This is a genomic window from Pseudoalteromonas sp. CNC9-20 (assembly GCF_022347875.1).
GTDB classification, from domain to species: domain Bacteria; phylum Pseudomonadota; class Gammaproteobacteria; order Enterobacterales; family Alteromonadaceae; genus Pseudoalteromonas; species Pseudoalteromonas ruthenica.
In genome coordinates, this window is sequence record NZ_JAKRFS010000002.1 from 57672 (window position 1) to 288357 (window position 230686).

At 47.5% G+C, this 230686-nt stretch carries 211 protein-coding genes (1 of these 211 running past the window's edge); 101 read left to right on the forward strand and 110 right to left on the reverse strand.

The features are described from left to right. Positions 1-214: 214 nt before the first annotated feature. The 3 genes from MHM89_RS03860 to MHM89_RS03870 all read left to right on the forward strand — a co-directional run bounded on the left by MHM89_RS03860 (position 215) and on the right by MHM89_RS03870 (position 2535). Positions 215-1141, forward strand: coding sequence for a diguanylate cyclase (locus MHM89_RS03860; RefSeq protein WP_239408125.1), 927 nt, complete (start codon positions 215-217; stop codon positions 1139-1141). Continuing rightward, positions 1116-2120 carry an AraC family transcriptional regulator gene (locus tag MHM89_RS03865; protein ID WP_239408126.1) on the forward strand — a complete coding sequence of 335 codons (1005 nt, stop codon included), beginning with the start codon at positions 1116-1118 and terminating at the stop codon, positions 2118-2120. Before MHM89_RS03860 ends, MHM89_RS03865 begins: the two co-directional genes overlap by 26 nt. 76 nt (positions 2121-2196) lie before the next feature. Then, entirely contained in the window at positions 2197-2535 is a 339-nt protein-coding gene (locus MHM89_RS03870) for a DUF1232 domain-containing protein (protein WP_130146169.1), read from the forward strand. Here MHM89_RS03870 and MHM89_RS03875 read toward each other — a convergent pair. Next, positions 2532-5378 (reverse strand): FAD-binding and (Fe-S)-binding domain-containing protein, encoded by a 2847-nt coding sequence (locus MHM89_RS03875; RefSeq protein WP_239408127.1) that lies wholly within the window; start codon positions 5376-5378, stop codon positions 2532-2534. The two genes, MHM89_RS03870 and MHM89_RS03875, sit on opposite strands and share 4 nt — an antisense overlap. A gap of 217 nt (positions 5379-5595) precedes the next feature. Further along, entirely contained in the window at positions 5596-5979 is a 384-nt protein-coding gene (locus MHM89_RS03880; RefSeq protein WP_239408128.1) for a hypothetical protein, read from the reverse strand. 428 nt (positions 5980-6407) lie between these two features. Between MHM89_RS03880 and MHM89_RS03885 the strand changes: the two genes are divergently transcribed. The 6 genes from MHM89_RS03885 (at position 6408) to MHM89_RS03910 (ending at position 12927) form a co-directional block, all read left to right on the forward strand. After that, the gene (locus MHM89_RS03885; protein ID WP_239408129.1) at positions 6408-8228 is read left to right on the forward strand and encodes a glycoside hydrolase family 3 protein; all 1821 of its coding nucleotides are present in this window, start codon (positions 6408-6410) and stop codon (positions 8226-8228) included. A 31-nt stretch (positions 8229-8259) separates the two neighbouring features. Next, a complete protein-coding gene (locus MHM89_RS03890) occupies positions 8260-9054 on the forward strand; it encodes a putative hydro-lyase (protein ID WP_239408130.1) in 795 nt (264 codons plus the stop codon). Positions 9055-9062: 8 nt separating this feature from the next. Next, entirely contained in the window at positions 9063-9791 is a 729-nt protein-coding gene (locus MHM89_RS03895) for a 5-oxoprolinase subunit PxpA (RefSeq protein ID WP_239408131.1), read from the forward strand. Positions 9792-9832: 41 nt separating this feature from the next. After that, positions 9833-10651, forward strand: coding sequence for a glutamate cyclase domain-containing protein (locus MHM89_RS03900; RefSeq protein ID WP_239408132.1), 819 nt, complete (start codon positions 9833-9835; stop codon positions 10649-10651). Continuing rightward, positions 10648-11505, forward strand: coding sequence for a D-amino acid aminotransferase (locus MHM89_RS03905; protein WP_045980096.1), 858 nt, complete (start codon positions 10648-10650; stop codon positions 11503-11505). The genes MHM89_RS03900 and MHM89_RS03905 overlap by 4 nt, the downstream gene beginning before the upstream one ends. A gap of 201 nt (positions 11506-11706) precedes the next feature. Beyond that, positions 11707-12927 (forward strand): MFS transporter, encoded by a 1221-nt coding sequence (locus MHM89_RS03910; RefSeq protein WP_138509146.1) that lies wholly within the window; start codon positions 11707-11709, stop codon positions 12925-12927. 3 nt (positions 12928-12930) lie between these two features. On the opposite strand, the gene MHM89_RS03915 is transcribed toward MHM89_RS03910, so the two are convergent. Beyond that, on the reverse strand, positions 12931-13602 hold the full coding sequence (locus tag MHM89_RS03915) for a FadR/GntR family transcriptional regulator (RefSeq protein WP_239384350.1): 672 nt from the start codon (positions 13600-13602) through the stop codon (positions 12931-12933). A 246-nt stretch (positions 13603-13848) separates the two neighbouring features. On the opposite strand from MHM89_RS03915, the gene MHM89_RS03920 reads away from it, so the two are divergent. Together MHM89_RS03920 and MHM89_RS03925 are read left to right on the forward strand one after the other, a co-directional pair. After that, entirely contained in the window at positions 13849-15321 is a 1473-nt protein-coding gene (locus MHM89_RS03920; protein ID WP_239408481.1) for a dipeptidase, read from the forward strand. 200 nt (positions 15322-15521) lie between these two features. Then, positions 15522-16394 carry a LysR family transcriptional regulator gene (locus MHM89_RS03925; protein ID WP_022945468.1) on the forward strand — a complete coding sequence of 291 codons (873 nt, stop codon included), beginning with the start codon at positions 15522-15524 and terminating at the stop codon, positions 16392-16394. Positions 16395-16538: 144 nt separating this feature from the next. Here MHM89_RS03925 and MHM89_RS03930 read toward each other — a convergent pair whose 3' ends face one another. Further along, positions 16539-16793 carry a hypothetical protein gene (locus MHM89_RS03930; RefSeq protein WP_052698265.1) on the reverse strand — a complete coding sequence of 85 codons (255 nt, stop codon included), beginning with the start codon at positions 16791-16793 and terminating at the stop codon, positions 16539-16541. Positions 16794-17006: 213 nt separating this feature from the next. Next, entirely contained in the window at positions 17007-17612 is a 606-nt protein-coding gene (locus tag MHM89_RS03935; RefSeq protein ID WP_239408133.1) for a DUF2306 domain-containing protein, read from the reverse strand. Between the two features lie 366 nt (positions 17613-17978). On the opposite strand from MHM89_RS03935, the gene MHM89_RS03940 reads away from it, so the two are divergent. Further along, positions 17979-18464 carry a hypothetical protein gene (locus tag MHM89_RS03940; protein WP_022945464.1) on the forward strand — a complete coding sequence of 162 codons (486 nt, stop codon included), beginning with the start codon at positions 17979-17981 and terminating at the stop codon, positions 18462-18464. A gap of 137 nt (positions 18465-18601) precedes the next feature. Here MHM89_RS03940 and MHM89_RS03945 read toward each other — a convergent pair whose 3' ends face one another. The 3 genes from MHM89_RS03945 to MHM89_RS03955 form a co-directional block, all read right to left on the reverse strand. Continuing rightward, positions 18602-18979: a hypothetical protein gene (locus tag MHM89_RS03945; protein ID WP_138548150.1), complete on the reverse strand. Its 378-nt coding sequence runs from the start codon at positions 18977-18979 to the stop codon at positions 18602-18604. After that, positions 18979-19287: a hypothetical protein gene (locus MHM89_RS03950; RefSeq protein ID WP_022944819.1), complete on the reverse strand. Its 309-nt coding sequence runs from the start codon at positions 19285-19287 to the stop codon at positions 18979-18981. The genes MHM89_RS03945 and MHM89_RS03950 overlap by 1 nt, the downstream gene beginning before the upstream one ends. A gap of 169 nt (positions 19288-19456) precedes the next feature. Further along, complete coding sequence (locus MHM89_RS03955) at positions 19457-20248, reverse strand: alpha/beta hydrolase-fold protein (RefSeq protein WP_239408134.1); 792 nt, start codon at positions 20246-20248, stop codon at positions 19457-19459. Between the two features lie 586 nt (positions 20249-20834). On the opposite strand from MHM89_RS03955, the gene MHM89_RS03960 reads away from it, so the two are divergent. From MHM89_RS03960 to MHM89_RS03970, 3 genes are all read left to right on the forward strand, one after another. Beyond that, positions 20835-21149, forward strand: a complete 315-nt coding sequence (locus MHM89_RS03960) for a hypothetical protein (protein WP_239408135.1) — start codon at positions 20835-20837, stop codon at positions 21147-21149. A gap of 108 nt (positions 21150-21257) precedes the next feature. Continuing rightward, on the forward strand, positions 21258-21716 hold the full coding sequence (locus MHM89_RS03965) for a nuclear transport factor 2 family protein (RefSeq protein ID WP_239408136.1): 459 nt from the start codon (positions 21258-21260) through the stop codon (positions 21714-21716). Positions 21717-21841: 125 nt separating this feature from the next. Next, positions 21842-22426, forward strand: coding sequence for a DJ-1/PfpI family protein (locus tag MHM89_RS03970; RefSeq protein WP_239408137.1), 585 nt, complete (start codon positions 21842-21844; stop codon positions 22424-22426). A gap of 145 nt (positions 22427-22571) precedes the next feature. Here MHM89_RS03970 and MHM89_RS03975 read toward each other — a convergent pair whose 3' ends face one another. The 5 genes from MHM89_RS03975 to MHM89_RS03995 all read right to left on the reverse strand — a co-directional run bounded on the left by MHM89_RS03975 (position 22572) and on the right by MHM89_RS03995 (position 30098). After that, positions 22572-23531 carry a hypothetical protein gene (locus MHM89_RS03975; RefSeq protein WP_239408138.1) on the reverse strand — a complete coding sequence of 320 codons (960 nt, stop codon included), beginning with the start codon at positions 23529-23531 and terminating at the stop codon, positions 22572-22574. A 219-nt stretch (positions 23532-23750) separates the two neighbouring features. Further along, positions 23751-25961: a catalase/peroxidase HPI gene (gene katG, locus MHM89_RS03980; protein WP_239408139.1), complete on the reverse strand. Its 2211-nt coding sequence runs from the start codon at positions 25959-25961 to the stop codon at positions 23751-23753. A gap of 184 nt (positions 25962-26145) precedes the next feature. Then, on the reverse strand, positions 26146-27711 hold the full coding sequence (locus tag MHM89_RS03985; protein WP_239408140.1) for a sugar porter family MFS transporter: 1566 nt from the start codon (positions 27709-27711) through the stop codon (positions 26146-26148). After that, on the reverse strand, positions 27708-28712 hold the full coding sequence (locus MHM89_RS03990) for a LacI family DNA-binding transcriptional regulator (protein WP_239408141.1): 1005 nt from the start codon (positions 28710-28712) through the stop codon (positions 27708-27710). Before MHM89_RS03990 ends, MHM89_RS03985 begins: the two co-directional genes overlap by 4 nt. 51 nt (positions 28713-28763) lie before the next feature. After that, positions 28764-30098 (reverse strand): GH1 family beta-glucosidase, encoded by a 1335-nt coding sequence (locus MHM89_RS03995; RefSeq protein ID WP_239408142.1) that lies wholly within the window; start codon positions 30096-30098, stop codon positions 28764-28766. Between the two features lie 153 nt (positions 30099-30251). Between MHM89_RS03995 and MHM89_RS04000 the strand changes: the two genes are divergently transcribed. Both MHM89_RS04000 and MHM89_RS04005 read left to right on the forward strand, forming a co-directional pair. Then, positions 30252-31493, forward strand: a complete 1242-nt coding sequence (locus MHM89_RS04000) for a sugar MFS transporter (protein ID WP_239408482.1) — start codon at positions 30252-30254, stop codon at positions 31491-31493. A gap of 2 nt (positions 31494-31495) precedes the next feature. Then, the gene (locus MHM89_RS04005; protein ID WP_239408143.1) at positions 31496-34048 is read left to right on the forward strand and encodes an exo 1,3/1,4-beta-D-glucan glucohydrolase; all 2553 of its coding nucleotides are present in this window, start codon (positions 31496-31498) and stop codon (positions 34046-34048) included. 42 nt (positions 34049-34090) lie between these two features. Here the strand turns inward: MHM89_RS04005 and MHM89_RS04010 are convergent, their stop codons facing one another. Next, positions 34091-34642, reverse strand: coding sequence for an isoprenylcysteine carboxylmethyltransferase family protein (locus tag MHM89_RS04010; protein WP_239408144.1), 552 nt, complete (start codon positions 34640-34642; stop codon positions 34091-34093). Positions 34643-34920: 278 nt separating this feature from the next. Between MHM89_RS04010 and MHM89_RS04015 the strand changes: the two genes are divergently transcribed. Both MHM89_RS04015 and MHM89_RS04020 read left to right on the forward strand, forming a co-directional pair. After that, positions 34921-35112, forward strand: a complete 192-nt coding sequence (locus MHM89_RS04015) for a DUF3185 family protein (protein ID WP_022944803.1) — start codon at positions 34921-34923, stop codon at positions 35110-35112. A 311-nt stretch (positions 35113-35423) separates the two neighbouring features. Continuing rightward, the gene (locus MHM89_RS04020) at positions 35424-39809 is read left to right on the forward strand and encodes a putative Ig domain-containing protein (protein ID WP_239408145.1); all 4386 of its coding nucleotides are present in this window, start codon (positions 35424-35426) and stop codon (positions 39807-39809) included. Positions 39810-40076: 267 nt separating this feature from the next. On the opposite strand, the gene MHM89_RS04025 is transcribed toward MHM89_RS04020, so the two are convergent. Then, positions 40077-41423, reverse strand: coding sequence for a PLP-dependent aminotransferase family protein (locus tag MHM89_RS04025; RefSeq protein ID WP_239408146.1), 1347 nt, complete (start codon positions 41421-41423; stop codon positions 40077-40079). A 158-nt stretch (positions 41424-41581) separates the two neighbouring features. Between MHM89_RS04025 and MHM89_RS04030 the strand changes: the two genes are divergently transcribed. The 6 genes from MHM89_RS04030 to MHM89_RS04055 all read left to right on the forward strand — a co-directional run bounded on the left by MHM89_RS04030 (position 41582) and on the right by MHM89_RS04055 (position 49476). Continuing rightward, entirely contained in the window at positions 41582-42178 is a 597-nt protein-coding gene (locus tag MHM89_RS04030) for a LysE family translocator (protein ID WP_239408147.1), read from the forward strand. Between the two features lie 308 nt (positions 42179-42486). After that, positions 42487-43674 carry an HlyD family efflux transporter periplasmic adaptor subunit gene (locus MHM89_RS04035; protein WP_239408148.1) on the forward strand — a complete coding sequence of 396 codons (1188 nt, stop codon included), beginning with the start codon at positions 42487-42489 and terminating at the stop codon, positions 43672-43674. Between the two features lie 12 nt (positions 43675-43686). After that, on the forward strand, positions 43687-44418 hold the full coding sequence (locus MHM89_RS04040; RefSeq protein ID WP_045980072.1) for an ABC transporter ATP-binding protein: 732 nt from the start codon (positions 43687-43689) through the stop codon (positions 44416-44418). Further along, a complete protein-coding gene (locus MHM89_RS04045; protein ID WP_239408149.1) occupies positions 44415-46844 on the forward strand; it encodes an ABC transporter permease in 2430 nt (809 codons plus the stop codon). Before MHM89_RS04040 ends, MHM89_RS04045 begins: the two co-directional genes overlap by 4 nt. Positions 46845-46891: 47 nt before the next feature. Next, positions 46892-48202 carry a sigma-54 dependent transcriptional regulator gene (locus MHM89_RS04050; protein WP_239408150.1) on the forward strand — a complete coding sequence of 437 codons (1311 nt, stop codon included), beginning with the start codon at positions 46892-46894 and terminating at the stop codon, positions 48200-48202. Continuing rightward, on the forward strand, positions 48202-49476 hold the full coding sequence (locus MHM89_RS04055) for an ATP-binding protein (RefSeq protein ID WP_239408151.1): 1275 nt from the start codon (positions 48202-48204) through the stop codon (positions 49474-49476). Before MHM89_RS04050 ends, MHM89_RS04055 begins: the two co-directional genes overlap by 1 nt. On the opposite strand, the gene MHM89_RS04060 is transcribed toward MHM89_RS04055, so the two are convergent. Further along, positions 49463-50335, reverse strand: coding sequence for a cyclase family protein (locus tag MHM89_RS04060; RefSeq protein WP_235418421.1), 873 nt, complete (start codon positions 50333-50335; stop codon positions 49463-49465). The two genes, MHM89_RS04055 and MHM89_RS04060, sit on opposite strands and share 14 nt — an antisense overlap. A 148-nt stretch (positions 50336-50483) precedes the next feature. Here MHM89_RS04060 and MHM89_RS04065 point away from each other — a divergent pair, with 148 nt between their 5' ends. Next, the gene (locus MHM89_RS04065) at positions 50484-52484 is read left to right on the forward strand and encodes a fused MFS/spermidine synthase (RefSeq protein ID WP_239408152.1); all 2001 of its coding nucleotides are present in this window, start codon (positions 50484-50486) and stop codon (positions 52482-52484) included. Between the two features lie 34 nt (positions 52485-52518). Here MHM89_RS04065 and MHM89_RS04070 read toward each other — a convergent pair whose 3' ends face one another. After that, complete coding sequence (locus MHM89_RS04070) at positions 52519-54318, reverse strand: PKD domain-containing protein (protein ID WP_239408153.1); 1800 nt, start codon at positions 54316-54318, stop codon at positions 52519-52521. 189 nt (positions 54319-54507) lie between these two features. On the opposite strand from MHM89_RS04070, the gene MHM89_RS04075 reads away from it, so the two are divergent. Beyond that, complete coding sequence (locus tag MHM89_RS04075) at positions 54508-55797, forward strand: hypothetical protein (RefSeq protein ID WP_239408154.1); 1290 nt, start codon at positions 54508-54510, stop codon at positions 55795-55797. A gap of 55 nt (positions 55798-55852) precedes the next feature. Here MHM89_RS04075 and MHM89_RS04080 read toward each other — a convergent pair whose 3' ends face one another. The 7 genes from MHM89_RS04080 to MHM89_RS04110 all read right to left on the reverse strand — a co-directional run bounded on the left by MHM89_RS04080 (position 55853) and on the right by MHM89_RS04110 (position 65805). Continuing rightward, complete coding sequence (locus MHM89_RS04080; RefSeq protein ID WP_239408155.1) at positions 55853-56578, reverse strand: hypothetical protein; 726 nt, start codon at positions 56576-56578, stop codon at positions 55853-55855. A 25-nt stretch (positions 56579-56603) separates the two neighbouring features. Then, the gene (locus tag MHM89_RS04085; RefSeq protein WP_239408156.1) at positions 56604-57326 is read right to left on the reverse strand and encodes a hypothetical protein; all 723 of its coding nucleotides are present in this window, start codon (positions 57324-57326) and stop codon (positions 56604-56606) included. Next, the gene (locus MHM89_RS04090; RefSeq protein ID WP_138589331.1) at positions 57323-58195 is read right to left on the reverse strand and encodes a hypothetical protein; all 873 of its coding nucleotides are present in this window, start codon (positions 58193-58195) and stop codon (positions 57323-57325) included. The genes MHM89_RS04085 and MHM89_RS04090 overlap by 4 nt, the downstream gene beginning before the upstream one ends. A 257-nt stretch (positions 58196-58452) precedes the next feature. After that, the gene (locus MHM89_RS04095) at positions 58453-61407 is read right to left on the reverse strand and encodes a TonB-dependent receptor (protein WP_239408157.1); all 2955 of its coding nucleotides are present in this window, start codon (positions 61405-61407) and stop codon (positions 58453-58455) included. A 64-nt stretch (positions 61408-61471) separates the two neighbouring features. Continuing rightward, positions 61472-64096 carry a glycoside hydrolase family 16 protein gene (locus tag MHM89_RS04100; protein ID WP_239408158.1) on the reverse strand — a complete coding sequence of 875 codons (2625 nt, stop codon included), beginning with the start codon at positions 64094-64096 and terminating at the stop codon, positions 61472-61474. A gap of 266 nt (positions 64097-64362) precedes the next feature. Beyond that, entirely contained in the window at positions 64363-64746 is a 384-nt protein-coding gene (locus MHM89_RS04105; protein ID WP_053909492.1) for a VOC family protein, read from the reverse strand. 75 nt (positions 64747-64821) lie between these two features. Then, positions 64822-65805 (reverse strand): LLM class flavin-dependent oxidoreductase, encoded by a 984-nt coding sequence (locus tag MHM89_RS04110; RefSeq protein ID WP_239408159.1) that lies wholly within the window; start codon positions 65803-65805, stop codon positions 64822-64824. A 252-nt stretch (positions 65806-66057) separates the two neighbouring features. Here MHM89_RS04110 and MHM89_RS04115 point away from each other — a divergent pair, with 252 nt between their 5' ends. Both MHM89_RS04115 and MHM89_RS04120 read left to right on the forward strand, forming a co-directional pair. Further along, positions 66058-66942 (forward strand): LysR substrate-binding domain-containing protein, encoded by an 885-nt coding sequence (locus tag MHM89_RS04115; RefSeq protein WP_239408160.1) that lies wholly within the window; start codon positions 66058-66060, stop codon positions 66940-66942. Positions 66943-67034: 92 nt separating this feature from the next. Further along, on the forward strand, positions 67035-68126 hold the full coding sequence (locus MHM89_RS04120) for an alkene reductase (RefSeq protein ID WP_239408161.1): 1092 nt from the start codon (positions 67035-67037) through the stop codon (positions 68124-68126). Here MHM89_RS04120 and MHM89_RS04125 read toward each other — a convergent pair. Next, positions 68123-69016, reverse strand: coding sequence for an MBL fold metallo-hydrolase (locus tag MHM89_RS04125; protein ID WP_239408162.1), 894 nt, complete (start codon positions 69014-69016; stop codon positions 68123-68125). The genes MHM89_RS04120 and MHM89_RS04125 overlap by 4 nt on opposite strands. 128 nt (positions 69017-69144) lie before the next feature. On the opposite strand from MHM89_RS04125, the gene MHM89_RS04130 reads away from it, so the two are divergent. Together MHM89_RS04130 and MHM89_RS04135 are read left to right on the forward strand one after the other, a co-directional pair. Continuing rightward, positions 69145-70413 (forward strand): glycerophosphodiester phosphodiesterase family protein, encoded by a 1269-nt coding sequence (locus tag MHM89_RS04130; protein WP_239408163.1) that lies wholly within the window; start codon positions 69145-69147, stop codon positions 70411-70413. A 205-nt stretch (positions 70414-70618) separates the two neighbouring features. Further along, positions 70619-72676 (forward strand): TonB-dependent receptor, encoded by a 2058-nt coding sequence (locus MHM89_RS04135; RefSeq protein WP_239408164.1) that lies wholly within the window; start codon positions 70619-70621, stop codon positions 72674-72676. Positions 72677-72680: 4 nt separating this feature from the next. Here the strand turns inward: MHM89_RS04135 and MHM89_RS04140 are convergent, their stop codons facing one another. After that, positions 72681-73076 carry a hypothetical protein gene (locus MHM89_RS04140; protein WP_239408165.1) on the reverse strand — a complete coding sequence of 132 codons (396 nt, stop codon included), beginning with the start codon at positions 73074-73076 and terminating at the stop codon, positions 72681-72683. Between the two features lie 201 nt (positions 73077-73277). On the opposite strand from MHM89_RS04140, the gene MHM89_RS04145 reads away from it, so the two are divergent. The 3 genes from MHM89_RS04145 to MHM89_RS04155 all read left to right on the forward strand — a co-directional run bounded on the left by MHM89_RS04145 (position 73278) and on the right by MHM89_RS04155 (position 76096). Then, positions 73278-73538 carry a DUF1294 domain-containing protein gene (locus MHM89_RS04145; protein WP_162197080.1) on the forward strand — a complete coding sequence of 87 codons (261 nt, stop codon included), beginning with the start codon at positions 73278-73280 and terminating at the stop codon, positions 73536-73538. Positions 73539-73637: 99 nt separating this feature from the next. Continuing rightward, the gene (locus MHM89_RS04150; protein ID WP_022945241.1) at positions 73638-73952 is read left to right on the forward strand and encodes a hypothetical protein; all 315 of its coding nucleotides are present in this window, start codon (positions 73638-73640) and stop codon (positions 73950-73952) included. A gap of 89 nt (positions 73953-74041) precedes the next feature. Further along, on the forward strand, positions 74042-76096 hold the full coding sequence (locus tag MHM89_RS04155; RefSeq protein WP_239408166.1) for a S9 family peptidase: 2055 nt from the start codon (positions 74042-74044) through the stop codon (positions 76094-76096). Between the two features lie 55 nt (positions 76097-76151). Here MHM89_RS04155 and MHM89_RS04160 read toward each other — a convergent pair whose 3' ends face one another. After that, positions 76152-76580, reverse strand: coding sequence for an organic hydroperoxide resistance protein (locus MHM89_RS04160; protein ID WP_130146258.1), 429 nt, complete (start codon positions 76578-76580; stop codon positions 76152-76154). Between the two features lie 114 nt (positions 76581-76694). Between MHM89_RS04160 and MHM89_RS04165 the strand changes: the two genes are divergently transcribed. From MHM89_RS04165 to MHM89_RS04185, 5 genes are all read left to right on the forward strand, one after another. Then, positions 76695-77153 (forward strand): MarR family transcriptional regulator, encoded by a 459-nt coding sequence (locus MHM89_RS04165; RefSeq protein WP_022945244.1) that lies wholly within the window; start codon positions 76695-76697, stop codon positions 77151-77153. A gap of 414 nt (positions 77154-77567) precedes the next feature. Continuing rightward, the gene (locus tag MHM89_RS04170) at positions 77568-77885 is read left to right on the forward strand and encodes a hypothetical protein (protein ID WP_239408167.1); all 318 of its coding nucleotides are present in this window, start codon (positions 77568-77570) and stop codon (positions 77883-77885) included. 979 nt (positions 77886-78864) lie between these two features. After that, entirely contained in the window at positions 78865-79473 is a 609-nt protein-coding gene (locus MHM89_RS04175) for a hypothetical protein (protein ID WP_239408168.1), read from the forward strand. A gap of 98 nt (positions 79474-79571) precedes the next feature. Beyond that, positions 79572-79865 carry a cbb3-type cytochrome c oxidase subunit I gene (locus tag MHM89_RS04180; RefSeq protein WP_239408169.1) on the forward strand — a complete coding sequence of 98 codons (294 nt, stop codon included), beginning with the start codon at positions 79572-79574 and terminating at the stop codon, positions 79863-79865. Positions 79866-79978: 113 nt separating this feature from the next. Continuing rightward, positions 79979-80326 (forward strand): hypothetical protein, encoded by a 348-nt coding sequence (locus tag MHM89_RS04185; RefSeq protein WP_239408170.1) that lies wholly within the window; start codon positions 79979-79981, stop codon positions 80324-80326. Positions 80327-80835: 509 nt separating this feature from the next. Here MHM89_RS04185 and MHM89_RS04190 read toward each other — a convergent pair. After that, complete coding sequence (locus MHM89_RS04190) at positions 80836-81762, reverse strand: LysR family transcriptional regulator (protein ID WP_239408171.1); 927 nt, start codon at positions 81760-81762, stop codon at positions 80836-80838. Positions 81763-81882: 120 nt separating this feature from the next. Between MHM89_RS04190 and MHM89_RS04195 the strand changes: the two genes are divergently transcribed. The 7 genes from MHM89_RS04195 to MHM89_RS04225 all read left to right on the forward strand — a co-directional run bounded on the left by MHM89_RS04195 (position 81883) and on the right by MHM89_RS04225 (position 89402). Beyond that, positions 81883-83874, forward strand: coding sequence for a ligand-gated channel protein (locus tag MHM89_RS04195; RefSeq protein WP_239408172.1), 1992 nt, complete (start codon positions 81883-81885; stop codon positions 83872-83874). Further along, positions 83875-84942: a PepSY-associated TM helix domain-containing protein gene (locus MHM89_RS04200; protein ID WP_239408173.1), complete on the forward strand. Its 1068-nt coding sequence runs from the start codon at positions 83875-83877 to the stop codon at positions 84940-84942. Next, the gene (locus MHM89_RS04205; RefSeq protein WP_239408174.1) at positions 84939-85778 is read left to right on the forward strand and encodes a DUF4198 domain-containing protein; all 840 of its coding nucleotides are present in this window, start codon (positions 84939-84941) and stop codon (positions 85776-85778) included. The genes MHM89_RS04200 and MHM89_RS04205 overlap by 4 nt, the downstream gene beginning before the upstream one ends. Positions 85779-86123: 345 nt before the next feature. Continuing rightward, the gene (locus MHM89_RS04210; protein WP_239408175.1) at positions 86124-86588 is read left to right on the forward strand and encodes a MarR family transcriptional regulator; all 465 of its coding nucleotides are present in this window, start codon (positions 86124-86126) and stop codon (positions 86586-86588) included. A gap of 53 nt (positions 86589-86641) precedes the next feature. Beyond that, positions 86642-87658: an HlyD family secretion protein gene (locus MHM89_RS04215; protein ID WP_239408483.1), complete on the forward strand. Its 1017-nt coding sequence runs from the start codon at positions 86642-86644 to the stop codon at positions 87656-87658. A 15-nt stretch (positions 87659-87673) separates the two neighbouring features. Further along, on the forward strand, positions 87674-88699 hold the full coding sequence (locus MHM89_RS04220) for a DUF2955 domain-containing protein (RefSeq protein WP_022943497.1): 1026 nt from the start codon (positions 87674-87676) through the stop codon (positions 88697-88699). A 286-nt stretch (positions 88700-88985) separates the two neighbouring features. Then, positions 88986-89402 carry a hypothetical protein gene (locus MHM89_RS04225; RefSeq protein ID WP_138508177.1) on the forward strand — a complete coding sequence of 139 codons (417 nt, stop codon included), beginning with the start codon at positions 88986-88988 and terminating at the stop codon, positions 89400-89402. Between the two features lie 26 nt (positions 89403-89428). Here the strand turns inward: MHM89_RS04225 and MHM89_RS04230 are convergent, their stop codons facing one another. Next, positions 89429-90469 (reverse strand): nitronate monooxygenase, encoded by a 1041-nt coding sequence (locus MHM89_RS04230; protein ID WP_239408176.1) that lies wholly within the window; start codon positions 90467-90469, stop codon positions 89429-89431. Positions 90470-90568: 99 nt separating this feature from the next. Further along, positions 90569-90982 (reverse strand): alternative ribosome rescue aminoacyl-tRNA hydrolase ArfB, encoded by a 414-nt coding sequence (gene arfB, locus MHM89_RS04235; protein WP_022943501.1) that lies wholly within the window; start codon positions 90980-90982, stop codon positions 90569-90571. A gap of 132 nt (positions 90983-91114) precedes the next feature. Here arfB and MHM89_RS04240 point away from each other — a divergent pair, with 132 nt between their 5' ends. Continuing rightward, positions 91115-91675: a short-chain dehydrogenase gene (locus MHM89_RS04240; RefSeq protein ID WP_239408177.1), complete on the forward strand. Its 561-nt coding sequence runs from the start codon at positions 91115-91117 to the stop codon at positions 91673-91675. 58 nt (positions 91676-91733) lie between these two features. On the opposite strand, the gene MHM89_RS04245 is transcribed toward MHM89_RS04240, so the two are convergent. Then, positions 91734-94838 (reverse strand): efflux RND transporter permease subunit, encoded by a 3105-nt coding sequence (locus MHM89_RS04245; protein ID WP_045980040.1) that lies wholly within the window; start codon positions 94836-94838, stop codon positions 91734-91736. Beyond that, entirely contained in the window at positions 94838-95890 is a 1053-nt protein-coding gene (locus MHM89_RS04250) for an efflux RND transporter periplasmic adaptor subunit (protein ID WP_238319683.1), read from the reverse strand. Before MHM89_RS04250 ends, MHM89_RS04245 begins: the two co-directional genes overlap by 1 nt. A gap of 252 nt (positions 95891-96142) precedes the next feature. On the opposite strand from MHM89_RS04250, the gene MHM89_RS04255 reads away from it, so the two are divergent. Beyond that, positions 96143-96997, forward strand: coding sequence for a carboxylate/amino acid/amine transporter (locus MHM89_RS04255; RefSeq protein ID WP_239408178.1), 855 nt, complete (start codon positions 96143-96145; stop codon positions 96995-96997). A gap of 18 nt (positions 96998-97015) precedes the next feature. Here MHM89_RS04255 and MHM89_RS04260 read toward each other — a convergent pair whose 3' ends face one another. Further along, on the reverse strand, positions 97016-97486 hold the full coding sequence (locus MHM89_RS04260; protein ID WP_239408179.1) for an HPP family protein: 471 nt from the start codon (positions 97484-97486) through the stop codon (positions 97016-97018). A gap of 94 nt (positions 97487-97580) precedes the next feature. Here MHM89_RS04260 and MHM89_RS04265 point away from each other — a divergent pair, with 94 nt between their 5' ends. The 3 genes from MHM89_RS04265 to MHM89_RS04275 all read left to right on the forward strand — a co-directional run bounded on the left by MHM89_RS04265 (position 97581) and on the right by MHM89_RS04275 (position 99114). Next, a complete protein-coding gene (locus MHM89_RS04265) occupies positions 97581-98135 on the forward strand; it encodes a TetR/AcrR family transcriptional regulator (RefSeq protein ID WP_239408180.1) in 555 nt (184 codons plus the stop codon). 68 nt (positions 98136-98203) lie between these two features. Then, positions 98204-98647, forward strand: coding sequence for an antitoxin Xre/MbcA/ParS toxin-binding domain-containing protein (locus tag MHM89_RS04270; RefSeq protein WP_022943508.1), 444 nt, complete (start codon positions 98204-98206; stop codon positions 98645-98647). After that, positions 98644-99114, forward strand: coding sequence for an RES family NAD+ phosphorylase (locus MHM89_RS04275; protein ID WP_239408181.1), 471 nt, complete (start codon positions 98644-98646; stop codon positions 99112-99114). Before MHM89_RS04270 ends, MHM89_RS04275 begins: the two co-directional genes overlap by 4 nt. Positions 99115-99120: 6 nt before the next feature. Here MHM89_RS04275 and MHM89_RS04280 read toward each other — a convergent pair whose 3' ends face one another. Then, positions 99121-99648 carry a cytochrome b gene (locus MHM89_RS04280; protein WP_053909468.1) on the reverse strand — a complete coding sequence of 176 codons (528 nt, stop codon included), beginning with the start codon at positions 99646-99648 and terminating at the stop codon, positions 99121-99123. Then, entirely contained in the window at positions 99641-100615 is a 975-nt protein-coding gene (locus MHM89_RS04285; protein WP_239408182.1) for a catalase family peroxidase, read from the reverse strand. Before MHM89_RS04285 ends, MHM89_RS04280 begins: the two co-directional genes overlap by 8 nt. Before the next feature lie 77 nt (positions 100616-100692). Between MHM89_RS04285 and MHM89_RS04290 the strand changes: the two genes are divergently transcribed. Then, the gene (locus MHM89_RS04290; RefSeq protein ID WP_239408183.1) at positions 100693-101181 is read left to right on the forward strand and encodes a MarR family transcriptional regulator; all 489 of its coding nucleotides are present in this window, start codon (positions 100693-100695) and stop codon (positions 101179-101181) included. Here the strand turns inward: MHM89_RS04290 and MHM89_RS04295 are convergent. The 4 genes from MHM89_RS04295 to MHM89_RS04310 all read right to left on the reverse strand — a co-directional run bounded on the left by MHM89_RS04295 (position 101173) and on the right by MHM89_RS04310 (position 107785). Beyond that, the gene (locus MHM89_RS04295) at positions 101173-101736 is read right to left on the reverse strand and encodes a uracil-DNA glycosylase family protein (protein ID WP_045980032.1); all 564 of its coding nucleotides are present in this window, start codon (positions 101734-101736) and stop codon (positions 101173-101175) included. The genes MHM89_RS04290 and MHM89_RS04295 overlap by 9 nt on opposite strands. A gap of 78 nt (positions 101737-101814) precedes the next feature. Continuing rightward, on the reverse strand, positions 101815-102651 hold the full coding sequence (locus tag MHM89_RS04300; protein ID WP_239408184.1) for a DUF4434 domain-containing protein: 837 nt from the start codon (positions 102649-102651) through the stop codon (positions 101815-101817). Next, a complete protein-coding gene (locus MHM89_RS04305; RefSeq protein ID WP_239408185.1) occupies positions 102645-105623 on the reverse strand; it encodes a hypothetical protein in 2979 nt (992 codons plus the stop codon). The genes MHM89_RS04300 and MHM89_RS04305 overlap by 7 nt, the downstream gene beginning before the upstream one ends. Continuing rightward, the gene (locus tag MHM89_RS04310; protein ID WP_239408186.1) at positions 105620-107785 is read right to left on the reverse strand and encodes a glycosyl transferase family protein; all 2166 of its coding nucleotides are present in this window, start codon (positions 107783-107785) and stop codon (positions 105620-105622) included. The genes MHM89_RS04305 and MHM89_RS04310 overlap by 4 nt, the downstream gene beginning before the upstream one ends. A gap of 270 nt (positions 107786-108055) precedes the next feature. On the opposite strand from MHM89_RS04310, the gene MHM89_RS04315 reads away from it, so the two are divergent. The 3 genes from MHM89_RS04315 to MHM89_RS04325 are packed head-to-tail and all read left to right on the forward strand — an operon-like array spanning position 108056 to position 110276. Further along, entirely contained in the window at positions 108056-108376 is a 321-nt protein-coding gene (locus MHM89_RS04315) for a hypothetical protein (protein ID WP_022943517.1), read from the forward strand. After that, on the forward strand, positions 108373-109938 hold the full coding sequence (locus tag MHM89_RS04320) for a PepSY-associated TM helix domain-containing protein (protein WP_045980028.1): 1566 nt from the start codon (positions 108373-108375) through the stop codon (positions 109936-109938). The genes MHM89_RS04315 and MHM89_RS04320 overlap by 4 nt, the downstream gene beginning before the upstream one ends. After that, positions 109935-110276, forward strand: a complete 342-nt coding sequence (locus MHM89_RS04325; RefSeq protein ID WP_022943519.1) for a DUF3325 family protein — start codon at positions 109935-109937, stop codon at positions 110274-110276. Before MHM89_RS04320 ends, MHM89_RS04325 begins: the two co-directional genes overlap by 4 nt. Before the next feature lie 124 nt (positions 110277-110400). On the opposite strand, the gene MHM89_RS04330 is transcribed toward MHM89_RS04325, so the two are convergent. Then, positions 110401-110913, reverse strand: a complete 513-nt coding sequence (locus tag MHM89_RS04330; protein WP_239408187.1) for a lipocalin family protein — start codon at positions 110911-110913, stop codon at positions 110401-110403. 168 nt (positions 110914-111081) lie between these two features. Between MHM89_RS04330 and MHM89_RS04335 the strand changes: the two genes are divergently transcribed. Continuing rightward, complete coding sequence (locus MHM89_RS04335; RefSeq protein WP_239408188.1) at positions 111082-111615, forward strand: hypothetical protein; 534 nt, start codon at positions 111082-111084, stop codon at positions 111613-111615. A 77-nt stretch (positions 111616-111692) separates the two neighbouring features. Further along, positions 111693-112094 carry a response regulator gene (locus tag MHM89_RS04340; RefSeq protein WP_138548215.1) on the forward strand — a complete coding sequence of 134 codons (402 nt, stop codon included), beginning with the start codon at positions 111693-111695 and terminating at the stop codon, positions 112092-112094. Here MHM89_RS04340 and MHM89_RS04345 read toward each other — a convergent pair. The 4 genes from MHM89_RS04345 to MHM89_RS04360 all read right to left on the reverse strand — a co-directional run bounded on the left by MHM89_RS04345 (position 112063) and on the right by MHM89_RS04360 (position 117988). Further along, complete coding sequence (locus MHM89_RS04345; protein ID WP_045980024.1) at positions 112063-112731, reverse strand: class I SAM-dependent methyltransferase; 669 nt, start codon at positions 112729-112731, stop codon at positions 112063-112065. The genes MHM89_RS04340 and MHM89_RS04345 overlap by 32 nt on opposite strands. A 78-nt stretch (positions 112732-112809) precedes the next feature. Further along, entirely contained in the window at positions 112810-116472 is a 3663-nt protein-coding gene (locus MHM89_RS04350) for an AAA family ATPase (RefSeq protein ID WP_239408189.1), read from the reverse strand. Beyond that, positions 116462-117679 carry an exonuclease SbcCD subunit D C-terminal domain-containing protein gene (locus MHM89_RS04355; protein ID WP_239408190.1) on the reverse strand — a complete coding sequence of 406 codons (1218 nt, stop codon included), beginning with the start codon at positions 117677-117679 and terminating at the stop codon, positions 116462-116464. The genes MHM89_RS04350 and MHM89_RS04355 overlap by 11 nt, the downstream gene beginning before the upstream one ends. 69 nt (positions 117680-117748) lie before the next feature. Then, a complete protein-coding gene (locus MHM89_RS04360) occupies positions 117749-117988 on the reverse strand; it encodes a hypothetical protein (RefSeq protein WP_022943526.1) in 240 nt (79 codons plus the stop codon). Between the two features lie 356 nt (positions 117989-118344). Here MHM89_RS04360 and MHM89_RS04365 point away from each other — a divergent pair, with 356 nt between their 5' ends. The 4 genes from MHM89_RS04365 to MHM89_RS04380 all read left to right on the forward strand — a co-directional run bounded on the left by MHM89_RS04365 (position 118345) and on the right by MHM89_RS04380 (position 122831). Continuing rightward, on the forward strand, positions 118345-120771 hold the full coding sequence (locus MHM89_RS04365) for a M1 family metallopeptidase (protein WP_239408484.1): 2427 nt from the start codon (positions 118345-118347) through the stop codon (positions 120769-120771). After that, positions 120771-121259 carry a DUF6702 family protein gene (locus tag MHM89_RS04370; RefSeq protein WP_022943528.1) on the forward strand — a complete coding sequence of 163 codons (489 nt, stop codon included), beginning with the start codon at positions 120771-120773 and terminating at the stop codon, positions 121257-121259. Before MHM89_RS04365 ends, MHM89_RS04370 begins: the two co-directional genes overlap by 1 nt. A 124-nt stretch (positions 121260-121383) precedes the next feature. After that, entirely contained in the window at positions 121384-121986 is a 603-nt protein-coding gene (locus MHM89_RS04375; protein ID WP_045980021.1) for an HAD-IA family hydrolase, read from the forward strand. A gap of 119 nt (positions 121987-122105) precedes the next feature. Beyond that, positions 122106-122831, forward strand: coding sequence for a YebC/PmpR family DNA-binding transcriptional regulator (locus MHM89_RS04380; RefSeq protein WP_152441742.1), 726 nt, complete (start codon positions 122106-122108; stop codon positions 122829-122831). Positions 122832-122888: 57 nt separating this feature from the next. On the opposite strand, the gene MHM89_RS04385 is transcribed toward MHM89_RS04380, so the two are convergent. Then, entirely contained in the window at positions 122889-125072 is a 2184-nt protein-coding gene (locus MHM89_RS04385) for a malate synthase G (protein ID WP_239408191.1), read from the reverse strand. Between the two features lie 216 nt (positions 125073-125288). Between MHM89_RS04385 and MHM89_RS04390 the strand changes: the two genes are divergently transcribed. After that, entirely contained in the window at positions 125289-126893 is a 1605-nt protein-coding gene (locus tag MHM89_RS04390; RefSeq protein ID WP_053909453.1) for an isocitrate lyase, read from the forward strand. A gap of 293 nt (positions 126894-127186) precedes the next feature. Here MHM89_RS04390 and MHM89_RS04395 read toward each other — a convergent pair whose 3' ends face one another. Next, positions 127187-127783, reverse strand: a complete 597-nt coding sequence (locus MHM89_RS04395; RefSeq protein WP_239408192.1) for a hypothetical protein — start codon at positions 127781-127783, stop codon at positions 127187-127189. Positions 127784-127833: 50 nt separating this feature from the next. Next, positions 127834-129531, reverse strand: coding sequence for a phosphate ABC transporter substrate-binding/OmpA family protein (locus tag MHM89_RS04400; protein ID WP_239408193.1), 1698 nt, complete (start codon positions 129529-129531; stop codon positions 127834-127836). A 130-nt stretch (positions 129532-129661) separates the two neighbouring features. Here MHM89_RS04400 and MHM89_RS04405 point away from each other — a divergent pair, with 130 nt between their 5' ends. Beyond that, positions 129662-129808, forward strand: coding sequence for a hypothetical protein (locus MHM89_RS04405; protein WP_022943535.1), 147 nt, complete (start codon positions 129662-129664; stop codon positions 129806-129808). 9 nt (positions 129809-129817) lie between these two features. On the opposite strand, the gene rmuC is transcribed toward MHM89_RS04405, so the two are convergent. The 4 genes from rmuC to MHM89_RS04425 form a co-directional block, all read right to left on the reverse strand. Beyond that, entirely contained in the window at positions 129818-131170 is a 1353-nt protein-coding gene (gene rmuC / locus MHM89_RS04410; protein ID WP_239408194.1) for a DNA recombination protein RmuC, read from the reverse strand. A 170-nt stretch (positions 131171-131340) separates the two neighbouring features. After that, a complete protein-coding gene (locus MHM89_RS04415) occupies positions 131341-134385 on the reverse strand; it encodes a DEAD/DEAH box helicase (RefSeq protein ID WP_239408195.1) in 3045 nt (1014 codons plus the stop codon). 142 nt (positions 134386-134527) lie between these two features. Beyond that, positions 134528-135493 (reverse strand): transcriptional regulator, encoded by a 966-nt coding sequence (locus MHM89_RS04420; protein WP_235418347.1) that lies wholly within the window; start codon positions 135491-135493, stop codon positions 134528-134530. Positions 135494-135502: 9 nt separating this feature from the next. Continuing rightward, positions 135503-136741: an AAA family ATPase gene (locus tag MHM89_RS04425; protein ID WP_022946896.1), complete on the reverse strand. Its 1239-nt coding sequence runs from the start codon at positions 136739-136741 to the stop codon at positions 135503-135505. Positions 136742-137524: 783 nt separating this feature from the next. On the opposite strand from MHM89_RS04425, the gene MHM89_RS04430 reads away from it, so the two are divergent. Next, entirely contained in the window at positions 137525-138742 is a 1218-nt protein-coding gene (locus tag MHM89_RS04430; protein WP_022946895.1) for a replication protein A, read from the forward strand. Positions 138743-138791: 49 nt separating this feature from the next. Here MHM89_RS04430 and MHM89_RS04435 read toward each other — a convergent pair whose 3' ends face one another. Continuing rightward, on the reverse strand, positions 138792-139664 hold the full coding sequence (locus MHM89_RS04435; RefSeq protein WP_239408196.1) for a DNA replication terminus site-binding protein: 873 nt from the start codon (positions 139662-139664) through the stop codon (positions 138792-138794). A gap of 208 nt (positions 139665-139872) precedes the next feature. Between MHM89_RS04435 and MHM89_RS04440 the strand changes: the two genes are divergently transcribed. Then, a complete protein-coding gene (locus MHM89_RS04440; protein WP_239408197.1) occupies positions 139873-140304 on the forward strand; it encodes a low molecular weight protein-tyrosine-phosphatase in 432 nt (143 codons plus the stop codon). Between the two features lie 163 nt (positions 140305-140467). After that, positions 140468-141817, forward strand: coding sequence for a 3-deoxy-7-phosphoheptulonate synthase class II (locus MHM89_RS04445; RefSeq protein ID WP_053909445.1), 1350 nt, complete (start codon positions 140468-140470; stop codon positions 141815-141817). A 27-nt stretch (positions 141818-141844) separates the two neighbouring features. On the opposite strand, the gene MHM89_RS04450 is transcribed toward MHM89_RS04445, so the two are convergent. Next, positions 141845-142654, reverse strand: a complete 810-nt coding sequence (locus MHM89_RS04450) for a pyruvate, water dikinase regulatory protein (protein ID WP_022946891.1) — start codon at positions 142652-142654, stop codon at positions 141845-141847. Between the two features lie 144 nt (positions 142655-142798). Between MHM89_RS04450 and ppsA the strand changes: the two genes are divergently transcribed. Continuing rightward, entirely contained in the window at positions 142799-145174 is a 2376-nt protein-coding gene (ppsA, locus tag MHM89_RS04455; RefSeq protein ID WP_138508205.1) for a phosphoenolpyruvate synthase, read from the forward strand. A gap of 38 nt (positions 145175-145212) precedes the next feature. Here ppsA and MHM89_RS04460 read toward each other — a convergent pair whose 3' ends face one another. Then, positions 145213-145425: a PGPGW domain-containing protein gene (locus MHM89_RS04460; protein ID WP_022946889.1), complete on the reverse strand. Its 213-nt coding sequence runs from the start codon at positions 145423-145425 to the stop codon at positions 145213-145215. A 151-nt stretch (positions 145426-145576) separates the two neighbouring features. On the opposite strand from MHM89_RS04460, the gene MHM89_RS04465 reads away from it, so the two are divergent. After that, entirely contained in the window at positions 145577-148618 is a 3042-nt protein-coding gene (locus MHM89_RS04465) for an FAD-binding and (Fe-S)-binding domain-containing protein (protein WP_239408198.1), read from the forward strand. Here MHM89_RS04465 and MHM89_RS04470 read toward each other — a convergent pair. Continuing rightward, positions 148615-149802, reverse strand: a complete 1188-nt coding sequence (locus tag MHM89_RS04470) for a cation:proton antiporter (protein ID WP_239408199.1) — start codon at positions 149800-149802, stop codon at positions 148615-148617. The two genes, MHM89_RS04465 and MHM89_RS04470, sit on opposite strands and share 4 nt — an antisense overlap. 11 nt (positions 149803-149813) lie before the next feature. Then, a complete protein-coding gene (locus MHM89_RS04475; RefSeq protein WP_239408200.1) occupies positions 149814-151025 on the reverse strand; it encodes a tyrosine-type recombinase/integrase in 1212 nt (403 codons plus the stop codon). A gap of 87 nt (positions 151026-151112) precedes the next feature. Between MHM89_RS04475 and MHM89_RS04480 the strand changes: the two genes are divergently transcribed. After that, positions 151113-151682 carry a YSC84-related protein gene (locus MHM89_RS04480; RefSeq protein WP_022946885.1) on the forward strand — a complete coding sequence of 190 codons (570 nt, stop codon included), beginning with the start codon at positions 151113-151115 and terminating at the stop codon, positions 151680-151682. A gap of 197 nt (positions 151683-151879) precedes the next feature. Here the strand turns inward: MHM89_RS04480 and MHM89_RS04485 are convergent, their stop codons facing one another. The 11 genes from MHM89_RS04485 to MHM89_RS04535 all read right to left on the reverse strand — a co-directional run bounded on the left by MHM89_RS04485 (position 151880) and on the right by MHM89_RS04535 (position 159420). After that, positions 151880-152287, reverse strand: coding sequence for a hypothetical protein (locus MHM89_RS04485; protein WP_239408201.1), 408 nt, complete (start codon positions 152285-152287; stop codon positions 151880-151882). Positions 152288-152522: 235 nt separating this feature from the next. Continuing rightward, positions 152523-152711: a hypothetical protein gene (locus MHM89_RS04490; RefSeq protein ID WP_151172786.1), complete on the reverse strand. Its 189-nt coding sequence runs from the start codon at positions 152709-152711 to the stop codon at positions 152523-152525. A 93-nt stretch (positions 152712-152804) separates the two neighbouring features. Then, complete coding sequence (locus tag MHM89_RS04495) at positions 152805-154049, reverse strand: zonular occludens toxin domain-containing protein (protein WP_275441753.1); 1245 nt, start codon at positions 154047-154049, stop codon at positions 152805-152807. Then, on the reverse strand, positions 154049-154417 hold the full coding sequence (locus MHM89_RS04500; protein ID WP_239408203.1) for a hypothetical protein: 369 nt from the start codon (positions 154415-154417) through the stop codon (positions 154049-154051). The genes MHM89_RS04495 and MHM89_RS04500 overlap by 1 nt, the downstream gene beginning before the upstream one ends. Continuing rightward, the gene (locus tag MHM89_RS04505) at positions 154417-155625 is read right to left on the reverse strand and encodes a hypothetical protein (RefSeq protein ID WP_239408204.1); all 1209 of its coding nucleotides are present in this window, start codon (positions 155623-155625) and stop codon (positions 154417-154419) included. The genes MHM89_RS04500 and MHM89_RS04505 overlap by 1 nt, the downstream gene beginning before the upstream one ends. 49 nt (positions 155626-155674) lie before the next feature. Further along, complete coding sequence (locus MHM89_RS04510; RefSeq protein ID WP_151172782.1) at positions 155675-155959, reverse strand: major coat protein; 285 nt, start codon at positions 155957-155959, stop codon at positions 155675-155677. A 128-nt stretch (positions 155960-156087) separates the two neighbouring features. After that, a complete protein-coding gene (locus MHM89_RS04515) occupies positions 156088-156228 on the reverse strand; it encodes a hypothetical protein (RefSeq protein WP_170268896.1) in 141 nt (46 codons plus the stop codon). Next, a complete protein-coding gene (locus MHM89_RS04520; protein WP_151172781.1) occupies positions 156228-156446 on the reverse strand; it encodes a hypothetical protein in 219 nt (72 codons plus the stop codon). Before MHM89_RS04520 ends, MHM89_RS04515 begins: the two co-directional genes overlap by 1 nt. Before the next feature lie 2 nt (positions 156447-156448). Then, positions 156449-156769 (reverse strand): hypothetical protein, encoded by a 321-nt coding sequence (locus tag MHM89_RS04525; RefSeq protein WP_239408205.1) that lies wholly within the window; start codon positions 156767-156769, stop codon positions 156449-156451. A 38-nt stretch (positions 156770-156807) separates the two neighbouring features. Beyond that, on the reverse strand, positions 156808-159036 hold the full coding sequence (locus MHM89_RS04530; RefSeq protein ID WP_239408206.1) for a replication endonuclease: 2229 nt from the start codon (positions 159034-159036) through the stop codon (positions 156808-156810). Between the two features lie 120 nt (positions 159037-159156). Continuing rightward, positions 159157-159420 (reverse strand): hypothetical protein, encoded by a 264-nt coding sequence (locus tag MHM89_RS04535; protein WP_239408207.1) that lies wholly within the window; start codon positions 159418-159420, stop codon positions 159157-159159. 165 nt (positions 159421-159585) lie between these two features. On the opposite strand from MHM89_RS04535, the gene MHM89_RS04540 reads away from it, so the two are divergent. The 6 genes from MHM89_RS04540 to MHM89_RS04565 all read left to right on the forward strand — a co-directional run bounded on the left by MHM89_RS04540 (position 159586) and on the right by MHM89_RS04565 (position 162300). Then, complete coding sequence (locus MHM89_RS04540; RefSeq protein WP_239408208.1) at positions 159586-159951, forward strand: DUF3693 domain-containing protein; 366 nt, start codon at positions 159586-159588, stop codon at positions 159949-159951. 535 nt (positions 159952-160486) lie between these two features. After that, entirely contained in the window at positions 160487-160678 is a 192-nt protein-coding gene (locus MHM89_RS04545) for a hypothetical protein (protein WP_239408209.1), read from the forward strand. Positions 160679-160770: 92 nt separating this feature from the next. Continuing rightward, positions 160771-161409, forward strand: a complete 639-nt coding sequence (locus MHM89_RS04550; protein ID WP_239408210.1) for a hypothetical protein — start codon at positions 160771-160773, stop codon at positions 161407-161409. Then, positions 161406-161738, forward strand: a complete 333-nt coding sequence (locus tag MHM89_RS04555) for a hypothetical protein (protein WP_239408211.1) — start codon at positions 161406-161408, stop codon at positions 161736-161738. Before MHM89_RS04550 ends, MHM89_RS04555 begins: the two co-directional genes overlap by 4 nt. A gap of 75 nt (positions 161739-161813) precedes the next feature. Further along, the gene (locus MHM89_RS04560; protein WP_239408212.1) at positions 161814-162101 is read left to right on the forward strand and encodes a hypothetical protein; all 288 of its coding nucleotides are present in this window, start codon (positions 161814-161816) and stop codon (positions 162099-162101) included. Next, on the forward strand, positions 162091-162300 hold the full coding sequence (locus MHM89_RS04565; RefSeq protein WP_053909433.1) for a hypothetical protein: 210 nt from the start codon (positions 162091-162093) through the stop codon (positions 162298-162300). The genes MHM89_RS04560 and MHM89_RS04565 overlap by 11 nt, the downstream gene beginning before the upstream one ends. Positions 162301-162637: 337 nt before the next feature. Here the strand turns inward: MHM89_RS04565 and MHM89_RS04570 are convergent, their stop codons facing one another. The 4 genes from MHM89_RS04570 to asd all read right to left on the reverse strand — a co-directional run bounded on the left by MHM89_RS04570 (position 162638) and on the right by asd (position 168228). Next, the gene (locus MHM89_RS04570; RefSeq protein WP_239408213.1) at positions 162638-165793 is read right to left on the reverse strand and encodes an HD domain-containing phosphohydrolase; all 3156 of its coding nucleotides are present in this window, start codon (positions 165791-165793) and stop codon (positions 162638-162640) included. 71 nt (positions 165794-165864) lie between these two features. Beyond that, the gene (locus MHM89_RS04575) at positions 165865-166068 is read right to left on the reverse strand and encodes a hypothetical protein (protein ID WP_239408214.1); all 204 of its coding nucleotides are present in this window, start codon (positions 166066-166068) and stop codon (positions 165865-165867) included. Positions 166069-166249: 181 nt separating this feature from the next. Then, positions 166250-167008: a transporter substrate-binding domain-containing protein gene (locus MHM89_RS04580; protein WP_239408215.1), complete on the reverse strand. Its 759-nt coding sequence runs from the start codon at positions 167006-167008 to the stop codon at positions 166250-166252. A 104-nt stretch (positions 167009-167112) separates the two neighbouring features. After that, a complete protein-coding gene (asd, locus tag MHM89_RS04585) occupies positions 167113-168228 on the reverse strand; it encodes an aspartate-semialdehyde dehydrogenase (protein ID WP_239408216.1) in 1116 nt (371 codons plus the stop codon). A gap of 262 nt (positions 168229-168490) precedes the next feature. Here asd and MHM89_RS04590 point away from each other — a divergent pair, with 262 nt between their 5' ends. Next, positions 168491-168916 carry a hypothetical protein gene (locus tag MHM89_RS04590; RefSeq protein ID WP_239408217.1) on the forward strand — a complete coding sequence of 142 codons (426 nt, stop codon included), beginning with the start codon at positions 168491-168493 and terminating at the stop codon, positions 168914-168916. Positions 168917-168970: 54 nt separating this feature from the next. Here MHM89_RS04590 and MHM89_RS04595 read toward each other — a convergent pair whose 3' ends face one another. From MHM89_RS04595 to MHM89_RS04650, 12 genes are all read right to left on the reverse strand, one after another. Continuing rightward, the gene (locus tag MHM89_RS04595) at positions 168971-171670 is read right to left on the reverse strand and encodes a TonB-dependent receptor (RefSeq protein WP_045980212.1); all 2700 of its coding nucleotides are present in this window, start codon (positions 171668-171670) and stop codon (positions 168971-168973) included. 95 nt (positions 171671-171765) lie between these two features. After that, positions 171766-173370 carry a hypothetical protein gene (locus MHM89_RS04600; RefSeq protein ID WP_053909429.1) on the reverse strand — a complete coding sequence of 535 codons (1605 nt, stop codon included), beginning with the start codon at positions 173368-173370 and terminating at the stop codon, positions 171766-171768. A 253-nt stretch (positions 173371-173623) separates the two neighbouring features. Continuing rightward, positions 173624-174928: a tetratricopeptide repeat protein gene (locus tag MHM89_RS04605; RefSeq protein WP_239408218.1), complete on the reverse strand. Its 1305-nt coding sequence runs from the start codon at positions 174926-174928 to the stop codon at positions 173624-173626. A gap of 46 nt (positions 174929-174974) precedes the next feature. Beyond that, positions 174975-175580 (reverse strand): energy transducer TonB, encoded by a 606-nt coding sequence (locus tag MHM89_RS04610; RefSeq protein ID WP_022946859.1) that lies wholly within the window; start codon positions 175578-175580, stop codon positions 174975-174977. A 12-nt stretch (positions 175581-175592) separates the two neighbouring features. Beyond that, complete coding sequence (locus MHM89_RS04615) at positions 175593-176003, reverse strand: biopolymer transporter ExbD (RefSeq protein WP_022946858.1); 411 nt, start codon at positions 176001-176003, stop codon at positions 175593-175595. A gap of 42 nt (positions 176004-176045) precedes the next feature. Continuing rightward, positions 176046-176573, reverse strand: a complete 528-nt coding sequence (locus MHM89_RS04620) for a MotA/TolQ/ExbB proton channel family protein (RefSeq protein ID WP_022946857.1) — start codon at positions 176571-176573, stop codon at positions 176046-176048. 3 nt (positions 176574-176576) lie between these two features. Continuing rightward, on the reverse strand, positions 176577-177944 hold the full coding sequence (locus MHM89_RS04625) for a MotA/TolQ/ExbB proton channel family protein (protein ID WP_130146395.1): 1368 nt from the start codon (positions 177942-177944) through the stop codon (positions 176577-176579). Between the two features lie 12 nt (positions 177945-177956). Further along, complete coding sequence (locus tag MHM89_RS04630) at positions 177957-178712, reverse strand: DUF3450 domain-containing protein (RefSeq protein WP_045979991.1); 756 nt, start codon at positions 178710-178712, stop codon at positions 177957-177959. 383 nt (positions 178713-179095) lie between these two features. Then, positions 179096-180367, reverse strand: coding sequence for a sugar MFS transporter (locus MHM89_RS04635; protein WP_235418328.1), 1272 nt, complete (start codon positions 180365-180367; stop codon positions 179096-179098). 276 nt (positions 180368-180643) lie between these two features. Next, positions 180644-181147, reverse strand: coding sequence for a YcgN family cysteine cluster protein (locus MHM89_RS04640; protein WP_239408219.1), 504 nt, complete (start codon positions 181145-181147; stop codon positions 180644-180646). 64 nt (positions 181148-181211) lie between these two features. Then, the gene (locus tag MHM89_RS04645) at positions 181212-182201 is read right to left on the reverse strand and encodes a lytic murein transglycosylase (RefSeq protein WP_239408485.1); all 990 of its coding nucleotides are present in this window, start codon (positions 182199-182201) and stop codon (positions 181212-181214) included. A gap of 91 nt (positions 182202-182292) precedes the next feature. Beyond that, entirely contained in the window at positions 182293-182574 is a 282-nt protein-coding gene (locus MHM89_RS04650) for a YcgL domain-containing protein (protein WP_239408220.1), read from the reverse strand. Positions 182575-182753: 179 nt separating this feature from the next. Here MHM89_RS04650 and minC point away from each other — a divergent pair, with 179 nt between their 5' ends. From minC to minE, 3 genes are read left to right on the forward strand one after another with little or no spacing between them, the layout of a single operon-like run. Further along, complete coding sequence (gene minC, locus MHM89_RS04655) at positions 182754-183455, forward strand: septum site-determining protein MinC (RefSeq protein WP_239408221.1); 702 nt, start codon at positions 182754-182756, stop codon at positions 183453-183455. A 5-nt stretch (positions 183456-183460) separates the two neighbouring features. Beyond that, entirely contained in the window at positions 183461-184270 is an 810-nt protein-coding gene (gene minD / locus MHM89_RS04660; protein WP_022946849.1) for a septum site-determining protein MinD, read from the forward strand. A gap of 1 nt (position 184271) precedes the next feature. After that, positions 184272-184532 carry a cell division topological specificity factor MinE gene (minE, locus tag MHM89_RS04665; RefSeq protein WP_022946848.1) on the forward strand — a complete coding sequence of 87 codons (261 nt, stop codon included), beginning with the start codon at positions 184272-184274 and terminating at the stop codon, positions 184530-184532. A 33-nt stretch (positions 184533-184565) separates the two neighbouring features. On the opposite strand, the gene MHM89_RS04670 is transcribed toward minE, so the two are convergent. The 4 genes from MHM89_RS04670 to MHM89_RS04685 all read right to left on the reverse strand — a co-directional run bounded on the left by MHM89_RS04670 (position 184566) and on the right by MHM89_RS04685 (position 188866). Further along, the gene (locus MHM89_RS04670; protein WP_239408222.1) at positions 184566-184886 is read right to left on the reverse strand and encodes a hypothetical protein; all 321 of its coding nucleotides are present in this window, start codon (positions 184884-184886) and stop codon (positions 184566-184568) included. Between the two features lie 17 nt (positions 184887-184903). Next, on the reverse strand, positions 184904-186046 hold the full coding sequence (gene rnd / locus MHM89_RS04675) for a ribonuclease D (protein WP_239408223.1): 1143 nt from the start codon (positions 186044-186046) through the stop codon (positions 184904-184906). Between the two features lie 50 nt (positions 186047-186096). Then, positions 186097-187755, reverse strand: coding sequence for a long-chain-fatty-acid--CoA ligase FadD (gene fadD / locus MHM89_RS04680; protein WP_239408224.1), 1659 nt, complete (start codon positions 187753-187755; stop codon positions 186097-186099). A gap of 247 nt (positions 187756-188002) precedes the next feature. Continuing rightward, a complete protein-coding gene (locus MHM89_RS04685; protein WP_239408225.1) occupies positions 188003-188866 on the reverse strand; it encodes an alpha/beta hydrolase in 864 nt (287 codons plus the stop codon). A gap of 81 nt (positions 188867-188947) precedes the next feature. Between MHM89_RS04685 and MHM89_RS04690 the strand changes: the two genes are divergently transcribed. Beyond that, positions 188948-190240 (forward strand): alkaline phosphatase, encoded by a 1293-nt coding sequence (locus MHM89_RS04690; RefSeq protein WP_239408226.1) that lies wholly within the window; start codon positions 188948-188950, stop codon positions 190238-190240. A gap of 129 nt (positions 190241-190369) precedes the next feature. Here MHM89_RS04690 and MHM89_RS04695 read toward each other — a convergent pair whose 3' ends face one another. From MHM89_RS04695 to MHM89_RS04710, 4 genes are all read right to left on the reverse strand, one after another. Continuing rightward, the gene (locus MHM89_RS04695) at positions 190370-192388 is read right to left on the reverse strand and encodes an EAL domain-containing protein (protein ID WP_022946842.1); all 2019 of its coding nucleotides are present in this window, start codon (positions 192386-192388) and stop codon (positions 190370-190372) included. A 90-nt stretch (positions 192389-192478) separates the two neighbouring features. Beyond that, complete coding sequence (locus MHM89_RS04700; protein WP_151174199.1) at positions 192479-192775, reverse strand: hypothetical protein; 297 nt, start codon at positions 192773-192775, stop codon at positions 192479-192481. 65 nt (positions 192776-192840) lie between these two features. Then, positions 192841-193527: a tRNA (adenosine(37)-N6)-threonylcarbamoyltransferase complex dimerization subunit type 1 TsaB gene (gene tsaB / locus MHM89_RS04705; protein ID WP_239408227.1), complete on the reverse strand. Its 687-nt coding sequence runs from the start codon at positions 193525-193527 to the stop codon at positions 192841-192843. A gap of 2 nt (positions 193528-193529) precedes the next feature. Further along, complete coding sequence (locus MHM89_RS04710) at positions 193530-195446, reverse strand: ATP-dependent DNA helicase (RefSeq protein WP_100229312.1); 1917 nt, start codon at positions 195444-195446, stop codon at positions 193530-193532. A gap of 131 nt (positions 195447-195577) precedes the next feature. Here MHM89_RS04710 and MHM89_RS04715 point away from each other — a divergent pair, with 131 nt between their 5' ends. Then, positions 195578-195979: a hypothetical protein gene (locus tag MHM89_RS04715; RefSeq protein ID WP_022946838.1), complete on the forward strand. Its 402-nt coding sequence runs from the start codon at positions 195578-195580 to the stop codon at positions 195977-195979. Between the two features lie 3 nt (positions 195980-195982). Here MHM89_RS04715 and MHM89_RS04720 read toward each other — a convergent pair whose 3' ends face one another. Continuing rightward, positions 195983-196198 carry a hypothetical protein gene (locus MHM89_RS04720; protein ID WP_022946837.1) on the reverse strand — a complete coding sequence of 72 codons (216 nt, stop codon included), beginning with the start codon at positions 196196-196198 and terminating at the stop codon, positions 195983-195985. 348 nt (positions 196199-196546) lie between these two features. Between MHM89_RS04720 and hisG the strand changes: the two genes are divergently transcribed. The 10 genes from hisG (at position 196547) to MHM89_RS04770 (ending at position 205056) form a co-directional block, all read left to right on the forward strand. Then, complete coding sequence (hisG, locus tag MHM89_RS04725) at positions 196547-197446, forward strand: ATP phosphoribosyltransferase (RefSeq protein ID WP_045979979.1); 900 nt, start codon at positions 196547-196549, stop codon at positions 197444-197446. Positions 197447-197451: 5 nt separating this feature from the next. After that, positions 197452-198747 (forward strand): histidinol dehydrogenase, encoded by a 1296-nt coding sequence (gene hisD / locus MHM89_RS04730; RefSeq protein ID WP_239408228.1) that lies wholly within the window; start codon positions 197452-197454, stop codon positions 198745-198747. Beyond that, positions 198744-199823 carry a histidinol-phosphate transaminase gene (gene hisC, locus MHM89_RS04735; protein WP_239408229.1) on the forward strand — a complete coding sequence of 360 codons (1080 nt, stop codon included), beginning with the start codon at positions 198744-198746 and terminating at the stop codon, positions 199821-199823. Before hisD ends, hisC begins: the two co-directional genes overlap by 4 nt. Beyond that, complete coding sequence (hisB, locus tag MHM89_RS04740) at positions 199820-200881, forward strand: bifunctional histidinol-phosphatase/imidazoleglycerol-phosphate dehydratase HisB (RefSeq protein ID WP_239408230.1); 1062 nt, start codon at positions 199820-199822, stop codon at positions 200879-200881. The genes hisC and hisB overlap by 4 nt, the downstream gene beginning before the upstream one ends. Continuing rightward, positions 200878-201468, forward strand: a complete 591-nt coding sequence (gene hisH / locus MHM89_RS04745; RefSeq protein ID WP_239408231.1) for an imidazole glycerol phosphate synthase subunit HisH — start codon at positions 200878-200880, stop codon at positions 201466-201468. The genes hisB and hisH overlap by 4 nt, the downstream gene beginning before the upstream one ends. A 9-nt stretch (positions 201469-201477) precedes the next feature. After that, the gene (locus MHM89_RS04750) at positions 201478-202212 is read left to right on the forward strand and encodes a 1-(5-phosphoribosyl)-5-[(5-phosphoribosylamino)methylideneamino] imidazole-4-carboxamide isomerase (protein ID WP_045979974.1); all 735 of its coding nucleotides are present in this window, start codon (positions 201478-201480) and stop codon (positions 202210-202212) included. After that, positions 202194-202973, forward strand: a complete 780-nt coding sequence (hisF, locus tag MHM89_RS04755; RefSeq protein WP_045979973.1) for an imidazole glycerol phosphate synthase subunit HisF — start codon at positions 202194-202196, stop codon at positions 202971-202973. The genes MHM89_RS04750 and hisF overlap by 19 nt, the downstream gene beginning before the upstream one ends. After that, positions 202964-203572, forward strand: coding sequence for a bifunctional phosphoribosyl-AMP cyclohydrolase/phosphoribosyl-ATP diphosphatase HisIE (gene hisIE / locus MHM89_RS04760; protein WP_022946829.1), 609 nt, complete (start codon positions 202964-202966; stop codon positions 203570-203572). Before hisF ends, hisIE begins: the two co-directional genes overlap by 10 nt. Before the next feature lie 83 nt (positions 203573-203655). Then, positions 203656-204162 (forward strand): hypothetical protein, encoded by a 507-nt coding sequence (locus MHM89_RS04765; protein WP_239408232.1) that lies wholly within the window; start codon positions 203656-203658, stop codon positions 204160-204162. 132 nt (positions 204163-204294) lie between these two features. Continuing rightward, positions 204295-205056 carry a glycosyltransferase family 25 protein gene (locus MHM89_RS04770; protein WP_082079340.1) on the forward strand — a complete coding sequence of 254 codons (762 nt, stop codon included), beginning with the start codon at positions 204295-204297 and terminating at the stop codon, positions 205054-205056. 56 nt (positions 205057-205112) lie between these two features. Here MHM89_RS04770 and MHM89_RS04775 read toward each other — a convergent pair whose 3' ends face one another. Beyond that, positions 205113-206882 (reverse strand): PDZ domain-containing protein, encoded by a 1770-nt coding sequence (locus MHM89_RS04775; protein ID WP_239408233.1) that lies wholly within the window; start codon positions 206880-206882, stop codon positions 205113-205115. 174 nt (positions 206883-207056) lie between these two features. On the opposite strand from MHM89_RS04775, the gene MHM89_RS18885 reads away from it, so the two are divergent. The 8 genes from MHM89_RS18885 (at position 207057) to ilvN (ending at position 216777) form a co-directional block, all read left to right on the forward strand. Further along, positions 207057-208598, forward strand: a complete 1542-nt coding sequence (locus MHM89_RS18885) for a GGDEF domain-containing protein (RefSeq protein WP_151174193.1) — start codon at positions 207057-207059, stop codon at positions 208596-208598. Between the two features lie 117 nt (positions 208599-208715). After that, entirely contained in the window at positions 208716-210059 is a 1344-nt protein-coding gene (gene ppnN, locus MHM89_RS04785; RefSeq protein WP_022946824.1) for a nucleotide 5'-monophosphate nucleosidase PpnN, read from the forward strand. Then, positions 210056-210892 (forward strand): flap endonuclease Xni, encoded by an 837-nt coding sequence (xni, locus tag MHM89_RS04790; RefSeq protein ID WP_239408234.1) that lies wholly within the window; start codon positions 210056-210058, stop codon positions 210890-210892. Before ppnN ends, xni begins: the two co-directional genes overlap by 4 nt. A 25-nt stretch (positions 210893-210917) precedes the next feature. Beyond that, positions 210918-211310: a DUF3192 domain-containing protein gene (locus MHM89_RS04795; RefSeq protein ID WP_022946822.1), complete on the forward strand. Its 393-nt coding sequence runs from the start codon at positions 210918-210920 to the stop codon at positions 211308-211310. After that, a complete protein-coding gene (locus tag MHM89_RS04800; protein ID WP_151174190.1) occupies positions 211285-212979 on the forward strand; it encodes a hypothetical protein in 1695 nt (564 codons plus the stop codon). The genes MHM89_RS04795 and MHM89_RS04800 overlap by 26 nt, the downstream gene beginning before the upstream one ends. A gap of 200 nt (positions 212980-213179) precedes the next feature. Further along, a complete protein-coding gene (locus tag MHM89_RS04805) occupies positions 213180-214187 on the forward strand; it encodes an isocitrate dehydrogenase (RefSeq protein ID WP_022946820.1) in 1008 nt (335 codons plus the stop codon). 368 nt (positions 214188-214555) lie between these two features. Then, on the forward strand, positions 214556-216280 hold the full coding sequence (locus MHM89_RS04810; protein ID WP_239408235.1) for an acetolactate synthase 3 large subunit: 1725 nt from the start codon (positions 214556-214558) through the stop codon (positions 216278-216280). Then, entirely contained in the window at positions 216280-216777 is a 498-nt protein-coding gene (gene ilvN / locus MHM89_RS04815) for an acetolactate synthase small subunit (protein ID WP_022946818.1), read from the forward strand. The genes MHM89_RS04810 and ilvN overlap by 1 nt, the downstream gene beginning before the upstream one ends. 101 nt (positions 216778-216878) lie before the next feature. Here the strand turns inward: ilvN and MHM89_RS04820 are convergent, their stop codons facing one another. From MHM89_RS04820 to MHM89_RS04890, 15 genes are all read right to left on the reverse strand, one after another. Beyond that, positions 216879-217154 (reverse strand): HU family DNA-binding protein, encoded by a 276-nt coding sequence (locus tag MHM89_RS04820; RefSeq protein ID WP_022946817.1) that lies wholly within the window; start codon positions 217152-217154, stop codon positions 216879-216881. Positions 217155-217283: 129 nt separating this feature from the next. Further along, positions 217284-217811, reverse strand: coding sequence for a DUF3833 domain-containing protein (locus MHM89_RS04825; RefSeq protein WP_239408236.1), 528 nt, complete (start codon positions 217809-217811; stop codon positions 217284-217286). Next, positions 217808-218308 carry a chalcone isomerase family protein gene (locus tag MHM89_RS04830; RefSeq protein ID WP_045979967.1) on the reverse strand — a complete coding sequence of 167 codons (501 nt, stop codon included), beginning with the start codon at positions 218306-218308 and terminating at the stop codon, positions 217808-217810. Before MHM89_RS04830 ends, MHM89_RS04825 begins: the two co-directional genes overlap by 4 nt. A 19-nt stretch (positions 218309-218327) precedes the next feature. Further along, entirely contained in the window at positions 218328-218825 is a 498-nt protein-coding gene (locus tag MHM89_RS04835) for a DUF2878 domain-containing protein (RefSeq protein ID WP_239384531.1), read from the reverse strand. Beyond that, entirely contained in the window at positions 218806-220068 is a 1263-nt protein-coding gene (locus tag MHM89_RS04840) for a cyclopropane-fatty-acyl-phospholipid synthase family protein (RefSeq protein WP_239384533.1), read from the reverse strand. Before MHM89_RS04840 ends, MHM89_RS04835 begins: the two co-directional genes overlap by 20 nt. Then, positions 220061-220780: a DUF1365 domain-containing protein gene (locus MHM89_RS04845; protein WP_239408486.1), complete on the reverse strand. Its 720-nt coding sequence runs from the start codon at positions 220778-220780 to the stop codon at positions 220061-220063. The genes MHM89_RS04840 and MHM89_RS04845 overlap by 8 nt, the downstream gene beginning before the upstream one ends. 40 nt (positions 220781-220820) lie before the next feature. Beyond that, positions 220821-222077 carry an FAD-dependent oxidoreductase gene (locus MHM89_RS04850; RefSeq protein WP_239408237.1) on the reverse strand — a complete coding sequence of 419 codons (1257 nt, stop codon included), beginning with the start codon at positions 222075-222077 and terminating at the stop codon, positions 220821-220823. Continuing rightward, on the reverse strand, positions 222074-222790 hold the full coding sequence (locus tag MHM89_RS04855; protein ID WP_053909394.1) for an SDR family NAD(P)-dependent oxidoreductase: 717 nt from the start codon (positions 222788-222790) through the stop codon (positions 222074-222076). Before MHM89_RS04855 ends, MHM89_RS04850 begins: the two co-directional genes overlap by 4 nt. A gap of 3 nt (positions 222791-222793) precedes the next feature. Beyond that, complete coding sequence (locus MHM89_RS04860; RefSeq protein ID WP_239408238.1) at positions 222794-223219, reverse strand: nuclear transport factor 2 family protein; 426 nt, start codon at positions 223217-223219, stop codon at positions 222794-222796. Then, a complete protein-coding gene (phrB, locus tag MHM89_RS04865) occupies positions 223212-224597 on the reverse strand; it encodes a deoxyribodipyrimidine photo-lyase (protein ID WP_239408239.1) in 1386 nt (461 codons plus the stop codon). The genes MHM89_RS04860 and phrB overlap by 8 nt, the downstream gene beginning before the upstream one ends. Further along, positions 224598-225548 (reverse strand): DUF523 and DUF1722 domain-containing protein, encoded by a 951-nt coding sequence (locus MHM89_RS04870; protein WP_239408240.1) that lies wholly within the window; start codon positions 225546-225548, stop codon positions 224598-224600. After that, entirely contained in the window at positions 225548-226219 is a 672-nt protein-coding gene (locus MHM89_RS04875) for a ChrR family anti-sigma-E factor (RefSeq protein WP_022946806.1), read from the reverse strand. Before MHM89_RS04875 ends, MHM89_RS04870 begins: the two co-directional genes overlap by 1 nt. Then, positions 226212-226775: a sigma-70 family RNA polymerase sigma factor gene (locus tag MHM89_RS04880; protein WP_045980206.1), complete on the reverse strand. Its 564-nt coding sequence runs from the start codon at positions 226773-226775 to the stop codon at positions 226212-226214. The genes MHM89_RS04875 and MHM89_RS04880 overlap by 8 nt, the downstream gene beginning before the upstream one ends. 150 nt (positions 226776-226925) lie before the next feature. Then, positions 226926-227489: an LON peptidase substrate-binding domain-containing protein gene (locus tag MHM89_RS04885; RefSeq protein WP_239408241.1), complete on the reverse strand. Its 564-nt coding sequence runs from the start codon at positions 227487-227489 to the stop codon at positions 226926-226928. Between the two features lie 190 nt (positions 227490-227679). Then, on the reverse strand, positions 227680-227931 hold the full coding sequence (locus MHM89_RS04890; RefSeq protein ID WP_022946802.1) for a hypothetical protein: 252 nt from the start codon (positions 227929-227931) through the stop codon (positions 227680-227682). Between the two features lie 298 nt (positions 227932-228229). Here MHM89_RS04890 and MHM89_RS04895 point away from each other — a divergent pair, with 298 nt between their 5' ends. Next, the gene (locus MHM89_RS04895; RefSeq protein WP_026111382.1) at positions 228230-228856 is read left to right on the forward strand and encodes a hemolysin III family protein; all 627 of its coding nucleotides are present in this window, start codon (positions 228230-228232) and stop codon (positions 228854-228856) included. 23 nt (positions 228857-228879) lie between these two features. Here MHM89_RS04895 and MHM89_RS04900 read toward each other — a convergent pair whose 3' ends face one another. Both MHM89_RS04900 and MHM89_RS04905 read right to left on the reverse strand, forming a co-directional pair. Next, positions 228880-229182, reverse strand: coding sequence for an MGMT family protein (locus MHM89_RS04900; protein ID WP_138548267.1), 303 nt, complete (start codon positions 229180-229182; stop codon positions 228880-228882). Continuing rightward, positions 229175-230059 (reverse strand): LysR family transcriptional regulator, encoded by an 885-nt coding sequence (locus MHM89_RS04905; protein ID WP_045979956.1) that lies wholly within the window; start codon positions 230057-230059, stop codon positions 229175-229177. Before MHM89_RS04905 ends, MHM89_RS04900 begins: the two co-directional genes overlap by 8 nt. 124 nt (positions 230060-230183) lie before the next feature. Here MHM89_RS04905 and MHM89_RS04910 point away from each other — a divergent pair, with 124 nt between their 5' ends. After that, positions 230184-230686, forward strand: the 5' portion of a protein-coding gene (locus MHM89_RS04910; RefSeq protein WP_151174181.1) for an efflux RND transporter periplasmic adaptor subunit. It continues 577 nt past the right edge of the window; the window shows 503 of its 1080 coding nt (coding positions 1-503); it begins with the start codon at positions 230184-230186; the stop codon falls past the right edge of the window.

Genomic DNA, 230686 nt, shown 5'->3' on the forward strand with positions numbered 1-230686 from the left:
GCTGCTATCGCGCTGCCCAAGCGAGCTAAATGGGCCGCGTCATGGCGGTTTTTGAGCTGTAAAAACCCTACTCGCAGAGCAAAGGACGGGCTCTTACACGGTGTTATCGCATGACGTGGTCATGATGCTGTCATATCATTGAGCCAATATGACCCTGCCCATAGTGAAGTTGGCCCGCTAGCATAACCACACACTAATTAACTCAAGGTCTTTCATGCGCTTTAACCCATTTCGCACTCATCCCTTACTGGCTCATATAAGCATCGCTTGGCTGGTACTTGCCGCGCTACTCAGCTATCAGCTGGGGGAGCTCAAATACAGTGGTGATATTGCCTGGCTTGATATCCTTGGCGAAGGCGGCATTGTGCTCATGACATTAAGCTGGATTGTCGCACTGCTGGTGTCTCGGCCACCGGGGAAAGTCACAACCTTGTTGGTGCTAGGGCTGGGGCTATTTATGTTTTCTGCATCATTAGACTTGCTTGATGAGTGGTTACACCAGCCCAGTCGCTATTGGTTAAGTTGGATTGAGTCTCTGCCTGCCCCCATAGGCATGTTATTTACCAGTGCTGGGCTGTATTGGTGGCATCAAGAGCAGTTTGTGCTGAACCGCCAACTGGCTCGCCGTGAGGCGCACATGCGCGACCATCAAAAAGTGTGCCCGGTCACCGGATTATATCGTATTCAGTATGTGCAAAAAGTCTTCGATAGCAGCCGCGAAAGCGAGACTAAATGTTGTATTGCCATGATTGATGTAGAGAGCTTTGCCACCATCAACGCCCGCTTCGGCCTAGCCACCGGCGATCGATTACTGCGTGAGCTCAGCGATTTAATGGTGATGAATATACGCATGGGTGATGTACTCAGTCGTTATGCCAGTGACAGCTTCATTCTGCTTTTGCCCGCCACCGCGAGTCGCCAGGCACAGCAGCTTATCGCGCAGTTACAAAGCGCCATTAGCCACTGCGCCTTTCGCCTTGATCCCCAAGGGCAAGCCCACTACATAAACACCTACAGCGCCGTTATTGAAACCGCAAAAGATGAGCCGTTGCCGCAGCTATTGGGGCAGCTGCAACAGCAATTACAACAACAAAAACACCGACCAGGCCAGGGCGATGCCACGCTTTGCGCTTCAAGATAAAAAAGTCATTAGCAGTGAGGGGCTGATCAGTGCCATCGCCGAGCTGGCTCTGGCTCGTGGTGCTGATTTGCACAAGCTACTGCGAGGTACAGGGATTTTTAGTAACGATTTACTCGACCCACACAGCCGTTTTAGTCATCATCAGCTAATGCGCTTGCTGGCACAATACCAAGGCCAATTTCCTCACCCCGATGCGGGATTTTTATTAGGGCAGCAACTACTAAATGAATTGGGCACTGTCGGGCAAGCCTTGCTAAGCGCGCCCACTGTTGGCGATAGCCTAGGTATGCTGCAACGCCTCTACCAACACATTGCGCCACTGGTCCATGTTCGTTATCACCTTTATCAGCGCCAAGTGCATGTGTTTATTACGCCAACGCTGGCCCCAGAGAGTAAGGCAACCGAATTACTTATGCAGGCCTATAGCAGCGCTTTTTATGCGCTGTTAAAACGCCTAAGCCAAGGCTACCCACACTGTCACTTTGATTTTGCCTGCAAGCGCCCACGCCATATGTATGAGTTTGAGCACAACCTCGGCACGCGTTTACGCTTTGCCCAGCCCGTGTATAAATGGTCCTTTGCTGCCAGTATGCTCAGATGCACTAACGACAATGCCAGTCTGTTGCGCTGGCAACGTCTGCAAAGCCAACCTCGGTGTGAGTCGCCGCCGTATTTCATCGATGCGCTGTGCCAGTTGTTATCGCGCCAACCGCACCTTAGCTTAGCCGCACTCGCGCAACATATGGCCATGAGCCCTGCCACTTTTAAGCGCAAACTCAAAGAGCATGGCTGGCGCTTTTCCCAATTACAACAACAACAGCAAACGCTTAGAGCGGTTTATTTACTTAGCATTCGTGATAAAGGCAACGATTATGTGGCCAACCGCTTAGCCTTTTACGACACCCCGAACTTTCGTCGCGCATTTAAGCGCTGGACCGGCCTCACTCCGAGCGAATTAAAAGAGTCAATGAGCCTGTAAAAGGGCATAGGGTAACGCCGTGTAATACTTTTATTGCGCCCATGCATTATGCTGTCATTAACAACAGGAGTGACTTATGCACAGCAAACCCAATTTAAATCACCGAAGTGCCTATCCACGCTGGCTACTCATCGGCATTCGCGCCTTGCTCGCAAAGCTGCTAACCCTCTATTTCGCATGGCATTCACCAAAATGCACCGCTACGTATAAATTAGCGTTAATCGCCGCATTGGCGTATCTGCTTTTTCCCTATGATTTAATCCATGACTTGGCCACAAGTTTTGGTTACGCCGACGACGGCACCTTTATGGGCGCGGCGATCATGACGTTTTCATCATGCATTGATGCGCGAGTAAAAAGCCTAGCCAAACGCAAAGCACAGGCCATGGTCTATGTCCCCAAGGGTAAGCGTTAACTGCGTGCCTGCGCTTGCTCATTTAAGCGCAGCAAAAGCGACGTAAACACCATACCACTGTGTGCTTTAAGGCCAATTTCACAGGTGCGACTGTTGCTGTAACCGCTTTTGCAGCCAGGGGGCTGCGAGTCTGTGAGATGACGCAAAGCATGGCTGTTAAGCTCAGGATGCGTGAACCCTTTATCACCGGCAAAACCACAACAACTAATATCGGTGGTACTGACTTTCTCACTCAATGCATTTGCCAGCGCCAACATGGCCTTGCCTCCGTCGAGGTGTTGCGAGCTACAGGTGACATGTAACCAGATAGGCTCGGCACTGGGGGTAATGTGCAGATGTGGCAGCAGGTACTGCTGCGCAAAGGTAATACTATCAAGCGGCGCGATGTCGCCGTCACTAGCGCTGTGCAAGGCACAGGGGCTGGCATCCATGACCACTGGCCAACGCCCGTTGTCACTGAGCTCGGCCATAACCTGCTGAAGCTGTTGCTGCTTATACTGGGCTTGGTGCACCGCGCCTCGACTGTGAAACGCCATACCACAACACAATTGCCCTAGTTGTTTGGGCACAATAACCGTAAAGCCTGCTTTGGCACATAATTGTTGCAGTGTATGTTGCACACTGTGCTCGCCATCGTTGGCAAAAACCCGATTTGCACAACTAGGAATGTACACCACGTTACGCTCCCCGGACTTACTGTGGCTCTGTGCAGGGGTTGGCTGCTCCTGCCCTTGCGGCCAGGCGCTGAAATAGAGAGGGGTGCCAAAACGCTGATGCAACCACTGGGTGCTGGTGTGCAGCTGCGTCTCGCCCACTACATGGGCCAGTTTTTTCATGCTACTGAGGCCAACGCGGGCAAGCTGCGTACTACCCTGAAAATGCTGCGCGCTGAATTGGGCAATGCGATTAGCCAAACGCGACTGCGCAAACCCCTGTTGGCGTAACGATTTCACATAGGCACCGGTGTCTATGCCAACAGGGCAACGCGTTGCACATAATCCGGTCGCGGCGCAGCTGCTATCGACTAAGTGCTGAAAGCGGCTTTGAACGGCCCCTAAACGCTGCCGTAAACGAGGGCTTGGGCTGGTGCTACTGGCTAATTGCGCCTTAAGCTCTTGTTGATGACGACTCAAACTAATACGTTGGCGCGGCGTTAATGTGTAACCTTGCGATGGGCAAACAGGCTCGCAAAAGCCGCACTCGATACAGCTATCAATAATGTCATCGGTCGCTGGCAGAGCCTTAACATGCTGCACGTGCGCACGCGGGTCGCTGTTGATGATCACCCCAGGGTTAAAAATCCCCTTGGGATCAAACAGCTGTTTGATCTTTTTCATGACTCCATAGCCATCATCTCCCCACTCTAGGGCCACAAAGGGGGCCATGTTTCGTCCCGTCCCATGCTCGGCTTTCAGCGAACCATTGAGTTCAACGGCCACCAACTGCGCCACCTCGGCCATAAACCGTTCGTAGCGCGCCACCTGTTCATCGTTATCAAAGCGCTGGGTAAATACAAAATGAAGGTTACCGGCTAAAGCATGACCAAAGATAATGGCTTCTTGGTAATCGTGCTTGGCAAACAAGGCATGCAACGCCTTAATGCCGCGTGCCAAATCGCTGAGCGCAAAGGCGACATCTTCAATAATCACTGTGGTGCCTACCTCCCGCACCGCCCCCACCGCTGGGAAGGTGCCCTTACGCACGTTCCACAGCGCCTGTGCCCGCTCGCTATCACTGCTAAGAGCATATTGATGAATAATATCGCCTTGATAACGTTCGAGTAAGGCACTGACAGTGGCGCTGGTGGCCTGTAATTCAGACTCGTCAGCGCCGGCAATTTCAATCAACAGCGCGGTGGCCTGCGCCGGAAAATCAACAACCTCGTTGGGCATAATGGCCTGTTCGCGCACCGACATCAGCGCGCGTTTATCGAGCATTTCCACCGCCTCTACGGGGTAGCGACTGAGCTGCTCGATAAAATCGCAGGTACTGTCTATTGTCGCAAAGGTAAACAGCCCGGTGTGTTTATGCGCACTGTAGGGAACGGTGTGGTAGGTAATATTGGCAATGAATCCAAGGGTGCCTTCGGAGCCGATCAGCAAATGCTTGATAATATCGATGCCATCTTGGTAATCGACAAGCGCATTCAGGCCATATCCTGTGGTGTTTTTCAGTCGGTATTTATGTTCAATGCGCGTGCGCAGCGCCTGGTTTGCCCGCACTTGCTCGCCGAGGTGCTCAAGTGCCTGTACGAACTCGCCGTGACTGCGACGAAATTGCTCACAAGAGTGTGCATCTGCGGTGTTCAGCTCAGTGCCGTCGGCCAATATAATGTGCATGTCCTTAAGCGTGTGGTAGCTGTTATGCTTAACACCACAGCACATGCCCGAGGCATTATTTGCGGCAATACCTCCCACTTTACAGCTGTTGATCGAAGCCGGATCAGGGCCTATTTTACGGCCAAATGGTGCCAGCAGCTGATTGACCTTAGCACCGATAAGCGCCGGTGATAGCGTTATCCAATCACCGTTGCTACCGATTTCATAATCCTGCCATTGGTCACTAAGCACCACCAATACACTGTCGCTAATCGCCTGCCCCGAGAGGCTGGTGCCAGCAGCACGGAAGGTTAACGCAACCCCAAAGCGCTGGGCTAGGGTAATTAACTGTTGCACCTGCGCGCGGTGATGTACCCGTACCACACACTCGGGGGTAAGGCGGTAAAAACTGGCGTCGGTGCCCAAGGCATAACGCAAAGCATAATCTGTGATCACCTGCTCGCAGGATAAGGTTTCACGGGCTGCCTCAATGAAGGCTTCCATGGCGGCGCGGTACTCTGACATAATGACGGTCACTAATAGCGGGCGATGTGCCTTAGCATAGCTTGGAATAAAATATTATTAAATCCCTTAAGGTAGATAGTTTTGCACCTAAGCAACCAGTGCCCTGTCGCTAACTATTGTGACCAAGTATTTGGTGTGGCTAGCCAATTAAAAGCAATAGCGGGGAATCGAACCAATTCTGTGCTGGTAAATTTAGCCTAATTTAACTGGGAGTGTATTATTTACCGCACGAATCAATAAAATCTTGTGGCTCAATAACAACTTCTAGTTCATGATTCTCAACTTTTTTATCTATGGCATCACGATTTAAGGTAATTGTACATCCGTTACTATTTGTCGCCTCAACTTGAGATAAGTCTTGGTCTATTTTGGTCTTTACTAATGATGACTGCTCATAGTGCCAAAGCTCATTTTCTTGCGATTTAATAGGTTGTAACTCTAAGATCTGAGTACCATATTCATTAGAAAAAGTAAGCTTTACATGAATTCCTTCACTCGTGTTGTTTTTTATACTGCCCCAGTAAACACTAGAACAACCACTAACAAAAATAATAACCGCTGCAAGTAATGAACATTTAAAAACAATATTTATATTACCCATGTAATTTGAGGGCTCCATATTAGTCGTTTGATATCCATTTCAACAGCAACCGAGTCTGTGACTCTTTGATATGCACTTTGTGGCCTTTTGTTAATGTCATAATACCCCATTAAAGTTTCACGGGCAGCCTCAATGAAGGCTTCCATGGCGGCGCGGTACTCTGACATAATGACGGTCACTAATAGCGGGCGACGTGCCTTAGCATAGCTTGGAATAAAATATTATTAAATCCCTTAAGGTAGATAGTTTTACGCCTAAGCAACTGAGATCAGTACATGTTAAGGTCAGTCCGTCTAAAGTGGTTGTTTTTTTACCACTACACACTATAGAATCGTGAATAGTTTATTCCAAAATCAGTCTCGGAGCGAGCCGTGTTTTTTCGCCAGATAGCCAAGGCACTAAGCCTTGCCATAGTAGGATATGCCGTTATGAGTGCCCCAAGTTTTGCCGCTACCCAGCTCACCTTAAAGCAGCAAATTGGCCAAAAGCTAATGTTAGACTTTCGCTATTATTGCGGTGATAGCACTGCCAGTGAGCGCTGTCGCACCCCGATGACCAAGCTGCCAGAGGCTCTTGCCGATGCCATTAGCACGCACCACATTGGTGGCGTGATCCTATTTGCCGAGAACATCGACAACACCGAGCAAATTGTCGCGCTGAACCGCGACTTACAACAAGCGGCGCTGGCCTCCTCATTAGCGGCCCCTTTGTTTATTAGTGTGGACCAAGAAGGGGGGCGCGTTGCTCGTATTCCCCGTCATCTTGGTACGGCGATGACTGGTAATATGTCCATCGGTGCGACCTATGCAAAGCATGGCAGTGATTATGCCAGCGCCAGTGCCAAAGTGATTGCTAAAGAGCTTCGGGCAGTTGGTTTTAACGTTAATTACGCGCCCACCTTAGATGTCAATATGAATCCTAACAACCCGGTGATCAATGTGCGCTCCTTTGGTGAAGACCCGGCCCGAGTCGCTGAGCTTGGCGGCGCTCAGGTTGACGCCTATCAACACCAACAGGTCATTGCCGCGTTAAAGCACTTTCCGGGTCATGGCGATACCAATGTCGATAGCCACACAGGTTTGCCCAAGGTCATGCATAGCAAAGAGCAGGTCATGGCCCAAGATATTGCCCCGTTTAGGGCGGTAATTGAGGCCGGCCATGCCCCGGGCATGATTATGACCGCACACATTCAATACCCGGCGCTCGACAGCAGCACCTTTGTCAGTAAACAGGGGCAAACAATGGTTAAACCGGCTACCATGTCGCGGGCCATTATGACCTCACTGCTGCGTGAGGAGCTGGGTTATCAGGGTGTCACCATCACCGATGCGTTAGATATGGCGGGTATCAGTGACTTTTTTACCCCCGAGGACGCGCTCATTAACACCTTCAAGGCCGGTGTCGATATTGCGCTTATGCCCATTGCTATTCGCAATGAACAAGATATTGCCGAGCTTAATAAACTCATTGATGCCGTAGCCCATGCCATTGAGCGCGGCGAGTTAGAGCGCGGCGAATTTGCGCAATCAGCGCAGCGGGTTATGGCTTTGAAAGCCGACTATCAATTGTTGCCAGCGCACTTTGACAATCACCTGCTACAAACCGAGCTAGCGGCGATGACCTTAGGCAACGCCAGTCATCGGGCCATTGAAGCCGAGCTGGCCAGCGCCGCTATCACCGATATCAAAGCTGGACAGCGGGCCACCACCTTAATTAAACAAGCGCGCAAAGTGGCGCTCATTATGCCCGATACCCGCAAGTGTATGGCGTTGCAGCAAGCTCTGGATCACCTCAGCGAACAGCACCGAGTGTTTCACTGCATTAGTTTGCAAGGCCACGACCCTGAGCAAGCATACCTGGATATCAATGACGCCGATGTAGTCATCGCGGCGAATGCCAGCCCACCACAAAGTGCCGTCGAAATAGGCGGCATGGACGATGTTTCAGCCTTAGCGCAGTTTGCGCTGAATCGTCAGCAGCAACCCGATGCGCTGGAATCGTTATTACAACACGCGCAGCAAAGCGACACTCCGGTGATATTTGTCAGCTTGCGAGCCCCTTATGACATTACTCAATTTGGCGCCTACGCGCAGGCCGTGTTGGCAACCTATGCGTATAATATTGATGTTGATGATGGCGAAACCGTACAAGGCCCAGCCTTTACTGCATTGGCCAAGGTACTCTTAGGACTGCGGCAGGCCCCTGGAGAACTGCCGGTTACTATAGCGCCGACCAAGGTTCTGCGCTAGGGTGGGGATAAACACGATATAAGATACTGTTATGGACGCAAACGCCTCTTTAAAAACACCTGCGGACATCCGCCGGTTGATACGCGATGGTCATTATTCAGGGCATACCTCTGGGTTTGCCCCCGGTTATGTGCAAGCAAATGTGGTGATCTTACCTAAAAAATATGCCTATGATTTTTTGGGCTTTTGTCAAAATAACCCACGCGCCTGTCCGTTACTCGGTCACACTGAAGCCGGCGCCACCGAGCTACCGCGTTTAGCGCAGGATCTGGACATTCGCACCGACATTCCCAAATATCGGGTGTATGAGCTAGGACAAAAGGTCAGTGAGCAAACCGAAATTACCTCGCTGTGGCGCAAGGACTTAGTGACCTTTCTGATCGGCTGCTCATTTTCTTTTGAAGAGGCGTTATTGGCCGATGGCATTGAAGTGCGTAATATCACCGAAAACTGCAATGTTCCCATGTATGTGACTAATCAAGCCTGTCACCGCAGCGGCGTGTTTGGCGGCAACATGGTGGTGAGTATGCGGCCCATGACCCCTAAAGATGCCATTCGCGCCATTCAAATATGCAGCCGCTTTCCTAGTGTGCATGGCGCACCGGTGCATTTTGGCGATCCTCAGGCCATTGGCATTAACGATATTAATCGGCCCAACTTTGGTGATGCGGTGAGTATAAAGCCAGGCGAGGTGCCGGTTTTCTGGCCATGTGGGGTGACGCCGCAGGTGGCCATTGCCACTGCTCGCCCGGATTTTTGCATCACCCACAGCCCCGGGCATATGCTGATTTTAGATATTAAAAACACCGCACTATCGAGCTTTTAGGAGTGTTTATGCTATTGAATTGCGACTTAGGTGAAAGCTTTGGCAACTGGCGTATGGGTGAGGATGCCTTAGCCATGCCTCACATTGACTTAGCCAATATCGCCTGCGGCTTTCATGGCGGCGATCCTCAGGTAATGGCCCGCACCTTAGCACTGGCCAAACACCATCAGGTAAGTATTGGCGCACACCCCAGCTACCCTGACCGCCAAGGCTTTGGACGACGCTCCATGGCGCTCAGTGCCGACGAACTATGTAGCGATTTACATTATCAAATCGCCGCTTTAGAGGGCATGGCCAGGGTGCAAGGGTTAACGCTGCGCTATGTGAAGCCGCATGGCGCCTTATACAACGACATGATGCGTGATAACGCTATTCTCGCTACCGTGATGCAGGCCATCGCCGACTATCCGAGCGAGTTGCAGCTGATGTTGCTGGCCACCGGGCAGCGCCAACAACATGAATTAATGGCGCAGCAGCACGGCCTGTCATTATTATTTGAAGCCTTTGCCGACCGCCGCTACACCGATCAAGGCACCCTTACCCCACGCTCACAATCAGGCAGTGTGTTGGATAAGCAAGCTATGCTTGAGCAAGTTCAATTATTGGTGGCCGAGGCCAAAGTCATCACCGACAGTGGCCAAAGCCTCACGCTCAATGCCGATACCTTGTGTGTTCATGGCGATAATCTCGAAGCCGTCAATGCCATCAAAGAGATCCGTGCACTGTGTGCCCGCTAACACCGCAACTACAACTCAGTCGACACATTGAAGATTGCCTGGTGGCGCAGAATTTGCGCGGCATGGCGCTGGTACAAAAGGCGCTGCAACCCGGCTATGTCTATCGCGCCGCTAAGCAGTTATTTGCGGCCCAAGAGCAAATTTTAATTGCTACAGGCTTCCCCGTAGCGGGGACCTTTGAAACCGATGGCCCGGTCGGCGCAATGGCGCTATATCAGGCGCTAACCACACTCGGCAAAGAAGTTAAATTAATCTGCGCAGATCCGCTATACAGGAAGATCGCCGAGGATTATAACTGTATGCCGCTGCCTTTAAATGATGTCGTAGGCGCTCATCAACAAGCCCAGGCCTACTACCACCATCACCGGGTCAGCTGTGTGCTCGCCATTGAGCGTCCTGGGCTCAACGCGCAAGGACGCTACACCAATATGCGCGGTGAAGATATTAGCTCCGGCTGCGCCAGCTTTGACCCCTATATGACGTTGGCCCCTTGTCCAACCTTGGCCATTGGCGATGGCGGCAATGAAATTGGCATGGGTAAGGTAAGCGAAGCCCTTGAACAACTCGCAATTACCCCCAGTGTCACCAGTTGTGATGAGTTGGTTGTGGCCGACGTGTCGAACTGGGGCGCATATGGCTTAATTGCTTTTCTGGGGTTGTGGCAGCAACAAGACCTGTTAGGTGATATTGATAGCCCGGCGTTATTGCGCTACTGCAGCGAGCTTGGCAGTGTCGATGGCGTCACTTTACGCAATGAGCTGACCGAAGACAGTCTCGATGCCAGCCACGGCCAAGGTATCATCAACCAATTACGACAGTTAACGGGCTTTTTGCCCCAAGAGAATGAGGAAACCCCATGAGCCTTGTGTATTTAAATGGCGATTACATGCCACCAGAGCAGGCTAAAATCTCACCGATGGATCGCGGTTTTTTATTTGGTGACGGCATTTATGAGGTGGTGCCCGCCTACCACGGTAAGATGCTCGGGTTTGATGCCCATATCCAACGCATGCAATCGGGGTTAGCGGCCATTGATATTGAGCTTGACTACACGGCGCAGCAATGGCGGCAAATCTGTGACACCTTGATTGCCAAGAACCCGGGCCCAAACCAAGGTATCTATCTGCATGTTAGCCGTGGGGCCGATAGCAAACGCAACCACGCCTACCCGCAAGGTATCACGCCCACGGTTTTCGCCTTTTGTTTTGAGCTGCCCGGCGAGCCGGTTTGCGATCCGGAGTTAGCCACCAGCTACCATGTTTCCCTCGAGCAAGATAAACGTTGGCAACGCTGTAACATTAAGTCCACCGCCCTGCTTGGCAATGTGATGCATTATCAAAGCGGCGCGGCGGCAGGTAACAAAGAGACCATCTTATTCAATAGTGATGAGCAGATTACCGAAGCAAGCTCCAGCAATGTGTTTATCGTCAAAGATGGCGTGATCAGCACCCCGCCGTTAGATCACCAGATTCTGCCTGGGATCACCCGCTGGCTGATCCTCACCATTTTAGCCGAGCACAGCGACTTTGCCGTGCAACAACGCGTGATCAGCAAAGCGGAATTACTTAACGCCGATGAAGTATGGATCACCTCGGCAACCAAAGAAGTCGGTCCGGTGGTTAAAGTCGCCGATCAAGTCATTGGCAGCGGCCAACCCGGCCCGGTATGGCAACAAGTGCAAAGCCTGTTTAGCCAACATAAGTTCGACTACTAACAACAACCCCTTATAGCGCCGGTGTGAGGCTGGCGCTGCATTCGAATTCAGGGTACAAACCTAAGCTCAGCCCTTGCTTGAGGGTGCCACTTTAAATTATCATACAAATAGGCGTCGTACAGTCTCAGACTCAATCTCTCTCCTGTTTTTCTGTCTCCATTGGCGCCGATAATCACAACCAATTACTACAAAAGGGTTCTTATGCACCACCTTGATAGTCAGGGCCGCCAACCTATTGGCGTTATTTTACTCGTGTTGGCCTTGGGGACCTTTATTTTAGGTCTGACTGAATTTTCGATGATGCCCATGTTACCTTTGATCAGTGAGACCTTTGCGGTAACCCCCGGGCAAAGTGGCTATGCCATTAGCGCCTATGCCATCGGCGTCGTGATTGGCGCACCGGTGTTTATGCTCGTGTGCGCAAACATGAATAAGCGAAACGCGCTGGCCATATTCGTTGCCATTATGTTTGTTGCCAATGGCCTCAGCGCAATGGCACAAACGCTGGAGCAGCTCGTGCTATTTCGGTTGTTAAGCGGCCTCCCTCATGGCGCATATTTTGGTACTGCGCTGTTGCTGGCGGCTCAGCTGGCCCCCGCTCATCGCCGCGCAAGCTTTATGGCTAAGGTATTTATGGGGCTGACCATCGCCACTATTGTCGGTGTGCCGCTCGTTACCTTAATAGGCCAATCACTCTCATGGCGCTATTGTTTAGCTCTGGTGGCCCTACTGGCCTTAATCGCTTTTGTGCTGGTGTTATGGCTGGTGCCAAACCAAGCCAACAAAGAGCACACTCATTTAGGCGATCAGTTAGAGGTGCTTAAGAATCCACTTGTTTGGTCTATTCTCGGAATTATTATCATAGGTTTTGGTGGCGTCTTTTGTATTTATACCTATATCGCCGACACCATTTTACAGGTTACGCAAAGCGCTGCCGTCACCATTTCCATCGCTATGGTGATGTTCGGTATAGGTTGTACCTTAGGCAATTATGTACTGGGTAAAGCCGCCGACCACTCTGCGCTTATCACCACAGGTGCAGCGCTGCTTGGCGCGACCTTGTTTGCGTTGCTGTATGTTAATGTAGCCACAAATATTTATCTGCTGTGTGGGGTGATCTTCTTTATTGGCTTTAGTGTTGGTTTAGGCACGGTGATCCAGTCGCTGCTTATGCAGGTCTCGCCGCAAGGCCATGCCATGATTGGGGCGCTGGTGCAATGTGCCTTTAATACTGCCAATGCAATCGGTCCGTGGGCTGGGGGCATGGCCCTTACTTATGGTCTACAGATGAACGAAACAGGCTATGTCAGTGCAAGTTTGTTTGCCGGTGGCTTGGTGATGTGGGCGCTGAGCGTAGTGTTACTGCGACGTAAAGCTGCGGCACCTGTAGATTACCAACAATATGCGACTCGACGCCTGTAAACGTTACCTGTTAACTTGTTCAATTAATGCAATCGCCTCTTCAATCATACTCACCGATAAAGCCCTTGCCTTGTCGACTTCGCCATTTGCAACGGCAAGGAAGAGGTTTTTGTGCGCCTCAACAACCATATGCGTGTCGCCCTTAATCGGTGTAGTGTAACGAACACTGACATTAAGTGCGGTACTGGTAAAGTCTCTGAGCTGACGAAGAAAGCGGTTGCCACTTGCGTTAAGTAACTCTAGGTGAAAATCTATATCGTAGCGATGAAAGTTACTGTCGCAATCCACAGAGGCTGCCATGTTTTTCCAAGCGTGTTCTATTTTAGCGATAGACTCACTATCAGCACGCTGAGCCGCTAAAGCTGCGGCTTGTGGCTCAATAGCGAGCCTCATTTCCAAGAACTCCTTGAGTATCGATAACGAAGGGTTGCTGTCTAGCATCCAAGTAAGAACCTGCGGGTCGTAAAGATTCCAGTTATCAGCGTCTTCTATGCGTATTCCTTGGCGTGGACGAGAAGAGATTATTCCTTTTGCCGCCAGCATTTTTACTGCTTCACGTACGGCTGTACGACTAATATTGTATTGCTCACATAATTTAGCTTCAGTAGGCAAAGCGTGGGCGCTATTGTAGTGTCCAGATATTATTGCTTTTCCCAGTTCATCGGCTAATTGCATGGACAAACTGGTCTTTCTTAGTGGTGCCATAAATTGAAATGTTACTTATAACTAGTTAAATAAGAGTGTGTGAGATATACCCACGATACAGGTGTTAAGTGTTTAAGTGTACTTGCTTTTGCGCCTTTTGTTTTTTAACTTCAACTCAGTATATTACTGGTTCATATTTTCACTAAAGGTTACCATATACTTCAAAACCTTATCTTAACGGGATCTGCTTTGAAGTCATCACTTTTCGCTGCCGCATTGGCACTGCTAAGCCACGCGAGTTTAAGTCACGCCACCCCCACTTACCACGACGCACTGGCACAGTACGCTGTCGATGAATACCAAGACGCACAAATTCACACTCTCGCGAATATGGTGTCGTTCGCTACGGTTAATACAAGTGCATATAAAACACCTGATAACCCTGAGTTTATTGGCTTCAAACACCTTTTGAAAATGAAGGCTGCACAGCTCGGCTTGGATTACCAAGATTTAGGCTACACCGTGCTTATTGGCATGGGTGAGCAGCAGGACAAGGTGACTATAGTGACCCATGGCGATGTGCAACCAGCCGATGCAACAAAGTGGGCCAAAAGCCCGTTTGTGCTCGATAGCACAACCGAGCCGGGCAAACTAATCGCCCGGGGTACCGAGGACGACAAAGGCGCAATCGCCACCGCGTTGTATGCCATGAAAGCCATTAAAGACCAGGGCATACAATTAGATAATCGCATTGAACTGATGATTTATTTGGCTGAAGAGTCCGACTGGCAACCGCTACGCACCTTTATGCAAAGCTATCAGCAGCCTAAATATGCGGTGACCATTGATGCCAGTTACCCTGTGGTGGTAGCCGAAAAAGGCTGGAGCCTAGTGGCCCCCACTTTTAGCGGTACTTATCAGGGCTCACAGATGTATGTCAGTGAGTTAACAGGAGGCGCGTTTGTAAGCCAAATTCCTGAAGATGCCAGCGTGCGTGTGCACAATGCCAGTGCCGAAGTGATAGCTACGCTGCGTGCCAATGCGGCAAAGCTCAGTGACGTTGAGGTTCAAATTGAAGAGCTGGCCGATAATGAAGTGTTAGTGCGCGTCAAAGGCACCTCAGCGCATTCGTCGGAGCCCGAGTCTGGAGTCAATGCCATTGCCCACTTAGGCGCGGTGTTTAATGATCTGGAGCTGGCAACCAATGCCGATGGCCAAGCCTTGCTGTTTATTAATGAGCTTATTGGCTTAGATCTCTATGGCAAGCAGTTTGGCGACATTGCCTATAGCCATGACTTTATGGGCCCAATGACGGTAGCACCGACCTTAATTGAACGCCAAAACGACACGCTCACTCTCTCGGTAAACTTACGTCGGCCAGAGGGCAAGCCTGAGTCGCAGCTGCGTACAGAAATTAACAGCGCTTTGACCAGATGGCAGCGTCATCACCAAGTTGAGCTGGCAGCGGTTGATATCGAAATTGGCACCCCTATGCTATTGGATGACGCTCCGCACGCCGACGCCCTGCTAAATATTTTCAAACACTACACAGGCGATAAGCAGGCGGAGTTTGTCTCCATTGGCGGTGGCACCAATGCCAAGCTGTTTGATAACGCCGTGTCTTTCGGCCCATCCATGCCTGGCAAAGCCTATACCGGTCACTCCGAGCATGAGTTTATGACCCCTGAGCAGCTACGTCTCAACCTCAAAATGTACACCGCCATGATGGTGACCTTAGGTAATATGTAGTGCTTCAATGGCAGCCGTTATGGATGACGGCTGCTTGAATGCCAGGTGCACAATAACGATTCGCGCTGCACCGAGTTAGTGCAGCAAGCACATTTTAATTAAGCAATAGCAAAGGCTGCGTGCGCTATACCCTAGTTTAAACACAAGTGTATAGTTGGTTTATAAATTGCTTCTTCTCTATTTTACTCAAAAAAATACTTATGCAGACACCCATTAGAGGACTTCGCGCATTCTGTTTCGCAGCTCGCTGCTTGAGCTTCAAACAAGCGGCTGAGCAACTCTACCTCACCCCCTCGGCTGTCAGTCACCAAATAAAACAACTCGAGCAGCAGCTTGGCTTCGCACTTTTTCAGCGCCGTACCCGGGCAATAATACTGACCAACGAAGGTAAAAACTTCTTCGATGCCATAGAGCCTATTATCACTGATCTTGAGCAGACTATTCGCACCTTTAGTCACAAAGATAATAACGTCACCATTAGCATTGCCTTGCCAGAGTTTTTCGCCAGCGAGCTATTGATGCCAGTGCTCAGTGAATGGACTTCACAGCATCCCGATGTCAATTTAGAGGTCGACACTTTGCGCACCCGCACACAAAAAGTGCGCAGCACCGATTTATCAATTGTTCTCTCGCATGACACTCCGGTCAGTGGCATTGCCACTGAATTATTTGCGTTGGAATATATTCCCGCTTGTAACCGCACTACCTACGAGCAGTGGCAACATAATAGCGAGCAGGCATTAAGTGAGCTGCCACTAATCGTCCATCAGTCGCGACCTTGGTCTTGGCATCAATGGGCTGAATACCATTATGCAGGGGATTTCGCGCCCAAGCAGATCATTCAACTTGATAGTATGTTTGGGGTTGCCCGCGCAGCACAGCAAGGAATGGGGGTGGCGTTAATCCCCATGCCGATTAGCCGCACTTGGTTTAATGAAGGATTACTATGGCCATTGGTCAACAAGCCCTTATGGACCAAGGATAAATACTATTTAGTTGAGCATGAAGTGGCTGAACCTGACTCACCCCTGGCTGATTTTACCCAGTGGGTGATCAATACCTATAAACAGTAACGCGATAAGTCCTCTGGTATCGACAACCAAAGTAGCGTGTTATATCAATAAGTGAGCTGCTAACACTGTTAAGCCATCGCTTAAAAAAACGGGTGCATATTGTGTCAGCAAGCTCGCCTAAAACTTCAATTTATCTTGATAAGATTAAACAACAGCATGGCCTATGGTGATATTGATGGTGTTCCCAGCAAAGGCCCACACGCCCAACAGGTAGCCGAAGTGATACATATTGCCATTGTTATTCGTTTCGTAGATGCTGACACCATCTTTAAATAAACTGACAATGAAAAACACAGGCATTAATAAACCATGCCACAGCCCAGATAAAAATCCGGCTTGCGAGGCATCCTCTGCTTTGTATTTTGATTGAAATCCTGGCATTGATAGCGCATAACTCATCGTTTACATCTTCCTTATTATTGTTGTTATCTCAAAGCGGCTCTTACATCAAAAGCAACAACCTTTCGCTTTGTCCTGATATTATTACTTTTACCAAACCTGAGTGATGCTTCCAACGACAGAGTTGTTACAAACTTTGTAAGTGTGTCTGTGCTGTACACAAGATGAGATTGATGCCTTGGATAGGTCAATTAGGGTTGAGAATTTTTGATTTTATCTGGGCGCAGGATGGCGATTGAATAGCCAATCCGCTATGAGAAGATTGGGGACCCAGCTTAACCAGGCAAGTAGCGGATAGAAATCAGTAAAAGGTATGCCTAACGCCATAAACGCCCCCAGATAAATGCGCAAGGTGACAGCAGAGAAAGTGACAGAGAAGTTGCGTATCATCCAACGTCGATGAGCATCAAAATCCTTTTTCATAACACAGAAAAAGGCCATGAACCCAGTGATTAACCACACCAAAGCTGAACCAGTAAACCCAACGATAGACACTAAACCACCAAACGCAGTTTGTGCCAATGCCAAGCCAGCGAGCCCACCTAGCAGCACACCGACTAGTAGATAAACACGGCCAAACCAACGGTGCGCCTGCGGATAACGCGAACGCAGAGTAGACAAAAATTGCCACGGACCCAGCGCTAAAGCCGTTAGCGAGCCAAACACATGCACATAAATAGCCAGTTGATGTTGGTTAAACACCACTTGCATATCGGGGTGCACCAACGAGCCGAGAGGCAAAAAGCTGTAAGCGTATAACGCATAACCAGCTACACCTAATGAACAAAGTAACAACGCCCACCAGCTTAAAGTTTTCACGGTTGTATCTGCCTCAATTGCAAAAAAGTCAGCGCTTAACAGATACCGCGTCAAGCTAGGGTCAAAGCATAGTCCTTAATTTAGGTAAAAACCACCATGCTGATAATTGCTATTTTCAACATTTTTAGCAGGCAATAAAATCCAGACGCGACCATCTAGACAACGGCGATAACCTAGTCAGGGGCTAATTAATTGATTGTATTTATATTATTAGCTTCGCATAGACGGCCAGCTGCACGATGAACTCACGGATTCATCTATAGATAAATTTTTTTCATTTAACGGTGCGATTTATATCGTTTGTAGAGTAAAAGCTTTAAACCTACAGTTAATACCGAAGCAAACACACAACCCGAGGATAGCACCGTGAAAACGCTCAAATTAGCTCTAGCCATTACGACAGCCACATTTTTAACTAGCAGTTACGCCGCTGACTACAAATTAGCCGTCATCGATGACAATGACACATCAAAAGCAGTACTTGCAGGGCAATACGACCAGGTAATTAACTTAGGTAATGTCACTGAGTTAGATCAGCAAGCTGCATTCGAGAAGTCGGTGAACCAGTGTGCTGCGCACATCCAAGTAGGTAAGGCAGACGAAGCGCTTTCAATGTGTAGCCTCGCGATTGAACTGATCAGTGAGATAGATGTAAATGCCAATAAGCGTCGCGAGCTTACTGCTTACGCCTATGGCAACCGTGGCATCGCCCACTCTTTGAAAAACGAATACCAGGCCGCGCTGGACGATTTCAGCGCCGCATATAAAACAAAGCGCAATACCATTACCCGTGCAAATCTAAAAACGGCGCAATCAAGCCTCAAGCAATTGCAAGGCCATGTAGCACCGTAAGACCCTTCTCATAGTGTGTTGTTCCTGCTCAAAGGAACCCCCAAAAGCGTCCATCTGGGCGCTTTTTTATATTATCAGCCCCGCTCTAAATACTAATAATATTCGCGGACAACTTCACGCAAACCATAGCGTGTAGCCTACCCACTTTTACGGCTGCGCGGGCCGCCGAGCACAATAGCCAGCTGACATAAGCACACACTGAGAAACGCGCTGACCCCGAGGGCGCCGCCATAACCGTGTAAATGCGGCACCAAGTAATGAAATAGCAATGCAAACAACACGGCCGCACTGGTTAAGGTGTAGTAGCCAAAGCGCGCTGGGGTACTCATCCCCACAAAGGTGCCGCCAAAGAAAACCACTGAATACAGCTCTGCATGGGTGCTCATCAATGAAAACAGCGCATACGCAATAAGAGACAACAAACTAGAGGCACGTAGCGCGTTGAAGTAACGCAGCTTGGAAAGGAAATAGGTGGCAAACGCAGCAGTCACCGCAATAACAATAGTGAGCACCATTAACCTACCCCTCCTTGCACTAACATAAATAGCGCCACACTGACAAAGGCCACGCTTCCGAGTTTACCGCCGAAGCCAGTAAAAAGATTCATCGTCAACGCGTACAACGTTGTGCCAATAAAGGCGATAACGGCTAGTTGCCAGTAACCCGAAATGAGCTCAGCTGAACACATACCCGCAAAGCTCCCAGCATACACAGCGGCATTGGGGTGGCCTGCAAAGCGTTTCGGAAAGGGAATAACGGAGCCTATTAACCCAGTTGCAGCGGCAGCGGGAACGAGCGGCACAGCCCAATGGCTATGTAACATAAAGCAGCTTAAACAGCCCGATAGAAAAGCAAGGTACTTAACAACAAAAAACAACCACAGCGCCCTTGGATAAAATAAGGTGGGATATTATGCCACAGCTTAATGTTTACCTCGACATCAGCTCAGTGAGCGAGCCCCCACCGCACGGGAGAGCAGCGATGAGCAAGCACTAGTGTACTTTCTGCCCTTGTTGGTATTGATTGAGCCCGGTGAGCGCATTATACAAACCTGCCGTCATGGTTAGATCATGGGGGGTGTCTGTAAACTCTTCTAATTGCAAAATTAAATCAACAGAGCGATTGCGAGCAATGGTGTTGGTAAAGCCGCTATACACACTTTTCATTTCCCCCGCCTCATTGCCGATGTTGAGGTATAAAAAGCTCGGGGTGGTTATTCCAGAAATCACATATTGTTCGGCTCGCTTAGCCGTGGCTCTCGTTGACCACCACAGCGCCGGACTAAAAGCGAGATGAGCTTGAAACAACGTTGGCCGTGAATGAAACGCATGGATCACAAACAGCCCTGCAATGGAGTGACCGGCAAGGGTGTTGTAGCCACTGGTTCGGTACTGACTGTTCACCTCAGGTATTAACTCACTCTCAAGATATTCAATAAAGGCCGGTGCACCGCCACCCTCGCCGACGGGCCCTCGCGGGTCGGTGTTGACTGTCGGGGCAAAGTCGTGCAGCCGATTGGCAGGCTCAATCCCCACCACGATATGCTCACGCGCCCCTTGAGATACCGCCAACCGGGCCAGCATGCTTGCCACAAGCTGCGCGTTGAGCTTGCCATCTAATACGTAAATAACAGGATAATCTTTTGTCTGTTCGCTGCTATAGGAGGCGGGAAGGATCACCTTGATTTCGGGCTTAGCACTGAGAGTGTGGCCCTGTTCAGACCGTGTTTGTGCATGACTAGAGAAAGAAAATACCCATAATAGTGCCCAGAGTAACGTCTTCAAAATATTAATTCCCTTTAAATTAAGATCTTAACTTACACTGCCAGAGCCGGAACTTTTAAGCAAACGCAATATAGCGGCAAACTCAAACAACACCGACACAGCGATGTGTACCAAAGCAGGAGCAAACGCTTGATAGCTGATTGATCATCCAGGCGGATGTTAAAGCGCATTTTTATATCAAAATAAATACGTTGCGCTTATGCTTTTAAGAGCGTTAAAGAGGCAGTCCCTGTCATTTAGAGCTTTGGTTCTATCCCACAAAGCGAATGCTCCGCTGACGCGTTTCTGCCCCATAATGAGTAACGTAATTGCTCTAAAGGTCTGTTTTGAGCGAAAAGCTGACGTTCATCATTCCGCCTAGATTACTGTTTATATATCCATAATCCTTGAGTTTCTCCCATAGTCAGGGAAACGACCCTTTGGGTGGTTTTGTCGTGTCTACGTGTAGAGCAATGTAGTGAAACTTCAACGCTGGTAAGTACTTCCTTAATTTGCTATCAATGGTCGTAGGACAAAAACGAGGCTGGTTGCGGCAGAAAAACGACCCACTCGCTCAATATTAAATTGTTATGTGTTTGGAGAAAATGTGAAGCACTTTAGTACTTTAGTTGTAGTGATATTTCTTATTGCAGGGTGTAAGTCTACTTTTAAACCAAAGTTAAATAGTGCTGAAAAATACACTTACAAGAGTTTAAAAAAGCAGTTTAAAGGTGACCCAATGCAAAAATATGTTGATATCTTTTTCATCAAAAGCTGTGAAGATTTGTGGACTTACACTCAGCAAGAAAAAATTACGATAACATCAATTGAAGGGACCGATATATTTATCGAAACACCTGAAAAAAGGACGATGAAAATGAATATAAACAATTTAGATTGTTCAAGCTTACTCAACACATAACAAGCGCATCAAAAATGACGTCTTGCACTTGCTCGCGCTCATTCTTCGCTAATTTTAACCAAGCTTAATCCGCATATTATGCGGGCGTTATATCTTTTGGAGGAAACCATGAAAATAATAAGAAAACTTGTGTTGGCTCTATCGTTATTCTCTGGGTCGGTTTCAGCTCAGGTGGATCCGGCTTTTGAACCAGTTATGGCGCTATTTTCCGCAATGTCGGAAATTGACCACTCAGGTATGAGGGCGGCGGTAACAGATAAATTCAAACTCCTTGAAAACGGAGAAGTTTGGGGTATTGATGAGCTTGTCGCTGTTGTCGCTCCAAGTGAATACAAGAGAGAAAATTTCTTTAGTCTAATCTCTTCTGATGTGAGAGAAGATATCGCGCTTATAAATTACTGGAATAAAGCCGTATTTTCGTCAAAAAAATCCACGCAGAATGTTGCGTGGCTAGAAAGTGTGGTGGTAGTCAAGGACAACGGAAGCTGGCGTCTGCAGCAGATGCATTCTACGCATGTTAACGAGGAAAAGATTCCGGATTCTGTAGCATTTACCGAAATGCGCTAAAACATAACAAGCCAAGTAAACGCGACAATTTTAAGCTGGCTCCCGTCGCTTCGCTCTTCAGGGTCTGCCGCACATCGCGCTGCAGCCTCTAAACACAACGTTATGACAAGGGGGACATAATTCAGGTGAACGTAGGAATTTACATCTATGATCAGGCCGAGGTTTTAGATTTTTCAGGACCATTCGAGGTATTTTCAACGGCTTCACGAGTTTGCAAGAATGACAACCCTTTTGACGTTTTCTTGGTCAGCGAAAGCGGTAATACGATTAGCGCCCGAGCTGGTTACAGGGTAATGTCAAACTATGGGTTTAATGACCATCCTATGATTGATGTTCTAATCGTTGCAGGTGGTGTTCACTCCAATGAAATAGGCAAGTCCCAGGTGATGGAATGGATCTCCCAACAATCGACAAACGCATCCATCACGGCCTCTGTTTGCACTGGAGCGTTTTTGCTAGCTAAAGCAAAAGTACTGAAAGAGCATAAAGTCACGACTCACTGGGAAGATATGGCTAATCTAAGGAGCGAGTTTCCCCAGCTGAACGTTATCGAAAATGTGCGATGGGTCGATGAAGGAAATATCATTACTTCAGGTGGTATCTCGGCAGGAATTGACATGAGTCTACATTTGGTAAGTAGGTTGCACAGCAATGACTTGGCCGAAAAAACTGCAAGGCAGATGGATTTTTCATGGACAAAGAACTCATAGCTAAGCTAGTCACGGCGACGTCTACCACGTTGCGTAGCCACGCGTGCTTAGCGGCGTTGCCACCGTCCACTTCTAGCACCCAGCTGACCGTCAGGCCAGCCAGTGTGCCAATATAAACTTTAATCTTCTGGGTCACTACGCATAGCTACGGGCAGTCATTATTCAGGCCTTGCGTGATGGCTTTGCTGTAACTGGCAGCCGTGGGAATGGCACCATCACAGGCGGCTTTATTGCTGAGTACGGCGTCATACTTCCATATAAAGCCACCGGTAAGACCCTGCTCACTCACTGCAGCGAAGGATTGGCAGAACGCGCTAGGACACAGCTCTGGATTGGAGTCGCTGGCCCCTTTTACCGCCAAGCCAGCGACCAGGTAAGCGCCGCCCTGCCCTTCACCGACAACGGCCGAAAGCGCATCTAGCCAAGGTTGTAAGCGCTCAAGGTTACCAAGGCCACCGGAATAACATTGTAGATTCCACCAACTAACGCGGTAGCCCTTATCCCACAAGGTTTGCATATACCCTTGCCACAACGAGGGTTGTTGGTAAGGGCAAAAGGTAACCTGATAGCCTAGATCAAACAGGATTTCGGCAAACTCAGTAATGGTACTTGCTTTCACCATCTCTTCATTATCGAAATCAACGCCATCAATTAGGCACTCGCCATCGACCGTAAAGGCCTCTCGTAATGTTTTAAAGTTAGCTTTAATTTGCTCGCGCATGCCATTTTCCAACATATACTCAATAGCTTGAAAATCGCATACTCCCCAACCGCCGATAGAAATAAAGATCTTTTCTACCTTGGAGCCATGTTGTTTTAGCTGCGCCAACTTACTAGGCCAAGCGGCTATGTCAGCGTCGTTATTGGGGTTAAAGGTGTCGCCATCGGTGATGCGGATATTGCCATCATTGAACACCAACTCCCCCCAGGATTGGCCGGGCACGGCTTGGCAGTTACTGTTATTTAAATCACCCGCGCGGCCAATATGCATGGCCCATAGAATAAGTGTGGTAAAGCCGCTGTGCTGCGCGTCGCCAATGCATTCGTTGGTGATCCCTGGGCCAAAATCACCACTGCAATAGGCGGCAAGATTAATCGTACTCATAATAAACACTCCTTTTGGTTAGGGTGAGGTAGCCACCATGGCATGTGCTCTCTTACTGTCGCCATGATGCTACTGTGTCATTACTATGAGGCTAGCTTTGCGGCGCGAGTGGCGCTGTGAGGTGTTAGCAGCTGTAACAAAGTCAATGTCTCGCAGTGCAATTCCTGCGGCCATAAAAAAGGCCACTCAACAGTGGCCTTGGTGGGTAACATCACAATTTTATTTTAGGTCAAAGCGATCCGCTGTCATCACCTTGGTCCAAGCGGCCACAAAGTCTTCAACAAACTTTTTCTCGGCATCTTGAGACGCATACACTTCAGCGATGGCACGTAGCTCTGAGTTAGAGCCGAAGATCAAATCAACCGGTGTCGCCGTCCACTTTAACTCGCCGCTTTGACGGTCGTGGCCTTGGTAGATACCTTGCTGTTTATCTGACTTGCTCCATTTCGTTGACATATCCAGCAAGTTGACAAAGAAGTCATTGCTTAATGTGCCTGGTTGGTCAGTAAACACGCCATGATCCATGCCTTTATAGTTGGCATCCAGGGTACGCATACCGCCCAGTAGCGCCGTCATTTCCGGCACACTCAAGTTCAACAGATTGGCACGCTCAACCAGCATACCGGTAGGCGATTTCCAACCACTGTCGTAGTAGTTACGAAACGCATCAGCGGTTGGCTCAAGTACCGCAAACGACTCAACGTCAGTGTACTCTGGCGAAGCATCCATACGTCCTGGTTTAAACGGCACCGTAATGTCATGGCCCGCGTCTTTGGCTGCTTTTTCAATGGCCGCAGCGCCCCCTAAGACGATAAGGTCCGCTAATGAAACCTGTTTGTCGCCGCCTTGGCGATTAAAGTCTTGCTGAATGTCGCCCAGTACCTTTAATACTTTAGCCACTTCTTCAGGGTTGTTCACCGGCCAATCTTTCTGCGGCGCTAAACGTAGGCGTGCACCATTAGCTCCGCCGCGCATATCGCTGCCACGGAAGCTAGACGCTGATGCCCATGCCACACGAACAAGCTCTGGCACGGTCAATCCTGAATCTAGGATCTGTTCTTTAAGTGTACTGATGTCTTGCTCAGTGACCAGCTCATGGTCAACCTCTGGAATATAATCTTGCCAGATTAAGATTTCCTCAGGAACTTCGTCGCCGAGGTAACGAGCACGCGGACCTAAGTCACGGTGATTTAGCTTAAACCAAGCTTTTGCGAATGCCAGCTCGTATTGATCTGGATTGGCGCGAAAACGCTCAGCAATTTTGCGAAACTCAGGGTCTTTTTTCAGCGCGATGTCGGTAGTAAACATAATCGGCGCATGGCGTTTACCTTTAACATGGGCATCTGGCACTAAGTTCTTCGCCGACTCATTGGTCGGGATCCACTGTGTGGCACCGGCCGGGCTTTTGGTTTGCTTCCACTCGAAATTAAATAAGTTATCGAGGTAGTTCATGCTCCACTGCGTTGGGGTCACTGTCCACGCACCTTCAAGGCCACTGGTGATAGTGTCTTCAGCGTTACCTTTGCCACATTTGTTTTTCCAACCAAAACCTTGGTCTTCTAACTCAGCCGCTGCTGGCTCTGCGCCCACGCAATCAGGTTTTTTCGCACCGTGAGCTTTACCAAAGGTGTGACCACCAGCAATAAGTGCCACAATTTCCTCATCATTCATCGCCATACGACCAAAGGACATGCGAATATCGCGCGCTGCGAGCAAGGGATCGGGTTTGCCATGTGGACCTTCAGGGTTGACATAAATAAGCCCCATTTCAACAGCAGCAAGTGGGCCTTTGAGCTTACCTTTTTTGTCACGGCGCTCGTCGGTCAGCATTTTGCCCTCTGGGCCCCAGTAAACCATATCTGGCTCCCAGTCATCTTCACGACCACCGGCATAACCAAAGGTTTTAAAGCCCATATCTTCTAGGGCAACATTTCCGGTCAGGGCCATTAAATCAGCCCAAGAGATATTGCGACCGTATTTTTGTTTAATCGGCCACAATAAGCGACGCGCTTTATCCAAGTTGGCGTTATCTGGCCAGCTGTTAAGTGGGTCAAAGCGCTGCTGCCCGCCACCTGCGCCACCGCGACCATCAAATACACGGTAGGTTCCAGCCGCGTGCCAGGCCATACGAATGAAAAAAGGTCCATAGTGACCATAATCTGCTGGCCACCAATCTTGCGAGTCTGTTAGTACCGCACGAATGTCGGCTTTAACGGCGTCAAGGTCGAGGCTTTCAAAGCCCTCAGCGTAGTCAAATTCTTCACCATAAGGGTGTGACTCCACGCCATGAGCTCGAAGGGGGCTTAAATCAAGCTGCTCAGGCCACCAAAACTGATTTGATTTCGGCTCGCTGGCATAAGCCTGCATAGATACGACTGATGACACTGCCATGGCAATGGCAGTCGCCAAAGGAATTGCTTTGTTGCGCATAATCTTCGCTCCTAATGGGAGGGTTGTTAATCGAGAGTAAATATAGACCAGTTTTCCAATCTATTGGAGCGAGAAAAACAGATTGGATTAATCGATAATTTTGATAAGGGTTTTGTTCCAAACTGCTCTACACTAACGCGGCTTTGAACTTTGCCGCGCGGGTGTAGGTGGTAGCGTCGTACACTTAGCTGCGCAAGCTCAGCTCTAACTGCTCTAACGACTTGCCCTTGGTTTCTGGCAGATAACGCCATACTAGCGCTAATGCAATCAATGCAAAAATACCGTAAATGGCAAAAGTCGCCGCTGCCCCGAATTGGCTAAGCTCCCAGGGGAACACCAGTTGCACCGCAAAACTCACTGCGTTATTCACTACAGTGACCGCAGATATGGCAATCGCCCGCACAGTATTCGGGAAAATCTCCGCAAACATCACCCACATCACCGGCCCAAGAGATAACGCAAATGACGCCACAAAGAGGGTGATCCCCAACAGCACCAAGGTGGCATTCATGGTGATCGCTTCACTGAGGATCACACTTTCATGTTTGCGCGCATCTTGGACCCCTAAATGCTGAGTCAACGCTGCTTTAAAGGTAACATCATCGCTGTAAATATGGGCCCGCATAGGACTTAACTGACTGACCACTGTGGCCGGTAGTTGCTGTTGTAGTGCGCGCAGCTTGGTATCGTCAATATGGTAGCTGGCTTGTTTGAAACCCCAACTACACAAGGCCATGCTGACGATAATGCCGCCCAACCCCAAAAGCAGTAGAGGACGTCGGCCAAAACGGTCAATACACAGCATGGCGGCCACCGTAAACACAACATTCACTAAGCCTATCCACAGTGCTTGGGCAAAGGCCGCATTGGTGCCGACGCCACTTTGCTCAAAAATAGTGGGGGCATAAAAGAAAATAACATTGATGCCGGTGATCTGCTGAGCCACAGCCACCAGTAGGCCAATCAATAACACAAAACGCACACGCCGCCCGGCTAACAAACGAATACGTTGCGATAGCGGCGCTACTCTATGCTGCAATGAGGCTCGCATACTGCGTAGTTGCTCATCAATACGTTGCCCACTGAACAGGCGAGCGGCAACACTTTGCGCCTCTTCATGCTGTTGACGCATCAGTAGCCACCGTGGGCTACGGGGAATAAAAAACAACAACAACAACCAACACAGTGCTGGGGCGATTTCCAGCCCGAGCATCCAGCGCCACAAATGCTCATTAATAGCCAGGCTTTGCACCCAGCCAGCCTCGGATTGAGCTAAGTTCAGTAAATAGTAATTGGTAAAATAAGAAACCGAAAAGCCCAACACGATATTCAATTGATTGATCGACACCAGCTTACCGCGATGCTCGGGCAGGCTAATTTCAGCAATATACATGGGCGCAACCATTAATGAGCAAAATGCCATGCCGCCAATAAAGCGGGCCGCAATCAGCATCCAATAACTTTGTGCAAAGGCCGAAGCCAGCGCCGACACTAAATACAATGCGGCAATTACAATCAAGGTTTTGCGCCGACCGATGGCATCGCTAATGGCACCGGCAAAGCAAGTGGCTAATAGCCCGCCAAGCGTTGGCGAGCTCACGACGAATCCTTGCTCCCAACTACTTAAGTGGAAATCGTCAACAATAAAGCCAACCGCACCGGAGATCACCGACGCATCGAAGCCGAAGATAAAGCCTCCCAAAGAAACAACAAGCGTATAAAATAACGCCGGAGGCAGGGTTTTGATCATGGTGCACTCACCAATGAGTCGCGGGCAACCAAAGAAGGCGCAAACAGATTACGAGGCTCGGCGACCCCCCGCTGCTGGTACACATGTGCCAAGACCCAGTGCGCGGCCGCCTCACCCATCAGCCGAATGGGGTTGTCTATGGTGGTTAATTTTGGATACAAGTAACGGGCAAACAACACGTTGTCGAAACCAATAATCGACAGTTGCTCGGGGATCGCGATGCCAAGCTCACGGGCTGCGGTCATCGCCCCAGAGGCCATCTCATCATTGGCGCAAATCAATGCACTGAATTTATGCTTTGCTCTGTAGAGCTGTTCCAGCCCTTGTGCGCCCTCCGCTTCGTGATAGCCGCCCTCAACTAATAGCGCATCGTTAAATGTAATATTGGCCTCAGCCAAAGCACGCTGATGCCCCGCCAAGCGCTCTTTAGCATCGCCTTTGAATAATGGCCCGCTAATATAAGCAATATCCTTATGTCCGGCATCCAATGCCGCTTTGGTAGCCAGGTAACCGCCCAGTTCATTGTCGGTGTAAAAGCAACGCTCGCTAATAGCATCAATTTTGCGGTTAATAAGAATAATTTGTGCATCACCTTTAGCAAGCTCGAGCAAATACTCATCACTGACCGCTTCGGCATGTAAAATGAGGGCGTCACAGCGACGGTCGAGTAAAAATTCAATGGCCTGTTTTTCTTTTTCTTCATCACTGTGGCCGGCGGTGATCACCACATGCTTGCCTGCTTTTCGCAACACATTTTCAACTGTGCTCATCATATCGCCGAAGAACGAACCATGCAGCGCTGACACCAATAGGCCAACGCTGTTGCTGCAATTAGAAGCCAGCGACTGGGCAATGGCATTGGGTTTGTAGCCCAATTCGGTCATGGCTTTAAGCACTTTATCCCGGGTGCGTTCACTGACCCGGACATTGCCGTTCATCACTCTGGAGACGGTGGCCAAAGACACGCCCGCTGCTTTTGAAACTTCGTAAATGGTTGCCATGTTTATTCTTTTAGATTGTCCTTTGAGGCCTAAAGCTAATATAAAGCGCGCTTAGAGTCTATTCTCAAGCAAGCCTTTATATGCCAGCGCACTGTCTTTCAAGGTGCGTTGCTGCGTGTGGTAATCCACATGAACAATACCGAAGCGTTTACTGTAACCAAGCGCCCATTCAAAGTTGTCCATTAACGACCATGCAAAGTAACCACGAATATTGACACCTTGTTCAATGGCATTGTGTACCGCGTTAAGGTGGCTATTAAAGTAATCGATACGTGGCTTATCATAAATGGCGCCATCAACTATCTGGTCATCGAAGGCGGCACCATTTTCGGTAATATACAGTGGCGGCAATGAAAAGCGTTGGTGTAAATCAACCAGTAATTTCTCAAATGCCTCTGGAACCACTTCCCAGCCCATAGCGGTTAATGGCGTTTTCGTGGGTTCACACTGAGCGAACCAACCTTTGCCATCACTGGCAAACACCGCACGAGTGTAATAGTTGATACCAATAAAATCGTTTTTAGCGCTGATAATAGCCATGTCATCGGCGCCAATTTCAGGGCGCACATCTTCAGGCAAGAGTGCCAGCACGTCAGGGTAACGGCCTTCAAGCAGCGGTTGTAAGTACCATAAATTATGATATTGGTCGGCCAATTGCGCCGCATGTGTATCGGCGGCGCTGCTACTTGCGCCGTAGGCAGTAGAAAAGTTCAGCACAATACCGCATTCACTGCTTGGGACCGTGCGTCTAAGTACCTGCATGGCTAAGCCATGAGCAAGCAGCAGGTGGTGCGCCGCTTGGCGACCATAGCGCTGACCCTTTTTGCCGGGCGCATGAATGCCTACCTCGTAACCAAGATACGCAGAGCAAAACGGTTCATTTAACGTTGCATAAGAATAAACCTGCTCACCGAGTGCTTGAGAAATAACATCGGCATACTCAGCAAAGGCATAAGCCGTTTGCCGGTTGAGCCACCCACCTTGGTCTTCTAAATACTGTGGCAGATCCCAGTGATATAAGGTGACAAAGACTTTGATGCCCTGCGCCGTGAGTGCAGCTACTAAATTCTGATAAAAACGGATCCCCTCTTGATTGGGCTGCCCGTGCTCATCCATTACTCTGCCCCAAGCAATTGAGAGCCGATACGCATCGACGCCAAGATTGGCTATGAGCTCGACATCTTGTTGCCAACGGGCGATATGTTCACAGGCGACATCGCCATGACTGCCGTCAACGATAGCACCCGGCTGACGACAAAAGGTATCCCAAATACAAGGTAAGCGCGCTGCTCTTGCCCCCTCTATTTGAAACGAGGACGTCGCGACGCCGTAAATAAAGTCGCGTTGCAACATCTTGGATTCGGTAGGCAAGGTCAATTTAGGCATCTGTGTTACTCAGTCCGTTTGCAACCCTTTTGGGTTTTTATTTGAATTCATGCGCGCTTTCTGTAATTATCAAATAAAAATGTAAGCGCTTTCATAATTAAATGTAAGCGCTTTCCTTAAAAAGATCAATAGGAGAACACCGTGGCCCTATCCATGCAGCAAGAATCTGCGCAGGCGCAGCCATCGAGCAGCGGCGGCAATTACCGTTTTGCGCTGGTTGCACTGACCTCACTATTTTTTATGTGGGGGTTCATTACCTGCCTCAACGACATTTTGATCCCTTACCTCAAAGGGGCATTCGAGCTTAATTACACCCAAGCGATGCTGGTGCAGTTTTGCTTTTTTAGCGCCTATTTTATCGTCTCGCTTCCCGCCGGGAATTTAGTGGGGCGCATCGGCTATCAAAAAGGCATTGTCTTAGGTCTGGCTGTTGCCTGCGTTGGCTGTTTGTTGTTTTACCCGGCAGCAAGCAGTGGCGTTTATGCCCTATTTTTAATCGCGCTGTTCGTATTGGCTGCTGGTGTCACGGTGTTACAGGTGGCGGCCAACCCCTATGTCAGCGCGTTAGGGCCGCAAGAGACTGCGCCGGCAAGGCTGACCATGACCCAAGCGTTCAACTCATTGGGCACCACAGTGGCGCCGTTTTTTGGCTCAATCCTTATCTTTACAGAAGGCGCTGAAGTCATAAAAGGAGACGCTTCAGCAACGCAGGTCCCTTATCTTATGCTCGCCGGCGCACTGCTGTTATTTGCAGGTATTTTTGCCAAATTGACGCTGCCCAAGCTAAGCGGCCAAACAGTGGGAGTCGATGCCGTATCCGGGTCAGCATGGCGTCATCGTAACCTGACCTTAGGCGCACTTGGCATCTTTGTTTATGTCGGCGCTGAAGTGGCTATTGGCAGTACCTTAGTGAACTTTTTCAACCAGGAAAACATCGCCAATATGCATGAAGCGCAAGCGGCAAAATACATTGCCTATTATTGGGGCGGCGCCATGGTAGGACGCTTCATCGGCGCCTTAGTGATGCAAAAAATCTCCGGTCGCACAGTTCTTGCTTTTAACGCCGTCAGTGCCTTTGCCTTGGTACTCATTTCAGTGTTTTTCGATGGCTATCTGGCGATGTGGGCCATTCTTGCCGTTGGTTTATGCAATTCAGTGATGTTCCCCACTATTTTTAGTTTGGCGCTCAATGGTCTGGGCAAGCATACCGCGCAAGGCTCGGGTATTTTGTGTCTGGCCATTGTCGGTGGCGCCATTATTCCGTTGCTGCAAGGCATGCTTGCTGATGGGATTGGGCTACAATGGTCATTCCTGTTGCCAGCACTATGTTATGTGTACATTGCCTACTATGGTCTCAAGGGCGCGACTCCCGCCGTTATCGAATCAGGAAAATAACAATGACAGGTAAAATAAAATATCTAGCCGTCAGCGTGGCGGCATTGGTACTCGGTGCTTGCTCTGAGCAACCACACACCAGTGGCTCAGTCGCTACACCAATCAATAACGACGCTATCTGGCCGAAGAGCGAAAGCACCGTGGCTGAACATCACGATGTGGAAGCGCAAGTTGAAAAGATTTTGGCGGGTATGACGCTGGAACAAAAAATCGCGCAGATGATCCAACCAGAGATCCGCGACATCAGCGTTGAAGACATGCGTCGCTACGGGTTTGGCTCTTACCTCAATGGAGGCGGTGCCTTTCCCAATAACGACAAGCACGCCAAGGTCAGTGATTGGGTTGCGCTCGCTGAAAAAATGTATCAAGCCTCTGTCGATGACTCGCTTGATGGCAGCACCATACCGACGATGTGGGGAACCGATGCAGTGCATGGTCACAATAATGTGATTGGTGCGACCTTGTTCCCGCATAACATTGGTCTTGGCGCCGCTAATAACCCTGAACTTATAGAAAAGATTGCCCGTATCACCGCCAAAGAGGTGCTGGCAACGGGTATAGATTGGGTCTTTGCGCCAACGGTAGCGGCAGTGCGGGATGATCGTTGGGGCCGCACCTATGAAGGTTACTCGGAAGACCCTGAAATAATTCGTGACTACGCCCATGCGATTGTCACTGGCTTACAAGGCAAACCGGGCGAGGGCTTTTTGGGTGAAGGCCAAGTGATCAGCACAGTAAAGCACTTTGTTGGCGATGGCGGCACCGTTAACGGCGACGACCAGGGTGATAACATCAGCTCTGAAGAGCAGCTCTTTAACATTCATGCTGGCGGCTATGTTGGCGGTTTAAACGCCGGGGCGCAATCGGTGATGGCCTCTTTTAATAGTTGGCATGGCGAAAAAATCCATGGCAGTAAGTATCTGCTTACTGAAGTACTAAAAGAAAAGATGGGCTTTGATGGCTTTGTTGTCGGAGACTGGAATGGTCACGGCCAAGTAGAAGGTTGTAGTAACGACAGCTGTGCTCAGTCAATCAATGCCGGACTGGATATCTTTATGGTGCCCGGTGATTGGAAAGCATTGTACAACAACACCTTAGCGCAGGTAAAAAGCGGAGAAATTGCGACCAGCCGGATCGATGATGCGGTGCGTCGCATCCTTCGGGTCAAGCTGCGAGCCGGATTATTTTCCAAGCCTAGCCCAGCTCAACGCCAATACGCCAATAACACCGATTTGATTGGCCAGCAAGCGCACCGCGAGGTAGCACGCCAAGCGGTACGGGAATCGCTGGTGTTACTAAAGAACAAAGGCCAGTTGCTGCCGTTAAAAAGGCAACAGCGGGTGCTCGTTGCTGGCGACGCTGCCGACAATATCGGTAAGCAGTCTGGGGGGTGGACCATCACTTGGCAGGGCACAAACAACGAGAATAAAGACTTTCCAGGCGGCTCGTCTATTTGGGATGGAATCCAAGCTCAAGTTACACAAGGTGGTGGGCAGGCCGTGCTCAGTGTTGATGGTAGCTACCAACAAAAGCCTGATGTGGCCATTGTGGTGTTTGGCGAAGATCCCTATGCCGAAGGTCATGGCGACCGTGCAACTCTGGAGTACCAGAGCGGCGATAAGCGCGATCTAGCGCTGCTTAAACGCCTCAAACAACAAGGTATTGCCGTCGTGTCAGTGTTTATCAGTGGCCGACCTATGTGGGTCAACCCCGAGCTCAACGCCTCTGATGCTTTTGTGGCGGCTTGGTTGCCGGGCTCAGAAGGCCAAGCGGTGGCCGATGTGCTGTTTCGCGATGCTCAAGACCAGGTGCAATACGATTTTAGCGGTCGGTTAAGCTACTCTTGGCCAAAAACCCCCACACAGATTGTTAATCGCGGTGATAGCGATTATCAGCCCTTGCTACCTTATGGTTTTGGCCTCAGCTATGGCGATGACAATGTCTTAAGCGATGAGCTTAATGAGCAAGTTCGCACCGAGGGCGCACAACAGCACGATGTTGCCCTATTTACTGGTACCGTGCAAAAACCGTGGCAGATGGCGCTTTATTCTGGCGAACAAGTGCTCCCTGTGAGTGCCAATACTCACACCTTGGGCGCACTGAGCTATCGCACTATTGATAAACAAGTGCAAGAAGATGCCCGCAAGTTAAGCTTTGATGGCAGCGCTCACGCGGGCATGCGCCTAGCCAGCGAAAGCTATTTCCGCGAAGACTTACAAGCCAAGCTAGGCAGCGAGGCGGTGTTGAGCATGCAGGTCATGGTTGAACAAGCACCCAGTGCTGCGGTGAAGGTGATCATGAATTGTGAGAGCGAAGGCGACACACCGGGCGCATGCCACAGCGAAGTCGATATCAGTGAACAACTGCGTACCCTGCCCGCTAATACGTGGCAGGCACTCAGTATTGATAGCCAATGCTTTACTAAGCAAGGGTTCAAACTTGCCCACACCGTAGTGCCGTTTGAGCTTACGACGCAGGGCAAGTTGATAGTCAGCGTTGCCGATATTCGGCTGCAGAAACAAACGGATAAAGGTGCAACCATCAGTTGCCCTTAATCAGCGCTTATAAAAAGAAAGCGGCCTTGAGCCGCTTTCTTTTTATATCCAGCGCCGTACTTGGCGTTGATAAGTTCGGTAACGCTCACCGAATACCGAACATAAATGCGCCTCTTCAGCTTGGGTTTGTCGATACAAAGTGAGCCAACCGACAATAAGACACAACAGTGAAAACGCTGAAGGCAAAGCCATAAAAAAGCCTAGCTGCGCTATGCCAACCCCAACAAACATAGGGTTACGGGAGATGCTATAAACCCCTTGGGTTTGCAGCAGCTGCGGCCCTTGGCGGTCAATACCACTGCGCCAGTGACGATTAAGGTTTAGGTTAATCAGCGCCGCACTAATAAAACCGCCTGTCATCAATGCCGTGCCGATAATAATAACAGTACTGTTTTGATATAGCGGTTGCAAAATTCCAAGATAACTATCCGCTTGCGGCCAAGGCCAGCGGATCAGGCACACTAACCAAATAGTGATGCGAAACACCCGAAAGGCCATGTGATTCCACCAGTCGCCACAATAGGCTTGCCCAGGAAAAATCAACTCTTCGCCATGTTTGCGCTTTAAAAGCACGATGCGCAATGTGTAAAACACAGCCACGCAAGTGAAAAATATCGCTAAATAGCCTCGGGTGAAGGCCTGCAAAGCGTCTAAATTAATACTAAAAATAACGGTCCCTTATCGTAAAAACGACACCCCCTCAGGCATGAGCGGTGCAAGAATTGAAAAGTGTTAAGATACAAAAAGATAGCACGGTTCATTTAAAACATTAAATACATTGCACATTCATCTGCATTGCATACACTGAATATCAGGCGAGCGAATGCTTGTTCGCTGCAATGAACAATAATCAATAACAATGGAGTTCATTTATGAATGGCAAAATTCTTGGCATTATTTTAATCGTGGTAGGTGTTGCCTTAGTTGCCTGGGGTTATAACGTCTATGATGCAGTAGAGGCTCAGCTAACCCGTACTTTTAGTGGCGACACCCCAATAGAGGCATGGATTGGCATGGTCGGCGGTGCTATCTGCGTGGCTGTGGGTGTTTTTAAGCTAAAATAACGCCCAGTGCGGGCAACCCAGCCCGCCTTTGACACTTACTTTATTCAGCGCCTTTCTTTAATGGCAAAGTAAACACTTTGTTACCTATACACACTCACTTCACTATAAAACGCTCAGCAACTCACCACTTGTTGACGAATCAGCGCTGCCCTTTTTTCAACCAAAAAATAGTAAGTAGTTGTAAAATAACTGCTTATTAAGCATATACTTTAGTATTGGTTTATTGCAAAAAAGGTAAAACCTTTTGACTATAGAGTCATAACTCTATTCAATACATTTCCTTTTTTTGGAACTTTGAATTGGATTAAGTTGTGAACATAACAATTAAAACAACATTCTTTGTCCTTGCTTTAATAACACTTGCGGGCTGTGGCGGTGGCAGTGGCGATAGTGAGCCCAGCGCAGAACCAACTCCTCCGCCAGAGGAAAATACCGAGCAAGGCGGTAATAATACGGCAGTAATAGAAAAATCATTGCGCCTCAATGACGCCCAAGTCGGGGTCCAATATACGCAAAAAATCGCCTTCCAATTACCTGACGCTGTGTATCAATATGAAGTGGAATCCCTGCCCAGCTGGGCCACGTTTAACGAGGCCACTATGGTGCTCTCGGGCACGCCACAAGCCGCTAGCAAAGAACAGGTAGTGATAAATGTGAGTGCCGATGACAACCGTTGGCGCTTCAGTGGTTATCTACAAGTGCAAGCTGCTCAGCCTGTTAACATTGAGACTTTGAATTTGGCAGGAGCCATGACTAATGAGCCGTATTCCTATCAGCTCACTTTAGATTTACCCGAGGGGCAATACACTTATAGTGCAGAGCAATTGCCTGACTGGTTAAGTTTCGATTCGCAAACACTTACGCTCAGTGGCACGGCTACTAGCAACGAACTAGCTCAATTCGTGATTGTCGCAGAGGGCACTCAGGCTACGTGGCGATTTGAATCGACCTTGCCAGTGCGCACTCTAATCGCTAAGCCAATGGCGTTTGCCAGTGGTTTAATCGGCGCGACTTATGAGCAACAGCTGACCTTTGATTTACCCCAAAGCGACTATACATTTAGTGCCGAGACGCTACCAAATTGGCTATCTTTTTCTGAGCAAACACACACTCTCAAAGGCGTTCCGCGCAATGAAGGCCTGTATAACGTTGTTATCGATGCCATCGACCACGCCCATATTTGGCGTCTCTCAGGGGTTATCCCGATTCAACCTCATGGCGATAACGCAGCCACCATCATTCCCCTTGCTAACGGCATCAAAAATGAACCTTACTCACACCTCTTGGATCTTGCGTTACCTGCAGGAAACTATGACTACCAGGTCACGAGCAAGCCGCAATGGTTGCAATTTAACACCTCAGAACAGCGCTTGTCCGGCACGCCGACCTCTGCGGGCGTTTTTGTATTTGCCCTTAATGCGTATCAAAATGAACAGACCTTCTCGTTCAAGGGCGTGATTCAAGTGACTGAAGCTCAGTCGGTGGCACTGACTTTGCCCTCTGCCTCGGTGGGAGCAGATTATGAGCATACCATTTCAGCTTCTTTGCCTGAGGGTGATTACACTTATACAGCAAAAACGTTGCCTTTTTGGGCATCGTTCGATCCCGCCTCGTTGCGGCTGTCTGGGGTTGTTAGCAATAGTAGCAGTCAAGATGTGGTTATCTACGCCAGCAATGGCCTACAGGCATGGCGTCTATACGGTGAAATAGATGTCTCTGGAACAACCACAGTGCTTAACAAACCGCTTGCTCTACCCATGGCTGATGAAGGGCAGGCTTACAGTCATACCGTTGATTTTCAACTGCCATCAGCGCAGTACAGCTATGAGCTTGAGCAAGCGCCGGGATGGCTTAATTTTAATGCGCAAACGCAGGTTTTATCTGGTGTGCCATTAAGTGCGGGCAATAGCCCTGTTGCGATTTGCGTCACCGGCGATGGCAAAGTTTACCTGTATCGCGGTGAGCTGCAGGTAAAAGCGAAAGCCGATACAATCAACAAACCCTTAAACTTACCTTCGGGCATTACGACAGCGGCGTATTACGCACAGGTAAACTACGCACTACCCAGTGGCGACTACCGCTATGAAGTGCTAAACATCCCCTCTTGGCTAAGCTATGACCCCCAACATCACACGGTGACGGGCAAACCAACCCACCCTGGGGTGTTTAACATCGAAGTAAAAGTGGCCTCTGACGAGCAGCAATGGCTGTTTAGCGGCGAGATAGCAATTGAAGATCACAATACCTACCTAAGCCGCGATGTTATCGATTTCTATGCTCGCGATTACAGTTACCAGCCTCGCCAGCTTCGGGATGATCTAAGTGGTGAGCTGGCAGCAGAAATTCAATTTGTGCAGTCACATGCAGTCGCACCTAACAATAATTATCAGCGCAACAGCAGTGATGAAACACTGTCTCGGTACATGCCGAGTGTGGTTGCTCAGCGTGAGGCTTTGATACTTTATTTACCACATGATGGCGAAAACATTGACGGTGTTAGTGCCAAAATAGCCTTAGATGGTCAAGCCGTTTTAGACCTTGATTTGAATCACCCCAACACCTTGCCTCGCGCTGATTTTCAAGGCGGTGACGGTGTCGCCTATTCCACTAATGCTTGGTGGGCAATTTTACCTTGGCAGCATGTTAGAAATGGACTCTCTATTGAGTTCTCCTCCGGGCAAGCTTCAGGCACTCTGAGCGCGGACAGTATTGATATCGCCGATGCTTCGCACATGGTATTTAAAAGTATTCGCTTGGGGATGCTGACATACTACGATGAAAGCAATGGTCATTGGACACTGCGCGATCCTGTTTCTGCTGCCACCGACTATTTTCAAACGCTGCCTATCTCCAGTCTCGTGCTCGCTAGCTACGATGGCCAAGAACTGGATAAAGTGATCATTCGCGATGGGACCATTTACGACAAAGAGCGTGATGTGTCGAGTGCTGTTGAGGGCGGCATTTACTCCGGTGATATGCGTGGCGATGTCGCAAAATCTCAAGTCAGCGTGGGCATAAATATGGCCGATTATGGCTATACCAGCAACAGTATGAACCAACGCTACAGCCATGTGTTCAAGCAAATCACCAACCATCACGCATGGGGGCAATACACTAACGGACGTATCAAACACGGCTTAAGTGGCGGTAACGGAATTGGCACTCTTGTTTCCTCATGGGGCAATGAGGCCAGCCATGAATGGGGCCACGCTTATGGCTTGGGCCACTACCCTGGGCAAGGACTGACCACCGATGGACGCTGGGCTGTGCACCACAGTGACAGTGGCTGGGGATGGATAGCTCATCGCAAACGTATGCGTGCCAATATCACGACTATTAACAGCGATAATACTTTTGGCTTTCATAAAGACGCCATGTCTGGCGGGTGGGAGAATTCGCCTTTCTCTGTGTATACCTATTACACCGGCTTTACAGCTCGTATTATTCAAAATAATGTCGCTGGCTTCCCGGTACCGGATGCTAGCTACGAGTCTGGCTATAAAAAGTGGGATAGTGACAGCGGCACTTACACACAGCACATTTCCTCACATCCAGCGCCTGTTAAGGTAGGAGTCCCGGTGGCGACGATTCTTGGGGGATACGATCCCGATGGCAATAACGCTCTCATCTACCCAGTGTTTCATGGCAATTACGGTAATATATACGATTTACCAGCGCCCGATTTGAGTGCTAGCGACGATGAATGCTGGGTGAGTGTCAGTAATGCGGCCGGTGAGCAGCGGCAGATCAAAGTATCAGCAACACGCCATGCGAGTAATTCCATCAACCAATTGCACTTTAATGTAGAGGCGCAATTTAAGCCCACCCAAGCGGTGCTCACTTGCCGCAGAGATGGCACTGATGTAGAACTCACCCGCACTCAGTTCAACGGGCTTATTCCTGAACTACCGGTCGTTGCCCAAGTTGGTCAAGAACACGGCTTTAAGCAATTGAAAGATCGCGAGTTCGAAGAAATCGAGGCCGAGCTACAGGCGCTAAGCGACGATGCCAGCTTCTTACCTGCCAGTGTTGCCTATAAAGTGGCAAGCTATGAACTAACGGAGCTATTACCTAATTTGAGTGAGTCTAGCCGTGCCAAGTTAACGCGTATTCATAACTTGGAAGCAGCGGTGCAAGGCCTGCGCGCACTCATTGCCCATGCCCAAGCTCAAGGGTTAGACGCACCGACCTTTAAACAACGCGTGCTGACGCACTTGTTAGCCGAAGGGTTGAGCGATAGCAGTGACCTGACATTATCAGGCAGTGAGATACATGGTAATAACTACTTTTTTAGTCACGATGGTAACGCAGGAAGCAATGTGCAGTTAGTTGCCCGCACTGACGATAATCAAGGCCAACGCACGCAATGGGTCTTTGACGATTTAGGTCGCCTGCATCCAGTCGCCACGCCTTGGCTATGCGCCGAGCAGGTGGGTAGTGGTGTCAATCTAACATCATGCTCAACCAGCAATACCGCCCAACAGTGGCTATTTAATGCAACCAACCCTTGGGTTATTAAAAACGTCTCAACCAGTAAGTGCTTGGACTTTGATCGCACCAACATCAAGCTGATTCCTTACGGGTGCCATGGCGGTTGGAACCAGAAATGGTATAACTTGAGCTTCAATAGTGAGCTGTGGCTCTCTTTATTAAATGCCAATGAGCTCAAAGTATTGCATGAGCTGTTATTAAACTAGGTCTTACACAAAAAAGGAGCATTGGCTCCTTTTTCTTCTTTAAAACAGCACAACTGCCGCTAAGGCTTTCAATTTAGAAGGCACCAAGAGCGCTCAGCGTTGAAATCGCCCAAAAAGCCTCTTCATTTCTATGTTGAAAATCTATAGATAACTCTGCTTCGCGCTTGGGTAATGGAAAGGGGGTTTACAGTTTATCGCTCTCAGCATACTCCCACCTTAAAGCGTACGGATTTCGCGCGTCATATCTACCGAACTCTCATTGTGCGGCTAACGCACACAGGAGCGCACGATTTCTAACCCTGCACGCAACTCATCGCGGGTTTTTGGCCCGGTCAGCGAAAGTCGAATGGCATTAGCCTGGCCATAACCGCCAACGCAAAACTGTTGTCCCGAGCGTACCCTCACTCCGAGCTCATATAATTGTTTAGTAACCTGCTCGGCTTGATGCTGTGGCGGTAGTGTTAACCAATAATTGAAGCCCTGGATAACATGATCTGCAGGGCGCTCTAGATGTTGCGTTAGAATCCGGTAGCGAGCCCGCAGTTCCATCGCAATGTGGTTATCAACTTCCTCCATGGCACCGCTACATAGCCAGCGGCAAATAAGATCGATAAGTATCGGACTGACATGCATACACGTGGAGCGAAGTGCTTTTAATAGCGGCACCCGTAAATTAGCTGGCAACACTAAATAGCCGACACGAACACCACCGGCAAAGTATTTAGAGAAGCTGCCAACATAAACAGTAATATCAGGCGCTATGCTAACGAGCGGCAGCTGCCGCTGTTCAGGTGGGCAGTACATCACGCCATCTTCGATGATCAATACATCAAAGCGCCGGCAAATATCAATTATTTCCAGACGACGTTGCGCACTAAGTTGCACCGCCGTTGGGTTTTGAACATTAGCAGTAAGGTATAGCAATCGTGGCCGATGACGCTGACATTGCAGTAATAAATCCTCTGCTACCAAGCCCTGCTCGTCTATCGCCACGGGCTGAAGACGGCGCTCTAGTTGCGCACAACTATGAATAAACTCCCCATAGCATAACCCTTCAGTGAGCACCGTATCGCCACTGCGAGTCAAAGCTTGAAGGATAACGCTTAAACCATGCTGGCCCCCATATGTCCATTGCACCCGCTCTGGCGTTAACTTGCTATGCCAACGCTGATTAAGCCACTGTCGCAAGGTATCACTGTGGCCGCACAAACCATCGGCACTGAAATAATCCAAGATGGCTGATTGTGCTTGTGGTTGTCCCAGCATCTGCTGCAAAGCGTTATGTAGGTGCTGCTGTTGGCTGACGATCAGTGGTCGGCACAGCGACAGATCGATGCCCTGCTGAGAATCAAGGGGGTGGTAATAGCTATCAGCACTGAGTGCTTCCTTAACATAAGTACCGCTGCCCACGACTGACAACGTTTTGCCTAATAAAGACAGCTCCTGGTAAGCGCGCGTGACCGTGCCTACGGTAACCCCTAATTGGTAAGAAAGGATACGCTGTGAGGGAAGCTTAGTTCCCGCTTTGATTTCACCGTTATCAATCATATCCGCGTAGGCTTCAGCCAACGCTTTATATTTTGGGCCCTTGCGCCCATGCAATTGCGGGAGCACCCTGCCTCCAATGTTACCCAGACACTTTTATTAACTAACAAGAATATGTGAGGGCTGCGTTAAAGTGAATAGTTTAAATGTCATGGTGACGCATCAATGCTCTCTCTTTGCGTAAAAAATTGCTTAGCATAGGCTCGTTCACCCATACAGGAGCCGCTATGACCTTAACCGTTATGTTTTCTTTAGCCCTATTTACGCTTTTTGTTGCTATCACGCCAGGACCCAATAACCTGTTGCTCGCCGGCTCTGGCGCCCAGTTTGGGATACGTAAAACTGTGTCACATTTAATAGGCATTCGCTTGGGCCTGAGTGTCATGCTGCTAGTATGCGCCAGCGGTTTCAGCTCCATCCTAACAACAAGCCCCATACTGGCTGCCACACTAAAATATCTAGGGCTGGGGTATATGCTCTGGCTGGCTTTGGCAATGCTGCGTCACCAAAAGATAGGCAACACACCTAGCAGTAGCAGTCCATTTTCTGTAACCCAAGCGGCGGTATTCCAGTGTGTAAATATCAAATCCTGGACCGCCAGTATGACCGTCATTGCAAGCTTTAGCCAAAGCACTCATTATTGGCTGTCAGTCGCGTGTATTATCACCATATTTATCATCGTCGGGCTGTTCGCTAATCTTTGTTGGGTGTGGCTCGGTAAAAAGGCTGCGGCCCTACTGACGACCGAAAAGCGTACACGAACCTTTTACGCCACCTTGTGCGTTCTGACCATTATGAGCATGGTGCCCTTGGTTGTAACCTAATAGATCGACATAGCTAACTGAATAACTAGTATATTACGGTGCAGCGGCTGCACGAGGCTAAAGCCGCTCACTCGCTCCCTTTGATGAGTCACTCAATTCCCACTTTTACTATTGCGCTCTCCCACAGGCGGGAAAAACCAGCGCCACGTATATAAAATACTTATATATTTCATAGTGTTAAAAACTGGCATAGCTTTCGCTAAAGGCTAGGTATCGTATTCATTAACCTGTTGTCATCTATGGACATCAAACACAGCTTAGCGAAAAACAAAACCTCCTCGCGCCGGCCTTTAATTTATGGGGCAGCCTTGGCTGTTCTGATCATCATAACGGCGAGTATCGGCTTTTCATGGCGCAGCCAAAGTATTGATCTCAATGCCCTGACGCTTGCCACCGTGCAGCAAGGCCCTCTCAATACTCAGGTATCGGGGTATGGCGAATTGCGCTCTAAATATACACGGTTTTTAACCGCCAACCACCAAGCCCAAGTTGAGCAGGTGGTATTACGCCCCGGCGCACGCGTCACCAAAGACGATGTTATTTTACGCCTTAGCAACCCGAGCTTGGAGCAGCGATTAAATCGAGCCCGTCTTGCTTTAGCACGACAACGAGCCAACTTTGAGGCATTAAAGCTTGCCCAGCAAAGCGAGCAACTCACTGCCCAAGGTAACCTCACCTTGCTAAAAAGCGAGCTCGCCGGAGCCAAACTACGCGCTCAAGCTGAAGGCCAGCTCATAGCCGAGGGCATCGTCTCTATGCTTGATCATAAGCGCTCGCAGCTACGCGTTGCGCAGCTGAGTGAGCGGGTAGCGTTGAGCGAACAACAAATGCAGCAGATGCAGGCTTTACATCAAAAGCGCTTAGATGTTGAGAGTGAATTGGTTGAGGAGTTTAGTTTAGCCTTTGCCAGTGCCCAAGCCGATGTCGACAAATTGCAGGTGCGTGCCGGCATCAATGGCATGCTGCAACAACTGCAGGTGGAACAAGGTCAATCGGTTCAAGTGGGCGCACCGCTGGCCGTGGTTGGCAGTGAACATGAATTGCTAGCCGATTTGCTGGTCAACGAGCGCGATGCCAGTCAGATCGTGGTCGGCCAGCAGGCGATCATCGATACCTTTACGGATACAGTAGCTGCACAGGTCAGCCGCATCGACCCGATTGTCCGTGACGGCCGCGTTGCCATCGAGCTGGAGCTGGCAGCGGATTTACCTAGCAACGCCCGCCCAGCGTTGACCATCGAAGGCGAGATCATCACCGATACCTTAGAGCATGCTCGGCACTTGCGCCGCCCCAGTTATGTCGATGCCGAGCAAAGGCGCCCATTGTTTATCGTCGACCCCGCCGCAAATCAATTAGTCCAAGCCGAGCTGGAGTTTGGTAAACTCGCAGGAGACAGCATTGAGCTGCGCAGCGCGTTGCCCGCTGGCACCCAAGTTGTGATTTCGGATATGGGCGAATACATGCACTTACAAAAACTAACAACCGTTTCCCATTAACAGGATGTCATTATGCAAACCAAGCCAATCATTGAATTACAACAAGTGTCGAAGGTATACACCAGCGACGATGTCGAAACCCATGCGCTACGCAATATCGACCTCAAAATCTATAAAGGCGATTATGTTGCCATCAGCGGCCCTTCTGGCTGTGGCAAATCCACCCTGTTGAGCCTAATGGGGCTGCTCGATGATATTAGCGCTGGCCGCTATTACATTGAGGGCGTGGACACCCAAAGCCTCGATATGGATACCCAAGCCGAACTAAGAAACTTGCATATAGGGTTCATTTTTCAATCGTTTAACCTTATTGATGAGCTGAGTGTCTTTGCCAATGTGGCTTTACCCTTGCAGTACCGCGAGCCGGCCTTAAGTAAAGATGAAATACGCCAACGTGTGGAGCACGCGCTCGCCCAAGTGGAGATCAGCCACCGCGCCGGGCATCGCCCAAACCAACTCAGTGGTGGTCAGCAGCAGCGTGTCGCCATCGCTCGGGCGCTGGCGGGCACACCCAGTATCTTGCTGGTCGATGAGCCAACCGGCAACCTCGATTCTAAAAATGGCGATGCGGTAATGGCTTTGTTGAGCGAGCTAAACCAGCAAGGCACCACCATATGCATGGTCACCCACGACCCCCGCTATGCCGGTTACGCCAAAAAACAAATCAAATTACTCGATGGCGAAATGATGCATCGTGATGCAGGCCTGAGCAGTGAGGCCAATACCGAGCTGGAGGCCGTATGATGACCCGCTTACGCATGCATTTACATATGGCTCTGCTGTCGCTGCGCCAAACGCCCGGTTTTGTTGCTGCGGTAGTCGCAACCTTAGCCATCACTCTGGCGTGTTTTTTCGTGGTGATGAGCTTATTCAGTAGCTATTTTGTGGCGCCCCTCAATGTTGAACAAGAATCACGTTTAGTCATTGTCGAGCAAGACAATATCTACCCGGATTACAACAGCCCGGGGTTTCAAAGTTTTCAATCGGTGCTGCATTGGTATGAAACACAAACCTCCTTTAGCCGCCAGGCCTTAGTGAACTCCGGTGAAGATGTCATCAGTAACCTGCCAGGGGAGCCACGTATCGCCATCACCTATGCCAGTGACGGCTACTTTGAGCTGTTTCGTGTGCCTTTAGCATTAGGACAGCATATGAGCCGACAACAGCGTGTGCAGGAGCCGCTGGATGAAGTGCTGATCTCTTATGACTTTTGGCAACGTTATTACGGCGGCGATGACAATGTGATTGGGCAAACCTTAGTGAAGCTAGATAAGCACTATCGCATTGTCGGTGTGGTTGCCAAAAACTACCAAGATCCCTATATGTTCAACCGGGGTGACAATCAGCTGTGGTTCAAATTTAGCGCGGATGCGCGCTACTTTAACGATGACAACCCAAGCGCTTGGTGGAACCTATTTCGGGGTATGAAACTAGTGGGCGTGCTTAAACCAGGGGCCACCAAAGCTTCAACTGAAGCCGAGCTTTACCAAAATATTCAGGAAATTAAAGCGCAGTGGAAAGAGGAGTTTGATGAACTGGATGACCTCAAACCCATTGTCACTCCCTTTCGCCAAGCCGAGTTGGGCGACAACGACGATTTGGCGATTATGCTCCTTGCCGGAGTCACAGGGTTAGTGCTTATTGCGCTGTTAAATGTCAGCAATTTATTCATTGCCCGCGCCGTAGCCAAACATAAAACACTGGCATTGCAAGCGGTGTTGGGGGCTAAACGTAAAACCCTCTTTGCCAGTATTTTAAGTGAAACCTTCGTGCTTATGGCCTCCGCCGTAGCCATCGCCTTATTTATCGCCGCCTGGGGCGTGAAGCTCTTTAAGTGGGTGAGCAGCGGGCATTTGCCACTGGTTCACACCGTCGGCATTGATATTACCGTGGTTTCCAGCGCACTGATTCTCTGCATCTTATTGGCCTTGCTCTTTGCTTGGATCACCAGTCGCCTGATTAACTTTAAGCAGTTACGCTCACAGGTACAGTCCTCTGGTAAAGGGGCGGTCAGCCAAGTTAGCATGCGCACCGTAAAATGGATGATTGCTATTCAGCTGTTCCTCGCCACCAGTTTAGTGATAACGGCGACCATGGTGCTGCACAAAAGTGTGGAAACATTGCAGCGGCCACTGGGTAGCCGAGTTGATAACATTTACCAGGTGATGGTGTTTATCGAAAAAAATCGGGATGAGCTCAGTAAACGCTACGATGATTTACAAAAATTCCTTCACGCCGCAGAGCAAATTCCCGGAGTCAAAGCGGTTGCACACGGGCAAAGCCCAGTTGATAGAGGCAAACGCGCCAGCACCATTACCGATATGTCCGGCACAGGCTCTATTTTCATCCCGCAAACTTGGGTTGGCCAAGATTACTTCGAATTTACCGGGTTGAAAATTATTGAGGGCCGTAATTTTAGTGAGGCGGCTATTCGCGGCGAAAAGCATGAGTTCTTGGTCACCAAGGCAGTGAATGATTTGCTTAAGCCGGAAGGCTCACTGATTGGCGAGAAGTTTTACAGCTTCGACCCTGACAACCCAGTAGAAGTGGTTGGCATCACCGAAAACTTTAACCACCCCAAGTTCTATGATGAGGACCTAGGACGGCATTTATGGTGGCCTGCTCAGCCTTATGGCTTTGCGATCATGATAGAGATGCAGCCCGGCCAGCAGCTGCAAAGAGAAACAGTATTTCAAGCCATGCAGCAGGTCAGTAACCGTGCCGGCATATGGACTTTTAAGTCTTTAGAGGAGCAATACGCAGCCATCACTCATTTAGACAAAGTGACCTTGATGCTGTGCACTGCACTGGGCGTATTTACCCTGTTGCTCGCCGGTATCGGTATTTATGGGGTGCTCAGTTATAACCTCAGATTACGTCGCTATGAACTGGGTATGCGCATGGCCTTAGGTGCCAAACGTAAATTGTTATATCGTCAACTTATTAAGGATACTATTATGCCGTTGGTTGCTGCATTTTTATTGGCCCTGGGAGTATCCTTGGGCGGTTACGTCCTATTTCAACAGTCGGTGATGCTGTGGCTGTCTCTCAATCCGCTGTGGTTGCTTTTCGTCAGCGCTGCAATTATCGTTTTCGCACTGGCTTCGGTCATCTGGCCCATGCGACAACTAATACACGACAAGCCCATGGCGGCATTAAAACAACAATAAAGAATCAGGGGGCCCTGCGCCCCTTAGTTATTAGGAATACCCTGTACATGGCACGTATACTTATAATTGACGATCAGAGCGATGTGCGCCTAAGCGCCCGCATTGCGCTTGAGAGTGATAATCACCACTGCATAGAGGCTGACTCTCCCACAGCCGCGCTCAGCCAGCTTAACCGCCATCAGGTTGATTTAGTCTTACTGGACATGAATTTCACCAAAGACACCACCTCTGGCAAAGAAGGCTTGGCCTTTCTCGATAGCTTGCGGCAATGTTCTCGGCGCATCGCAGTGGTGGTGATCACCGCCTATGCCAATGTCGAATTAGCCGTCAAAGCAATGCAATTAGGGGCTTGTGATTTTGTTGAAAAACCCTGGCAAAACCGCCGTTTAGTAAATGCTGTGCGCAAGCATTTGCCTCATGACAATAGCGAGGCCAATGACCGCTTTCTGGCCTTTTCAAAAAAGACGCAAACCTTGATTGAAAACGCCAAGCGTATTGCTGCAACCAACGCCAATGTACTCATTACCGGTGAGAATGGCACCGGTAAAAGCATGCTGGCTAAGCTCATCCACCAGCATAGCGATAAAGCCGATGCGCCCTTTGTCAGCGTCAATATGGCCGCTATCCCGGAGAACCTCTTCGAAAGTGAGTTATTCGGCCACAGTAAAGGCGCGTTCACCGATGCCAAAGAAGCGCGTACCGGGCGCTTTACCCTAGCGCAATCGGGCACTTTGTTTTTAGATGAAATAGGCACCTTGCCCCTGGCGCTGCAAGCGAAGTTATTACGGGTATTAGAAAGTGGCGAATACGAAGTGCTTGGCAGCTCCACCACCTTGCACAGCGATGCGCGGGTGATCTCTGCCACTAATGCGGATTTACAAGCGGCTATTGCCGACGGTGATTTTCGCCAAGACCTACTGTACCGACTCAATACCTTGGTCCTTACTTTGCCGCCGCTGCGCCAACGCAGTGACGAGCTCGCCAGCCTTGCCGATCATTTTATTCGCATCCACTGCCAGCGTTACCAGCTGCCTGTAAAAACCTTAAACAGCTGTGCCCTAGACAAACTTAGCGCTTATCAGTGGCCAGGAAACATGCGCGAGCTCTCACATGTGTTGGAGCGCAGTGTGATCATGAGCGACGCTGATAGCCTCAGCGCTGAGCATATCGTCTTGCAACCTCACCAAGATATTGATTCGAGCCTACCGCTAATGAACTTAGAGGAAGCGGAAAAACGCATGATCAGCAACGCCATCGCTCATTTTGACGGTAATGTGGTCGCCGCCGGTGAGTTTTTAGGGTTGAGCAAATCCGCCATGTACCGACGCTTAGATAAATATCAGCTGGGCAACCAATAATGGCGCGCTCAAGCTCTTTAGAGCGACGCTTTATCATCCTTGCAGCCATCCCGCTAGGCACCCTATTGGTGCTGTTATTGGCCATCGGTGTTTACCTGCGATTGGATACACTGAGCCAAGTAACGCTGCTATTGCTGGTTTTAGGCCCCTGTATTTGGGCACTCTGTAGTTTGTATCAAACCGTGTTCGACGCTTTTGATAGCGTCGCGGTGCAGCTAGATAGCCTCGCAAGTGAGGAATTTACAGTGTGGCATTTTGCCCGGTATCGACATGGGCGCATTTATGCTTTGAAAGAGGATTTGCGCCGTATTGCTACCCGCATTAGTAATAAGCGTGCAGAATACGCGCACCACGAAAGCTTTGTGTTTGACTTGGTAAACGAGCTGCACTCGCCAGTGGTGGTGCTTGATGGTCATGCTCAGGTGTATCATGCCAACCCCGCGGCATTAGCTCACTATCATCAAGACTCACTGCTAGGTGTAGCGACCAAAGAGCTTGGCTTATATCGTCATCAGCATCAATGGCAGTTGCATCAAGGGCAGCATCAAACACGCTACAAAATTGACTGTCATAGCCTAAAGCGAGGCGCTCGTCATTATCAACTTTTGGTCTATGTGTCGATTGAACAACCTCTAAGAAACACCGAAAAAGAGGCCTGGCAAAAGTTGGTCAAGGTACTGAATCATGAAGTGCGTAACTCGCTGACGCCAATTTATTCGTTAACCCAGTCGCTGCGCGAGCAGCAACAGGCGCACTCATTGCAAGCGCAAATGCTTGAGGTGATAGAAAAACGCGCGCAACATCTACTCAACTTTGTTGCCAGTTATTCAAAGCTATCGCAGCTGCCACAACCGCAACTGCAAGCGATACCAATCACCGAGCTGGTTAGCCGCTTACAGGTGCTGCTGCCGCACATAGACATTGACTGCCAAAGCCATAGCGGCCGTTTGTTAATCGACCCAGAGCAACTGGAGCAAGCATTGCTTAATTTGGTGCGTAATGCCGAGCAGGCCAATACCCTTAGCGGCACCGAAGGCATACGCTTAGCGATTAGTAAGCACAACCAGTGGCAACTCAAGCTGTATGATAATGGCCCTGGCATAGATAATTCCGATAACCTATTTGTGCCATTTTACTCCACCAAAACCCAAGGCACTGGCATTGGATTAGTATTGAGTAGAGAGATAATTAGAGCTCAAGGCGGTGAGTTAACACTTACCAACCACTCTCAAGGTGGGGCGTTAGCGCAAATATGTTTACCTAAGGCAAAATAGCAAAAGCGTTCACCGCCATTCCCGTAGCTCCACGAACACGAGGCGGGTTTAGCACCAACATAAACTCATTGCTTTTGCCCTTTGCAAGCGCCTCGCTGAGCGCTTCTAAGTTAAGGTTTTCAACAATATAAATACCATGTTGTGCGAGTAAAATGCGGTGTGCGGGAAAACGCGTTCCACTCTCAGGCACCACCTCGAAACTCAGTTGATCAGCGCCTGCTAAGAATACGTGTTGCTGTGCTAGCCACTGTGCCGCACTCTGCCCTGGGCCCGGGCGAGGCCCGAGGTAAGTTGCATTGTCAGTATTAAAAAACTGGCCAAAACCGGTGCGGATCAACACCGACATCCCAGCCTTAATGCGAACCTGTTGTGCTTTGGCTGTATCCTGCAAATCCTTTACGGTAATTTCGTATCCGCCAGGTAAGTGTGACACCCCTTTAAAACGCGCCACATCAAGTAACGCGGCACGATTAAGTAAGCGCTCGCGAGGATATTGCTCAATGCCAAGTTCCTTAAGGCCCCGAGCGCCATCGATAGCATCGGTGCTGATGCCACCATAGGCCTGGCCGTTGTGGCCAATATGGCCAATGGCATCAAGGTTGGGCGCGCCATGCTGGCCGCTAAAATACATAATGTCGGCGGCAAAAGAGAGCTCGGGGATCATCCCTTGGGTATCTTGATGATTATCCATCAGCGCCAACGCATAAGGGGGATTAAAACTCAAAAGCGGTGAGTTATGATCCCACACATGATTGAGCTCAATAATGCGTGCTTTGGATAAACTCTCCAATAACTTAGCTTGGGCACCTAAACCGCTGTGAGTAAACATCAATGCAGCGAGTAACAGTATATATTTCATAGCGTTTCCCTGTTGTGATTGTGACATCCTGCTTGAGTATAGGCCAAAGTAAGAGCAACATGAGCGACTGTACAGCTCCTTTTCCCCATTATGGTTAAACATGGTACATTAGCGGGCGTTTTTTCGCTCACGTACTCATTCACCCCCTATGCTTGCAATTATTCTTGTATTTCTCAGTGCTTTTTTACTGTTTCAAGTCCAGCCGATCATGGCCAAAATGCTGTTACCAAGCTTTGGCGGCGGCACCCAAGTATGGACCGCTTGCCTGTTGTTTTTTCAAGCCTTTTTATTGGCCAGTTACGGCTATGCGCACCTACTCTCAAGCCGCTTTAAGTTAAAGAATCAGTTTATTGTCCACGGCTTGCTGCTGCTCGTAGGAGCTCTAGCATTACCTATTGGCACCCAAGCCTTAGCCGCAACGGGTGCTCACCCAGCTTGGCAGGTGTTATTGCAACTAAGTATTGCTGTAGGCTTCCCCTACTTTGCCCTCGCCGCAACGGCCCCATTGATGCAAAGCTGGCAGGCAAAAGTCGATAACGAGCATGCCTATAAACTCTATAGCTACTCTAATATTGGCTCGTTTTTAGCCCTACTTTCTTACCCCTTTGCTATTGAGCCTTGGTTCGCTTTAGGCCATCAATCGTGGCTCTGGAGTGGGTTATTTGTGGCATTTGGCGTCGTTTTTTTCGGTTATATGGCGCGCTTTTACAATCAGGCGAAGCGATTAGGTACTACCGAGCAAAGTGCGTTTCGTGGCGGGCTTCATCACAAATGGTTACTATGGTTAGCCCTGAGCGGCTGTGGGGTGATGATACTCACTGCCAGCACCAACGCCATTACACAAAATGTCGCCCCGGTGCCGTTTTTATGGCTTTTACCGCTGGCGTTGTATTTACTGACCTTTGTTTTATGTTTCCACTCAACCAAGCTTTACCATCGGGTATTTTGGTTGGCGACCCTTTCGGTGTGCGCGCTTATCGCCTGCTTTTTGTTCTTCATTGGCAGCCAGTTCGATATTGTCAGCCAAGTAGTCCTGTATTCCTTAGTGCTGTTTGCCGCTTGCATGGTGTGTCATGGTGAGCTGGTTAAAGCCAAACCTAATACCGATTATCTCACGCAGTTTTACTTGTTAATGGCCCTAGGCGGGGCCTTGGGCACGGCGGCCATCACCTTTGTTGCGCCCCTCGTATTCACCTTGTATTACGAATACCCATTAGCCATTGCCATGGCCTTGATGCTGTTTGCTGTCGCCGTGCTACTTGATAAGCAGCACCAAAGTTCGCCATGGTTAGCCGGCAGTGCTGTTATTGGCGTGGCCATCTCGGCGCTGTTATTTCTGTGGCTAGACAGTCAGTTTAAAAGTAATGATATTACCCGTTTGCGCAACTTTTACGGCTTGTTAACCGTGACTGAAGTTAATATCGACAACCGCGTTGAACGACGTCTGATTGATGGCACCACCACCCACGGTGTGGAAGTGTTGAGCGGCCCAGGACAAGGCGAGCCACAGAGTTACTACCGACAGCAAACCTTGGTTGGGCAAATGCTCTCACAGCTCTCGGCAAACGCCAAAGTCGGTTTTATCGGCTTGGGAGCGGGGACGTTGGCTGCTTATGGCAAGCCAGGCGATCACTACCATTTCTACGAGCTTAACCCCAATGTACTGGCAACGGCTAAAAGCCAATTTAGTTACTTAAACGCTTCAGCTGCGCAGCAGCATTATCACTTAGGTGATGGTCGCGTGACCTTATCTAAGCAACCCGCGCAGCGTTTTGATGCACTGGTGCTGGATGCCTTTAGCGGCGATGCCATCCCCATGCATTTGCTAACACAAGAGGCCACCGACCTGTATCTTAGTCATCTAAAGGATAACGGCTTGCTGGCGGTGCATATTTCCAATACCCATTTGGATTTAACACCTTTGATGCGCGGCTTGGCTGAGCATTTTGAATTAGCCATTGTTTACAACGAAAGCAAATCGCAACAGCGCCATGGTCACGATGTGCGCTGGGTCGTGCTTAGCCGCAGCGCTGAGCGTTTGGTATCGCTGCGCTCTAGTCAATCTCCTTGGCCAAGTACAACCACACCCTTTGTGTGGCGCGATGATTACAGTAACTTGTTGCAGGCGATGAAGTTTATGGGCGATTAACTTAAAAAGGCGGGAATTCCCGCCTTTTCTTTGCCTACTCGACTATCAGCACCTTGGCATGCGGATAGGGCGTACGCACTATGCCATCATCGGCATAGACCTCAACTAAATACCAACCTGGATCACTGACCGTTATCGTGGTCTGTGCTGCACTTGTCGATGAGAAAGTGGCAGTGGCATTTGTTGGCGGCTCGACTCGCCATTCGTAAGTCAGCGGGTCGCCATCAGGATCGCCTGCGTTAACCACTAAACGAATGGGCTGATCCGCTTTTAGCTCATCCAAGACCTGCATGCCAAGAATATAGGGCTGGCGATTGGTGCCCGCTTTAACCTGTACCGACATAACATGAGGCTCGCTCGAGAGTTCACCATCAGAGGCCGTTACGCTCAGCGTATAGGTACCTGCCTTATCGAATGTGAGGCTTACTTCATTGTTTTCTATATTGCTAAGCTGCGCCTCACTTTGTGCAGGTTTATTTATCAACTGCCACTGGTAAGTGAGTACATCACCATCTGGATCTTGGCCTTTGGCGATAAATGAGGCTGTTTTATAAAGCTTCACTTGGCCCGATGATAGCTCGATTTGAGCACTAGGCGCACTATTAGACGATGTGACACGATGGATCAATGACTTTTGGCTCGTTAAAGCCCCATCAGACGCCTGCAGCGTTATTTTGTAATCGCCAGGGTCTTGCGCTAAAAAGGTGGCTTTGGCGCTGGTTTCATTTTCAAGACTGTATGTAGCACCTTCTGGTGCTTCTATTTGCCATAAAAAGTCTAAGGTATCGCCATCAGGGTCTGTAGTTGCTGAGCCATCGAGCGTCACTTGCTGATAGGTTTTGCTTGAGCTTGGAGTGTTTAATAGGCGAACAAAGGGCGCGCCATTGTTAGCTGTTGCGGTGATCTCTTTGGTTGCCACAACATATTCTCCACTGCTTGCCGTGAGTCTCAGTTGTACTAAATAAGTACCGGCGGCATCTGCAGTGAAAAGCGCTTCAACAGCATCGTGAGTAGAGAGTTCGGCGCTGCTACCTTGGGGTTTACTCTTTAACTGCCAAGTAATTCCCACCCCTTCATACAGCTTGCTATTTGCTGCGCTGAGTTTAATTTCGGTGCCCACCTTTACACTGCTAGGGGCCGAAATCACCGGCTCTAAGGATTGTTCTTGAACTGTAACTGTGCCTTCGGTGCTATGCTGTAACTCACCGTCATCAACAGTTAAGCGAATGGTATACTTGCCCGCTGATTGAGCCTTAAATAATGCCTGAACGCCGGTATGGGCACTAAGTTGAAACTCGGCAGAGCTATTATGAGGCTGTGCTTGCCACTCATAATTTAGCGTATCGTTATCCGCATCGAAGCTTGCTGAAGCATCTAAATGAATAGTTTCGTTCTTACCAAAATGTGTTTGCGCCAATTCAAAGCGCGCCACCGGCGCAGTATTATTGCTACTGTCAGCGACAGTAATGGTGGTTAGCACTTCACTGCTATTATTGTTGCCAGCGTCTATCACCAGCTTGAGCTGATAAGTCCCCGCGACAGTGGGTATAAAGGTAGGCTTCAACGTCTCTTTATCAGTGAGTTCAACTGCGCCATCTTCAGGCACACTGTGCCATTGGCAAGAAAAACTGCCGCCACGAGGGATCACACTTTGGGTCGCATCAAGCTGTATTCGTTGTCCTCGCTGAGCCTGAGTGACCGCAGCAACATGAGCCTTGGCCGATTGCGAGGTGTTCTCTACAACAGGTGTCGCATCCTTGTTACTGTCGCTTCCTCCACACCCCGATAGCGTTAAACAAAATAATGGGCAAAACAAAGCAAGTCCTTTGTACATTTCTATATCCTTATAAAGTTCCTATAAAAGGAATGCTACATTAAATTTATTTTAATTTCCATTGCAGTATCAATAAGATGATTAATTATTGATACTAATTCAAATCTGAAAAATACTAGATATATTGACTTTAATTATCACTGTGTAAAAGATAGACATTAGTGACTTTGATAAAAAGGGATTGCCGTTATGGTTAAGTACTTATTGGCATTAGCTGTTGTATATTCATGCTCGTCATACTCACACAGCGTGTACTCCAGAGCCAGTGAGTGCCATGTTGACGAGCGTTCGGCGCAATCTGTACAAGTAACATATCGAGCCCGTATGGGGTCATTCAGTGACGATGAGCTAATTACACAGACTAAAGAAAAGCTGCTGCATAAACTGCAAGATATCGCCGACAATACCGATGCGGGTATCATGGAAACGGCTGTCAGCTTTAAACGTGATCCGAACTCATCCAATATTGATACAATTGCGCAAATCGCATCAGTCACTGAATGCTACGGTGATAGTTTTAAAATAACGAAAGAGAATATTGATTATTTATCATCAACAGTTTTCAAATATACGAGTAACGACCTTGATATAGAAACTTCATTCACATTACCAGCAGCCCCCCTAAAACAGCTTCAGCAGTTAACACCGACTTTAATTATCACCGAGGATTCTATATTTACTTTTAAAATGGGTGATGAATTCGCTCAAGTACTCGAAAAGCTGGGCCGTTTTACTATGTTATGGCCGATAAATGACACAAAGTTACTGGCTTTTATTGGTCGCAATCATGTTTTTAGTTTTCACCAAGGTAAGTTAGTGGGTTATCAATACAACCAAGCTTTGTTGCCTATTTCGTTAGCTAACCAGTTGGAAATTGTTGCCGAAGACTTTACATTTTCCTTAAATGGAGCACAGTTTGCTTCTACAGCAACCCTTAATGGCCAGCAGGCAGCACTCATTGACTCGGCTTATAGCGAACCAAAATTTTTAACACTACAACAAGTTAGCGACCTTGATGAAACTGCGCAGAAGTTAGCTGGGTTTAGTGTAGGCAAGCCCTTCACCGACTTTAGCAAGGTGCAAACCTCTCCTTGCTACCAACACGCCATGACCATTGACGAGTATATTAGCACCTATGGAAACAGCCTAATTCAACTAGTCGATGCTGATAATAAGCGTGCTTTTTTCACCTCTTGTCGGCAAAAAATTGTGATGTCTACTGCCGAGCAAGTGGACCATATTAAACTCATGGAAGACTTCTCCGCCCGCAGGGCAGGCATTTACGGCAAAAACGAGCTCTTCGATACATTTTCAAAATGGCAGTTTGCTGGCCTTGGCCAAGGAGACCCTTATGCCAAGCTTGAAGCCATGGGCAACACTAATCTAGAGTGGGATACCGCTTATGTCACTACAGAAAAATGGCATGGGCAGTTTTTGGTGATTGATGACACCTTGATTAGTGGCAAAGTGTTCCATTAGCTGTGCCATGGTGTGGGAGCAACATTGTGGGAGCAGCTAAGCTGCTCCTTACCTATTACCACTTCGCCAGCAGCGTTATCGGTGCCCCTTGCTGCAAGCGAGTCACAATATAGGTGTTCACACTGGAATAGCTGCCGCCATCGACGCCATTTTCCATATAGAAAATAGCATCTTCGATGCCATCGCCATTGTAGTCGCCTTGGGCCATGAGCGTTAAACGCTGAATACTGCCATCGGTATCGTAATACACCGCTTGGTCTTCACTCGCAGGCTCAACTTTTTTGATTGTGGTCACATCACTCCAGTGCTCGGACTGCGCCACCCGCTCAACCGTATCATTAGAGATAGCGAGGGCGAATTCGGCAGGTAATTCCTTGGCCACTTCTTTACCATGGGTAAAGTTGATCCAACTGCTGTGAGAGGCTTCTAGTTCCGCCATCGCCTGCCAGGTGTTGCAAATTAGCTCGAGCGCTTCAATAGCGCCTTGCATTGAAAAGTCTTCGCCCTTGAAACCTTGAGCCTGCGCTTGCTTTAATTGCTCACAGCTTGCAATTTCTGTGCTCTTGCCTGAATCATTTATTAGCGGATAACTAAAAAACCACTTACCACTTGCTAGCGCTTCCACATCCGCTCGGCTATCTAGTGATACGGGATCGACAAAACGCCCCTCAGTTTTATTGGTTTCGCTATAACTTGGAGCAATACTTGGTTGCTCTGTATTTGCGCAGGCTGCAACAGAGAGCAGCATGGCCCCAGATAATAAAAAAGTGCTTTTAGTCATTATGAATGTGCCATAGACGACCTAATTACCACTGAGCCAGCAGCGTTATCGGCGCCCCTTGTTCCAAGCGCGTTACGACATAAGCCTTCACACTAGAATAACTACCACCATCGACGCCATTTTCCATATAGAAAATAGCATCTTCGATGCCATCGCCATTGTAATCGCCTTGGGCCATGAGCGTCAGACGCTGAATACTGCCATCCGTATCGTAATACACCGCTTGATCTTCATTCACAGGTTCGACTTTCTTAATTGTGGTCACATCACTCCAGTGCTCAGACTGCGTCACCTGCTCAACTGTATAATTTGAGATAGCGAGAGTGAATTCGGCAGGTAATTCTTCGGCCACTTCTTTACCATGAGTAAAGTTGATCCAACTGCTGTGAGAGGCTTCTAGTTTCGCCATCGCCTGCCAGGTATCACAGATATGTTCGGTTGCTATTACCGCCTCTTGATAAGAGTATGTATCTGCCTTGAAGCCTTCCGCTAAAGCCTCTTTGAGCTCTAAGCAATTCGATACCTCTATAGAGTCCCCCTCTTTATTGAGGGTATCTTGGTAATACCACTGTTTGTTGTGAAGTGCGGCAACCTCTGAGCTATTTTTCAGCTCAATGCGTTTATCAAAGAAGCTTCGGGCTTTATTGTCGAAAGTATAATGAGGCTCTATAACGGTATTGCTTGTCGTTGCACACGCACTCAGTGAACCAAAAAGAGCGGTCATTGCTATAAGGTTTAATTTATTCATTGTGGATTAGCCAATAAGTTACGAACATAGATATTGCGCTCTTCGGAGATGTCTTTACGAGACGACTCCAGCGCGGCATTTCTATAGTCACCCGCGTTAATATAGCGGTTAAAGTTAGGAAAAGTATCTTTGAGCTTGGTCATACCCAGGTTAAAAATCATATCGAATAGCGCCAATTTGACATTGTCTGGGAAGGCCGCGAACTTATCGGCCCCGTATATTCTTTTTAGCTCCGATTCAAACTGCCGAATATGCTTCTCTACCTGCGCGTCCATAGTGCTTTGTGATAAGTGTAATTTAGTAAAAGGTTTAAACTTACCTGCTCGCATACGCTTTCCGAAAGGCTTGCTTTTAATTAACTGATATTCAGACTCTATTTGCGCGGCAGTAGCCGGCTGCCCGGTGGCATTGACAATAAAAGGTAGCTTCTTGGCTTCATCTACGTTACTCAGTAGGTGGCCCACACCAACGGTCGCAAAGCCTTTGGTATCCAAATACATGTGCTCTACGCGGCCCTCATAGCGCTCAATATTACGATAAAGCGATACTTTCAAGGCTCCAGAAACCGGTGTCTGCGCACTGGCGCTCGCTTGAGAGAGCTTTTCATTTACTTTGCGATGGGTGCGCCCATTTACATCCACTTTGCCGTCGGGACGAACCATCCCCACCACTTTTTGTTGAAATAGCTTGATCGCGGCAACGGTTTTTGACTGTTCAGGACGGCTTCCTAAACGACCATCAACGACTAACCGCTGAGTGGGCGCAATGAGTCTCAGTAGAGCGTTTAAGGCTTGTTGTACCGCTTTAATGTCATTGGGATTATTGACACCGTTGATGCCGACAGATTGGGAAATACGCATGGTTGTCATGAGTTCATCCTTATTAAAAGTATTCCTAAGGCACCTATACGACCATGAAATTAGGCGCTAATTGGGGCAATATTAAACAAAACAGTTAAAAATAGCCAGTTGTCCGTTTAGGTACTTGACGCGCAGCGACATCAAAGCCCCCTTCTACTCACTGACATAAGCTCAAGTGGTTACTGTATATAAATAAAAAAAAGCCGCTCGGTGAGCGGCTAGGTTGGTTCTAGGGATAAACCCTGTCGTGAAGCTAAAATTAATGGCTAAAAGCTATAGCGCGCACCCAAGGTGTAGCGCGGCCCATATTGACGTGCAAATAAGAACTGCTCTTCATATCGACCGTAACCACGTTCGGTTTCATTATTAAGGTTTACACCTTCGGCAAACACGGTAATGTGCTCGTCAATGTCATAATTAACACTGATATCCCATTGCCCATAGGTGTCGCTATACTGCGGTGGCGCATCTGAGGAGCCCTGGTCTTGGCCCACACCAATCAGATACGAATCACGCCACGCATAAGTGACCTTCACCGATAAGCCATCTTTTTCATAGAAGGCCTGGAAGTTTGCAGAGTCGCTCAAGCCAGTAAGTGGAGCTTGTTGCACCAAGCTTTCACTATCAAACTCGACATCGCCGTCAACAAAAGTCGCGTTTACACCAACACCAAAGCCCGATTCCCCGAACAGGTGCTGCAGCGCCACTTCAAACCCGTCTACCGCTTTGCTGTCGGTATTCTGCGGCTGGCTAATGTTCCAAACAATAAGCGGATCATCACTGCTTGGCTCAATTTTACCTTCGCCATTACCATAGCCTAACGCCAGCATTTCATTATAGATTGCATCGCTGGTCGCCTGCTCGCCACGCCCTTCAATTGCCGCCACCGCCTCACGGTAACGAGGACCATCAAGAATGTCGTGCAAACCGTCTATGGTGGTTTCAGTGATGGTTGTTTGGATAAAGTTATCCACGTCTTTTTTGAAGTAACCCAGCGACGCGTAGCTGCCTTCGCTGTAGTAATACTCTAAAGACAAGTCCAAGTTAGTGGACTCAAATGGCAATAGATTGGGGTTACCTTGGGCGCCTGTTCGCGAGCCTGGCTTAGGGCTGCCCGTTAAACTACGGCCGCCGGCCAAATTACCCAAAGGTGCACGTGACATGGTTTTACCCCATGATACCCGCGCTACCAAATCGTCGGTCAAATCCACTTTAGCATCAATCATCGGCAGTAGGATGTCGTAGTCACCCTCTTGAGTCAGGAAGTTATTCGTGCCACCTTCGGCGTATTGCATAATCCACTCTGACGCACTTTCCCAATTCACTTGTTGCTCGACACGCTGGCGTACAATGCTAGTTACATCGGTTTGCTCATAACGTAAACCGGCATTCACTTGCACGTAGTAATTGGCGACGTCGAATTCCCACTGCGTTTGCAAGTAGAGGCTTTGCGTTTGCTCTTCAACGGTATTCTGACTATCAATACCATCAAAGAAAGGATCGATAGAATATACATTGTCACCTACTACATCTTCAGTAAGGTAAGCAAGCTGGCGAGCAATGGCCTCATCAAAGTCGTAGGTGTAGTAATAACCCGGTTGTAAGTCACTGCCACCTCCAACAAATTGATCAAGGAGATCGCCGGTTTCATGGTAGGTGAACATATTATCAGGGAAAATCTCGGGGAACGCCGGATTGAAACCAGGGCCGCCGCGCAGACCGCTCCACGCCGTGAAACCCGTCATGGTTTGCTCAGTGTGCGAGCCACCGAATTGCACCCGGATCAGTGGGATATCAAAGCTGTCGTTGTACCATTCGCTATGCAATTGCGCCTGTTTGATATCCGATTCACCCGGTGAGTAGATGAACTGACTAAAGTTAGAATCAATTTCACTCGGGGCTAAAGTAGTGGTGCCATTTTTCCAATTTACCAAGGCATGAGGAATGTCCCCTTCACGGTAATCATAAATTTTATTAATAAGCTGATCGGAGCCCAAGATCACTTGCCCTGCGCTGCCTAGCCCGTCATCGGCACCATTGTCAGTTTCGTTATTAGAATCATGATAATCAACAGCAACCTGCCATTGATCGTTGATTTGCCAATCGACGTTAAGGCCCACAGAACGTGCGGTTACTTCGGTGGTTGAACGGTTGGCGGTAAACGACGCATCATTACCACTAATGTCAGCGAAGAGTGCGGTGCCATTTTCATCAAGCTCGTAGCCGTTAATATTGCCACCAAACTCGTTCCAAATTCCCCAACCAATGCTGTTAGAGCCAGTAATAGCCCGGCTCGCCGTATAATCCAGCGTCACCACAATATCATCGATAGGCGCGTACTGAAGCGTTACCTGCCCGTTGGTGCGCTCGCGCTCTAAGTCTTCAATACTGTAGTTCATATCTTTAGGAAAGAAATGATTACCCACCCGGTTGCCATCAGCGTCTAAAGGACGGGGATCAATCACACTGCCGTCATCAAGCGACGGTAAATCTACGTTAGCTTGCCAACCTTGAATGTTTGCTTGTTGTTTTTGAAAGTCACGTTCCTGATGCGAGAAGGTAAAGCCAACACCGAACATATCATCATCAAAGGTGTTGCTGTACACCGCAGAAAACTCTGGAGTGACGTCATCCCCTTGTTCATTAGAGGTATCGTGAATAGCCTTGCCGGTTACGGTAAAGTGCTGCCCAGGGCGTTGGAAGGGTCGAGAGGTAACAATGTTAACCGTCGCGCCTAAACCACCGCTGGGGACATCTGCACGCGCGGTTTTAAAAACTTCTAAGGTGTTCACACCCTCTGAGGCGATGTTTTCCAAGTTGTACGAACGCGTGTAACCTGTTCCTGGCATTTGTCGGCCATTAAGGGTGATAAGGTTAAACTCAGGGCCAAAACCACGTACGGTAATTTGGCTACCCTCGCCGTTAGCCCGACTTACTGACACCCCGGTTATGCGCTGCAATGACTCAGCCAAGTTAGTATCTGGGAACTTACCCATTTCCTCTGCAGAGATTGCATCGACAACGCCCGAAGATTGGCGTTTAAGATCCATGGAACGAATCAAACTGCCTCGGATCCCTTTAACTTGAATAACTTCTATTTTCTTTTCTGCATTGTCTTGTTCTGTCTGTGCCCAAGTTGGCATGGCCACACCAAGGCCTGCGGCAAGGCTCAGCGACACTGAGACAGCTAGCGATGATTTCTTAAATGTTGTAGGTTTCATGATTGCCTGCTTATACAAATTGTTGCCATAGGTTGCGGGCAGCGTACTACCCGCACTCAGTGTGTTAAGGATTCGCTATGACCGCGTTATCGATGCGATACACAGCACCTTCACCCATGCCCCAAGAAGGGAATACCATCACCACATTGATAGCACTGACATCCAAGCCAGCATTGAGTAGCTGTTGTAATGTGAAGGTGTAGGTTTGCCATTCACCCACGACAGGCTCTGCCCCTTCCTGACTGGCGCTGAGCGGCAGTTCCACTGCAGTTGCAGCACCCAATGACTCAATCTTGAATAACCATTGAGCGTCCGGGTTACCCGCATTGCTGGTAATCTTCATTTCAAACTGCACCACACCCTCGCTGAGCAAGCCGGAGGCATCAAATGACACGTTTTCATCTGCAAGGAAACCCATCACGGTTGGCGTCGCCCCGATTGTAAACTCAGCAACTGCGCCATGAGCTTGGTCGTCAGTCACTACAGCTGGCTCAGAGCCACCACAGCAATCCCAAATACTCCACTGCTCAGCAGCCGCGTCTTTGAATAAGGTTAACCCATCATTCTCAGGGTAATAAATTTTGGCGTTATCAATGCGGTATACCGCACCTTCACCGCTGCCCCATGCAGGGAAAACCATTACTACATCAATGGCGCTTAAATCTAACCCAGCGCTCGCTAGGTCAGTCAACGGGAAGGTATAAGTTTGCCATTCACCCGCTTGTGGGGCGTGACCTTCAGCACTTGTTGTTAAATCAACTTCAGCGGCCGTTGCTCCGCCGCTTGACTCCAACTTGAGCAACCAAGGCGCATCTGGCGTATTCGGCATTGATGTTACTTTCATATCAAACTGCATCACGCCACCTTCAACGATAGCCGTGGCATCAAAGGGGTTATCACTACCGCCTGCATCGCTGCGCGTATTAAAGCCCATAACGGTAGGTGTAGCACCAATCGCAAATTCAGCAACCAAACCATGGGCTTCATCATCCATGACTTCGATAGGTGTGCTGCCGCCGCAGCAATCCCACATCGGCCAATCAACATTTTGACCATCAGTGAAAAGGTCTAACTGCGGGTACTCGGCGTTTATCTCAACGTTATCGACTTGATAAACGGCGCCCTCTCCAGTGCCCCAAGCAGGGAAGATCATCACCACATCAATTGCTGACACATCAAGGCCAGCATCAGCTAACGCTTGGATTGGAAATGTATACGTTTGCCATTGGCCTACGACAGGAGCTTCACCTTCGGCGCTGGCGCTAAGGTTGAGCTCAACGGCGGAGCCAGCATCAAAGCTTTCAATTTTAAACATCCAAGTGGCATCTGGATTCGCCGGAGCTGAAGTGACACGCATATCGAAACGCACAAAGCCGTTATCAAGCATCCCGGAGGCATCATAAGGCGACGCCTCGCCCTCGGGATCAGTGATAAATTCGCCACGGCTGGTAAAACCATTTACCGTGGGTGCACTGCCGACCACGAACTCCACCACATTACCTTTGCCTTCTACGGGTACTAAGCTCGGCGTTGAACCGCCACAGCAGTCCCAAGCAGGCCAGTTAGGGTTAAATTGGTCAGCAAAAATAGTCAGTGGATTGATGCCTGTTGATGGCGGTGTAGGCACAGGCGCCTTACCTTCAACTAATGCATCTGCAGGGTCATCATAACCAGGGCGAATTGTTTCGCAGCCTTTGCCTGTATCAGGGTTCGATGCACACTCATAAACGCGCACATAATCAATTTCAAACTTTTGTCCCTCGGCAAAAGCGCTGGCATCAATACCCGTTTGATTGACGTTTTCCGGCCAATCACCGCCAACAGCAAGGTTGAGGATCATATAAAAATCTTGATCATACGGAGCATTATCCCAATGCGTGACTAGCTCACCACTGCCCTGCTCAAAATACTCAGCAAACCACCCACGATGCTTTAAGCCCACAGCTTCATTTTTGCTGTTATAAAGCACCTCAGAACGGCGTTGAGTAGCGTAAAGGTAGTCGTCCACATACCAGCGAATTTCGCCTTCTTGCCATTCGATGGCATAAGTATGGAAGTCGTCTGCGGGGTTCTCATCTTGAGGGAACTCATATGCTTTGCCACTGGAAGCATTGTCTGGCCAATCGCGTCCATAGTGCAAAGTACCATGAATATTAGACTCCACCCCCTCATCGGTGGGCACTTTCAGGTTAACAGCTTCGAGGACGTCGATTTCTCCCGACTTAGGCCACGAACCATACACTTCATCGGTGGGCATCATCCAAAACGCCGGCCAACTGCCTTGTCCTGAGGGCAACTTGGCACGAACTTCAAAGCGCCCGTAGGTAAAATCAGCCTTGTATCGGGTGTTTAATCGTGCCGACGTGTAAGGCTTCTCAGCCCCTTCTGATGCTGGTAGGGCAACAATATTGAGCACGCCATCTTCGATGTATGCGTTATCGCTGCTATCGGTATAGCATTGCTTTTCATTGTTGCCGCCACCGGCGCAATTGATTTCATAGTTCCACTTTGAGGTGTCGATGCTTTCACCACTGAAATCATCTTCCCAAACCATGACCCAGTTGGAGGCAGGTGCACTAACCTCTGTGGTGGTGACATCAGTCTCAGTGGCGGAGCCGCCACACCCAGTCAGTACAGCTAATGAGAGCGCTGCCAAAGCCCGAGTCGTGTGTGTTGCTGCTTTGTTCATTTTGTTGAACCCCAACATTAATTGGTTATTAGTATCTAACTGATTTAATTGTGTTTTTATTATCAACCAGTATTTTGTAAGCGCTTTCAAAAGTACTCAAATAAAAAGCGCAAATTATGTAAGCGCTTTCATAACATATGACATGGTCGTTAAAACGTCAATAAAATGCAGTTATTTTTTAACACAGGGTTAACTATATGGGGACAAATACACGCAACAAAGCGCCCACCTGGGCGCTTATAGTAAGATTCACATTTCCTTATCTATTAAGCAGGGCTTGGCATATAAAATACATTCAACTTATTGCCATCTAGGTCTCGAAAGTAGCCAGCATAAAAGCCAGGGATATCACCACGCTCACCGGGCTCTCCTTCTTCTTTAGCACCAAGAGCAACCGCCTTTTGGTAAACCTTATCAACCAAATCTGGGGAACTGGCCTGTAATGCCACCATAGTTCCATTACCGGCGCTTGCGGGGCTCTCATCATAGGGCGTCACTATCGCTAATCCTGCGCCTACAGGACCAGTCGACCAAGCGATTAAGCGCTCATTCTCCATAAACCGTGCGGCACCGAGTTGGCCCAATAAAACATCATAAAAAGCCGCAGCCTTTTGCAAATCATTTGTACCTAAAGTGACATAGCCAATCATGTTGTGTTCCTTTTTTGTGATGCAAGATGCTCATCAAGCATATACGGGGATAAAACAAGCGCCAACCCATATCTATCACCCGTGCATTATCAGCTCATAAGAGTTCAAACGCGCTTGTTGATCATAAATAATATTGTGTAGCATGATTTCGTCGGCCCCCGTACGCGCCTGTAACCCACGCAGCCCAGCCTGGACTTTCTCTTTATTACCGATGATTGACTCGCGCAACATCCGAGTCACTTGTTGACGTTCAAGGTCGGTCCAGATCGCATCCATATTGTCGGTGGGAGGAGGGATCAGCCCCTCTTGCCCCCTGATCATACTGACAAACTTTTGCTGCCCTGTGGTTGCGAGAAACTCGGCTTGCTCGTCAGTAGCAGCGGCAATGGCATTCACCGCTACCATCACATAGGGAGCACTCAGTTGAGCGCTGGGCTGAAACTGTTCACGATACAATTCTATCGCGCGCATCATAAAGTCTGGGGCAAAGTGCGCAGCGAACGCAAAGGGTAAGCCTTTTTGTGCCGCGAGCAAGGCACTGTAAGTGCTTGAACCAAGTAGCCATAACGGCACGTGAGAACCGACTCCAGGGTAAGCTCGAACGCGTTGGCCAGGTTGCTCCTCACCAAGAAAATACTGCAGCTCTTCGAGTTGTGGCAACAAATCTTCCGCAGCCTTTGCATCACGTCGCAACGCACGTGTTGTTACGCCATCGCTCCCCGGCGCACGGCCAATGCCTAAGTCGACGCGCTCAGGAAACAGCGCTGCCAAGGTGCCGTATTGTTCGGCGACAATCATCGGCGCGTGATTGGGCAGCATCACGCCCCCAGAGCCAATACGTATACGCTGAGTATGAGCGCCGATGTACGCCAGTACGGTGGACGTGGCGGCGCTGGCTATGTCGGGCATATTATGATGCTCCGCCATCCAGAAACGATGGTAACCTAAACGTTCCACATGTTGAGCAAGCTCCTTAGCGCGGGCAAACGCTTCATTGGCATTGCTGCCTTGCACCACGGGCGCGAGATCAAGCACACTGAGCTTAGCAATAGCGGTCATTATTACCTCTTCATTTAGCACGTTCTACATTATGTTGATAGGGCCACCTTAACAACATCTCTACCGATACAGCAGCCACAATATGGCATTATCATGATGCTATTTCGGCATCAATAAGCGCAAGCTCTCTCAATAAAGATCAAGTGGTCATCAAGATAGCAGCACAAAACAAGGGGAATTTGGCTACTCAGTTGCAATAATCTAGTAAAGAAGCAAAAATCAACGCTAATATGATCATTAACTGAGATAATCATGCCACTCACTGCTAAAACCCAAGATATTGAAATATTCCTCACAGTTGTGGATGCAGGCAGCTTCTCTAATGCCGCAAAGTTAATGGACCAGCCTGTAGCAAAAATCTCTCGTGCTATTACTCGCCTAGAACAAGCACTTGATGTGCCGTTATTTAACCGCACGACCCGACGAATTAGCCTCACCCATGAAGGCCAAACTTATGTCGATTATGCGCGCCAAGGTTTAAACACGCTTGCCAAAGGTGAGGAGGCAATCGGCCTGTTAAATCAGTGCCCTAAAGGAAATTTACGGGTTGATGCTGCGAGCCCCTTTGTACTGCATCAACTGACGCCATTGGTGAATGAGTTTTGCCAAGCCTACCCCGGTATAAATTTAGATATCTCCTCCCATGATGACGTTATTGACTTACTTGAGCACAAAGCCGATGTCGCGATTCGCATTGGTGATCTGGCCGATTCGAACCTCCACGCGCGACTGCTAGGGCGTTCGCAGCTGCACATTGTTGCCAGCCCTGAGTATCTGCAAACACAACCAATAAACTCACTTGAGCAGCTCAGTAAAGCGCGAATTATCGGCTTTAGCGACGCTCCACACCTTAATAACTGGCCATTGCGTCAGGCGGTACACTTACCTTTTGCCATCACCGCGTCCAGTGGTGAAACAGTACGCCAGTTGTGTATTGCCGGCCAAGGCGTGGCGTTGCTTTCTAATTTTATGGTGGCCAAGGATATTCAGGCAGGACGCCTGCATTGCGTGCTGAGTGACGCGATTAGCTCACCCAACCGTCGCGAGTCGGTGCAAGCGGTGTACTATCGCAACAGTGCGGTGTCATCGCGCATTTGCGCATTTTTAGACTTTATTGCCCCTCGGCTACAGCTTTAGTTACAGTTTTTGTAAAAGTGTTTTGCCAAAAGCACTGTTTTTCGCAAAAGAAAACTCCTATAGGCTGTTGTTCATACCTATCAGGAGGCTTTATGACATCCCTATTTTCACCTGTTAAATTGGCAGGAAAAACGCTTAAAAACCGCATTGTTATGCCACCGATGACACGTTCGCGTTCAACCCAACCGGGTGACATCGCTAATGACTTAATGGCGACCTACTACGCGCAGCGTGCCAGTGCCGGACTGATTATCAGTGAAGGGACGCAAATCAGCGAACTAGGTAAAGGTTATGCCTGGACCCCGGGGATCTACACTCCAGAGCAGGTTGCCGGTTGGCGCAAGGTCACCGACGCCGTCCACCAAGCCGGCGGCGTGATGTTTGCCCAGCTGTGGCATGTCGGCCGCGTATCTCATGAAAGTAATACTGGCGGCAAGCAGCCCATCTCATCGTCTGCTATTCAAGCCAAGGGGGTGAAGGTGTTTATCGATGACAATAACAACCCGGGTTTTGTCGAGGCGCAAATGCCGCGCGCCATGAGCGTTGCAGAAATCCACGAGGTCATCGCACAGTATCGCCACAGCGCCCAATGCGCCAAAGAAGCAGGCTTTGACGGCATTGAGCTGCATGCTGCCAACGGGTATCTAATCAACCAGTTTTTAGACTCACAAGCCAATAACCGCAGCGATGAGTATGGCGGTAGCCTTGATAATCGCCTGCGCTTTTTGCGTGAAGTCGTCAGCGCGGTCAGTGAGGTGTTTGGTGCAAACGCCGTAGGGGTCAGATTAGCACCGTTAACAACCTTAAATGGCGCGGTAGATGACAACCCTCAAAGCACCTATGTGGCTGCAGTGCAGGCTCTTAATGAGCTTAACGTTGGCTATGTCCATATTGCGGAGGCCGACTGGGACGATGCGCCTTTAATGAGCGCACAGTTTAAGCATGCTATCCGTGATGCCTTTGATGGACTCACTATTTACGCGGGTAAATACACCAAGGCGCGCGCCGAACAAGCACTAGAGGACGGTTGGGCCGATATGATTGGCTTTGGTCGCCCCTTTGTTGCCAACCCGGATTTACCGCAGCGCCTCAAAGCAGGTTTGCCTCTAGCAGAGCATGATCCGCAAACATTATTTGGCGGTGGCCCAGAGGGTTATACTGATTACCCCAATGCGACCACTTAATGTTCGTTCTCTTTAACGCTCACATCGGGGCGAAAATTAAAGTAAGACTCTTCTATCAGCGTGCGGTACACACCGGCAATATTTTGCGCTCGCCACTGCTGGTACATGGGCAGGTGGCTGAATTCAGGAAAATGTAGCTGTTGCTGCATTTGCGTCAAACTATGGCCCGCCAACATCGCGTCACGTACGCTATTATAAAGGGTCTTCAGGTAGGCAAGGTAGCGACGCACGTCGCCCTTGTCACCCATTTGTGCATGTCCCCCTACCAAAATATCAAAGTCCTGACTTGCGAGTAATTGCTCTGTAGAGCGGATCATGCCGTGGATATCATAACCTTGCAGATCTTTATAAGGCATGCGACCTAACACCACCCAATCGACCACAAACATAACGTTCGCGGGCATGAAATGCATACTCACGTTGCCGCGCCCATTATTGGGGCCGAAATAACTAAGCTGCACAGAGCTTTGTCCAAGCTCAGCGGTGAAAGAATCAGTGAAGGTAACGTCAGCAAAGCGCACGGGGGCTTTAGTCCAGCGCATGTCCTCATCCGCATAACGATGAGCAACAACAGTAGTCTGCTCATCGACGAGAAATTCGCCACCGAGCGTGTGGTCAATATGGTTGTGACTGTAGGCCATGAACTTAATGGCAACACCAAAACGAGAGTGAATCGCCTTTTTCAGCCATTTCGCCGCATCAGCATTAATAGGATCGGTGACAAATGCCCCCTTATCAGTGATCATAAAAACGCTGTGGTAATGGCCTGCACTAAACCGATACACATTGTCTTTAACTTGCTCAATCACATAAGACTGAGCGCTGCTAAGAAAACTCACCATCCATAACAAACACATCAATACCCTATACATAAAACTCTTATCGTTCATTCACATTGCTGATAGTTTAGTCTACTGTGCAATTAGCTGTAGCGATCAAGTGATGCTTGTGTCGCTGTAATAAAAATAAAACATCGCGTCCTTATGATGGTTAAAAACCTAAAAAAGGAACTAACTCTATGCGCTTTTCTCTCATTAGTTGCTCGTTGGCGGCGCTTTTATTAAGCGGATGTAACAGCAGCTCAGATTCTGATCCTGTGGTAGTTGAACAGCCGCAAACAGCCACTCCTGCTTCAGTGCAACTGGGCCCTCGCCCATTTGCGCTGGTTGATGCCATGGCTGCGGGGCCACTTAAAGAAGCACTGCAAGCGTGTGCCGACAACAATTTCGTGGCCAGCGACTTTTCTATTGGGCACCGTGGCGCACCCATGCAGTTTCCTGAGCATACTCGTGAAAGTTACATTGCGGCAGCACGCATGGGTGCAGGGATCTTAGAATGTGATGTCACCTTTACCGCCGACAGTGAGCTGGTCTGTCGCCATTCGCAGTGTGATCTGCACACCACCACCAATATCCTAGAAACCGAACTTGCTAGCAAATGCTCAGAGCCTTTCACTCCCGCCGCAGACGGCGTCCCCGCAAGCGCCCAGTGTTGCACCAGCGATATTACCTTAGCCGAGTTTAAAACGCTCAAGGGAAAAATGGATGGAGCGAACCCAGCAGCAACCACTGTCAGTGAATATATGCAAGGCACGGCACCGTGGCGAACCGACTTATATGCCGCTCGCGGTACCTTGATGACCCATCAAGAAAGCATTGAATTGTTTAAATCACTGGGCGTAAAAATGACCCCAGAGTTAAAATCACCTAGCGTCAGTATGCCCTTTAATGGCATGTCGCAAACCGATTACGCATCAAAAATGCTGAACGAGTATGAACTTGCGGGAGTTGCTGCCGACCAGGTGTGGCCGCAATCATTTAACCGCGATGATGTGTTGCATTGGGTTAACACTCATCCAGAATTTGCCGCACAGGCCGTTTACCTTGACGGTCGCGACGCCGAGCCGGGCTTTGATCCCAGTAATGCGCAAACCTGGTCACCCAGCATGGCTGAGCTGGTCAATCAGGGTATCGAAGTTATTGCGCCACCGATTTGGATGTTACTTGATTTAGATAATAATAATCAGATTGTTCCCTCGGCATACGCCCAAGCAGCCAACGAGGCAGGATTGAAAATTATTGCTTGGTCATTAGAGCGCTCTGGGCCGCTTGAGAGCGGTGGTGGCTGGTACTACCAATCAATCACCGATGCCGTTGATTCAGATGGTGTGATGATGCAAGTGCTGGATGTATTAGCGCAAGATGTTGGCGTCATTGGTGTATTCAGTGACTGGCCTGCGACTACCACCTATTATGCTAATTGTAAGTTAGCCAATAACGACGCTTAGCAGCGCTTATATCACCGCAGCGAGGCACCTAGTCTCGCTGCTGTGCTTTCAACACCCCACTTCAGTCGCCCCCAACAGCCTGACTAATTCCCTGGTATTTCGACACCACTGTGCACCACAGTGATCAGCCAATACCGTCTGAGAGTATAATTTTGCACTGCGCGCTACAAATCCGTACCATCAACAAAAAATGCACAGAAAACGTATGCTTAGACCAACATTCTTATCTCTACTCGCGTTTACACAAGTGGCACTCGCTCAAAATGACTTAGCCGAGATTGAACGCATCACGACCACTGCCTCGCGATTGGCGGTAACAGATGAGGCAATGGCATTGAATATTGCCACCATCAATGCTGAACAATTGGCCATCCTTGGCAGCACGCACATTGAAAAAGCCATGAAACAAATCGCCGGTGCCAATTTACAACACGGTAACGGCCAAGAATATTTACCATCATTGCGCTCTCCGGTATTTACCGGCGGGGGCGCATGTGCCGAAGTGTTGGCGCTAGAAGATGGTATTGCCCTGCGTGCAGCCGGTTTCTGTAACGTTAATGAGCTGTTTGAAGCGCACAGTGAAATGGCTGAGCGTATTGAAGTGCTTAAAGGGCCAGGCTCTGCGCTGTACGGCTCAAATGCTGTGCACGGGGTAATTAATGTGATTACCCCCGATACGACTTATGGGGGCGGCTTCGCTGGCCTCGATGTGGGCTCGTATGGCTATAAACGCGCAAAACTGCGCGCCGGTAAAGATTTAGGCGAGCAAGGTTTTGGCATTAATAGCAGTGTTACCCGTGATAGCGGCTACCGCGATGATGAGAGTGTCGAACAAGAGAAAATCAACCTGCGCTATCGCTATAGCGGCGATACCTTGAGGGTGCAAACCGGGCTCACCTACACCCATCTAGACCAACAAACAGCAGGCTATATTGAGGGTTTTGAAGCCTATAAAAATGAGCAAGTGGCACAGCAAAACCCCAACCCAGAAGCCTTTCGCAAAAATCGCGCGACGCGGCTATGGTCGCAATTTACTTGGCAAGCAAACGGGCAATCCACCTGGATGATCACCCCTTATGTGCGTGACCAACAAATGACCTTTTTAAAGCATTTTTTACCGGGTAAACCGCTGGAGGAAAATAGCCAGCAAGGGGTTGGCGTACAAACGCTTTGGCAAACCCAACTCAATAATTCTTGGCAACTAAACCTAGGCATAGATGGTGAGTACACCCAAGGCGACGTGCTGCAATATCAACACCAGCCAACCACCGGCTCAGCCTTTTTACAGGCCACCGTACCACAAGGAAAGCATTACGATTACAGCGTTGATGCAACATGGTATGCCCCTTTTGCGCAGCTCTCTTATCGTCATTCGGCCTGGTTAGTGACTTTAGGGGCACGTTACGAGCACATCGACTACAACTATAGCAATCATATGCTCGCTGGGCGTACCCGTGACGATGGCAGCGAATGTGGCTTTGGCGGTTGTCGTTATTCACGCCCCGCGAGCGGCGACAACAGCTTTGCCGATCTCTCCCCGAAACTATCGCTGAGCTATCAGCTGAGCCCTGAACTTATTGCTTACACTAATCTCGCCAAAGGCTACCGCGCGCCGCAAACCTCAGAGTTATATCAACTCCAGCGTCAGCAGCAAGTGGCCGATTTAAAAAGCGAAACCATCAATAGCGTGGAGCTGGGTGTAAAGGGGGCTTACAATTCAGTGCGCTTCAACCTGGCTGGCTACGTGATGCACAAAGATAACTTTATTTTCCGCGATAGTGACTTCTTTAATGTCAGTGACGGTGAAAGTAAACACCGAGGTATTGAGTTAGAACTACGCTATCAGGCTAGCAGCCGGGTAATGCTGCAACTTGCACTGAGTCGGGCGCTGCACACCTATGAGCACCAGCAAGTCATCGCTGACACTCATCTCAAGGGGAACATTATGGACACCGCGCCCAAATGGGTGGCAAATACTCAACTGCATTGGCAAGTCAGTGACGATGTCGATGTTGCCCTTGAGTGGCATCACGTCAGTGATTATTACACCGACCCACAAAATTTACACCGCTACAGTGGCCATGATCTCATTAATGTACGCGGTGCATGGCAAGTGAATAAGGACTGGCGAGTGATCGCTCGGGTCGAGAATGTTGCTGACACAGCCTATGCTGAACGTGCCGATTTCACGACTTTCAGCGGCGATCGTTACTTTCCTGGGCGCCCGCGCAGCGTGCTATTTAGTATCGAAAGGCAGTGGTAACTTATTAGCTTAGTGCGCTTAAGAGTATACCGGGGTCAGAGATCCCGGCCTCTTTGAGTGCTTCAGTGACCGCTTGGGTCATTTGCATAAGCTGTACTTCCATATTGGCAACAAGATTGCGCTGTGATTCGAGCATAGTTTTGTGCGCTTCCTCATCATTGGGGTCTTGCTCGTTTTGCAGAGCTCTCAACCTTTCACGTGCTTGGTCTATTTGCTCTTTTACGCGCTCGATTTGTTCTAGCATTTTCTGAATATGCGCGGGCAGTTGCTCGCGCAAGCTCTGCTTAATGTCCGCCTCAGCCTGAGCTTTGGCTTGATTATGCTGGGGTTGCAGGCGTAAAGTGCCCTCAGATTGAGGCGTTGTCGGTATAGATTGTGAGTAGGCAGAATCAATGCGCATTGCGCGTCCTTGGCATCATGGCTCGCTTTTAAATACTATCGGCACCAATTAGGTACACTTGAGCCAAAATTTATCGGACAACACATAATGAAGTTTATATTGCAGCTTTGCAAAGGTGTTTGCAGCTTACTCTTTGTCTGCGCTGTCGCGCTGCTCTGTTGGCAAGTGCAAACTCTTTGGCCCAGCGTCTTCTATTTATGCATGAGCACAATAACCTTTGTGTGGTTTTGGCATGATAAACGCGCGGCGCAGCGCCAACGCCCACGTACACCCGAGCGTGACTTATTAATATGGTCGCTATTCGGCGGCTGGCTAGGAGCCCTTGCGGCGCAAACGTGGTTGCGTCATAAATCGCAAAAGCGCGCCTTTATCATAAAGCTATGGGTGACTATTTTGGTCCATTGCTGGATGTTTATTATTGTTGCAGTACAACTGATTTTGAGTAGCGCTGGTTTATGGTAGTCATACTTTTGGCTAAGTATAAAAGTGCTGACTTTTTATACATTTTTGCTAAACTTGGGAACAAATAAAACGTCACGCTCGTTAAATGGATTTACAGCAATGAACTTAATTATTTTCTTACTCCTTTTTGGCGCCTACCTTTGGGTGCGCTTTACCCTTCGTAAACAGCTACGTAGCTATGTTGAACAGTACTATCCCGACTTGCGCGCAGTGCTCAATCATAACCCGCTAAAACTCAGTAAAGCCAAAGCACTGGAAACCAACTTAGATGCCTGGCTCAACAACGAAAGTGGATACAGCCTGAGTGACGATTACATCAGCCGCAAGCGCAAGCAAATCTCATTGACCAACCAATGTGGCATGATCATCGCGCTAATCGCTATGCTGCTGCCCTTATTTTTTGCAACTCCATGACCAAGCTGTCATTTTTTATCGAATAAAGTTGCACCCGCAGAGTATGGGTTTTATAACAGGGAGACTGACATAGCTGCCAAGGACAGATTATGAAATTCACTCCCCTCTCTTGGGCCATGGGTTTAGCTATCGCAACCAGCGGTATCGCCAATGCAGCCCAAAGCACTCGCCATGATGTACTCGCGCTCGAAGACGTTTTCAATCTTGAATATGCCAATCAAATCGATATCAGTGATGATGGCGATACCGTCTATTTCGTGCGCAATCGCATGGACATTAAGTCAGACCGCAAATTTAGTAATATTTGGCAGGTCAGCACCGACAATAAACAGCTGCAACCAGTAACCAGTGGCGTACATCAAGACTTTGCCCCCGTGTTATCCCCCGATGGCAGTCGCTTAGCGTTTATTTCTACACGAGATGGCAGCGCACAGCTGTATGTTAAGTGGTTAAACACAGGCGCGGTAAGTAAAATCAGCAACCTTACACAGAGCCCCTCCAAGCCGACCTGGACACCGGACGGCAAAAGCTTAGTATTCAGTATGTTTGTGCCCGCTAAGCCCAATAGCCCGGTGAGCTTACCCGGTAAGCCCGAAGGCGCAAAATGGGCCGACCCAGCGCTGTTTATCGATGAGGTTTACTACCGCGCTGATGGCGCCGGCTATACCAAAGCAGGCCATAATCACCTGTTTCGTATTGCTGCCAACGGCGGCAACGCGGTGCAGCTCACATCCGGTGACTTTGACCATGGCGGCAGTATTAGCTTTAGTGACGATGGCAGCACCTTATACTTTTCAGCAAACCGTCACAGCGACCATGAGTTAAAGCCGATAAACTCAGAAATTTACGCGCTGGAGCTTGATACTCTCAGCATTCGCGCCATCACCGACCGCGATGGCCCAGACAGCCAGCCGCAGGTGTCTCCCAATGGTCGTTACTTAGCCTACACCGGCTATGATGATAAGCGCTCTAACTATGAAAACACTCAGCTCTACATCCGTGATTTAGAATCTGGCGAGACGCGCAGCTTAACACCGGACTTTGACCGCGCAGTGGCGCAAATACACTGGGCGGATGATAGTCGCGGCCTGTACTTTAGCTACGATAGCGAAGGCAAAACCACCATTGGCTACCAACCTTTGCGCGGTGAAGCCAAGGTGATCACCGACAAAGTGGGGAGCGTGTCTTTTGGTCGCCCCTACTCAGGCGGTGATTTTGACGTTAGCACCGAGGGTGATATTGCATTCACGCTCGCCGACACTCAGCGCCCTGCTGATGTGGCCTTGACTAAGCGCGGCGAAGCGCTGCGGTTGACGCATTTAAATGAAGATGCCTTGGCCAACAAAACGCTTGGTAAAGTGGAAGAATTGTGGGTTAAGTCCAGCCACGATGAGCTCGACATTCAGGGTTGGATTGTTTACCCGCCGCACTTTGATGCAACCAAGAAATACCCTTTGATTCTCGAGATCCACGGTGGACCGGTGGCCAACTACGGGCCTCACTTCAGCGCTGAAGCACAATTATTCGCCGCTCAAGACAACGTGGTGCTGTACATGAACCCACGCGGCAGTGACTCTTACGGCAAAGACTTTGCGCAAACGATTCATCATAACTACCCAAGCAACGACTACCATGATTTGATGACGGGTGTGGATGCCTTAGTTGCCAAAGGATTTATTGATGACACTAAACTCTATGTAACCGGTGGCTCTGGCGGCGGTGTACTTACCTCGTGGATAGTCGGCCATACCGATCGCTTTGCTGCGGCGGTGGTTGCCAAGCCTGTAATTAATTGGTTTAGCTTTGTACTAACGGCTGATTTTTATCCCTTCTTTGCCGATTACTGGTTCCCAGGCAAACCATGGGAGCATATGCAACATTATATGGAGCGCTCACCTATTAGCTATGTGGGTAATGTAACCACCCCCACCATGCTATTAACCGGTGAGGCCGATTATCGTACGCCTATTTCCGAAACGGAGCAGTTCTACCAAGCGTTGCAATTGCAAGGGGTGGACACCGCCATGGTGCGTATTCCTGATGCCTCACATGGCATCACCAAGCGGCCCTCGAACCTGATGGCAAAAGTCGCCTACATTCTGTGGTGGTTTGAAAAGCACGGCGAAAAGCAGGCCGATAAATAACCATATAAGGGCGGCGATACGCTGTCGCCGCCCTTGTTGCGACTAGGCTGTGCCTTTAGGCCAGCACCAGTTCCACATCAATGTTGCCACGTGTGGCATTGGAGTAAGGGCAAACCTGATGCGCAGTATCCACTAGTTGGCGCGCCTGCGCTTTGTCCATATCCCCCAAATCCACGGTGAGCTTAGCGTCGATAGAAAAACCTTGCCCTTTTGGACCAATTGCAACCTCACCGGTGACGGCAATATCCTGAGGTAACTTAATTTTTTGATCGCCAGCCACTTTTTTCAACGCGCCAATAAAACACGCTGAATAGCCGGCGGCAAAAAGCTGCTCAGGGTTGGTGCCCTGACCATCATCGCCCCCCAGCCCTTTTGGAACGGATAGGTCAACATCTAAACGGCCGTCATCCGACTTGGCAGAGCCGTCTCGTCCACCAGTTGCTGTGGCTTTTGCACTATAAAGAATCTGTTCTAACGCCATTATTGGGCTCCTTCTAGTTAACTATTTAGTAATTTACTTTGTATGCAAAATAAATAATAGCGGTGGCCAACTTGAAGATCAAGTTATTTGCATGCAAAATAAAATAAAGGAGAAATCATGACCGACAATGCTTTAAAACTTGACTACCAGCTGTGTCACCGCTTTTACACCGTGGCTAATGCCTTCACCCGGGCCTATCGCCCGTTATTGCGTGAGCTCGATATTACTTACCCACAGTACGTGGTGTTAATGGCATTATGGGAAAAAGACCAAATCACCATTCATCAATTACTCGAGAAAACCCATATTGATGGTGGTGCCATGAGTTTAATTTTAAAAAAGCTCACGCAGAAATCTTTTGTGCAAGTGATCCATGATCAGCATGACAAGCGGGTAAAGCGGGTGGTACTCAGCGACTATGGAAAAAAGGCCAAACACACCGCGCAAAAAATTCCCCAACAGATGCGCTGTAACCTCAAAAATATCAGTGATGAAGAAGGGATGGAATTGATACGACTAATAGACAAGGTGAGTGATGACTTACACACTACACTTTGTGAGGCCGATACCCAGTAAATACTGATCAGATAACCTCGTTATCGCCCAGTGAAGCTGGGTGACGCTTACCATGAAAATGAGTATAGAAAGAAATCCATTTAAGATATGTATCAACGGCTGTGAGCGAATATTGCTTCGTCAGCATAAACTCACCGATGTAGTTTAAAAATGGTGAACGAGTTCTCACTGAACCAGCCTCAACAAATAATTGTCTTTATATACAGCATTGTTGTATTTCTCCTATAGTCAGGAAAACGACCCATTGGGTCGTTTTTGTCGTGTCCACATTTAGAGCAATGCAGCATAACTTCAATGCTGGTAAGTACTTCCTAAATTTGCTATCAATGGTCTAAGGACAAAAACGAGACAGGTTGCGGCAGAAAAACTACCCAATCGCTCGATATTAAATTGTTAGGGTTACAAGGAAAGTAAGTGCAAAAACTCAGGTTCATTTTTTTATCATTACTGATTTTTGGAGCTTTCGGTTGCAGTGAAAAGCCAACTGATATCATTACTTGTAGTGGTTCTGTATCCGAGGGAAGTGTTTGGGTTTCTATCTCACACGATAATCAAGTTAAAATTGGCAGTTCACAATTTTCTGAGAGTTTGCTTCGTTCAAAGTATCACTTGGTTAAACAATCTTGTAAGTCTGTTACTGTCATGATTCAAGCTGACAAATCAGCAAAAAACAAAGTGGTTTATGACACAATCCAAACTATTAAATCAATGGGTTATCAAGTGTCACAGTAACCCTAACAAGGCAATTATAAATGGGACGTCTAAAGCTTGGCTGGCGCTCATTCTTCGCTAATTTTAGCCAAGCTTAATACGCCCCATATTGCGGCGTTATGTGGCATGGAGATAAATTGAGAACCTCAAGGATAGTCAAATACACTTTCATCATGTTCGTACTGCTTACAGCATTAAGCACTTTTACGAGTGTGGTAATAGGAGTCGACAATTTAGCGACACTATCATTTGGCGAATATTTTACATATCAATTAATGCCGCCATCTTTGTTAGCAGTAGCCATGTATGCACTAATGGCGAAACGAGACTCAGCTAAAGCCTGGAGATACACTGCCAGTGTGTTTTTGTTTGGCTTCCTAATGGGCATGTTAATCCTTTCGTTGCTGATGCAAGAACTGTATATCCCACCAACATGGTTCGTAGAGCTTCCTTTGTCGGTAGCCTCGGCTATTGTTGGTACTTTAATCGGGATAAAGTGGAGTATAAAAAGTGCGTCTGCCACATAACAAACGCATTAATGAATGGACGTCTAAAGCTTGGCTGACGCTAGTTCCTCGCTGATTTTAGCCAAGCTTAATCCGCCCATTATGCGGGCGTTAAGTGCCAAAATAAGATATGGGTATATTTATAATTCACACCCAAGATTCAATGCTTCTTTCAAAAAAGGCCTACGAATCATGGAAAGAGATTCAAGATCATTATCCTGATTACATGGCTTCTCTTGGGCCTTGGAGCGCTGAAGAGGTAATTGATTATCTTCATGATGAATATTCTGATCTAAGTCCCGAGGCATTAATTCAGGTAAAGTCCTTAATTGATGGTAAGGAAGAGTGTTTAGAATTAGTTTTTCGGAATTGATCAGCTAGCACTTAACAAACCAAGCCAGTTCGCCAGCTAACTGGCAGGACAAATTTACGCGCTTCGTGCTAAAAAACAAATTTGCCTCTGCTTAGGGGCGTTATGTTTCTAGGAGATTGCATTGGATCTTTGTATCACCATAAGCGAAATAAACTGGTCACTGACAAAAGATGTAGTCTCAATTGTCGGCACGATTGGTGCTCTTATTATTGGTGGTCTTGGGCTGTTCACTTGGAGTAGGCAGCTTCGGGGGACAAGTGAGTACGAGGTTGCAAAGAAAGCCATACTAAACACATACGAAGTTCAGCAAGCGCTTCAGTCCGTTAGAAATCCAATGCTTTATCTTAGCAAGGAGGAAGTCGAAGCTGGTCACCGGCTTGAAGAAGAGCAACGAATTTATAGCGAGCGAATGACCTACCTCAATGAGAAATGGGCGGAGCTACAGACGGTTCGCCTTGAGGCTAAAGTAATTTGGGGTAACGAGGCTCAGGATAGTTTTAACGAAATTCAGCAGCGCATCGGAGATCTTCGGGGAGCAATTTGGCTTCATTTTTGGATGAAAGGTGCCTATGCCGGGCCGGGGGCTACTGTAGATAATAGCCCAGAGCGAATCAGAGAGAATGACAAGATTGTCTATTTTACGTCTGAAGAAGATGACTTTAGTCAGAAAATAGCTGAATCTACGGCAAAGGTTGAAAAGTTCTTTGGGTCAAAGGTTAGAACTAAATAAACATAACAAGGCCAGCCACAGCGACGGCTTTTCCGTTCCGGCTTCGCCTTCACTACAAAGCCGCGCGTGCTGGCGGCGTTATATTTCTATAGGTTCCTATGAACATTAAAAATTCAAATACATTTTTCGTAGGTTTTATTGTTGGTGCTGTACTAGGATTCTTAGGTTATTTTTTACAGTTGGAACCTGGCTCGAAACCAATTGTTGACGCCTTTCTAAATGCGTTAGTTTTTGCGCTTGTGTTAGGCGTTTTTATTGGGATTGGTTTTTTAGGTAAGGCAGGGAAGACCGGCGCTGATTCTGTGCCATTTTCAGATGAAACAGACTATGGCAGGTTCACAAAGAAGCACCCTCCCACTACAAAGGTGTTGAATGATGATAACGAAACATAACAAACGTCTAAACTCCGGCAGTATTAAGAGTTTTCATGGTTTTGGCAAACAACGCAAAGAGTCATGTCGACACATTGCGTGTTAGGCGGGCGCTCTATATCTCAGGAAACATCATGAGTTATTTTAAAGGAATATTTTGTTTCTATTGCGGATTGTTTGTTTGGGGAGTTATCTCTGCTTTTTACTACCGTCTTCCTGTACCTCTTGTCGGCTATATTGGCCCGTTTGGTGAGTACCCATCATCTTTTACAAGCAGTATTGAATCTGCAGCAATGGCACTTGCTTTCTATTCAATTATGGGTGGTTTTATACCTTGTGCTGGTTTGTCGGCTCTCTGTGTTTACTGGCTTAAAAAGTTAAATTGGCTCACTAATTCACGGCTATTATTTGTAAGTTTTACGACAAGCATTTTGCCTGTTTTGTTACTTGCTAATTTAGATCATTTTATTGGACCATGGTAAAAAGATATAACAATGCGCTATTGTCGCTCCCTTAAGTCGCTGGGACTCATACACCGGGCCGCTTAGCGTTAACAGTGTCTTCTTCTGGCTCAAAGCACGCAACTAAACTGTGAACATCACTACATAGCCACACAATTGCCAAGCGTGTTGTTATTGCTCAAGATTCTTACCCGATTAAAAAGCATACAATAAAAATAACAATGCCATGATTTGCTCTCAACCTGTTACTGACACCGCCTTTTGCCTATGGGCTTATCAAGCTGGCCGGTTACAACATTATCAAACCCGTGCTCTTCGCCGCTATCATTGTGGCATTTTTGGTCCATCGTAGCGACATGAGCGCGCTCGCTACACTTGATACACCCAACCAGTTGCATATGATTTTGGGGATGATTGGCTCGTTATTCATATTGCCACTTGCCTTCGTGCTTATGCGCCGCGTACGAAGCTCAGCAGCGTAAAGCGAGCAGCCCTAATAGGTGCGGTTATTTAGCGCAGCAAGCTCGCGACTAAGGCTCTCCTACAAACAACTCAGGGTTTGTGGAAACCTGCTCAAACCAAGCACGCAGACTATCAATCGCGGCGCGCGTTTTAGCCGCAACAGTGTCGCGATGCGGGGTCACCGCATAAACACTGTAATGAGGCAGCTGCCATTGCGGGCATATGCGCTGTAATCGACCACAAGCGAGCAGGTGTCGCACCTCTGGCTCCGGTAATAAACCGTAACCAATGCCATCTAAAGTGAGCTGAATAGCGGCCTGCATATTGTTCACTAATAACCGAGGTTGACCGAGTGTAAAGGTGTCACCACTGTGCTGATGGGTCAGCTTTTGACCTATGCGCTGTGCCCCGGTGTGGCCAATAAAGGTTTGCGCCGCGAGCGCATCCGGGTCTTGAGGGTTAAGTTCGGCCAATGGATGAGTACGGCTAACGCAAGGGATCAACTGCCAATCGGCCAAGTGCCTGGCTATCAACCCCGAGTCCGTTAAAGGGCCAATACAAATGGCTAAATCAACCCCGCCAGCAATAATATCAAAGGGCTCATCGGTCAAGGTAAGCTGAATTTCAATTTTCGGAAACTGATCGGTCAACTGCTTTATAGGCTGACTTAACAAGCCACCACCAAAGCCAATTGGGGCAACAATTTTCAACTGCCCAGAAGGTGTATGCTGAAGCTGTTCGAGTTGTCGCTGAGCCTGCTCTGCCGTGGCGAGTAGCTTTACCGACGAGGCGTAGTAAATCTCACCGGCTTCAGTGAGAGTGAGCTTGCGCGTATTACGGTTAAATAAACTCAGGCCAATGTCTTGCTCAAGTTTAGTGATTTGTTGACTGACCGCTGAAGCGGTCATATGTAATTGCTGAGCCGCCTGACTCATACTGCCGGTTTCCACCGTTTTCGCAAACACCTTGAGGGCGCGCGTTAGCTTGGTGTTCATACTTTTAAGAATTCCTTAAACAACCTTTAAGAAAAAGCGCGTTGCTCGCAGAGGTGCAACAGCATACCATCAAATAAGAATTAATATCATTTACCTTAATTATACCACGGAGGTTCCCCAATGTTCACGGTGCAACGTCGTATCGCCCCGTTATCCCTCGCTATCACCGCTGCGCTCGCTACTTTAAGCACCAGTACTCATGCTAACCAAGCACCTGATAACGACATGGAAAAAATCGTGGTAACCGCCTCGGGTTACGAGCAGCTTATTAAAAATGCCCCCGCCTCTATTAGCGTAATCGATCGCGAGGAGCTCTCGCAACGCTTTTACCGCGACTTAACCGATGCGATGACCGACGTCCCTGGGGTGGTTGTTACCGGTGGCGGCGACCGTGAAGACATCAGCCTACGGGGTATGGGCAGCCAATACACCCTGATTCTTGTTGATGGCAAACGCCAGAGCTCACGGGAAACTCGCCCGAATAGCGATGGCCCAGGGGTTGAAGGTGCCTGGACACCGCCACTGGCCGCCATAGAGCGTATCGAAGTGGTGCGCGGGCCCATGTCATCTCTGTATGGCTCCGATGCCATCGGTGGGGTGATCAACATTATTACTCGCAAAACCCCTAAGCAGTGGTACGGTGAACTGCGCTTGGATACCACCATGCAAGAAAGCAGTGAATCGGGTGATATTCACCAAGCCAACTTCTTTGCCGCCGGCGCACTGATCCCTGAAAAGCTGGGGCTGCAAGTGTATGGCCAATTCAGCAACCGCGATGAAGACGATATTTACAGCGGCTTTCGCGGTAAAGAAGCGGAGAATTATCAAGCTAAGTTATCGTTCACACCCAGTGATGCCCACAGTTTTTTACTCGACATTGCCAGTGCATCGCAAACTCTGGATGCCACCTTGGGCAAAACCGTAGAGCCACTGGCTCCAGGGGAAAGTTGCGGCCGTCGTGGCTGCCCAGAGTCCACCGTAACCGAGTACGATAATCAAACCATTTCACTCTCACACACCGGTTATTGGGATTTTGGCCAGTCATTTAGCTATGCGCAATACGATAAGTACGACAACAAGTCACGGGATATGATTGTTGAAAACATTGATGTGCAAAGTTTGTGGACCTTGCCTATTAATGAGCACAACAAAATGAGTGCCGGCGTGGCCTACCAACGTGAAGATTTAGAAGATAACACCAGCAACCGTATTAGTGAGCTCACGCAAATTGATAACGATATGTACTCGGTATTTGCAGAAGATGAGTTCCAAGCCACCGAGAAGCTGGCCTTGACTGCGGGGCTGCGCTACGACAAAGACCAACAATTCGGCGGCCATACCAGCCCAAGGTTGTATGCGGTGTACAACGCCAATGACACTCTGACCGTTAAAGGCGGTATTTCCAGTGGTTTCAGAGCACCGAATCTACGACAAACAACCGCTGCTTGGGGCCAAGTTAGCCGGGGCGGCAACATCTATGGTAACCCTGATTTAAGCCCTGAAACCTCGCTCAACTATGAAATGGGGATTTACCTAGATACCGAGCAAGGCTTAAGTGCATCGACCACGGTTTTTTATAACGAGTTTGACGATAAAATCTCTCGCGTAGCTTGCCCGTTAACAAAGTGCACCGACGGGCCCAATGAGTTTGGTTCACTGCCAACAACCTATACCAATGTTGATGAGGCGACCACTCAAGGGGTAGAAGTCTCACTAGACTACCAGCTCGCCAGCACGGTCAAGATGGCGCTTAACTATACCTACACCGACTCGGAACAAAAAACCGGTGAATACGCCGGCAGTCCGTTGAACCAATTACCGGAGCACCTGGCACAAGCGTCGCTCAACTGGCAAGCCAGTGATGCCTTAGGCACTTGGCTGCGCGTGCATTATCGCGGTGAGGAAAGCCAACCGACAACCGGCCCTTCACAGTCGAGCCTCATTGCGCCGTCTTACACCACTGCAGATTTAGGCGCCAACTACCAAGTCATGGATTCAGTACGCTTAGGTTTTGGGGTGTACAACCTCTTTGATAAGGAAATTCGTGAAGATGAATATGGCTACATCGAAGACGGACGTCGCTACTGGGCGTCGCTAGCCTGGAGTTTCTAAATGGCCAAACGTAGTAAGCTTTGGGATCTCAAAGCTTGGCATTGGATCAGTTCAGCAGTGTGCCTTATTGGCATGCTGCTTTTTGCTGTTACAGGGATCACCCTAAACCATGCCGCGAGCATTGAGTCCCGCGCACAAGTGCAGCAAATTGAAGCGCAAGTGCCCGATGCCATCCTCAATCAATTGAAAGCCGCCGCCAACAACGAGCAGCTACCAAAGAGTTTTCAGCGTTGGTATCAAGGTCAAACCGAACAGTCTATTGCCAGTTATAAACAGCTTGAGTGGAGTGACTTTGAGCTTTATGTGGCCATGCCCAAAGCCGGGGGTGACCGTTGGTTTACCGTGACCTTAGATACCGGCGAATTTTATCAAGAAGCTACCGACCGTGGTTGGGTAGCCTATCTAAATGACTTACATAAGGGCCGGAATACCGGTATGTGGTGGAGTATGTTTATTGATCTTTTCTCTGTGGCCTGCATCGTTTTTTCGATCACCGGGCTGTTATTACTAAAACGTTATGCCAAAGGCCGCAAATCAACGTGGCCACTGGTACTAGCGGGATTAGGTATACCCGCTTTGGTATTGGTGCTACCTGCCCACGCGGCGTCAGCGAACCAGTTGCAAGTCGAAATTCCCCGCTTAAGCGTGGCCGAATATCACCCCCCTTATGTGGCCGTGTGGTTAGCCAATAGCAAGCGCAAAGCGGTGCTTGATTTAGCCATCTGGTATGACACCAAGCTCGCTGACCGTGAGGGTGAGAAGTGGTTAAAAGATTTGCGTTTATGGTGGCGTCGCAGTGGTCGCAGCTTGTCGCTCCCTGTCGATGGCGTCACCGGCGCGACGCGCCGCCCTGGCGTGGCCACCCTTGATTTAAGCCCTTTCGCAGCGCAATTGGCCGCTCTCCCTGATGGTGAGTACACCCTCAATGTAGAAGCGGCGAGGGAATTAGGCGGGCGCGAGTTGATCCGCATTCCCCTGACATTACCGATAACCCAATCACAACACCATACCGAGCAAGGCCAGCATGAGCTCGGCACAATTACATTAACTATGGAGCCTAACACGTGAAGCTAGCAACAATTATCAGCGCGGCGCTATGCACCGCCCTTGCAACCACAGCCGTTATTAGCCAATCAGCACACGCCCACCGAGTGTGGCTTAAACCAAGTACCACAGTGGTTTCAGGTGATGATGAATGGATCACCTTTGACGCCGCAATCGCCAACGGCATTTTTAATCCCGACCATTATGCCTATCCGCTTGAGCGACTGACTGCAATTGGCCCCGATGGCCAAGCAGTGGATTTAGAAAATAGCGCCAAGCTTCGCTATCGCAGTGTGTTTGATCTGCACCTACAGCAGCAAGGAACCTACCGCGTATTTAACGCCAGCCGCTCCATTGTCGCCCGCTGGGTGGATGCAGAGGGCGAGCGCCATTATTGGCCAGGCCGTGGAAAGACCGGCACTTTAGCGCAGTTCAAACAGCAAGTACCCAGCGATGCCAAAGAGTTGCAAGTGAGCGATGTTGCTCGTCGCATGGAGACCTTCGTCACCCTTGGGGCTCCTAATGACACGGCAATTACCCCTAGCGGCCAAGGGCTCGAGCTTAATGCCCTAACCCACCCGAACGATTTATACGTTGATGAAAGTGCGCCTATGCAGCTACTGATCGACGGCCAGCCTGCAGTTGGGGCAAAGGTAACCTTAGTGCGCCAAGGCGAGCGGTATCGTGATAGCAACATCGCCACACAGTTAACCGCCGATGATAATGGTCAAATTGAGCTGCAATTTACGCAGCCAGGAATGTACTGGTTTGAAGCCGAGTATGAAGACCAGCAAGCCAAAGCTCCGGCACAAACTCGCCGTGGCAGTTATGTGGCCGTGTTCGAGGTATTGCCGCTGTAACTGGCACATCAATAAAGTGTCAAAGGGGTTTACAGTGAAGCTGTGGCCCCTTTCTTTAAGTGAAATATAAGCCCAATGGGGCACTCGGAGCGCTTTGATAACCTCGTCTTACTCACACTATCGCGACAATGATGATAGCTGCGCAAGTAACATCAAACTCCCATAAATGCGCGCTGCTTAACAGTCAACAAATTGCCTTTTTATTGCTAACTACATCACCCTTCTAAGGGTTCACACCCAGGTTGAGTCCCCCGACATAGTCTTGGCGAATAACCACGAATATTTACTTAGCGTGCTAACTATTGTAATATACTTAGCCTGCTAACTAAATGAGAGCGCTGCACCATGGCTGATATTCCTTTTCATGAAACCCTCGACTTAAGCTTATGTGGCAAGCTTGGCCGCGTTCACCGTATCTGCCGTCAAGCGTTATCTGTCGCCGTTGAGCCACTTGGATTCACACAACCGGGTTGGACGGCAATGATGCATATGCACCATCTTGGCGAAGGCTGTACGCAGCACCAACTGGCCACTAGCTTAGATATAGAAATGCCAAGCCTCACCCGCACCCTGAAACAACTGGAGCGCGCACAGGTGATTGAGCGCCGTGTCGATGAGCACGATAAGCGCTGTCGGCGCCTGTATTTCACAGCGCAAGGTGAGCAGCAATTATCGGCGCTCAAAGCGCGGATCAGCGAGGTCAAAACTCACTTATACCGAGGGTTGAGCGATGAGCAGCTTAATATGATGGCGCTTGGCCTAGTGGCCTTAGAAGACAATGCCAATCAATTTATGGAGGACCAAGAGTGAGCCAGCAACCGACTCCCGATCAGCAGTTCGCACGCTACGTTAAAATAGCCATCATGCTGTTTATCCTATGCTTTGGCTATTTTATTGTTGCTGATTTATACATGCCAATGACACCACAGGCGCGCGTTTACCACCCAGTGACGCAAATCACCCCGCAGGTTAATGGCAAAATTGTTACTGTGGCGGTTCGCAATAATCAACATGTGCGCCAAGGGGAGGTACTCATGCGTATCGACCCTCGCCCATACCAAATTGCCGTAAAACGAGCCGAACTGGCCTTGGCACAAGTGCAACAGCAAAACCAACAGCTCGATGCTGACATCAAGGCTTTGCGCGCCGACTTATCGGCGGCTCAAGCCAAGTTACATGAGCAGCAAAGCCTACATCAACGCAGCCGTACCCTACTTGGTAAACAGGCTATTTCGCAGCAGCGCAGTGATGAGATCAGTGCCACTCTGGCTAGTGCCCAGGCACAGGTCAGTGCCGTAAAAGCCAAGCTGCAAGCACTGATAATAAAGCGCGGCGCGCACGGTGAGGACAATATCGCTTGGCAACAGGCCCGTAATCAGCTGCAGCAGGCACAGCTGAATCTCAGTTATACCGAAGTGGTGGCGCCTCATGATGGCATTATTAGCAATCTACAAGTGACCACAGGTACCTATGCCAAAGCAGGAATGGCGATGACGGGGCTGGTGACCGAGCAACTAGACTTGGCCGCTGATTTTCGTGAAAAATCGCTGTATCACGTGCGTGTCGGCAACCGCGCCTTAGTCAGCTTCGATGCTCTACCCGGGCAAGTGTTTGCAGCCCATGTCAGCGAGCTTGCCGCAGGCTCAAGCGCCGGGCAGCTCAGCGCCAATGGGATCCTAGCTGAGGTCGAAACCTCTAACCGCTGGGTCCGTGATGCCCAACGTCAACGCGTACATTTGCAACTCGATGATGAGTTTACCTCAACCCACCTTGCCAGTGGCGCGAGAGCCACAGTGCAAATCGTGCCCGATGACCCAGTGGAGCAACTGCTAGCCAACGCACAAATTCAGGCCGTGAGCCTAATGCACTATATCTATTAACCAAGGAGCTGCGCCATGAGCCTAACCGCCAACGACATTCGCCAAATGCTCCGCATCGCCACCGGCGCAACGCTCGGGTTTAGCTTGAGTAAGCTGTTTAATTGGCCCAATGGTATTTTCTTTACGGTCTACCCTATGCTGTTGCTGGGTTTAGTACCAATCATAAATGCGCATATTGTCCGCCAGTTTATCGCCAGTGCATTGTTTTGTGGCTTTGCGGTATTGGTGCTGCAAGGCTTATTTGGTTTTCATCCAATTCTGATGTCGATACTGGCTTTTGCCATGTTTGCATTGTTATTTTATCAAATGAGTCGCGGTGCCCACTTCCTATTCGGCGCCATGAGTGTGGTTGGGCTATCTATTCAACTACATTTCGCCAGTTACAGCGCCACCGGCTTGGGCTTATATCCATTGATCTTTAGTAACTTTTTGGCAGTAACTGTGAGCCTAGTCAGCGCCTATATTATGCATTGGTTATTTCCCGATGTAAGCGCGCGCACGCCCATCTCGCGCGCCGCTAAAGATGCAGCCAGTGTCCGCCATGAGGTGCTGTTATGTGCCACCGTCGCCACCCTCTCTTTTATGGTTTTTCAGATACTGGATTTACAAGATTCGGTATCGGCCCAGGCCGCCTCTATTTTGATTCTCTTTCCACTGTGTTGGAAAGCGGCATCAATGGCGGGTTGGCAACGCGCTATCGGCACGTTAATCGGTTGCAACTTGGCGTTGGCAGCGCAATTACTCTTGTTTACCTATAGCCAGATTCTGGTGTTTCCAATATTGGTGTTATGGATCCTTACCTTTGTCTTTAGTCGCTACCATGTATTAGGAGGTGGTATGCCGGGGGTTGGATTTGGCGTTATCACCACCTTTGGCATTTTATTCGGACAATCACTCGCGCCAAACCAAGACTTGGTATATAGCGCATTGTACCGCTTCAGCTCTGTGTGTGTAGCGATCACCGCCAGTTTATGTCTGGTGTATGTTATCCACCATATTTTGAATCGCTTTGCGGCCACGCGCCATCATACCTTTACCTAACAATTCTGAGGCTTTACCCGAATTGGGGTTGAAAACCAAGTTGTTATAACATAACATCTCTATTGTTCCCTTGAACAGTGAACTTCCCCCTGTGCTGCACAAACAGGCGAAGCTGACCCGGGCCATGTATCTTTCTGGGATATCTATCAGTGGGTCTTGGTTTGCGGTTGCTGCCGCTCCCGCAAATTAAGTGATACATCGGCTTATTCTTCGTAGCAGCACAGGGCTTTTCCTTACTCGCCAATCCCGTTACCATGAATATCTCTAGTAAGCAGAAGGATGGGCCATGCATAGCGCATTTAGCAAATTAGGAAAAACAGGATGGTGGATGTGGGTGCTCGCCTTGTTAGCCATCACCCTATTGGTCGCTGGCTTTGTTCGCGATGATTACCGCCTATGGGGAGCTGCGGGTTTAATTAATGTTCCCCTGCTGTGGCATCGCTATCGTTATGGTATGGGTGAACAGCTCGTTAATCCTTTCGAGCACATCAAGGTCGAAGAAGAGCTACTCAGTGTTGGCGAAGCCTTGTTTCCGGTGCATGAGATCCGTAAAGTCGTTATCGACACGTGTGATGACAAAGGCCTATTCCAATTGCCCTACAACGGCGGGGGCCAAGTCAGCCTTGTATTTGATAGCCACTACGTGGACGACTTAAAAACCTACATCAAGCGCACCATCCCTGATGCGCAGATTATTACCTAATGATAATTAGCCGCTCATTGACGCGGCTATTTGAGTTGTGCAGCTAAATCCCGAGTCAGTTCGGTTGCGCTTATGGCGTGGCAGCCACTGCGATCGGTGCCACTCCATAGCGGCGTAAAATCATCTTTACCCAAGGTCTGCGCCTTAGCACGTAACGGTGCAAGCTTGGCACTGGCGTAGGGGAAAGCAGGGACTTGGTCGCTTATAAAGCCTTGCTCTTGCATAAAAGAGGTGGTGATCCCCCGCGCTGGGCGGCCAGAGTATAAATTGGTTATTGCCGTTTGCCGGTGCTCTGCGCGCAGCGCTTGACGATGCACAGCACTAGTAGTGGCCTCATCACACAACAGGTAACTGGTGCCTACCTGTACAGCAATGACTCCCAAACGCATATAATGTGCCACGTGCTCAGCCTGAGTAATGCCGCCCGCAGCTATCACTGGCACGTTAATGTCTTTGGCAGCCAGGATTTGCTGACACAATTGCGCCGTTGTCCCCTGCTCAGCAAGCGTTGATGAGAACATCGCACGATGGCCTCCCGCTTCAATACCTTGAGCAATAATCACATCACACCCATGCTGGGCGAGCCAGCGCGCCTCGGCTAACGTGTTCGCTGAGGATAACACCACAGCACCGGTTGCTTTTACACGTTGTAGTTGTTTTTCTTCAGGCAAGCCAAAATGAAAGCTTACGACTTCCGGGCGAAGCTGCTCCAGCACAGCAACATGCTGCGCAGAAAACGGTTGCCTGAGCACCCCTAGGTCATCGTTTGGGTGACATTCAAGTGCCTGATAATAAGGTGCTAACAATTGCTGCCAGCGGCTTTGCTCAGCCTGATTTAAACTCGGCATAGAATGGCAGAAAAAGTTAAGGTTAATTGGGGCACGCTGGGTGTGTTGGCGAAATTCACTGACTTGCGCCATGATTTGCTCTTCACTGAGCATGGCACAAGGAAGGGAGCCTAAACCACCGCCATGAGCAACGGCTATGGCGAGCTTTTCGCCTTGTACTCCCGCCATAGGCGCCTGAATAATTGGGTATGCTAGGTTAAGTGTGCTGAGCAAATCCATTGTGCCTCCGTGGCTCATTGTAAGGTGGCTGCAATTACTTTCACCACATTACTTGGTGCGATGCCAATTAGCCACCCTAATTAAGGCATTTTCTCGCCTTTAAAGTTTGGGTATTTTGCGCAATTGCTTAGTACGCCCACGCTGCACTTTTTTGTCCACACGTTTACGCTGAGCGCTGCGTGTAGGTTTGGTGGGGCGGCGCTTTTTCTCAACCTTAGTGGCGGCCAAAATAAGCTCTTTTAAACGTTTAAGTGCTTCTTCCCGATTGAGCTCTTGAGTGCGATGACTTTGTGCCTTGATCACCACCACCCCGTCTTTTGTGATACGGCTATCGCGATAGGCCAGTAGCCGCTGTTTATAAAAGTCGGGTAATTTCGAGCGGTTAATATCAAAGCGCAAATGGATCGCCGTTGCCACCTTATTGACGTTCTGACCACCGGCCCCTTGCGAGCGGATGGCAGACAGCTCCACTTCCCATTCGTCTATGGTCACCGTATTAGATATCTGCAACATCTATTCATCTTGCCTTAACGACTTTGAACTATCATTGATGACATTGAGTTTATCACTGAGCGCGCCAAGGCCCAACTCAGTGAATTTAGACAATAACGACACCACCTACACAATACCTGCATGGAGAGAACAATGAAGAATTTATTGATGGCGCTTACACTGGTCGCTACCACGGCCTTTACCAGCGCTCAGGCTCTGGCGCTAGAGCTAACGGAAAAAGACGTCGAAAACTTTATTAAGGCAGCACCTGCTGTGACCAATTGGGCAGATAAGCAAGGGCAGCAGTTTGATGGTGCCGCCCTACTCGGCGCCCAAGGTAGCGAGCAAAACAACAAGTCAATGAGTGATAGCGCCATTGCGATGTTGAAAAATACCGACAGCTACCAACAGTTTGCCGATGTGATCAGCCGCTATGGCTTTACCCCTGAGCAACTGATCAGTGTCGGCAGTGAAGTGACTGCAGCGTATTTAGCCAATGTTAAAGGCGATTTATCCGCCGAAGATAAGGCCCGTGTTGATGAGGTTATGGGCGGCCTACAAAGCCTTTCTGGCAGTAGCAACAAGACCAACTCTTTGCTCGGTGCCATAGGCAGCGCAAACCAAGCAAGTGAGGATGTCAGCGACACTAATATTGCTTTGGTAGAAGAATACATGCCGCAGCTGAAAAAGCTATTCTCGGTCCTAGGGCAATAATACCAGTCATAGGCCATTATTAATGATATAAAAAGCCCACCCTGCGGTGGGCTTTGCTTTAGCGTTGCTTATGTCTCAGCAGACTTACCAACAGCGCTGGCAACACGGTTAAGCTGACCAATGTTGATACCGCAATCCCGCACAGCACGATCATCCCCACACCACGATACAACTCCGACCCCTCGCCGGGAATAAACACCAGCGGAGCTAAGCCACACAAAGTCGTCATGGTCGACATAACAATAGGTTTTAAGCGCGTTTGCAGCGCGTTAGTAACCGCTTCAAGCACGGACTGGGCGCCAGACTCTATGTTGCGTCGGCTTTGGTCAACAATAAGAATAGGGTTATTCACCACCGTGCCAAGGAGAATTAAAAAGCCCAGCATAGTGATCATATCGAAAGGCTGATGAAAGCCCGCCAATAGCCCTCCGAGACCGTTGATCATCACCAAGCCCAACAGCCCACCGGCCATACCTAAAGGGACGGTGGCCATAATAAACAGTGGATAACCCCAGTGTTTGAAAATAGCGACCAACAACAAGTAACACAGCGCCAGCGCGACGATAAAGTTACTGCTTAGTGCAGCTCGGGTCTTGTCGAGCTGATCGGCTGCGCCACCGATACTCACATTCACTCCCGGTAATAAGTCGCCTTGCTGCTTTAACTGCACCAACAGTTGTTCACGCACCCGTTGCTGTGCTGTTTCCAAGGCCACATCGCGAGGCGGTATAATATACACGGTGACCGTGCGCCGCCCATCAACACGGCGTAAACTGTCACTGTCCGCTTTTTCCTCTAAATCCGCCAAGGCATTCAATGGCAGTATCCCTTGTGGCGTCACTACCGGTGATTGGGCTAATTGTGCCAAACTTTGGCGATTACCAGCCTCGGAGAAAAGAAACACATCGACCTTATCATCATCAAGGATCAATTCATCAACATAGGCACCGTCACTCAGTGCGGCCACGGTATAACCGAGTTCCTCAGCGCTTACACCCACCTCAGCGAGGCGCTGCCAGCGTGGTTTGATTTCAATAAGCGGTTGGTCCAGGGTCAGCGATGACGGTTCGGAGTCAACTTGGGGGTTGTCAAACACCTCACTGGCAAGGCGATACACGGCATCGGCAGCGCGATACAACGCCGTTTGCTCGGGGCCGCTAATATCAATAGCCACAGCGCGGGTGCCACCGTCATTGCTGGATATGATTGAGCCCCGGGAGGAAAAAGCGCGCATTCCTGGGTAGCTTTTGAATTTATCGGTGATGGCCGCCATCATGGCCTCAATATGTTGCGGATCTTTAGGTTCACTTAAAAACCAAATACTGCCTACCCCCACCGACATGGAGTAATACTTTAGCGGCGGCATAGCCGTTTCCCCGGCGTTGTAAGCAGTACCATCGTCATTAAGATGGCGGTTAAAGTAGGGCAGCAGCTCATCGCTAATTTTCTGCATATGACTGAGGTTGTAACCCGGCGGTGCAATCATCATGGAAAAAGCCTTGGGCTCTTCCCCTTCGGGTAAATACTCCGCTTTGGGCATTAGCAGCCAAGCTCCGCCAAGCAGCGCGAATACGCCTATGACGATACACAGTCGGCGCTGAGTAGGATGCGCGAGCATAGTCACTATGGCCCGTGGCAGTGCCATGGGTTTGGCCAGGTTCTCACCGCGTTGCGCACTGTGCTGCGTAAACCTTGCACATGCAGCGGGAACAACCATCAGCGCCACAAGCATTGACGCTATAATCGCTGCAGAAATTGCGATGGCCACGTCAGAATATAACTGTCCTGCTTCTTGGCGGATAAATAAAATCGGCGCAAACACTAACACCGTGGTCAAGGTTGAAGCCACCACCGCCGGCCACACTTCTTGCACTCCGGCTATTGCCGCGTTGATCTTATCGAGGCCACGCCGACGAGCTTGTTCAATATTCTCCAGCACAACAATGGTATTATCCACGGTCATACCTATGGCAAATGCCACCCCGGCAAGAGAAATAACGTTGATGGTGCGCTCAAACAGCAGCAATCCTAAGAATGCGGCTATGGTACATATCGGGATGCCTAGCACACCAATTAAGGTCGAGCGTGGGCTTTTCAAGAACCAAAACATCACCAGTGTTGCTAGCAGTGCTCCGAGGGCCAAGTTCGTCCATACATTCTCTACTGAGCCTTTAACATAGCGCACATCGTCACTGAGCAAGGTTAATTGCAAACCATTGTTGGCCAACATATCTTGGTTAATGCGCTCAACGACCTGCATCATTTGCTCTTTAATCGCCATGACATTGGAGCCACTTTCACGACGTACCGAAAGCATCAGGGCTCGCTCGCCATCGTTATAATCAATATCACGTAGCTCATAATGATCGAGCTTAATAGTGGCCACATCTTTAAGACGAATCGTAGTGTTATCACGCTGAGCTATCACCAGCTCCGCTAACGCCTGGGCCGATTCAAAGCGCCCAACCATGCGTAGCAAATAACGTCGCTTACCACCGTCAATATCGCCCGCCGAGGCGTCGCGATTGCGGCTGCGAATAGCATCACGCACCGCCACCAAGCTGATGTTACGACTCGCAAGCTGCTGTTGGTCGATGAGTATTTGTACTTGATACAAGGCCCCACCACGCACATTTACCTGGGAAACACCACTGACTCGCTCCATTTCTGGGCGCACAAAGTCTTCGGCATAATCACGCAACATATCAACATCTATATTGAGCGGGTTGCCAGGCTGTGGTTTGAGGGTAAAAAACATAAACGCATTAGCTGAAAACGAACTACTGTACAATACCGGTTGGTCGACGTTTTCTGGATAATTAGGCACCTGAGATAGCGCGTTACTGACGTTGATCAGCGCCTCGTTGACGTCCACACCAAAGGGGAATTCCAGTTCAATTTCTGCCTCACCGGTATTGGCATAACTGGACATTCTTTTTAAGTTTGCCAACGATCGTAGATAGCGTTCTTGCTCAATAAGAATTTCTTTTTCTACATCTTGTGGCGTTGCTCCAGGCCAGTTGGTAACCACAGTAATGGTGCGCACTTCAAGATCAGGGATCATCTGCACGGGTATTTTAAAAGCCGCGACCACGCCCAAAATCACGCAGATGAGCACGGCAACGGCGACCAAAGTCGCATGCTTTACTGACGCCGCTAACATTATTGCTCCCTCGCTTGAACAACAGTGACCGCTTGCCCTTGGCGTAATAATTCATTGCCTTGGGTAACTACTTTCATGCCTGGTTCAAGGCCACTAAGCACTTCAATATGGCCGTTAATCCGCTCGCCAATGCGCACAAAACGCCGCTGTGCTTTATCGGCGCTGATAACAAACACACTGTAGCCGCCATCTGGATGGCGCAGTAAGGCATCAGTAGGCACCACAACACTTTGCTCATCGGTTTTGTTTAGCACAATCTCTGCGCTTGCCGATAACCCCACTTGCAGCCCTGCTTGGGGTGGTACGGCTAAGCGCAATAAAAAGCTGCGACTGGCGCTGTCTATCACTGGTACTTTGGCAATAACCTTAGCTGTAAACCCCCTTGACGCTTTCCCTGGCACTTCAAAACGAACTTGCTTAGCAAGATCGATAGCGCCAAAATGCTCCTGAGGCATATGCAAATCCAGCCATAGTTGTTCGCTACTAACGAGCTCAAACACCGCTTGACCACGGGTCACCCACTCCCCAACATCAACAAAACGCTCAGCTACCACACCGGAAAAGGGGGCGTGCAGTTGCTGACGCGCCAGCAATTCTTTGTGGTAGCGTTCGTTGGCCTGTGCTTCTGTCAACGAAGCCTTGGCGCTTTGCAATGCGGCTTGCCTATCGGCCAGCTCCGTAGCTGCCATCAAAGCTTGTTGCGATAACGATTGGGCCTCGTTAAAGCGGCGCTGGGCGTCATCAACAGCAATACGAGCGCGTTGCTTGGCGCCCGTTAATGCCTGTAACTGCGCCTGCACCAATGCCGCATCCAAAGATAGCAGGCGTGCGCCTTTTGCAACCTCATCACCAGCCTGGGCATGGATTTGCGTAACCACCCCGTCACTTAGGCTCGACAGTTGCGCATGACGCGCCGCACGCAAGGTCCCTGTCAACGCCAGGGTACGCTCGATAGATTGCGTATTGACCTCTTTAACAACCACGTTCACTGCCGTTTGCGCAGATAGGCAGCCGCTTATTAGTAGCAAACAGATGCACCATGCTCTGATCATCTTCATTCCTTTTACTCACACTTTTACTGGCTTTACGTAACGCTCAGCTAAAAGCTTTGCTAATAATGACGAAAAGGCAAATATAGCGACCTTTTCTTGAGCGCTAGAGGTTATCACAAATAAAAATCATTTCTATTTATTGCGGTAGGCGCTTACACGAACAACTCAATAGCGGCGAAGGTATTGATAGTTGGCTCATACCCGCGCAGGCGTCATAATGGGAGAATTCGTTTCTAAGTTGTATTGATGTGTATGAGTTATTTGCTCGCAACCACCCTACTTTGGGCATTTTCATTTAGCCTCATTGGCGTCTATTTAGCCGGGCAAGTAGATCCCTGGTTCTCGGTGTTAACCCGTATCGCGCTGGCGACCCTGGTGCTACTACCGTTTTTGAAGATTAGCCAGTTAAGCCTGTCGTTAACCTGGCGGCTGATGGCCATTGGTGGCGTTCAACTGGGGCTGATGTATGGCTTTTACTATCACTCTTTTTTATACCTCAGCGTCCCCGAAGTGCTGCTATTTACGGTGATGACTCCCCTGTATGTTACCCTGCTCAATGACGCACTAAATCGCCACTTTAATCTTGGCTTTTTCTGCGCTGCGTTATTGGCCATTATTGGTGCGGTAGCTATTCGTTACGACGGTATCAACCAAGGCTTTATGACTGGCTTTGCTATCGTCCAAGCCGCAAACCTGTGCTTTGCCAGTGGTCAAGTGTTATATAAACGACTGATGCTCAAGCATCAGCATCTGTCGCAACATCATGTATTTGCTTGCTTTTTTATGGGTGCATTGGTGGTCGCGTTAAGCTGTTTCGCTCTTTTTGCCAATACCGCCAATCTCCCAAGTACACCCACGCAATGGAGCGTATTGATTTATCTAGGCCTTATTGCTTCCGGGCTGGGCTATTTCGCGTGGAATAAGGGTGCAACCCAGGTCAATGTTGGTACCTTGGCAGTGATGAATAATCTCCTTATTCCTGCGGGGATCCTCGTTAACGTGCTCATTTGGAACCGCGATGCCGATGTGCTGCGCTTGAGTATTGGCGGCGCTATCATCATGGTCGCACTGGTGGTTAACGAAAAGTACCTAAGCCGAGGTAAATAACAATAACAGCAAGGGGGGTTACGCCCTCCTTATCGCCCGGCGATAACTGTACATTTTGACCGCCCAGCCCTGTAATTGCGCTAATAGAACGATGATCACAACGCCAATGAGCACTGGCGTAATTAAGTATTCCCACCCCTGTGGCGTGAGCATAATTAACACTGGGTTGGCCCCTGCCGGCGGGTGAGTGGTCTTTGTGAAAAGCATCGCACTCACCGCAAGGCCCGTCGCTAAGGCTAAAGTGATAGGTGACACACCCACATACTGGCTAAACGTTATACCTATGGCCGCAGTGATCAGGTGCCCAAAAATAACATTTTTTGGTTGTGCCAGCGCACTTGCAGGAACACCAAAGACCAGCACCGTGGTGGCACCAAAAGGGGCCATCAACCACATCCACTCACCTCCCATACTGTCTAAATAGGCGAGCAAGCCAATGGCCAGCGCAGCGCCAATGCCTGCAAGAACATGGGCTATCGGATTATTCATCATTACTTCCTTTTTGTTAAAGTAGACCAATCTGTCTCCTTTAACAAAATAGACAAGTCGGTCTACTTGTGTCAAGCTGTTTCTGAGGTGACTTATGCAAGATAAAAAACAACATTTAATCGACACCGCACTGAGGCTGTTTTACCACCACGGTATTCATGCCGTGGGGATCAATCACGTACTCAGCGAGTCCGGGGTGGCAAAGAAAACCTTGTACCATCACTTTGCCAGTAAAGAAGCGCTTATTTTAGCGACCTTAGCGCAGCGTCATCGCTGCTTTATGGCTTGGTTACGTCATCAGGTGCAAGACAAACGAGGGCAGCAGGGAGTGAGTGCGCTATTTACCGCTTTGGGGCGTTGGTTTTCGGGGCAAGAACTGGCCCTGGGCCCGTTTCGTGGGTGTTTTTTTATCAACACCCACGGCGAGTTTGACGCCAGCCATAGCGATATTCTCAGTGCTTGCCGAGCACACAAAAAGGAAGTTGAAACGGCGATTGCTGCGATGTTGAGCGCAGCCGAGCAACCTCTCGCACCAGCCATTGCTATGCTGATGGAGGGGGCGATTGTAAAAGCGACGCTCGGGCAGCCACAAGCAGCCACTGAGCACGCACTGCAGAGTGCTCTGATCCTGCTCGATAGAGGCCAATAGCATAATTAACACTATCACTTTTAATATCAAGTGATATACTTTGTAGTAATCATTTGGTGGAGAAAATCATGAATGCAATTGCATCCTTTAAGCCACAAAAGCACCCGGATGGATTTTGGCAGCAGCTTGGCATGCCAGCACGTGGCGAGCGTTTATATCAAGCGTTAGAACAAGGATTGTCATTTGATATCTATGACCGCTTAGCCAAACTATCAGGGGTGGATAAAAGCACCATTGCCCAATCAGCCGTTATTGCCCCCGCGACCCTAAGGCGCAGAGCAAAATCGGGGCTTTTTAATAAGCAAGAAAGTGACCGCTTGTATCGCTTTGCCGAAGTGTATAAGGCGGCGCTCGACCTGTTCGAAGGCGATGGTGATGCCACCCGCACATGGTTAACCACAGCGAATCGCGGCCTAGGGCAAAAACGGCCGTTGGATATGCTGGCAACTATGGCCGAGTCAGAAGCGGTGATTAACCTTATCGGGCGCATGGAACACGGTGTATTTGCGTGATAAGTGGCTACCGTATTGTAAAGAAAAAGTGGGCGGACAAGGCCTTTGATGGCGAAGGGGCGCGGTTATTTGGCGGGCGCTGGAATAGCCCCGGACAACGCTGTGTTTACCTCGCCGCCAGCGAGTCACTGGCGATTCTAGAGATTCTGGTACACCTTAATCACAGTGCCATTCTCAGCGACTACAGACTATTTAAAATTAACTTTGCACGCCGTGATGTGCTCACCCTTGACGAGCAAGATTGGCCTGACAACTGGCAAGAGAGTCCGGCCCCGGAAGAAACGGCTTTGATTGGCGATCAGTGGTTGCAAACGCAAGCCAGCTTGGCATTGAGCGTGCCCTCGACCATAGTCCCTCGAGAGTATAATTATTTACTTAACCCAAGCCATCCTGCTTTTGTTAAAGCAGAGCCCAATATTGAAGCCCTGCCCTTTCGCTTTGACCCGAGACTGCTCGCTCGGGGCTAGTAATACTCACTTCCACATACTACGCAGCACGTCATCTCGGCGGTAGTAATGGTGATATAGCGCTGCTGCGATATGCATTATCACCAGTCCTATAAACACCCCTGCGGCCCAGCCATGCAACTCTCGAAACAAGGAAAACAGTTCAATATCCACCGTTAACGCCGCCGGCAAGCGCACTACATCGAATACACTCACAGGACGCGCTGCAAAATACTGCATCAATAGCCCTGATAGCGGCATTAACACCATTAGCGTATACAACAGCCAATGAGACGCCTTAGCCGCGCGGCGTTGCCAATAAGGTAAATCACTGGGTAAAGCCGGTACTATGCTGCGCCAGCGAATTAACAAGCGCACCAACACCAGTAGCGCAGCCGCTATGCCAAAACTTTTATGCAGCCACAGCAGCTCATACTGCCATGGCTCAAGCGAGCGCACCATGACTAACCCCGCTGCCAGCATGGCAATGATTAATAACGCCATCGCCCAATGTAATAAACGCATAGAAAGAGTAAATCGTGCCCGGTTAGTCATTGCTTAGCTCCTTTGCTTGACCGCGCAATTGCTCCACAGCCCGGCGGCGGTACGACTCCGCATAAGCGGCCGAGCGCGCCCGAAGAATGGCATCTGCGGTGGGCGAGATACCCGATGGCAACACCAAAGGGTCAAAGTTGATGCTGTGACACGCCCCGTCCTGCTGCGCTTGCCACTGAGTGATCACTATTTCCCCAGCGTTAATACGCGGACGCTCTGCTGGCCACTGAATTGCCGGATTACGCTCGTCGTCTTGGGCGCTTGCCAAGGTAAATAACCAGTCAAATACCACCGGTTGTTTTGCCAACCGCGCCTTAAGCTCTTTATGTAATGCGTTAGGCCCACTCAGCCCATCATCGGTGACTGACACCGTCGGCTGCATATGCCAACGCACAGGCTGGCGCTGCTCGTTGTCATCGACTAAATAAAACGCATTGATGCTGTGATAGGTCTCGGCTGCGAAGCTGCCACTGGGTTGGTAGCTATCTTTCCACGCCAAGAAATCAGCGCTTTCGGGATGCTCGGCGAAAAAGGCTTGAATAGCCTTGGGGCCCGATTTAATAGCCACAAGCTGCTGATAAAAATCTTGGGGATTGCTCACCGCCATCACCGGCGGAGTATTCATGGCAATGCGCCACTGCTCGCTAGCGCTGGTCGCGAAGCTCAACGCCAAACTGCGCACTGGCGCCTTTAAATCCGGTGCGGTCGGGTTATTGCCGGCAAGCGAAAAGCGACCCACAAACGGTGTCACCGAAGTGGCAAATATCTGGGCCGAAGAATATTGCGCGAGTGCGCCATTATTACGGAACTCGCCTTGCACACAGATCCCTTTAGCATGGGCTCGGCGAAAGCCCGGATGAACTGAATCCCCTTGTTGCAAATCCACAAACTGCTGTGCCGATACTTTATCACCGGCATGCAACAATGGCGCGAACAGCAACGCCGCCCATAAATAACCTAACCTCATAATTTGCTTTCCCCTTGTTACCGATATATCTTGAATTAAAGATAATATGTATGAAATGCCGTTTTGGTTCACTAAAGATGCAAAATTTAGATAATATACAAGCGCTGTGGGCTCGGGAGATGCCACAATTAGATACTTCTACCATGGCATTAATTGGTCGTTTGCAAATCGCCCACAAGCATATGACCTTAGCAATGAGCAAAACATTTCGCCGCTACGGGCTTTCCGAAGCAGGCTTTGATGTGCTTGCGACGTTAAGGCGCTCAGGCCCGCCTTATCGGCTCACGCCCAATCAACTGTTAGCACAAATGCTAGTGACCTCAGGCAGTATGACCAGCCGCCTAAACCAGCTGAAAAAACAGCAGCTGATCACTAGATCGCAAGATCAACAGGATAAGCGAATATGTTGGGTTCAGCTTACAGAGCAAGGTTTAGCACTTAGTAAAGAAGTGATCCAGGCTCATGTAGAAACCCAGCAAACACTGTTATCTGGGCTCAGCCGTGAGCAGCATCAACAGCTGCTATCGGGTTTACAAGCCTATTTACAGCAAGCGGGCTTAGAGTAAATCGGCCACTCGCTGTTGCAGATGCGGCAGTATTTCTTGTTCGAACCACGGGTTACGCTTGAACCAGCGGTTATTACGAGGGCTTGGGTGAGGTAATACTAAGGTGTGTGGCCAGTAACTGTGCCAGTCTTGCACCGCAGCGGTGAGCGTTTTATAACGTTTGGGTAGATGATAAGCCATTGCATACTGACCAAGGACAAGAGTCAACTGCCGCTTAGGTAAGGCAGCTAACACCTGCTCTCGCCATGTTACAGCGCACTCCTCTCGCGGGGCTAAATCTCCGTGCTGAGCGGTGCCAGGATAGCAAAACCCCATCGGCGCGATAGCGAATAAGCGCGGGTTATAAAATTGCTGCTCATTGACTCCTAACCATTGCCTGAGGCGATCGCCACTGGCGTCGGCAAACGGTTTGCCAGCCTGGTGAGCTCGCACTCCGGGTGCTTGACCAGCAATTAGAATAGGTGCCTCACTATCAAGTTGAATAATAGGCTTAGGCGCCAAAGGCAAATGCTCGGCACATAAAGTGCAAGCACGAATCTTATCTGCTAGTTGCATCTTCACTTAGGTATATTGTTTTTGCTTAGCCTAAGGGCTAGCCAGATATTGTGGCAACCCCCTTTACACTTTACCGAGTCATTCACTAGCAAAGTAGTTAGGTAGCATGTAGCGCAGTGAAAAAAACCAGCTTGGTCGGCACTCATCGCTTAGCCTGTGCTCCACAGATTCATTGAATATTTCTGCAATAACGTGAATATGACTGCCCTTTTGGCAAACATATTTTTGCACTCCCTGACGCTGATCGCTTGATAGAACTTGAGTACCCACCCCATCTTGCCACAGTATTTCCAGGTCGGTGTGCTGCGCTAACCGCTCAAGTAAATAAGCGTATTGTCGCGGTGAACTATGCCCCGCATAGAAGCTTGAGATATACACTGGCTTAGCAGGAGCAAGAGTAGCTAATTGATCATTCAAGGCGCTGAGGTAATCGATTAACAATTGCTGTTTTGCATGGCTTTGCCAGTTAAGGTCATCGATTTCATCACTGATATACCAACCAGCAAATGCTGGCAGTTTAGTAAATGCTTGCCAGCGTCGGGCAACGTCGAGATGACGGTTATACAAGCCGCGCAGATAAAAGTGTAGTGCTCGAGGTTGCTGTTGAATGCGTTGGTAGTAGCTATTTTCATGATACAGCCCAACGACTATTTTTAATCCTTGAGCATTGGCTTGATGAAAAAGTTGCTGTAGTCGAGAGCGGCCCTCTTCATCAATGAACTGGCTATGCTCATGCTGGCTCCATTGCAGGGCAATGGTATCAATTTGACGCTCTCGTAACTGCAGCATTATTTCTTGCCATTGGCCCTTTGTTAGCTCGCTGTCGCTATTTAATGGCTGATAAATAACCACATTCGCTTGCACAGCTATGCTGCATAGCAGCAACGCTATCATTGCTGTATATCGCCCTACCATGACCACTCCAGATTCAAACTTGCCACATTGTCGCCCTCTCGTTCACCGTTGAGAACATGCTGTACTAATAGTTTTAGCGAGGCCTGGCGGCGATATGCGGTTATATCATCACCTCCTGACCACCAATGCACCCCAACACCTGCACCTACGCGGGTATCTTGACGCTCACTCGAACGCGTCCATTGACCGTTCACATAAGGTTGCCAAGTCAGCGCTTGCTGATTTTGAGTATGCAATTTAAAGTGATAACCACCTTGGTATTGTGCGAACTGCGCATCACGTCCAGACTTAAGCCAATGTGCGGCTTCCAAATACAAACTTTGTTGCAGCCACCCTTGTACATCAGTTTGCCAATCCCGCGTATTGCCACCTAGACTGAATAAGTCCGTAGCGGCCTTAAGCAAGATATCGACATCGTTGTTGCGCAGCTGCCACTGCGGTTCGATAGCAAACTGGAGGTCGAGCGAAGCCAATGGCTGCCAGCTGTATCCTAAAGCGAGTGTGCTGTCATGTTGTTGGCTATCTTTTTGTACAAAAGCCCGTGCGTACCACTGATGAGTATCCTGCGCACGCCAGTGGTGCTGTAAATATTTGCTGTAACGCAGCTCTATAAACCCACCGTATCTCAAGCTTTGTGAGGTAGCGCCTATATCGATGGGCCTCAACTGCTCACCAAATTGTGCTTGCAGCAACCAACGTGATTGCGCCAATAAATCTCGCCGTAAGCGCTTGAGTTGTTGTTTAGGTTCCTGTGCAAGCTCCATGGTGTCCATGTTAGTCGCCGCGATAGTGGCATGATGCAGGGCATTATCTAACTCATTAGTCACAACATAACTATAGGCAAGCTGCTGGTGCATAGGATAAAGGTCGGGTTGATTGGCCAGGTAATGCTGCATTAGCGGAGCCGCTTGTGCAGCGCGACCTACGTCAATATACAAGTACGCAAGCTCTGCTTGCGTGTGTAGCGCCAACGTCTCGGTAGGTTGGCGTTCGATATCGCTGAGCAGTGTGAACGTTTGCTGCGTTTTACCTTGGCGCCAGTAAAGGCGAGCCAGAGCTATTTGCTCGGAAACATCGGGGTGGTTTTCAAGCAGCCACACTAAGCTCTTCTCTTGTGTATGTAGATCGTTAGCATACCGGGCAAGCTGCAGTTGTAATTGATAAAAACTGATTGTTTTAGGCTCATGCAAACGCACTAAGCGATGCAACCATGTCATCGCTTGCGTGTATTCGTTGACTTTCAACGCACTAGCAATAGCATTAAAAAAGTGCGGCTGCTCTGTCAGCTGCGAGTCAAGCTCTAGCCAGTACTCATACGCCCGCACATGCAAGCCAAGCACTTCACTCAAGTGAGCAAGTTGAACCCGGCTTTCAGTGCTGCTTGGGTTTGTTGCTAAGGCCGCTTGGAACAACGCATACGCTCGCTCTTTATCGCGCTCAATAAAGCAATATCCTAATTGCTGTAAAGCTTGCTCTTTCGCAGGCTCAACCAACCATTGTGCAGCTAACTGACACTCACCAATAGCTGAGGCGAAGCTCATTAACGTCTGTCGCTGAGCTGGTGATGCTTGTCTTGATTGCGCTAAAACAAGCGCATCTCTGAGCGTATCCGACTGAGTTTTCTTGAGGCTTTGTAAGTAACGATAGGTCAGCTCAGCATCTTGATCTTGTTGTTGTGAAAAAGGCCAAAAGGGCGCCAATATATGTGTAACTAGCTCATACTGCTGACGCTGTATCGCCATATGCGATGCCTGCTTAGCATAGCTCAAGCGCTGAGGATAAAGGTGCGCTAATAACAGCCACTGCTGATAGGCTTTTTCTTCATTACCGACCTTTTCATAACCTATGGCAAGTTGCCGCTGCTGCGCCTCACTCAGACTCTGCTGCGCCTCAAATATTGCCAGCCACTGACTGTGGTCTTCCATTGCTTGCGCCACTTGTACCGCTCTTGAGCGCCAAAACTCATCATTTTCGGCGTGTTGCAATGAGTAATCATACAGGCGTTGACGCCATTGCTGAGAGTAAGTCGAGGCATAAGCCATAAGCACAAGTAACTGCTGCTCTTGTTCTATATTTAACTCGGCTTCACTTAACGCCTCTATGGTTCGCGATAAAACCTCAGGTTGCTGAGCTTGCATGGCAATATCAGCTCTTTGTAATAGGCGCGAGATAGCCCTTGGTAGCGCGTCATTAAGTGTCAAAGCAAATGACCAATTTTTGTTGTATATCGCCGCTTGCAACCATTGGCGACGCTCCTGCTCACTCAAAACAGCGTGTTGCTGATAGAGGCTAAACTGCTCACTAGCTACCTTGAAATGCTGCGCTCCTAAAAGCGCTTGTATCAAGTGTTTACGCACACTGGCTTGCTGCTCTGGGTGAGTTATATCATTAATACAACTGGCAACTGCGTCATACTTTTTTTCGTTTAGCAGTGCAAAACAATAGGCTGGGCGAACTTCTTCGAGCCCGTAACGAGTGATCACTCGATGGATGAACTGCGCGCGAGCTCGTTCGCTTATCATTTGTGCACTTAACGCAGCTAGTTCGGTGCGCTGGGTGATACTAAAGCGCTCATCTGCCAAAAGCTTATCAGTGTACACAATAAACAACTCAGCTTGATGCTTAAGCCCAAGTTGTTGAAAGTGTAACAATACTTCACGCCATTTCCGCTGCCGCATAAGCACTTGTTGGTACTGGTTTATAAGCTTAGATAACTGAGGCCAATGTTGCTGCTGAGCCGCAACAAATAACAATCGCTCCACTACATAGGGGTTATTCGGCGTTACAGCTAATGCCTTATTCAACTCTTCATTAGCGAGCTCATAACGACCCTCATCAATATAGCGGTACGCCATATCGATATAAGGATAAAGTAAGAACTGAGTATGCTCAGGGTATCCTTTACCAGCCTCAAAACTAGGTGCTGATAACGCTGTCATTGAGGTAAATAGAAAAAGCCACAGAAGTTTCATAACGACACCTCTGATGAACTCGCTGGCTTGTCACTTACCAAAGGTCTGCGCATAATGCGCTGCGCTAGTTCAAGGGTTTGCTCATCAATGACACCTTTGGCGATAAGGTAATCACCTACCCCTGAGTCGCTATTCTCTTGGCCGATCATCACTTGGTTAGCAACGGAAGGGCTGAGCATAGCCACTTCGCTAATTGCTTCAAACTCACTGTAATGGGCATTTACAAAATGCGGCCAATCCGCACGACGAGCACGACGCTGAAGATTCGCATAGCTGTAGGCCGAGTCATCACTAAAATGCATTTTGAGCGCCACAGTGACCTGTCCCGGCTGGGCAATATAATACCTAACTTTATAACCGACTTTCCGGCTTATAGCCCCTAAGGCCACCGGCGACAAGTGCTGTTCACTCGCAATATGTAGTACACCTTTGTCCAAGAACAATCCAATAATGGCGTAGCGCACAGCGACCGTTTTATGAATACCGAGATCACTTTGCTCTGGCGTAGACAGGGGTGGGCAAGAGCGATATTCAACGCCCGCCTGCTCGGCTATCGCTTGCGCTAATTGCTCACCGCTGAGCACGCCTTGCTGCATTAAATAACGCCCAAGTTTTACTCTGCCCTGCCCTTGCGTGAGCGCATTGTGCAGTTGCTCTTTGGTAATAGCCCCTGCTGAGAGCAGTATTTCACCCAGAGGTCGATAGCTTGCCCGTGCTTCCCCTAATGAGGGAAAGTCATGGCTGGTTTTGTCCCAAGCTACGCGTTTAACATCACCCATTTCGAGAATTTGTCTGACAGCACGAATATTGGCAAAGAAGTTAATAATATTGCCCCACACCATACGTGGGATCGAAAGGACCCCTTGAATACATCCGTAATAGCGCGTAACAAATACAAAGCGTTGCAGCATGCGATTAGCTAGCAGCACGGCGTTGGCCCACAACACCGCACTTAGCCAGGGCTCATCACCATAAATTGAGAGAAAGTTATAAGCACTGCCGGAGAGTTGCTGGTAACCCCAAATACAGGCGAGCTGAAATAACACCAGTAGCGCGACAAAGCCAATGAAGTTAGTGAGACCGCCGCGACGGTCCCGCCAAAGAAAGTAATTTAATTTCCAATCTCGCGTCCATGCATGGGATTTCATACCCTGAAATACGATACCAATGATCCATCGCGACTTTTGCCGCACGGCTGTGGTAAACGTATTCGGGAAGTACTCCCGTACACAGACTACACTGCTATAACTTGCAGATTTCAGGCTCCCCTTATTGATCTGCTGCTTGTGCGTGTCGGTCAGCACAGGAAAATGAATGAAGACTTCTGACATACCGTGTTGCTTGAGGCGAAAGCCAATGTCGTAATCTTCAGTTAAACTTTGTACATCGAAGGCGATACCATCGCCTTGCTCGATAAGCAATTGAATTGCCCGGCGACTAAAACAAGTGCCAACGCCGGCACTTGGGACTTGCCCAACCAAGGCTTCTCGCACGGGCACGTCTTTGCCATGAATTTCTGCAAATTCATCTAGGTAGCTGCCACTGGTAAACTCATACCACTGTCGCTCGAATGGAAATACTGGCAGTTGAATGAGATCTTTACGCTCAACGAGGTAGTTGAATAAACGCATTTCCATGGCACTGAGTACATCTTCTGCGTCATGAAGAATAAACCCTTGGAAGGCAAATTTTGCTTGCGATTCGAAGGTAAATATAGAGGCGATGATATTATTGAGGCAATCCGCCTTACTCGTTGGCCCAGGGCGCGCACACACCACTTTGTGGACATTAGGAAATCGCGCGCATACGGCGTCAACATCAGCTTGAGTCTTGTCGTCGTTAGGGTAAGTACCAACAAATATATGATAGTTCTCGTAATCTAATGTCGATGCCGCCAGTTCCGCCATCGGTCCTACAACTCCGTGTTCTTGCCATGCAGGTACCATAATTGCGAGCGGTTGCTCTGCTTTCTCTTTCAACTTTGAATAGTGCAGCTTGGGGTGTTTGCGATAGATGACCAATCGCCGGTAGCATTTTCGCCCCCAGTACACGAGGTCAATAAACAGATCGTCTAAACCAAAAATAAGCAGTAAAACGCTTAACGCATATACCACATATTTGAGTACAAAGAGGTAACTCGCGAACCAATACAACACATCCACAACAACAGCACTTCCTAGAACAACACAAAACTAGTAAAAAAGAGTGAGCGATCTTATAGCAAAAAAGCATAAATAGGAACGCAAAAAAGGCCATTGAAATGACGTGTAATATTATGAATTATAAGGGTTTTAATAAAAAACATCGTGTTAACTGCGAGCCAACAATTAACTAACGGTTCATTTTCAATTCATTTAAGCAAATACGAATCACTATCTTTTAGCTTTATAATCTATATAATGGCTCGTTTTTGGTACAACAGCCTGCAGACTATGGATTTTCAGTTATCACCCTGGCTTATCAAGTTACGTATCGCCAGCTCTCATTATCGCGCCCTTGTGGTTTATCGCTTTATTGCCGCCATTGTTGGAGGCTACTTATTAACTGCCTTAAGCACAGCTGTTTTAGGGGTCGCCCTGCCATTACAACCTAGTGACGCGGTATTACTGGCTGTAAGCTTATCGATATTGATATATGCCTGTATCTTCATCTATGCCTTTAGTGTGCGCTCTGTCGCTAAGGTATGGATCACTATTTTACTAACTAGTGCAGCGCTCACCGCTCTGCTGGCATTCATGGAGGAATGGCTATGAAGGACACCTTCTTTCGTTCAATGACATGGCTACACACCTGGGTAGGTTTATTGGTCTGTTGGTTACTCTTTCTCATATTTATTGCCGGCACGCTTGCGTTTTTCCGTTGGGAACTTAACTTTTGGGCTAAACCTGAGATACATCATTTTGAACAGCCCCAGCAGCGTGTTGCCGCGCAGCAAGCTCAGATAACCCAAGGATTTGCATACTTACAGCAACAGGCACCTAAGTCCGAGCGCTGGAATATTTCCTTGGCTGATGAGCGTAAAGACTGGCTTACCTACTCTTACCAAGAGCCACGTGAGCCCGGTAAACGTGCGCCTTGGCAAGACTATTATGTCAATCCTAAAACGCTAGAGGGGGTCGATACAGTCAGAGAATCCAAAGGTGGGCATTTCTTTTATCGCCTGCACTTTGATTTGCATTACCTCGACGTCAGAACAGCACGTTGGCTGGTCTGTTTTGCCAGCTTGTTTATGCTTATTGCGCTAATAACTGGGGTGGTCATTCATAAACGGATCTTTAAGGATTTATTTAGCTTGCGCACCAATAAAGGCGTACGCAGCTGGCTTGATAGCCATAACTTATCGTCTGTGCTAGCGCTGCCTTTTCATATCATGATCACCTATACAGGGCTTATTACCCTTATTTTTATGCTCTTCCCCTACCCGACGATGACCGCCTACGACGATGGTTTACGCGGCTTCTATGCCGATGTATTTAACTTTCAGCGCACCGAGCCTGCCAACGAGCCCACAGCCATGGTGGGTGTTAATACACTGCTGGATCAACTTTATACTAAGTGGCCGGATGCAGATATAAGGCAAGTACGTATTGACCACCCTAACGATCGCAGTGCATCGGTACGCTTTATTATTGATAGCGGCAAGGCCATTGTCGACAGGCCGCCAAGCATCACGTTTAACGCCACGACGGGCGAGGTGATAGACATTAATGAAGTAGATAGAAGCGTTAGTGAAGCCATCTACGATGGCATGATAGCCTTGCATGCGGCGCGCATGGCACAGCCCGTGTTGCGCTGGCTTTACGTATTATGCGGTTTAGCAGGGTGTATCATGATAGCGAGCGGCGCAATCATGTGGGCAAAACGCTTACACCAACGCAATAAAAAGCAGCGCCCCGCGATAGGTCTACGTACAGTTGATAGCCTTAACCTGGGTACGTTTATGGGCTTGCCTTTAGCAACCTTGGCATTTTTTTATGCCAATCGGTTATTGCCAATGAATGTGAGTGAGCGCGCCGACAAAGAAATACTCGCTTTCTTTTTAACCTGGGCAGCGGTGCAAGCATGGGCGGTATTCAAGCCTTATAGTTGGCGATTATTAAATGCCATCATTGCTGGCGCCTGTATCGGTCTTGTTGCCATTAACAGCATGACCACGCAGGGCAGTTTGCTGCACTTTATTGGTAGCCAGCAATGGACTTTGTTGGGCTTCGATTTAGTTTGTTTATTTGCAGCAACCTGCTTCGCCTACGCGGCCTATCGTGGTAACCGCAAGCAGCGCACTTGGTTGGGCTCGTTAGAGGAGTTAAGCGTATGATAGAACTGCTTTGCTTTATACTGTGTATCATCGCTTTTAGTTGCTTTGCGCATGCCAAAGCAACCCATTACCGAGATATATATGGTGTGCGCCCCAATGCTCGGTTAGTTAGTAAAATTTTGATCTGTGCTTGGATCAGTATTTTACTAAGCATGACCATAGCGATTGCCGCGCTGGGTAGTTATGGGGTACTACTGTTCTGCGGGTTTATGGCGGTCAGTGTATTGGCCATCACACTGTGTCTTAGTTTCAGCCCGAAATGGCTAAAAGCACTGACCTTTTGCTGCACGGCTTCACTACTAGCAGTGCTTACAACTATTCTGATTGCCAGTCAATAAACCGAATTTTTACTAAGTTTCTAGATCAGTATTTTACTAATAAGTAGGTAAAATACTGATCTGTAAACCCCCTTTACATTTTATATCTGAATTATCAGTTAGCAGCGAACTTATCGCAGGTGTATTATTGCTGCACCTCAATCAGCTTCTCTACCGCAAACCCCGCTGTTCTAAGTTGCTCTTTAAAGTCTTCTAAACGCTGCTCATCAACTTCTTTTTCACGCGCGAGTAACCATGCATAGTCAGTGTTATAACCACTTACATAAGCATATTGATAGTTTTCTTGGTCTAATCCAAACACAACATATGAGGAATAAAAGGGGCCGAAGAAAGAGACTTTAAGATGGCCAGTATTCGGATCGCCAACAAACTTGGCTTTACCTTCAGCTTGGGACCATTGTTGCTCTTCTGCGTTAAAGCCGCGATTAATGACCTTGACGCTGCTATCATCATTCTGGCTGTACGTCGCAGTGACGCGACTTAAGCCTTCTTCAAAAGGGTGGGGCATACGGGCTATTTCATACCATGTGCCCATGTAACGCTCTAAATTAAAAGGGCTAACTGGGGACACTTTGTCAGGTACAGAAGTACAAGCAGATAATACAACCGTTAGTAAAATTATGATCTGTGCGCGCATAGCATGAGCTCCAAGTAAATATAGTCTTTAATCGGGTATAACCGAACAATACAGTAATGACCTCTGTACGAGATAAAGCTTATAACCGCTTAAAAATCATAGCAATAATTTACTATCTTGCTTAAGATCAGTTTTTTACTAAGTGCTTCAAGCGATAGGTAGTATTAGGTGACAATAAAAGCGATAGGGCTAGGGCAAAGCGATGCGGCAATCAGAGTGTATGTAAAAAACCGCCCAAACCTGATTCAGTTTCAAACTTTAAGCGATACCTTGCCATTGCAAGCAGGGCAGATAGCACAAATAAACGCTGAGGCAGGGAACGGTTGGCGAAAGGTATTTAATGTCTATGCAAAGTGGCTATATCAACTAGCTCCTAGTTGTTTGGCCTTAAAAAGAGCGGACACATGGCAACAATTTAGAGATAAAACACTACTGCAAAACGACTCACAAACGGCGTTGCTCTTTAGCGAGCCTGACGTAACCGACCCTGACGCAGCGCTACATGTTATTGCCGGAAAAACTCATGCTAAAGAGCTCGCAGCAAATGAACAACTTGGTATAAATCTGATCTGGCTTAACGATGAGTTCGCTATATCGCCCGCACAACGTATTATCGTGTGCCCCTATTTTGATTACCGACAACTCAATAACGCCAAAATCGATATTCTTTGTGAGCTCATCCACACCCATATCAACTTATAGGATGGTCCTTAGGCGACACCACGAAAGTATAAAAATTGACTACACTGTAAGAAGTTACCATGTAGGCGAGATACCAAGTGAAGATATTAGTCGTTGATGATATGCCGTTAATGCGCCATGTACTTATTAATATGCTGCGTAAACTGGACTACGACGATATCGTAGAGGCCACCGATGGTGAGCAGGCACTGTCGTTATTGGAAAAAACCCGGTTTGATTTAGTACTGACCGACCTCAACATGCCAAAGGTCAATGGCAAAGACTTATTTCTTACTATTCGCAAACACGATGACTGGGGTTATATTCCAGTCATCGTAGTGACCTGCGAAGATAAGAAAGAGGTAGTGACTGATATGATTAGCGCTAAGGTTGATGGTTTCATCATTAAGCCGTTTTGTTTAAACACGCTGAAAAAACAGCTTGAGCGCCTTAAAAAGTTACATCACACTACGACTGACAACGTATTGCATAACCAGTAAAGCCTAGCGCTTTGAAGTAGCAGCGGGCGATACCATAACCACACTGTTCAAGTAGTTCAGCCAAACGCATACGATCCAGTGGGTAGAACTCATGCTCTAGATTGTGGCGCATACGTTCGACACCCGCATCACTTAACCCTAATTGTTGGCAAACAATGAACTGCGCATCACGTTCAAACTGAGTTTCAGGCTTCATTAAATCAGCGAGCCACAACCATGCTTGGGGGGCTAATTGCTGGCGTATCGACTTTAATAACGCTGCTTTATCACCATTGTCTGCCAAGAAATGTAAAACCAATAGGCATAATGCACCGTCAAATTGTTGCTGTAATTGGCCAACATCACCACAATGGCATGTTACCCGCGCGCTTATTCCCGCTTCATCAAAGCGCTGCTCAGCTATTGCCAGCATATCAGCGGAAATATCCTGAGCCACAAAGTGCATATTGGGGTTTGCTTTGGCAAGCGCCACCACTTCTTTGCCTGTGCCCGCACCCACGACTAAAATGGACGCCGACGAGCTTAACTGAGCTTGGCATTGTGCTTGTGTGAGCTGATGCAACAACTCATAACCTGGCACTAGACGGCTAATACGCTCGTCGTAATTAGTCGCTTCTTCACCTTGAAAACTAGGCATAATACCTCCTTGATTTAATATCGACTACAGCGATGACTGTGTTCATTAGCATAGCGCAAGCACATGAACTAAGAATGATTATTCACATTCCACCACAGAGTAACCACCGGGACGTTTGCGTACCTTCACCTGCGTTGCGACACGTTCAGTAAGTTGCGGTATGTGCGATATCACCCCGACTTTGCGGCCCTGCGCTTGCAGGTTATCAAGTGCATCCATAGCAATGCTCAATGTTTCACTGTCCAATGTGCCAAACCCCTCATCAATAAACAAGGACTCAATTTTGACCTTATTGGACGATAGCGACGCCAACCCTAAGGCGAGAGCTAATGACACTAAAAAAGATTCACCACCGGAGAGGGTATTCACGCTGCGTTGCTCATCAGCCATATCGTGATCAATGATAGCTATATCGAGCGTGCCCGTAATACGAGTGAGACGGTAGCGCTTCGATAAGGCGTGTAAATGTTGGTTGGCGTAACCAAGCAATATAGCCAAAGTTTGGCTTTGCACTAAGTTTCGCAATCGCTTCCCTTGGGCATCGCCTAGTGCGCTGTTTAAGGTAGTCCAAGTAGCAAGTTGCTGTTGTAGATCTTTCAACTGCTCTCCTTGCTCGGCTAAGCGTTCGACGTTTTGCCGATGATTTTCTAGTCGTGCACCGAGTAAGGTTAAGGCTTGCTGACTGTCATCGAACTGCTCATCCAATTGCCGCTTTTGCGCTTCAAGCTCTGTTAAATTTTTGTCCGGACGGCTTTTTACTAACTGTTGTAAGCGACTCTCACTGTGTTCTAGCTGAGCCTGAAAACGCACTTTCGTTTGCTCTAATGTCGCGTGCTCAGTGAGTACCGCTTGTACTTGTTGTTTGTCTTGAGTTAGTAAATTTTTGATCTGCTCAATTGTTAAGGCCTCATCAAAGGCTCTGTAGTCCTGGTACCAGACATCAAAGGCTTTTTTTAACTCTTCAATGTCTTGTTGTAACTGGGAACAATTTTTTACTAAGTGCTGGTATTCACTTTGCTCTTGCTCATACCGGCGCTGCTGCTGCTGACACGCTGCTTGTTGCGTGTCTAGTGTCTGCTGAGCCTTTTCGATGGACTCTTCCAGCTCCTCTAGTTGCGCTTTGGGATCTTGCCCATGAGCTATAAGAGTACTGCGCTCGGTTAGTAAATGAGTGATCTCTTGTTCTTGCATTTGCAGTTGCTCGCCCAGCTTTTGCTGCTGAGATTGCAGTGACTCTAGCTTAGTAAAAATCTGATCTCGCTGCTGATTAAGCTGCGTAGTCTGTTGTTGGGCCCGGGCGTACTCATTTTGCAGCTGCTCAAATTGCTGTTTTTGCTCAACCAATTGCTGCCAAAGTCGCGCTAACTGATGCAGACTATCTTGCCACCAAGGCGCTTCACTGAAGTGCTCTCGCAGCTCTGCGATGCTCTGTTGGCATTGCTGCTGCTCAGTTTCAAGTTCGTAAGCAATACGCTGCGTTTGTAGCTGCAGTTGCTGACGTCGCTGTTCACAGCTTTGTAATTGCCCCTGCAATTCGCCGCTGTTTTGTTGCTGAACCTTTAACTCAGATCGTAATTTTACTAACTGTTGCTCTAACTGTTCCAACTGCTGATATTGCTGTTGGATATCCGCAATGGGCTTAGTAAAATCCTGATCGCTAAGCTCATCAAGGGGTTTACCTTGAATAAAGGGCTCTAGCTGCTGCGCTAATTGTTGTAGCTGCGACTTCAGCTGTTGCTCAGTAGCGCTGACATTATCAATTTGTTGCTGTGCTAACTGGATCTCGGTTTGCAAAGCATGCCGCTTAGTATAATGCTGATCCAGATTCTTTTGAGCCGTTGCGTAAGCCTGTTCAAAGTCCGCTAATAACGCAGCAAAAGCATGATTATTGTCATCATTTTCTGCAAAAGGATGATGTTCAGAACCACACACCATACAAGGCTCACCACTTTTAAGCTGAGTACGTAAATGCGTGATCTGCTCGCTTGCACGCAGTTTAACTTGCTCATAGGCCTGGCGTGCATGCGACAATTGCTGCTCTAAAACTGAGTGATGTTGCGAAGCCTCATGCAGCTGTTGTTGCTTTTGTTCAAGCTCTGCATGAAGAGATTGCTGTTGATGACGCACAGTTACAAGCTGACGGTTACTACTACGCCATTGTTGAAAACGCTCCAAGGCCTGTTGCCATGTGCCTAACTGACGCTGAAGCTCAGTTGCAGAAAAGGCTTCAGGCTGCGGCTGTAAACTTACTATTTGCTGCTCAAGTGCTTGTATCGACTGCTGGAATGTGGTGTTTTCTTCATTGAGTGTGGCAAGGCTTTGATCAAGCTTCGAAAGCTCGTTATTAGATGCCTGTAACTGCTCGTTTTTTTCTTTATATGTAGCATCATAACTATTAATACGCTGCCAAAGATGATGGTAATGAGACCAATTTTTTACTAACTCAGCGAGCCAAGGTTGTGATTCTAATTGCGTCGTGTATTCATCAAGGCGTCTATTACTTTCATCCACTTGTGCAGCGAGGTTTTGGCTTTGCTGCGTCAATTGCAGCTGCTGTGCGCTCGTCTGTTCGAACTCAGAGCGTTTTGCCGCGAGCACCTCCTTCTTTTGTGCAATTTTTACATCCAGTGCCACAGCGGCATTGAGTTTTTCTTTGCGCTGCGCATATTGCTGTTGCGCATGGCGCAGCTGTTGTTGTGCTAATTGTTGCTGCTGTTCGCTGTGTTGCCATACACTTTTAGCATCACTGCGTGTTAGCTCTTCTTGGCGAGTTTGCTGTTGCGCCAAACGCTGTTGCAATCGTGCTGTGGAAGTAAGGTTATCTTCAATTTGCCAACATTGCTTAACTCGCTGAGCCTCTCTCACCCTGGGTTCTAATCGCTCTAGGCTATTACTCGTAGTTTGTATACGCTGTTGAAGGTCAGCGATTTCATGTTGTAATTGTTGCTCGGCTGCGAACCATTGGAGGTGTTTAGCAACCTGTTCTCGTCGTTTTTGGCATTGTTGCTGCTGCTCGATATACTGATGTTGCTGCTCGTTAAGCTCCTGTAATTGTTGCTCATCGAGAATATCAACCACATCCATAGAAGCCTTAAATGCCTCGACGTCATTAAGCTTGGCTTTGTAACCAGAATACACGCGTTGACCTACAACGGAATACTTTTGTGTACCACTTAAACGCTCAAGCAATACTGCACGCTCATCGCCTTGCGCACGTAAAAAAGCAGAAAACTCGTTTTGTGCTAGCATCACCGCACGCGTGAACTGCTCGAAATTAAGCCCAACTAACCGCTCAATGGTTTTTTTTGTCTCAAGTTTACCATCACTCACCAACTGCTCTTGCGGCATAAGGTACAGTGCATGAGTGGGTGCTTGTAATTTACCGTTTGGTTTTTTACGTGCTCGGGTCACTTGCCAGAGGGCGCGATAATGAGCGCCATCGATAGCCACAAAATCAACTTTGACCCATCCTATACCGGTACCACGACGCAATAGGTGGCGCGGATCATTGAGGCGCACATTGTCGCCATTAAAGTCTACTTTTTGTGTGCTTTCATTGCTCAACCGGGCGGTTTTATCATATAAGCCTAAACACAGCGCATCCAATATAGTGCTTTTTCCAGCCCCTGTGTCACCAGTTATGGCAAACAAGCCAGCATCACGCAGGGGAGGGCGACTAAAATCGATGTCTGCGTCTAATAATGATGCTAAATTATGAATTTGCAGGCGATTAATATTCATTATTCCCCTCCTGCTCAACATCCTCAACTAACTGCGCAAACAAGTCTTTAACCTCATTGGTAATATCGTGATCTTCAAGCTCATCATGCTCATTGACGGCTTCACTCAATAAGTGCGCAGCGTCTAGGCGCTCTACTTGCGATAAGTCTTGTAGTTCAAGTTCATCGTTTTTACTCTCCCGTTGCGAGCGCACCCGTTCCACGCCACAAAAAAGTAAATCTTTGCCTTGAAGTGCATGCTCGATTTGCTCGCGAAAGTCGGTGGCAAGCTCTTTACTCGAGAGGCGAACGCGAATGTACCCTTGCTCATCATCAGGGCCGGGTAACTGCCGAACCTGCTCACATACTTGAGCTAGCGGCAGGAGAGTCGCCTCGGGAACAAGGTGTAATTGCCGATGCCGAGGAATGTAAAGGGGGTTGACACTTTGCAAGGCATTATCTTGTACCTCTAACAGCAAAACTTGGTGATGATATTGACGTTCCGAAAACGACATCGCGAAGGGCGTGCCACTGTAACGAATGTATTCTTTAGCGTTAACACTTTGCGCTTTATGCAAGTGGCCGAGGGCCACATAACAGGCTTGGGGCGGAAAGGCATCGGCGCCGATGGCGTCTTCACCGCCAATGACTAAAGCGCGCTCCGAGTCTTCGCTGACAGTGGCACCCCGAGCATGTAGATGGCCCATGGCGATAACATTGGAGTCGTCCTCAAGCTGACATTGCTCAAGCATTAGTTGGTAGGCCTCTTTGACCGCCTGAGCATAACTCATTTGTGCATCAGGGATATCACTGGCACGCAGATAGGGAAGGGCAAGAATCGCACAGTGCTGATCACCACAAGTAATGTTAATGACACTCAACTCGGGGCGCTGAAAATCAAAGCGACCGACTACATGAGTGTCAAACTGTGCCAGTAATGGCTGTGCTGTGGTAATGCGTTTCGCACTATCATGATTACCGGCAATAATCACTATATGTAGGGTAGGGCAGGCCGCCTTAGCCGCTTTAACAAATTCATAAAGCTGATTCTCCGCTTGTGTTGGCGGAGTAGCGGTGTGATAGATATCGCCGCTAACCAACAATACGTCAACAGCTTGGCGATTTAATTCACCAATAAGCCAGGTTAGAAAGGCGTGATGTTCTTGCACTCGAGTGTGCTCATAAAAAAGCTGACCCAAGTGCCAATCAGAGGTGTGGAGTAAGCGCATCAGTACATTAAATTATTTGCTATTGCGCCCACTATAGCATGGAACAGCACGCGTTTAAGCGTGCTGGTGTCAGTGTGTTACTTGCCACCAAGTGACAATAATAACCGGTATTACTATCGCTAATGCGGTTAAAGGCAAACGCATATTTCGCTGGTATTTCGCTTTTAAACGACGAATTGCGGTGTTTTCATCACATGCTGCCACTTTATCAATGTAAAAATACCCATTGTCTAAGTATTGTTTACAATGCTGCTCATTTGCAGGAATGGCTATTAACTCGTCTTTCTTTTTGAGGACATAAAAATCCATAGCACCACCAATTTTATACCTTGCTATGTGAGCGAATTGAGTGAACTTCCTATCGCTTACTTTATGTTTCAGCCCAGTCAAAGCACGACTTGTTAGGCTGATAATCCTTGTTTTTATTGTTCACGAATTAAAAAAGTGGGGGATTCTAAAATTAATTAAAATGCAATTGCAACCTTTAATGGGAAAATCCCACGAAAAAAACTGGAAACCCCCTTTACAGATAATAACTACAGCATTTTTTATACCACTTTTAGCATTAGATTGGTCGCGCTTGTATGCACTTCATCGCGTCTCAGTTGCAGCATTTGGCTACTTTTGCAACAGTGTCACAAATAGCAAAAAACACTGTGTTTATGATGAATAAAAATAATAAAACCTTAGTTCTGCTTGGGGCGCTCACTTTGATTAGCCAAGGGGTGATGGCCAATGTAATGCAAACCAAGGGGAATTTCGAAGATAAGTTTCGCCAACTAGACGAGTCCCTGCCTACTGCAAATAGCTACCGAAGTGCCGCTGGCGCCCCGGGGGAAAATTATTGGCAGCAGCAAGTGGATTACGATATAGACGTCACTCTAGATGAAAAAGCACGACGTTTGAGTGCCAGTCAGCGTATCGAGTACACCAATAACTCTCCGCACACCCTGCGTTACTTGTGGCTCCAGCTAGATCAAAATATATATAAGGCAGACTCAATTGCTGAGCGCAGTAAAACCTTTAAGTCTGGGCTTGAGGCTCAGCCTGTAGGTAAACCCAGTAAGCTGAGCTTGTCGGCCCTGCGACGCATGCAATTTCTCGCTGACAATGAGCCGGGGTTCGTGCTCAGCAATATCAAAGATGAGGACGGGGATGATCTCAAAGCCACTGTTGTCGACACCCTTATGCGCGTCGATTTAAACCAGCCTCTGAGACCTGGACAAAGTACCGAATTGAGCATGGACTTTGCGTTTAATATTGTTGAAGAAGACGCTGTGGGCGCTCGCAATGGCTATGAACACTTTGAAAAAGACGGCAATGACATCTTTTTGTTAGCGCAGTGGTTTCCGCGTTTGGCGGCTTACACCGATTATGAAGCATGGACCAATAAAGCATTTTTAGGGCGTGGCGAATTCACCTTAGAATTTGGCGATTATGATGTTGAAATTACCGTGCCGGCAGATCATATTGTCTCCGCGACTGGCACCTTGGATAACCCAGGCTCGGTACTTAACCGCACCCAGCGCCAACGCTTAGAACAAGCAAAAAATGCTGAGCGTCCGGTCTTTATCGTGACCGAAGAAGAGGCCTTAGAGAACGAAAAGTCAGCCACACAAGAGACCAAGACTTGGCGTTTTAAGGCCGATAATGTACGCGACTTTGCGTGGGCATCATCACGAAAATTTATGTGGGATGCGAAAGGCTATCATCAAGGTGGCGACGAACAACCGCTGGTGATGGCGATGTCGTTTTATCCAAAAGAGGGCGGCGATCTGTGGAAAAAATACTCCACCGAAGCGGTGATCCATACCATGGAGGTATACTCTCGCTATTCATTTGATTATCCATATCCGGTCGCCCAATCAGTAAATGGTCCTGTGGGCGGCATGGAGTACCCGATGATCACATTCAACGGGCCACGCACGGAGTTGCGAGATGACGGCTCTCGCACTTACTCCCAAGCAGAGAAGCGTTTTCTCATTGGTGTTGTTATACACGAAGTTGGGCACATCTATTTCCCCATGATCGTTAACTCAGATGAGCGTCAATGGACTTGGATGGATGAGGGATTAAACAGTTTCCTTGATGGAGTTGCTGGACGCGAGTGGGATCCAGATATTCCTTGGGGAGTGGAGCCTCGCGATATTGTCGAGTACATGAAATCTGAACATCAAGTGCCGATTATGACACAATCAGACAGTGTGCTGCGCCTTGGGCCCAATGCCTACACTAAGCCAGCAGCGGCTCTTAATATTCTCCGCGAGGTAATTTTAGGGCGCGAGTTATTTGACTTTGCCTTTAAAGAATATGCCAACCGCTGGAAATACAAACGACCCACTCCCGCTGACTTTTTCCGCACCATGGAAGAAGCCTCAGGTGTCGACCTAGATTGGTTTTGGCGAGGCTGGTTCTATAGCACCGATCACGTCGATATCGCTTTAGATAAGGTATACAAGCTGCGTTTGGACACCATGAACCCAGATATCGACTTTAACCGCCTGCGTGAGATTGAGAAAAATAAGCCGACATCATTGTTTGTTGAGCGCAATAAGCGTGAGGGCCGTGACTTGTGGATAGATAAGAACCCCGATGTACGCGACTTTTACGACAGTAACGATCGCTTCACCGTGACCAACAAAGAGCGTAATGCCTACCAAAAGATGCTCAGCAAGCTAGATCCCTGGGAACGTCGCACCCTAGACAGAGCAGTAGCCGAGGACAACAACTATTACGTGATGCAATTTAGCAACGTGGGCGGCCTGGTTATGCCCATTTTACTCGAGCTTAGCTACACCGATGGCACCACAGAGCAACGTTACATTCCAGCCGAAATCTGGCGCCGGAATGCCAAACAGGTGGAAAAACTGATAGTGACCGATAAGGGTAAAGAAATTGCCAGTATAGCCGTCGACCCGGGCTGGGAAACCGCAGATGTAGATGTGTCTAATAACTATTACCCACGGCGTATCATGGAATCGCGTATCGAAACCTACAAGCGTAAGAAGAGTAAAGCTAAGGTCAGTCGCGACATCATGCACGATATTAAAACCGAGCTCAAAGAGGCTAACGAAGAGGAACAACAGCCATAATGCGTATTATCGTGCTTTTATCGGTGCTGCTATTTAGCAGCGCCAGCTTGGCTCACCAATTAAAAAATTCGGTGACCACAGTGCTATTCAATCAACGCACTGAACATATTGAGCTGATGCATCGATTTTATCTTCATGACACAGAGCATGCCGTCGAAGACCTATTTGGCAATCAAGCTGATATGTTAAAGCATGCAGATGACCAACAAAAATTTGCCGACTATGTAGCCGAACAAGTGGCGATAACCGACCCCAACGATCAGCCTTTGCAGTTGAGCAATGTTGGCTTTGAAGTGGATGGTAAGTTTTTTTGGGTGTACCAAGAGGCAGCGATGCCAAAGCAGCCGCTAAAGGGCCTGAAAATGACACACGGGGCACTCCATGAACTGTGGCCTGCGCAAATTAATATGGTCAATATAGAGGGCAAAGGCAAAGTGCGAACTTTGTACTTTGAACGCCAGAACCAGTGGCATAGCGTCACCTTCTAAGCGCTTCCCCCAACCAGCGTGCACATCAGGGAAGATGTCGATGTGCGCGTTTTTTCCTGCTATGGTTGCGCTTATAGCGGTGTAAGGTCGTATCATTGCAATCATATAGTTTACAGGAAATACAATGCCAAGCAGCAAGCCTCACTCTCTTAATGGCGTCATTTTTGACATGGATGGCACACTATTCAGTTCTATACTGAATTTTGCTCGCATCCGTGAACAGCTCAACTGCCACGCTGATATCGATATTTTAGACTTTGTTAGTACCTTGGATAGCGAAGGGCGGCAACGAGCAGAGCAAGTGATACTCGACCACGAACTTGCCGATGCGCAGCAATCTCAACTATTACCAGAGGTCAAGGCAGCAGTGCAAAGGCTACACCAAGCCAACATTCCGATGGCCATCGTCACCCGTAACTGTCAGCAAGCAACGGCCATCAAAGTAAAACGTAACCCTTTGCCAATTGAGCTAATTTTGACCCGTGATGATGCTCCAGCAAAACCGGACCCCAGTGCACTACTTCACATTGCCGAACGATGGCAAATGGCACCAACTGAGCTGGTGTACGTAGGTGATTATAAATACGATATTGAAGCGGCGCGCAACGCCAATATGCGTGCTTGCTTATATGCGCCCCAAGCGCTTCCTGATTATGCACATCAAGCTGATCATATCATTCGCTGTTTCAGTGAGTTGCCTTCCCTCTTCCCAAGTTATGTTAAATAGCCTCATTTAAAAAGTTTGACCAACAAAGCAGCACTTTTATGTAAACATGGCACTAGCCCAATGTGCTGCGAGTTGTTAAAATCCAGTGAGGAAATAAATTCAAACTTGAGAGATTGAAAATGGGCAGAGCGTTTGAAGTTCGTAAAAACGCCATGGCGAAAACAGCCGCGGCAAAAACAAAAGTAAACTCAAAATACGGTAAAGAGATCTACGTCGTTGCAAAAAATGGCGGTGCTGACCCAGATGCAAACCTTTCTCTACGCCGTTTGATTGATAAAGCTAAAAAAGATCAAGTACCCGCTCACGTAATTGATAAGGCGATAGAAAAAGCAGCCGGTGGTGCGGGTGAAGATTACTCTGCGGCACGTTATGAAGGGTACGGTCCAGGTAACTGCATGGTTATTGTAGACTGCCTTACTGATAACCCTAATCGAACCATTAAAGACGTACGCTTACCGTTTACCAAAACCGACTCCAAGATCGGCAACCCAGGTTGCGTTGCGCACATGTTTGATCACCTCGCCATTTTGGGTTTCGAAGGTGATGATGACGAAGAAGTGTTAGAAGCGCTAATGATGGCTGATGTTGACGTCACAGATGTCGAAGTAGAAGACGGCAAAGTATCTGTATTTGCCCCGCATACCGAATACTTCAAAGCGAAAACAGCACTTACAGAAGCATTTGCAGGCATTAACTTTGATGTTGACGAAATTACCTTTGTGCCACAAACACACATTGAAATCACCGACGAAGATGATATCGCCAACTTTGAGAAGTTTATGAACATGTTGGAAGATTGTGATGACGTACAAAATGTCTATCACAACGCCATTGTTAATAACTAATAGCGTTAATAAAAAAGCCGGCTAATATGCCGGCTTTTTTATTGCTGTAAAGGGCCTTTACATCGACGCTTGGCGTTCTTTGAACAGTCGGCGGTAATGATGCAAAAGCGGCTCGGTATAGCCATTGGGCTGTGATCTACCTTTGAAAACCAAATCTGTCGCAGCTTGAAACGCTAAGCTATCAAGTAAACTTTGTTCACTATCAGCCATATTTTTATACTGGCTATCGCCTGCGTTTTGCTCATCAACCACCTTTGCCATACGCTTCATGGTCTTCAGGACTTGCTCTTCGGTGCAAATACCATGGTGTAGCCAATTGGCAATATGTTGACTAGAAATCCGTAATGTCGCGCGATCTTCCATTAAGCCGACATTATTGATATCGGGCACTTTTGAACAACCAACGCCTTGCTCTACCCAACGCACAACATACCCCAAAATGCCTTGCACATTATTATCGAGTTCGAGCTGAATATCTTCGCTGCTGAGTTGTTGCTGATTATCAATCGGCGGTGTGAGTAAGTCTCTAAAGGACTGCTGGCTTTGTGCTGATAATGTTTTTTGCTGCGCGAATACATCAACATCATGATAATGAAGGGCATGTAAGGTTGCGGCAGTCGGGGAGGGCACCCAGGCGGTGTTGGCACCCGATTTCACATGGCCGATTTTCTGCTCCATCATTAACGCCAGTTTATCTGGCATTGGCCACATACCTTTGCCTATTTGTGCTTTACCACTTAAGCCGCATTCTAGGCCAATACTAACATTGCGTTTCTCGTAGGCATCGATCCAAGGCTGAGCTTTAATTGCCGATTTTGGCAATGCCGCACCGGCCTCCATGGCAGTATGGATCTCATCGCCGGTTCTGTCCAAAAAGCCGGTATTAATAAAGACCACGCGCTGTTTCGCTTGCGCGATACAGGCTTTCAAATTCACCGAAGTACGCCGCTCTTCATCCATAATCCCCATTTTCAAGGTATTGTTAGGAAGACCTAATAAAACCTCCACTTCACTAAATAGCTGCGCGGTGAAGGCCACTTCCTCGGGGCCGTGCATTTTAGGCTTAACGATATAAATACTCTGAGTGCGCGAGTTAGCTAACTCGGAGCGGCTGTGATATTCGGGAAGTGCGCACAAACTAGTAAAGACCGCATCCAATATGCCTTCAAATACCTCGTTACCATCGCTGTCTAGTATGGCGGGTGTTGTCATCAGGTGACCGACATTGCGCACAAACATCAAGCTTCGGCCATGAAGGGTCAGCGACGAGCCATCTAACTTAGTAAAATGTTGATCCCTATTAAGGTGCCGTGTTTGAGTTTGCCCACCTTTGGAAAATTCGCAGCTCAAATTTCCCATCATCAGCCCAAACCAGTTACGATAAACTTGTGTTTTATCCTCGCCATCAACGGCAGCGACAGAGTCTTCACAATCCATGATGGTGGTTAGAGCAGACTCGAGTACGATGTCTTTAATGCCAGCTTTGTCGTCGCGGCCGATGCGGTTGTGTGGGTCGATAGCGATAATAAAGTGCAGGCCATGATGACAAAATAGCAACGCAGTCGGGCGCTCAGGTTGACCCTGATAGCCAATCAACTGCGAGGGCTCTGCGAGGGTTACTTGCTGAGAGTCTCCCAAGATAACCACAAGCTCGCCATTGTTTATCGCATATTCGGTACTTTCAATGTGTGAGCCGCTTTTGAGCGGTAACGCTTTATCTAGGAACTGTCGCGCATAGGCCATGACCTTAAAACCGCGCACAGGGTTGTATTGGCTACCTTGCTCTGCGCCTTCTTCCTCACTGATCACATCGCTGCCATACAGTGCATCATACAAGGAGCCCCAGCGGGCGTTGGCAGCGTTTAGGGCAAAGCGTGCATTACTCACTGGCACCACAAGCTGCGGTCCAGCCATGCGCGCGATTTCATCGTCTACACCCTCGGTTTCTACGCTAACCTGCTGTGGTTGCTCGAGCAAATAACCGATGTCTTTTAGAAACTGGGTATATTCATCATGATTATCTTTAGTATTTTTCTGATAATAACCGTCAATGTGCTTCTGCAAACTATCCCGCTTCGCCAGTAATGCCTTATTGATGGGAGTAAGGCGCTGAATGATATCGGCCAAACCCGCGAACAGGCGTTCAGTATCGAGTTCAGTGTGCGGCAGGACTTGCTCAGTTATGAATTGATAAAGCTGAGCATCAATAGCCAAGCCGCTGTGAGAGATGCGCTGGGTCATGTGCGTTTCCTTTAAACGAAGAAGTTAGTCATTTCACTGTAACTGAAAAAGCGCTGATGTGAACCCAAACCCCATTCATTGAAAATATAGCCACAATAATAACTATAAATTTAATAAATCAACCCAATTCGTCCTAGGGTAAAAATACAACGCACCGAGCACTCTCACATTGGCTTTGGGGCAATTAAACAGTTACCCGTTCAAAGGATACCTATAATGACAAACTACAACGCACACATCGACACGTTAAGCAGCCTTCGTCAAAGCAACCTACCGCAGTGGCAAGGGATTAATTCGGAATATGCAGCGCGTATGCAGCTTCAAAACCGTTTCAAAACCGGTCTCGATATCGCCAAATACACCGCTAAGGTGATGCGCGAGGACATGGCCGCTTACGACGGTGATTCAAGCCAGTACACGCAATCTTTAGGTTGTTGGCATGGGTTTACCGCGCAACAGATGATGATGGCCATTAAACGTCATCAAAAAACCACTAAGCGCAGCTATGTCTATCTTAGTGGCTGGATGGTGGCAGCATTGCGCTCTGAGTTTGGTCCATTACCGGATCAAAGTATGCACGAAAAAACGGCGGTGCCTATGCTTATTGAAGAGATCTATACCTTCTTAAAACAGGCCGACGCCCGTGAACTTGATCATCTATACAAGGCATTGGACGAGGCCAAGGCCCAAGGTGGCGATGTTGCAGCTATCACCGCACAAATCGACAACTTTGAGACCCATGTGGTGCCCATTATTGCCGATATTGATGCCGGCTTTGGTAACGAGGAAGCCACCTACCTATTAGCGAAGAAAATGATAGAGGCCGGTGCCTGTGCAATTCAAATTGAAAATCAGGTATCCGATGCTAAACAGTGCGGTCACCAAGCCGGTAAGGTAACGGTGCCTCACGAGGACTTCTTGGCCAAAATCAATGCGGTTCGATATGCCTTTCTAGAGCTGGGTGTTGATGATGGCATCATCGTTGCGCGCACCGACTCATTAGGTGCGAGCTTGACCCAGAAAATTCCAGTAAGCAAGGAAGCCGGAGATCTTGCTAGCCAATACTTGAGCTTCTTAGATACCCAACCTATTTCTGGGGGGGATGATCTATTAGAAGGTGAAACAGCCATTAAGCTCAACGGTCAGCTATGTAAACCGGTGCGCTTAGATAACGGCTTATATCAGTTCCGCGCCGGTACGGAAAAAGACCGCGTAGTACTAGACTGTGTCACAAGCTTACAACATGGTGCCGATTTGCTATGGATTGAAACCGAGAAGCCGAATGTAGAGCAAATTGCGGAGCTGGTAAACCGCGTTCGCGAGCAGGTTCCTAACGCTAAATTGGTGTATAACAATTCGCCTTCATTTAACTGGACATTGAAGTTCCGTGAGCAGGTGTATAGCCAATGGCAACAAGATGGCCGCGATCTAAGTGCTTATCCAGACCCAAGCCAAGATCCTAAAGTGCTTATGGATGCGAGCCTCGATGGCTCAGAGCTAGCCAAAGAAGCGGATCATTATGTGCAAAACTTCCAGCGTGACGGAGCACGAGAGGCGGGTATTTTCCATCATTTGATCACTTTACCCACCTACCACACAGCGGCGCTCAGCACCGATATTCTTGCTGAAGGGTATTTTGGTGACTTAGGTATGCTTGCCTACGTGCGCGATGTGCAACGCCAGGAGATTCGTCGAGAGCAAGCCTCAGTGAAGCACCAAGACCTAGCGGGTTCAAATATTGGTGATACCCACAAGGAATACTTCTGCGGCGAAAACGCACTCAAGGCAGGCGGCGAAGCCAATACCATGAACCAGTTCTAAACCAAAAGGTGTGTTGCCAGTGAAAGGGCCGTTATCGGCCCTTTTTTTTGGATCAGCATTTTACTTAGTGCAAACAAGGCGATGTTCATCTCCCCAAGGGGAGCTTTATTAAAGAGGTTACTGGGCCTTTACAGCGGTATAAACCACTTTTTTACCAACTGTATTGAGCTTTATTTCTATCACAAACCACATTTTTACTAACTAAACGACAGGGACAAATCACTTTTTTACTAACTCGAGGTATAAAAAAACCGCCTAAAAGGCGGTGCAAAACTGAGTTAACTTGCCTGTTCTTATGCTTGTTGGCGACGCAGTGGCACGACTTGAGCCCCTTCATCTACGACTTCATCCTTTGGGTCTTGTTGCTCCTCAACTAATGAGTTCAAACGATCACGCACGCGCTGAGCATCACTCTGTTGCTGTGACGCAGCTTGATTTAATCGCTCACGGACAGCGTTAATACGCTCTTGTTGAGGGTCTTTAGGCACCATAGCTTCTACCGACACACCTTCTTGCGCCATCATCGCAGCTAAATCTGCAGAGGGCAGATTTAAAGCTTTAGCAGCAATCGTAAATGTCTCTTTGCAAGCAACCTGCTCAGCCAAGCTAAGTTTGGCTAAGGTGGCTTTGAGTTTGTGATAGTCTAAAAAGAGTTGTCCGAGGTGACTCTGAATCACGGATTCACTCGCGTCGGTATGCGGTTTTTTAACACCCGCTATCACGTCTTTGAGTAACCCTTCTTCGCGCATACGGTTAAGAAGCGCATCGGAAGGTAGCTTTAAGTCGGTAAAAACCTGATCTAAATTGCGTTGTACACGCATGGCTTCAACCATACTTAAGCGGGCAAAGGCGCTGGTAAGATTATAGTGATCCGTTAATATGGCAAACATATCCCCTCCTAAATCAGCAACTAAAGTAGCAGCTATCGATGACAGAATAATTACAACACCCACACCTCAACGCGACGATTACGTTCTCGACCTTCTTTGCTTTGGTTGTTGGCAACAGGCAACACCTCACCAAACCCTTGGGTGTCAAAGACCGCCACACCGCGAGCGGTGAGCTCCTGCTCTACAGAACGAGCACGCTGCAAAGATAATGTTTTATTGCGCGCTGCATCCCCGGAGTTATCAGAGAACCCCATTAGTATTACGCGCTTTTGGGCATGACTTTCAAGGTAATCGAGCAAACGTTGGAGGTCGCGCTTACCTTTGTTATCCAACTGACCGCTTCCATGCTCAAAACGAAACGTCAGTGATAATCGCTGACCTTGTTTAGCATACTGCTTATATACCGTGGGCGCTTCAGTCATTGGCTGCACTTGCTCAACATGAATATTCTGCGAAATAAGACCCGTGTCGGAGACTATCTCTTGCCCAGCATAAGAAATGGCATACTGAGCAAAGTTCTTGATAAACATCGATGCCGTGGTCGGTGTATACACGTAAAGTCGACGTGCTAGCGCGTAATCTTCAGTACCGATAGTAAAGCGAGTAGGGTAGATAGGCGCTGTTTGAGCTCCCTCAGAGACCGCAATTGCTTTATTGTGAAGGATGTAGTTCAGCCCTATAAAGCCGATGCCGTACTCATCTTGTGAAACCTTTTGAGATAACACTGAGCTTGACTCAAAACGCTGGGCAAGCGGACTTAACTGCGTCTGATGCTTTTTAAGTACTAAGTTTTTAAAGGTATCCCAGGTGCCGGACTTGGCGTCTCGAGCATATAGATTAATGGTCTCAGAAGGGCCTCCAAGCTCACGCCAGTTGCTTATTTTACCGGAGAAAACCGCAGCTAATTGCTGCGTTGATAGGTGGCTGACAGGGTTATTTTGGTTAACGATAACGGCTAATCCATCAAGGCCAATAATGTGCTCATTGCCTATTTGGCTGAAATCACCAAAACGCGCTTTAAGCTTATCGACTTCTTTGCTTTTAACTTTGCGTGAAGCCATTGCTAAATCTGCTTTGCCGGCTTCAATGTCTGCGAAACCAGTGCTTGAGCCATGCGCATGCAACTCAATGTAATATGGCTTGCTATCGAGCTGATAGTGCAGCTCTCTTTCGACGCTGACTTCGCCTTGACGCCAATTAAACTGCTTTGCCCCGAGCTCCTTTAGGTAGCCCTCGAGTAAGGCTGGAGCAAGCTTTTCACCAATGGTGTTGGAACCGTGAATACGAAATGCTAGTTGCGCTGGCTGTTGCTCTTTCTCTTGAACCCTGCCATTGTTGGTAGGCTGTTGAGCTTTGTTGACTTGTGTTGGTGCCGCAGGCTTCGAGGCCATGGCGATGTCAGGGTCTTGGTTGACGTAAAAGGTGTACCCTGTGGCGACGAGCGCAAGGACGACAGCTACCCCAGCAAAAATAAGTGACAGCGGCGTGGTGGTTTTATCTTTGCTGATTTGTTCGCTTGCGCCAGTACTGGGTGATGCCCCTTGCTGCTGTTGCATATCTTGCATAGCGGCTATGACGGCACTTAACTCACTATCTCCCAATAGGCTTAATTCATTGAGTACCAGCTTCCGATAACTCTCATCAGCGATAAATTTTTCCGAAGCTATTTCGATCCCATACTTATTTTGCGCTAAGCTTTGTAATTGCTGTAGGCGTTCGATAAAGCCCTGAGAATGATGCGATGTCATAAAAACCCTAAGTCATTATTTTTTGCGCATAGCTTAGGGTTCTAAGATGACAGTTTCATGAATTGTAAAGGGGGTTTACGAACGCTGTGTATCACCGTTATCACTTACTTCAGCCATATAGGGACGTGTTATGATGAAGATATCTGGATACTTATTTATCGCCAGCGCAATCGCTTTTGCTGGCGCCGCATTCATTGGCAATATTCTCTCTTTGTTTGCAGTATCTGCAGCCTTTATCGCTTTAGGAATTACACAAATCAGAAAAGCGCCACATTGACTCCTGTCTTTATTGAGCTTGTTGTAGCTCAAGCTCTGCCTTTTCACGTAGCTCAGCAGGTAATTCTTTTTGAACAGCAACGCCTAACTCTTTGAATTCATTAGCTTGTTTTATAAGATTCCCCTTGCCGCTATAGAGTTGAGAAAAGGCTTTATCATATGTTTCTTTGGCTTTGTCGAGCTGTTTACCTACACCGTCCATTGATACCAAAAAGCTGTTGAGTTTCGCGTAAAACCGCTCTGCACGTTTGGCCAGTTCTTGCGTATGCTTCGATTGATCTTCAAAACGCCAAAGCTGTTTAACAATGTTCAAGCTGGTAAGTAGGGTTGTCGGTGTCGCAACCAAGATGTTGCGTTCAATGGCGCGTTGATACAAATCGGGCTGATACTTCAGAGCTTCAACATAGGCACTTTCGATGGGCACAAACATAATCACCACTTCCGGGGAGTTCAGTTGCTCCAAACGATGATAATCTTTACTTGCAAGCTCGTTGATACGCTCGTTCATCGCCTGCACATGTTCAGCCAAGGCTTGGTGAGCTTCAATATCGCTATGGGCGTTAACGTAGCGGGTATACGCATTTAGAGACGTTTTGGCATCGACGATAATATGGCGTTGTTGTGGCAAATAGACCACCACGTCGGGACGGAAGCGACCTTCTGGAGTATCAAAGCTCGCTTCGCGCCGATAATCCTCATTGAGGCGCAGTCCAGCGCTGTCTAAGACGTTTTCTAGCATTAACTCACCCCAGTTACCCTGGGTTTTCTTTTGCCCTTGCAAGGCCGTAGAGAGACGCTCAGCTTGTTCGGTAATAGATTGATTGAGTTTTTGTAGATGTACTAACTCGGCTTTAAGTGCTGCTCGTTGTTGCAGCTCTTGCGAGTGGATATGCTCCATTTTATCTCTGAAACCTTTTAACTCGCCTTGTACTGGTTTTAATATCTGCTCCATGCTCTGCTGATTAAGGCTTTTAAACTGCTGTGATTTATCCTCAAAGACTTGTTGCGCGAGCGCGCTAAATTCTTGCTTTAGTTGGTCTTTAGAATCCTTGACTAACTGCAGTTGCTGCTCAAAGTGCGCTTCTTTTTGCTCTAGCGTCGCTTTCAATGACTCATAACGGCCATGAACAAGGGTTAACTTTTGCTGCAGTTGCTGCGCCTCCTGACGCTCTCGTTCTAAACGATTATCTCGTTCGCCAAGCTGCTGCTGATGATATTGCTGTTGCGCTAAAAGCTGTTGCTGTGTGTGCTCATTGCGCTTTTTATAGTGTGATACCCTGACCCCTAGGAACAAACAAAGAGGAATAAAAAAGGCGAGGGAACCTAGGCTCAATAATGCTGTAGTGGAAAGTGACGCGAACATACCTTTCTCGCAAAAATAATGCTGTTGGCTTGATAATAGCAAATCCCAGACAAAAAAAAGCCAGCTAAATCAAAGCTGGCCAATTCATAATAATCAGGGAAATCAACATAGGGTGCTTGTCTAACAAGCATAATAATAGAGTCTGGCGACAGCCAAAAGTTCAAAAGAAATTATGCTTTTTCTTCATTTTGTAAGTTAAGCATCTCAAGCAGTTGATTATCATCAATTTTTTTATCTACCAACAAACTCGTATTTAAGAACTCATCAACCAAGTGACGCTTTTTATCTGCCAAAGACATCACTTGCTGTTCCACGGAATCGGCAATAATTAACTTATACACAAAGACGGATCGATCTTGACCCATGCGATAAGCGCGGTCCGTTGCTTGATGCTCTACAGCAGGGTTCCACCAAGGGTCGAAATGGATCACTGTATCGGCGCGGGTTAAATTTAAGCCACTGCCGCCTGCTTTAAGGCTGACTAAAAACACGCGTTTATGTCCTTGTTGAAACTCGTCCACCTGGTGCTGGCGGTCACGAGTTTGACCGGTGAGCATCGCGTAATCAATCTCTAAGTCGGTCAATTGCTTGGCAATTAAACGCAACATTGAGGTAAATTGACTAAAGATAATGACATGATGATCCTGAGCGAGCATATGCGGTAAATGCGTGGCTAACCACTGTAGCTTCGCACTGCTGGCTTCGTGCGCGTCATCAACTAACTGCGGATGGCAACAAATTTGACGAAGTTTCAAAAGTGCATCAAGGAACTGTAACTTACTTTTTCCCACCCCCTGGTGCGCCACTAAATGGGCGAGTTTATCGTGTAAAGCGCGGTGATAATTGTGATAAACCTGAGCTTGTGCGGGTAACATATCGAGCTGTTTTACCAGCTCAGTTTTGCTAGGTAGTTCGCAGAGCACATCTGCTTTCGCTCGGCGCAGCAAATAAGGTCTTATGGCCTCTTGCAGCGCTACTAGCCCATCAGTGGCTTCGAGAAAGTTACTTTTGAACTGAGCGTCGCTGCCTAACAGTCCGGGCAAAGCGAAGTCAAATACCGATTTGAGCTCTTGCAAATTGTTTTCAAAGGGTGTGCCGCTGAGTGCGATTCGTGTTTGGGCCTGTAACTGCTTGGCCTTGATGCTTAACTGTGACTGCGCGTTTTTTATCGCCTGCGCTTCGTCTAACACCACAGTGTTAAATTGCACACCGTGATAAAACGCAAAGTCACGTTTAAATAGCGTATAGGTTGTGACAATAACATTCTTACAATTTAGCTGCTGTAATTGTGCGGTACGGTTGTGTCCGATAACCACATCGACATCCATATGCGGACAGAAGCGTTGAATTTCGTTGTACCAATTCGCGACTAAGCTCGTTGGGCACAAGACTAAGTGGGGCTTTTGGGTATTTTCTATGGTGCTCAGGAAGGCGATAACCTGCAATGTTTTACCTAGCCCCATATCATCCGCTAATACCCCACCTAAACCTTGTGCAGCGAGCAATTGCAGCCAATTAACGCCTGAGTGTTGGTACTCTCGCAAAGTAACACTGTGATGTAACTGCGGCTTTTTCAGCGACTTCAAGGTGGCCGGAGCGAGCAACTTTTGCAACTGAGTATCCACTTGCAACTCAAATGATTGTTCTTGTTGTAGTTGCTGATAAAGACTGCGAGGAAGCGTACAGTGCGGCTGATGTTTGCCACGAACAAAGCGGGCAAGATACTGCCTTATACATTCAGCAGTGGCAGCAGTAATAGTAAAGTAACGTTCCTCTACTGCAATAAAGTAATGCTGTGCGGTATAGGCTGGCACCGACTGCATTTGCGCTAAGGTCAATGGATAGTCCTTAGCGCGATGGTTAATAACAAACTGCACTTCTAAGCGATGGCCGTGCAACGCATTTACCTTGGCGACAATGCGCGCTGAGGTGGTGTTCTTCACATCAGCTTTGGGAAGGCCTGTCACCGTGCCGCCCAGCGCCTGCACTTGGCTATTCAATTCAAACAGCCACTGCTGTTGATGTAAGCGCGAACGCGGAATGAATATATACTCGTCTTGTAAAGGGGCTTTACATGGTTGCAATCCTAAATTTTGCAGTGCGGTTACCGCTGGCGTTTTCTCCTTTGCCACTAGGCGGACTTTATAGGGCACCTGGGCAGTTAAAAATTGCAGATTAAAGTAAGGTGTTAACTTTTTTTTTTGATTCACCAAAGTTCTCAGGTGAAGCGTTTTCATTAGCCGTTTAGCTAGCTCGTCCACTTCACTGGCTTCGGCCTGTGGAAAGCGTGCTAACGCCTGTATTTGCTCTGCACTAAGATGAGTTTGCAAAGCATGAACCTGGTGTTCCGCAGTATTAACGTAATAAGGTGGGGAGGTCGGTAATACCCGCTCGGCGTTGAAATTAGGATAATTTGCGCGCAGCTGAGCAATATCATTCTTAACCTGCCATTGATAACTAAGCGCTAAAGGCTTACCCAGTTGTAACGGCAGACGCTCCTTTTCAAAAAACAGCTGAGCGTTACTCAGTAGCTGCAAAAGTGCTCTTTCACCCCACTGGGAGTGAAGGGTTAACTTGCCAGGCTGGTTTTGTGAGCGGATCCAAGAAAACAGCCGAAAGTCTTGCTCACATACCCCTTTAGGTGTCACTTGGGCGTGGCTTTGTTGTTCGGTTAACGCTCGCCCTTGGGTGTATTCATTATCTTCATTTAGTGCCGCGATTTTAGCCGTCAAAGTTAATTGCTGATGATGCGGATGTAGTTCAAAGGCAATTCCGTGATTTTGCACATCAGACGCAGAGCCATCACTTTTTATCTCATTAAACCAGTCTTCGATACGGTATTGATGAGCATAATCACCTTGGCTTTGTAACTTCAACTGCAGTAACGCCGAGGCCACGTGCTTACAACGGACTTTAGCATCACAGCTGCAGTGCGCTTCAACATCAACGACTTGGGCTGTGACATTGAGACGAATCTGCTGATCGTAAGTGGTTCCATCGTCGTCCATCACTTGGGCATCGATTTGCGTGTAGTCATCGTTTGCCTTTACCCACAATACTTGCTCATCTCGCAACATTTGCTGAGCACGACTATACACACCTTTGGTGAATAATCGTTTTAATGCCAATTCGGAAAGTGGAAATGTAAACTGCTGTTGCTCATTCACTTCAGCAAAAACAGCCAATAAATCCTCTTTGGTTAACGACGACGCCATGGACCTACTCTGGAACTCAAATATGCCAGTATATCGCCTTTAAAGGGAAGGAAAAAGTATGAACTAGTGAGGAACCTGCAAAATAGGTACAAAGGTTTAAAAAAGTAAGCCCCGATTGGAGCTTACTTATAAAGAATGATGGCTAATTAAAGCTCTCTAGCATTTTCGCCAACTGTGCAAAGCGTTTATCTGTTAGCACTTTATTATCGATTTTTATGGTTACATCACCACTTTTAGTATGCTTTTGTACACGCACAAAATCATTCCCTAAATCAATATCTTGCGTACGTTTTCCAGCCTGCTCAACATCGCACAAATACTTAGTAACGGCTAATGCCGCCTTATCGTCACTGTCAAAATGCTGGTCGCTAAAATGGCCACTGCATTGTTTAACACGCTCATTAAAGCTTTCTGCGTCTTTATCTTTGGCTTGAATCAGTTTCTTAGCGACTTCGCGACCGACGTAGTTGGCAGTAGGGTAGAGCGCCAAAACATCGTGAGGAAGACACTCATACGCTTTTATGGCATCAGCGATAGCGGTGTGTGACACTCCCTCGAGGGCCGCGATTTCGCGATAAGAACCTTTTTTACCTTGCTGCTGTAACTCATCACGGGTGTATACATATGCTTGCCCCAACTCCCACAAACTTGGCGCAATATACTGATCTGAAGAAACCGCGAGTATTTTGGCGTCCTCATCGTTGAAATCTGCAGAGCTTAATACCAAATAGTCAGCTTTTGCGAGAATACAGGCTTTACGGCGGCGAGAACCCGCAAGCACAAATAAACCGTCATCATGCTCCCAAGCCAAAGCCGGATGCTGGTTGCGTCCATCTTCTGCAATTGCGGGTAAAATGTCAGCCACAGATTTCTCTGTCAGCAGGGCCTGAACTCGGCGGTTTTTACCATAAACTTTGGTACGCTGCTCTATTTCAGCGTGGGGGATCACTTCACACGTTAAGCGAATTGTACGCTGCGGATCGCTCGGTGCTGGCATGCTAATAACATCGCCAGCTTGCGCTTGTTCTAAAAGTTGATCAAGGCTGCTATTTTCTACCGCTGTTGCGAACGGATCTATTCGAGTATCATTTTTACGTTTTTTTGCCATGACAGTGCCTTACTTAGTCGCCTCTAACTGAGACTGAGTGGACGGCCAATTAGAGCGTATTAACATCTCTAATTCATCGACCACATCTTTAATGTTTTCCTGCGCTTTTACTAGCGATTCTCTACTTGCCAAGCTATCTGATGTTTTCTGATCAAATATGGTATTGAACGATGATGAACTAGCAGTAATGGCGCTGCTGTGGTTAATGGGGTAGCTCATCACCTGACGACCAAAGGCCGAGCGGACATCCTTAACAATATCTCGCTGCGAATGGTTCCCCTTGACGTAATTGGTCACCAAAAACTGCATGAAGTCCCAGCCATCGTGACCGAGCGCCGCGACAGTGTGATAAATCTCACCTAAGCGCTTGAGATACTTATTATTTGCGTCAAAGTCTACAGCCTCAGGATGGACCGGGATAAGCATGGAGGTTGAGGCCATTAACGCGTTGTAAAACATAAAGTTAAGTGATGGAGCGGTATCAATTAGGATGATATCAAACTGATCTTTTACCGGCTCAATAACCTTTTCAAGCAATTTATGGTAATGCCGCGTTTGGTCGTAATTGGCACTTTCGCGCAAAATAGTGGCTATTTCATGCTCAAAATAGAAGTCGTCCATACCTGATGGCAGGACACGAATATTAGGGATGTGTGTTGGTAGAAACGCATCGCTGACGATTTGCTCCCAGGTTTCATTTTCTTCTAAATCGATACAATCGCGCATAAGATCGCCAACGGTAATGGGATCTGGCTCACTAGGGGGAAAGAAGCTAGAAGAGGAGCCCTGAGGGTCAAGATCGATGATACCTATTCGATATCGTTTAATGTTGGTGGTGGCCAATGCAGCAGCTATATTCACCATGCTTGTGGTTTTGCCACATCCTCCTTTTAAGGAGTTGATGACAATGACTTGCAGTTTATCGTCTTTATCACGGTGGTCGGCATCAATGCCCATGACTTCGGCCATGGCGTAGATGTTTGACAACGTATAAGCATAGTGACCATTTGCACCTCGACGTATTTCAATATGATCAAAATCCCCCTGATCATGACGTCGCTTTAAGGTTCGGTTATTACAGCCTAACAAATCGGCGGCCGCTTTTTGGGTGTATGTCCGCAGCTCTTTTTCTTCTGACTTAAGGTGAGCGCGATAATGTTGTATTCGCCCTTCTAATGACTTTTCAGCTACATCGGCGGTGGCTTTCAATAACTGATATGTTTTTAGCGCACTTTGTTTGATTGTCATACTAGCTTCCCTAAATTTGAGGCTTTAGTATAATGTCCACTACTTTACCTGTAAACATATATTTTAGACGACATTCTATTTTTTGATTGAAATTAAATCAAAGAAATTTTTTAAGAATAAATCCCTTAAGGTAATAAGTAGGGTAAATAGGTTTAAATATATAGGTAGTAATAGGTTAAGGTTGCAAAATAGATAGGTAACTTACTGTTATCTAATAATAAATTTAAAATTGTTAGATCGTAATTTTACCTGGTAAAGATCTGATTCTTACTAGCTGCGAGATCATGTTTTTACTGACTTAAATTTAACCTGCCTAGTTATGCACATAATATTAAGTAGGTTATCCACAAAAAGCGCCCGTGAGATCATTATTTTACTATCTCTAATACGGAGCTTATGCACAATGAACAGTGGTTCTAAGCCTTGTCAGTCCTAAAAGATCGGATCTTTACTTGCTACAGATCAGATCCATACTAAGCGAAAACTTAGTTATACACAGTGCGTTGATGAAGAAGCGATTTTTGCTGTTTTTTTGTACCATAAACGGCGGTCCAAGAGCGAAAACCTAAATTTAGTTAGTAAAAATTCGATCTAACAGCGCTGAGCTAGTAAAATTGTGATCTGAAACAGAGAAAGTATGCCTACAGAAAGAGGCTGTTAGTAAAAAACTGATCTCAGGTAACTAACTTCAAGTTGGATCAGTTTTTTACTAACATAGACGATTAACTTTTGCAGCATTATGTGTTGATATTGCTGATAGCACCGAATAAACGGAAAATAACAATGAGCCGGAAGGTCAATATCTCGGTTGAAAACTTGCCTGATTCATTAAGAGGCCAAATTAATGGCGTCGAGAGCGCAACCGATAATGAAAATTTAGCCCTTTTTACGGACAACAAAGATGTTCGCATTTCTATTGAAAGTTCTGCGGCTCACGGATTAAGAGCATATTCTAATACATTTAACCATTACGACTTGTGGGGACGCTTTGTTCGTTCAGGCCATAAGAAGCTTCCTTTAGAAGAAGCTCCCAAGAAAACCATTATTACTCGGAGAATATCTGAAAAACTAGACGGTATCCTTTATGAAGGGGAAATAAAAATTACCCCTGCTGTTGTTAGTACCCGACAAGATGGTGAAGAAGTAGAATGTTTAGTATGGCCTTCTGACAGAGAAGAAAAAGTTGAACGCGCATTAATAAGATTGGCGTCGAAAGGTAAAATAGTAAAGATTAACTTCAAGTCTGGCATTCAATATGCGGTGATCTTTTCCATGAATGAATTGGCTCAAGAGTTAAAAGCTGTTGGTCAGTCAATGCCATATCCACAAATCAAAGAATCACTTGAAGCGTTACAAGGCTCGAAGTTATCTTTTAAGTATTCGGCAACCGATACACGCAACTCTCATATTGATGATTCATTTTACGAGTCCAATATGAATTTTCTTTCTTCGCTGCATTTCAGCGGTAAGAAAGGGCAGGGCGGTAATGTTAAGTGCGTGGCATGTTTGAATGCATTCGTGCATAACATGATTGATAACTTGGAGTATAAGGGTTACTACTTTAACCGAGCTCAAGAATTAAAGCGCGGTCTGTCTCGATGGATGATGTTGCGTTTGTATCATTTGTGGCGTTACGCTGCGCCAGGAAAAACTTATCACTTTCGCTTAATTTCAATCATGGAGAAGTACGGCTCGATTTATGCCGACGATGAAATTACCGACAATAAACTCAAAGCCCTGCGCAGAGATATGACGACAACTATGAAAGATCTCATCGATAAGGGGGCAATATCAGATTACAGCATTTCCAATGTTAAAGATGACAACACCGGCAAGATAATTGACTACGTGTATGAAATGCATCCTTCAGATGAGTTCTGTGAAGAAATACTGACTCTGAATAAACAACATAAGCGCATTGAAATCCAAGGTGGAAAACGAATTGTTGAAAATGCCGAAGTTATTGACGAAGAACGCTTAGAGGAAATTGTCGAAAAGTAAATTCAGGCGCCAACCACCATCCCCCTCAAAAATAAGGGTGAGTGAGTGTTTACTCACCCTTTGCCAAGTAAAGACGCTCAACTAGGTACTCATACTCTCTTTTTCTAGGATCCTCTTTTAGTGTGTATGAAGTTAATTCGCCTAGTTTCAAATCCGGGTTGTCATCAAAGACAATAAACGGTAGTGCACCGCTGACATGATATCGACGTGCGTCACTGAATCTTACATTTACCTCAGGTGTCACTCGAATAGGCCGACGAATACGTAACTTTTCGTTATGACTGAGGCTGGCCACTTTTGCTTTCTCCTGTTCCACCAAACGTTGCCACTGAGTTTGGTCTATCATCCTCGGGTTTGAGTAAGCACTGCTACGCTCTAACATAGTAAGTGCTAACTTACGTGATAGAGATTTGGTGGAATGCTTTTTCATCCAAGTAAAACGCACGGAAGAAGGGGAATTGCCTTCGTAATGTATACGTCGATAAAACGACAACGTTTGTAGCCCTGGCACTGCGCTATGAACTGCATCAAAGCGGGCGTCATTGTTATCGTAAGTAAGCACTAACTTTTTAAATTCCATTTTTAGCTCATTTATCTTGTCTATATATGGAATCAGCTCAGACCCACTCTGTTTAGCTAAAACAATTAACCCTGGATGGCGGCGCGCCATTTTGCTACTTAAACCTTGTTGTTTATAAAAGTCAGTGTAGGAATTGCAGATGCGTAACAATGCTTGTTGGCCATCATGAGCGGTTACTGGAATAGAGCTCAACGCTTGACGTTCGTCATCCGTAGTCGGTGCGGGTAATTCAAAATATCGACTATGGTGTATGGGCTGCTTTTTAACCGTTTCGGTAAGCGCTTGTAAATAATCACCTGTTAAATCGAATATTGCTCTAAGCTGTGTTTTTACTGAACTCATAAGTCAAAACTATAACGAACACATCATACGATGGAGGATACCTGATAGATCACTTAAAGCAAATGTCCTTTGATAAATTTGGTATAACAGCATACACCGATGCCAAGATATAAAAATCAGAACATGAAGTATGATGTGTTCATCAATTGAATTACATTAACCACTGTGGCTAAATAAAATGAATGAATCACATCCAAAGGAGTAACTAATGAAAATCATGTTTGTATGCTTAGGGAATATATGTCGCTCGCCAACCGCCCACGGTATTGCTATTAAATTAATTCGAGATTCACAGCTAAATCAGGTAACCGTAACCAGCTCGGGGACCGCAAGCTACCATGTGGGTTCACCCCCTGATAAAAGGGCAACTGAATATGCCTTATCCAAGGGCGTAGACCTAAGCGTTCTTAGGGCACAACAGCTGCAAAAGGCAGACTTTTATGAGCAAGACCTAATACTGGTGATGGATCAAAGTAATTATGAAAATGCGCTTGCTCTAAGACCAGCTGATGCTACAGCTAAGATTGAAAAGCTGCTGTGGTATTACCCGAACTGTCCTTTTGAGGGGTTTGCTCAGGTTTTCCATCTATGTGAGGTCGCAATTACCCATTTGTTAGAAGAGATTTCAAAAACCCGTTGATGATGAGGTAAACTTATAAGCACATTATGTATGATGTGTTCATTATGCCGTTTTCCTAATTCTTGTAATTTATTTAACGAACAGCGCCTTTACCCCTTGCGTCAGCGCCCGCCATTCGGTACTTTCGAGGGGAGGTAACAATAGGAATGAGGAAAGATAAAAAGTGAAACCTTGGAGTCCCAATAGTTGGAGAGATTTACCAATCGTCCAACAACCCACATACCCAGATGAAGCCCAACTGGGAAAAGTTGAGAGCGAATTAAATAATGCTCCGCCATTAGTGTTTGCTGAAGAAACGAGAAGTTTGTTCAAGCAGCTAGAGGATGTATGCGAAGGCCGTGCGTTTTTGTTACAAGGCGGAGACTGCGCCGAATCATTTAACGATTTTAACGCAGCGAATATACGCGACACATTTAAAACCCTGCTGCAAATGGCAGTGGTGCTAACCTATGGTGGCAAGTGTCCCGTCGTCAAAATTGCTCGTATGGCGGGGCAGTTCGCTAAACCGCGCTCAGCAGACATCGAAACAAAAGACGGTACATCGCTGCCTTCATACCGTGGCGACATTATCAATAGTTACGAATTCACCGAGCAAGCTCGAGTACCAGATCCACAGCGGCTAATGAAGGCATATCACCACAGCGCCGCGACCTTGAACTTATTACGTGCTTTCGCTCAAGGTGGTCTAGCTGATTTACACCAGGTAAACCGCTGGAACATGAGCTTTGTCGCTGCTAACCCATTGAAGGATAAATACCAACAGCTGGCTGACAGAATCCAGGATGCGTTAGAGTTTATGGAAGTCTGTGGTATCAACTCCACCAATGCCCCATCACTCACAGAAACAGCTTTGTACACGTCTCATGAAGCACTGCTATTAGGCTATGAGCAAGCGCTGACACGCCGTGACCACCTCAGTGGTGACTGGTATGATTGCTCGGCGCATTTCGTATGGATTGGCGAGCGCACACGCCAGTTAGATCATGCCCACATTGAATTTTTCCGTGGCATTAAAAACCCGATTGGCGTGAAGGTCGGCCCAGGCATGGACCCTGACGAGCTCATTCGCTTGATTGACGCCGTAAACCCGGAAAATATTCCTGGTAGGTTAACGCTTATCACACGCATGGGCGCTGATGTGCTACCAGAAAAACTGCCAGCCTTGGTGCGTAAAGTTCAGCAAGAAGGGCGCAAGGTTATCTGGAGTTCTGACCCGATGCACGGCAATACGGAAAAGGCCAGCTCCGGTTATAAAACTCGAAGCTTTGACAATATTCTGCGCGAGATCAGTCAGTTTTTTGCTGTTCACAAAGCAGAAGGGTCTTATGCCGGCGGTGTTCATTTAGAAATGACCGGCCAGCACGTGACCGAGTGCACAGGTGGTGCATATGGGTTGTCTGATGCAGATCTAGCGCAGCGTTATCGGACCCAATGCGACCCTCGCCTTAATGCCGACCAGGTCCTCGAGCTTGGCTTCTTAGTGGCAGACTTATTAAAGGATGCCCGTAAGTAAAATGAAAAGCGCCAACGTGGCGCTTTTTTAATATTTACGACGTTGTAGGCCAGATTCTGCCATTATCTTTGCAGAGATTTCCTCCACTGAATGATGAGTTGAATTGAAGTGAGGAATTTTAAAACGCTTATAGAGCATTTCTACTTCGCGGATTTCAATCCGACATTGTCGCAATGATGCGTAACGAGAATTCGCCATACGCTCATTACGTATAGCCGCTAGGCGTTGCGGCTCAATGGTTAACCCAAACAGCTTATCCTTATACGGCTGCAAACATCGCGGCAGCTCCCCAGATTCTAAGTCATCTGGAGTGAAAGGATAATTCGCTGCCTTAATGCCGTACTGCAACGCTAAATAGAGGCTTGTTGGTGTCTTACCACTGCGGCTTACGCCCACAAGCACCACATCAGCCTGGTCATAATCTTTTATGTTCGCACCGTCATCATTTGCCAATGCATAATTAACTGCGGCAATACGATAGTCATAAGATTGCTCGTGAATACTGTGCGTGCGATGCACTTTGGGCACGGGCTCAACATTGAGCTCCCTCTGAATTTGCGCACTGAACGTGGAAATAAAGTCATAGCAAATGGCATTACTCGATTGAATAATTTCACTGAGTTCTGGGTTAACAAACGTCAAAAACACTATAGGTTTTTCATGGCTGAAACTGGCGGCTTGCTCGAGCTGAGATTTTACTTCCCGCGCTTTTTCGACGGTTTCAACAAACGGAATGGTGATGTGTTTAAATTCTACAGGAAATAGCGATAACGTGGCATGGCCGAACGTTTCAGCGGTTATAGCGGTGCCATCGGATATATAAAACGCGCTACGCATGAGAGTCCTTTTTTATTAGTATCTTGGTATAAACCGCCGGTACACGGTTTACGCATCAGTGGTTGCCAGTGTAGAATGTTAGCGCCTCATTTAAAAGGTCGCGTTTGCGGCCAAACTTACAATTTGTTTTTTGGAGAAAGTTCCGTGCAAGAATACGTTCTCTGGTATCAAGAGCTTGGTATGCAAGATGTGCCAAGGGTTGGAGGCAAAAACGCCTCACTTGGTGAGATGATTTCCAACCTGGCGAACGCGGGCGTGCAAGTGCCTGGCGGTTTCGCAACAACCGCATCAGCATTTAACGAGTTTCTTGAGCAATCTGGATTGAATGCTCGCATCCATGACGCACTAGACAAACTAGACGTTGAAGATGTAAATGAATTAGCCAAAGTTGGCGCCGAAATCCGTCAGTGGATTATCGACACCCCTTTCCAAGCCTCCTTGGACCAAGCTATCCGTGACGCTTACGCGCAATTACACGGTGACCCAGCTCAAGACGTATCATTCGCAGTTCGCTCGTCAGCCACTGCAGAAGACATGCCCGACGCCTCCTTCGCGGGCCAGCAAGAAACTTTCCTTAACGTGCGCGGCATCGATTCAGTAATGACCGCTATCAAACACGTATTCGCTTCTTTATTTAACGACCGTGCTATTTCATACCGCGTGCACCAAGGCTACGACCACAAAGGCGTGGCGTTATCGGCCGGTATTCAACGTATGGTGCGCTCAGATAAAGCAGCGTCCGGCGTTATGTTCAGCATTGATACCGAATCAGGCTTTGAAGATGTGGTATTCGTGACTTCAAGTTATGGCTTGGGCGAAATGGTTGTACAAGGCGCGGTAAATCCAGATGAGTTTTATGTTCATAAGCCAACCTTAGCCAATGGTAAGCCTGCAGTCGTGCGCCGTAATATCGGCTCAAAAGCCATCCAGATGGTGTACTCAAGCGATGAAAGCCATGGCAAGCAAGTAGAAATCGTTGATATCGACCCGGCATTATCCAACACCTTCTCAATAACTGATGATGAAGTGATGGAACTTGCCAAGCAGGCTGTCATCATCGAGAAGCATTACGGTCGTCCTATGGATATTGAATGGGCGAAAGACGGCAACGACGGTAAGCTATACATCGTTCAAGCTCGTCCAGAAACTGTGCGCTCAAACGAAGATGCTAATGTCATGGAGCGCTTCCAATTGAAAGGCCAAGCGCCGGTGATCGCTGAAGGACGTGCAATTGGCCATAAAATTGGGGCCGGGGTAGTACGTGTTCTCAATTCAATTGATGAAATGGATAAAGTACAGCAAGGCGATATTCTTGTCACCGATATGACAGACCCTGATTGGGAACCTATCATGAAGCGCGCTGCGGCTATCGTTACCAACCGAGGTGGGCGTACTTGTCACGCAGCCATCATTGCGCGTGAACTTGGTATCCCGGCAGTAGTAGGCTGTGGTAACGCCACAGATCTTATTACGGCAAACCAAGAAGTAACGGTATCATGTGCTGAAGGCGATACAGGTTATATCTATCAAGGTCAACTTGAGTATGATGTACTCACATCTCGGGTAGACGAGATGCCTGAATTGCCAATGAAGATAATGATGAACGTGGGTAATCCAGACCGTGCGTTTGATTTTGCCCGTTTACCTCACGCTGGCGTCGGTCTCGCACGCTTAGAGTTTATTATTAACCGCATGATCGGTGTTCACCCTAAAGCGCTGTTGAATTTTGATGCTCAATCTAGCGAATTGCAGGCTGAAATTAACGATATCATTGCTGGTTATGAATCTCCTCGCGAGTTTTACATCGCCAAACTAGTAGAGGGTATCGCTACCTTAGGTTGTGCTTTTGCACCACAACGCGTCATCGTTCGTATGTCTGACTTTAAGTCTAACGAATATGCAAACCTAGTTGGCGGCCAGCAATACGAGCCAGACGAAGAAAACCCAATGATTGGTTTCCGTGGTGCTTCACGTTATGTGAGTGAAGATTTCCGCGACTGCTTCGCTCTTGAGTGTGAAGCAATCAAGCGTGTTCGTAATGACATGGGTTTAACCAATGTTGAGATCATGATTCCTTTTGTTCGCACAGTGGACGAGGGCAAACGTGTTATCGAATTACTGGAGGAACACGGCTTAAAACGCGGTGATAACGGCCTTAAAGTAATTATGATGTGTGAATTACCTTCAAATGCTCTGCTAGCTGAAGAATTCTTAGAGCACTTTGATGGTTTTTCAATTGGTTCTAATGACCTAACCCAACTCAGCCTCGGCCTTGATAGAGATTCAGGTTTAATCGCGCACTTGTTCGATGAACGTGACCCAGCTGTTAAAAAGCTACTTTCTATGGCGATAAAAACAGCCAAAGCAAAAGGCAAATATGTGGGTATTTGTGGTCAAGGCCCTTCAGATCATGAAGACTTTGCCGCATGGCTAGTGCAAGAGGGTATCGACTCTGTATCGTTAAACCCGGATACGGTGCTAGAAACCTGGCTATACCTAGCAGAGAAGCTTAAAGGCTAATCTGACAAGATAAAGGGCGAGTTTCTCGCCCTTTATTGTTATCGCTTCGCTAGTTTTCTATCTAACAGCTGACACCCTTTGCTCAGGGTACTTTGGCAATAACGTAAATATTTTCGAGCCCCTGGGTAATGTACCGCAAGTAACGTTAAGCCTATCAAGAAGAAAATGACTGAGGGTCCTGGTACCACAGCAAACACTATCCCCAGTACAAAACAGAGCGCGGCAGCTAAGTTCATTATCACCTTTTTCATCTGTTTTTCCTAAATATAAAGTATTGATCTTACCTTAGCAGGAAAGCGTATGAACAGGCATTCCAATTTGTAACAATCTGTACATTCTTCAATTTAGAACTGGTCGCATCATGGTATAATGTGCGCGTCCGTCACCAAGAACAATTCCAGCATGATAGCAAAGTTAACTGTAGAGCAAGTCAGTTCCGAGCTGGTACTGCATTATCTAAAAACTATAAAAAAAGAAGGCTTCAGTGGTGAAGTCGATGCCACTTATGGCACGCGATTGCTTGCTGCAACCGACAACAGCGTGTATCAGCAAATACCGCAAGGCGTGATCTTTCCCAAAACAAACAAAGACATTCAACTAGCCCTCAATATTGCCTCGCATGATCCGTTTCTTGAGCTTACTTTTGGCCCGCGCGGCGGTGGCACTGGCACGAATGGTCAGTCGTTAACACCAGGCATCGTTATCGATTTATCTCGTCATATGCAGCAGATAATCGAAATCAATGAACAAGAAGGGTGGGTACGGGTGCAAGCCGGCGTCATTAAAGACCAACTTAATGACTTTTTGCGTCCTTATGGATACTTTTTTGCGCCAGATTTATCGACCAGTAATCGCGCCACTATTGGTGGGATGATCAATACTGATGCGTCAGGGCAGGGCAGCTTAGTCTACGGTAAAACCTCTGACCATACTTTAGCAATAAAGGCTTTTTTGGCCGATGGCAGCGAGCTGGAAACACAGCGTATCAGTCGCGAAAAGGCCGAGTTGATTGCCGAGCAAGACACCTCTGTTGGCAAACTATATAAAACGGCCCTTGATGTAAGCGTTAGCAAGCGCGAGCAAATCCTTAAAAAATTCCCTCGACTCAACCGCTTTTTAACCGGATACGATCTTGAACATGTGCTCAGCGATGACATGTCTGAGTTCGACCTCGGTCGGTTAATCACCGGCTCCGAAGGTTCATTGGCAATCGTCAGTGAAGCAAAACTCACTATTACTCCCATCGCTAAGTTCAAAACGCTGATTAATATTAAATACGATAGTTTTGACTCAGCACTGCGCAACTCCCCATTTTTGGTAGATGCCGAAGCGACGTCCGTAGAGACGGTCGACAGCAAAGTGCTTAATTTAGCGCGTGAAGACATTATTTGGCATTCAGTATCGGACTTAATTAAAGATGTACCCGGCCAAGACATGCAAGGGCTGAACATGGTCGAGTTTAATGCCGAACGCAAAGAAGATATGCGCGATAAAATAGACGCCTTATGCGCTAAGCTCGATAAATTAATTGCCAACAAAGACGCTGGCGTTATCGGCTATCAGCTCACAGATGATGTCTCGGAGATTCAGAAAATTTACGCGATGCGTAAAAAATCGGTCGGCTTGTTAGGCAACACCAAAGGCAAGCAAAAGCCATTAGCCTTTGCTGAAGATACAGCCGTACCGCCAGAAAACTTAGCTGATTTTATCGCTGAATTTAGAGCATTACTTGATAGCCACAATTTACACTACGGCATGTTTGGTCATGTCGATGCCGGTGTTTTACATGTTCGACCCGCGTTAGATATGTGTGACCCTGAACAAGAAAAAACATTGCGCACGATTTCAGACCAAGTCGTTGCATTAACCGCTAAGTATGGTGGATTGATGTGGGGAGAACACGGTAAAGGCTATCGCAGTGAATATGGCCCCGAATTTTTTGGTGAACAGCTGTTTAATGAATTACGACGTATCAAAGCCGCATTCGACCCTCACAATAAAATGAACCCAGGGAAAATTTGTACGCCCCTTGAGTCAAATGATCAATTAGTGAGTGTGGATGACAAAAAGCGCGGCTGGTTTGATAGACAAATTGATATCGCGGTGCGTGATAGTTTTGATACCAGCATGAACTGTAACGGTAACGGTTTATGCTTTAATTATGATGCAAGCTCACCGATGTGCCCATCTTATAAGGCCACGGGTGATCGACGCTTTTCGCCAAAAGGTCGCGCAGGATTAATGCGTGAATGGTTAAGGTTACAAAGCGAGCAGGGCGTTGACTTATTGCAAGAAGAAAAAGCCATATCTAAAAAAGAAGGGCCCACATGGTGGGAACGCTTTTTAAATTCAAAAGCAAAGCGCAGTGGCGAGTATGACTTTTCCCATGAAGTGAAGCAGTCAATGGATGAGTGTTTAGCATGTAAAGCGTGTACAACTGCATGCCCGATCAAAGTCGATGTGCCTACATTCCGCGCGCGCTTTTTAAATTATTACTACAGCCTGTATAACCGGCCAGCAAAAGATTATTTAGTAGCAAGTATTGAGCAAACTGCGCCACTATTGGCTAAATTCTCGAGCGTAACAGCCCCTGTTATGCAATCGAACCTTGTTCAAAAAGCGATTAAAGCGACTTTAGGTTATGTAAATACGCCCACACCAAGTCACCCAAATTTAGCTAAACGTACGCAACAGTTGCGCAAGTTTGATTTACAATACCTTAATTCCTTGGATGCGCAGCAAAAACGCGACTATGTGTTGATAGTGCAAGACCCATTCACAAGCTTTTATGAAGCAGAACTTGTTGAAAGTTTTGTTAAAGTGGCACAAGCTTTAGGCAAACAGCCAATTTTGTTGCCGTTCAAGCCTAATGGTAAACCGCAACACGTAAAAGGTTTTTTAGCCAAATTCGCGAAAACCGCTAAAACCTCAGCCGACTTTTTAAATCAGGTCAGTGAACTCGGTATCCCAATGGTCGGGCTCGATGCCTCCCTTGTGTTATGTTACCGCGATGAATATACCACTATCTTGGGTGACAACCGAGGTGATTTTGAAGTCCTCGTAGCCCATGAATGGCTGGAAGATCAACCGTTTAAACAGACAGTATTCGAACCAACACCTGCTTATACTTTGCTCAGTCATTGCAGTGAAACAACTTCTCTTCCACACAGCGCCAATGTTTGGCAGGGGATATTTTCTCGTGTTGGTTTACTACTTAAACCTCAGGCAACAGGGTGTTGTGGCATGGCAGGGACTTACGGCCATGAAGTACAAAACCAAGAGAACAGCCGTACTTTATACGAATTGAGTTGGCAACAACCCGTTCAGCACACTGATCCTTCGCGGTTATTAGCAACGGGATTCTCATGCCGTAGCCAAGTAAAACGGTACGCGCAATTTAAGCCCAAGCACCCAATAGAGGTGCTAGCGAATGTGCTTAGTTAATTTCTATTTTTATAGGAATTAGCAATCGGGCGAGTGGTGATCCCATGAATGAAGACACTCATCAAAATGGTGAGTGTCGCTAACTCGGCTAAGCCATTTTCAGTAGACTCTAACACCATTAGCGTAAATACAATGGATGCCAGCCCCCTTGGACCAAACCAAGCAAGCGTAAACTTTTCTTTTAATGACAGTTCGTTAAAAGGAATTAAGCTCAACATCACCGGGACCACACGTACTAAGGTTGCAGCTAAGAATGCAAATAATACTTTATAGATATTTAGATCTATTGTTTGAAGTTGGATGAAGGCATATACACCGAATAAACACCAGATAAGGTAGGAAAAGAAGTCTGCGATATGCTCACTGTCTTCTATTAGTTTTTCATCATCGTCGGCACGATAAAATTTATCAAAAACCAAACCACCAACAAATGCCGCAACAAAGCCACTGCCGCCAAGGAGTTGGGCGAGGGTGAACACACTAACAGCGACCGACAAAACTAAAAATGGACTCGATGATTTCTCAAAGTAATGGCGAGTAGCGCTTAGCTGAGTAAGCTTTAATGCCCCATAGGTAACACTGACACCAACAATGAGTGCGATACCTATTTCTTCAATGAGAAATGTAAGCATCGTCGCGGCACCTTGAAACTCACCATGCTGCCAAGAAAGAAACAAGAATAAAAATATAGGAACGCACATCCCATCGTTAAGACCGCTTTCCACATTGATCGATTCACGTATTTTTTCTGGAACACTTTGCGATTCGAGCAAGCCTTTACTAAGCGCAGCGTCTGTAGGTGTTAAGATGATGGCCAATAGGGCCAAGGCAATAATGTGCATGTGCGGAAAAAGTAAATACCCCAAAGCAAACGTAGCAAAAAAGGTTATTGGTAAAGCGACAAACAAAAGCACCAAAGGATACTTGAACTGCGACTTTAGTACATTAATACGCGTCTTGGCTGCATCAGTAAACAGAAATACCGCAAGTGTCAATTCAACTAATGGTAATAGCGCGCTCAATGGCTGATCCACTTTCATTGCATCACTAAATGCCCACGCAAGCGCGGCACCGACAATAACAAAATACATTGGGCCAGTTAATTCAGCCCGAGCCAATCTACGAAAGCTAACTGAGTAAATAAAAAATGCTAAGCCCAGGGCTGCTGCCAATTGATATTCCATAAATGCAGTTCCTAAAGTTTACGTTTAACACCCGATTTAGCGCGCTCTTTTATATTCGTTTGAATATAAATTTGATCCGTGGTCGCAATTTTTGCATGACCTAAATCTTCGGACAGGTGCTTGAGCGGCCTTGAAGCAGCATCGTGAGTTGCCCCCGTATGACGCAGCCAATGAGCAGTTGCTGCTTGTAGCTTTTCCGCTTCTTCAGTGAAGCCATCGGCTACCAGCGCTGAGCTGGCCAATTCAAAACTTTGCGCAACAAGGCGGCGAATTTGTCTAACCGTCATTCCGCCTTTACCACGAATTTTGTGAATAAGTGGGTAGGGCTCATCAACACGGGGCAGGGCACTTAACCCCCTATACAAACGGTAGCGTTTTAAATACGCAATAAAATCTTGGCTTAACGTAACATCACGGAGTTTGTTACCTTTGCCCATAACACGCAAAAACCAAAAGCCATCAGCGTCTTGCCAAAAATGCGACATGACAGGAGACCAATTAGTACGCTCAGACAACTCAGAGATCCTTAAATACAGGCCTTTCAAACAGGCCAAAGTAAAAAGGTTACGTTCTAGATCAGGGTCATCCTGACATTGCTCTTCGGTTACACGCAGTACATATTCCCACTGTAAATCACTGAGAGTATCCGGTTGATTAATTTGCGACTGAACAACTAAATAGGGGCAGTTCTTTTTAACTACTGGGACAAAGTTCGCGAATGCTTGCTCTTCTAAAATAGCGAACTTATAAAATACATTAAGTGCTGTAAAAGTCGCATTTAAACTTTGTTGCGATGGCTTTGTCTCGCGTGCTATAAACGGTCGCCATTTTTCATTGGCTTTACGTAAACCTTGATGCTGTTTAAAGCGCCATTGCACCGAGTCGGAACACCAGGCTTTATCTGGTTCAACAACAAAATCAATGTAGTGCTCAATATCTTCTCGTTTCAAAGAAAACAAAGAACATGTTTTGTTAAACCAAGTCCACAAAGCAAAACGTTCTATCTCATTACGAAACCGAGTAAAAGTGGCATCTGACTTTCGACCGTATACGTATAAAAACCGGTAGATAAATAGCAAGTCTTGTTTAACTTCAGCGACGTTTAAGCTTTGTTGAGCTATAAATGCAGCAAGTTCAGGGTATTCGCTGTGCAACGTATCATCTTCAAGATGCGCTATTTGATAGCGAAGTTGTTTAAAGGTATCGACTAGTGGCGTAGGCATACTGACAACTGGACTACAATAATATAAGGCATAGCTTACCATAAAGTCCGATACTGTCTAGTATTGGACATAAAGAAGGGGTTCTAAATGAAACTATCGAAATCGGTGCTAACGTATTCTTTTATTTTCACTTTGTTCGCGGTGCTGACTGGATGTGCAAGCACTGGCACGCCAGCGCAGAAACGACAAGTAGTTCAAGATATGCGCAGTGATACTCTTAATCGCCTTTATGACCAGAAGCCGGATGTTCGTAATCAACTAACCTCTGCAGCAGGTTACGCTGTATTTGATAATGCTAATGTGAACGTAATCTTTGCAAGTTTTGGCGGTGGCTATGGTGTTGCAAAAAATAATCGCACCGGCGAATGGACCTATATGAAAATGGGTGAAGCCGGGCTAGGGTTAGGCTTAGGAGTTAAAGATTTCAATGTGGTGATGGTATTTCATACCGAAGATGCACTCAATTATTTCATTAAGAATGGTTGGGCATTTGGTGGTAACGCCGATGCTGCTGCAAAGCATAAAACTGAAGGTGGAGCCGTTGCCGCTGAAGCCCAAGTTGGCGATGTGACTATTTATTCCATGACTGAAACAGGGTTAGCTCTGCAAGCAGTTCTAAAAGGAACCAAGTTTTGGAAAGATGACGAATTAAATTAAAATCAAGTTCTCTCGGCTCACGGAATCGTGAGCCATTCGCTTTCGAATTATGAAAACGCCCCTCAAATAACAGCTCTTCCTCTTTAAATAAACAGGGTCTATCTTAAGGAATTTCACTACAACAACTTATTTAACATAACATAAATTAGATTGGCTGGCCCGGCAAAAGCAGGGCCTTGAATAAGATTTGAAATAGACTAAACAACCTTGCTCTGAACAAAGACTAGCAAGTCCAAAAGTCTGTCCTGAATTTCGTCAATTTCAGTATTATTATTCAACCTCTCTTTTAGTTTATTATATTCCCTTCTATAACTATCTGCGGCCCATTTTTTACGGTGATAAAATGATATATCCCCAGCAGATATAATACCGTAAGGTGAAATTAAACTGTTATCAGAGTCAATATAAAAAAATTTCCAAGGGCCTTCATCTGGTAGGTAGCCTCGAGCGATGATTGACGCTAATTTTTTGACTGGGGTAGGGGCGTTGCCATTTTTTCGATAAGATTTGTATGTCTTTAAGCTAACCCCAAGAGTGTGAGCACCCTTTTTATGATCAAGAGAAAAGGCTTTGTTTAGGTTAGCGATGAATTCATTGTCATACATGACGTTACTCCTTTATTAAACATCGCGCCGTTTGTTACATGTCATTGTTTTAACTTCTTTATTTTGCGTTGCCTGACAGTTTGGAAGGGCTTGGCAAGGGAGCGCGCTAGCGCTCGGGGGTTGGTTTCTTCAAATTAGGGATAGGTCGCCAAGAGGCGAGCTGCGGCCGAGAACCTAAGCGAAGTTACTCACCAAAAACATGCGGCCTACATGAACGGGTAGAGATACCCGTTCATCATGTAACTTTGGCCATTTTGCCAGTCTTTAAAGAACGGGCCATGTAGGGAACATGGTCTGGGTGTTCTTTAAGATAATCTATCATTTGCATAATCTCGATTTCAGCATGAGCCGGAACCCAGTAAGTTTTCTTTGTTAGACCTTTGTTACGTTGTGCTTGTTCATAGCGCTGGTTACGTGTCGGCATAGTGTCACCAGTGACATAGGGTTATATTTAGAATTGATTATTAGGTAATCGCGTTAGTGTGTACGCGCCCCAAAAAAGGGGCGAGCGCACACACTAACCACTTGTTGTATTGTCGATTAGATTCGGGTTAGCCATTTCATCTGGCATGCACGTTATACGTTGCCTTTTACCTTCAATTTCTACTTCGGCAACACAGTCACCAAGCTTTCTAACTTTATAGCTCATTGGGTAGTAAGTATCGCCTTGGCCATCGGCAAAGTTCATTTGTATACCTTTGGTTGTTAAGTGCCAGCCAGCAATATAGATTGTGTCGTCCTTAACCTTCTTACGTTCTTTGCCAACTAGGAGTTTGCCGTAGGATGAGAGATCCATTTCCTCGTTTTGATCCTTTTCGTTTTTCTCAGGCTTAGGATAGTAATATTCATAAGGGGCTATGGGGTCAGCATCACAAGAGCCGTATAGGTTTTCGTAGACTTCGTTGCAAGTGAACATGCCTTTTTTCGGAAGCTCAGGTTCAAACGTCACTAGGGCGTTAACAGCGGTCGCGGCCATCAACGCCCCAACACAAAAAAAGTGCCAGCTCTTAACTTTGAGGTTTTTAACTGCATGTTTAAAATCGCTCCATTTGTTTGTGTAACGACCATGTGTGTACCAGCTGGGGAGCATGGTCGTTAGGCCGTAGTAGTCGTTAAAATCGCCTGTTTCTGCAATCAGTTGCTCGGTTTCGTAGCAATCGAATATGCCTGTGCCACGGCATACCCATGTATCGACCTTGGCCGCATTGGCCTGAGTGCCATAGCGCACGGTTCCAACATGGATTTTAGGAAGGGGCATCCTGTCACCCCAAGCCAGTTTCACCAAGGGGCCAATAAGGGGCAAGGTCATTCGGTCAGTACGTTTACAGTAAACTACATGCTCGGCAATGGTTCGCCGTGCATCAGAGTCTAGGTTCTCAATGTCCTGAATGATTAAGATTGCATCCCAGCGCAGTTTTCTAAGGAGTTTAAAAAACGCGTTGACGGGTGCGCGCTCTGGGTCTTTCCAGTTACGCGAGTTTAAGAATATCCCGCATTCATCTAGCACTAGTAGGCCGTTGCGAGATTCGTCTATCTTGTCACCTTCATAGCCAAGGGGCAGGGCTTTCAGACTTTGTATGTCGGGTATGTCCGGTAATCTAAATAGCTTGGTGTTCTTCATGTATTTACCAAGCATCTTTTCGGGGTAGATATCGAGGTTCGTAGCAACCTTGCGACCTGCTAACAGGTATTCGCGGATGCGGGAGACAGACATTAACGTCTTGCCGCCTCCCAGTTTGCCCGTAACAACATAGACCGCCATTAGGCTAGGAACCTGCGCGTTGACTTCTCAGCTAAGCGCTGTCTGAATTTCTTAATCTCTAGGCCAATCATAAAGGTGGCGCTAGTGATGTAATACGACAATATCAGCCCCATGTAGTAAGGCATATTCGCAGGTATCCATGATATCCAAGTAGACAGTAAGCCTCGAGTGATTGGGCTAAGACCGTTGACCGTTTGAGTAAGAAGATCATCCACCCAAAATAGAAAGGTCGTTATGGCTGCTGCATAGATAGCAAACGCAGCTAGGCCTATCGCAATGTTCTTTATAACGCCAGTTATAAGCAGCGTCATAAACCAGATACCAATACGACTAACGAGTGCGCCTAAAAAGGCGATAATAACGGGCATTAGGTTAACCTCACTTTCTTAATGTCAGCATCAAGACGATAGATGATGAACAGAATAAATAGGACGGCTACGACCCATTCCAAGAATGTTCGTATCTGTGCAAATCCAGCACACGGGTTAAATTCACCGATACCCAAAAGCGTGGTACTGGTGCAGTTATCAGCGGCCTTGGCAAACAGCTGAGGGATCGAATCGTAAGATGTTGGGCTTAATCCTTGGATTGCGTCCTCGCTGATGGCTTCATTAATTTGCTCTAGTGTGTCGTTATGGCCAGAAACGATATCTCCTGACTCGCTTAAATCGGGAAGGGCAACACCTTCGGCAGCGGCTTCACCTTCTTCAGGGCCACCCCATTCCAATTGCTCTCGAATTCCATCGAGTTGGCCCTCGATACCATCTACGGAATCGGTGATTTTTTCGGTTTCAGTTTGTAGGTTCTCTACGGCAGTAACTATTTCGCCTTGGCCTTGCGAAGTAGAGTAGTTATCGGGCCAGTTGTCACCGGTGCCATTATCGCCACCAGAATCACCACCTCCATCACCGCCGCCATTGTCTCCACCAGAGTCGCCACCTCCATCACCGCCGCCATTGTCACCACCGGAATCGCCACCTCCATCACCATCACCGCCACCATTGTCACCACCGCCCGTGCAATCATCGGTTTGGCATGGTTCTATGAAGTCATCGCCGTTGGGCACATCGCATGATTGGGCAGTAATATAGTGAAGGAAGCTTTCGCCATCTGGTGTGTTGTTACCAATACAAACACCGCCTTGAAAGCAAGTCGACTGACAGTTCCGACCATTGTAATTAAGACATAAGCTTTGCTCTGCGTAATATGAACCTGCGACTTCACCCTCAAATGTAGCGCAGCTATCCATAGGCATTTGAAGGTCGACTGTGCAGCTGAGTTCAAAATAATAAGATGTATCGGGATTAGTAAATTTTATTCGAGCTGAGCCATTTGAATGTTCATAGGTAAACTCTTTCTGGTTAGGCTCTTGACCGAAAGTAAGTCGCGCACCACTCAAAGCGTCCGGTAGTTGGTCTTGGTAGAATATATCGGGGACACCCTCAACAGTAACGGCATAGACGCCTTGACCATTTTGCTTTGCTGATACTTTAGAACAGCTCGACCACTTATAACCGTTAGCAGAATGGGCTGGGGTAGAGTAGGCGAACCCCAGTGCGATTAATGACATCGCCATTAGCCTGCAAAGGTTAATGAATATTTGCACTGGGGTTGCCTCCTATCGGTTAGGTAGCTGCGCGAGCTGCACGCTTGAACAGACGAAGCAGAATGAAGCCACCAATGATAGATGCAGCAACAGGCCATGCTAAATCAATGAGCGCTAGGCCATCGGTTTGAACTTGCGTCATGGCGTTGGTTGCTGCCTCCGGTACTACGGCCATAGCATTACCAGACGCTAATGCACCTAGACCAACCAGAACTTGCACAGCTGTGCGGCGTTTCTTGGTGGGCGCGTCAGTGGCCTGATACACCCCGTTTTCGTTTTTCATGGTTTCGATTTGTTTGCCCATGATGATTTTCTCCTTTTTGGTTTAAGTTGCCATCCACGCTAATCGGCGGAAGACGTACAAAATTGCAGTGCAGCTCCAGCCAACGGCGTAAGCTCCAATGCAAAATGAGATAAACTCGGATAGCTCAATCATTTCGCTGATGACTCCCAAGCGTTGAACCCTAAGCAAAGACAAATGCACATCGTTGAATAGAAAATACAGCGGCCAAGGTAATAAACCGCCTCAATGAGTTGCTGTATTTGCTCAGGGTTTATATTCACGGTTTCCATTAGTCGTCCTTGTCGCCAAACATCTGTTCGTTTGAATTGGCTAAGCGAACGTTGCTCTTAGGCTGGGAACGTAAGCCAAGGCACCTAGCAACAAAACGACAGAATGAGAACAACAAGTCGTAAGCAACAAGGGCCACCATCACGCCGCCAATGACAGTCAGAAACAGCGCGTTAACGATGGAATCAATTTCTTGTTGCGTTAGATTTGTTACGTCCACGACTAACTAACCTTTTTACTCTCAGAGGCTACGGAGTGCAGACGGAAGCCTTTCCAGTCCATCTGACGAGCTACGTTCGCGCCTTCGTAATATTCGATATTTAGAGTGCAGGGTTTTAGCCCCCAACCGTTTGGATCAGATTCAAGCTTTTGAAGCTGTTCAAATAGGCCTTGCTCCATTTGGTCGGCCGTGACTTTCACGGTCAGAATCTGCGCTGGGTTTTTAACATGCAATTTAAACTCACCAGTAACAGGCAAAGGGGCGTTCTTGTCATCTGTGCGATTGACTTTATTTAGGTCTGTGATTGCGCCTTCTACGTTCATAATTTAGGTTTCCTATGGTTGTTTGGTCGGGGTTACAGTTAATGACACAAGTCCGAGTCATGAGGCTTCGCCTCATGATTTTCAGTGTTTGGGTGTTCCTGACGCGACGCATCACCATGAGTGGATTCAATGGCCTTGTTCGCGTCTTGTCTGCTCGAAAATTCACGCTGCTGCGCGCTAAAATTTTCCGAGCCTAAATAAGGAATATCGTCACTGGATACGTTGCCTTGCAATGCTTCGTAATCCATAAAAAGACACATGTTTTGCGTGTCCTCGACACACATGGACTCTAAAAATGCCATTTCTTCACGACTAGGCTCCATAAGGAAACCGTCCTCGTAAAAGGCATCGATAGAGTCTCTTACTCCAATCATTACTTTGCGCTGGGCTGCGATTTGCTTCTCAGTCATGACCATTGATGTGCCTTTTCTTGTTAGTACAACGACAGAATCCCAAGACACGCCCAAGATGCGGCGGTTAGGCTGATCGCCGTATTTCGTTTTAAACATCGGTGAAAGACCCTCGGCACGACTAATCTCTCCAGTAATGCGGTCTACTATGTCGGGAACTTGGTAATGAAGTCTGACGGTCTGGTCTTTGCGTTTAACTTGAACACCGCCCATCGCAATACAAAATGCAGCCCAATCACTCGAATCAGCTGCAGCGCGTACTTTCTCAAGGGCGAATTGTTCAATGTTGTTTAAGTCGGTGTTCATAGCGTTTGCTACCTCACATTGGCCTGTTGCGCCTTGGCCTAGGCGGCGCAGTTCGCGCCATGCTGAAACAGTAGGGCCGCCGATTTGTTGGAAGCGGCGAATATTAAAATTGCTTGCCCAGGTGGTGGCACTTTCGGCCGCCTGGTTAGTTGATACATTCAAGTCACCGCCCTGGGGGCAAGTGGTTTTATCTAAGTTATCGCCTGTAATGCCCTTGGTTATGTACTTAGCAATGTATCCAGCAGCTGAGCCTTTAGCTGGATCTATGCGAATAGCTTTAAAACGGGTTGCCTTTGTCTTTACTTCTTCTGGCGTATCCTTCGTAGCAAGTTCGCTAAGGATTTTACGAACTTTTGCCGATTCGCCTTTTTCGAGAAATAAAAGCATGTGCCAGTGAGGGCAACCATCATGATGAGGCTCAACAACTCGAAAGCCGTAGGGTTTGATTCCAGCCTTTGCAAAGCGAGCGCGTGCACGGGCCCATAAATCATTGAAATATGATTGAGCATCAGCAGGGCTAAGGAACTGATATTTAGCATTGGGAAAACCTGTGCGATTAACTGAATGAAATCGAGAAGGTGCTGTGATTGTGTAAAACTCACCTTTATGGCCAAGCATCTGGGCAAGTTCTTCAAAGCCACGAATACGCACCATTAATTCAGCAGCTTGTTGCTTGCCTGAGGTATGAGAACGTGACGCTATGTCAGCAAGTGATTCAAAGTCTTGCATGAAGTTAGCATCATCAGGAACTACGAATAGATCTGAAAGTAGGGCGTCTGTCTTAGCTTTTCGGTTGCGGCGCTCATAAAGAGAATGTTGGCTAACATAAGGGTGAGCTTTTTTATGTACGAGTCTTAAATCTCGTGCTAACTGCTCAACGCGAAATGCCTTTAGCTTGCGCAGGTTCCTACGCCACCAAAGGTCACAACACATGCGATTAATGGCCGCCGCTAGATTTTCAAAAGCCGAAACCGAATCAAGCAAATTTCTATAGTAAGGCGCACAAGTGAAATACTCGGGAAGCTCTGGGGGAGCAATGTCGTATTTACGTACGTATTCAGCGCATTGATAGTAAGTTTTGAGCGTTGGGCCGTACTTAGCTCGCTTGCGTGAAAGTAAATAAGCGCGCCTGTCTGCAATGTCGCAAATGTCATCATCCGGCACAGATAGGCTAATATCATAAAGTGTTAACGCTTTATCAGCAGCATCAAGACGGCGGTTTGCTTCTACATAACCCTGAAATTTTTCAATGATTTTGTAGCCGTTGGCCATCATGACAGCAATGTCAGAGTGGCGTCTAAAAATGCGTTCGCGATGGTGGTTACATGCGTTTTCTTGGGTGTATATGCGTGACCTAAATGGGTCTGAGACTGGGGCGTTAATTTTGACTTTGCCGTCACCCCAGTAATTCTCGACCTCGGTTTCATGATGGGGGCGTTGCAATGGGCGAACACGTTGAGACTCAACACCCAGACCGGAAGTTAACTCAATAGCGGTAGTAATTGGATTTAGCACACTTTGATTCGGTGCGGGTTTACTAGCGACTAGCATGATCGTTCACCGTTATTTTTAGCTGAAATCTTTGAGTCGATATAGGTAGCTAAGGCAACTCCTATGCAAAGGCCAAAGAGGCCAAAGACAGAAATGGTCAAAATTGTGATGTGGACATAACTAAGCATCTTCGTCTCCATCCCTGTTTGGTTTGGTTTTACCTAAATGATCATCAAGGCCACAAAGGGAAACGACAATTGCAATGAAATAAACGACACTGAGAAAACCGAACGCAACAGAAACGCCATTCATATCAACATCTGCAAAATGCTGCGAAGCAAATGCAGAACCTAAAAACATAGCTTTACAAAAAAGGAGAGAAATAACGTTGGTTAGTATCGGCCTGTTAAGAAGCGTTGTTTTTAAAGTTGTCTGTGGAAGCATTTTCAATCCCTTAGTTAGCTGGTCTGGAGTACTTAAAATTGACCAAAGCAAATTACAACTATGTATTTACATACTTGTAATTAGAAATTACGAACTTGTAATTGTCAACATGGCAAAGACACGGCGTGTTTTTCGGTTATAATAAATAAAATTTTGGAGGTGTTTATGTCATACAGCTACAGTCTGATAGAAAAGCTGAAGGCCGAAAAAAATATTGAGCAAGACAAAGGCGTTTTAAAATATGTGAACTCGCTAGTGTCAGCCAATATAAGTGAAATGAGAAAAGGTAAAAGAAACTTAACGGCAAATCAGTGCATTGAAATAGCAAAGATACTAGGTTTAGACCCTAAAGAAGAGCTAATGAAATTGGCGGCCGAAAAGGCGAGAACCGAAGAAGAAAAAGCAGTTTGGAAAGACGCAATAAAAAAGATTAGTGCAGCATGCATATTTGCTCTGGGGCTTGCTGCTGCTCAAATCAATAGCCCTGTAGGTGCTCCGCATTCGCGGAGAAGTTTATTTAACATAACATAAATTATAGGCTATGGTGTACAGAGAGAGCCCTCAGGCTCATTTTGGGCTATACCCAATACCAACCCAGCAGCAAGCAACAACATCGCCGCAGAATGGCCTGCTGCTTTAATCTTTTTTGCCAAGGATTCGTAAACGCTTTTTTCTTCCTCTGATTTAGACTTTTCGATCCCCAAGTTGATGATCACTTCCTCAACGTTCAGCCCAGAGCAGCTTGTTTATCTTGAGAATAACCTTTTGTTTCTTTGTAGATCTCAACCAACAACGTGCATGCCAGATGAAATGGCCAACCCTAATTTAATCGACAATACAACAAGTGGCTAGTGTGTGCGCTTGCCCCTTTTGGGGCGCGTACACACTAACGCTTGCCCCAGCAAAACGATACCAAAACTCTCCCAGGATAACCGCACTCGATAAACTTTTTAGTACCAAAATTCAACCTGGCACAAAGTTGTAAGCATCTGAAATGGTACTAAATGTAATCTTTCGCTATAGTAGTAAGCATTGGATTAAGTGCTCTAACGTTAAGGTTGATTTCATGGAAGAAGCAGCAGCCAGCCTTCAAGGCGCAGTTCTTGGTGTCATGACCACCATTATTTTAATTGCAGCCCTCACCTTCCTAGTCGTTAATTCAATTCTCAGAAAAATAGGCGTTGACGGTGAGACAAGTATGCTTACTTCTCAGGTCCTCTTTGTCTTGCTACTTGCTGTTTATTTCTTAAGTAGGTAGCGTATCCGTTCCCAAACCTATAACATTGCATGAGTCAGCAGAGAAGCTGTCTCTAATCAGATATCTACATACGTCTTTTACAAGGAGAGAAAATGAAAGACATACTTATCCCTATTGTATTCCCTGATTATAAAATCACCGTTACTACGCCAAGAAGAGATGTTGATCTTCTCCCATGGGTTCAGTACGACAACTTCACCATCCCAAGTTCAACTCAGTCCCTATCAGACCTTGGGCACGCGGGTATTTTGTTGGTTAAGGGTACAACTGGGTTAACCAAGTATTATGAATACGGCCGATATGACTACCCTGAAAATAAAGGCATAGTTAGGCGTGTGCCTGTGCCAGACGCCAAAACAGGCTCTGGCGGCATCGATCCTCAATCGCTTGTTCCGGTATTAAAAAGAGTGAGTATGGTCGCGGGGAAAAATAGCAGAATACAAGGGGTTTATCTTGAAGCTCTCGATGTTTTTGATGCGTTAAATCGTCGTGTAATTTTGCAAAAAGCTAAAAATAAAGACGTTAACAGGAGACCTTACGATTTAACCTCTAACAGCTGCATCCATTTTGTAAAACGTTTAGTTGAAGCGGCTGGTATAGAAACACCATGGTTATTCGACCCAAGACCAAATTCCTATATTGGCGAGTTCCGTGCTGATTACAGAGACCTAGACTTTTCACCAAGTACAAATAGGCTAGTCATTGAAGATATTGGAGAATTTACTCGATGAAAACATTATTAGCTCTTTTATTCGTATTTTTGCTTTCAGCTTGTGATCAGAGTTCAACTTATGAGCCCACCCGGCCTGATGACGTACCCGTTTCATCTCTTTGGATAGGTGGCCCCGACGGTGGAGTTTACGCCGAAATTAGAGAAGATGACGGAGACTACTCTGGGACTATCTACTTTGATAGCACAGGCGAGATTTGGTATGAGGGAGCATTTGAATATACTGGAAAAGAGGCTTTTGAGGTAGACAACAAAGCCTCTTATACAGCTTGGGATGGCACTATTTTGTACTTATCTAATGGCAAGCAATTAGTATCAAATATCGAGTAAGGAAGTACTCAATTACTTAGAAATACAGATTTTGATATTAATATTTATCCTGGCATTATTTTGCCAGGATAAGTTTTGGTACTAAATTTCAGTAATAATCTTAACCGCTTTTCTGATTTGGTTAATCTTTTCCTTTCTTCTGGTGAGTTTGTTACTAAGAGCTTCATTCGCGTTAAAGGTGCATCTTTGCCTACAGAGCTCAAAATAGTTAAAGATATGAGACCTGGCCATGAAGGTCTTTACATGATTGCCCCTGCAAAAAATATGACTCTTAAGAAGTATCTAGGCATATTAGAAGAGCTAGGTTTAGATAGATCAAGAGTTAAGTTAGTTACAAAAGAGGAACTCGCAAATGCCAGCTAAAGGTATGAAGTTAATCGTTAGCGAATATCATATCATTCACGAAGCTTTAAAGTGTTATGAAGAACGTTTGGATAAGTTATCGTCGATGACAACCGATGAAGACCAAGAAGTCATATATGATGAAAAGCTACAGGATATTGAGGGGATGATTAAAGCCCTAAAAATTGCAGCAAAAAATGACTTTGATTTGGAGCTGTGAACCTATACCTTGATCGTTTCTTTTTTTTTTGAAAGCCTGATAGTGACTAATTTCATTAAGGAAATTAGTCACTATCAATAGAAATAAGAAGGGCAGCTTCGGCTACCCTTTTCTTTGACTTAAACGTTGATTCTGCTATTTTTTCTTATCCTCGAGGTCCTTCTACCTTTTACTTTGAACCTGTCCACATAGCGAGTTCTAGTAAAAAAATGATTCAAACGATAAAATAAAAAGGTTCGCTTTCACTGCCCTCTTATTCACATCATTAATCAAAACAAATAAACTCATTTGTCTGATGACGTGTTCTTTCTTCAGACAACAAATTGCAAAATGACGACTACCCGATTATGTAATCTTTGATATCAACGTCATCAATCTGCGAATCGTTAAGATGTTGCCTTGCGTAATCCATGTAAGTGCCGCTCGTTAAGAATAAAGCAAATAGATCTTTATCTATATGCCTATCTTGCGCCATAAATTTCATAATTTTCAGTGACTGGGATAACGTTTTTGCTTCCTTATATGGTCGGTCATTTGCAGTCAGCGCTTCGAAAATATCTGCAATGGCCATAATCCGCGCAGGCACTGACATTTGCTCAGCAATCAACCCTCGTGGATATCCTCCGCCATCCAACTTTTCATGATGCCCACCAGCGTATTCGGGTACACGCTGTAAATCCTCTGGTAACGGCAGAGTTTCTAACATGCGAATGGTCGTAATAATATGCTCATTAATAATATACCTATCTTCATTCGTTAAAGTACCCCGACCTATTTTCAAGTTATATAACTCGCCGAGATTTTGTTTATTTTCTGTTGGCTCCATATTAAAACCAAAGCCTGAATTGCGACTAAATTCCCTTTCATTACGTGCAAATATATGGCGTTTTTTATCCGCAAGTAAATACTCTTCACCTTCAGTGGTATGCTCAAAATCTTTCATCCGACGCTGTTCGGCCGGGGATAACCCAAGGCAATCATCGAAATTTCGGTACCATGTTTGCTCAGCTATCGACTCCAATCTACTGCGGTCTTGTTCAGACATCATTTCCCCACCGACATTGCATTTGGCAACAAAAGCAAAATCTTCCTTTAGTTCCTTTTGCCGCTGTTGAAGCGTTGCATAAAACCTTAATTGCTCTTCAGGTTCTCTATTTACGGCTTCAAGATAATCGATACGAGCATCTCGGTATAATACTTCAAAGCGCATACGTATTTCGTGAATCCGATTATATATACACTCTAACTTAGAGCCTTTATCAACAATATGCTCCGGCGTCGTAATTTTTCCGCAATCGTGTAACCACGCAGCGACTTCAAATTCACGCCATTGCTCTTTGGAATTAAAACCAAAGTGCGCAAATGGCCCCTTTTGTTGATTGTTCGCTTCTTGCGCCAACATCATCGCCAGTTCTGGTACGCGAGCACAATGCCCCCCAGTGTATGGCGATTTTTCATCGATTGCTTGAGCAATAAGCTGAATAAATGCATCGAGCAATTCCTTTTGTCCGGCCTCAAAGTCACATATTGATTCAGACATATTAACCATGGCCGATGAAAGTTGGTGAATTTCCTCTATGTGAGAGTCGACATAATGAACATGGTCATAGTCTCGTTGGCCAATCTTCTGATTTTCTTCAATTAAGCGTTGGATGGGGTTGGCTAGATTACGCGCCATTTGGGAGATAATGATCAGTACTATAAATAACACAAATAAGGTTACTAACATGGCCTTTTTTACTTGCCATTGCAGTTGCGACAAGGCCTCATCCTCGCTGACTATGAGCGCGATGTATTCCTGATTCCCAGAACCAATGAGCCCCTCAACACGCGATATATAGGCATAATGTGTTTTGTTATCAATTTCTATTTCGTGCATGCGATCGCGTAGGGGTGCTTGTTGGGCAATATCCAGTAACTGCTTAGAGGGCAACTGTGAAAGCTCTGCACGCCGTCTGGGGCTGTCAAAGTCTAACCACTTTTGTTTTAGATCTACTTTCAAACTTGGTTTTAGTTCATTAATAGCCCGATTTATAAACGTCATCAGCGGCGCTAAATCCTTTCTTACCGTGTGATGAAAGTTGAAGTCACTTTGTGATTTTAGTTCACTAATTTGGGTTATTTTTTCAAGCCCTTCAATATAGAAGTAAGCTTGGATATAGTTAATAACCACCTCATCATCGAACACAACATCAACTTCCCCTCTGTTAAGACCCTTCAGCGCATCGAGGGTATCGTTGTATTCAATAAAGTGGGCGTTGCCCATACGCGCTTTTAAAAACTTTGTCACTGCGTAGCCTTTTTGCGCAGCAATACGTAACTCTTTAAAGTCACTTAAACGTTGTTGCCCTTGTGCCTCCCCCTGGCGCATGGTGGCAATTATCCTTGTTTCATAGTGGCCATTTGCAAATACACAAAATTGCTCACGCTCTTCGTTTTTCATAAGTCCAAGTAACATATCTATTTTGCCGGACTTTAACTGCTCCACTAGTTCCGGGAACCGATAGCCATTGATAAATTGCAGCTCGACCCCCAGTTTCCTCGCCAATAAACGAATATGCTCAACACTGTACCCCCGAGGTTGCCCCGACACTGAGTACTCAAATGGAGGGTAATCATCCATAACCCCTACTCGCAAAGTACCGACTTTATCTAAATAAGCACGCTGACGATCGTCTAAGGTGATAGGTGTCACGTTGAGTTCTGATGGCGCATCAACACGTTGCTCTATACTAACTTCCCCATTGTCATCAAATAAATAGCCATTGCCGGTTAGGGTATAATCAGGTATGTCCATGTATCGAGACAAAGAAGATAGCAACACGGTGGTACCCGCTACCACGTTATTTTTTCCGGTAATCGCGTAACTCGTGCCAGGGCGACCTATAAAGCTAAACATATAGGGGGGCATTTTATTTACACTTTGATGTGATGCGTTCTTAAACCACGGCCTTTGCCGAGCATCGTAGTCTGTTGGCTCCTCAGTTTGTATTCGAACGTTAAGCTTGGAGTCGAGAAATTGGGTATACCTTTTCCTATCGCCGCCCTGACCATATATTTGTACAACAACCCAGCGGTCGTTAGGTGCTGCACCCCACACGCGCCTAATCCCGGGAGTGGACTCTAAATTAGATATTTCAAAGTAATCGCCGTTACTAAAGCCGTAAAATAATGAAAACACCTCTTCTTGAGCACTTAATAAAGCACTAAAGCGAGCTAGTTGCTCGCCGCTAATGGATCTCGCACTGCGAATATTTTGCAGCTTAATTACATTGGCGAGGCTTACCGCAGCCTGCTCTTGACGTCGCGCTTGGCTGGCAACCTGAGTGGCGATTAATTCAAACTGCGTTGCCGCTGCGTTTTTTGCAAGACTACTACTAAAGTAATAGTGTAGTGATATAGCCGCAATAGCCGTGAAGGCACAAGCAAATATGAAGGTTGTTATTAGTGTAACGCGTATTGTAAAACGCTTTTTCTTGTTGTTAACTTCCATGCCAGCATAAATATTTTTAAAGCGGAAGTTAAAAGTATAGGTAGGTATTTCAACACTATGAAATATTTAGCTTAATTATTTTCTTGTTGACGCTGTTGTTGAAACCGCTGATAGTTCTGTTTTTGTTGCTCTAAGCACGCAAAATAGTCATCATCATTTTTATATGCACACTCGTCTAAGCGTTGAGATTGGGTTTCATGATAACGCTGGGGGCCCTTACAAGCACTCAGGGAGAGCATACACACCACGGGTAAAATATAGCTGAATTTAGTCATTAGGCAGTAGTTAGAAAACAATGAATGATAAATCAAAACAAGGTCCCTTCGCACGCTTACATCAAAAAAAGCAGTCAAAATTGGACCAGAGCAAGCGCCAAAAACAAGTTATCTCTTGCTATGCGCAGGACCATCATAAGGCAATTGCTGAACTTATTAAACAGTGGCTTAAATAAACCTATTACTGGGTATAGTTATTAACTATTTTTTCCAACTCGCCATTACGCCTTAACTTATCTAATAAGCGGTTAGTATAAAGCATATTGATACGCCCGTTATCAGTTTTTGGAAACTGAAACTGGTAAAGAGCTGTGTCTATGGGGCGGTTACTTTTAACTAATTCACCCACCAGCTCAGGTCTTGACCTCAACAGATAATCATAAACATGCTCTGCAATTACAACAGCACTGAGTTGCCCATGCTCTTTGTCTGCCAGGGCCTTTAGCATATTTATTTCAGAGTAAAAGTTATCACGGACCATGTTGCCGTTATTAAGCAGCGGCATTAAAGTTGGATAGTGGTAGTCGAAGCGGGTTCCAATTCGCAGCGGCTGTTGGCGGTCGTTTGCTAACCTTTGCAGTTGTTTTATATCATTGATTGCTGGGCCGCTTGCCGGATAAACCAACACATCATTCACTTCAACTATCGCGTCACTCCAATAATAGTGACTGGCGTTTGCAACCCAGCGCTCGGAATCAAAGCGGTAATGAATTTGCCCTTCGTGTAACAACTTTAATGAGCGCCGTGAGGTATTTGGCTGCGCTTTATAGGCATGATCACTAAACGAGTTCAGCGCCACTAATAGGTCAGGAATAATGCCTTTGGTGGTATCACCCACGATACTATAAGGAGGGTAATGATCTGGTAAGCTGCCCTTCAACTCGTGAGCAGACACACTGAGCGCACTAACAAGGACAAATAAGCCAACAATAAAACGCACAGGCAAGACTCCTACCAACACATTGCAGGTATACTAGGAAATGCGCTGGTAAAAGTCTAGCTAGGAATAATAAAAAGGCACAAAAGTGCCCTATTTACAGCAGCTTAGTACCCGTTACAGATAATTTTCAGCATTCTTCTAAGCGGTTCTGCCGCTCCCCATAGTAGCTGATCGCCCACCGTAAATGCACTAATATAACGAGGCCCCATACTGAGCTTGCGAATGCGGCCAACAGGAATTCGTAAAGTCCCTGTAACATTGACAGGGCTCAACTCTTCGCTCGATGCACCGCGCTCGTTGGCAATGACATCCACCCATTCGTTGTGACTCGCAAGAATTTGCTCTATTTTGCTAACGCTAACATCCTCACGCAATTTGATGGTCAGTGCCTGAGCGTGGCAGCGCATCATACCTACACGCACGCATAAGCCATCAACCGGGATAGGTTGCTTCGAGGAACCCAAAATTTTATTGGCTTCTACTTCAGCCTTCCACTCTTCTTTGCTTTGCCCTGACGGCATTGGCACATCAATCCACGGGATCAAGCTACCTGCTAGTGGCACACCGAACTGATCATAATCCAGTGAACCATCTTTCATTTTATTCGCAACCAGCTTGTCTATTTCTAAAATAGCGCTGGCAGGGTCGGCAAGTTGCGAGGCAACGACACCATGAATATCACCCATTTGCTTAAGTAATTCTTTCATATTGCGCGCACCGGCGCCGGAGGCCGCTTGATAGGTCATGGGGCTAACCCACTCAACTAAATCTTGTTCAAACAAGCCCCCCAATGCCAATAGCATCAACGATACCGTGCAATTACCACCGACGAAGGTTTTTACACCTTGTTCAAGACCTTGCTCGATAACATCATGATTCACCGGGTCGAGCACAATAATGCTCTCGTCGCTCATACGCAGCGCCGAGGCGGCATCAATCCAATACCCGCGCCAACCACTGTCGCGCAATTTACCATAGACTTCATTGGTGTAATCGCCACCTTGACAGGTCACAACAACATCCATGCTCTTGAGGGCGTAAACATCGTAGGCGCTCAACAAAGGTTTAGCATCGCCGCCAATTGCCGGGCCCAACTGTCCTGTCTGTGAAGTGGTAAAAAAGGTCACATCAATATGAGTAAAATCATTTTCTTGTTGCATCCGCTCTAGCAGTACGGAGCCAACCATCCCCCGCCAGCCTACTAAGCCTACTTTTTTCATTACAGATTCCTCTTACTTACAAGTTTATTCATATTGCGTGAGACCCAGCGAGCACTGAGAATCTCTGACAATAGCACTGCAACGCCCCAGGCACTAGTGGGTTAGATACAACTTAAAATTATTTCATATAGCTAATATCACCCGATTCGTTAGTCACAATTTATTAACTATTCTGTCGCTATTTTGAAAACACTTGATGGTGTAGTAAGTAGGTACACAGGCAGTCGGAGGTGTGCATTAACAATTAAACAAGGAAATAGTCATGAATTTATTCGTAACCTCTATCGCGGCACTGACTGTCGCAGCACTATCATCAACAGCCTCAGCTCAAAGCTCAGCGGTCAATTTGGCAGCACCAGAGCAAGAGCAAGAGCAAGTAAGCTTTACGCGCGCTGAAGTGAATATGCTCAACAAACAAGGTTCATTAGCCGCTTCAACAGTGACCTATTATGGCCCGAAAGTGTGGGTTAATGGGCGTTTAGAGTCCTTCTTTGTGGGCTCAACCAATGGCAACACCTTTTGTGAAGCACGCGGTCACAATCAGGAAGTTTCTGGAAGTACCGTTACCTGTGGCGAAGATGAATCGTCTTATGCTGATTATGACTGGTATGGCAGTGCGTGGATTAAAAAAAGTACGGGCAGCAAAAACCAGTGTTATCCTCTTTATGCGACTATTAAATGCCGTTAATACCATATAAAAAAGCCCAGCACTGGCTGGGCTTTTCTTTGTTGTTACCTGAAACTAGAACTCATATGCATAACTTACGCTGAATTCTACGCCTTCTTCACGTGAACGCACTACGATGTCTGACTGCGTCACTTCTTTTTGCTCGTCTAACAGGTTTTGGACTTTGAATTTCACTTTAGAGTTGAAATCTGGGTACCACGTGTACACTAAGTCTAACGAGTGAAATGGTTGCTCATAGGCATCATCACGCCCCGCTACGCCAGCGGCGAGAATACGCTCACCAAACACGTTATAGACCAATGACGCACTATGAACGCCATCAGCAGAGTCGTAATTTAGCTGCATATTGACGACGTATTCAGAGTGACCCGTCATACGCTTAGTTGGGTTAGTTAGGTTTCCGGCTAAAGCAGGATCTATCTTCGCTTCGGAATCACTTAAAGTAATATTACCGCTGGTAAATAGTCCATCGCTCAAGAACGTCAGATCTTGAAGCCATTCTGCTTCTATACCATACACCTCAGCAGTTTCACCATTGACGAAGGTCGCGGAGTAGTCTTCATCACCAATACGCAAAACGGTCTCAATGGGTGCTTCTATATCCTTATAAAAGGCTGCGACACTGTAGGAGTTCCCTGCTTCACCGTAGAATTCGTAGCGAAGGTCGTAATTCTTAATCGGACTGCTCTTAAGACCGACGCGACCAAAAGTACGAATATCGGTTAGCGGGTCAAAATAGGTGACAGGGACCACTTCACGAAAGTCAGGGCGCACTACGGTTTCACCGTAACCGGCTCGAACTTGATATTGCTCTGCGCCAATATAAGTTAATGACAATGCGGGGAACCAATCATCTTCTAAGATAGTGCCATCTTCAATGTTCTCGGCAGACCAAATCGTTTGCAAATCTTCGCCATCAAAAATAAGGCTAGACGTACCAACTGAGGTTTGTTTGAATTCCTCATATCGTATACCGCCGCTAATGCGCAACCATTGGTCATACATTACATCGAATGAGCCATAGCCAGCATCAATCTTTTGACCAGCAATATAGTCATCAGCATCTGGTGGCGTTGGTTCGTTAAAATCGACCAAAATGGCGTTGCCATCGATAAATTGGTCGCTTAAATAGCCGCTGTTAGTCAGCGGATCGCGACTGCCATCGTTGACATTGATCGCAGCACCAGCACTGTTGTTCACAGTGAAGCTAGAAGTGTTGTAGATTCTTGCTCGATCCGAAAAGTCATAACCTACCTTAAACTCGACATCGACACCATCAAACATCAAAGGCAAGTTAAAGTTACCACCATAGGAAGTTACACGTTCTTCCATATCGGTGTATGACATGATCACGCGGTTGTCGTCCCCGGTGATCTCAGACCCCGCGTAACGACCGTTTTCGCCGTATTGATCGCGAAACTCAAAATCAACGTTGGTGGGAATATCTGTGGTTGCTTTCGAACGCGTATACTGCCAATCAAAGCCGACTCCCCATAAATCCAAGAAAGTATGCTGTCCAAGGAACTGGGATACATTGAGCTTACGTTCTTCAAGATTGAATTCGTGATTGCGATTAGCTAACCCGTCACCGGCAATGGTAAACGTTGAACTGCCCGCCGGGCTTTGTGAAATCGCTACTTCCGTTTCGTCTTCATTATCGACAATATAGAGTTGTTGAGCAGAAATACTATGTGTATCGAAGGTGTAACCAAGGCTTGCCGTGGCGTTATAACGCTCGTTCTCGGTCGTTACTGTCGAATTTTTCACGGTGTTATAGCACGAGTTTGCAACCTGCTCGGCAGAATCTAGGCTAGTCGCACAACTGCTATCGACATCTTGTGCAATCACAGATGAAAAGCGAGTTTGTGCATCCCATTCGTTAACATACGCACCTGATAGTAAAAAGCCAATACGACCGCCGAAGTAATCCTCTTCAAAGCTATTGCCAATGTGCGCTTTGACGCCCATTTCAGGGTCAAGTGACTCTTCTTTCAGACCATAGTTTCGTGGCAATGACTTTAACAATTGGTTATTGATAGCGGTCGCTTGCTGAGCACGCGTTCCTTGCTCATTGTCCTGCAAATAGTCTCTGTTAACTATATTGTTGATGCTAAAGTTTCCTTGATAGCGAACAATCGCATCTTTCATTGCTTGTGGAACGCCGGCATCATTACCATCATAGGTATAGCCTTCATCCGCTGTTGTGTTATAGCCAACGCCCAACTCCACTCCGGCAACAAAATCGCTGGGGATGGATTTGGTTCTGATGTCTATGTTACCGCCACCGAACGCCGCAGGCATATCGGGAGAGTAGGCTTTTTGCACCGCCATACTTTCTATGATGCTTGCTGGGAAGATATCCAGCGGCACGACGTTGCGAGTGAGGTCGGGGCTAGGGATATAGGCACCATTCAATCTAGCACTGGAATAACGCTCGCCCAGACCACGAACATAAATAAACTTACCATCAACTAATGTCAGGCCTGTCACACGACGAAGCGCTGAGGCAGCGTCACTGTCGCCAGTACGTGATAGTTGCTCGGCTCCGAGAATATCAGCAACGAATGCCTGATTTTTTCGTTCTTCAACCACAGCTGCGGCGCTTCCTTGAAGCCGAGTTCCTACAGCCACAACCTCTTCTATTTCATCGTTCGCTGCGAGCTCTGCTTCAGCTGCGATTAGGCCATTAGTGTGGACAAACAATCCCAGGCCAACCGCGAGGGTGAGTTTGCTCAGCCTATGTTGTTTAAACATGATATACATCCTAATCAGTTTGACAAAAAATAGGCGCCTACTGCTTTGCTCAAGCACCAAGGCGCCTCAATTTAACACTCTAAATAACTAGGCTTTTAGTCTTGAGCCGCTGCATTAACAGCAGTCTCAACCCACTTATACCAGCTAGAGCTTGTGTCCTGATCAGATACCGCGCCGATGTAATCTACGCTCTCAAAGAAGCTTGAGTCTAGGCCACTTAAATCGTTGGCATTAATTGAAACATCTGCTGAGGCAGTGTTTGTTGCAAAGCCATTTTCAGCCAATACCGATACATCATCAGTCAAAATTTCGCTACTACCGCTATTTTCGAACCAAGACGCCTTGGTTTGGCCTGCTAATGGGCCCGCTGCGAATGTATCTGTATCGGTGAAGTTTGAAGAGCACGCCATCACTGAGTTATTAAACATGATGTTATCGGCTTGCTTTTCGCCATCAGAAGTCACTTGAATACAGCTGCTGTTTACCGCATTTTTCTTAACCAATAAGGCGTTGTAAATGCTGGCATTGAACTCATCGTCGAACTTGTAAGCTTGCGAAGGGTCATCATCTCGCACAGAATTGCCATCTGTGGTCACGATGGTGATGTTAGCAAGGGTCGGGTTAGTTGGGCCCACTTGCGGTGAAGACTCACCCTTAACACCATCAGATTCGAAACCGTTGTTGCCCATGTTCACCACAGTGCCGTCGTTCAAGGTTACAGTACCATGTTGTACATATAAGAATTGACCTGCACCCTGCCAACCCGCATCAAAGTCGAATGAATCATCCTGCGTGTCGGTAACAACAATGTGCTTAATCGTCGCTGCACCGCCAAAGAATTCAATACCATCATCGAAACCTTGGTGAATATGCAGGTATTCAAACTCTGAACCTGAACCCACTGCATTTAATGTAAGCGAATTAAGGTCATCGCCTTCACCCCCTACTTTAGGACCTGAACCTGCATACCAAATTTTGGCCCACTTGATACTACCGCTAGAATCAGTATTGTCGTCACCACCGAAGTAGCTAGTGATCCCCTCAGAGGCAACGTTACACGTGCTTGCATCACGCTCTGCATCAGTACATTGGTCAGTGATACCATTACCATTAATAATGATACCGCCCCAATCTGCATAGCGAGCACCTTCACCTGCGCTATCAAAACGGTCGAAGGCATTAGCTGAAGTGAACGTAATAGGTTTCTCTTCGGTGCCATTAGCTTGGATTTTTGCGCCACGAGCGATACGAATAATGGCTTCGCCAGATTGGAAGGCCAAGGTAGCACCAGGCTCAACTGTTAGCGTTGGGCCATTTGCTGGAATTTCAAAACCTTCTGTGGTGTTGCCATCTTCACCGATTAACAGTGCTTGCTCAAATAAGTGCACACCATTATCTGGGATTTCAGAGAACGTAATGTTACTGGTGATTTCAATAGTTTTACTGGCAAAGGAGTCATTGTAAATACAGTCACGACCATCAAATACACCTTGGACCGTACCAGAGTCAGACTCGTAGCTGGCACATTCAAAATCATCGGAGTTGTCACCACCAGATGTATTGTTTGAATTATTAACACTGTTATCTGTATTTGTGCTGTTGTCATTTACAGTTGGGGTGATTTCGATGTCGCCGCCACATGCTGCCAGTGTGACTGCTGAAGCCACTAGGCTGACCTTGAATAAGTCAGATAGTTTCATTGTTATACTCCGTTGAATGTCAATTATTGTTAACGAATTTAAAAGTTACGACATACAATACGGTGGCTTTATGACAATGAAGTGACACTTATTTAAACATATGATGACATGATTAAGTTATTAATATTGTTACTTAAAAAGATAAAAGCCGCCCGAGGGCGGCTTTGGTGTTGCGATTATGGTTGTTAAAGACCAGGCACAGTTATTTAATATTTATATTAACTAACTCTATTATACCTAATCATAAAACACTTTATAAAAGCGCCTGCTTTAATGTCTCAGCATGCAGCTTTTCGTTTTTTACATATTTTATCCATTGTTGCGCCAAGCGCTCAGAGCGCTTGTGTTTCTCCGCCTGTTCGAAGGCCAAAATAGAGGCGTCAAAGTTCTGTAAGTTAAACTGCGCCATCCCTAACGCCACATACGCATTAGACTCATGCTGTAGACCCCCTTTCTCCAGAGCTGCCCTGGCCGCATCCGCCGCCTCTGCATATTGCTCGAGATTCAAGTGCACCTCAGCAAGGCGTTGGTCATAAATACCTTCTTGGCTTTGCTTAGCCGCTTTTTCAAAGTAAGCAAGGGACTTGCGCTCTTCTTTGGCTTGTACAAAAGCTTCTGCTATGAAGGCATTGTTTTTAACATTATCTGCGACGACACCTTTGGCTTGCGCGGTTTTCATAACTTTCGCAGCCTTATAAGGTAAGCCGTTGAACATATAAACCTGGGCTAAGTTTCGTAAATCCGATTTGCTGGTTACAAAGCCTTGCTGATAAGCAGCCTCAATAGTAGCCAGTTGCTCTTTCTCTCGTCCAACCTCGCCATACATACCGCTTAATTGCAGCCAGTATTCGGGCTTGTTGTACAGCGCAATCATTTTCTCAATCACCGCCACAACCTGCTCTGGTTGTTGTAATGAGTAATACAAAGCACGTTGCAATACCAGCCAGTTTTCCTTCGGTGTTTTCCCGTCTTTTTCAGCAAGTGCAATAGCTGTGTTTATCGCTGCCAATGCATCCTGATATTGGCTCATTTGGTAATAGGCTTGAGATTTCAGCACGTAATAACTGTCAGGCTGCGCCTTGGTATTGACCTTATCCCAACGGGTCAGGTAATCAATCACCCCTTGATAATCATCGTTGGCCATCGACAGCTGCGCCAATGAAAACAGCGTGCTGAGCGTTAAACTCTCAGGAATATCCGTCTGAGCAACAACATTTTCAAAAGCATCAATGGCTTCACTCAAGCGGTTTTCATTGTAGTAAATGAAGCCATAAAAATTGTACATCATGGCCTTTTCGTAGCTATTCATGCTTGAAGCACGCTCTTTAACAGAGTCAAGTGCCGCTAGCCCGCCTTTTACATCCCCGTCATCAGCGAGCTTTTGTGCCCGCGCTAATTGGCTATAAACCTTATCGCGCAGCGCCGGCACGCGTTTGGTTTTTTGCTCTGCATGGGCGCTGGCGAGCGCCACCGATGGGATCATACTGGCCATGCTCGGCAACACTAACGTCGCCGATGTTAACCCTGCAAATAGCAGCAATGAGTTCAGTTTTGTCATGGTAAACCTCTTAATCGCAACAGGTGCCCACTGCGGGGCACACTCATTAACCGTTGATTTGGAAGGTGATGCGGTTTTGCACCCCTGCCACTTCTACCGCCTCGCCATTAACGATACGCGGCTTGTATTTGAATTTTTTAGCCGCATCCATGGCAGCTCTATCGAAAATACTTTCAGGCTCGGCTTTAAGTACCTTCGGGTCGCGTACGGTGCCTTGTTTAGTCACTGTAAATTCGACAATGACATAACCTTCAATACCGCGTGATAAAGCTCTGCGTGGATACACAGGCGAAACTTTAACAATGGGCAAATACTCACCGTCGCTGCTTTCTAGCGCCAAGCCTTTACCAATGTCGACATCAGCACTGACATCGGCAGCAAAGTCGAAATTACCGCTGCTGGCGTTAGGATCGCTGCTTTGTGTTTGCGGCGAGTCCATCGGTGGTGGCGGCTCTTTTGGCTTCGGTGGTTTCTGCGGTTTACGCTCTTTTTTCTCGACGGTTTCTTCTTGCTTAAGGCGCACAAAATCAAGTACGTTGCCTTTAGCTGGCTCAGTCATGGCTCCCTCGCCACCGGAGATTAAAGCCTGCATGCCTAAAAACAGCATAAAGGTCACCACCGCAGCGACTATCAGGGCGATAAAATAACGCATGATGGCAGCTCCTTAGGCCTCTTGAGCCGCAATCGACACGTCAAATACGCCCGCAGCTCTGGCGGCATCCATCACTTTTATCAGGGTATCAGTAGTGGCTTTCTTATCCGCTTGAATCACCACGCTGCCTTGCGGGTTTTCGGCTTTTAAACGCTCGATATTCGCTTGCACCGCGCGCACGTCTACTTCCCGTTTATTGATCCACACCTCACCCTTATCAGAGATAGCGACAAGAATATTGGCGCGCTCTTTTTTCACCGCCGTTGCCGCTTCTGGGCGGTTTACATCAATACCTGACTCTTTGACAAAAGACGCGGTAACGATAAAGAAAATAAGCATGATGAAGACCACATCCAGCATCGGCGTCATGTTAATTTCTTCTGCTTCTTCTTCTTGAAATATTTTACCTAAAGGGGCTCTCATTTTTTTCTCCTTGCCTGTGCCCAAGCACAGGCATCATCGCAACTAGTGGTCCAAGACCATTTTATCTTCTAACAATTCGACTTCTCGTTTGGCGCGGCGCTGTAAAAATGTTGAGGCAAACACCCCAGACAACGCGCCGACCATCCCGGCCATGGTGGGGATAGTCGCTTTCGACACCCCAGAGGCCATGGAACGGGCACTGCCGGTGCCAGTAATAGCCATAACGTCAAATACCTCAATCATGCCAGTTACTGTACCTAGTAGACCGAGCAGCGGACACAGTGCAACCATGACATTGATCAGAGCAAGATTAGCGTTAAGCTTCATTCCCGCCCGTGAGATCATCGCTTGGCGAATTTGCTCGGCATTCCAGCTGTTACGCTCACTGCGGTTTTGCCACTGGGTGCGCACCGATTTTTTGTACTTGCCATAGCCATGGAAGAAGTACATAAAGCGCTCCAAAATCAGCAACCACATAGCAAAGATGAGGATGCCGATGACCAGGAGCACCTGGCCACCCGTATCGAGAAAATCACGAATTGCATTGATCCAATCAATCAATAGCACCATGATTTACGCTCCCTTTTCGCTGCGCTCAGCAATAAGACCGGCACTTTGCTCTTGCAAAATGAGCAACAAGTTCTTTGAGCGTGTATTAAGCAGGGTATAAAGGAATACCGTCGGTATAGCGACGACCAAACCTAGTACCGTTGTCACTAAGGCCTGAGATATGCCCCCAGCCATTAATTTAGGGTCGCCGGTGCCAAATAAGGTAATCGCTTGGAAGGTATTAATCATACCAGTGACCGTACCGAGTAAGCCCAGCAGCGGCGCCACCACAGAGATGATTTTAATAAGCGTGAGGTTACGCGTGATTTTTGGCATCTCGCGTAAAATTGCTTCGGACAGTTTCAGCTCAAGGGTATCGTGCGCCACGTGAGGGTATTGGTCTTTCACCTTCATCACACGCCCAAGCGGATTATCGTCGCGGGCAACATCGTCTTTAAGCTGGCGACGAATTTTACTACCAATGATAAGCAAAGAAATGAACCGCTCAATGGCGATTAATAGCGCCAATGCGCCAACCGCGAGAATCACATAACCCACAGTGCCGCCTTGATGCACCCGCTCTTCAGTACCTGGAGCCTGAACTAGTAAGCCCAAAATAGAGCCGCCCGTTGGGTCCAACGCGAACTGCACAAAGCCGTCAGTGGCTTGTTGTAAGTCTTGAGCACTGGCGGTGTAACGGTCTACGGGCTGGCGAGTCAATTCAGATAGGGTATCGGTGACATTGTTGTACTCAAGGTACTTGCCATCGGCAATAAGGTTAAATGCGCCGACACGCAGCACTTCCTTGTTTTCTTTAGCGCCGCCGGCAACGATCACTTCGGTATTAAAGCGTGTGACTTTGCCCTGCTCGGTCATCTCTCGTTGCAGCTCAAACCACACCTTCTCGATGTCTTCGATAGAAGCAAGCTTCGAACTTGAACCCATTTTTTGCGCCATCTCTTCCATAAACTCATCACGCCCTGGAAGCTGTGCTGAGATAACAGAAGTAGCAAACTTATTGGCACTCTCGCCTGCTTCTTGCTGCAGCACACCAAACAATTCTTTGAGTGTGCCCATGCGGTTTTGCAAGGTATCGGATAGCTGCGCAAGTTTCACTTCGTTTTCTTCAAAACGCGTTTCTAGTTGTTCAGACTCTTGAAGCTTAGCGTTGCGAGTTTGCTCGGCCTGACGCAGCATCTGTAATTGTTCGTTTTCGCGGGCCATAAATGCCTGCTCACGCTCTTTATTTTCCGCAGACTGGGCAACTTTACCCTGCTCGAGTGTTTTTAATAGCGCATCTAAATCCATAGCGTCTGCGGCTAAAGCAGAGTGCGATAACGCCAAAGTGGCAACCAAGGCTGCGCTTCGGGTAAACTGTTTCATTAATTTCATTGTCGGTACCTCTTATTCCGCAGCTTGGATAGGCAGGGTTAACATGTCTGGGGCTAGCTGTTTACGCGCAATACGCAGACCTTTGTTAATTTGGCTAATAGCCGAATCATCCAGTTTTACAAACGCTTTTTGTTCTTTATCCCAGGCGCCGGCTTGCTGGCCATCACGGGTCAAATAAATAAGCTCTAAGCGACCAATGCGCAGGAAATCAACCTCGCGTTCTTTGCCATCTACATCCTGTAAAGCGGTATAGGCCTCGATGGTGCGACCATAGTCGACCTCAACCTGATAGGCTTCGAGCACACGGCGGAACTTTTCACTTGATGCCACGTCAGCGCGGTCCATCAAAGCATGCAACTTAGCAATGCGCTCGCTGCGCTCTTGCTGTAAAAAAGGCACATCTAGGGCAACAAACTGTTCAAGGCCATTGATCATTCGCAACATCAGTGGCGTGATTTGTCGCTCGATCACCGATACTTGGTCCATCGACGCGTTAAGGTTGTCCATTTCTTCAACTTGATTGGCAATTTGCTTTTGCAACTGTGCGTTGTAGACGCTGAGGCCGTCTATTTCTTTGTTGAGTGCCTTAAACTTTTGCAAGCGGTTTTGCATTGAATCAGCGATGTTATCGATTTTATTTTGAGATTTTTTCGCTAACTCATTAATTTCACTGCTTTTGTTTTTAACAGTATCCAGTTCATTAGCCATCAGCACGGGGCTGGTGGCCGCCACAACTGTGGCTAATATCAGGGGTTTAACGCCTTTCATCGCATACACCTTATGTTTAGCTCGAATGCTTAGCCGGAAATCCGACACGAATGTAAGATGTGCGAGAGTGTAGAGAAGGAAAGTGACAGTGGTGTTGCGCTATTAATACAGTTTAATTACAGCTGTAACAATTGTGCCATATAAGTGACGTTAACTGCCCGCACAGGCGCTCGTGCGCGAACTCGTCTGTGTATACCTCTTATTACAAAGGAGAACGTTTGGTAGCAAGCTTGTTGGGAGCCAAAAAATAGGTGAAAGACAAAATGGAACGTTCCAGCGGATATTGGTAAATAGGGGTAATGAATACGTATTCACCGACCTTAAAACAAAACCGCCCTGACAAGCATCAGGGCGGTGTTTCAAAGCTTAAATATATCGTACTGCTATTTTTCGATTTTCTCTTGCCACTTTCCTTGTAACTTGGGTGTACTCATCGCATACCAAGCGATATATACGTAACACACAAGCGGCACGTAGAAGCTTAACTGCAAACTCACAGTGTCGGCTACATAACCTTGGACGAGAGGAATTAACGCACCACCAACAATGGCCAAGCATAACCACCCCGAGCCGCGACTGGTGAGTGAGCTAAGCGCCGCAATAGCAAGTGTGAAAATGGTGGGGAACATAATTGAATTAAACAAGCCGATAGCCAGTACAGACCACATGGCCACCATCCCTTGGCTATTAATAGTGACAAGCAGCAATACAATGGTGGCCACAGCATTAAAAAGTAGTGCTTTGTGCGGCGCAATTTTTTGTAATGCTGCCGAGCCAATAAAGCGCCCGACCATGGCACCGCCCCAATAATAAGAAATGAGGTGGGCCGCCTCGTGCTCAGCTAGACCAGCAATATGCGCTTCGCCAAAGTAATTAACAAGAAAACTACCAATGGCCACTTCGCCGCCTACATAACAAAAGATAGCGCCAACACCGAAAACCAAGTGAGGGGCTTCGAATAAAGAGTGGTTTTTGGCTTTGCAGTCGAATTCCTCAGTGTGCTCTTTGATCACAGGCAGCTTCAACACCGCAAAGACAACGGCAATCGTTAATAGCGCAGCGGCGAGCATTAAATAAGGAATTTTTACCGTGTCCGCCGTTGCAGCCTCGGTAACCAGCGCAGCACTGCCGCCAAACAATAAAATTTTGCCTATAATAGGCCCCACAGTGGTGCCTAACGAATTAAGAGCCTGCGCCAGGTTTAATCGACTGGAGGCGGTTTGTGCCGGGCCTAATGCGGCCACATAGGGGTTAGCAGATACTTGTAGAATGGTCACCCCAGAAGCTAACACAAATAGTGCGCCTAAAAACAACCAATACTCGTGTACAGCGACGGCTGGGTAAAACAGTAAGCAGCCGATAGAGGCAACGATTAAGCCACTGACAACACCGTTCTTATAGCCAAATCGCTTAACTAAGTAACCCGCTGGCAACGACATAATGAAATACGCGCCAAAGAAGCAGAACTGGATCAGCATGGCTTCGGTATAGGTTAAGTCAAAAACTGCTTTCAATCTGGGGATCAGTAAATCGTTTAAAACGGTGATAAAGCCCCACAGAAAAAACAAGGTGGTCATCGCTACAAGCGGCAAAGTATAGTTGCTTTGTTTATCTGCCGATGCAACGTAAGCCTGATTATTATTCATCTCACTCACGTGTTGTTCTCCTTCTACTTGTTGTCTCGGATTCTACACATCCACATAACAAGATCACAGAATATTTACTGGAACGTTCCAAATCATATACAACTAACATTCGGCTTTTTGTATCGCTGACGAATGAATCTGCGACAGGAAAGTAACGGCTAAGCGAACATATCAGCCAATGAAATTAGCAATTCGAGCTTGAGTAGACTGGGCCCGAACAGGCGTTATCACCACTGAGGGTGAACGATTGCGCTCAGCTTTCATCACCGCTTTGAGTCTAAAACGTTAATCGCAGTCGTTTTGTGGCCATTGAGCGATATGGTCTTCGAAGTACTCAAGATCAACATCACAGTCTTTTACTGTTTTGTTGCGTACGCTGATCCCGACGCTGTGCATCTTCGACTTTTTGCCCTTATTAAGTAGCGGGTGCCAACTGGCCAAGCCTCGACCCTCTTGCAGTCGTCGGTAACTGCAACTGTTAGGCATAAAGAAGATATCGTCAATGTTGTCTTTGGTGAGTTTCACACATGAAGGAACTAAGCGCTGGCGGTTTACATACTCGGTGCAATTGCAGGTTTTGTTATCCAAATACTGACACACAATGTTGGTATAGATAAGCTGCTCGCCGGGGCGCAGCTCGGTGGTGGCAGCGAAGTCTTCTTGTTGTTCTTCGTCGCTGTCAATAAAGGTATTTAAACAACATTTACCACAGCCATCACAAATCGCTTCCCACTCTTGGTCACTCATTTGTGCCAACGACTTGGTCTGCCAAAACTTATCTTCTAACATAAAAACGCCCCTTTGAACCGGGGCGTAGTGTAGCAAATTAGCGTGTTGCCACGCCAGTGTGAAGTTACTCCACCGGCGGGTAACCGATGCGGTCGGATAAATAGCCGACACTGGTGGCGAAATAATATGAACGGTTCCAGTTCATTAGTGCTTTATAATTATCGTAGGCTAAATACATACGCCCATCGACATTATCTGGCATCACCATCGCCGCTGTGATATCACGTTGCGGTAAGTCGCTGCCATCCATGCGTCGCACACCGAGTGCTTGCCACTGCGCTAAACTGCGCTCGGACTCACGCCAGTACTGCAACCATTGCTTATGGCTGCGGGTACCGCGCTGCAATATAGCGTTGCTGTCAAAATCCTCGGGTAATTTTACCTGTCGTCCCCAGGTCAGCGAGTCATTCCAGCCCACGCTTTTTAAGTAATTAGCAATGGAGGCGAACGCGTCTTCCTCGGTAGTCCAGATATCCTTGCGGCCATCGCCGTTGTAGTCTACGGCATAGGCATTAAAGGAGCTTGGCATAAACTGTGTTTGCCCCATAGCCCCGGCCCAAGAACCCTTGAAATGTTCAAGGTCGATATGGCCGTCTTTAAGAATATCTAACGCCGCCCAAAGTTGGCGTTTATATAGCGCCTCGCGGCGGCCATCGTAAGCCAGTGTCACTAAACTTGAGATCACTGGGTGGCCACCTTGAATGCGACCAAAGTTACTTTCTAACCCCCACAACGCAACGATAAAGCGGGCTTGCACGCCAAATTTATCAGCCACTTCTTCCAGTATCTGTTTATGCTCTTTATAGAGTTTACGGGCGCGATCTATTTTCCACTGCGGCACCCGTTTTGGTAGATAAGTCTCTAAGGTTTCTTTGACCTCAGGCTGGTTTTTATCGGCGCTGATCACCTTAGGCTTAAACTCTATAGTGGCGAACGCCGAATCAATTAAGGCTGCGTCATAGCCTTTTTCCAGCGCTTCGGAACGCAGTTTTTTAACATAGGCGTCAAACTGCACCTGTTGTTGTTCAACACTTGCTACCTGCGAGTTTGCCAGAGACGGAAAAGTAATTGTTGCTGCGCCAGCCACGCATAAGGTGGATAAGGCAACAGGCTTGAAGGCGCTGGCTATATACTTGCTGATGGTGTTAATCACGCTCTACTCCATTTTGCTGTCTTAATTCGTCCAACATATTCTCAGTTGGCGGTGGTAGTTGCAAATAGAACCCGTTGTCGCTTAATTCAGCCTTAACCTTGTCAATATCAGCAAGCGCCAAACGCTCTTTTGTCGCTAAATTAATCAACATCACAAATTCTGGCGACCCAAAACTGTCCATCAGCGGCTCAGGAACATCTTCAAAATGATCACGTTTGGGTACATATAAATAGGTATCTGCTTTTTTCTTGCTCTTGTATATGGCACACAGCATCTTAAGGCCTTTAAATTGTTGCGAAACACACCTTGACACTATACCATGAGAGCTAATCTATGTGGTAAGTTTAGTGGCCAAAGCTCAACGCTCATCACTGTTTGCGACTGCCAAGTTAAAAATGGCAACGCCACAGATAAGCGATAACAAATAATTCGGCCACACGAATACGAGCGCTTATGTCGGAACAATTATTCGAATTAAAAGGGAATCTCTTCACGTTATCCGTGTTGCGGTTATTAACACCGGATCTTGCAGCCTTATCTGAACAGCTTGATGCTAAAATAGCGCAAGCTCCGAAGTTTTTCGCAGGCGCACCCATCGTCATCAATCTTGAAGCAATCCAAGATGCAACGCTTGATTTCACCCAGCTAAGAGACACATTAAAACGCCTTGCTTTTAACCCAGTTGGGGTATGCAGTGGCAGTGACAGTCAACATAGCAGTGCGAAAGAAGCCGGCTTGTCGGTGCTTAACTACTCCAAAGACGCACAACAAAGCCAGCAAAAAGCCCCTTCTCCACAAGCTACAGCCAAAGTAGAAAATGAACCAACCTTGGTTGTAGAAGGCACCGTGCGTTCAGGTCAGCAGGTGTATGCTAAAGGACGTGATTTGATTGTCTTGGGCTCTGTCAGCCATGGCGCCGAGGTCATTGCTGACGGACATGTTCATATTTATGGCACTTTGCGAGGCCGAGCTATCGCCGGTGCGCAAGGTGACGCAAACGCCACAATCTTCTGCCAAAAACTTGAAGCCGAACTTGTTTCAGTCAATGGCAGCTATTGGATCAGTGATTCGTTACAAGGGGACTTATGGGGCCAGCCAGCCCAAGTTCGCCAACGCGATGACTCACTTCATTTATCAGCTTTGGTTAAAGGATAAAACACATGGCAAAAATTATTGTCGTTACTTCAGGTAAAGGTGGCGTTGGTAAAACAACTTCAAGCGCCGCAATCGGCACAGGCCTTGCCCTTAAAGGCTTTAAAACGGCGATCATTGACTTTGACATTGGCCTGCGCAACCTTGATTTAATCATGGGCTGTGAGCGCCGCGTGGTCTATGATTTTGTTAATGTGATCAATGGTGAAGCAAACCTCAACCAAGCGCTTATTAAAGACAAGCGTGTTGATAAGCTGTTTTTGCTCCCCGCTTCGCAAACTCGCGACAAAGACGCGTTAACCAAAGAGGGTGTCGAAAAAGTCCTCAATGAAATGAAAGAGAGCTTTGACTATATTGTGTGTGATTCGCCAGCGGGTATTGAAGCCGGTGCGATGATGGCCCTATATTTTGCAGATGAAGCCATTGTAACCACCAACCCTGAGGTATCATCAGTACGCGATTCGGACCGTATCCTAGGTATTTTACAGAGCAAATCACGTCGTGCAGAGGAAGGTTTAGAGCCGGTAAAAGAGCATTTGCTGCTTACCCGTTATAACCCTGAGCGCGTACAAAAAGGTGAAATGCTTTCAGTTGAAGACGTTAACGAAATTTTGGCTATTGATTTGTTGGGTGTTATCCCAGAGTCACAAGCGGTGCTTAATGCCTCAAACCAAGGTCAGCCTGTGGTATTGGACGCTGAGTCAGATGCCGGTCAAGCCTATTTAGATGCCATCAACCGTCTACTCGGTGAGCAAATTGAATTCCGCTTCTTGGACGTTGAGAAGCGTGGTCTATTCAAACGGATTTTTGGAGGATAAGGTGTCATTACTAGATTATTTTCGTTCGCAGAAAAAATCCAGCGCATCGCTGGCTAAAGAGCGGCTGCAAATTATCGTCGCTCATGAGCGCTCACAGCGCGGCACGCCTGATTACTTGCCGCAGCTAAAACAAGACATCCTTGAAGTGATCCGTAAATACGTGGCCATTGATGCCGAAGCAGTGCAAGTGCAGCTAGAGCAAAATGAAGACGACTTAGCGGTATTAGAGCTCAATGTCACGCTACCTGATGACGAAAAATAACGTATCAGTGCAAATCACAAGAAAGAGGCTAAGTTAGCCTCTTTTTTTATCCTTGTCTCTTTTTGCACGCAGACTGACCCAGTTCCAGATAATCGCTATCAGCAACAGCAAAGGCCAAGGAATGAGTAAGGCGTGGCTGTATTGCGCGGCGTTGATAAGCCCGACAATGATGATGCCCACACTCACTGCCAAGGCGATTATAAACGTAACCCATAAGCTGACTAAAACGCGGTTCAACCGCTTAGAGAGGGTCGGTGCATTCTCGGCGCAGGCCATGAACATCATCGCCATCGCAGCAAAGAACCCGATAAATATTTGCCCAATAAGCAATACCACTAGCAACCACGTAGGCATAAGGAACTCAGTTATCGTCACTCGTTGGAAGTAAGCACCCAATCAGCAAGTGCTTCGCGTACATAATCAAAACGCCAAGGTTGTAGTAAATCAGGCGCTAATAGCTGCTCGCGTTCATGCTCGTCGTACTTCCAATGCCAACTAATAAGTTGATTAATTTGTTTTTTACTGGCAAATACGTCGGCAGGTATACCGGTTTGCTTGGCAACGGTGGCTATCTTTTGCTTAATGTCTTTAGCCGTTTGTTTGTAGCCGCGATAATCCATTAATCGCGTTACGCGACTAGGAAGGCTTTGCTCAGGCACCGCTTTACCCCGCTCGATGCAAGCGAGGATTTCTTTACCTGAACGATTTACTTCCATCGGCTCGACGCCAGGAATATTACGCATACTATTGAGTGAGCTTGGCCGACGCTTGGCGATCTCTACCATATTGGCTTCTTTCAACACGAAATTAAGCGCTAAATTCTTTCGTTGTGCCTTTTGTCGGCGCCACATGGCCAGCTCTTTGAGTATCGCGAGATCCCGTGGCGCTAACTGCCAAGCCCCTTTCACCTCGCGGTATAACTGCTCATCGGGTATTTGATGAGCGCGCTTTTTCGACAACAACTGCGACTCTGCAATCACCAAATCAAACCACCCCTGAGCCCTTATCTGTGTCACTAATTCGTTATAGCAAGGCAATAGATGCGCAACATCAGCGGCGGCGTAGGCTAATTGGCTTTCTCTTAACGGGCGCTGTAGCCAATTGGTTCGCGACTCGCTTTTATCAATCTCTATATTGAGGCGTGAATTCACCATCGCCGCAAACCCCACGCAGTTCCCCTGCCCTAACAATTGCAATGCAAACTGGGTATCGAAAAGCGGCGCTGGCACAAAGCCGGCAAAGTTTTGGAAAACTTCGATGTCCTCAGAGGGGGAATGAAGCACTTTTAACACTTGTTCGCATTTAAGTAACTGCCAAAGTTGGGTGAAATCAAGAGGCTGTAACGGGTCAATAAGACCAAGATGTTGACCATCAAAAATTTGCAGGAGTGCGATTTCGGGATAAAGCGTGCGCCGACGCATAAATTCAGTGTCTATTGCCAAGGTCTCAGCCTGACTAATAGCATTGACAAAGCTATCTAGTTCAGCCTGTTCAGTGATTAACTGGTAATCCACTTGTACTCCTTAAAAAACAAACCGGCGATTGCCGGTTTGTTTGTTTATTCTTATTCGTCTTTAAGTGCGCGTCTGAGTATCTTACCGACGTTGGTTTTCGGCAATTCCTCTCTAAACTCAACTAATTTAGGCACTTTGTAATTGGTCAGGTTTTCGCGGCAATGCTTAATGATGTCTTGCTCACTAATGGCTGCATCCTTTTTCACCACGAACAATTTAACTTGCTCACCACTGACATCATGAGGGACGCCAACAGCGGCGACTTCAAGCACGCCATCCATTGATGCGACCACTTCTTCTATTTCGTTCGGGAACACGTTAAAACCGGATACCAGAATCATATCCTTTTTCCGATCAACAATATAGAAAAAACCTTGGTCATCGTATGTGGCAATATCGCCAGTGGCAAACCAGCCGTCGCGCAGACACTCTGCGGTAGCATCAGGGCGGTTGTAGTAACCTTTCATTACCTGAGGGCCTTTAACCCAGAGTTCACCGGGCTCGCCAGCGGGTGCTTCTTGACCATCTTCAAACATCAATTTGATGTCTGTGCTCGGTGCTGGCAAACCGATAGAGCCGTTGTAGCCTTCCAAGTCATATGGGCAAACTGTGACCAACGGCGCACACTCGGTAAGACCGTAGCCTTCCACCAAACGCGTACCGGTTACTTTCTGCCAGCGTTCAGCAACTGGACGCTGGACCGCCATACCGCCACCGAGCGACATTTTTAAGTTAGAAAAGTCTACGTCGGCGAAGCCATCAGTATTAAGAAGACCATTAAATAAGGTGTTTACCCCAGTCATAACGGTGAATTTATTGTCGTTCAACTCTTTTACAAAGCCTTTCATGTCGCGTGGGTTGGTAATGAGTAGATTCAACCCGCCATACTTCATAAAGGTTAAGCAGTTCGCCGTCAGTGCAAAGATGTGATACAGCGGCAGCGCCGTAACCACGATTTCTTTGCCTTTATCTAAAATATTATCGAGACAACCGGATACCTGTTCTAAGTTGCCCACCATGTTACCGTGGGTAAGCATGGCGCCTTTAGACACCCCAGTTGTACCACCCGTGTATTGTAAAAACGCGAGGTCGTCCAAGCTAATCTCAGGTCGAGTATAACGGCTGGCGTCACCATTTTTTAACACGTCCGAGAAAGCGATGGGGTTTGGCAGCTCAAAGCTCGGTACCATCTTTTTGATATGCTTAACAACGAAGTTGACCAGATGCTTTTTAAGGCCGCCCACCATGTCACCCACTTGGGTTACCACTATGTGTTTAACATTGGTTTTACCCAGTGCTTTTTCCAAAGTATGGGCAAAGTTGGCAAGAATAAAAATGGCATCCGCTTCGGAGTCATTTAGCTGATGCTCTAGTTCACGCGCAGTATAAAGAGGGTTAACGTTAACAACCACGCACCCTGCCCGTAAAATACCGAGTATGGATACCGGTGTTTGCAATAAGTTGGGCATCATTACTGCCACTTTTGCACCTGGCTTTAAGCCCAGATCATTATTTATGTAGGACGCAACTTTCTTAGTTGCTTGGTCTAGCTCAGCATAGCTTAGCGTAACCCCCATATTTTTGAATGCAGGTAGTTGGGCGTAATCCGCAAAACTTTTCTCGAATAATGACAGTAAAGAGTCGTAATGAGCGGGATCGATGGTCTCTGGGCAACCTTTTGGATATCGCTTTAGCCAGATTTTTTCCACACTAAGCTCCTATTAATTTGTTCTTATAATGATTTGTCTTAGCAGTCATAAGTTTGGCAAATAGTAAGCACGACACTTAACCAATGCCCATATAGTTCGCTGTAGAGTGATAAACATTGCCACGCTTTAGCAGGCTTGAGAGTTCATCGCCACAACAGTACTAACCTTAATCTAAGTTGCTATCTTTAACAATTGAGCAATTGCTCTAAATTGCTTTGATATTCCCACATTTATCGCAAAGTTACAATTATTCTGCGCTATTTTGATGCAAGTGCGCACCAATAAGGCGCGCGCATTGCTTCGGGCTTTGCATATGGCAATGATGGCCACCATCGACTGTATGTGTAACTAAGTCGTTGTAGCACTTACTAAATTCCTGCTCATTTTGGTGCACCATGGAATAACCTTGCGCCCCCTTTATCAATAAGGTGGGTACTTTTATAGGTGTTAACAAAGCATGCGCTTGCGCTTTAGTGTAGCGAAAAGCGGAATAATGCTTTAATCGCGGATCTGTTGTTAACATCACACCTTGCTCTTTTTTAACAATATTACGCGCCATTAGTTGCCGCGCGATATCAATATTGAAATCACTGACGGCCTCGCGGCGCTCATAGAGCTGTTCGGCACTTTCATAAATCACCCCTTTCTTTGCGCGGGCTCGGTGTTTAAGCGCCTGAATCAATACATTTTTAGTCTCAGGCTCCTCTGCGGTGACCAGGCCAATCCCTTCAATGAGAGAAAGTGAGGTAATACGCTCTGGAAAACACGCGCAGTACAATGAAGCCACCATAGCGCCGAGGGAGTGTCCGATGATGTGCACATATTTGGCCTTGCAACGCATCATAAGTTGATGAAGGTCATCAACATAATCAATAAAATAATAATGTGCGTCTTGGCCTCGCCACTGCGATAAACCGTGTCCGGGCCAATCAATTGCATAAACCGGTAAATCCTTACCTAAGGCAGACATTAAAGGCAAAAAACTGTTGCTGTTGTCCTGCCACCCATGCACGGCGATCACCACGGTGTCAGTGTTATTTGTGATTGCCAACTCTGTGTTGCTTTGTCCTTGCAGCCGAAGATGGCGCAGTTTGACCGAAAAACTAGGCACTTGAACTCCTTTTTGCCGCATTGCGGTTTATTTATTGATTTGTGGGTTTAAAATGTTGCCAAGCCACAACAGGACTAAATTATGAAACGCACTCTAACATTCGCTTCGATGATCTGCGCAAGTTTTTTTGCCAACGCAGAGCAAGCAGCACCTAAGAACATTATTTATATGATTGGCGATGGTATGGGCCCTGCCTACACCAGCGCTTATCGCTACTACGTTGATGATAAAAACACTAAGGTGGTAGAGCCCACCGTATTCGATTCCATCCTCGTGGGCATGGCACACACTTATCCTGATGACGATACCATCGTCACTGACAGCGCGGCTGGCGCAACGGCTCTGTCCACTGCAACGAAGAGCTACAATGGCGCCATCGCTGTGGATACTCACAAGCATGATCTTAAAACGATGCTTGAGATAGCCAAAGAACGCAAAATGACGACCGCGCTTGTCGCCACATCGCAAATCAACCATGCGACCCCTGCAAGCTTTGCTGCACATAACGAGTCTCGCCGTAACTACGATGACATTGCCAATGATTTCTTCGATAATAAAATCAATGGCGCGCTGCCAGTGGATTTAATGCTTGGCGGAGGTACACAGTACTTTATTCGCGAAGATAGAAACTTAGTGAATGAGTTTATCGCTCAAGGTTACCAATACAGCGATAATCTCAGTCAATTAGGACAATTACAGCAAATTCCAGCCCTGGGTCTGTATGCCGCTAAAGGTTTGCCATTTGCCCTCGATGGAGAGAGTAAACGATTAACGAAAATGACTGATAAAGCACTGTCGTTACTCGCAGCCAATGAGAATCCGTTCTTTGTAATGATCGAAGGCAGTCAAATAGACTGGTGCGGCCATGCCAATGATATTGCTTGTGCGATGGCAGAAATGGACGATTTCGCCCATGCCATTGATAAAGCCAAAGCCTATGTTGATGCCCACCCAGACACACTGTTGGTGATCACAGCCGATCACTCCACCGGTGGATTGACCATAGGTGCCAATGGCCAATACTTGTGGCACGCCGATGTGGTTAAAGGCGTTACGGCCACAGCGGGTGTTATTGCTGAGCGATTGCTGGCGAGCGACGATATGGCCACCGTATGGCAACAAACCACGGCATTGGAATTTACCGAAGCACGTAAGGTTTTACTTACCCAAGCGAAGAATGTGGGTGAAGATGCGCTGGTCATGACTGTTAAAAAGTTAATCAATGAAGCAAGTTTTACCGGATGGACCACCTCTGGTCATACTGCTATTGATGTTCCTGTGTTTGCCTATGGCAACGGCGCAGAACAATTTATAGGGTCGCAAAACAACACTGACATCGCACAAAAGCTAATTAACTTTATTAACAATAAATAACATTGTTGATCTTATTGTAATCATGCGTTAATGTTTTATTGCTTGTTAACATAGTTTAACAACCCTACTGAAAACTGAAGACTCAAAAGCCGCTCTTGGAGCGGCTTTTTTATTGCTTTAAATCACAGCTTAAGAGCTACTGTATCTGCGCATCGCCTGTTCAAGCGTGAGTGGCATGTCAAAATAATAGCCTTGCATCAGATTCACAGGGAGCGTTGCTATGTAGTCAACGTGAAATGGCGACTCCACCCCCTCAGCGACAACACTAAACCCTAACTTGTTACAAAGCTGTGACATATTTTCATATAAATAGGTGGCCTTGTCTTCGGCGTTAACCGGAAGCAAACTGCGGTCAAACTTAATGGTATCGACATTTAGCTTACTTAAAATGTTTAAACATGAGTAGCCGGTACCAAAATCATCTACCGCACATAAAATCTGAGCGGCGCGCAATTTATCGACAATTTCTTTGGTGCGTTCAAAATTGTTATTGTAGGACGACTCAAGAATTTCAACCTCAACTTGCCCAGGAAACTTAGAGAATGCCTTAAGCACGCGGCGGTAACGACGGTTAATCAAATTATCGGGAGAAATATTAAAACTAATTTTAGGGTTCATCTGATGGCGCTGAAACTGCAATAAATCAAGCTCTAACTGGTCAATCACAAAGCTGTCCACCACATCCATCATCTCAAAGCGCTCAAGCACGTCAATAAACCACGGAGCTTTGATTTGACCGTCCGCTTGCTTTAAGCGTAGTAGCGCTTCGAAGCCAATGATTTTATGCGTGGTGTTATCGACTTTGGGCTGGTAGTACAAACACAGAGTGCCTTCTTTGAGGGCACTGATCACCTTATGTAGCTGGCGCTGGTCTGCAAACTGCGCGGTGTTACGCTTTGCGAATTGCGCTTCGACGTGGCGCTCTAATTGCCGTCCTGCGCTGACTCGTTTCACTAAAATATCGAGCTCACGCCCACTAATATTATGGGCACTATTGGCACGTACAAAGGGTAAATAAACAAGCGTATTGATAGCCACCAATCCCGCTTGCAGTGCCACGCCAATAAAGCCACCAGTTAATAAGTAGCCGCTCAATAGCACCGGAGTGAACCAGGGTATCGAATCAATATTGCTTAGGGGTAAAGCGCCGCTTTGTAGTAGCGCATAGGCAATAGCTGCATTTACCAATGGGCAAAGTAAAAAAGGAATAATAAAAAACGGATTAAACACCACAGGCACTGCATACATCATTATTTCACTGATATTGAAAAATGAAAATGGCGCGCTTAGTTTAGCAATCTGGCTCTCATGGCTTTGTTTTCCTTGTAATAAACAAGCGATTAGCAGACCCCAAATGCCACCACTACCACCTAAAGCTACAAAGGTCGATAAGAAGCTGTAGTTATCTAGGCCAGGCACCACTTCGTAACCTGTGAGTTCTGCTGAGGCAAGTATGTGATAAGTGTTATCGCCATGAATACCAAACAGCCAAAACACGTGGCTAAAAATAATTTGCGACATTAACTGCTGCCATTGGCTCCAATCGCTGTGACTTGCGCTTAACCACGACAAGCAAGCGGCCAATCCAGAGTCAACATAAGGAAATAAAACAAAGGTTACAAAAACGGTCAGCACGTATGGCAGCATTAAATTGAGATGCTTGACCAAAAACAAGCTGACATTGCCCACGGACATAATTCTAAGCCAACGTAAGCTCAATGCAGAGCGCAACAGGTAGCAACAAAATATCGGCATAAGAATGGTGTACAGCACACCGGCGCGATTATTTATACCCACCCCACCGCTATCGAGCGCGTAGATATAGCCTGTAGCAACACAAAAACAAGTAAGCACTAAAATCGGTGCGGCGAAGGTATTTAACTTGAGGTTCTTCGCTAAATAGTAACTAAATGACAGCAATGTCGTTATCGGAAATAACGTCCATATTAGGTTATTAAAAGAATGCAAATAAGCATAAGGGCCCTGTAAATGCTCGTAGCCAAGCCAGTGAGTCACCAAAGAAACTAGCGCCGCCATAATAAAGAATGGGATGAGGGCTATGTACCCTTCTCGCAGCGAGAGAATAACGGTGTTGGCCGCTAACTTGGCAGCGCCGCGAGCAAGTACATCAAATACGCGGTGAAGCACGAGTTAATCAACTTTTATTATTATTTTCTAAGAGCAGTTAAGTTAACGTTAATGAGAGGTAATGTCCATAATTTAAAAACGTCGCTCAGGTTATGCGTAGACACTCACGCTAAGCATGGACTGCACTTCTTGGCGACGCTCTAAAAACGCGTATTCTTTATACGTGGCAATCGCATTACTGGTGCGGGTATTGGCAGGTTGGTCGTAAATGGTCTGACGATATAAAGCATCCGCTAAGCGACGACCTTGACTGGAGTCTTTAACAGACGACGCAGGCTGCTCTAGAGCCGGTTTTTCTTGAGCGCGCCCATCTCCCACAGGCTGTTGATTTCTTTTCAGTTCCAGCGCTGGGTTCGTCGTGAGTGAATTGACCGTACGTATCGTCATACCATTAATATATAAAAATCTAGCGACTTATTGAGTGTGATATAAACAGCGAGTTTGCGCAATGTTTATTCGCGTCCGGGTAATTTCTTCCACGTTACCGTGTCACGAACATACACCGGCTGCGCTTCACTGGCACTGTGTTGTTGGCCTTGTGCGAATTGCTCTGCCACCAGCGCCAGCATAAACTGACTATTCGGTAAGGTAATATGCTCATCAACGCTAATGCCGGCTATTGAATGAGCTAAATCAGGGTAACTTTGCCATCCGGTGCCAACCGCAAGGGCCGTATCAAAAGGGACCGCGAGTGCTTCTGGCTTCACCACCTGCTGCGTGCCGACCAGCGTGGCAAGGCCATTGATATTCTCAAAAGCCCCCACATAAAGCTCACCCATGCGCGCATCAATGGCCGACACTACTTGGTTTACACCTCGTTGCTCTATGGCTTGCTGCGCCATCATGCCAAGCGAAGAGATACCGACAACGGGCTTTTGCGCTGAAAATGCGAGCCCTTGAGCCACCGAGACGCTGATGCGCACGCCGGTAAAGCTACCTGGTCCTTCGCAATAGCCGATAACGTCCACCTCTTTTAGCGCGCAATTGGCCTTGGCAAGTAGCGTATCTATTTCAGTTAAAATACGTTGGCTGTGCTGCTGTGGACAGACATCAAAGAAACAATATTGCTGTCCTTGGTGGGTTAAGGCGATAGAAAGCGCTTCTGTGGAAGCATCGATGGCTAAAATGGTGTTGGTCATGGTTAATCTATTGCTGCTAAAAAGGCGTTTACTTCATTCATATCACGGCTACGACGCATATTCGGCAAGCTTTTTAGAAAGACTTGGCCGTAGTCGCGGGTGATCACTCTGTTATCACATAATACTAAAACACCGCGATCTTGGCTATCACGGATCAGCCGGCCAACCCCCTGCTTGAGCGCTATAACCGCTCTTGGCAGTTGGATCTGCGCAAACGGTTCGCCGCCACTTTGCTCACAGTCCTGCATTCTTGCTTGTAATAATGGGTCGTCGGGGGCCACAAAAGGCAGTTTATCTATCACCACGCAGCTCAGCGCGCTGCCACGCACATCTACCCCTTCCCAAAACGACGCGGTGCCCATTAATACCGCATTGCCATGACGAGTAAAGCGCTCAAGCAACAAGCGCTTGGACATTTGCCCTTGCACAAACACTGGATAGTCCATCTGTTGGCATAATACCTCAGCGACCATGTGCATGACACGATAGGAAGTAAAGAGCAAAAAACAGCGCCCTTTTGCGGCGCGGATAACTTGCTGACAAATGCCCACCAGCGCCCTTGGCATGGCATCGGAATTAGCCTCAGGTAGATAGCGAGGTAAACAAAGCAGTGCCTGATGTTGATAGTCAAAAGGACTGGCCAGCATCAATGTACGCGAAGGAGATAAACCTAGCGCATCACTAAAGTGTTGTAAGCTGTCATTGACCGATAATGTCGCAGAAGTAAAGACGAAACCCGCCTCTCGCTCGCTGAGCATCTCTTTGAATTTGGCCGCTATGTTCAACGGGGTAATGTGAATGGTTAAATGGTAGCGAGTGGCTTCATACCAGTAACTATAGCCACGCACTGACACATCAAAAGCGCGATCGAGTTGGCCTTTCAATGTCATCAAGCGCTCTAACATCGGCTCCACCAATTCACTGCGCTCTAAGCATAACTTAAGCACTTGGTTTAAAAATGCTAAGTCTTTATTAACACGGTGAATCGCGTCACACAGGGCTTTATCAGTCAGCGCTTTTCGCCAGTCTCCGCGCCCGCCGTCACTGCCAAAGGCCAAACGCATGTCCTTGGTTGCCGATTCTAATTTATCCAGCGTCTTTCCCAGTTGCAACATATCACGTAATTCACTGCGATAAAGCATTCGCGCGTCGGTGATAAAAGCGAGAATCTTCTTCGTCGATATTGTTTCGCCAAAGTAGTCACTGGCAATATCGGCCAATTGATGGGCCTCGTCAAAAATATAGCCATCGGCCCCAGGTAACAACTCGGCAAAACCACTGTCTTTCACCGCCATATCAGCAAAGAATAAGTGATGGTTAATGACGACGATATCGGCATCTGCGGCGCGTTGACGGGCTTTACGAATAAAACAACTGTCGAAATCAGGGCACTCGCGCCCAAGGCAGTTATCAGCAGTGGAAGTGACGTATGGCAGAACCTTGGCATCATCTTCGATGCCGACGCAATCGGCAATATCGCCACTGCGTGTTTGTGCTGCAAACTTTGCCACCATGGCTAACTGATGCATGATATCGGCGTCGTCACTTGGAACATGAGCAACATGTTGATTAAGGCGATAATGGCACACATAATTAGCGCGCCCTTTTAATAGCGCTTTCTTTTTAGCACTGCCCAACGCTTTGTAGACAGTAGGTAAATCGCGGTGATAGAGCTGTTCTTGTAACGCCTTTGAGCCCGTGGAGATAATATATTTGCCTTTGTTCACCAACGCAGGAAGCAAGTAAGCAAAGGTTTTACCGGTGCCGGTTTCTGCTTCAACAATCGCTTGTTGAGAATGCTTTAATGCCGAGTCACACACCTGCGCCATATCTATTTGCGCTTGGCGAGGTTGGTAGCCTTTCAGTGCGAGAGCCAAAGGCCCGGTTTGCGAGAATAACTGCTCGATGGTCATGGATATTGCGCTCGGTGGACAGGCGCACATGATAACGAAAAAATCAGTTGCTACCAACAGGCCAATATTATGTTGTCATTTTGGCAACGCTCGGTTAATATTCTGGCGCTAAAACAACCCTCTAAAAGGACTTAACAATGAAACAATTAGTCGTTGTCTCTGCCGTTGTCGCCGCTGCACTTCTCAGTGGCTGTAAATCGACCCCACCGCGCGTTGCCCAAGATAAGACGGTTTCAGTAAACGGCACCGATTATGTATTCGGTGGCGTATACAATGTCGATAAAAATAAATTAGAGCTTAGTATTAATGGCGACCCAGCGATGAAGGGCAGTTTCCCTCCATATACGCCTACGTTGAATATGAGTACCAAGTACAAAGGCGAGGAGTTTTCCAGCTATTGCTACTTCGGTTCGGTACTTCAGGAGCAAGGCGGTGCTTTTGGCGCTATTGCCGGGGTGATCCAAGGCTCCAATAATAAATCGGGTGACAAGTGTGAGATTAAAGTAGCTGGTGAAATCAAAGAGCACCTTTACTTCTAAGCACTAGGCCCAGGTATCGAGGTGAGGCGATGAGTCCTTGCCTTTTTTCTTTTGCGTGTCTTCAACAAATGTTTCCTGCCCACGCGTTTCCTTGTCTTGTTTGCGCTCGTTGCGCACCTTCGCAACTTTGTTATCTTTAACACCGGCAACGTGAAAAGCGCCATTGTGGTGCACTTCTAGGCGCGTTATCCGCCCTAAAAAAGGGATCATAACATCCATACCGCTTTCCTTTTATCAACACTAACAAAGTAGTTGTACCTATAGACTATTATCGGCCGTTATACCTTATACTTTAATTTTTGTAAAAAAGTAGTTGCACTACTTATAAGAACTATGATTATCTATGTGCGTAGTCAACAAACAACGCAAACACACTAAAGAGCATACGACCATGACAACGATTCTGACAACTATTCATCATCATCACCACAGCACCGAATAGCCTGTCAGGTCTTTCGCTGGGGGGTTATTCCTAAAAGGAACCTCTGGCGACGATATAGCAAGATTCATTTTCGCCCCGAGGTTTCCCCTCGGGGTTTTTAGTTTTATCTATTAAGGAAATGAATTATGAGCAACAACAAACGTTTACGTATCGCAATCCAAAAGTCAGGGCGTCTTTCCAAAGATTGCCAAAACCTGCTTAAGCAACTTGGCGTTAAACTTAATCTACGTGAGCAGCGCTTAATTGCTCACGCCACCAACATGCCTATCGACGTGCTGCGGGTACGTGATGACGATATCCCTGGTTTAGTTATGGATGGCGTGTGCGATTTGGGGATCGTAGGCGAGAACGTGCTCGAAGAGGTGCAAGCCGAACGCCGCAACAGCAGCGCCAGCTTTGCCGTTAAGAAACTGGCAAAATTAGACTTCGGTTACTGTCGTCTTGCGTTAGCCTGGCCCCAGGAGCTCGGCGCACAAGACAAGCAGTGGTTCAACGGCAAACGTATCGCCACCACCTACCCTGAAATCCTAAGCCAGTACCTAGAGCGTGAGAACATTGACGCCAGTGTAGTTATGCTCACCGGCTCGGTCGAGGTTGCGCCGCGTGCTGGGCTGGCTGATGCCATCTGTGATTTGGTATCGACCGGTGCCACCCTAGAGGCCAACGGCCTGATGCAAGGGGACACTATTTTAGAGTCCAATGCCTGCCTAATCCAAAATCAAGAGCTCGCTGATGACGATAAGCTGGCGCTAATCGACAAGCTGATGCCGCGCCTACGCGGTGTCAAACAAGCGAAGGAAAGCAAATACATCATGATGCACGCGCCAAAGGCCAAACTTGATGATATCTGCGCTTTACTTCCGGGGACCGGACAACCCACCTTGCTTGCACTCGCTGGCAGCGATGATTACGTGGCCCTGCACATGGTTAGCAGCGAGACACTATTTTGGGAAACCATGGAGTCGCTCAAGGCCCTCGGCGCTAACTCTATCTTAGTCATGCCCATTGAAAAGATGATGGAGTAATTAGCATGATTGTGTGGAACTCTTTGAGCGGCGAACAACAGCAGGCGCTATTACAGCGCCCAGGGGTTGCTGCTGCCGATAATGTGCGCCCCATCTGTGAAGACATTATGGCCAAGGTGCAACAACAAGGTGATAGCGCACTCAAAGCCATTGCCGCAAAGCTTGATAAGCGCTCGACTAAGGCGGAAATTTTATGTCCACAACAGGATATCATCGATGCCCAGCAACAGTTGAGCGAAGAACTAAAAGCGGCTATTGATCAAGCGTACACCAACATCAAACGCTTTCACCAAGCGCAACAACCGAAGTCAGTCAGCCTGAGTACGCAACCGGGTGTTTCTTGTGAGCTGCGCTATGAGGCCATTGACGCGGTGGGCATTTATGTACCCGGCGGCAGTGCGCCGCTGCCCTCTTCGGTGCTAATGCAAGGGGTGTTGGCACAGCTCAGTGGTGCCAGCACCGTGGTATTGGCCACCCCGGTCAAAGGCGATGAGCAAGTACACCCGGCTATTCGCTATGCTGCCAAGCTATGCGGCATCACGCAAATCATGCAAATTGGCGGAGCGGCAGCGATAGCGGCAATGGCCTTTGGCAGTGAATCTATCCCGCAAGTGAATAAAATTTTTGGCCCGGGCAATGCGTATGTCACCATGGCCAAACAGCTCGCTGCACAACAAGTGCCTGGTCTTGCCATCGACATGCCTGCCGGCCCCTCTGAAGTGCTGATTATTGCCGATAGCCGCGCCAATGGTGAATACGTTGCCGCCGATTTGCTGTCGCAGGCCGAGCATGGTCCGGACTCGCAAGTCATTTTGCTCAGTGACAGCGATGAGGTCATTGTCGCCACTGAGCGTGCCTTAGAGCGACAGCTGGCCACCCTTAATCGCGCCGATATTGCCCGTCAGGCGCTTGCACACTCGGCGCTAATTAAAGTGGCCGATATTGACCAAGCGGTGCGCATCTCGAATCTTTACGGCCCCGAGCACTTAATTTTGCAACTTGGCGACAGCTCCCCGTACCTAAACAACATAAAGAATGTTGGCTCCATCTTTGTCGGCGATTATACCCCTGAATCTGCCGGTGACTATGCCTCGGGCACCAACCATGTGTTACCGACCTATGGTTATTCAAAAGTATATTCGAGCCTTAGCTTGCTCGATTTTTACCGCACCTACACGGTGCAAACAGTGACCAAAAATGGTCTCGCTGATTTGGCCAACGCCATTATTCCAATCGCCGAAGCAGAAGGCTTGGATGCACATGCCAATGCAGTTCGCGTACGTTTAGGAGCGTCCTCATGACTACAGATTTATTACCGGATAATATCGCCGCATTAAAAGCGTACAGCTCGGCAAAAAGTGAAAAGCTCAGCGGCACTACGTGGCTCAACGCCAACGAAAGCCCGTATAGCAAAAGCTACAACGTCAGCGCAAGCAATTTGAATCGTTACCCTGACCCACAGCCGCCAGCGGTGATTGAGGCCTATGCCCGCTACAGCGAGCTGCAACCAGAGCAAGTGTTAATGACCCGAGGGGCTGACGAGGGCATTGAACTCCTGATGCGCACTTACTGCCAAAGCGGAGTTGACAGTATTGCGCTGTTTACGCCCACCTATGGCATGTATAAGGTCAGCGCCGACACCCATAACATCGGTATTAATGAGCTTAGCCAAGCACAATTACAACAAGCTAGTGCCAGCGAGCTCAGCGAGTTAGTCGATGAGGCTAAGCTGGTGTTTATTTGCAACCCCAATAACCCCACCGGCGCTCTTATCAGCGTTGACAAAATCGCCGAATTGGCTCAGCGTTTAGCCAAGCGCGCCATTATTGTGGTCGATGAAGCCTACATTGAGTTTTGTTATCAGCACAGTGCCGCGCAGCTCATTAAAACGAACGCCAATATCGTGGTGCTGCGCACGCTGTCCAAGGCCTTTGCTTTAGCGGGGCTGCGTACCGGCTTTACCTTGGCGCAGCAAGATACCTTAGCACCGCTGCGCAAAGTGATTGCTCCCTACCCCGTCGCCACAGTTATCGCTGACATTGCTAAACAAGCCGTAAGTAGTGCCAACATCATTTCCATGCGCCGACAAGTGAGTATTCTCAATACCTTGAAGGCCCAGCTAGTCGATTGGCTGCAAAGCAGCGCGGCGATTAGCCAAGTACTCACTGGCGAGGGAAATTTTGTCACCCTCCAGCTCAGAGATAAAGCCGCGATTGGCCTGGCCTATGAGCGCGGCTTGGTAATGCGCCCTTTTACCTTATTTGGTGAGGATAATTGGCTACGTATTTCCATTGGCAATGAACAAGAGTTAAATGAAGTAAAAGCCTGGCTGGATAGCTTAGCCAGCCCAGCACCAACAACCAAGGAACCACAATGAGCAACCCGTATTTATTCATTGACCGTGATGGCACCCTGATTGAGGAGCCAAGCAGTGATAAACAAGTCGACTCACTGGAAAAGCTTAAGCTGCTGCCGGATGTTATTGTGGCGTTATTAGCGCTGCAAAATGCCGGTTATCGATTGGTCATGGTATCAAACCAAGATGGCCTGGGAACTGAGAGCTTCCCGCAAGCAGACTTCAGTCGGCCCCATAACGCCATGATGGAGATTTTCAGCTCGCAGGGTATCCACTTTGACGAGGTGTTAATTTGCCCCCACTTCGATAGCGATAATTGCAACTGTCGTAAACCGAAAACCGGTTTACTGACGCAGCTGATGCGCTCAGGTAAAGTGGATCTGAATCGCTCTTATGTGATTGGCGACCGCCAGACCGATCTCGGGTTGGCAGAAAACCTGTGTATACGCGGTATTCTTTATAACAATAATTGGCCGCAGATTGTCACCGAGTTAACCACCGCTAATCGCAGCGGTGCGGTATCGCGCGATACCAAAGAAACGCAAATCTCCGTGGCCGTCAATCTAGATAGTAACGCCCAAGGCACTATCAGCACTGGGCTTGGTTTCTTCGACCATATGTTGGAGCAAATTCGTACCCACGCCAATATCGCTTTGGATATTAATGCCAGTGGCGACTTACACATTGATGAGCATCACCTAGTGGAAGATGTGGGCATTGCCCTTGGTCAAGCGCTGCGCCAAGCCCTCGGCACGAAAGCACAAATTGCCCGCTACGGTTTTGCTCTGCCGATGGATGAGTGCAAAGCCGAGGCGCAAATTGACCTTTCTGGTCGTGCATCGTTCGTGCTGAATGCCGACTTTAGCCGCGATAAAGTCGGTGATTTGGATGTGCAAATGGTCGAGCACTTCTTCAAAAGTCTCAGTGACAATGCCGCGATTTCGCTGATTTTGTCTGTTTCATCGGGCAATTGCCACCACCAGGTTGAGGGGCTGTTCAAGGCCTTCTCTCGGGCATTGCGAATGGCCATCGCCCTTGATAGCTCTCAGCAAATGGCAAGCTCAAAGGGGGTGTTATGATTGCCATCATTAATACCGGCTGCGCCAACATTAATTCAGTGCGCTTCGCCTTTGAGCGCTTAGGGCAAGATGTCGATGTGATCACCTCCCCGGAGCAGTTGGTCACTTTTGAGCGCGCGGTGTTACCGGGCGTCGGCCATGCTAAGGTAGCAATGCAACGCCTAAAGCAAGGCGGCTGGCAGCAAGCGATCAGCGAGTTTCAGCGGCCACTGCTTGGCATTTGTTTAGGCATGCAAATGCAGTGTGACTATACCGATGAGGGAGATACGCCGTGTTTAGGGGTTATTCCGGGGCACGTTAGTGAGCTGCAAGTGGGTACGCTCAGTGCACCGCATATGGGCTGGAATCGCCTACACATCGAGCGTGAACACCCGTTAACTAAAGGGGTAAGCAGCGACGACCAAGTGTATTTTGTACATAGCTTTGCCCATGCCTGTAACCAAGCGACCTTGGCCTCAAGTGAATACGGACAACAGTTTTCCGCGATTGTCGCCGACAATAACTTTGCCGGCATGCAGTTTCACCCTGAGCGCAGCGCAAAAGTCGGCGCCCGGTTATTGCAGAACTTCATTGATTGGCAAGTCTAAGGATTGAGTATGATTATTCCAGCATTAGATATATTACAACAACAAATCGTGCGCTTATTTCAAGGCAAGTACGATACAGCCCAGTTCTACCCCTTTGATTTGCAAGCGCGATTAAGCGAATATCAGGCCCAAGGTGCACAAAAGTTACACTTAGTCGATTTAGAAGGCGCGCGCGACCCAAGCAAAAAGCAATGGCAGCAAATCCAAGCAGCGACCGCACAGCTAAATGTTCCCTATCAAATCGGCGGCGGTGTGCGTAGCAGTGCCGATGTCGAGCAGTGGCTAGAAGCCGGTGCAGCGCAAGTGGTTATCGGCTCCAAGGCGGTGAACGAGCAACAGCAAGTTGCCCAGTGGATCCGTGAATATGGCGCGCAGCACTTTGTTATCGCCTTAGATGTGAATAAAACGGACACTGGCTGGGCCCCTGCAACACACGGTTGGCTGCAAAGTGCAGATGTCTCGTTGTTTAGCTTAGTTGACTACTACAGTGATCTCGGGGTGCAGGATTTCTTATGCACCGATATCTCCAAAGACGGCACCATGAGCGGGCCTTCATTTGCACTTTATCAGCAACTGCAAGAGCATAACAGCCGTTTACGCATCCAAGCCTCCGGGGGCGTAAGTTCCTTAGAAGACATTGCCAAACTCAAGGCCATAGGTACGCAAGGCGTTATTCTTGGTAAATCCTTGCTTGATGGCGCATTCAACGTTGAGGAGGCGCTGGCATGCTATCAAAACGCATAATCCCCTGTTTAGACGTCAAAGACGGCCAAGTAGTTAAGGGCGTGCAGTTCAAAGGCCATGAGGTAGTCGGTGATATACTCGCTTTGGCAGAGGCTTATAGTGCAGCAGGCGCCGATGAACTGGTGTTTTATGAGATCAGTGCCAGTGTCGAAAAACGCCTGCTAGATGTAAACTGGGTAGAGAGCATCGCCCGGCACATCGATATCCCCTTTTGTGTTGCCGGCGGTATAAAATCAGTGGCTGATGCAGCCCGTGTATTGGAGCGCGGCGCCGATAAAATCAGCATCAATAGCCCGGCCATCGCACGTCCCGAGCTTATTCGCGAATTACATGATGAATTCGGCAAACAATGTGTAGTGGTGGGCATCGACAGTTTTTACGATAAGGACAGCGATCAATACTTGGTGTATCAACTAACCGGCGACCCCAATGCTTCGTCGCGTACCCGCTACAACACCTTGGAATGGGTCGAGCGCGTACAGCAGCTCGGAGCCGGAGAAATCGTACTAAACTGTATGAATCAGGACGGTGTGCGCAACGGCTATGATATTGCTCAGCTAAGCAAGGTACGCCAACGTTGCGATGTGCCGTTGATTGCCTCAGGAGGCGCAGGAACCATCAGCGACTTTAGCGATGTCTTTAACCAAGCTAATGTTGACGGCGCTTTGGCGGCCAGCGTGTTTCACAAAAACCTTATTAATATTGGCGATTTAAAACGTCACCTCGCCGATAACAACATAGCGACTCGATTATGCGATTAGATATTAGCAATGTAAACGAAGTAAATTTTGCCAAAGCGCCGTTAATTCCTGCGCTGATTCAAGATGTTGATACCGGACAAATTCTCATGCAAGGGTTTATGGATCAAGCGGCGTTAACGCACACCTTAGAAAGTAAAAAGGTCACCTTCTATTCACGCTCGAAACAGCGCCTGTGGACCAAAGGAGAAAGTTCTGGGCATTATCTCCACGTTGAGCGCGTGTACACTGATTGCGACCAAGACTCCATTTTAGTCTTTGCTCGCCCAGATGGACCCACTTGTCATTTAGGCACGCAAAGTTGTTTTGGCGATGCAAAACCCAACTTAGGGTTTTTAGCCGAGCTGGAGCAAATTATCGTTGCCCGTAAGGACAGCGACCCGCAAAGCAGTTACACCGCCTCGTTATTTGCCAAAGAGCTCAGCCGCAGCTGTCAAAAAGTGGGCGAAGAAGGTGTCGAAGTGGCCCTGGCTGCCATGAAAAATGATAACCAGGAACTGACCAACGAAGCCGCTGACTTGCTTTATCACCTAATCGTGCTGTTGCAGCGACAAGGCTTGTCATTGTCTGAGGTGGTCAGTTGTTTACAATCACGCCACTAAGACCTATTAATTGACAGTAAATATTGCCAGCATGGCCTTTGGTTGGGTATCCTGTGGGTACCCCAATTAAGGAACTCATTGGCATGAAGGCAATTTATCCTACCTTAGCGGCGCTGGTTGTTATTAGTGGTTGCACCAGCCCGCAACAAAAAGAGAATCAAGCATATGTCGACCAACTCAGTCCCTGCGACAAAATAGAAGCGCTTGTTGGTGCATATGACAACCAATTTGAGGGGTTGAAGCTTGGACGCATTCAATCAAAGTACATGGATAGCTGGCAATCACGCTATAACTTAATTGGTGAAAGCTGCCAAATAAGCGCCCTTAATGATAAAACCATGAACTATCATTGCCAAGAAAGTTATAAGGATAAAACCCAAGCCCTTAGCATTCATAACAAAGCGGTGGAGTTCACTCGTCAGTGTTTGGGCGAAAATTGGTTTGAAAAGCAAAAAGAGTCTGGCAACTCACTACGCACGACCTTTGTGCTTGATGAGTCTGCCCCCGTTGTTTCGATACATACTGGTAAATCTTTATCAAAACGAACCCCATGGATGACCTCTTATGAGGTAGGAACTAGCGTTAAATAAGGCATAAATACCACTGCTACAGCGGCCCTTTAAAAAGGACAGCGGCCGCTGATGTCATCTGGTTGTCATTTTTTCTACATCTTACTGCCTTAAATATTCGCCACACTGGCCCCATACCCATCACAGGAGAGGATGATGGTTCCTATCTATGTCATTAACTTGGCTGGCAGCCAAGAACGCTTGGCTCGCGCCGAGCAACAGCTTCACGCCCAACAACTTGACTTTGAACGCATAGAGGCGGTTAACGGCAAAACCTTAACTGCAGAGCAAGTGTCCGCTGTTTACAGCGAGGCGGCTAATCGCCGTCATTTTTATCGCCCACTTAGTGCCGGTGAAATTGGTTGTTATCTAAGCCATCGCCGCTGTTGGCAAACCTTGATACAAAGCGGTGCTGAGTATGCGGTAATTTTAGAGGACGACTTTACCTTGTGTGGTGATTTAGCCGACAGTATTTCGGCAATCATAAACACCAACATGGCTATCGATATCGTTAAGTTATGCAGTTATCAAGGCCGGGAGCGGCCAGTGAAGTACAGCACCCAAATCAGTGGTGAACAGCACTTAGTGGTGCATGATAAGCCCATGAGTGGCTGCTGTGCTTATGTCATTAGCCGCCAAGGTGCGAAACAGCTATTAGCTCATAGTACCAAGATCAGCCGCCCGGTAGATACCGATATTCAATATTGCTGGGAAACCGGTGTTGACGTTGTCAGTATTAAACCTTATCCCGTCGCTCAAGATAACTTTTTTGACAGCGATATCGCCGCAAAAGGACGAAATAAACCCAAGCCCTACCCACTGCAAAAACAGTGGCTGGCGCTGACCACCTTGCCAGCACAAATCATGGCGAGGAAAAACTTGATTAAAAATCTCAAGAGCCATGCTCAGCATTAGACTCTCGCTCTCATCAAGAGTGGCGTGCAGTTAAAGCGCACGCCACATTTATGCGACTAGATTAAATCAACTCCCATCCAGGCTTCGAAAAGCGCTTGTTGCGCCGCTGTCGGGTTATCGACGGCCTTGATAGTCGCTGCTTCATTGTATTCGCCACCGAGTGTAAGCGTGGTGGTTCTTAGGTTATCTCTGCGAAAATAAGTGATCTCAACTTGCTCACCCACCGCGAATTGCTCAACCAAGGTAGCTAAATCGCTGCTGACTCGCTTGCCGTTGATAGCCACGATGCTATCCCCTGCTGTGAGGTTCGCTTGCCAAGCAGCGCCATTTCTGCGCACATGGGTTAACTCAATCAAGCCATTGTCAAGCTTACCTTGCACATCTAGCGATGGGCTTTGTTTGGCATCTTCTGAGTAGGTTCGCTGCAGCCCTACCTTAGCCAATAAAGCATCAAAATCTACTTGTAATGGGCTATCAACATGGTTTTGCCACCACACAGTGTAATCTTGGCCGCTGATATCCTTAATAATGGCCAACACATCCGCCTCGTTAAACCCTTCAGGCAGACGATGGCGCTTATACAGTTCACGATGTACATCACGGTAACTCACTGCGCCATCAGAGTCGCTTAGCAGCTTTAAATCTAATACCATGGAGATCAGCGAGCCTTCAGAGTAGATATTGGTACTAAAGTTACGACCATGATCGCCGCCAGCATTAATCCATTTATCAAAACTGGTATGTGCTGCACTTTGCACCTCGCGTCCTGGCGTCTTCAAGTGGCGATCTATGCGCTTACCCAAATCTTTAAAAAACTCTTCTTTGCTCATTAAGTCACTGCGCAGCAGAAGGTGATCCTCAAAATAGCTGGTCGACCCTTCAGCAAGCCACAATAAACGCGAGTAGTTAGGCTCTAGGTAATCATAAGGTACTAACCCTTCAGGGCGATAAGCTTTAACATTCCAGGTGTGAATAAATTCATGGGCTGCAGTGGCAATAAAGCCCAAATAGTCTTCACGCTTGGCGAACTTGTCGCGATGACGTTGAATGATGGTGGAGTTCAAGTGTTCAGTCGCACCGCGAGCGCCGGACGTTGCATGCACCATAAACACATAACGCTGGTACGGGTAATCATCCCAAATAACATCACCGGTCTTTACCAAGGTGGTTAAATCAGTGACCATTTTCTCGGCGTCATAGTTACCTTGGCCCCAAATCACGAGCTCATAATCGCGCCCGTCAACGGTAAATTCATAATGGCTGTTAATACCGCTCTCTATGGGGGAGTCCACCAATACATCGTAATTATTGGCGATAAAGTGATGGTCATTGTCGCCATTATCCATTCCCGATACGGAGCGCCATTGCTTAGGAACATCAAGCTGCACAGAAACAGGCTCGTTGCGGGTTGCTTCACTAAACATAAAAAAGCCAGAGGCATCGATAAAAGCGTGACTGTCGTCAATGTGGCGCGAACGCAGGCCTAGTTGATTGGCATACACTTGGTAATTTAAGGTCACCGCTGTGGGTTTATCCAAAAAAATGCGCCACGTGCTTTTATCTACTTTTTGCCATTTCAGCGTATCACCTTCACTGTCTAGGGCCTCAAAATAACGCACACCATTGGCGAGATATAATATGTCGTAGCGCCCTGTGCGCCATGCTGGTAGCTTGGCATCGATATAGCTTTGTCCGGTTTTATCAAATTGGACCTGTACATCACCCAAATGATGTGTACCGTCATCGATAGTTAATGTGTATTGCGTATCTGCCAGCGCGCAGTGGCTAAGGGCAACCATAGCGGCCCCCAGTAAAGCTTTTTTCACGTTCAAACCTAAAGAGAAATGATACTATGGCCGCCACCCTACCAAGTCGGGCGCACAAACAACAAGCATTTGCGCCCAATTACTGATTCACAACAAAAAATCGGTGAGTAGTTCAGAAAAGCGAAGAAAATTGTTGTACACTAAAATCTATAGTAAGACAGAAGGAAAACGGGTGTGTCTGAGCAGCTCGACGCCTTAAGAAAAAAGCTTAATTCCGCCGTCTCCCAACGGCAAACAATCGAGAACACCCGCCAAGAGCAAGTTCGTACCCTCGCGCAATTTATTGCCAAGTTATCCTTGGTGTGTAAAGGCATGGATATCGAGCTAGATAACCGTCTTGCCGCATTTAGAAAGTTGTTACACAAAGGCGCCAACTATCAAGACCTGCTCCCTGTGATAGACGAGCTCACTGACTTACTGTCTCGCCATGAAGCCAATCTGGAAGCGCGTTTTCGTGCCTTGCATCAGGGTGTGCAGGCGGCCGGCGTGAATTTGCAAAAGCGTAAAGGTATTCCCGCCGAGCTAAGACGCACCCTGCGCCATCTACTTAATACTGAGCTGGTCGACGCACAAACCGCTGTCGACTTTTTGCCGATACTAGAGCGATTAGTCACCATATACGACCAAGTGATGGCCAGTCGTAGTCAGCAAGGGGATGATGACACAAGCGATAATACTCAACTACAGCCCTTAATTGATGAGCTTAACGCGCTGAGCAGTGAGATCTCCTTAGAAGGGGAATTGGCTGAGCACCTACGGCAATTAAAATCACAAATTAATGCTGCCAGTACAATCGATAACTTACTCAATGCCAGCGTTGAAATTATGCGCGTCATCGTCTTGAGCCTGAGTAAAGAGCGCCAGTCTGCTCAGCACTTTCTTGCCGCGTTAAATCACAACCTGTCGGAATTGCAGCAAGCCATCGCTAAAACCAGCGACCGCTCCAAGCAATTAGATAGCAAAATCAGTGCTGTATATCGCCAAATTGATGAAAACATCAATCACTTGAGTGAGCAAACCGCGCAAGCGACCGATATTCAAACGCTCAAAGAAACTGTTGAATCTAAGCTCTCTGCCCTGACCGAGCAATTACTGAGTAAAGAGAAATTAGAGGCGCAGCAACGGGACACCCTAAGCCAAGCGTTGCACAGTATGCAATCTCAAGTCGAGGCGTTGGAGCAGCAAGTTGCACAATATGAAACCAAGCTTGAGCGTCAACGTCTGGTGTCATTGCAAGACGGGCTGACTAAATTGCCAAATCGTATTGCCTTTGATGAGCGCATGGATCTTGAGCTGAAACACTTTAAACGCCATCAGACCCCCTTGTGCTTGGTGGTCATTGATGTCGACCACTTCAAGTCAATTAATGATAGTTATGGCCACAGTGCCGGTGATAAAACCCTGCAGGTTTTGGCCACGGCGATGAAAAAATCGATTCGCAGTACTGACTTTATTGCTCGCTTTGGCGGTGAAGAGTTCGTAATGCTGATGCCAAACGTATCCATCGATAACGTTGTTCGTCCGCTAGAGAAGCTGCGCCACACTATTCGTAGTATTCCTTTTAAGTTCAAAAATGAGCAGGTGCAAATCACGGTGTCTATTGGGGTCACCCAAATTAACGCCGACGACACTGCACTCAGTGCTTTCGACCGCGCTGATAAAGCGCTTTATGAGGCGAAGAATGCAGGGAGAGACCGGTTAATTTTGTCCAGTTAACCTCCAAGGCATTGCGTTATTGCTGTGACTGTGTCAAAAACAACTCAAGCTGACCATCTATTTTTAAGTGCTAGTCATTTTCAGCACTCGCCACATGCATTAAATTAAGGAGCAGCAATGCAAGTACAGCTTAATCCTACTGGCGTATTAAACCTTCTTTCACAATTAGAAGTAGATTTGCTTGCGCAATCGACCACTGACCGTTATCGGCTCTTTCGCAATTGTGCGCTCGCGGTCCTTAACGTGGGCAGTCATACCGATTCCAGTGCCGAGATTTACGATCGCTTTCAAGACTTCGACATTCGTTTAGTCGCCCGCGAGCGAGGAATCAAAATAGAGCTGACTAACCCCCCTGAAACCGCTTTTGTCGATGGCGATATCATTCGTGGTATCCATGAGCATATTTTTTCAGTCATTCGCGATATCTTATTCATTTGTCAAAAACACCAAGCGATGGTAGAACCCGATCCAAAAGCCATAACCCACATGGTCTTCGACATGCTTCGCAATGCCGATGCCATGCCAGTGAACACCGATCCGAACATGATAGTGTGTTGGGGTGGCCATTCTATTAATGAAATCGAGTATAAATACACCAAAGAAGTGGGCTATCAACTCGGTCTGCGTGGCCTGAATATTTGTACAGGATGCGGCCCAGGTGCCATGAAAGGGCCAATGAAAGGCGCAACAATAGGCCATGCCAAGCAACGCGTTGACAACCCGCGTTACCTCGGCCTCACCGAACCCAGTATTATCGCTGCAGAGCCACCCAACCCAATTGTTAACGAGCTGGTCATTCTACCGGACATTGAAAAACGCCTGGAAGCCTTCGTTCGCGTTGCCCATGGCATTATTATTTTCCCAGGTGGCGCAGGCACTGCAGAAGAGCTGTTATATTTACTTGGCATCTTGTTGCACCCTGAGAATCAAAAGCAACAACTGCCGGTGATACTTACCGGGCCGGCACAAAGTAAGGACTATTTCGATGAAATAGTCAGCTTTGTACGCGACACCTTAGGCGAGCAAGCTCTGGACAAGTTTGAGGTGATCATTGACGACCCGGCATTAGTCGCCAGTAAATTAAAAGCGCAAATGCAAGATGTGCGCGACTATCGTCGCCAACAGGGTGATGCCTACTACTTCAATTGGACGCTGCGTATTGAGCCTGAATTCCAGGCACCGTTTGCCCCAACCCATGAGAATATGGCGTCTTTGAATTTGCATTTAGAGCAGCCTAAGCAACAACTTGCCGCCAACTTACGCCGTGCTTTCTCGGGGATTGTTGCTGGCAATGTTAAAGATGAAGGGATCCGCGCTATCAAACAGCATGGTGTGTTTGAGCTATCTGGCGATCCTGAGTTAATGCGTAAGATGGATACCTTGTTAAGTGCCTTTGTGGCCCAAGGGCGCATGAAGTTGCCAGGCAGCACCTACATCCCTTGTTATACCATTAAGACATGATGCACTTTCTACTTATTGACGCGCTGAACTTGATTCGGCGCATTTATGCGGTGTGCGAGTCTCAACATGGTAGTGATAGCGATGCTGCCATTGAAGCAGCGCTGCAGCGAACCAGCAACGCCATTAATAAGCTAATGCACCAATATCAGCCCCATTATGCGGTTGCGGCTTTCGATGGACAAAGCAGCTGGCGTCATGCCTACTACCCCGATTACAAGATATCACGCAAACCGATGCCAGAGCGCCTAAAAACCAATTTGGGCCGTTTTGCGCACGCGTTTCACGCCGCCCAAATAAGCACCTTGAGTGTAGATAACGAAGAAGCGGACGACGTATTAGCGACCCTGGCCAGTAAAGCGCCGCAGACCATGCAATGTATTATTGTGTCCACCGACAAAGGCTACTTGCCACTGTTAAGTGAGCAAATCAAAGTATATGACTACTTTGGCAAATCTTTTCGCGATGCTCAGCAGGTACAAAACAAATACGGCGTTAGCGTGGCGCAACTGACCCAGTATTTCGCCTTGGTGGGCGACAAAACCAATGATATCCCAGGTGTAAATGGCATAGGTATAAAGTCAGCAAAGGCATTACTCACTCAGTACGACAGCGTTCAACACGCCCTAGCGCAAGCACCTGAAAATAAAATTCAGCGACAATTAACCGATAATTTGCCACAGTACGTGCGCGCTTTACATTTGGTATCGCTGCGCTGTGATATTGACCTTGGCGTAAGTCTAAAGCAGTTTCGAGTTCACAACGGGGCGCAGCAAATTGTTCTTCCACCGCACTCGGCTTCGCAAAGCAGCGCCAAGCCCGGTATACTGAGTTAAATTGGCTGGTGGACGCAGTATCACGATGTTAAAAAAAGTATTACGTTATGTGGTGTTAGGTATTGGTGTGTATGCACTGATAGCGACGCTCGTGATGACCTTTTACAAGGATGACCCTGGCTCCATGGTATGGCAGGACAGAGAAGCCTATAACAAACGGTTTATCGCAAGCCTCGACTCTGCCGATTCAATGCCTATAGAAGAGGTCCTTGATACCTTAGGTACACCGGATCTAACTTTTGTAAAACGCCGAGGCGATGATATTTACCAAATAGTCTTTTATCGCACTCAGCACAAAAAGGCCGATGGCATCACCACCAAAGATGAATGCACCGGGCTGCTGTTTAAAAATAAAAAGCTTTTAGTATGGGGGCAGCAAGCCGAGCTTGCCTATGACAAAGTCGACTTACAATCCTAAATACGTCGAGCAGTTCGACCGCGTTATTGACTACATAGTACGCTTTGATAAAGCCGCACTGTCGCGCTCGCAGTGGTCTAGCTTATACCCTGCCCTGCTCGGTCTCAGTGAGCGTTTAAGTGTGTTAGCCCATAAGCAAAACGGTTTGTTTCAATGGCTGCTATCGACCCACATACAAAACCTTGCCTATGCACAGAGCTTGCGTCTAAAACGCATCGCCATCGTGGCCGGATTGTGCCGCGCTCACAATTACCACCGCAGTGATACGCAAGTAATGATGATGGCGGCGCTCAGCGCTGACATATCAGTACTATCACTGCTCAATAAGCGCCATAATGGCGAGGCTCTAAGCAGTGCAGAGCGCCAACGGTTTAGCCAAAGCGCATTACTGAGCCTGAAGATGCTGTCCCTCAGCGGCGAAGAGCAACCTGCGCTAACGCAGATCATCGCCAAGCTAAAACGCTATCGCCGCGAAATTATCAGTCATCAACGCGCGCCTCTATATGATGGTTATACGCGCATCGTGGCCTGCGCCAGCATTTTAGCAGAGCAAATGACAGCAACACGGCCGTTGCACCTCTTTAATGCCTGCGCGCAGTTGTATAAAGCCACTCATAATGTTGCCATACAGCAAGACTGCGATACGTTGGTCAATTTCTATTCACCACAACTTCTTGGTTCGCGACAGCGCTTTGAAGAGAATGACTATTTATACATGGGCTGCCACCCTGATGGTCAGTATATTTTCACCGATGCCCAGGCCACTAAGTCCCGTTTTCGACTGCTCGCCAACCCTCACTGGCAATACCGCCAACCGGTGCGTTATCGCAGTTGGTCGTCAGTGAGTGCCCGCGCCAGTGTCCCTGTACAACGCGCCAGCTCTGCCGCTGGGGCGCAGCGCGATCATGATGCCATTGTCGCACAAATTCGTGGTGCCCATGGTTATAGCGATATTGAGAAAGTCATCGCACAAGACGACACGCTCGTTGCGCAAATCATGATGCAAGCGAGCCAATATAATCGCGGTGCACAACAGGCCAGCTCTTTGCGTCACGCGCTTTCCATGGTTGGGCTTTACAGCGTCGGGGATTTTATTGCCCGAGTGATGTTGGAAGAAAAGATGCTGCAACTGTGCCACCCAATGGCGCAGTTTCTCCAAGCTCGAGTACACAGTGCCATTCGCATCGTTGAAGATATCGCTAGGCAAACAAAAGACCTTCAGCATGAGCGACTATCAGCCTTATTACTATGTTATTTCAATTTCTTTATTTTTGAGTGCCCACAGCGGTTGTCTCGTACCATTGCGTTAAACCCGTTGAAAACACCCATGCAACAAGATATAGCGCGCCCATTGGCGACGCTCCTTGGGGTGCAACAATATGATAATGAAGCGTTGCGCCATTATTTGACCCGTCATATTGGCAACAATGAGTGGGTCAATGCGTTATTAAACAGCGAACAACAACCATTCGACCAGTTAAACAGCAATGCGCGACTATGCTGTACGTTAAAAATCATCTTGTTCTACACCTTCTCTGGGCCGGCGACGGCAAGTGCTTGGCAACAGCAGTTGGTTAAGCAAACCATGGTCGATTGGCAAGGACCCAGTACCAAAATCGAGCGGCTGGTCGATCGCGCCTTATCTTGCGCACCGCACAATGGCATTTAACTTAGCTTAATTCACCATATTTATAGTCGGTATAAGGTATATTTAAAAGCGATATACTGGAAAAATAACGCCTTTGCTGCTATAAAACGCCCCTGAATTCTCACGTAAATTTATCCACCCTAAACGTTCATTTTACTGTTCTTGGTAGCAGCGTTGGCGTCGTTGGTGGACACATCTATCAGTTTTAAGGAATAGGTTACATGGCTAAGCAAACCATTAGCGTCATCAAAGGCGATGGCATCGGTCCAAGCATTATTGACGCGGCAATTGAAATTCTTGATGCCGTCGGTTGTGAGTTTGATTACGAATACATTGATGCTGGTCTAGCCGCGCTTGAAAAAACTGGTGAACTTCTACCACCAGAAACGCTCGAAGCCATTTCCCGTAATAAAATCACGCTAAAGGGTCCATTAACTACACCAGTAGGCGAAGGTTTTACTTCAATCAATGTCACACTTCGTAAACAGTTTGGCCTATACGCTAATGTTCGCCCAGTAAAATCGTTTGCTGGCACCAAGGCGCGCTATGACGACATCGACATTATCACCATTCGTGAAAATACCCAGGGTATGTACTCTGGTCTAGGCCAGGTCGTTTCAGAGGACGGTAACGAAGCCGAAGCGATGTCTAAAATCACTCGCGATGGCGCTGAGAAAATCGTAACCTTTGCTTACGAGTTAGCACGTCGTGAAGGCCGTAAAAAAGTCACTGCAGTACACAAAGCAAACATCTTGAAATCAACCTCAGGGCTGTTCTTAAAAGTGGCTCGTGAAGTGGGTGAGCGTTACCCTGATATTGAATCAGCGGAAATGATCGTTGATGCAACTTGTATGAAACTAGTCATGAATCCTGAGGAATTTGACGTTATCGTAACCACTAACCTGTTCGGTGACATCCTTTCGGACTTATGTGCTGGTTTAGTAGGTGGTCTAGGTATGGCCCCAGGCGCTAACATTGGCGAAGACGCGGCTATTTTTGAAGCTGTTCACGGCAGTGCCCCTGATATTGCAGGCAAAAACCTGGCAAACCCAACATCCGTTATTCTCGCAGCCATTCAAATGCTTGAATACTTAGACATGGGTGACAAAGCAGAGCGAATTCGCGCAGCAGTTGCTGATGTCATTAAAAGCGGCGACCGTACCACTCGCGACTTGGGTGGCGAGCACGGCACCACAGACTTTACCGCTGCCGTTATTGAGCGTCTGTAAGCAGGAAAAAACACTGCATACAGGTGGTCATAATGATTAAATAACCTGACTAAGACCGGTTCGATACCGGTCTTTTTTTTGCTAAAAACTTTACCATTAGGACAACTTTATTCTAAGCAGGTTAATTTAAACTCTCATTACGTATTTTTTATTCAAAATTCATCTTGATCGGGGTTGACAGTATGCTTTCAAAAGCTTAACAATAGAAGCCATTGTTGAGTATAAAAGTGTTTACCCATGTTTAATGTCGTCGTTCTCGTTGTGATTCTCGTGGTGGTCTTAACCAAGACTACGGGGCCTACGTGAGCGAACATATAACGCTAACAAACCCCCGCCCTTAAGCGGGGGTTTTTTTTTAAGGAATGAGGATGAATGAGCAACAGTTTAACGGTGGAGAGTTAGTCGTCGCCGCGCTAAAAGAACTAGGCGTTCAGTATATATTTGGCTATCCAGGGGGGTCGGTATTAGATTTATACGATGCGCTATTTGAACAGCAGGACCTTGAGCATATTTTGGTGCGTCACGAGCAGGCAGCTACGCATATGGCCGACGGGTATGCCCGAGCGACGGGGAAAGTGGGTGTGGTCTTGGCCACTTCCGGCCCCGGAGCGACTAATTGCGTAACCGGTATTGCCACTGCCTACATGGACTCTATCCCCATGGTGGTGATCTCTGGGCAAGTACCCAGCAACCTTATCGGTGACGATGCCTTTCAAGAAACGGATATTGTCGGTTGCTCACGGCCTATCGTTAAACACAGTTTCAACTGCCGCAGCGCAAAAGATATTCCCACTATGCTTGCCAAAGCATTTTATATTGCCAGTAGCGGTCGCCCGGGTCCGGTTGTTGTTGAACTCCCTAAGGACGTACTTAACCCAACCCAGAAATTCCCTTTTGAATTTCCAGGTGACATCCAGATCCGAACCTATAATCCCAACAAGAAAGGCCACCCAAAACAAATTAAAAAAGCGGTCAATGCGGTTCTTAACGCTAAAAAATTGGTCATTTATTCAGGAGGCGGTATCGTTCTCTCCGACACCAGCGATAAGCTTACCGAACTGGTAGAGACGCTCAACGCCCCTTGTACTAATACGTTAATGGGACTGGGTGGGTTGAGCGGTGAACATCCAAACTTTATCGGTATGTTAGGCATGCATGGCACTTTAGAAGCAAACAAAGCGATGGCCAATGCGGATGTTATTTTAGCTCTAGGTGCTCGATTTGATGATCGGGTTACCAATAACGTGAATAAGTTCTGCCCAGACGCAACCATAGTCCATGTTGATGTTGACCCAACTTCAATTTCTAAAACTATCAGCGCGCATATTCCGGTGGTTGGCTGCTTAGACACTGTACTGACACAATTATTAACCGCTATCAACACATCGAACATTGCCATTGATAGAAGCGCCCAAGAAGATTGGTGGCAGCAAATCAATCGTTGGCGTGAACAAAAATGCCTTAGCTTCAGTGCAGGCAGTGACAAAATCAAGCCACAAACGGTTATTCAAAAGCTTTACCAAGCCACTAACGGCGATGCCTACATCAGTTCCGATGTGGGTCAGCACCAAATGTTTGCTGCCCAGTACTACCCCTTTAAAAAGCCTCGCCAATGGATCAATTCCGGAGGCCTTGGAACCATGGGATTTGGTCTTCCTGCAGCAATGGGCGTTAAGCTTGCTTATCGTGATAGCGAGTCAATATGTATCACTGGAGACGGCTCCATTCAGATGAATATACAGGAGCTATCAACTTGTTTGCAGTATAACTTGGCGGTCAAAGTTGTATCACTGAACAATCGTTCCTTAGGCATGGTGCGTCAATGGCAAGACATGATGTACAGCGGTCGTCACTCGTCGTCTTACATGGAGTCCCTACCTGATTTTGTCAAACTGGCGCAAAGCTATGGCCATGTTGGTATACGCGTTGATCATCCCGATGAGCTTGATGGCGCCATTGATGAGATGCTTAGTATCAGCGATAGGTTGGTCTTTTTAGATGTGCGTGTTGATGAGCTAGAGCATGTTTACCCGATGCAAATCAAACTAGGCGCAATTGATGATATGTGGCTGAAAAAAGGAGTGAAAGCATAATGCGTAGAATATTATCAATCTTATTAGAAAACGAGCCTGGCTCACTTTCGCGCATCGTCGGCTTATTTTCCCAGCGAGCTTATAACATCGATAGTCTCGCGGTGGGCACCACCGATGATGCATCATTATCGCGCATTACTATTACCACGCAGGGCGGCGATCGTATCCTTGAGCAAATCCTCAAACAAGTTAATAAATTAGTGGATGTGCTCAAGGTCATTGATTTAACCGAACAAAGTCACATTGAACGTGAATTGCTATTAGTTAAGGTTGTAGCCCAAGATGAAAGCACACGCGCAGCAGTAACCCGAGTTGTTGATGTATTTGGCGGCGCCATTTTGGATATGGGGCGGATCAGCTATTCATTACAACTCGCCGCAAGTACTGAGAAGCTAGAATCGTTTTTGGATACCTTGCGCCATGAAACAGAGGTCATAGAAATGGTGCGTTCGGGGGCTATCGGTTTGGGACGTGGCGATAAAGCCTTGAAAGGGTAGCAACAAGACGGCTAGCATCTCATTGACTAATTATGAATTGCAGCGCTTTAAACGTAAAAAAGGGCGAAACCGCCCTTTTTTCACAATTGTTAGTAAACTGATTATGAGTTTACTGAGTCTTTCAGACCTTTACCCGCTTTGAAGCTTGGGATATTCGCAGCAGCGATTTGGATTTCTGCGCCTGTTTGAGGGTTGCGGCCGGTACGAGCTGCACGCTCTTTAACTGAGAAAGTACCGAAGCCTACTAGCGCGACAGAGTTACCATCTTTCAAAGAGTTAGTCACCGCACCTGTGAACGCGTCCAGTGCACGGCTCGCCGCTGCTTTTGAAATTTCTGCATCATTGGCGATCTTTTCGACTAATTGAGCTTTGTTCATTGTTTGATTCCTATTCGTTATTTTTTTGCCTTAGCAAATCTATCATTATGCATTTTTACTGACTTGGCAACCGCAAATCACACATTTTCTGAAAAAGTTCTCCTCTGGAGAGCCCTTAGGCACAGAGTTTTAGCGTTTTTCTATCACCAGCGTGATTTCGCCGACCTCCAATCCCAACTTATCAATTGCGGTGCGGTTGATCAACCTAGATTCTGTGACAAGGTACATCCAATCGTCTAGGTCTACCGTCATGGTATCGCCGTCATAAGGAATTTCGAGGGTGTACTTCCAGTTGAAGGCACTGCCTCTGGTTACCCCTTGCGCGGTGCCAACCACATCATTGGCGGTCCCAGTAAGAGTGCCATTTTCACCCAGCTCTATGCGCCATACACGGGTGTCCTGCTCGCCGTCTTGATAATAGAACTGCTCGTGAATAACGCCCTTGTTTCCCTGCCATGAGGCCTGCATATCAACGCGAAAACGCCTTGTGACCTCGCCTGAGTAATCTTGCACTATGCCATAGGCAACTAACTCACCGGAAAAAAACTGTTTAAAATCAAATTTTGGTTCAGTTCCTTCATAATCCTCGATGGAGGCCGAACAGGCAGTCAATATCGCCAATACAAACACACCTAAATAAACGCGTAATGACTTCATTCACTTGCTCCTATTAACTTCTGACGTAGTTTTGGCTCGCTGGTGTTCGGCGACAACCATATTGCCAAAAACGCTTCGCTAAAAGCCTGTTGCTCGATGGTTTGTAACTTTTCACCGTTATAATAAAAAGTACCCACGCCCTGCTCATTGGTCTCAAAAGCCAATGAATCCCCTTCTGTGATATCCGGCCATAAGCCTTGTAATGTATCGCCATATTCACTGACGTACTGCGCCTTATCAAGGTGTCGCCACTGATCAAATGTAGCTTTGACGATGTCGCTTGCTTCTATATCTCTGAGATAAGTGAGGGTCAAGCGCACTGGATGCTCTCCGGCTTGATAGTCGCCATCGGTCGTTGCTAACTTAGCGCGGTATAGGTCCCAGAACATATAGCTCATAACCCCTTCACCAACCGCCTTGAAGGAGACCTGTGACCACGCCGGTGATGGCGCCATACCACCCAGGGTCAATGCCATAATGATAGGAAGGTATTTCATGAAAAATCATCCGTAATAACTAGGTATTATCTTCTACGCGCCCTGCAAGGCGATTGATCACAATAATCACGGTAAAAGCACTGGCCCAGAGCAGCCCATATACAAGGTAGAATTGCCACCAAGGCAAGGGCGTTGACAGCACGTCAAAGCGAGCAGCACCTAGGTAGCTAAATGGTGCACACACCCAGCATAAGAAAAAGCATTGCCACAGCGGCAATCGCGTAATGAACCGCAATGAATGATTGATAGTGAGCAGAAGGGAAACCCATAACAAGACGAGCCACCAGGGTATCCAAGCGCCTTCAAATTGCAGTAGCGCAAATTGCGCGGCACTCGTTTCGAGTAATAAAGCAATGGGGAGACTGGCAAGTAACAGTATGTCTTGCTTGCGCTTATCAGAGAGCGCAAGCATCATCACAATCAGCGCCGCCATCATTGGCAACGCATCGTTTTGCCAAAAAAAAGCTGCCCACCAGCAGCTTTGAAACAAAATAAAATTAGTAGCTAAGCGCCACATGATCATCACCGCCGTTGAAGCCTTGCTTACGCGCACTTAAGTGCACAGTGCTAATTGCCCGCTGGCGAAATGCCCCTTCGCAATAAGCCAGATAATACAACCAAAGGCGATAGAAGGCGCTGTTGAATTTAGCTCCTTGCAATTGCGGCCATGCCTTTTCAAAGCGAGCGCGCCAATCAGCTAACGTCCGAGCATAATGAAGGCCAATATCATGTAATTCATGCATGACCAGGTCTGTGTTTTTACGCAAATGTTTACTCATTTCATCAACACACACCAAACACCCGCCAGGGAAGATGTACTGTTGAATAAAGTCAGTTTCTTTTACGTATTTACTGTAGCGCTGGTCATTAATGGTGATAGCCTGAATAAGCATGGCACCACTGGGCTTTAGAAGGCTGTTGCATTTGCTGAAGAACTCACCGAGGTACTCATGACCTACCGCCTCAATCATTTCTATAGAGACAAGCTTGTCGTAGTGTCCTTCAAGCAGTCGGTAGTCTTTCTTTAATAGGGTAATTTTATCTTCTAAGCCGTGCTGCGCGATTTTTTGCTGCACATAGGCATGTTGTTGATCTGAGATGGTTGTAGTCGTTACATGGACATCATAGTGGGTAGCGGCATAGATAGCAAAGGCGCCCCACCCTGTGCCAATCTCGACAACCTGGTCGCCATCGGCCAACTGTACACGCTCGCATATCAGTTTTAATTTATGTGCCTGCGCTTGCTCAAGGGTTGCATCTGCTTGAGGATAAACGGCACAGGAGTAAAGCATTTCATCACTTAAGAACGACTCGTATAATTCATTGCCCAAGTCATAATGAGCAACAATGTTTCTTTTGGAGCCTTGCGTGCTGTTACGATTACGCAAATGCTTGAGTCGGTATGCGATTGCGCTGAAAAAGGCGAAGCGACCTTCAAATTCATCGAGCTGGTCTTGATTGAGAACAAAAATCTCCACCAAGGCCGTCAAGTTATCGCATTGCCAATGGCCATCGATAAAGGACTCCGCCGCACCAATACTGCCGCCAAAGGCAAACGCATCGAACATACGTGCATCGCTTATATCCACACGAGCTCTAAGCGAAGAGGTGTTATTGCCAAACTGATAGCTCTGACCACGAAAATGCATTTCTACATAGCCGTGTTCTAAGGTTCTCATTGCTGCCAAGACAAAGCGTTTAGCGATCTGAGACTTCCAACTGATTGATTTTTTTGCTTCTACTTGGGTAACTCTATCCATCTTTCTTTCCTGGGTGAGCGTAAAACGGCACACGCTTTAACAATAACCTTAATGCTTGCCAGTATATCCCGCGCATGACACTCAGTGTCATTATAGGAAAACGCCGCAACACCTTAGTGAACGCACGACGCTCTAACCCTTGGTGTTGCAATCGCATGGTGGCATCAAATAATTTCTGCCGCTGGCGTTTGTTCTCAATATGGATAAGCATCGCCCGGTTTTTGGCTTTCACTCGCCAATGGTAATGCATATCCAAATTCATAAAAGGCGATACGTGAAACTGCTTTTTAAAGTTCACTTTAGTTTGTAAATCAACTAAATAATAGTGGCGCTCATTCCAAGGAGTATTACTCACTTCGGCAACCATGACACTGAAATCGCTGTCATCACGATAACGATAAAAGTAAAAATTGGCCGGAGAAAAGTAAATACCGCAACAGCGCAGCTGCACCAACATGTAAACTTGGGCTATCTCTTGCTCTACGCCCAGTTGCTGTGCTTTAAGCACAGCGCGTTCAAACAGCGAGCCGTGCTCATCACGCAAGTAATCGCCTTGGTTAAACCGCAGCACCTTCCAGCCATGCGTCCCAACCAAAGGGTGTATGCCATCAAGCTGCTCTGGGTGCTGAGTATCTACCCACATCATGTACAGTGGGTAATTAAAACCATGAAAAACGGGCTCAAAACGCCGATGACGCACATCGCCAAGCATGATCGCGCACCCCTGGGTCAGTAGCGGTTCCTGCACGGTTTCAGTGCTCAAAGTCGACCCCTAGCGCTTTGGCTACATCTACAGCACTGCGCACGCCATCTTCGTGAAAACCGTTGTACCAGTATGCGCCGCAATAGTAAGTGGCTGCGAGGTTTACCTCATCTCGGCGTTGTTGCGCGGCGATACTGTCGCTGTTGAATACAGGGTGATGATAAGTGAAACGGCGCAGCACCTTACTATCATCAATAGCGTCATCACAATTGAGAGTCACACACAACGGTGGGTTGCTGTGCAAACCTTGGAGGATATTCATTTGATAAGTGACAACTGCGGCTTGCTCGGTGTTGTTATCAAGGCGATAATTCCAGCTCGCCCACGCTGCACGACGCTCAGGTAACAAGCTAGTATCAGTATGTAGAACAACAGAGTTGGCAGTATAAGGCATCGCGCCCAGCACTTGCTGCTCGCTTTCGGTGGCATCGCCTAACAACGCAAGGGCCTGATCAGAGTGGCACGCAAACACCACTGCGTCATAATGGTAAATCTCACCGCCTTGCATATGAATCGTCACGCCATCTGGGTGCCTAAACACCTTTTCTATATTCGCATTTAGGTAGATATTATCTTTAAAGGGTTTCGTTAGCGGACCGATGTATTCACGAGAACCGCCTGGGATCACATACCACTGCGGACGATTGGTAATATCTAACAGGCCATGGTTGTAAAAGAAGCGGATGAAAAACTCGATGCCAAAGTCTTGCATCTTTTTGATCGACGTTGACCAAATCGCCGCCCCCATAGGCAAAATATAATGATTGCGGAAGAAATCGTTAAACCCATGCCTATCAAGGAAGTGACCTAAGGTGTCGCCTTGCTTATATTCGCCGCTGTGATAAAGGTCCTTACACAACCGGTTGAAACGGACTATTTGCCACAACAAATGCCAAAACTTCGGTCGCAATAGATTGCGACGCTGGGCAAACAAAGTGGTCAATGTATGGCCATTGTATTCAAAGCCTGTGTCCACGTTGTGCACGCTAAAGCTCATTTGTGTAGGCTTGCGACCTATGCCAATTTCAGCGAGCAACTTTTCAAAACGCGGATAGGTGCGATCATTAAAAACAATAAAACCAGTATCGACACTGTGTTGCTGTCCGCCGACCTCAACATCCACTGTGGCGGTGTGGCCACCGATGTAATCGTTCTTTTCGAAAACATCAACATGATACTTTTTACTCAACAAATAGGCACTACTGAGGCCCGCGATACCACTACCTATTACTGCGATTTTCTTCACCGCACCATTCCTTTTGCAATTTTGCGCCACAGCGGCCAAGGCAGCACGCGCAGCAGTTTTAAAATAAATGTGAATCTTTTTGGAAAATGAATCTCTTTGCGCCGTTTTTGCAGCCCCTTATACATGTATTCAGCGGCTTGCTCTGCACTGACGGCCATGGGCATAGGGAAGTCATTGTTATCGGTCAATGGCGTTTTCACAAAACCAGGGTGGATAACGCTCACGTCAATGTCTTTGAGATCCACAGCCAAGGATTTTGCCAAATAAGTCGCGCCTGATTTCGATGCGCCATATGCCTCGCTCCGCGTCAGTGGTAAATATGTGACACTGGAGGAGACAATGGCGAGGTGGGCACCGGATTTAAGTTTCGGCAACAGCGCCTCAAGGCAATAACCAAGGCTCAGAAGGTTGATGGTAATAACGCGCTCGAACAATGCACTGTCAAAATGACGTGCATCATCAACGTATTCGCAGTTACCGGCGTTGAGCACCACCAAGTCAAGCTCGTCTATGTCAGTGGTGGCTGATTTTATAGCCTCTAATTCGGTGACATCAAACGATAATCCTTTTATACGCCCTTGGCCTTGACTGTCTTCTAACTCTTTAAGCTTCTGTTCGTCTCGCCCACACGCTATAACATCGTGTTGCTGCGCATAGCGCTTAGCCAGAGCTTCACCGATACCCGATGTCGCCCCTGTGATTAATACTTTCATAGCCTAACTCCCTGCTTTGTTGTCAACGAGCTTGATTACTTTGCCAAGCAAAGGGATATGTCGGTATAACATAGCGCCTACATCAAAGTAATCGCGATGGTGGATGACTTTACCTTGTTCAAATTGCAAAAAGCTGTGCCCTGCAACCGAGACCTCATTGCCACCATTTAACTTGGGGTGTGAAAAGCGCATGGTCCAATACAAGAATGCATGATTATCAAAAGCAAATTGTTGGCTAATATCAAATGTGCAGTGATTAACATTGGCATACATGTTGGCGAAATATCGCCTTAGTTGTTGCAACCCTTTAACTTCATGAAGGGGATCTTGGAAATGAATGGCTTCGCCATAAACTTCATGCAGCAAGTCTAGGTTATGCTTATCCAAACGCTGATAAACTGACACAAATTGCTCGAGCGCGTTATTCATCGTCCACCTTAAATCGTGCTAAGGCACGTTCGCGTGCCGCTTTATGATCAACTATCGCTGGCCAATACCTGTTGCTTTGAGTTGCTGCTAGATATTGGTGCGGAAAGTGGATCTGCTTAGCAGGCACTTTTTCTAACTCTGGTAGGTACTTACGGATGAATTCGCCATCTGGATCAAAACGTTCACTTTGCGTTATCGGGTTAAAAATACGAAAGTAAGGCTGCGCGTCACAGCCGGTGCTTGCCGCCCATTGCCATCCACCATTGTTTGACGCCAAGTCACCATCAATCAGGTGACGCATAAAAAACTGCTCACCAGCGCGCCAATCGATGAGTAAATGCTTGGTCAGAAAGCTTGCCACCACCATACGTAGGCGATTGTGCATCCAACCTGTTTGCACTAATTGTCGCATTGCTGCATCCACCAGAGGGTAACCCGTTCTTCCTTCGCACCAAGCGTTAAAATCTTTATCGCTTTCACGCCATTTCACGGCGTCGTACTTGGCGTTAAAGTTAGCGTGTTTGCATAAACGCGGATAAGCAACAATAAGATGGCGATAAAATTCTCGCCAAATCAGTTCGTTGACCCAACTAAAGAGGTAACTTTTTGCGCTTTGCAAAATATCAGGGTGGCGCTGCTGTACGTTAACGAGCAGTTGTTTAACGCTGATTATTCCGAGTGCCAAGTATGGGCTCAACCCGGAGGTGCCTTTGTTCGCTGGAAAGTCTCGCTGCTGTTCATAAGTGGTGAGCTTATCGTCAATAAAGCGCTCAACAATCGCGCTTAGTGAGTCATCGTCAACCGGCCATTTTTGCGATTCACCGTCACTTTGCAAACAACGAGGCGTCTGCCACTTTATCGCGTTATGTAACGACGGCCATGACGGCAATGAAAAGTGGCTTTGCTCATACTGCTTTAGCCATTGACGCTTAAATGGGGTAAACACGCGAAACATGTCACCGCTTTTTGTACACACCGAGCCTGGCGGGGCAATTACATCGCCATCAAACCAATGAAACTCAAGAGCTAATTGCGCACATTGGCTGTCACGCTGGCGTTCATTCACTTCATATTCGCGGTTGGCATATACATGCTTGACGCTCAAGCTGTTACATAACCCTTGTAACGATGCGGGTATGTCACTAAATTTATCAACATCCAATACGTGCAAGCGAATACCGTGCTCACTCAGGCGCTGACCCAAATAATCGACACGTCGCAGCATGAGATCCCGTTGAATGGGCGCCATGTCGTGCCGTTGCCACTGTTTCTCGCAGACAAAGAAAACGGCGTCTTTTGCGCCGTTGTTTAATGCTTCAATTAAAGCTTCGTTTGCATAAAGGCGCAAGTCGCGCCGAAACCAGAACAATGAACTCATTTAAATACCATACCTCAGCTTTAAATCGTTTGGGTGGGGATTAAAGTAGACTTGTTGCGCTAAATAAGGATTTGGATGCACCGTAAGGTGGTGACGCAATAATGTTAGCGGCACATATAAAGGCACAAGCCCCTGGCGGTAGTCTTCGATTGCCGCACGTAATTCTTGCTTTTCCTCTTTACCGAGGTGCTGTTTGAAATACCCCTGCAAGTGCATCAAGGTATTAGTATGTGCTTTGCGCGACGCAGGCTTTTTCAACGCATTCATTAAGCCAAGGATATACTCATCGGCAATAGCTTCGATGTCATCCCCTTCGATACCGCCGAGCAACCGCCCTAAATCACGGTAGGCTTGATAGTTGTGACTCATCAATAGGTATTTATGCAAAGAGTGAAAAGTAGTCAACCGATGAGCGCTTAATCCTGACTCACGCAGCTTGCGCCAGCTATGATAAACATAAACCCGCATAACAAAGTTTTCGCGCAGGTGCATGTCATTGAGTCGGCCATTTTCCTCACAAGGGAGTAGCGGATTAGCCTTCATTATTTCGGCGCTAAAAAAGCCTACACCCTCTGATGTATTGCCCGTCCCTGCTTCATTAAAGACTTTGACTCGTTCCATGCCACAGCTAGGACTTTTAGCACAGAATATAAACCCATCGAGGTGTTGGCCCTGATTCTGTGCCACCTGCTGTCCGTAGTTTTTAAGGTCGTTGCCAACCTCGCCACTGCCATCAGGGCGACACACGGTTATCACGTCGTCTTTTCGCACTTGGCGAATGGTCGGCCTAGGAATGGGTAAACCAATTGCCACTTCTGGACAAAAAGGCACATACTGCACGTGCTTTGCCAGCTCATCCATGCAAAAGTTAGAGCGCTTGTGCCCAGAGTCAAAGCGAACTTTTTCGCCGGTAAGACACGCGCTAATACCTATTTTCAACGATTTATCCATTAATATATAAGCTCGCCAATGGGGTTCAGCAATTTACTCAAGCCTTTATTGAAGTGTAGTGCACTATTGACTACTGCCAAGCACAAACACCCCTGTTCGGTGTAAGGAGTATGGTCGTGCTTATGATCAAGCCATATAAAATCGCCCGGTTGATACTCTCCTTCTTCGTCGGTAAAGGTGCCATCAAGCAATAGCGTCAACTCAAAACCTGTGTGCGTATGCTCGGGAATAGTCCCCCCTGGAGCAATGTACAATAGGCTAGTGCGGATACTGCCCTCATCAAGCTCCAGCCGCGAACGCGCGAGCTTGCCGGCCTGAACAAATCTCGACATGCCCACATGACTCAATGCACGTGGTAACGTGATGTTTCTATCACCAACGGATATTTGCTTTGCGCTTTGAATGGCAAAATCATCGACGTCTGTATCTGCAGTAATATCACTGAGCATGGCGCTCATCTGCGCATCAAGCAACTCTTGTGACCCGGTGAGCTCTTCACCGGCGTCATCTGTAAACGTTTGTTCACCAATGCGCTGCTCTAATGCTGCGACGGTGTCGCAACAGTCATCGCAAAGCTCAAGGTGAGCTGAAATTGCCACGCTCAGCGAAGCTGGCAATGCGCCAAGCACATGTTGTTCTAACAACTGTGTGTTCGGGTGAAATTTAATCATGCTCTGCTCCCAGATGATTTCTTAGCTTTGAGAGCGCCAATCTTAGCCGCGACTTTACGGTTCCAACTGGTACGCCTAACTGCTTCGCAAGTTGCTCTTGCGACATTTCTTGAAAGTACACTCCCTTAACCACCTCCTGCTGGGCGATGGGAAGCTTGTCTATATGCTGCTGCAAGAGTTGACTCTGTAGATGATCGCCAAACACTTCTTGCTCTTCTTCATGATGCTGCACCAACGGCCAGATATCTTCGCTTAGGGTATCTTCTTTATTGCTGCGCATTTTGCGCAGCGCATCGAAAGATGCATTACGCATTACGGTATAAACCCAAGTCGTCGCCGCGCCTTTACTCGGATGGTAAAGGTGAGCTTTACGCCAAACTGACGTCATGGTGTCTTGCACCAGCTCCATCGCCGACGCTTCGTTGTTGTATTGCTTAATGCCAAAGCGTTTTATCTTTGGTGCGAAATAAGAAAACAGCGTTGCGAATGCGCTTCTGTCCCGATGCTCTGCGACGCGCACTAACGCATCTGACAAATGCTCAGTTTCACTGCCCATGTTTCTTCCTTTGCTTTGATTGCCACCGCTTGGTGCAATACTTTGCTGCGGAGACTTGTTACACGGCTTGTCTAACACGCTTTGCAATCCCATTGGCTGCCTCAGTAATGCTTTTATTTGTGAGATTTACGCAAGGAGTGGCGCGATAGATCATCGCTCGCTGAAATTAATTACAGTATGGAGGAAGTCGAGCAGTTGTTCAAAGTTGTGATCACGGATTATTAACTTTTTTTGATTATAATCAACAGGTAATATCTCTAACCAGCGATAGGCAACCCACTTGGCATCGTCGTAGTTAGGGCAATCATATAGGCATTTGAGCTCTGGGTTATTGTCTAACACCCATTTTAACGCCTGCGCCAAATCGGTAAGTTCAACCTCAGGCACCGTCGCAGTCTCTATTTCAGTGGGGTGGGTACAATAGCGTAAGCCGTTATCGAGGTAGGTTATGTTATCTATGCGCATCAGGCTTTCACCTTGCACAGTGATCAACAACTGGCCTGTCGGGTCTTGGTCAAAATCGATAATTTTAACTAGGCAACCAAATTCGCTTGTCTGGTCGTCATTTTCCTTGGCTAATGGGGTGATAACAAAGCCGCGTTGTTCGCGCAGACACTCTTTTACCATGTGAATGTATCGCTGCTCGAAAATTTTGAGCTTGGTCACGCCCTGCGGCAACAACACCAGCGGCAGAGGGAACACGGCATACTTCATAATAATCCTAGGACGGTGAGTAGTGCGTATACTACGTCATGTCTGTTAATGCCGATCAGATAGCCAATGAAATAGTTAGGGTGAGGACAACTACTCTCCCCACCAACCGAAATTACGGCAGACACTAATGCCTAGGTAGGTACCAAACAAACTTGCTACGGGTAGCAGCATAAGCCCTAGTAAGGCAAAATTAAGCGTCATCACCCTGCTCCTTCGCATTCGTTTTATCAGACGCTTTATCTGATGCCTGGCGCTGCTCGGAAAATAACGTCTGAGTTGCATCACGTAGTGCCTGTTTCTGTGACTGGATGAGCGATGAATACGCTTCGTTTGCAGCAGAGCGAACAGCCTGTTCAATTTCTTGAGTGAGAGAGTTCGCATTTGCCATTGAACTTACAAATAAAGCGGAAGTCAGAATTGTTGCCTTGGTTAACGTTTTCATGATGATGTTCCTGTTGTTAAGGTATTGTTTAATTAGTCGCATCATCTATTACAAAGGTTGTGCCAGAACCAACAAATTTTTTAACCCCTTGTAATAACTGGACTTTTATTTTACAACAGGCGAAGTACTAAATTAGCCATATAAAATAAAAACTATTTCTTAGCTTTTTTCACACTGCAATTAGCGATTTAAACCAACCGAGTTTTTGTTCCGAATTAACACTTTTATTTGGGTGTACATGTGTACGCTGAACAGTTATAGTTGGTTCGTCGAAGCAAGTAATAATGAGTTAAAACAGATGCAAGTAAGTGGTTATTCCCCGTTTGAAGAAAAGTTAAACTGGTTAAGCCATGGTCTTGGTGCCTTACTCGCTATTGTGGCCTTGGTTGCTATGGTGCTCGTCAGCGAATCCATAACCGCTGTGGTAGCGACCAGCGTATACGGTGCCAGCCTCATTTTAATGTTCGTCAGTTCAACCCTTTACCACGCCAGTGTAAGTGACAAGGCCAAACGCGTCCTGAAAAAGCTTGATCACAGTGCCATCTACCTATTAATTGCCGGTACGTACACGCCCTTTTTATTACTTGCGCTAGGCGGATACTGGGCCTGGATAGGCATGTTTGCTATTTGGGGGTTGGCTTTATTTGGCGTGATATTCAAATTAACTGCAAAAATCCCGCGACCGAGAATTTCTTTGGCCACCTATTTGGTGATGGGGTGGATAGCACTTGCGTTTATCTATCCACTTTATCTTGCACTGCCCGGTGGCGCGATGTGGTTGTTGGTATTGGGTGGGGTATTATTCAGTGTGGGTACCTTATTTTACAGCGCCAAACATCGCCATCTCAGCCATGCCATCTGGCATCTATTCGTGCTGGTTGCCTGTACCTGCCACTTTTTGGCCATTTACCTATACATTATTTAGTTGCCAATAACACACACTCGCTGTTAGATATGCCAAGCGAAACAGCGCATATTGACCTTCCCGTCGATTACAAGCACGCCTTCGCCAAGCAGTGCTTGTTGTTGTCGTGTGAACCCATCACTGCCTTGCGCAAACGATATTTTGCCTTGGCTGTTTACCACCCGATGCCAAGGCAAGCGAGAGTCAGAGGGTAAGTTTTTCAGGGTATGGCCCACATAGCGGGCATAGCCAGGTAAGCCAGCTCGTTTGGCCACTTCACCATAACTGCATACCTTACCCTTAGGAATGGCAGCGACCACTTGATAAATCATCGCGGCTTTATCCATGGGCTATATCCTGCAACTTTGCCCACACATGTCGAGCTACCGGGCCGTGATGACGGGAATGTCGGCGAAACGCACGAATCTGCGCACGGAACGCGTGCTCCCTATCGCTCAGATGAATCACTTGCAGTTGCCCGGTCGCTATTTCTTGTTGACACAAATCGAGACACATTAAGGCCCAGCCCGCCCCTGCAAGCAACATGGAGCGCAGCGCGAATATATCGTCGAGTTTCATCATCGCCGCTTGATTTAAAAACGGCATCCGCCCACTTTCGAAATGCAGATCACTTTCAAACATCGCCACACAGGGGTAACTTTGAAGCTCTCGGTAACTTATCTGAGTTTGTTGAATAAGCTCCGGTGAAGCCACAACACCCACTTCAATGTCTCCAAGCGGCAAACTTTCTAAGTCGCCGGTAGCGTGAAAAATATCAAACCAGGGGCCAATCCCTAAATCACTTTTACCGCTATTAACTTGCTCTAGCGCGGTGAATCGCCGACCACTGTCAATCTCAAACTCGGTGTGAGCAAAGGCATGATAGCAATCGCGCAGCAAAATACTGAGCTCTTCGCCAACACACACTTGCTCGTAGCTGATGCGAAACTTTGGCTCATTACCGTTGGCGAGCTCGCTGGAGAACTCACTCAATTCGTCCATATCGCGCAGCACATATTGAGCACGCCGACAAAACGCCTGGCCTTGTTCAGTGAGTGAAAATCGATAACCTTCACGATTGACCACAGCAAAACCGACGCTCTGCTCTATTTTCTTGACCATCATCGTCAGCGCCGGCTGAGTTTTATGTAAACGCTTTGCCGCCTCACTGAGCGAGCGACACTGAGATAACACATCAAGTACTTTTAGCCATTCCAGCTTCATAACATTACCTTATGAAGTTATAAGTAATTTATAATTTTTATTTTAGTCTACGGCAAAGTAAGCTAACGCACCAGCGTGCTCTTATACTGGCATACATACACACTATTCACAGGGAGTCTCATTCATGTCTCGCAGTCTATTCGTATTAGTCTTGCTCGCGATGATTTCACTAACGGGGTGCTCACAAGAGCAACCCAAAACCGATAAAAAGCCACCCATCAGGCCGGTTAAACTCTTTACCGTGGGTCACGCTGATGAAAAGGTTATGCGTAGCTTTCCTGCTGAAGTAGTCGCCCACCAAGGCTCCTACTTAGCCTTTCGTGTCAATGGAGAACTCATAGAATTTCCCGTGTTAGCGGGTCAGGAAGTGGAAAAAGGTGAGCTACTCGCTAAGCTCGACCCTGAAGATTTCCAGCTACAGTATGAAGAGCGCAAGGCCCGTTATGACCTGGCTCAGTCGCAGCTAAAGCGCGTAAAAACACTTTATGAGCGTAACATTGCCAGCCAAGCAGAACTCGATGAGGCAGTCGCCAACGCCCGAGTTGCCGAATCGGCATTCAATATTGCTAAAACTAACTTAGACAACTCAGAGTTAAGGGCGCCTTTCGCCGGTACCGTTGCCAAAGT

Bases quoted from the DNA above. Each gene is read 5' to 3' on its own strand.
- MHM89_RS04360 (WP_022943526.1), bottom strand. From the start codon at position 117,988: ATGGATTTTTATGTCCTCAAAAAGAAAGACGAGTTAATAGCCATTCCT.
- MHM89_RS04370 (WP_022943528.1), top strand. From the start codon at position 120,771: ATGCGTATTATCGTGCTTTTATCGGTGCTGCTATTTAGCAGCGCCAGC.
- MHM89_RS04245 (WP_045980040.1), bottom strand. From the start codon at position 94,838: ATGTTAGCGGCGTCAGTAAAGCATGCGACTTTGGTCGCCGTTGCCGTG.
- MHM89_RS03885 (WP_239408129.1), top strand. From the start codon at position 6,408: ATGAGTGCCCCAAGTTTTGCCGCTACCCAGCTCACCTTAAAGCAGCAA.
- MHM89_RS04265 (WP_239408180.1), top strand. From the start codon at position 97,581: ATGCAAGATAAAAAACAACATTTAATCGACACCGCACTGAGGCTGTTT.
- MHM89_RS04110 (WP_239408159.1), bottom strand. From the start codon at position 65,805: ATGACCGCTATTGCTAAGCTCAGTGTGCTTGATCTCGCGCCCGTGGTG.
- MHM89_RS04430 (WP_022946895.1), top strand. From the start codon at position 137,525: ATGAGCCGGAAGGTCAATATCTCGGTTGAAAACTTGCCTGATTCATTA.
- MHM89_RS04825 (WP_239408236.1), bottom strand. From the start codon at position 217,811: ATGAAGTCATTACGCGTTTATTTAGGTGTGTTTGTATTGGCGATATTG.
- MHM89_RS04590 (WP_239408217.1), top strand. From the start codon at position 168,491: ATGAATTTATTCGTAACCTCTATCGCGGCACTGACTGTCGCAGCACTA.
- MHM89_RS04830 (WP_045979967.1), bottom strand. From the start codon at position 218,308: ATGAAATACCTTCCTATCATTATGGCATTGACCCTGGGTGGTATGGCG.
- MHM89_RS04530 (WP_239408206.1), bottom strand. From the start codon at position 159,036: ATGCTAGTCGCTAGTAAACCCGCACCGAATCAAAGTGTGCTAAATCCA.
- MHM89_RS04330 (WP_239408187.1), bottom strand. From the start codon at position 110,913: ATGCGCGCACAGATCATAATTTTACTAACGGTTGTATTATCTGCTTGT.
- MHM89_RS04145 (WP_162197080.1), top strand. From the start codon at position 73,278: ATGAGCACAATAACCTTTGTGTGGTTTTGGCATGATAAACGCGCGGCG.
- MHM89_RS04575 (WP_239408214.1), bottom strand. From the start codon at position 166,068: ATGACTAAATTCAGCTATATTTTACCCGTGGTGTGTATGCTCTCCCTG.
- MHM89_RS04885 (WP_239408241.1), bottom strand. From the start codon at position 227,489: ATGAAGTATGCCGTGTTCCCTCTGCCGCTGGTGTTGTTGCCGCAGGGC.
- MHM89_RS04375 (WP_045980021.1), top strand. From the start codon at position 121,384: ATGCCAAGCAGCAAGCCTCACTCTCTTAATGGCGTCATTTTTGACATG.
- MHM89_RS04510 (WP_151172782.1), bottom strand. From the start codon at position 155,959: ATGGGCAAACAAATCGAAACCATGAAAAACGAAAACGGGGTGTATCAG.
- MHM89_RS04195 (WP_239408172.1), top strand. From the start codon at position 81,883: ATGTTCACGGTGCAACGTCGTATCGCCCCGTTATCCCTCGCTATCACC.
- hisC (WP_239408229.1), top strand. From the start codon at position 198,744: ATGACTACAGATTTATTACCGGATAATATCGCCGCATTAAAAGCGTAC.
- MHM89_RS04240 (WP_239408177.1), top strand. From the start codon at position 91,115: ATGAAGAATTTATTGATGGCGCTTACACTGGTCGCTACCACGGCCTTT.
- MHM89_RS04670 (WP_239408222.1), bottom strand. From the start codon at position 184,886: ATGCCTACGTGGTTGCTAGTGGTATTGCTTATTGGGCAAATATTTATC.
- MHM89_RS04105 (WP_053909492.1), bottom strand. From the start codon at position 64,746: ATGATTGGCTATGTCACTTTAGGTACAAATGATTTGCAAAAGGCTGCG.
- MHM89_RS04550 (WP_239408210.1), top strand. From the start codon at position 160,771: ATGAAAGACATACTTATCCCTATTGTATTCCCTGATTATAAAATCACC.
- MHM89_RS03910 (WP_138509146.1), top strand. From the start codon at position 11,707: ATGCACCACCTTGATAGTCAGGGCCGCCAACCTATTGGCGTTATTTTA.
- MHM89_RS04690 (WP_239408226.1), top strand. From the start codon at position 188,948: ATGAAACGCACTCTAACATTCGCTTCGATGATCTGCGCAAGTTTTTTT.
- hisF (WP_045979973.1), top strand. From the start codon at position 202,194: ATGCTATCAAAACGCATAATCCCCTGTTTAGACGTCAAAGACGGCCAA.
- ilvN (WP_022946818.1), top strand. From the start codon at position 216,280: ATGCGTAGAATATTATCAATCTTATTAGAAAACGAGCCTGGCTCACTT.
- MHM89_RS04230 (WP_239408176.1), bottom strand. From the start codon at position 90,469: ATGGATTTGCTCAGCACACTTAACCTAGCATACCCAATTATTCAGGCG.
- MHM89_RS04620 (WP_022946857.1), bottom strand. From the start codon at position 176,573: ATGGTGCTATTGATTGATTGGATCAATGCAATTCGTGATTTTCTCGAT.
- MHM89_RS04255 (WP_239408178.1), top strand. From the start codon at position 96,143: ATGAGTTATTTGCTCGCAACCACCCTACTTTGGGCATTTTCATTTAGC.
- MHM89_RS04155 (WP_239408166.1), top strand. From the start codon at position 74,042: ATGAAATTCACTCCCCTCTCTTGGGCCATGGGTTTAGCTATCGCAACC.
- MHM89_RS04305 (WP_239408185.1), bottom strand. From the start codon at position 105,623: ATGAAACTTCTGTGGCTTTTTCTATTTACCTCAATGACAGCGTTATCA.
- MHM89_RS04345 (WP_045980024.1), bottom strand. From the start codon at position 112,731: ATGCCTAGTTTTCAAGGTGAAGAAGCGACTAATTACGACGAGCGTATT.
- MHM89_RS04805 (WP_022946820.1), top strand. From the start codon at position 213,180: ATGGCTAAGCAAACCATTAGCGTCATCAAAGGCGATGGCATCGGTCCA.
- MHM89_RS04315 (WP_022943517.1), top strand. From the start codon at position 108,056: ATGGATTTTCAGTTATCACCCTGGCTTATCAAGTTACGTATCGCCAGC.
- MHM89_RS04845 (WP_239408486.1), bottom strand. From the start codon at position 220,780: ATGCTTGGCGATGTGCGTCATCGGCGTTTTGAGCCCGTTTTTCATGGT.
- MHM89_RS04555 (WP_239408211.1), top strand. From the start codon at position 161,406: ATGAAAACATTATTAGCTCTTTTATTCGTATTTTTGCTTTCAGCTTGT.
- MHM89_RS04415 (WP_239408195.1), bottom strand. From the start codon at position 134,385: ATGGCGTCGTCGTTAACCAAAGAGGATTTATTGGCTGTTTTTGCTGAA.
- MHM89_RS04165 (WP_022945244.1), top strand. From the start codon at position 76,695: ATGACCGACAATGCTTTAAAACTTGACTACCAGCTGTGTCACCGCTTT.
- MHM89_RS04270 (WP_022943508.1), top strand. From the start codon at position 98,204: ATGAATGCAATTGCATCCTTTAAGCCACAAAAGCACCCGGATGGATTT.
- MHM89_RS04480 (WP_022946885.1), top strand. From the start codon at position 151,113: ATGAAACTATCGAAATCGGTGCTAACGTATTCTTTTATTTTCACTTTG.
- MHM89_RS04470 (WP_239408199.1), bottom strand. From the start codon at position 149,802: ATGGAATATCAATTGGCAGCAGCCCTGGGCTTAGCATTTTTTATTTAC.
- MHM89_RS04380 (WP_152441742.1), top strand. From the start codon at position 122,106: ATGGGCAGAGCGTTTGAAGTTCGTAAAAACGCCATGGCGAAAACAGCC.
- MHM89_RS04495 (WP_275441753.1), bottom strand. From the start codon at position 154,049: ATGGCGGTCTATGTTGTTACGGGCAAACTGGGAGGCGGCAAGACGTTA.
- katG (WP_239408139.1), bottom strand. From the start codon at position 25,961: ATGCGCAACAAAGCAATTCCTTTGGCGACTGCCATTGCCATGGCAGTG.
- hisB (WP_239408230.1), top strand. From the start codon at position 199,820: ATGAGCAACCCGTATTTATTCATTGACCGTGATGGCACCCTGATTGAG.
- tsaB (WP_239408227.1), bottom strand. From the start codon at position 193,527: ATGACCAACACCATTTTAGCCATCGATGCTTCCACAGAAGCGCTTTCT.
- MHM89_RS04045 (WP_239408149.1), top strand. From the start codon at position 44,415: ATGATGACCCGCTTACGCATGCATTTACATATGGCTCTGCTGTCGCTG.
- MHM89_RS04350 (WP_239408189.1), bottom strand. From the start codon at position 116,472: ATGAATATTAATCGCCTGCAAATTCATAATTTAGCATCATTATTAGAC.
- MHM89_RS04505 (WP_239408204.1), bottom strand. From the start codon at position 155,625: ATGGCGATGTCATTAATCGCACTGGGGTTCGCCTACTCTACCCCAGCC.
- MHM89_RS04800 (WP_151174190.1), top strand. From the start codon at position 211,285: ATGACAAAGTCGACTTACAATCCTAAATACGTCGAGCAGTTCGACCGC.
- MHM89_RS04285 (WP_239408182.1), bottom strand. From the start codon at position 100,615: ATGAGGTTAGGTTATTTATGGGCGGCGTTGCTGTTCGCGCCATTGTTG.
- MHM89_RS04030 (WP_239408147.1), top strand. From the start codon at position 41,582: ATGACCTTAACCGTTATGTTTTCTTTAGCCCTATTTACGCTTTTTGTT.
- MHM89_RS03865 (WP_239408126.1), top strand. From the start codon at position 1,116: ATGCCACGCTTTGCGCTTCAAGATAAAAAAGTCATTAGCAGTGAGGGG.
- MHM89_RS04385 (WP_239408191.1), bottom strand. From the start codon at position 125,072: ATGACCCAGCGCATCTCTCACAGCGGCTTGGCTATTGATGCTCAGCTT.
- minD (WP_022946849.1), top strand. From the start codon at position 183,461: ATGGCAAAAATTATTGTCGTTACTTCAGGTAAAGGTGGCGTTGGTAAA.
- hisD (WP_239408228.1), top strand. From the start codon at position 197,452: ATGATTGTGTGGAACTCTTTGAGCGGCGAACAACAGCAGGCGCTATTA.
- MHM89_RS03880 (WP_239408128.1), bottom strand. From the start codon at position 5,979: ATGGGTAATATAAATATTGTTTTTAAATGTTCATTACTTGCAGCGGTT.
- MHM89_RS03950 (WP_022944819.1), bottom strand. From the start codon at position 19,287: ATGTTACATAGCCATTGGGCTGTGCCGCTCGTTCCCGCTGCCGCTGCA.
- xni (WP_239408234.1), top strand. From the start codon at position 210,056: ATGATGCACTTTCTACTTATTGACGCGCTGAACTTGATTCGGCGCATT.
- MHM89_RS04070 (WP_239408153.1), bottom strand. From the start codon at position 54,318: ATGTACAAAGGACTTGCTTTGTTTTGCCCATTATTTTGTTTAACGCTA.
- MHM89_RS04405 (WP_022943535.1), top strand. From the start codon at position 129,662: ATGATGAAGATATCTGGATACTTATTTATCGCCAGCGCAATCGCTTTT.
- MHM89_RS04500 (WP_239408203.1), bottom strand. From the start codon at position 154,417: ATGCCCGTTATTATCGCCTTTTTAGGCGCACTCGTTAGTCGTATTGGT.
- MHM89_RS04795 (WP_022946822.1), top strand. From the start codon at position 210,918: ATGTTAAAAAAAGTATTACGTTATGTGGTGTTAGGTATTGGTGTGTAT.
- MHM89_RS04000 (WP_239408482.1), top strand. From the start codon at position 30,252: ATGCAGCAAGAATCTGCGCAGGCGCAGCCATCGAGCAGCGGCGGCAAT.
- MHM89_RS04840 (WP_239384533.1), bottom strand. From the start codon at position 220,068: ATGGATAGAGTTACCCAAGTAGAAGCAAAAAAATCAATCAGTTGGAAG.
- MHM89_RS04260 (WP_239408179.1), bottom strand. From the start codon at position 97,486: ATGAATAATCCGATAGCCCATGTTCTTGCAGGCATTGGCGCTGCGCTG.
- MHM89_RS04475 (WP_239408200.1), bottom strand. From the start codon at position 151,025: ATGCCTACGCCACTAGTCGATACCTTTAAACAACTTCGCTATCAAATA.
- MHM89_RS04905 (WP_045979956.1), bottom strand. From the start codon at position 230,059: ATGAAGCTGGAATGGCTAAAAGTACTTGATGTGTTATCTCAGTGTCGC.
- MHM89_RS04120 (WP_239408161.1), top strand. From the start codon at position 67,035: ATGACATCCCTATTTTCACCTGTTAAATTGGCAGGAAAAACGCTTAAA.
- hisIE (WP_022946829.1), top strand. From the start codon at position 202,964: ATGCGATTAGATATTAGCAATGTAAACGAAGTAAATTTTGCCAAAGCG.
- MHM89_RS03875 (WP_239408127.1), bottom strand. From the start codon at position 5,378: ATGTCAGAGTACCGCGCCGCCATGGAAGCCTTCATTGAGGCAGCCCGT.
- MHM89_RS04565 (WP_053909433.1), top strand. From the start codon at position 162,091: ATGCCAGCTAAAGGTATGAAGTTAATCGTTAGCGAATATCATATCATT.
- rmuC (WP_239408194.1), bottom strand. From the start codon at position 131,170: ATGTTCGCGTCACTTTCCACTACAGCATTATTGAGCCTAGGTTCCCTC.
- hisG (WP_045979979.1), top strand. From the start codon at position 196,547: ATGAGCAACAACAAACGTTTACGTATCGCAATCCAAAAGTCAGGGCGT.
- MHM89_RS04075 (WP_239408154.1), top strand. From the start codon at position 54,508: ATGGTTAAGTACTTATTGGCATTAGCTGTTGTATATTCATGCTCGTCA.
- MHM89_RS04700 (WP_151174199.1), bottom strand. From the start codon at position 192,775: ATGACGATACGTACGGTCAATTCACTCACGACGAACCCAGCGCTGGAA.
- phrB (WP_239408239.1), bottom strand. From the start codon at position 224,597: ATGAGTTCATTGTTCTGGTTTCGGCGCGACTTGCGCCTTTATGCAAAC.
- MHM89_RS04080 (WP_239408155.1), bottom strand. From the start codon at position 56,578: ATGACTAAAAGCACTTTTTTATTATCTGGGGCCATGCTGCTCTCTGTT.
- MHM89_RS04290 (WP_239408183.1), top strand. From the start codon at position 100,693: ATGCAAAATTTAGATAATATACAAGCGCTGTGGGCTCGGGAGATGCCA.
- MHM89_RS04395 (WP_239408192.1), bottom strand. From the start codon at position 127,783: ATGTTTGCCATATTAACGGATCACTATAATCTTACCAGCGCCTTTGCC.
- MHM89_RS04250 (WP_238319683.1), bottom strand. From the start codon at position 95,890: ATGATCAGAGCATGGTGCATCTGTTTGCTACTAATAAGCGGCTGCCTA.
- MHM89_RS04860 (WP_239408238.1), bottom strand. From the start codon at position 223,219: ATGAATAACGCGCTCGAGCAATTTGTGTCAGTTTATCAGCGTTTGGAT.
- MHM89_RS04855 (WP_053909394.1), bottom strand. From the start codon at position 222,790: ATGAAAGTATTAATCACAGGGGCGACATCGGGTATCGGTGAAGCTCTG.
- MHM89_RS04140 (WP_239408165.1), bottom strand. From the start codon at position 73,076: ATGCGCATTGATTCTGCCTACTCACAATCTATACCGACAACGCCTCAA.
- MHM89_RS04390 (WP_053909453.1), top strand. From the start codon at position 125,289: ATGACAAACTACAACGCACACATCGACACGTTAAGCAGCCTTCGTCAA.
- MHM89_RS04040 (WP_045980072.1), top strand. From the start codon at position 43,687: ATGCAAACCAAGCCAATCATTGAATTACAACAAGTGTCGAAGGTATAC.
- MHM89_RS04100 (WP_239408158.1), bottom strand. From the start codon at position 64,096: ATGAACAAAGCAGCAACACACACGACTCGGGCTTTGGCAGCGCTCTCA.
- MHM89_RS04125 (WP_239408162.1), bottom strand. From the start codon at position 69,016: ATGAACGATAAGAGTTTTATGTATAGGGTATTGATGTGTTTGTTATGG.
- MHM89_RS03860 (WP_239408125.1), top strand. From the start codon at position 215: ATGCGCTTTAACCCATTTCGCACTCATCCCTTACTGGCTCATATAAGC.
- MHM89_RS03905 (WP_045980096.1), top strand. From the start codon at position 10,648: ATGAGCCTTGTGTATTTAAATGGCGATTACATGCCACCAGAGCAGGCT.
- MHM89_RS04485 (WP_239408201.1), bottom strand. From the start codon at position 152,287: ATGTATGACAATGAATTCATCGCTAACCTAAACAAAGCCTTTTCTCTT.
- MHM89_RS04605 (WP_239408218.1), bottom strand. From the start codon at position 174,928: ATGACAAAACTGAACTCATTGCTGCTATTTGCAGGGTTAACATCGGCG.
- MHM89_RS04720 (WP_022946837.1), bottom strand. From the start codon at position 196,198: ATGGATGTTATGATCCCTTTTTTAGGGCGGATAACGCGCCTAGAAGTG.
- MHM89_RS04650 (WP_239408220.1), bottom strand. From the start codon at position 182,574: ATGCTGTGTGCCATATACAAGAGCAAGAAAAAAGCAGATACCTATTTA.
- MHM89_RS04215 (WP_239408483.1), top strand. From the start codon at position 86,642: ATGCTGTTTATCCTATGCTTTGGCTATTTTATTGTTGCTGATTTATAC.
- hisH (WP_239408231.1), top strand. From the start codon at position 200,878: ATGATTGCCATCATTAATACCGGCTGCGCCAACATTAATTCAGTGCGC.
- MHM89_RS04055 (WP_239408151.1), top strand. From the start codon at position 48,202: ATGGCGCGCTCAAGCTCTTTAGAGCGACGCTTTATCATCCTTGCAGCC.
- MHM89_RS04355 (WP_239408190.1), bottom strand. From the start codon at position 117,679: ATGCGCTTACTCCACACCTCTGATTGGCACTTGGGTCAGCTTTTTTAT.
- asd (WP_239408216.1), bottom strand. From the start codon at position 168,228: ATGAAAAAAGTAGGCTTAGTAGGCTGGCGGGGGATGGTTGGCTCCGTA.
- MHM89_RS04490 (WP_151172786.1), bottom strand. From the start codon at position 152,711: ATGCCGACACGTAACCAGCGCTATGAACAAGCACAACGTAACAAAGGT.
- MHM89_RS03930 (WP_052698265.1), bottom strand. From the start codon at position 16,793: ATGAGTTATGCGCTATCAATGCCAGGATTTCAATCAAAATACAAAGCA.
- MHM89_RS04770 (WP_082079340.1), top strand. From the start codon at position 204,295: ATGATGGTTCCTATCTATGTCATTAACTTGGCTGGCAGCCAAGAACGC.
- MHM89_RS04595 (WP_045980212.1), bottom strand. From the start codon at position 171,670: ATGTTTAAACAACATAGGCTGAGCAAACTCACCCTCGCGGTTGGCCTG.
- arfB (WP_022943501.1), bottom strand. From the start codon at position 90,982: ATGTTGCAGATATCTAATACGGTGACCATAGACGAATGGGAAGTGGAG.
- MHM89_RS04365 (WP_239408484.1), top strand. From the start codon at position 118,345: ATGAATAAAAATAATAAAACCTTAGTTCTGCTTGGGGCGCTCACTTTG.
- MHM89_RS04095 (WP_239408157.1), bottom strand. From the start codon at position 61,407: ATGAAACCTACAACATTTAAGAAATCATCGCTAGCTGTCTCAGTGTCG.
- MHM89_RS04320 (WP_045980028.1), top strand. From the start codon at position 108,373: ATGAAGGACACCTTCTTTCGTTCAATGACATGGCTACACACCTGGGTA.
- MHM89_RS03895 (WP_239408131.1), top strand. From the start codon at position 9,063: ATGCTATTGAATTGCGACTTAGGTGAAAGCTTTGGCAACTGGCGTATG.
- MHM89_RS04150 (WP_022945241.1), top strand. From the start codon at position 73,638: ATGAACTTAATTATTTTCTTACTCCTTTTTGGCGCCTACCTTTGGGTG.
- MHM89_RS03995 (WP_239408142.1), bottom strand. From the start codon at position 30,098: ATGCCTAAATTGACCTTGCCTACCGAATCCAAGATGTTGCAACGCGAC.
- minC (WP_239408221.1), top strand. From the start codon at position 182,754: ATGTCGGAACAATTATTCGAATTAAAAGGGAATCTCTTCACGTTATCC.
- MHM89_RS04600 (WP_053909429.1), bottom strand. From the start codon at position 173,370: ATGAAACTATCTGACTTATTCAAGGTCAGCCTAGTGGCTTCAGCAGTC.
- MHM89_RS04295 (WP_045980032.1), bottom strand. From the start codon at position 101,736: ATGCAACTAGCAGATAAGATTCGTGCTTGCACTTTATGTGCCGAGCAT.
- MHM89_RS04535 (WP_239408207.1), bottom strand. From the start codon at position 159,420: ATGCTTCCACAGACAACTTTAAAAACAACGCTTCTTAACAGGCCGATA.
- MHM89_RS04540 (WP_239408208.1), top strand. From the start codon at position 159,586: ATGTCATACAGCTACAGTCTGATAGAAAAGCTGAAGGCCGAAAAAAAT.
- MHM89_RS04115 (WP_239408160.1), top strand. From the start codon at position 66,058: ATGCCACTCACTGCTAAAACCCAAGATATTGAAATATTCCTCACAGTT.
- MHM89_RS04625 (WP_130146395.1), bottom strand. From the start codon at position 177,944: ATGAAATTAATGAAACAGTTTACCCGAAGCGCAGCCTTGGTTGCCACT.
- MHM89_RS04400 (WP_239408193.1), bottom strand. From the start codon at position 129,531: ATGACATCGCATCATTCTCAGGGCTTTATCGAACGCCTACAGCAATTA.
- MHM89_RS04185 (WP_239408170.1), top strand. From the start codon at position 79,979: ATGAGTTATTTTAAAGGAATATTTTGTTTCTATTGCGGATTGTTTGTT.
- MHM89_RS03945 (WP_138548150.1), bottom strand. From the start codon at position 18,979: ATGGTGCTCACTATTGTTATTGCGGTGACTGCTGCGTTTGCCACCTAT.
- MHM89_RS04135 (WP_239408164.1), top strand. From the start codon at position 70,619: ATGCTTAGACCAACATTCTTATCTCTACTCGCGTTTACACAAGTGGCA.
- MHM89_RS03915 (WP_239384350.1), bottom strand. From the start codon at position 13,602: ATGCAATTAGCCGATGAACTGGGAAAAGCAATAATATCTGGACACTAC.
- MHM89_RS04515 (WP_170268896.1), bottom strand. From the start codon at position 156,228: ATGGAAACCGTGAATATAAACCCTGAGCAAATACAGCAACTCATTGAG.
- MHM89_RS04440 (WP_239408197.1), top strand. From the start codon at position 139,873: ATGAAAATCATGTTTGTATGCTTAGGGAATATATGTCGCTCGCCAACC.
- MHM89_RS04765 (WP_239408232.1), top strand. From the start codon at position 203,656: ATGAAGGCAATTTATCCTACCTTAGCGGCGCTGGTTGTTATTAGTGGT.
- MHM89_RS04325 (WP_022943519.1), top strand. From the start codon at position 109,935: ATGATAGAACTGCTTTGCTTTATACTGTGTATCATCGCTTTTAGTTGC.
- MHM89_RS03890 (WP_239408130.1), top strand. From the start codon at position 8,260: ATGGACGCAAACGCCTCTTTAAAAACACCTGCGGACATCCGCCGGTTG.
- MHM89_RS04545 (WP_239408209.1), top strand. From the start codon at position 160,487: ATGGAAGAAGCAGCAGCCAGCCTTCAAGGCGCAGTTCTTGGTGTCATG.
- MHM89_RS04890 (WP_022946802.1), bottom strand. From the start codon at position 227,931: ATGAAAACGTTAACCAAGGCAACAATTCTGACTTCCGCTTTATTTGTA.
- MHM89_RS04570 (WP_239408213.1), bottom strand. From the start codon at position 165,793: ATGGAAGTTAACAACAAGAAAAAGCGTTTTACAATACGCGTTACACTA.
- MHM89_RS04750 (WP_045979974.1), top strand. From the start codon at position 201,478: ATGATTATTCCAGCATTAGATATATTACAACAACAAATCGTGCGCTTA.
- MHM89_RS04640 (WP_239408219.1), bottom strand. From the start codon at position 181,147: ATGTTAGAAGATAAGTTTTGGCAGACCAAGTCGTTGGCACAAATGAGT.
- MHM89_RS04525 (WP_239408205.1), bottom strand. From the start codon at position 156,769: ATGAACGTAGAAGGCGCAATCACAGACCTAAATAAAGTCAATCGCACA.
- MHM89_RS04835 (WP_239384531.1), bottom strand. From the start codon at position 218,825: ATGTGGCGCTTAGCTACTAATTTTATTTTGTTTCAAAGCTGCTGGTGG.
- MHM89_RS04900 (WP_138548267.1), bottom strand. From the start codon at position 229,182: ATGGATAAAGCCGCGATGATTTATCAAGTGGTCGCTGCCATTCCTAAG.
- MHM89_RS03870 (WP_130146169.1), top strand. From the start codon at position 2,197: ATGCACAGCAAACCCAATTTAAATCACCGAAGTGCCTATCCACGCTGG.
- MHM89_RS04050 (WP_239408150.1), top strand. From the start codon at position 46,892: ATGGCACGTATACTTATAATTGACGATCAGAGCGATGTGCGCCTAAGC.
- MHM89_RS04465 (WP_239408198.1), top strand. From the start codon at position 145,577: ATGATAGCAAAGTTAACTGTAGAGCAAGTCAGTTCCGAGCTGGTACTG.
- MHM89_RS04220 (WP_022943497.1), top strand. From the start codon at position 87,674: ATGAGCCTAACCGCCAACGACATTCGCCAAATGCTCCGCATCGCCACC.
- MHM89_RS03975 (WP_239408138.1), bottom strand. From the start codon at position 23,531: ATGAGTACGATTAATCTTGCCGCCTATTGCAGTGGTGATTTTGGCCCA.
- MHM89_RS04630 (WP_045979991.1), bottom strand. From the start codon at position 178,712: ATGAAAGGCGTTAAACCCCTGATATTAGCCACAGTTGTGGCGGCCACC.
- MHM89_RS04065 (WP_239408152.1), top strand. From the start codon at position 50,484: ATGCTTGCAATTATTCTTGTATTTCTCAGTGCTTTTTTACTGTTTCAA.
- MHM89_RS04425 (WP_022946896.1), bottom strand. From the start codon at position 136,741: ATGACAATCAAACAAAGTGCGCTAAAAACATATCAGTTATTGAAAGCC.
- MHM89_RS04085 (WP_239408156.1), bottom strand. From the start codon at position 57,326: ATGAATAAATTAAACCTTATAGCAATGACCGCTCTTTTTGGTTCACTG.
- MHM89_RS04130 (WP_239408163.1), top strand. From the start codon at position 69,145: ATGCGCTTTTCTCTCATTAGTTGCTCGTTGGCGGCGCTTTTATTAAGC.
- MHM89_RS04870 (WP_239408240.1), bottom strand. From the start codon at position 225,548: ATGGATAAATCGTTGAAAATAGGTATTAGCGCGTGTCTTACCGGCGAA.
- MHM89_RS04460 (WP_022946889.1), bottom strand. From the start codon at position 145,425: ATGAAAAAGGTGATAATGAACTTAGCTGCCGCGCTCTGTTTTGTACTG.
- MHM89_RS04005 (WP_239408143.1), top strand. From the start codon at position 31,496: ATGACAGGTAAAATAAAATATCTAGCCGTCAGCGTGGCGGCATTGGTA.
- MHM89_RS04895 (WP_026111382.1), top strand. From the start codon at position 228,230: ATGCAAGTAAGTGGTTATTCCCCGTTTGAAGAAAAGTTAAACTGGTTA.
- MHM89_RS03925 (WP_022945468.1), top strand. From the start codon at position 15,522: ATGCAGACACCCATTAGAGGACTTCGCGCATTCTGTTTCGCAGCTCGC.
- ppnN (WP_022946824.1), top strand. From the start codon at position 208,716: ATGCAAGTACAGCTTAATCCTACTGGCGTATTAAACCTTCTTTCACAA.
- MHM89_RS04210 (WP_239408175.1), top strand. From the start codon at position 86,124: ATGGCTGATATTCCTTTTCATGAAACCCTCGACTTAAGCTTATGTGGC.
- MHM89_RS04875 (WP_022946806.1), bottom strand. From the start codon at position 226,219: ATGATTAAATTTCACCCGAACACACAGTTGTTAGAACAACATGTGCTT.
- MHM89_RS03965 (WP_239408136.1), top strand. From the start codon at position 21,258: ATGAAAATAATAAGAAAACTTGTGTTGGCTCTATCGTTATTCTCTGGG.
- MHM89_RS04180 (WP_239408169.1), top strand. From the start codon at position 79,572: ATGAACATTAAAAATTCAAATACATTTTTCGTAGGTTTTATTGTTGGT.
- MHM89_RS04435 (WP_239408196.1), bottom strand. From the start codon at position 139,664: ATGAGTTCAGTAAAAACACAGCTTAGAGCAATATTCGATTTAACAGGT.
- MHM89_RS04610 (WP_022946859.1), bottom strand. From the start codon at position 175,580: ATGCGTTATTTTATCGCCCTGATAGTCGCTGCGGTGGTGACCTTTATG.
- MHM89_RS04225 (WP_138508177.1), top strand. From the start codon at position 88,986: ATGCATAGCGCATTTAGCAAATTAGGAAAAACAGGATGGTGGATGTGG.
- MHM89_RS04300 (WP_239408184.1), bottom strand. From the start codon at position 102,651: ATGGTAGGGCGATATACAGCAATGATAGCGTTGCTGCTATGCAGCATA.
- MHM89_RS04015 (WP_022944803.1), top strand. From the start codon at position 34,921: ATGAATGGCAAAATTCTTGGCATTATTTTAATCGTGGTAGGTGTTGCC.
- MHM89_RS04880 (WP_045980206.1), bottom strand. From the start codon at position 226,775: ATGGGCAGTGAAACTGAGCATTTGTCAGATGCGTTAGTGCGCGTCGCA.
- MHM89_RS04715 (WP_022946838.1), top strand. From the start codon at position 195,578: ATGAAACAATTAGTCGTTGTCTCTGCCGTTGTCGCCGCTGCACTTCTC.
- MHM89_RS04615 (WP_022946858.1), bottom strand. From the start codon at position 176,003: ATGAGAGCCCCTTTAGGTAAAATATTTCAAGAAGAAGAAGCAGAAGAA.
- MHM89_RS04810 (WP_239408235.1), top strand. From the start codon at position 214,556: ATGAATGAGCAACAGTTTAACGGTGGAGAGTTAGTCGTCGCCGCGCTA.
- MHM89_RS04200 (WP_239408173.1), top strand. From the start codon at position 83,875: ATGGCCAAACGTAGTAAGCTTTGGGATCTCAAAGCTTGGCATTGGATC.
- MHM89_RS04280 (WP_053909468.1), bottom strand. From the start codon at position 99,648: ATGACTAACCGGGCACGATTTACTCTTTCTATGCGTTTATTACATTGG.
- MHM89_RS04450 (WP_022946891.1), bottom strand. From the start codon at position 142,654: ATGCGTAGCGCGTTTTATATATCCGATGGCACCGCTATAACCGCTGAA.
- MHM89_RS04420 (WP_235418347.1), bottom strand. From the start codon at position 135,493: ATGGCAAAAAAACGTAAAAATGATACTCGAATAGATCCGTTCGCAACA.
- MHM89_RS04820 (WP_022946817.1), bottom strand. From the start codon at position 217,154: ATGAACAAAGCTCAATTAGTCGAAAAGATCGCCAATGATGCAGAAATT.
- MHM89_RS03990 (WP_239408141.1), bottom strand. From the start codon at position 28,712: ATGGCAACCATTTACGAAGTTTCAAAAGCAGCGGGCGTGTCTTTGGCC.
- MHM89_RS04090 (WP_138589331.1), bottom strand. From the start codon at position 58,195: ATGACAACCATGCGTATTTCCCAATCTGTCGGCATCAACGGTGTCAAT.
- MHM89_RS04060 (WP_235418421.1), bottom strand. From the start codon at position 50,335: ATGAAATATATACTGTTACTCGCTGCATTGATGTTTACTCACAGCGGT.
- MHM89_RS03985 (WP_239408140.1), bottom strand. From the start codon at position 27,711: ATGATCAAAACCCTGCCTCCGGCGTTATTTTATACGCTTGTTGTTTCT.
- MHM89_RS04190 (WP_239408171.1), bottom strand. From the start codon at position 81,762: ATGAACACCAAGCTAACGCGCGCCCTCAAGGTGTTTGCGAAAACGGTG.